The organism is Actinokineospora globicatena (assembly GCF_024171945.1).
GTDB lineage: Bacteria > Actinomycetota > Actinomycetes > Mycobacteriales > Pseudonocardiaceae > Actinokineospora > Actinokineospora globicatena.
Map to the genome: position 1 here is coordinate 1 of NZ_JAMTCR010000005.1, position 230,686 is coordinate 230,686.

At 70.3% G+C, this 230,686-nt stretch carries 208 protein-coding genes, 4 tRNA genes, 1 rRNA gene, 1 other RNA gene and 4 pseudogenes (1 of these 218 cut by a window edge); 138 read left to right on the forward strand and 80 right to left on the reverse strand.

Going from position 1 to position 230,686, the window contains the following annotated elements:
* Positions 1–193: 193 nt before the first annotated feature.
* The 5 genes from rrf (at position 194) to LV79_RS23645 (ending at position 6,104) form a co-directional block, all read left to right on the forward strand.
* Positions 194–310, forward strand: a 5S ribosomal RNA gene (gene rrf / locus LV79_RS23625).
* Between the two features lie 782 nt (positions 311–1,092).
* The gene (locus tag LV79_RS23630; RefSeq protein ID WP_253840447.1) at positions 1,093–1,539 is read left to right on the forward strand and encodes a GNAT family N-acetyltransferase; all 447 of its coding nucleotides are present in this window, start codon (positions 1,093–1,095) and stop codon (positions 1,537–1,539) included.
* Complete coding sequence (locus LV79_RS23635) at positions 1,536–2,285, forward strand: type 1 glutamine amidotransferase (RefSeq protein ID WP_253840449.1); 750 nt, start codon at positions 1,536–1,538, stop codon at positions 2,283–2,285. The genes LV79_RS23630 and LV79_RS23635 overlap by 4 nt, the downstream gene beginning before the upstream one ends.
* Positions 2,286–2,289: 4 nt before the next feature.
* Positions 2,290–5,262 carry a bifunctional [glutamine synthetase] adenylyltransferase/[glutamine synthetase]-adenylyl-L-tyrosine phosphorylase gene (locus tag LV79_RS23640; RefSeq protein WP_253840450.1) on the forward strand — a complete coding sequence of 991 codons (2,973 nt, stop codon included), beginning with the start codon at positions 2,290–2,292 and terminating at the stop codon, positions 5,260–5,262.
* Positions 5,263–5,690: 428 nt separating this feature from the next.
* A complete protein-coding gene (locus LV79_RS23645) occupies positions 5,691–6,104 on the forward strand; it encodes an acyl-CoA thioesterase (RefSeq protein ID WP_253840451.1) in 414 nt (137 codons plus the stop codon).
* On the opposite strand, the gene LV79_RS23650 is transcribed toward LV79_RS23645, so the two are convergent.
* From LV79_RS23650 to glnA, 3 genes are all read right to left on the reverse strand, one after another.
* Positions 6,101–7,195: a P-loop NTPase family protein gene (locus tag LV79_RS23650; RefSeq protein WP_121394501.1), complete on the reverse strand. Its 1,095-nt coding sequence runs from the start codon at positions 7,193–7,195 to the stop codon at positions 6,101–6,103. The genes LV79_RS23645 and LV79_RS23650 overlap by 4 nt on opposite strands.
* 182 nt (positions 7,196–7,377) lie before the next feature.
* Entirely contained in the window at positions 7,378–7,602 is a 225-nt protein-coding gene (locus LV79_RS23655) for a hypothetical protein (protein WP_253840452.1), read from the reverse strand.
* 160 nt (positions 7,603–7,762) lie between these two features.
* Complete coding sequence (gene glnA / locus LV79_RS23660) at positions 7,763–9,187, reverse strand: type I glutamate--ammonia ligase (protein ID WP_253840453.1); 1,425 nt, start codon at positions 9,185–9,187, stop codon at positions 7,763–7,765.
* Between the two features lie 201 nt (positions 9,188–9,388).
* On the opposite strand from glnA, the gene LV79_RS23665 reads away from it, so the two are divergent.
* On the forward strand, positions 9,389–9,871 hold the full coding sequence (locus LV79_RS23665; protein WP_253840455.1) for an RDD family protein: 483 nt from the start codon (positions 9,389–9,391) through the stop codon (positions 9,869–9,871).
* Here the strand turns inward: LV79_RS23665 and LV79_RS34625 are convergent.
* From LV79_RS34625 to LV79_RS23680, 3 genes are all read right to left on the reverse strand, one after another.
* Positions 9,868–10,608 carry a GNAT family N-acetyltransferase gene (locus tag LV79_RS34625; RefSeq protein WP_253840457.1) on the reverse strand — a complete coding sequence of 247 codons (741 nt, stop codon included), beginning with the start codon at positions 10,606–10,608 and terminating at the stop codon, positions 9,868–9,870. The genes LV79_RS23665 and LV79_RS34625 overlap by 4 nt on opposite strands.
* A gap of 117 nt (positions 10,609–10,725) precedes the next feature.
* Positions 10,726–11,343: a Uma2 family endonuclease gene (locus tag LV79_RS23675; RefSeq protein ID WP_253840458.1), complete on the reverse strand. Its 618-nt coding sequence runs from the start codon at positions 11,341–11,343 to the stop codon at positions 10,726–10,728.
* 36 nt (positions 11,344–11,379) lie between these two features.
* The gene (locus LV79_RS23680; RefSeq protein ID WP_253840459.1) at positions 11,380–12,114 is read right to left on the reverse strand and encodes a DUF4191 domain-containing protein; all 735 of its coding nucleotides are present in this window, start codon (positions 12,112–12,114) and stop codon (positions 11,380–11,382) included.
* Between the two features lie 62 nt (positions 12,115–12,176).
* Between LV79_RS23680 and LV79_RS23685 the strand changes: the two genes are divergently transcribed.
* From LV79_RS23685 to LV79_RS23715, 7 genes are all read left to right on the forward strand, one after another.
* Entirely contained in the window at positions 12,177–14,261 is a 2,085-nt protein-coding gene (locus tag LV79_RS23685) for an ATP-dependent DNA helicase UvrD2 (RefSeq protein WP_253840460.1), read from the forward strand.
* A gap of 146 nt (positions 14,262–14,407) precedes the next feature.
* Entirely contained in the window at positions 14,408–14,689 is a 282-nt protein-coding gene (locus LV79_RS23690) for a hypothetical protein (protein WP_253840461.1), read from the forward strand.
* Positions 14,690–14,842: 153 nt separating this feature from the next.
* On the forward strand, positions 14,843–15,229 hold the full coding sequence (locus tag LV79_RS23695; RefSeq protein ID WP_253840462.1) for a WhiB family transcriptional regulator: 387 nt from the start codon (positions 14,843–14,845) through the stop codon (positions 15,227–15,229).
* Positions 15,226–15,441: a hypothetical protein gene (locus tag LV79_RS23700; RefSeq protein WP_253840463.1), complete on the forward strand. Its 216-nt coding sequence runs from the start codon at positions 15,226–15,228 to the stop codon at positions 15,439–15,441. Before LV79_RS23695 ends, LV79_RS23700 begins: the two co-directional genes overlap by 4 nt.
* A gap of 154 nt (positions 15,442–15,595) precedes the next feature.
* Positions 15,596–16,189 (forward strand): DUF742 domain-containing protein, encoded by a 594-nt coding sequence (locus LV79_RS23705; RefSeq protein ID WP_253841171.1) that lies wholly within the window; start codon positions 15,596–15,598, stop codon positions 16,187–16,189.
* A 53-nt stretch (positions 16,190–16,242) separates the two neighbouring features.
* Positions 16,243–17,115: a class I SAM-dependent methyltransferase gene (locus LV79_RS23710; protein WP_253840464.1), complete on the forward strand. Its 873-nt coding sequence runs from the start codon at positions 16,243–16,245 to the stop codon at positions 17,113–17,115.
* Positions 17,115–17,288: a hypothetical protein gene (locus tag LV79_RS23715; protein WP_253840465.1), complete on the forward strand. Its 174-nt coding sequence runs from the start codon at positions 17,115–17,117 to the stop codon at positions 17,286–17,288. Before LV79_RS23710 ends, LV79_RS23715 begins: the two co-directional genes overlap by 1 nt.
* A 4-nt stretch (positions 17,289–17,292) precedes the next feature.
* On the opposite strand, the gene LV79_RS23720 is transcribed toward LV79_RS23715, so the two are convergent.
* Together LV79_RS23720 and LV79_RS23725 are read right to left on the reverse strand one after the other, a co-directional pair.
* Positions 17,293–18,600, reverse strand: coding sequence for an ABC1 kinase family protein (locus LV79_RS23720; RefSeq protein ID WP_253841172.1), 1,308 nt, complete (start codon positions 18,598–18,600; stop codon positions 17,293–17,295).
* A 148-nt stretch (positions 18,601–18,748) separates the two neighbouring features.
* Positions 18,749–19,846, reverse strand: a complete 1,098-nt coding sequence (locus LV79_RS23725) for a TOMM precursor leader peptide-binding protein (protein WP_253840466.1) — start codon at positions 19,844–19,846, stop codon at positions 18,749–18,751.
* 110 nt (positions 19,847–19,956) lie between these two features.
* Here LV79_RS23725 and LV79_RS23730 point away from each other — a divergent pair, with 110 nt between their 5' ends.
* Positions 19,957–20,487, forward strand: a complete 531-nt coding sequence (locus tag LV79_RS23730; protein ID WP_253840467.1) for a M48 metallopeptidase family protein — start codon at positions 19,957–19,959, stop codon at positions 20,485–20,487.
* A gap of 84 nt (positions 20,488–20,571) precedes the next feature.
* On the opposite strand, the gene LV79_RS23735 is transcribed toward LV79_RS23730, so the two are convergent.
* A complete protein-coding gene (locus LV79_RS23735) occupies positions 20,572–21,894 on the reverse strand; it encodes a zinc-dependent metalloprotease (protein ID WP_253840468.1) in 1,323 nt (440 codons plus the stop codon).
* A 79-nt stretch (positions 21,895–21,973) separates the two neighbouring features.
* On the opposite strand from LV79_RS23735, the gene LV79_RS23740 reads away from it, so the two are divergent.
* Positions 21,974–23,077 carry a YlbL family protein gene (locus LV79_RS23740; protein ID WP_253840469.1) on the forward strand — a complete coding sequence of 368 codons (1,104 nt, stop codon included), beginning with the start codon at positions 21,974–21,976 and terminating at the stop codon, positions 23,075–23,077.
* Here the strand turns inward: LV79_RS23740 and LV79_RS23745 are convergent.
* On the reverse strand, positions 23,074–23,589 hold the full coding sequence (locus LV79_RS23745) for a PPA1309 family protein (RefSeq protein WP_253841173.1): 516 nt from the start codon (positions 23,587–23,589) through the stop codon (positions 23,074–23,076). The two genes, LV79_RS23740 and LV79_RS23745, sit on opposite strands and share 4 nt — an antisense overlap.
* A 176-nt stretch (positions 23,590–23,765) precedes the next feature.
* On the opposite strand from LV79_RS23745, the gene LV79_RS23750 reads away from it, so the two are divergent.
* From LV79_RS23750 to lon, 10 genes are all read left to right on the forward strand, one after another.
* Positions 23,766–26,753 carry a UPF0182 family protein gene (locus LV79_RS23750; RefSeq protein WP_253840470.1) on the forward strand — a complete coding sequence of 996 codons (2,988 nt, stop codon included), beginning with the start codon at positions 23,766–23,768 and terminating at the stop codon, positions 26,751–26,753.
* A 164-nt stretch (positions 26,754–26,917) separates the two neighbouring features.
* Positions 26,918–26,991, forward strand: a tRNA-Met gene (locus LV79_RS23755).
* A gap of 459 nt (positions 26,992–27,450) precedes the next feature.
* Positions 27,451–27,524, forward strand: a tRNA-Met gene (locus LV79_RS23760).
* 730 nt (positions 27,525–28,254) lie between these two features.
* Complete coding sequence (locus LV79_RS23765; protein WP_253840471.1) at positions 28,255–28,755, forward strand: PadR family transcriptional regulator; 501 nt, start codon at positions 28,255–28,257, stop codon at positions 28,753–28,755.
* Positions 28,756–28,806: 51 nt separating this feature from the next.
* Positions 28,807–29,907: a peptide chain release factor 2 gene (gene prfB, locus LV79_RS23770; RefSeq protein ID WP_253840472.1), complete on the forward strand. Its 1,101-nt coding sequence runs from the start codon at positions 28,807–28,809 to the stop codon at positions 29,905–29,907.
* 87 nt (positions 29,908–29,994) lie between these two features.
* Entirely contained in the window at positions 29,995–30,684 is a 690-nt protein-coding gene (gene ftsE / locus LV79_RS23775) for a cell division ATP-binding protein FtsE (protein ID WP_092783152.1), read from the forward strand.
* 149 nt (positions 30,685–30,833) lie between these two features.
* Positions 30,834–31,736 (forward strand): permease-like cell division protein FtsX, encoded by a 903-nt coding sequence (gene ftsX, locus LV79_RS23780; RefSeq protein ID WP_092783155.1) that lies wholly within the window; start codon positions 30,834–30,836, stop codon positions 31,734–31,736.
* Between the two features lie 30 nt (positions 31,737–31,766).
* Positions 31,767–32,243 (forward strand): SsrA-binding protein SmpB, encoded by a 477-nt coding sequence (gene smpB / locus LV79_RS23785; RefSeq protein ID WP_092783158.1) that lies wholly within the window; start codon positions 31,767–31,769, stop codon positions 32,241–32,243.
* Complete coding sequence (locus tag LV79_RS23790) at positions 32,244–33,161, forward strand: amidohydrolase family protein (RefSeq protein ID WP_253840473.1); 918 nt, start codon at positions 32,244–32,246, stop codon at positions 33,159–33,161. It begins immediately after the preceding gene.
* Positions 33,162–33,213: 52 nt separating this feature from the next.
* Positions 33,214–35,571, forward strand: a complete 2,358-nt coding sequence (gene lon / locus LV79_RS23795) for an endopeptidase La (protein WP_253840474.1) — start codon at positions 33,214–33,216, stop codon at positions 35,569–35,571.
* A 44-nt stretch (positions 35,572–35,615) separates the two neighbouring features.
* Here the strand turns inward: lon and LV79_RS23800 are convergent, their stop codons facing one another.
* Positions 35,616–36,875 (reverse strand): acyltransferase family protein, encoded by a 1,260-nt coding sequence (locus LV79_RS23800; protein ID WP_253840475.1) that lies wholly within the window; start codon positions 36,873–36,875, stop codon positions 35,616–35,618.
* Between the two features lie 346 nt (positions 36,876–37,221).
* Between LV79_RS23800 and LV79_RS23805 the strand changes: the two genes are divergently transcribed.
* On the forward strand, positions 37,222–39,951 hold the full coding sequence (locus LV79_RS23805; RefSeq protein WP_253840476.1) for a putative Ig domain-containing protein: 2,730 nt from the start codon (positions 37,222–37,224) through the stop codon (positions 39,949–39,951).
* 90 nt (positions 39,952–40,041) lie between these two features.
* On the opposite strand, the gene LV79_RS23810 is transcribed toward LV79_RS23805, so the two are convergent.
* Positions 40,042–40,974, reverse strand: coding sequence for a helix-turn-helix transcriptional regulator (locus LV79_RS23810; protein WP_253840477.1), 933 nt, complete (start codon positions 40,972–40,974; stop codon positions 40,042–40,044).
* 62 nt (positions 40,975–41,036) lie between these two features.
* Between LV79_RS23810 and LV79_RS23815 the strand changes: the two genes are divergently transcribed.
* Positions 41,037–41,501: an SDR family oxidoreductase gene (locus LV79_RS23815; protein ID WP_253840478.1), complete on the forward strand. Its 465-nt coding sequence runs from the start codon at positions 41,037–41,039 to the stop codon at positions 41,499–41,501.
* A complete protein-coding gene (locus LV79_RS23820) occupies positions 41,486–41,851 on the forward strand; it encodes a Rossmann-fold NAD(P)-binding domain-containing protein (RefSeq protein WP_253840479.1) in 366 nt (121 codons plus the stop codon). Before LV79_RS23815 ends, LV79_RS23820 begins: the two co-directional genes overlap by 16 nt.
* 49 nt (positions 41,852–41,900) lie before the next feature.
* Here LV79_RS23820 and LV79_RS23825 read toward each other — a convergent pair whose 3' ends face one another.
* Genes LV79_RS23825 through LV79_RS23840 form a run of 4 tightly spaced genes read right to left on the reverse strand, consistent with a single transcriptional unit; the run spans position 41,901 to position 45,096 of the window.
* Positions 41,901–42,632 (reverse strand): LolA-like protein, encoded by a 732-nt coding sequence (locus LV79_RS23825; protein WP_253840480.1) that lies wholly within the window; start codon positions 42,630–42,632, stop codon positions 41,901–41,903.
* Positions 42,633–42,671: 39 nt separating this feature from the next.
* A complete protein-coding gene (locus LV79_RS23830) occupies positions 42,672–43,316 on the reverse strand; it encodes a response regulator transcription factor (RefSeq protein WP_253840481.1) in 645 nt (214 codons plus the stop codon).
* A complete protein-coding gene (locus tag LV79_RS23835) occupies positions 43,304–44,431 on the reverse strand; it encodes a sensor histidine kinase (protein ID WP_253840482.1) in 1,128 nt (375 codons plus the stop codon). Before LV79_RS23835 ends, LV79_RS23830 begins: the two co-directional genes overlap by 13 nt.
* A 2-nt stretch (positions 44,432–44,433) precedes the next feature.
* On the reverse strand, positions 44,434–45,096 hold the full coding sequence (locus LV79_RS23840) for a sensor domain-containing protein (protein WP_253840483.1): 663 nt from the start codon (positions 45,094–45,096) through the stop codon (positions 44,434–44,436).
* 167 nt (positions 45,097–45,263) lie between these two features.
* Here LV79_RS23840 and ssrA point away from each other — a divergent pair.
* The 3 genes from ssrA to LV79_RS23855 all read left to right on the forward strand — a co-directional run bounded on the left by ssrA (position 45,264) and on the right by LV79_RS23855 (position 46,937).
* Positions 45,264–45,636: a transfer-messenger RNA gene (gene ssrA / locus LV79_RS23845) on the forward strand.
* Positions 45,637–45,834: 198 nt separating this feature from the next.
* Complete coding sequence (locus tag LV79_RS23850; RefSeq protein WP_253840484.1) at positions 45,835–46,119, forward strand: DUF2283 domain-containing protein; 285 nt, start codon at positions 45,835–45,837, stop codon at positions 46,117–46,119.
* Between the two features lie 50 nt (positions 46,120–46,169).
* Positions 46,170–46,937 carry a hypothetical protein gene (locus LV79_RS23855; protein ID WP_253840485.1) on the forward strand — a complete coding sequence of 256 codons (768 nt, stop codon included), beginning with the start codon at positions 46,170–46,172 and terminating at the stop codon, positions 46,935–46,937.
* Positions 46,938–46,939: 2 nt separating this feature from the next.
* On the opposite strand, the gene LV79_RS23860 is transcribed toward LV79_RS23855, so the two are convergent.
* On the reverse strand, positions 46,940–47,416 hold the full coding sequence (locus LV79_RS23860) for a SixA phosphatase family protein (protein ID WP_253840486.1): 477 nt from the start codon (positions 47,414–47,416) through the stop codon (positions 46,940–46,942).
* 89 nt (positions 47,417–47,505) lie between these two features.
* Between LV79_RS23860 and LV79_RS23865 the strand changes: the two genes are divergently transcribed.
* Entirely contained in the window at positions 47,506–49,047 is a 1,542-nt protein-coding gene (locus LV79_RS23865) for a sensor histidine kinase (RefSeq protein WP_253840487.1), read from the forward strand.
* Positions 49,044–49,715 carry a response regulator gene (locus LV79_RS23870; RefSeq protein WP_253840488.1) on the forward strand — a complete coding sequence of 224 codons (672 nt, stop codon included), beginning with the start codon at positions 49,044–49,046 and terminating at the stop codon, positions 49,713–49,715. Before LV79_RS23865 ends, LV79_RS23870 begins: the two co-directional genes overlap by 4 nt.
* Here LV79_RS23870 and LV79_RS23875 read toward each other — a convergent pair.
* The 3 genes from LV79_RS23875 to hrpB all read right to left on the reverse strand — a co-directional run bounded on the left by LV79_RS23875 (position 49,672) and on the right by hrpB (position 53,801).
* On the reverse strand, positions 49,672–50,307 hold the full coding sequence (locus tag LV79_RS23875; protein ID WP_253840489.1) for a DedA family protein: 636 nt from the start codon (positions 50,305–50,307) through the stop codon (positions 49,672–49,674). The genes LV79_RS23870 and LV79_RS23875 overlap by 44 nt on opposite strands.
* 332 nt (positions 50,308–50,639) lie before the next feature.
* Complete coding sequence (locus tag LV79_RS23880; protein ID WP_372495433.1) at positions 50,640–51,107, reverse strand: DUF2127 domain-containing protein; 468 nt, start codon at positions 51,105–51,107, stop codon at positions 50,640–50,642.
* Positions 51,108–51,407: 300 nt separating this feature from the next.
* On the reverse strand, positions 51,408–53,801 hold the full coding sequence (hrpB, locus tag LV79_RS23885; RefSeq protein WP_253840490.1) for an ATP-dependent helicase HrpB: 2,394 nt from the start codon (positions 53,799–53,801) through the stop codon (positions 51,408–51,410).
* Between the two features lie 77 nt (positions 53,802–53,878).
* Between hrpB and LV79_RS23890 the strand changes: the two genes are divergently transcribed.
* Positions 53,879–54,337, forward strand: coding sequence for a MauE/DoxX family redox-associated membrane protein (locus LV79_RS23890; protein WP_253841175.1), 459 nt, complete (start codon positions 53,879–53,881; stop codon positions 54,335–54,337).
* 15 nt (positions 54,338–54,352) lie between these two features.
* Positions 54,353–55,192: a DsbA family protein gene (locus LV79_RS23895; RefSeq protein WP_253840491.1), complete on the forward strand. Its 840-nt coding sequence runs from the start codon at positions 54,353–54,355 to the stop codon at positions 55,190–55,192.
* Positions 55,193–55,270: 78 nt separating this feature from the next.
* Here the strand turns inward: LV79_RS23895 and LV79_RS23900 are convergent, their stop codons facing one another.
* Positions 55,271–56,542 carry a phenylacetate--CoA ligase family protein gene (locus LV79_RS23900; protein ID WP_253840492.1) on the reverse strand — a complete coding sequence of 424 codons (1,272 nt, stop codon included), beginning with the start codon at positions 56,540–56,542 and terminating at the stop codon, positions 55,271–55,273.
* Positions 56,543–56,667: 125 nt separating this feature from the next.
* On the opposite strand from LV79_RS23900, the gene LV79_RS23905 reads away from it, so the two are divergent.
* Positions 56,668–56,743, forward strand: a tRNA-Ala gene (locus LV79_RS23905).
* Positions 56,744–56,807: 64 nt separating this feature from the next.
* Here LV79_RS23905 and LV79_RS23910 read toward each other — a convergent pair.
* The 9 genes from LV79_RS23910 to LV79_RS23945 all read right to left on the reverse strand — a co-directional run bounded on the left by LV79_RS23910 (position 56,808) and on the right by LV79_RS23945 (position 63,376).
* Positions 56,808–58,079 (reverse strand): tyrosine-type recombinase/integrase, encoded by a 1,272-nt coding sequence (locus LV79_RS23910; RefSeq protein ID WP_253840493.1) that lies wholly within the window; start codon positions 58,077–58,079, stop codon positions 56,808–56,810.
* On the reverse strand, positions 58,079–58,270 hold the full coding sequence (locus LV79_RS34840) for an excisionase family DNA-binding protein (protein WP_372495435.1): 192 nt from the start codon (positions 58,268–58,270) through the stop codon (positions 58,079–58,081). Before LV79_RS34840 ends, LV79_RS23910 begins: the two co-directional genes overlap by 1 nt.
* Positions 58,271–58,286: 16 nt before the next feature.
* Positions 58,287–59,888: a replication initiator gene (locus LV79_RS23915; protein WP_253840494.1), complete on the reverse strand. Its 1,602-nt coding sequence runs from the start codon at positions 59,886–59,888 to the stop codon at positions 58,287–58,289.
* Entirely contained in the window at positions 59,885–60,304 is a 420-nt protein-coding gene (locus LV79_RS23920) for a hypothetical protein (RefSeq protein WP_253840495.1), read from the reverse strand. Before LV79_RS23920 ends, LV79_RS23915 begins: the two co-directional genes overlap by 4 nt.
* Entirely contained in the window at positions 60,301–61,455 is a 1,155-nt protein-coding gene (locus tag LV79_RS23925) for an FtsK/SpoIIIE domain-containing protein (RefSeq protein WP_490240424.1), read from the reverse strand. Before LV79_RS23925 ends, LV79_RS23920 begins: the two co-directional genes overlap by 4 nt.
* A 462-nt stretch (positions 61,456–61,917) precedes the next feature.
* On the reverse strand, positions 61,918–62,256 hold the full coding sequence (locus LV79_RS23930) for a helix-turn-helix domain-containing protein (protein ID WP_372495436.1): 339 nt from the start codon (positions 62,254–62,256) through the stop codon (positions 61,918–61,920).
* Positions 62,257–62,292: 36 nt separating this feature from the next.
* Positions 62,293–62,586, reverse strand: a complete 294-nt coding sequence (locus tag LV79_RS23935; protein WP_253840497.1) for a hypothetical protein — start codon at positions 62,584–62,586, stop codon at positions 62,293–62,295.
* 23 nt (positions 62,587–62,609) lie between these two features.
* Positions 62,610–62,942, reverse strand: a complete 333-nt coding sequence (locus LV79_RS23940; RefSeq protein WP_253840498.1) for a hypothetical protein — start codon at positions 62,940–62,942, stop codon at positions 62,610–62,612.
* On the reverse strand, positions 62,939–63,376 hold the full coding sequence (locus tag LV79_RS23945; protein ID WP_121389869.1) for a hypothetical protein: 438 nt from the start codon (positions 63,374–63,376) through the stop codon (positions 62,939–62,941). The genes LV79_RS23940 and LV79_RS23945 overlap by 4 nt, the downstream gene beginning before the upstream one ends.
* 176 nt (positions 63,377–63,552) lie before the next feature.
* Between LV79_RS23945 and LV79_RS23950 the strand changes: the two genes are divergently transcribed.
* Positions 63,553–64,377, forward strand: coding sequence for a hypothetical protein (locus LV79_RS23950; RefSeq protein ID WP_253840499.1), 825 nt, complete (start codon positions 63,553–63,555; stop codon positions 64,375–64,377).
* A 1-nt stretch (position 64,378) separates the two neighbouring features.
* Positions 64,379–64,855, forward strand: a complete 477-nt coding sequence (locus tag LV79_RS23955) for an NUDIX hydrolase (protein ID WP_253840500.1) — start codon at positions 64,379–64,381, stop codon at positions 64,853–64,855.
* Here LV79_RS23955 and LV79_RS23960 read toward each other — a convergent pair.
* Positions 64,843–65,430: an HD domain-containing protein gene (locus LV79_RS23960; protein WP_253840501.1), complete on the reverse strand. Its 588-nt coding sequence runs from the start codon at positions 65,428–65,430 to the stop codon at positions 64,843–64,845. The two genes, LV79_RS23955 and LV79_RS23960, sit on opposite strands and share 13 nt — an antisense overlap.
* 97 nt (positions 65,431–65,527) lie before the next feature.
* Between LV79_RS23960 and LV79_RS23965 the strand changes: the two genes are divergently transcribed.
* The 3 genes from LV79_RS23965 (at position 65,528) to LV79_RS23975 (ending at position 73,772) form a co-directional block, all read left to right on the forward strand.
* A complete protein-coding gene (locus tag LV79_RS23965; protein WP_253840502.1) occupies positions 65,528–66,340 on the forward strand; it encodes an inositol monophosphatase family protein in 813 nt (270 codons plus the stop codon).
* Positions 66,341–68,835: 2,495 nt separating this feature from the next.
* Entirely contained in the window at positions 68,836–69,843 is a 1,008-nt protein-coding gene (locus tag LV79_RS23970; protein WP_285470419.1) for a S66 peptidase family protein, read from the forward strand.
* 422 nt (positions 69,844–70,265) lie between these two features.
* Positions 70,266–73,772: a M20/M25/M40 family metallo-hydrolase gene (locus LV79_RS23975; protein WP_253840503.1), complete on the forward strand. Its 3,507-nt coding sequence runs from the start codon at positions 70,266–70,268 to the stop codon at positions 73,770–73,772.
* Between the two features lie 463 nt (positions 73,773–74,235).
* Here the strand turns inward: LV79_RS23975 and LV79_RS23980 are convergent, their stop codons facing one another.
* The gene (locus tag LV79_RS23980) at positions 74,236–75,657 is read right to left on the reverse strand and encodes an alpha/beta hydrolase (protein ID WP_253840504.1); all 1,422 of its coding nucleotides are present in this window, start codon (positions 75,655–75,657) and stop codon (positions 74,236–74,238) included.
* A gap of 317 nt (positions 75,658–75,974) precedes the next feature.
* On the opposite strand from LV79_RS23980, the gene LV79_RS23985 reads away from it, so the two are divergent.
* Both LV79_RS23985 and LV79_RS23990 read left to right on the forward strand, forming a co-directional pair.
* Positions 75,975–79,397 (forward strand): aminoglycoside phosphotransferase family protein, encoded by a 3,423-nt coding sequence (locus tag LV79_RS23985; RefSeq protein WP_253840505.1) that lies wholly within the window; start codon positions 75,975–75,977, stop codon positions 79,395–79,397.
* 161 nt (positions 79,398–79,558) lie between these two features.
* The gene (locus LV79_RS23990) at positions 79,559–79,939 is read left to right on the forward strand and encodes a hypothetical protein (protein WP_253840506.1); all 381 of its coding nucleotides are present in this window, start codon (positions 79,559–79,561) and stop codon (positions 79,937–79,939) included.
* Here the strand turns inward: LV79_RS23990 and LV79_RS23995 are convergent.
* On the reverse strand, positions 79,928–80,920 hold the full coding sequence (locus LV79_RS23995; RefSeq protein ID WP_253840507.1) for a DNA cytosine methyltransferase: 993 nt from the start codon (positions 80,918–80,920) through the stop codon (positions 79,928–79,930). The genes LV79_RS23990 and LV79_RS23995 overlap by 12 nt on opposite strands.
* 457 nt (positions 80,921–81,377) lie before the next feature.
* Here LV79_RS23995 and LV79_RS24000 point away from each other — a divergent pair, with 457 nt between their 5' ends.
* Positions 81,378–83,516 (forward strand): M4 family metallopeptidase, encoded by a 2,139-nt coding sequence (locus LV79_RS24000; protein ID WP_253840508.1) that lies wholly within the window; start codon positions 81,378–81,380, stop codon positions 83,514–83,516.
* Positions 83,517–83,610: 94 nt separating this feature from the next.
* Here the strand turns inward: LV79_RS24000 and LV79_RS24005 are convergent, their stop codons facing one another.
* Entirely contained in the window at positions 83,611–85,128 is a 1,518-nt protein-coding gene (locus LV79_RS24005) for a M1 family metallopeptidase (protein ID WP_253840509.1), read from the reverse strand.
* A gap of 212 nt (positions 85,129–85,340) precedes the next feature.
* Between LV79_RS24005 and LV79_RS24010 the strand changes: the two genes are divergently transcribed.
* From LV79_RS24010 to LV79_RS24045, 8 genes and pseudogenes are all read left to right on the forward strand, one after another.
* Positions 85,341–85,727 carry a helix-turn-helix transcriptional regulator gene (locus LV79_RS24010; protein WP_253841178.1) on the forward strand — a complete coding sequence of 129 codons (387 nt, stop codon included), beginning with the start codon at positions 85,341–85,343 and terminating at the stop codon, positions 85,725–85,727.
* Between the two features lie 10 nt (positions 85,728–85,737).
* Positions 85,738–86,154 carry a VOC family protein gene (locus LV79_RS24015; protein WP_253840510.1) on the forward strand — a complete coding sequence of 139 codons (417 nt, stop codon included), beginning with the start codon at positions 85,738–85,740 and terminating at the stop codon, positions 86,152–86,154.
* 76 nt (positions 86,155–86,230) lie between these two features.
* Positions 86,231–87,499, forward strand: coding sequence for a caspase family protein (locus LV79_RS24020; protein ID WP_253840511.1), 1,269 nt, complete (start codon positions 86,231–86,233; stop codon positions 87,497–87,499).
* On the forward strand, positions 87,492–88,571 hold the full coding sequence (locus LV79_RS24025; protein ID WP_253840512.1) for a Clp protease N-terminal domain-containing protein: 1,080 nt from the start codon (positions 87,492–87,494) through the stop codon (positions 88,569–88,571). Before LV79_RS24020 ends, LV79_RS24025 begins: the two co-directional genes overlap by 8 nt.
* A 48-nt stretch (positions 88,572–88,619) precedes the next feature.
* Positions 88,620–90,716, forward strand: coding sequence for an NACHT domain-containing protein (locus tag LV79_RS24030; protein WP_253840513.1), 2,097 nt, complete (start codon positions 88,620–88,622; stop codon positions 90,714–90,716).
* Positions 90,717–90,838: 122 nt separating this feature from the next.
* Entirely contained in the window at positions 90,839–91,255 is a 417-nt protein-coding gene (locus tag LV79_RS24035) for a glyoxalase superfamily protein (protein WP_253840514.1), read from the forward strand.
* Positions 91,252–92,130, forward strand: a complete 879-nt coding sequence (locus LV79_RS24040) for an RNA polymerase subunit sigma-70 (protein WP_253840515.1) — start codon at positions 91,252–91,254, stop codon at positions 92,128–92,130. Before LV79_RS24035 ends, LV79_RS24040 begins: the two co-directional genes overlap by 4 nt.
* Before the next feature lie 64 nt (positions 92,131–92,194).
* A pseudogene (locus tag LV79_RS24045) lies at positions 92,195–92,938 on the forward strand (dolichyl-phosphate beta-glucosyltransferase); the annotation flags it as partial.
* Positions 92,939–92,963: 25 nt separating this feature from the next.
* Here LV79_RS24045 and LV79_RS24050 read toward each other — a convergent pair.
* Both LV79_RS24050 and LV79_RS24055 read right to left on the reverse strand, forming a co-directional pair.
* Entirely contained in the window at positions 92,964–93,395 is a 432-nt protein-coding gene (locus tag LV79_RS24050; protein WP_253840516.1) for a hypothetical protein, read from the reverse strand.
* Positions 93,396–94,180: 785 nt separating this feature from the next.
* Positions 94,181–94,819 carry a Crp/Fnr family transcriptional regulator gene (locus LV79_RS24055; protein WP_253840517.1) on the reverse strand — a complete coding sequence of 213 codons (639 nt, stop codon included), beginning with the start codon at positions 94,817–94,819 and terminating at the stop codon, positions 94,181–94,183.
* Between the two features lie 270 nt (positions 94,820–95,089).
* Here LV79_RS24055 and LV79_RS24060 point away from each other — a divergent pair, with 270 nt between their 5' ends.
* From LV79_RS24060 to LV79_RS24070, 3 genes are all read left to right on the forward strand, one after another.
* Positions 95,090–95,785: a Crp/Fnr family transcriptional regulator gene (locus tag LV79_RS24060; RefSeq protein WP_253840518.1), complete on the forward strand. Its 696-nt coding sequence runs from the start codon at positions 95,090–95,092 to the stop codon at positions 95,783–95,785.
* 509 nt (positions 95,786–96,294) lie between these two features.
* Positions 96,295–97,254 (forward strand): hypothetical protein, encoded by a 960-nt coding sequence (locus LV79_RS24065; protein ID WP_253840519.1) that lies wholly within the window; start codon positions 96,295–96,297, stop codon positions 97,252–97,254.
* An 84-nt stretch (positions 97,255–97,338) separates the two neighbouring features.
* The gene (locus LV79_RS24070) at positions 97,339–98,778 is read left to right on the forward strand and encodes an alpha/beta fold hydrolase (RefSeq protein ID WP_253840520.1); all 1,440 of its coding nucleotides are present in this window, start codon (positions 97,339–97,341) and stop codon (positions 98,776–98,778) included.
* Positions 98,779–99,293: 515 nt separating this feature from the next.
* Here the strand turns inward: LV79_RS24070 and LV79_RS24075 are convergent.
* From LV79_RS24075 to LV79_RS24095, 5 genes and pseudogenes are all read right to left on the reverse strand, one after another.
* The gene (locus tag LV79_RS24075; protein WP_253840521.1) at positions 99,294–100,448 is read right to left on the reverse strand and encodes a glycosyltransferase; all 1,155 of its coding nucleotides are present in this window, start codon (positions 100,446–100,448) and stop codon (positions 99,294–99,296) included.
* A gap of 176 nt (positions 100,449–100,624) precedes the next feature.
* Positions 100,625–101,206 carry an isopentenyl-diphosphate Delta-isomerase gene (gene idi / locus LV79_RS24080; RefSeq protein ID WP_253840522.1) on the reverse strand — a complete coding sequence of 194 codons (582 nt, stop codon included), beginning with the start codon at positions 101,204–101,206 and terminating at the stop codon, positions 100,625–100,627.
* 50 nt (positions 101,207–101,256) lie between these two features.
* Complete coding sequence (gene argS, locus LV79_RS24085) at positions 101,257–102,987, reverse strand: arginine--tRNA ligase (RefSeq protein ID WP_253840523.1); 1,731 nt, start codon at positions 102,985–102,987, stop codon at positions 101,257–101,259.
* 69 nt (positions 102,988–103,056) lie between these two features.
* Positions 103,057–104,276 (reverse strand): annotated as a pseudogene (locus tag LV79_RS24090) (lipase family protein).
* A gap of 491 nt (positions 104,277–104,767) precedes the next feature.
* Complete coding sequence (locus LV79_RS24095) at positions 104,768–106,273, reverse strand: amino acid permease (protein ID WP_253840525.1); 1,506 nt, start codon at positions 106,271–106,273, stop codon at positions 104,768–104,770.
* 232 nt (positions 106,274–106,505) lie between these two features.
* Here LV79_RS24095 and LV79_RS24100 point away from each other — a divergent pair, with 232 nt between their 5' ends.
* From LV79_RS24100 to LV79_RS24120, 5 genes are all read left to right on the forward strand, one after another.
* The gene (locus tag LV79_RS24100; protein WP_253840526.1) at positions 106,506–107,864 is read left to right on the forward strand and encodes a glutamine synthetase family protein; all 1,359 of its coding nucleotides are present in this window, start codon (positions 106,506–106,508) and stop codon (positions 107,862–107,864) included.
* Positions 107,845–108,567, forward strand: coding sequence for a gamma-glutamyl-gamma-aminobutyrate hydrolase family protein (locus LV79_RS24105; RefSeq protein ID WP_253840527.1), 723 nt, complete (start codon positions 107,845–107,847; stop codon positions 108,565–108,567). The genes LV79_RS24100 and LV79_RS24105 overlap by 20 nt, the downstream gene beginning before the upstream one ends.
* Positions 108,568–109,095: 528 nt before the next feature.
* Positions 109,096–110,466: an aldehyde dehydrogenase family protein gene (locus LV79_RS24110; RefSeq protein ID WP_285470427.1), complete on the forward strand. Its 1,371-nt coding sequence runs from the start codon at positions 109,096–109,098 to the stop codon at positions 110,464–110,466.
* Positions 110,467–110,482: 16 nt separating this feature from the next.
* A complete protein-coding gene (locus tag LV79_RS24115; RefSeq protein WP_372495439.1) occupies positions 110,483–111,244 on the forward strand; it encodes a 3-oxoacyl-ACP reductase in 762 nt (253 codons plus the stop codon).
* Complete coding sequence (locus LV79_RS24120; protein WP_253840530.1) at positions 111,228–111,944, forward strand: FadR/GntR family transcriptional regulator; 717 nt, start codon at positions 111,228–111,230, stop codon at positions 111,942–111,944. Before LV79_RS24115 ends, LV79_RS24120 begins: the two co-directional genes overlap by 17 nt.
* A 154-nt stretch (positions 111,945–112,098) precedes the next feature.
* On the opposite strand, the gene LV79_RS24125 is transcribed toward LV79_RS24120, so the two are convergent.
* Positions 112,099–113,232: a helix-turn-helix domain-containing protein gene (locus LV79_RS24125; RefSeq protein ID WP_308208962.1), complete on the reverse strand. Its 1,134-nt coding sequence runs from the start codon at positions 113,230–113,232 to the stop codon at positions 112,099–112,101.
* 226 nt (positions 113,233–113,458) lie between these two features.
* Here LV79_RS24125 and amcB point away from each other — a divergent pair, with 226 nt between their 5' ends.
* Positions 113,459–114,592, forward strand: a complete 1,134-nt coding sequence (gene amcB, locus LV79_RS24130; protein ID WP_285470428.1) for a cyclophane-forming radical SAM peptide maturase AmcB — start codon at positions 113,459–113,461, stop codon at positions 114,590–114,592.
* Positions 114,567–114,740 carry a multiple cyclophane-containing RiPP AmcA gene (gene amcA, locus LV79_RS34845; protein ID WP_372495480.1) on the forward strand — a complete coding sequence of 58 codons (174 nt, stop codon included), beginning with the start codon at positions 114,567–114,569 and terminating at the stop codon, positions 114,738–114,740. The genes amcB and amcA overlap by 26 nt, the downstream gene beginning before the upstream one ends.
* 12 nt (positions 114,741–114,752) lie before the next feature.
* Here amcA and LV79_RS24135 read toward each other — a convergent pair whose 3' ends face one another.
* Entirely contained in the window at positions 114,753–115,409 is a 657-nt protein-coding gene (locus LV79_RS24135) for a pentapeptide repeat-containing protein (protein WP_253840532.1), read from the reverse strand.
* A 154-nt stretch (positions 115,410–115,563) separates the two neighbouring features.
* Between LV79_RS24135 and LV79_RS24140 the strand changes: the two genes are divergently transcribed.
* Positions 115,564–115,821, forward strand: coding sequence for a hypothetical protein (locus LV79_RS24140; RefSeq protein ID WP_253840533.1), 258 nt, complete (start codon positions 115,564–115,566; stop codon positions 115,819–115,821).
* Entirely contained in the window at positions 115,818–116,423 is a 606-nt protein-coding gene (locus LV79_RS24145) for a hypothetical protein (RefSeq protein ID WP_253840534.1), read from the forward strand. Before LV79_RS24140 ends, LV79_RS24145 begins: the two co-directional genes overlap by 4 nt.
* A gap of 9 nt (positions 116,424–116,432) precedes the next feature.
* On the opposite strand, the gene LV79_RS24150 is transcribed toward LV79_RS24145, so the two are convergent.
* The 6 genes from LV79_RS24150 to LV79_RS24175 are packed head-to-tail and all read right to left on the reverse strand — an operon-like array spanning position 116,433 to position 118,521.
* The gene (locus tag LV79_RS24150; RefSeq protein WP_253840535.1) at positions 116,433–116,831 is read right to left on the reverse strand and encodes a hypothetical protein; all 399 of its coding nucleotides are present in this window, start codon (positions 116,829–116,831) and stop codon (positions 116,433–116,435) included.
* A gap of 19 nt (positions 116,832–116,850) precedes the next feature.
* Positions 116,851–117,066, reverse strand: coding sequence for a hypothetical protein (locus LV79_RS24155; protein WP_253840536.1), 216 nt, complete (start codon positions 117,064–117,066; stop codon positions 116,851–116,853).
* A complete protein-coding gene (locus LV79_RS24160) occupies positions 117,066–117,275 on the reverse strand; it encodes a hypothetical protein (RefSeq protein ID WP_253840537.1) in 210 nt (69 codons plus the stop codon). The genes LV79_RS24155 and LV79_RS24160 overlap by 1 nt, the downstream gene beginning before the upstream one ends.
* A gap of 51 nt (positions 117,276–117,326) precedes the next feature.
* Entirely contained in the window at positions 117,327–117,497 is a 171-nt protein-coding gene (locus tag LV79_RS24165) for a DUF397 domain-containing protein (RefSeq protein WP_253840538.1), read from the reverse strand.
* Positions 117,494–117,679 (reverse strand): DUF397 domain-containing protein, encoded by a 186-nt coding sequence (locus tag LV79_RS24170; protein ID WP_092783438.1) that lies wholly within the window; start codon positions 117,677–117,679, stop codon positions 117,494–117,496. The genes LV79_RS24165 and LV79_RS24170 overlap by 4 nt, the downstream gene beginning before the upstream one ends.
* Complete coding sequence (locus LV79_RS24175; protein ID WP_253840539.1) at positions 117,676–118,521, reverse strand: helix-turn-helix domain-containing protein; 846 nt, start codon at positions 118,519–118,521, stop codon at positions 117,676–117,678. The genes LV79_RS24170 and LV79_RS24175 overlap by 4 nt, the downstream gene beginning before the upstream one ends.
* Before the next feature lie 116 nt (positions 118,522–118,637).
* Between LV79_RS24175 and LV79_RS24180 the strand changes: the two genes are divergently transcribed.
* The 8 genes from LV79_RS24180 to LV79_RS24215 all read left to right on the forward strand — a co-directional run bounded on the left by LV79_RS24180 (position 118,638) and on the right by LV79_RS24215 (position 131,690).
* Positions 118,638–118,835: a hypothetical protein gene (locus LV79_RS24180; RefSeq protein ID WP_253840540.1), complete on the forward strand. Its 198-nt coding sequence runs from the start codon at positions 118,638–118,640 to the stop codon at positions 118,833–118,835.
* A gap of 104 nt (positions 118,836–118,939) precedes the next feature.
* Complete coding sequence (locus tag LV79_RS24185) at positions 118,940–120,427, forward strand: class E sortase (protein ID WP_253840541.1); 1,488 nt, start codon at positions 118,940–118,942, stop codon at positions 120,425–120,427.
* A 156-nt stretch (positions 120,428–120,583) separates the two neighbouring features.
* A complete protein-coding gene (locus LV79_RS24190) occupies positions 120,584–125,593 on the forward strand; it encodes an SdrD B-like domain-containing protein (RefSeq protein WP_253840542.1) in 5,010 nt (1,669 codons plus the stop codon).
* Positions 125,594–125,824: 231 nt separating this feature from the next.
* Positions 125,825–126,538, forward strand: a complete 714-nt coding sequence (locus tag LV79_RS24195; protein ID WP_253840543.1) for a class I SAM-dependent methyltransferase — start codon at positions 125,825–125,827, stop codon at positions 126,536–126,538.
* 446 nt (positions 126,539–126,984) lie between these two features.
* Complete coding sequence (locus LV79_RS24200; protein ID WP_253840544.1) at positions 126,985–127,635, forward strand: 4'-phosphopantetheinyl transferase family protein; 651 nt, start codon at positions 126,985–126,987, stop codon at positions 127,633–127,635.
* Between the two features lie 301 nt (positions 127,636–127,936).
* Positions 127,937–129,580 carry a metallophosphoesterase gene (locus tag LV79_RS24205; RefSeq protein ID WP_253840545.1) on the forward strand — a complete coding sequence of 548 codons (1,644 nt, stop codon included), beginning with the start codon at positions 127,937–127,939 and terminating at the stop codon, positions 129,578–129,580.
* Positions 129,581–129,609: 29 nt separating this feature from the next.
* On the forward strand, positions 129,610–130,779 hold the full coding sequence (locus LV79_RS24210) for an MFS transporter (protein ID WP_253840546.1): 1,170 nt from the start codon (positions 129,610–129,612) through the stop codon (positions 130,777–130,779).
* Positions 130,776–131,690 (forward strand): TolB family protein, encoded by a 915-nt coding sequence (locus tag LV79_RS24215; RefSeq protein WP_253840547.1) that lies wholly within the window; start codon positions 130,776–130,778, stop codon positions 131,688–131,690. Before LV79_RS24210 ends, LV79_RS24215 begins: the two co-directional genes overlap by 4 nt.
* 43 nt (positions 131,691–131,733) lie before the next feature.
* On the opposite strand, the gene LV79_RS24220 is transcribed toward LV79_RS24215, so the two are convergent.
* The 4 genes from LV79_RS24220 to LV79_RS24235 all read right to left on the reverse strand — a co-directional run bounded on the left by LV79_RS24220 (position 131,734) and on the right by LV79_RS24235 (position 136,973).
* Positions 131,734–134,154 carry an ABC transporter permease gene (locus LV79_RS24220; protein WP_253840548.1) on the reverse strand — a complete coding sequence of 807 codons (2,421 nt, stop codon included), beginning with the start codon at positions 134,152–134,154 and terminating at the stop codon, positions 131,734–131,736.
* Positions 134,154–134,891, reverse strand: coding sequence for an ABC transporter ATP-binding protein (locus LV79_RS24225; protein WP_253840549.1), 738 nt, complete (start codon positions 134,889–134,891; stop codon positions 134,154–134,156). The genes LV79_RS24220 and LV79_RS24225 overlap by 1 nt, the downstream gene beginning before the upstream one ends.
* Positions 134,892–135,003: 112 nt before the next feature.
* A complete protein-coding gene (locus LV79_RS24230) occupies positions 135,004–136,215 on the reverse strand; it encodes a DUF6923 family protein (RefSeq protein ID WP_253840550.1) in 1,212 nt (403 codons plus the stop codon).
* A complete protein-coding gene (locus LV79_RS24235) occupies positions 136,212–136,973 on the reverse strand; it encodes a bestrophin-like domain (protein WP_253840551.1) in 762 nt (253 codons plus the stop codon). Before LV79_RS24235 ends, LV79_RS24230 begins: the two co-directional genes overlap by 4 nt.
* A 451-nt stretch (positions 136,974–137,424) precedes the next feature.
* On the opposite strand from LV79_RS24235, the gene LV79_RS24240 reads away from it, so the two are divergent.
* From LV79_RS24240 to LV79_RS24255, 4 genes are all read left to right on the forward strand, one after another.
* Positions 137,425–138,735 (forward strand): DUF2252 domain-containing protein, encoded by a 1,311-nt coding sequence (locus LV79_RS24240; RefSeq protein WP_253840552.1) that lies wholly within the window; start codon positions 137,425–137,427, stop codon positions 138,733–138,735.
* A gap of 50 nt (positions 138,736–138,785) precedes the next feature.
* Positions 138,786–140,417: an alkaline phosphatase D family protein gene (locus LV79_RS24245; RefSeq protein WP_253840553.1), complete on the forward strand. Its 1,632-nt coding sequence runs from the start codon at positions 138,786–138,788 to the stop codon at positions 140,415–140,417.
* Between the two features lie 29 nt (positions 140,418–140,446).
* On the forward strand, positions 140,447–141,502 hold the full coding sequence (locus LV79_RS24250; RefSeq protein ID WP_253840554.1) for a hypothetical protein: 1,056 nt from the start codon (positions 140,447–140,449) through the stop codon (positions 141,500–141,502).
* A gap of 136 nt (positions 141,503–141,638) precedes the next feature.
* Complete coding sequence (locus LV79_RS24255) at positions 141,639–142,133, forward strand: winged helix-turn-helix domain-containing protein (RefSeq protein WP_253840555.1); 495 nt, start codon at positions 141,639–141,641, stop codon at positions 142,131–142,133.
* A gap of 669 nt (positions 142,134–142,802) precedes the next feature.
* On the opposite strand, the gene LV79_RS24260 is transcribed toward LV79_RS24255, so the two are convergent.
* Positions 142,803–143,102 carry a DUF3467 domain-containing protein gene (locus LV79_RS24260; protein WP_253840556.1) on the reverse strand — a complete coding sequence of 100 codons (300 nt, stop codon included), beginning with the start codon at positions 143,100–143,102 and terminating at the stop codon, positions 142,803–142,805.
* 35 nt (positions 143,103–143,137) lie between these two features.
* The gene (locus LV79_RS24265; RefSeq protein ID WP_425547605.1) at positions 143,138–144,082 is read right to left on the reverse strand and encodes a helix-turn-helix domain-containing protein; all 945 of its coding nucleotides are present in this window, start codon (positions 144,080–144,082) and stop codon (positions 143,138–143,140) included.
* Between the two features lie 71 nt (positions 144,083–144,153).
* On the opposite strand from LV79_RS24265, the gene LV79_RS24270 reads away from it, so the two are divergent.
* The 6 genes from LV79_RS24270 to LV79_RS24295 all read left to right on the forward strand — a co-directional run bounded on the left by LV79_RS24270 (position 144,154) and on the right by LV79_RS24295 (position 148,178).
* Positions 144,154–144,555, forward strand: coding sequence for a rhodanese-like domain-containing protein (locus LV79_RS24270; protein WP_253840558.1), 402 nt, complete (start codon positions 144,154–144,156; stop codon positions 144,553–144,555).
* A 118-nt stretch (positions 144,556–144,673) separates the two neighbouring features.
* On the forward strand, positions 144,674–145,330 hold the full coding sequence (locus LV79_RS34090; RefSeq protein WP_285470432.1) for a hypothetical protein: 657 nt from the start codon (positions 144,674–144,676) through the stop codon (positions 145,328–145,330).
* Between the two features lie 37 nt (positions 145,331–145,367).
* The gene (locus LV79_RS24280; protein ID WP_253840559.1) at positions 145,368–146,177 is read left to right on the forward strand and encodes a prolipoprotein diacylglyceryl transferase; all 810 of its coding nucleotides are present in this window, start codon (positions 145,368–145,370) and stop codon (positions 146,175–146,177) included.
* A 52-nt stretch (positions 146,178–146,229) separates the two neighbouring features.
* Positions 146,230–146,769, forward strand: coding sequence for a methylated-DNA--[protein]-cysteine S-methyltransferase (locus LV79_RS24285; protein WP_253840560.1), 540 nt, complete (start codon positions 146,230–146,232; stop codon positions 146,767–146,769).
* Positions 146,769–147,683, forward strand: coding sequence for a hypothetical protein (locus LV79_RS24290; protein ID WP_253840561.1), 915 nt, complete (start codon positions 146,769–146,771; stop codon positions 147,681–147,683). Before LV79_RS24285 ends, LV79_RS24290 begins: the two co-directional genes overlap by 1 nt.
* A gap of 21 nt (positions 147,684–147,704) precedes the next feature.
* Complete coding sequence (locus LV79_RS24295; RefSeq protein ID WP_253840562.1) at positions 147,705–148,178, forward strand: ATP-binding protein; 474 nt, start codon at positions 147,705–147,707, stop codon at positions 148,176–148,178.
* Here LV79_RS24295 and LV79_RS24300 read toward each other — a convergent pair.
* The gene (locus LV79_RS24300) at positions 148,159–148,863 is read right to left on the reverse strand and encodes a FadR/GntR family transcriptional regulator (protein ID WP_253840563.1); all 705 of its coding nucleotides are present in this window, start codon (positions 148,861–148,863) and stop codon (positions 148,159–148,161) included. The two genes, LV79_RS24295 and LV79_RS24300, sit on opposite strands and share 20 nt — an antisense overlap.
* Before the next feature lie 185 nt (positions 148,864–149,048).
* On the opposite strand from LV79_RS24300, the gene edd reads away from it, so the two are divergent.
* Both edd and eda read left to right on the forward strand, forming a co-directional pair.
* Positions 149,049–150,899 (forward strand): phosphogluconate dehydratase, encoded by a 1,851-nt coding sequence (gene edd / locus LV79_RS24305; RefSeq protein ID WP_253840564.1) that lies wholly within the window; start codon positions 149,049–149,051, stop codon positions 150,897–150,899.
* A gap of 14 nt (positions 150,900–150,913) precedes the next feature.
* Complete coding sequence (eda, locus tag LV79_RS24310) at positions 150,914–151,513, forward strand: bifunctional 4-hydroxy-2-oxoglutarate aldolase/2-dehydro-3-deoxy-phosphogluconate aldolase (protein ID WP_253840565.1); 600 nt, start codon at positions 150,914–150,916, stop codon at positions 151,511–151,513.
* A 304-nt stretch (positions 151,514–151,817) separates the two neighbouring features.
* Here the strand turns inward: eda and LV79_RS24315 are convergent, their stop codons facing one another.
* A complete protein-coding gene (locus tag LV79_RS24315; protein WP_253840566.1) occupies positions 151,818–153,077 on the reverse strand; it encodes an MFS transporter in 1,260 nt (419 codons plus the stop codon).
* Between the two features lie 195 nt (positions 153,078–153,272).
* On the opposite strand from LV79_RS24315, the gene LV79_RS24320 reads away from it, so the two are divergent.
* From LV79_RS24320 to LV79_RS24415, 20 genes are all read left to right on the forward strand, one after another.
* Positions 153,273–154,133, forward strand: a complete 861-nt coding sequence (locus LV79_RS24320) for an SIS domain-containing protein (protein ID WP_372495440.1) — start codon at positions 153,273–153,275, stop codon at positions 154,131–154,133.
* A 1-nt stretch (position 154,134) separates the two neighbouring features.
* Positions 154,135–154,992 carry a class II fructose-bisphosphate aldolase gene (locus LV79_RS24325; RefSeq protein WP_253840567.1) on the forward strand — a complete coding sequence of 286 codons (858 nt, stop codon included), beginning with the start codon at positions 154,135–154,137 and terminating at the stop codon, positions 154,990–154,992.
* Entirely contained in the window at positions 154,989–155,894 is a 906-nt protein-coding gene (locus LV79_RS24330; RefSeq protein WP_253840568.1) for a 1-phosphofructokinase family hexose kinase, read from the forward strand. Before LV79_RS24325 ends, LV79_RS24330 begins: the two co-directional genes overlap by 4 nt.
* Positions 155,895–155,970: 76 nt before the next feature.
* Entirely contained in the window at positions 155,971–156,315 is a 345-nt protein-coding gene (locus LV79_RS24335; protein WP_253840569.1) for a YidH family protein, read from the forward strand.
* Positions 156,316–156,385: 70 nt separating this feature from the next.
* Positions 156,386–156,670, forward strand: coding sequence for a DUF202 domain-containing protein (locus tag LV79_RS24340; protein WP_253840570.1), 285 nt, complete (start codon positions 156,386–156,388; stop codon positions 156,668–156,670).
* A gap of 344 nt (positions 156,671–157,014) precedes the next feature.
* Positions 157,015–157,479, forward strand: a complete 465-nt coding sequence (locus LV79_RS24345) for a helix-turn-helix domain-containing protein (protein WP_253840571.1) — start codon at positions 157,015–157,017, stop codon at positions 157,477–157,479.
* A gap of 734 nt (positions 157,480–158,213) precedes the next feature.
* Positions 158,214–158,567 carry a hypothetical protein gene (locus LV79_RS24350; protein ID WP_253840572.1) on the forward strand — a complete coding sequence of 118 codons (354 nt, stop codon included), beginning with the start codon at positions 158,214–158,216 and terminating at the stop codon, positions 158,565–158,567.
* Positions 158,568–158,724: 157 nt separating this feature from the next.
* Entirely contained in the window at positions 158,725–159,741 is a 1,017-nt protein-coding gene (gene pstC, locus LV79_RS24355; protein ID WP_253840573.1) for a phosphate ABC transporter permease subunit PstC, read from the forward strand.
* The gene (pstA, locus tag LV79_RS24360; RefSeq protein ID WP_253840574.1) at positions 159,741–161,141 is read left to right on the forward strand and encodes a phosphate ABC transporter permease PstA; all 1,401 of its coding nucleotides are present in this window, start codon (positions 159,741–159,743) and stop codon (positions 161,139–161,141) included. The genes pstC and pstA overlap by 1 nt, the downstream gene beginning before the upstream one ends.
* Complete coding sequence (gene pstS / locus LV79_RS24365) at positions 161,138–162,739, forward strand: phosphate ABC transporter substrate-binding protein PstS (RefSeq protein WP_253840575.1); 1,602 nt, start codon at positions 161,138–161,140, stop codon at positions 162,737–162,739. Before pstA ends, pstS begins: the two co-directional genes overlap by 4 nt.
* A gap of 2 nt (positions 162,740–162,741) precedes the next feature.
* A complete protein-coding gene (locus LV79_RS24370) occupies positions 162,742–165,252 on the forward strand; it encodes a hypothetical protein (RefSeq protein ID WP_253840576.1) in 2,511 nt (836 codons plus the stop codon).
* A gap of 325 nt (positions 165,253–165,577) precedes the next feature.
* Positions 165,578–166,561, forward strand: coding sequence for a substrate-binding domain-containing protein (locus tag LV79_RS24375; protein WP_253840577.1), 984 nt, complete (start codon positions 165,578–165,580; stop codon positions 166,559–166,561).
* Between the two features lie 51 nt (positions 166,562–166,612).
* Entirely contained in the window at positions 166,613–168,187 is a 1,575-nt protein-coding gene (locus tag LV79_RS24380; RefSeq protein ID WP_253840578.1) for an Ig-like domain-containing protein, read from the forward strand.
* A gap of 98 nt (positions 168,188–168,285) precedes the next feature.
* Positions 168,286–169,335 (forward strand): WxL protein peptidoglycan domain-containing protein, encoded by a 1,050-nt coding sequence (locus LV79_RS24385; protein ID WP_253840579.1) that lies wholly within the window; start codon positions 168,286–168,288, stop codon positions 169,333–169,335.
* Positions 169,325–170,074, forward strand: coding sequence for a hypothetical protein (locus LV79_RS24390; RefSeq protein WP_253840580.1), 750 nt, complete (start codon positions 169,325–169,327; stop codon positions 170,072–170,074). Before LV79_RS24385 ends, LV79_RS24390 begins: the two co-directional genes overlap by 11 nt.
* Before the next feature lie 43 nt (positions 170,075–170,117).
* A complete protein-coding gene (locus LV79_RS24395) occupies positions 170,118–171,725 on the forward strand; it encodes a hypothetical protein (RefSeq protein ID WP_253840581.1) in 1,608 nt (535 codons plus the stop codon).
* A gap of 70 nt (positions 171,726–171,795) precedes the next feature.
* On the forward strand, positions 171,796–172,761 hold the full coding sequence (locus LV79_RS24400; protein WP_253840582.1) for a sortase: 966 nt from the start codon (positions 171,796–171,798) through the stop codon (positions 172,759–172,761).
* 11 nt (positions 172,762–172,772) lie between these two features.
* On the forward strand, positions 172,773–173,591 hold the full coding sequence (locus LV79_RS24405) for a phosphate ABC transporter ATP-binding protein (protein WP_253840583.1): 819 nt from the start codon (positions 172,773–172,775) through the stop codon (positions 173,589–173,591).
* Between the two features lie 85 nt (positions 173,592–173,676).
* Positions 173,677–174,006: an STAS domain-containing protein gene (locus LV79_RS24410; RefSeq protein ID WP_253840584.1), complete on the forward strand. Its 330-nt coding sequence runs from the start codon at positions 173,677–173,679 to the stop codon at positions 174,004–174,006.
* Between the two features lie 3 nt (positions 174,007–174,009).
* Positions 174,010–174,822, forward strand: a complete 813-nt coding sequence (locus LV79_RS24415) for an ankyrin repeat domain-containing protein (protein WP_253840585.1) — start codon at positions 174,010–174,012, stop codon at positions 174,820–174,822.
* Positions 174,823–174,841: 19 nt separating this feature from the next.
* Here the strand turns inward: LV79_RS24415 and LV79_RS24420 are convergent, their stop codons facing one another.
* Positions 174,842–175,564 carry a CAP domain-containing protein gene (locus LV79_RS24420; protein ID WP_253840586.1) on the reverse strand — a complete coding sequence of 241 codons (723 nt, stop codon included), beginning with the start codon at positions 175,562–175,564 and terminating at the stop codon, positions 174,842–174,844.
* Positions 175,565–175,677: 113 nt separating this feature from the next.
* On the opposite strand from LV79_RS24420, the gene LV79_RS34630 reads away from it, so the two are divergent.
* Entirely contained in the window at positions 175,678–177,036 is a 1,359-nt protein-coding gene (locus LV79_RS34630; RefSeq protein WP_253840587.1) for a sigma-70 family RNA polymerase sigma factor, read from the forward strand.
* A gap of 550 nt (positions 177,037–177,586) precedes the next feature.
* Here LV79_RS34630 and LV79_RS24430 read toward each other — a convergent pair.
* Positions 177,587–179,935 carry a Tex family protein gene (locus LV79_RS24430; protein WP_253840588.1) on the reverse strand — a complete coding sequence of 783 codons (2,349 nt, stop codon included), beginning with the start codon at positions 179,933–179,935 and terminating at the stop codon, positions 177,587–177,589.
* 189 nt (positions 179,936–180,124) lie between these two features.
* On the opposite strand from LV79_RS24430, the gene LV79_RS24435 reads away from it, so the two are divergent.
* From LV79_RS24435 to LV79_RS24450, 4 genes are all read left to right on the forward strand, one after another.
* On the forward strand, positions 180,125–180,811 hold the full coding sequence (locus LV79_RS24435; protein ID WP_253840589.1) for a (Fe-S)-binding protein: 687 nt from the start codon (positions 180,125–180,127) through the stop codon (positions 180,809–180,811).
* A gap of 14 nt (positions 180,812–180,825) precedes the next feature.
* Positions 180,826–182,190, forward strand: a complete 1,365-nt coding sequence (locus tag LV79_RS24440; protein ID WP_253841181.1) for a LutB/LldF family L-lactate oxidation iron-sulfur protein — start codon at positions 180,826–180,828, stop codon at positions 182,188–182,190.
* Positions 182,171–182,803, forward strand: a complete 633-nt coding sequence (locus tag LV79_RS24445; RefSeq protein WP_253840590.1) for a LutC/YkgG family protein — start codon at positions 182,171–182,173, stop codon at positions 182,801–182,803. Before LV79_RS24440 ends, LV79_RS24445 begins: the two co-directional genes overlap by 20 nt.
* Before the next feature lie 347 nt (positions 182,804–183,150).
* Positions 183,151–185,052 carry a Calx-beta domain-containing protein gene (locus tag LV79_RS24450; RefSeq protein WP_253840591.1) on the forward strand — a complete coding sequence of 634 codons (1,902 nt, stop codon included), beginning with the start codon at positions 183,151–183,153 and terminating at the stop codon, positions 185,050–185,052.
* A gap of 71 nt (positions 185,053–185,123) precedes the next feature.
* Here LV79_RS24450 and LV79_RS24455 read toward each other — a convergent pair whose 3' ends face one another.
* The 3 genes from LV79_RS24455 to LV79_RS24465 all read right to left on the reverse strand — a co-directional run bounded on the left by LV79_RS24455 (position 185,124) and on the right by LV79_RS24465 (position 186,461).
* Complete coding sequence (locus LV79_RS24455; RefSeq protein WP_092783594.1) at positions 185,124–185,327, reverse strand: cold-shock protein; 204 nt, start codon at positions 185,325–185,327, stop codon at positions 185,124–185,126.
* A 162-nt stretch (positions 185,328–185,489) separates the two neighbouring features.
* A complete protein-coding gene (locus tag LV79_RS24460) occupies positions 185,490–185,879 on the reverse strand; it encodes a hypothetical protein (protein ID WP_253840592.1) in 390 nt (129 codons plus the stop codon).
* Positions 185,880–185,888: 9 nt separating this feature from the next.
* On the reverse strand, positions 185,889–186,461 hold the full coding sequence (locus LV79_RS24465; protein WP_253840593.1) for a TetR/AcrR family transcriptional regulator: 573 nt from the start codon (positions 186,459–186,461) through the stop codon (positions 185,889–185,891).
* 41 nt (positions 186,462–186,502) lie between these two features.
* Between LV79_RS24465 and LV79_RS24470 the strand changes: the two genes are divergently transcribed.
* The 7 genes from LV79_RS24470 to LV79_RS24500 all read left to right on the forward strand — a co-directional run bounded on the left by LV79_RS24470 (position 186,503) and on the right by LV79_RS24500 (position 194,881).
* Positions 186,503–187,573, forward strand: a complete 1,071-nt coding sequence (locus LV79_RS24470) for an FAD-dependent oxidoreductase (protein ID WP_253840594.1) — start codon at positions 186,503–186,505, stop codon at positions 187,571–187,573.
* Positions 187,574–187,656: 83 nt separating this feature from the next.
* On the forward strand, positions 187,657–188,298 hold the full coding sequence (locus LV79_RS24475) for a M50 family metallopeptidase (RefSeq protein WP_253841182.1): 642 nt from the start codon (positions 187,657–187,659) through the stop codon (positions 188,296–188,298).
* Positions 188,299–188,386: 88 nt separating this feature from the next.
* On the forward strand, positions 188,387–189,016 hold the full coding sequence (locus LV79_RS24480; RefSeq protein WP_253840595.1) for a TetR/AcrR family transcriptional regulator: 630 nt from the start codon (positions 188,387–188,389) through the stop codon (positions 189,014–189,016).
* A 115-nt stretch (positions 189,017–189,131) separates the two neighbouring features.
* Positions 189,132–190,373: an aldehyde dehydrogenase family protein gene (locus LV79_RS24485; protein WP_253840596.1), complete on the forward strand. Its 1,242-nt coding sequence runs from the start codon at positions 189,132–189,134 to the stop codon at positions 190,371–190,373.
* Positions 190,374–190,515: 142 nt separating this feature from the next.
* Positions 190,516–192,291, forward strand: a complete 1,776-nt coding sequence (gene ctaD / locus LV79_RS24490; protein ID WP_253840597.1) for an aa3-type cytochrome oxidase subunit I — start codon at positions 190,516–190,518, stop codon at positions 192,289–192,291.
* Positions 192,292–192,675: 384 nt separating this feature from the next.
* A complete protein-coding gene (gene serB, locus LV79_RS24495; RefSeq protein WP_253840598.1) occupies positions 192,676–193,905 on the forward strand; it encodes a phosphoserine phosphatase SerB in 1,230 nt (409 codons plus the stop codon).
* A gap of 202 nt (positions 193,906–194,107) precedes the next feature.
* A complete protein-coding gene (locus tag LV79_RS24500; protein ID WP_253840599.1) occupies positions 194,108–194,881 on the forward strand; it encodes an aminoacyl-tRNA hydrolase in 774 nt (257 codons plus the stop codon).
* A gap of 9 nt (positions 194,882–194,890) precedes the next feature.
* Here LV79_RS24500 and LV79_RS24505 read toward each other — a convergent pair whose 3' ends face one another.
* Positions 194,891–195,238, reverse strand: coding sequence for a hypothetical protein (locus LV79_RS24505; RefSeq protein WP_253840600.1), 348 nt, complete (start codon positions 195,236–195,238; stop codon positions 194,891–194,893).
* A gap of 32 nt (positions 195,239–195,270) precedes the next feature.
* Entirely contained in the window at positions 195,271–197,295 is a 2,025-nt protein-coding gene (locus tag LV79_RS24510) for an ATP-dependent DNA helicase (RefSeq protein ID WP_253840601.1), read from the reverse strand.
* 182 nt (positions 197,296–197,477) lie between these two features.
* Here LV79_RS24510 and LV79_RS24515 point away from each other — a divergent pair, with 182 nt between their 5' ends.
* On the forward strand, positions 197,478–198,158 hold the full coding sequence (locus LV79_RS24515; RefSeq protein WP_253840602.1) for a hypothetical protein: 681 nt from the start codon (positions 197,478–197,480) through the stop codon (positions 198,156–198,158).
* A gap of 153 nt (positions 198,159–198,311) precedes the next feature.
* A complete protein-coding gene (locus LV79_RS24520; RefSeq protein ID WP_253840603.1) occupies positions 198,312–198,521 on the forward strand; it encodes a S1 RNA-binding domain-containing protein in 210 nt (69 codons plus the stop codon).
* A 394-nt stretch (positions 198,522–198,915) separates the two neighbouring features.
* Here the strand turns inward: LV79_RS24520 and LV79_RS24525 are convergent, their stop codons facing one another.
* Together LV79_RS24525 and xrtP are read right to left on the reverse strand one after the other, a co-directional pair.
* The gene (locus LV79_RS24525) at positions 198,916–200,286 is read right to left on the reverse strand and encodes an XrtP-associated glycosyltransferase (protein WP_486303584.1); all 1,371 of its coding nucleotides are present in this window, start codon (positions 200,284–200,286) and stop codon (positions 198,916–198,918) included.
* Positions 200,283–200,804: an exosortase P gene (xrtP, locus tag LV79_RS24530; protein ID WP_253840604.1), complete on the reverse strand. Its 522-nt coding sequence runs from the start codon at positions 200,802–200,804 to the stop codon at positions 200,283–200,285. The genes LV79_RS24525 and xrtP overlap by 4 nt, the downstream gene beginning before the upstream one ends.
* A gap of 295 nt (positions 200,805–201,099) precedes the next feature.
* Here xrtP and LV79_RS24535 point away from each other — a divergent pair, with 295 nt between their 5' ends.
* The 3 genes and pseudogenes from LV79_RS24535 to wecB all read left to right on the forward strand — a co-directional run.
* Positions 201,100–201,831 carry a choice-of-anchor protein CoaP gene (locus LV79_RS24535; protein WP_253840605.1) on the forward strand — a complete coding sequence of 244 codons (732 nt, stop codon included), beginning with the start codon at positions 201,100–201,102 and terminating at the stop codon, positions 201,829–201,831.
* A gap of 14 nt (positions 201,832–201,845) precedes the next feature.
* Positions 201,846–202,007, forward strand: a complete 162-nt coding sequence (locus LV79_RS24540; protein ID WP_253840606.1) for an LAXTG motif-containing small protein — start codon at positions 201,846–201,848, stop codon at positions 202,005–202,007.
* Positions 202,008–202,084: 77 nt separating this feature from the next.
* Positions 202,085–203,233: pseudogene (gene wecB, locus LV79_RS24545) on the forward strand (non-hydrolyzing UDP-N-acetylglucosamine 2-epimerase); the annotation flags it as partial.
* On the opposite strand, the gene LV79_RS24550 reads toward wecB, so the two are convergent.
* Positions 203,203–203,784: an isochorismatase family protein gene (locus LV79_RS24550; protein ID WP_253840607.1), complete on the reverse strand. Its 582-nt coding sequence runs from the start codon at positions 203,782–203,784 to the stop codon at positions 203,203–203,205. The pseudogene wecB and the gene LV79_RS24550 sit on opposite strands and share 31 nt — an antisense overlap.
* Positions 203,781–205,103, reverse strand: a complete 1,323-nt coding sequence (locus LV79_RS24555) for a nicotinate phosphoribosyltransferase (RefSeq protein WP_253840608.1) — start codon at positions 205,101–205,103, stop codon at positions 203,781–203,783. The genes LV79_RS24550 and LV79_RS24555 overlap by 4 nt, the downstream gene beginning before the upstream one ends.
* Before the next feature lie 261 nt (positions 205,104–205,364).
* Between LV79_RS24555 and clpS the strand changes: the two genes are divergently transcribed.
* The 13 genes and pseudogenes from clpS to rdgB all read left to right on the forward strand — a co-directional run bounded on the left by clpS (position 205,365) and on the right by rdgB (position 213,631).
* Entirely contained in the window at positions 205,365–205,664 is a 300-nt protein-coding gene (gene clpS, locus LV79_RS24560) for an ATP-dependent Clp protease adapter ClpS (protein ID WP_372495442.1), read from the forward strand.
* Positions 205,661–206,221 (forward strand): DUF2017 domain-containing protein, encoded by a 561-nt coding sequence (locus tag LV79_RS24565; protein ID WP_092783645.1) that lies wholly within the window; start codon positions 205,661–205,663, stop codon positions 206,219–206,221. Before clpS ends, LV79_RS24565 begins: the two co-directional genes overlap by 4 nt.
* Positions 206,218–207,159 carry a P1 family peptidase gene (locus LV79_RS24570; protein WP_253840609.1) on the forward strand — a complete coding sequence of 314 codons (942 nt, stop codon included), beginning with the start codon at positions 206,218–206,220 and terminating at the stop codon, positions 207,157–207,159. Before LV79_RS24565 ends, LV79_RS24570 begins: the two co-directional genes overlap by 4 nt.
* Positions 207,160–207,303: 144 nt before the next feature.
* Positions 207,304–207,756, forward strand: a complete 453-nt coding sequence (locus LV79_RS24575) for a M67 family metallopeptidase (protein ID WP_285470441.1) — start codon at positions 207,304–207,306, stop codon at positions 207,754–207,756.
* A 79-nt stretch (positions 207,757–207,835) separates the two neighbouring features.
* On the forward strand, positions 207,836–208,114 hold the full coding sequence (locus LV79_RS24580) for a MoaD/ThiS family protein (RefSeq protein ID WP_092783651.1): 279 nt from the start codon (positions 207,836–207,838) through the stop codon (positions 208,112–208,114).
* Positions 208,115–208,142: 28 nt separating this feature from the next.
* Entirely contained in the window at positions 208,143–209,093 is a 951-nt protein-coding gene (locus tag LV79_RS24585; protein ID WP_253840610.1) for a PLP-dependent cysteine synthase family protein, read from the forward strand.
* Positions 209,094–209,337: 244 nt separating this feature from the next.
* A pseudogene (gene cysM / locus LV79_RS24590) lies at positions 209,338–209,457 on the forward strand (cysteine synthase B); the annotation flags it as partial.
* A gap of 41 nt (positions 209,458–209,498) precedes the next feature.
* Complete coding sequence (locus LV79_RS24595) at positions 209,499–209,972, forward strand: SRPBCC family protein (RefSeq protein ID WP_253840611.1); 474 nt, start codon at positions 209,499–209,501, stop codon at positions 209,970–209,972.
* Positions 209,973–210,025: 53 nt separating this feature from the next.
* The gene (locus tag LV79_RS24600; RefSeq protein WP_253840612.1) at positions 210,026–210,649 is read left to right on the forward strand and encodes a rhomboid family intramembrane serine protease; all 624 of its coding nucleotides are present in this window, start codon (positions 210,026–210,028) and stop codon (positions 210,647–210,649) included.
* Complete coding sequence (gene murI / locus LV79_RS24605) at positions 210,646–211,443, forward strand: glutamate racemase (protein ID WP_253840613.1); 798 nt, start codon at positions 210,646–210,648, stop codon at positions 211,441–211,443. Before LV79_RS24600 ends, murI begins: the two co-directional genes overlap by 4 nt.
* Before the next feature lie 36 nt (positions 211,444–211,479).
* A complete protein-coding gene (locus tag LV79_RS24610) occupies positions 211,480–212,250 on the forward strand; it encodes an MBL fold metallo-hydrolase (protein WP_253840614.1) in 771 nt (256 codons plus the stop codon).
* A gap of 23 nt (positions 212,251–212,273) precedes the next feature.
* Positions 212,274–213,035 carry a ribonuclease PH gene (gene rph, locus LV79_RS24615; RefSeq protein WP_253840615.1) on the forward strand — a complete coding sequence of 254 codons (762 nt, stop codon included), beginning with the start codon at positions 212,274–212,276 and terminating at the stop codon, positions 213,033–213,035.
* Complete coding sequence (rdgB, locus tag LV79_RS24620; protein ID WP_253840616.1) at positions 213,032–213,631, forward strand: RdgB/HAM1 family non-canonical purine NTP pyrophosphatase; 600 nt, start codon at positions 213,032–213,034, stop codon at positions 213,629–213,631. The genes rph and rdgB overlap by 4 nt, the downstream gene beginning before the upstream one ends.
* A gap of 549 nt (positions 213,632–214,180) precedes the next feature.
* Here the strand turns inward: rdgB and LV79_RS24625 are convergent.
* The 6 genes from LV79_RS24625 to LV79_RS24650 form a co-directional block, all read right to left on the reverse strand.
* Positions 214,181–215,074 (reverse strand): serine hydrolase, encoded by an 894-nt coding sequence (locus LV79_RS24625; protein WP_253840617.1) that lies wholly within the window; start codon positions 215,072–215,074, stop codon positions 214,181–214,183.
* Between the two features lie 129 nt (positions 215,075–215,203).
* Positions 215,204–215,677 carry a thioredoxin-dependent thiol peroxidase gene (gene bcp / locus LV79_RS24630; protein ID WP_253840618.1) on the reverse strand — a complete coding sequence of 158 codons (474 nt, stop codon included), beginning with the start codon at positions 215,675–215,677 and terminating at the stop codon, positions 215,204–215,206.
* Positions 215,678–215,697: 20 nt separating this feature from the next.
* Entirely contained in the window at positions 215,698–216,228 is a 531-nt protein-coding gene (locus tag LV79_RS24635) for a hypothetical protein (RefSeq protein ID WP_253840619.1), read from the reverse strand.
* 660 nt (positions 216,229–216,888) lie between these two features.
* Positions 216,889–217,071: a hypothetical protein gene (locus LV79_RS24640; RefSeq protein WP_253840620.1), complete on the reverse strand. Its 183-nt coding sequence runs from the start codon at positions 217,069–217,071 to the stop codon at positions 216,889–216,891.
* 13 nt (positions 217,072–217,084) lie between these two features.
* Positions 217,085–217,579 carry an SsrA-binding protein SmpB gene (gene smpB, locus LV79_RS24645; protein ID WP_253840621.1) on the reverse strand — a complete coding sequence of 165 codons (495 nt, stop codon included), beginning with the start codon at positions 217,577–217,579 and terminating at the stop codon, positions 217,085–217,087.
* Between the two features lie 11 nt (positions 217,580–217,590).
* Positions 217,591–219,099, reverse strand: a complete 1,509-nt coding sequence (locus LV79_RS24650) for a flavin-containing monooxygenase (RefSeq protein ID WP_285470445.1) — start codon at positions 219,097–219,099, stop codon at positions 217,591–217,593.
* 77 nt (positions 219,100–219,176) lie between these two features.
* Here LV79_RS24650 and LV79_RS24655 point away from each other — a divergent pair, with 77 nt between their 5' ends.
* Together LV79_RS24655 and LV79_RS24660 are read left to right on the forward strand one after the other, a co-directional pair.
* Entirely contained in the window at positions 219,177–219,806 is a 630-nt protein-coding gene (locus LV79_RS24655; protein WP_253841187.1) for a TetR/AcrR family transcriptional regulator, read from the forward strand.
* A gap of 126 nt (positions 219,807–219,932) precedes the next feature.
* Positions 219,933–220,247 (forward strand): hypothetical protein, encoded by a 315-nt coding sequence (locus LV79_RS24660; RefSeq protein ID WP_253840622.1) that lies wholly within the window; start codon positions 219,933–219,935, stop codon positions 220,245–220,247.
* Positions 220,248–220,266: 19 nt separating this feature from the next.
* On the opposite strand, the gene LV79_RS24665 is transcribed toward LV79_RS24660, so the two are convergent.
* Positions 220,267–220,488, reverse strand: coding sequence for a DUF3618 domain-containing protein (locus tag LV79_RS24665; RefSeq protein ID WP_253840623.1), 222 nt, complete (start codon positions 220,486–220,488; stop codon positions 220,267–220,269).
* Positions 220,489–220,589: 101 nt separating this feature from the next.
* On the opposite strand from LV79_RS24665, the gene LV79_RS24670 reads away from it, so the two are divergent.
* Positions 220,590–220,663 (forward strand) — tRNA-Leu (locus tag LV79_RS24670).
* A 276-nt stretch (positions 220,664–220,939) separates the two neighbouring features.
* Here the strand turns inward: LV79_RS24670 and LV79_RS24675 are convergent.
* The 4 genes from LV79_RS24675 to LV79_RS24690 form a co-directional block, all read right to left on the reverse strand.
* Positions 220,940–221,281 carry an effector-associated constant component EACC1 gene (locus LV79_RS24675; RefSeq protein ID WP_253840624.1) on the reverse strand — a complete coding sequence of 114 codons (342 nt, stop codon included), beginning with the start codon at positions 221,279–221,281 and terminating at the stop codon, positions 220,940–220,942.
* A 21-nt stretch (positions 221,282–221,302) separates the two neighbouring features.
* Positions 221,303–221,758: a helix-turn-helix domain-containing protein gene (locus LV79_RS24680; protein WP_253840625.1), complete on the reverse strand. Its 456-nt coding sequence runs from the start codon at positions 221,756–221,758 to the stop codon at positions 221,303–221,305.
* Positions 221,759–221,878: 120 nt separating this feature from the next.
* A complete protein-coding gene (locus tag LV79_RS24685; protein WP_253840626.1) occupies positions 221,879–223,453 on the reverse strand; it encodes an LCP family protein in 1,575 nt (524 codons plus the stop codon).
* A 574-nt stretch (positions 223,454–224,027) separates the two neighbouring features.
* Positions 224,028–226,211: a phospholipase A2 family protein gene (locus tag LV79_RS24690; RefSeq protein WP_253840627.1), complete on the reverse strand. Its 2,184-nt coding sequence runs from the start codon at positions 226,209–226,211 to the stop codon at positions 224,028–224,030.
* A 347-nt stretch (positions 226,212–226,558) separates the two neighbouring features.
* Between LV79_RS24690 and LV79_RS24695 the strand changes: the two genes are divergently transcribed.
* Positions 226,559–230,038, forward strand: a complete 3,480-nt coding sequence (locus LV79_RS24695; protein WP_253840628.1) for a tetratricopeptide repeat protein — start codon at positions 226,559–226,561, stop codon at positions 230,036–230,038.
* Positions 230,039–230,194: 156 nt separating this feature from the next.
* On the opposite strand, the gene LV79_RS24700 is transcribed toward LV79_RS24695, so the two are convergent.
* A protein-coding gene (locus LV79_RS24700; protein ID WP_253841188.1) for an MFS transporter crosses the window boundary here: on the reverse strand, positions 230,195–230,686 show its 3' portion. It continues 735 nt past the right edge of the window; 492 of the gene's 1,227 nt are visible here — the last part of the coding sequence; the start codon falls outside the window, past its right edge — the gene reads right to left on this strand; it ends in the stop codon at positions 230,195–230,197.

Genomic DNA, 230,686 nt, shown 5'->3' on the forward strand with positions numbered 1-230,686 from the left:
CTGGGTTGATAGGCTGGAGATGGAAGCCTCGTGAGGGGTGGAGTCGACCGGTACTAATAGGCCGAGGGCTTACAACAAAGAAGCTACGCATCCACTGTACGGTGTCTGAGACACCAACCACTCCATACCTGGGGTCGACCAGTATATGTCTGGGCGCCTGGTGTGGGTCGAGGTTGTGATTGTTTCATAGTGTTTCGGCGGTCATAGCGGTGGGGAAACGCCCGGTCCCATTCCGAACCCGGAAGCTAAGCCCACCTGCGCCGATGGTACTGCACTCGTGAGGGTGTGGGAGAGTAGGACGCCGCCGGACAATCATTCGGGAAGCCCCCAGCACATCGTGCTGGGGGCTTTTCCGTTTTCCGGGGTTTGTGGGTGGGCTGGGTTGGCGGGTTGTCCACAAATGGCCCTGTCCGCTACCGACGCTACGGGCACCGTCCCCCCACACAAAACAAGTCCGCCCCATCGGGTCGGGGTCCTCGCCAGTCGTCGGTGGTGGGTGGGGCTGGGCGTGGGGGCTTGGTGGGTCGCGGGCGGCAAGGCGGTCGGGCTTGGTGGAGTGCGGGGCTGCAAGGCGGTTGGGGTTGGTGGGGCGGGGAGCAACGTCGGTGGGGGAGTGGGGGTGGGGCACTCGTTCGGTGAAATGTGTCGCGGTGAGGGGGTGGGGGCGGTGACCATGGGGGGATGAGCGTGGTCAGGTATGGCGGGGTTGGGGAGTTCTGGGGTGTGGTGGAGCGGTGGTATGGCGCCGATCCGGTGCGGCACACCGTGGCTATGACGGTGTTGAGCAGGCTTCGGGCGGTTGGGGTGGCGCCGGAGGGGATTCTGTTGGTGGGGGTGCACCGGGGTGGGGCGCTGGTGGGGGCGGTGTTTCAGTTAGGGGCTTGGCCGATGGCGTTGTCCGGGTTGCCGGTTGATACGCATGATGAAGTGGTTGAGCACCTGGTCGCGCGGGGCGAGAGTGTTGGCAGGGTTCACGGGCCGCTGGAAGTCGTGGAGTCTTTTGTTGAGCGGTGGTCTAGGGCCGCTGGGACGACTGTGTCGAGATCGCGGTTCGAGCGGCTTTATCGGCTCGGGGGGTTGGTCGCGCCTGTGGTGTCGGGGCGCGCTCGGTTCGGGACGGCTGAGGACATCCCGCTCCTGGGGCGGTGGTGCGACGAGTTCAGCGATGAGGCCTTGGGCGTGGACGAGCGGATGCCCGACGGGGCCGAGTTCGCGCGGGATGCGATTGACGGTGGGCGGGGTGCGCCGATCTGGGTCGACGGGATGCCCGTGGCGATGGCCATGGTGACCCCGCCGGTGGCGGGTATGTCTCGGATCGGGCCCGTCTACACCTCCAAGGACCACCGCGGGAACGGCTACGGCAGCGCGGTCACCGCGGCGGCCGCGGTCTGGGCGGCCGAGCAGGGCGCGCGGGACGTGCTGCTGTTCGCCGACCAGGGCAACCCGGTGGCGAACTCGATCTACCAGCGGATCGGGTTCCGGCCGGTGCTCGATGCCGTGGAGGCGGTGTTCGCCGGACCGAATACGCTCGGTGTGTGACGTCAGTACGCGTTCTCCTCGTGCAGCTCGATGACACCGACCCGCCGGGCAGGCTCGCCGAGTGGCTGGCCGACGCGGGTGCCGAGATCGAGCTCGTCCAGCCCTACCGGGAACCGCTGCCCGAAGGCGATTACACCGCCGTCGTGTGCCTGGGTGGGCCGATGGGTGCGAACGACGTCATCGACCACCCCTGGCTGGTCGACGTGCGCAAGCTGCTCGCGACCTGCGTGACGAAGCGGACCCCGGTGCTCGCGGTGTGCCTCGGCGCGCAGCTGCTGGCTGTCGCGACCGGGGGTGTCGTCGAGGTCGGGGCGAACGGGCCGGAGGTCGGCGGGGGGCTCGTCGCCAAGCGCGACCTGGGTGCCGCGGACCCGCTGTTCGCCGACCTGCCGATGATGCCGGACGTGGTCCAGTTCCACCACGACACCGTCACCCGGCTCCCGGTCGACGCGGCCCTGCTCGCCGCCGCGACCCGCTACCCGAACCAGGCGTTCCGGGTCGGGCCGGTCGCTTACGGCATCCAGTTCCACATCGAGACCACCCCCGAGATGGTCCTCGCCTGGGCGCGGGCCAACCCGGAGAGCGCCGCGTGGGCCAAGCCGGGGGAGTTCGAACCCGAGCGGCTCGCCGAGCTGCACGCCGACGTCGAGGAGGTCTGGCAGCCGTTCGTCGAGCGGTTCGTGCGTCTCGCGAAGGGCGAGCTGGCGCCGGTCTCCGCGACCCGACCGACGCTGCCGCTGATCTGACGCCATGGCCGACTCCGCGCGCTCCATCTCCTCCGCCGCCCGCTTCGGCCTGACCGACCCGCGCGCCGAGCAGGACCTGCGGGCCGCCGGGCTCTGGGGCGACGCCGGTCCCCAGCGCGAGGTCATCCTCAGCGCGCTGTCCCGCAGTCCCGACCCGGACCTGGCGTTGCGCGGTCTCGACCGGGTCCGCGAGGCGGACGAGGGCAACTGGCTGGAACTGCGCGCGGAATTGGAGTCCGACCGCAGGTTGCGCGCGCGGCTCATCGCCGTGCTGGGTTCTTCCACCGCGTTCGCCGACTACCTCGCGGCCCACCCGGATCAATGGCGCAGGCTCGATGGTGGCGGTACCGCGGTAGAGGACTACACCTCGGCCCTCTATGCCGCTGTGGAAGCAACCGGAGATACGCCTACCGCCGCGGTACGGGGCCACGACGCCGTGCGCGTGCTCAAGTCCGCTTACCGTGGTCTCCTCATGGAGGTCGCCGCTGACGACCTGGGCTACCTCGTTGACTCGACGCTGCCGCATCCCGACTACGACCACGTCGCCCGGCAGCTCAGTGAACTGGCCGAGGCCGCGCTCCGGGCCGCCCTCGCCGTCGCCTGGGCCGAGACCGGCGGGCAGGGCACCGCCCGGCTCGCGGTCATCGCCATGGGCAAGTGCGGTGGCGGCGAGCTGAACTACGTCAGCGACGTCGACGTCGTGTTCGTCGGCGAGGACGACACCGCCGTGGCGACCAGGGTGGCCAGCGCCATGATGCGGGTCGCCACCGAGGCCTGCTTCGAGGTCGACGCCGGGCTGCGCCCCGAGGGCCGCAACGGCGCGCTGGTGCGCACCCTCGACGGCCACAGCGCCTACTACAAGCGCTGGGCCAAGACCTGGGAGTTCCAGGCGCTGCTCAAGGCCAGGCCGGTCGCCGGGGACGCCGAGCTCGGGCAGGCCTACCTCGACGTGGTCACCCCCATGGTGTGGACGGCGGCGGACCGGGAGAACTTCGTCCCCGAGGTGCAGGCGATGCGCAGGCGGGTCGAGGACCACGTGCCAGCCGAACTCGTGCACCGCGAGCTCAAGCTCGGCCGCGGCGGCCTGCGCGACGTCGAGTTCGCCGTGCAGCTGCTGCAACTGGTGCACGGCCGCACCGACGAGCTGCTCCGCCTCGGGTCCACAGTGGACGCGCTGGCCGCGCTCGGCGCGGGTGGGTTCGTCGGCCGCACCGACGCCGCGGAACTGGCCGACTCGTACCGCTTCCTGCGCACCCTCGAACACCGCCTGCAGTTGCAACGGCTGCGCCGCACCCACCTGTTCCCCGCCGACAGCGAGACCGACGAGCTGCGCTGGCTCGCCCGCGCCAGCGGCATCGGACCCGAGCGCGGCCGCAACGCCGCCCAGGTGCTGCTCGCCGACTTCCGCAGGCACACCAACCGCATCCGGCGGCTGCACGAGAAGCTGTTCTACCGACCGCTGCTCGACGCCGTCGCCCGCGTCCCGACCGAGCAGTTGCGGCTGACCACCAACGAGGCCCACGCCCGGCTCGCCGCGCTCGGCTACAGCTCACCGCAGGGCGCGCTGCAGCACATCAAGGCGCTCACCGAGGGCGTCTCGCGGCGCGCGGCGATCCAGACCGCGATCCTGCCCGTGCTGCTCGACCTCCTCGGCTCCACGCCGGACCCCGACGGCGGGCTCTTGGCCTACCGCAAGGTGTCCGAGGCTCTGTCGTCCACGCCGTGGTACCTGCGCGTGCTGCGCGACGAGGGTGCTGTCGCCGAACGGTTGGCGACGCTGCTCGGGACGTCCAAGCTCGTGCCGGACCTGGTGGTGCGCGCCCCGGAGGTGCTGCGGCTGCTCGCGGAGCCCAAGGAGTTGGCGCTGCGCTCGTCCACGGAGGTCGCGGAGGCGTTGCGGGCCGCTGTGAAGCGGCACGGGTACCTCGGCAATGCCGTCGCCGCCGCGCGATCGCTGCGCAGGCACGAACTCCTGCGGATCGCGTGCGCCGACCTCCTCGGGTTCACCGACGTGCTGTCGGTGTGCTCGGCGTTGTCGAGCGTGTGGAGCGCGGTGTTGCAGGCCTCGCTCGACGCCGTCGACCGGGCCGAGGCGGCCGCGGCGGGCGGGCACCTGGCGACCATCTCGGTCATCGCCATGGGCAGGCTCGGCGGCAGCGAACTCGGCTACGGCTCCGACGCCGACGTCATGTTCGTGTGCGAGCCCGCGCCGGGGGTCGAGGACAGCGACGCCCTGAAGTACGCCGGCCGCGTCGCGCAGACCGTGCGCAAGCTGCTCGGGTCGCCGACGCAGGACCCGCCGCTGCAAGTGGACGTCGACCTGCGCCCCGAGGGCCGGCAGGGACCGATCGTGCGCACGCTGGAGTCCTACCGCGCGTACTACGCCCAATGGGGTGAGATCTGGGAGGCGCAAGCACTTCTGCGGGCGCACCCGGTCGCCGGTGACCCGGATCTGGGCGCCCGGTTCATCCAGGTGATCGACCCCATCCGGTACCCCGCAGGCGGCCTGGATCCCGCGCAGGTCAGGGAGATCCGCCGGATCAAGGCCAGGGTGGACACCGAACGCCTCCCGCGCGGCGCGGACCCCGCCACCCACACCAAACTCGGCCGCGGCGGCCTCGCCGACGTCGAGTGGACCGTGCAACTGCTGCAACTGCGCCACGCCCACACCGACCCCGCGCTGCGCACCACGTCCACAATGGACGGCCTGACCGCCGCGACCGCGTCCGGCCTGCTCACCCCCGACGACGCCGGTGCGCTGCGCGAGGCCTGGCTGCTGGCCACCCAGGTCCGCAACGCCGCCACCCTGGTGCGCGGCAAGCAAACCGACCAGCTCCCCACCCACGGCCGTGAACTGGCTGCTGTGGCCGCCGCCATGGGCACACCCCTCACCGAGGACCCCGGCAAGTTCCTGGACGACTACCGCCGCACCACCCGCCACGCCCGCGCCGTCGTGGAGCACGTCTTCTACGACTGATCCCGTGTTGTGCGGCTTCGGCCAAGGTCGCGTCCCGCGGTTCGTGCGCCTCTACAGGGCCGCGTTCCACGGTCCGTCCAGCCCGCGTCCTCGAGCTGATCCCGGCCCGGCGCACCCGCGACCGCTCCGGCCGCCCTGGTGACTCGGCGGGTAGTGACCGCTCGGCCACCAGCCCGCCCAGTCGGACCGCCGTCGCGCCCGCCGCCGACCAAGATCAACTCTGCTCCCGGGGCCCACCCTCCCAGGGGCCGGGGGCCCATCTCTGAAACTATCGAATCGGGCGCGTTGTCAATAGGGGCGCGGGCGGCCTGTGGATGGTTCGCTGCCTTGTGGACAAGGGGTTCGGCGGCCCGCGACCAGGGCCGGTGGTGTTGAGGTGGTGGTCACGGGCGGCTGCGATCCGCAGGGACCGCGCCTAGGCTCCGCGCATGACCTGGAGTACGCGGATCGTCGTGCGCAGCTACGAGTTGGACGCGCTCGGACACCTCAACCACGCCGTCTACCACCAGTACGCCGAGGTCGCCCGGGTCGAGGGATTCGCCGCCGCCGGGTGCGCGTGGGACGGGTTGATCAAGGCGGGCACCGCGCCTGTGCTCCTGCAGTCCACCATCAACTTCCGGCGGGAACTGCGCGCGGGTGACGCCGTCGACGTGGACCTGGTGGTCAAGTTCGGCGCGGGCAAGACCTTCGCGGCCGATTCGACCATCACCAAGCTCGACGGCACGGTCTCGGCGGAGATCACCTGTGTGCTCGGCCTGATGGACCTCGGCGCGCGCAAGCTGGTCGCCGACCCCCAGGCCGTGCTCGCTCAGCGCGGCCTGGACGTCGGCGTCCTCGACTAGGCCAGCACCTCGTCGACCCCGTGGTCGACCAGCTGCGCTTCCGCCGACTCGGCCACCGCGCGGCGCAGCAGCTCACCGGCGAGGGCGGGGGACTGCAGGTCGAGCGGGCCGTACACCGGCACGTCCAGCCCGGCCTGGGCCTCGCGCACGGCCAGCGGCGACGCGGTGAGGAGACCGCTGACCGCCAGCACCGGGTGGTTGCCCGCGCGCAGCCGCTGCACCCCGTAGAGGGCGCCGGACGAGTCGGCCGCGGCGAACAGCACGCCGCTGGTGATCTTGCGGATCTCTGGGCGGTCGAGCAGTTGCGCGGTCTCCGGCTGCAGCAGGCCGTCGGCGATCTCCAGCACGATCGCGTCCACGCCGCGGGCCATCAGGTGGCCGTGCAGAAGCAGGGAACTGGTCACCAACCGTTCCAACGGGATCCGGAAGGTGGTGGCCATGCCCGCGTCGGTGAAGTCCAACGCGGCGACCGCGCCGGAGTCGCGGAACAGCCACGGGTCGCCGCCCGCCGCGGTGCCGGTCAGCTTCGCCGCGCCGACCCGCAGGCCGGACCGGGACAGACCGTGCACAAGAGACGCGCAGGTGGTGGTCTTGCCCGAGTTCATCGACGTGCCGACCACGACGAACGTCGGCGGTTTGCGCAGCGCGGCCAGCGGGGCGCCCAGCGCCAGGTCGGACACGTTGATGACGTGCCCGGCGTGGTCGCCGACCAGCCCGAGCGGGCGCACCGTGGTCGGCGCGCTCACCGCGGCGTTGCGGCTGCGGACCTTGCCCAGCACGCCACCGGCCGCGACCAGGTCGCAGGCGCCGAGGTCGTCGGGCAGTTCCGCCTCGAAGTGGTCGGGGGCGTAGCGCGCGCCGTAGGCGACCAGGATCTCGTCGCCGACGTACAGCTTCGCCTTGCGGCCGTCGGTCAGCTCCAGCACCTGGTGGTACCCGACCTTGGTGACCTCGGCGAGCACCAGGTCCCCGTGCCGGGGCTGGTGATCGCTGTGGTGGACGAGGCTCAGGCTGGCGCAGCGATCGAGGTTGCGCACGGAGTAAGCCGTTTTGAGGCGTTCGACGCGCGCGGCATCAAGGGGTGCGAACATGGCTGGGTCCTCGTCGATAGCGGGGAAGCGTCCGAACGAGACGTGACCGGACGTGTGCGCGGGAGCGTAAAGCCTCCCGAGTCGACAAGGGAATCCCGTACCAGGTCTCGATTCGGGAAACAGTTCTGTAACCCAGCTAACAGCGCTGGTGGAACCGGATGCTCTACCTGATCGGGTGGATTTCAGGCGGGGCCAGGCCATGCCGGGCGGACCCGCAAGGCCACTCGACCGGCCTGCACACCCGCCACTCCGGCCACGACCGCCCTCGGGTCGACCGCGGCGCGCAACGCCGACGCGGTATCCGCGCCCGCGCCGTTTGGCTCATCCGCGCCGAGCAGGGCTTCTTCGTCGAACACGGTGACGGTGACCTCGGTGGTGACGACGAACTGGCGTCCGGTGCTGGTCATGCCTCAAGCCTGCCCAGCCCGGCGGCCCGGCACATCGGGACCGGACCCGGGTTCGATCTCAGGGTCTTCCCCTCCGGGACGCCCACCGGTGCCCCGGGAACGCCGAACGGCCGAGGGGCTGCTCGCCCCTCGGCCGTCGGTCCTCGCCCCGGTTACCGGGTCACACGTCGTAGTAGAGCCCGAACTCGTAGGGGTGCGGGCGCAGGCGCAGCGGGTCGATCTCGTGCTCGCGCTTGAACGCCACCCAGGTCTCGATCACGTCGGGGGTGAACACGCCGCCCTCGAGCAGGTAGTCGTGGTCGGCCTCCAGCGCGGTGAGCACCTCGCCGAGCGACGCCGGGACCTGCGCGACCTCGCGGGCCTCCTCCGGGGGCAGCTCGTAGAGGTCCTTGTCGATCGGGGCGGGCGGCTCGATCTTGTTCTTCACGCCGTCGAGACCGGCCATCACGATCGCGGCGAAGGCCAGGTACGGGTTGCCGGAGGAGTCCGGGCAGCGGAACTCGACGCGCTTGGCCTTGGCGTTGTTGCCGGTGATCGGGATGCGCACGCAGGCCGAGCGGTTGCGCTGCGAGTAGACCAGGCTCACCGGGGCCTCGTAGCCGGGCACCAGGCGGTGGTAGGAGTTCACCGTCGGGTTGGTGAACGCCAGCAGCGACGGGGCGTGCGCGAGCAGGCCGCCGATGTAGTGCCGGGCGGTGTCGGACAGGCCCGCGTAGCCGGACTCGTCGTGGAACAGCGGCATGCCGTCCTTCCACAGCGACGAGTGCACGTGCATGCCGGAGCCGTTGTCACCGAAGAGCGGCTTGGGCATGAACGTGGCCGACTTGTCCGCCGCCCACGCGGTGTTCTTGATGATGTACTTGAACAGCTGCAGGTCGTCGGCGGCGTGCAGCAGCGTGTTGAACCGGTAGTTGATCTCGGTCTGGCCGCCGGTGCCGACCTCGTGGTGCGCCCGCTCCACCTGGAAGCCCGCGCCCTGCATCTTGAGCACCATCTGGTCGCGCAGGTCGGCGAAGTGGTCGACCGGCGGGACCGGGAAGTAGCCGCCCTTGAACCGGGTCTTGTAGCCCTTGTTGTTGCCGTCCTCGAGCGCGCCGGTGTTCCACCAGCCCTCCACCGAGTCGATCTCGTGGAACGAGCCGTTCTCGGTGTAGTCGAAGCGGATCGAGTCGAAGATGTAGAACTCCGCCTCGGGGCCGAAGTACGCGGTGTCGGCGAAACCGGACTCCGCGATGTACTGCTCGGCCTTGCGGGCGATGTTGCGCGGGTCGCGGCTGTAGGCCTCGCGGGTGAACGGGTCGTGCACGAAGAAGTTCAGGATCAGCGTCTTCTCGATCCGGAACGGGTCCAGGCGCGCGGTGTAGGGGTCGGGCAGCAGCAGCATGTCGGACTCGTGGATCGACTGGAACCCGCGCACCGAGGACCCGTCGAAGGCCAAGCCCTCGTTGAAGGCGTCCTCGTCGAACGCGCTCGCGGGCAGGGTGAAGTGCTGCATCACGCCCGGCAGGTCGCAGAACCGGACATCGACGAACTTCACGTCCTCGTCGGCGATGAAGCGCAAGACCTCGTCGGAAGAGTTGAACACGCTGGTTTGCTCCTTCGTCTCCTTCACGGGACCAGACCGGCCCGCCGCGCTCACGGCGTTGCCGTACCCGCTCGGTGATGACGCTATGAGTGCGGTGTTGCCCGACCATCACCCGGATGTTTCGCCGGTGTTAACGCCGCCGCGCGGGCGGTGCCGAGCATGCCAGGGCGCGCCCGGACGGGCACCTTCTACGCTGGTCGGGTGAGCAGATGGACCGGGACGTGGCTGACCGGGCCGGGCGCGGGCGCTGAGCCCGGCGACGGCCCCGTGCGGTATCGGGGAGAGCGGCTGGGCGCGCCGGAGCGCGGAGCGGGGTCGGTGGCGTCCAACGGCATCAGGCTGGGCGCGCTGGTCATCGACCTGGTGCTGTCGTCCCTGGTGACCTCGGTGTTCCTGCGGCCCGACTACGACGACCCGACGCAGATGTGGCGGTTCAACATCTGGGCCGGGCTGGTCTGGCTGCTGATCACCGTCGCCGGGGTCGCGCTGGCCGGGTTCACCCCGGGCAAGGGCCTGCTGGGGCTGCGGGTGGTCCGGATGGACGGCACCGCGCTGGTCGGCCCGTTCCGCGCGCTGCCCAGGACGCTGCTGATCGCCGTGGTCATCCCGGCGGCGATCACCGACAAGGACGGGCGCGGGCTGCACGACAAGCTGCTCGGCACGATCGTGCTGCGCACCCGCTAGGCGCCCGGCTCGACCAGGTGCACGGCGTTGGCGGCGGTGGTGAAGCCGACGGACCGGTAGACCCGGTCCGCGTCGTCGCCACCGGGGGTCAACCAGGTGAGCTCGGCGCCACCCGACTCGGCCGCCACCCGGACGGCGTGCGCGGTGACCAGGGCACCCAGGCCCCGCCGCCGGTACTGGTGCGCGGTCGCGACCCCGACGATCTCGGTGATCCCGTCGGCCACCTGCGTCCACGACGCGACCGCCGCGACCTCGCCGTCGACCCGCGCCAGCACGGACCCACCGTCCACGGGCTCGGACGGCGGACCGGTGGGCAGGTCGCCTTCCACCTCGAAGGCCGCACTCGCCACCCGGGCCCCGGCGATCCGGCCCGCCTCGGTGTCGACGTAGTCGACCGTGACGCCTGCCTCGGTCTCGGGGATGGCGACCCGATCGGCCTCGAGGGTCATCAGCGGCACCCGCGCGGTCACCTGGAGCCCCGCGGCCTGGAGCAGCTCGGCCGCCCCCGGACAGGCCTGGGAGATCAGCTCGAACCGCAAAGTCCCGGGCGCGAAGACACCCCGGAGAATCTCCAGAGCCTGCGCGACCTCGTCAGCATCCGTCACCGCTTCCCCAGGCCGCGACGCGACAGCGTAAGAGAGATAGGCAGGCCCATCTACGGCCAACAACCCGGTGAACGGCCCAGCCGGAACCACTTCCCGGGTCTGCAACAACACCGCGACCCCGTCATCCCCCACCACCCGCCTCGCCCGACTCAACCCAGACAACTGCGCAGCGGCGATACGAGAAGCAACCGGATCAACAAGGTCCACCGCGCGGACGGTAGCCCTACCCGCCTCATTCCGCCTCTGGGTTTACCCCAGCTCTAGAGCCACCGGGAACGGCACGTCGGTCTTGAACTTGCCCGTGACCTCGTCGCCAGCGTGGTACCCGAACTCCTCGCTGAGGTGGGACGGGAGCAGTGACATCGGAGAGTCGAGGTCGACGATCCAGTAGTGCGGGATACCGGCATCGGCGTACTCAGCGAACTTCTCGACTCGATCCGCGCGCTCGGAGCCGGGCGAGACGATCTCGATCACCACCAAGATCTCGCTGGCGCGCAGCAAGCCACCTTCAGCCTGCCTGCGAGCCACCTCGGCCTTGGGCGCGATCACCAGGTCGGGTCGCCTGCTGAACCCGGGGTCACCGGGTTCAGCGAGCCCGAGATCGATGTCGACCTGGAGGAACAGATCGACATCGTCCGGTAGCTGGTCGAACAGTTGGTGGCCGAACCCGAACAACGCCTTCTGGTGTTCGGGGGTGGGACTGGGTGACATCAGCAGGCGGCCCTCGCGCAACTCCGTGTAGCCGATCGCGACCTCGTCGAGATCGGCGTACTCCGCGACGGTCAGCAGGTGTCTGGCCGCGGTGGACCGGGTGCTCGGTCGTCGCATCGCGATCACGTGCTCCTCCTTGAATCCGGTGAGGAGCATGGCAGAGGGTTACGACGAATGGAGTAGTCGGGGTGCCTACCTGCGGCGCATTGTGCGCTGGACGCTGCGCATCTTGGCGCCTGCGGGCATGGGGCCCTTGGGCATGGCGGCGCCGCTGCGGGCGGTGATGGCGGCGAGGCGCTTCTCGACGGTGTCGATCTGGGCGGGGCGCAGGTTGTTGGGGAGCTTCATCAGGTGCTTCTGCAGCTTGCTCAGCTGCACCTGGCCCTCCTCGCGGCCCACGATCACGTCGTAGATCGGGGTGTCGCCGACCAGGCGGGCGATGCGCTTCTTCTCCTGGGCGAGCAGCGTCTTGACCCGGTGCGGGGCGCCCTCGGCGACCAGCACCACGCCGGGGCGGCCGACGACCCGGTGGATGACGTCGAGCTGCGTGGTGCCGTTGACCGCGGTGGCCACCCGCCAGCGGCCGCGCAGGAAGTTCTCCAGCACCCACCCCGCGGCGCCCGGCTGGCCCTCGGCCTTGCCGAACTGGGTGCTCTGCACCCGCCTGCCGAGCAGGATCACCGCCGCGAGCAGGCCCAGCATGATGCCGACCGGCAGCAGGTACCACTCGATGCCCAGCAGCAGGCCGACGCCGAACGCCACCCCGCCGAGCACCACAACCGCGCCGATCATGAGCGGCAGCAGCGCCTTGTCTTCCTTGCGCTGCATGTTGAACGCCTGGAAGATCTGCCCGCGCCGAGCCTTCGACGCGGCCTTGCGCGCCTTCTTGGCTTCCTTGGCGGCCGCCTTGTCCTGCTTGTCAGCCATAACCACCAGGATACGGGGCCGCCTCCCCCGGTTGGTGGGCGCGCTCTGTCAGGATGCTCCCCATGGCTGGCGCGGACACCGACCTGATCGCTGGGCTCGACCCGGACCAGCTCGCCGCGGTGCGCGCCCCGCGTGGCCCGGTGTGCGTGCTGGCGGGGGCGGGGACCGGCAAGACCAGGACGATCGTGAGCCGGATCGCGCACCTCATCGGCTCCGGGCACGTCTCGGCGGGCCAGGTCCTCGCGGTCACGTTCACCGCCCGGGCGGCGGGCGAGATGCGCACCCGGCTGCGCGCGATGGGCGTGCCGGGTGCCCAGGCCCGCACCTTCCACTCCGCCGCGCTGCGCCAGCTGCGCTACTTCTGGCCGCGGGTCGTCGGCGACGCCCAGTGGGACCTGGTCGAGACCAAGTTGAAGCTGGTCGGGCAGGCCGCGCACCGGGCGGGGACGGGCACCGAGCGCGAGGCGCTGCGCGACCTGGCCAGCGAGATCGAGTGGGCCAAGGCGTCGCTGATCGCCCCCGAGGACTACCCGGCCGCCGCCGCGCGCGCCCGCCGCGACACCCCGGCCGCCCCGGAGCTGGTCGCCAAGGTCTACGCCGGGTACGAGGCGCTCAAGAACGCCGCGCGGCAGCTCGACTTCGACGACCTGCTGCTGCACACCGCCGCCGCGCTCGAGGAGCACTCGGAGGTCGCCGAGGAGTTCCGCGACCGGTACCGCAGCTTCGTCGTCGACGAGTACCAGGACGTCACCCCGCTGCAGCAGCGCGTGCTCGACGCCTGGCTCGGCCGCCGCGACGACCTCACCGTGGTGGGTGACGCCAACCAGACCATCTACTCCTTCGCGGGCGCCTCACCCCGGCCGCTGCTCGACTTCACCCGCCGGTTCCCCGAGGCCGCCGTCATCCGTCTCGAGCGCGACTACCGGTCGACGCCGGAGGTCGTGTCGCTGGCGAACCGGGTCATCTCGGCGGCGCGGGACCGGCCTGCCGGGTCGCGGTTGCGGCTGATCGGGCAGCGCCCGGCCGGTCCGGAGCCCCGGTTCGCCGAGTACGACGACGAGCCCGCCGAGGCCACCGCCGTCGCCGCTCGGGTCAAGGAGTTGGTCGAGGCAGGCACTCCGCTCAGTGAGATCGCGGTCCTCTACCGGGTGAACGCTCAGTCGGAGGTGTACGAACAGGCGCTCACCGAGCTGGAGATCCCGTACCTGGTGCGTGGCGGGGAGCGGTTCTTCGCCCGCCAAGAGATCCGCCAGGCGGTCGCGGCACTGCGCACGGCGGCGATCAACGCGCCCGAGGGGGATCTGCCCACCGTCGTGCGCGCGGCTCTAGGACCGGTCGGGCTCACCGAGGAGCCACCGGCGGGTGGGTCGGCTCGCGAGCGGTGGGGGTCGTTGTTAGCTCTAGTCGAGCTGGCCGAAGAGCTGGCGGCAGCGCTACCTGACGCTGACCTGCCGCGGTACGTCGCCGAACTCGACCAGCGCGCCCAAGCCCAACACCCGCCGACGGTCGAAGGCGTCACGCTCGCCTCCCTGCACGCGGCCAAGGGCCTGGAGTGGGACGCGGTGTTCCTCGTCGGCCTCGTCGACGGCACCCTCCCCATCCAGCACGCCGACGGCGACGACGCGGCCATCGAGGAAGAACGCCGCCTGCTCTATGTCGGGGTCACCCGCGCGCGCGAGCACTTGTCGCTGTCGTGGGCTCTAGCCCGGACCGAGGGCGGTAAGCGCTACCGCAGGCGAAGCCGGTTCCTCTACGGCCTGATCCCCGAGAACCACCCCGTCGCGCGCGTGGCCGCGTCGCGGCAGCGGGAGATGCCCAAGCAGGCGATGGCGCGGGGGATGAACCCGGTGCGCTACTGCCGGGTCTGCGGGGACAAGCTGGTCGGCACCATGCCGGTCAAGCTGGGCCGCTGCGAGGACTGCCCGTCCGACCTGGACGAGGGCCTGCTGGAGAAGCTGCGCGAGTGGCGGATGGAGCGCTCGCGGGGGCTGCGGGTCCCGGCGTACGTGATCTTCACCGACGCGACGCTGCTGGCCATCGCCGAGCAGCGCCCCGCTGACCGGGCCGCGCTGGTGGCGATCTCCGGGGTCGGCGCGAGCAAGCTGGACCGGTTCGGCGCCGAGGTGCTGGCCATCGTGGCGGCCTGACCACCGGTCGGGTGATCTGTGACCGGGGTCACGGGAAGTTCTGGAAATTGGGTTGCACGGCCTCTATCAGGGCCAATAATCTGCTGAGGCAGGGCACGGAGTGCCCTGGACAGTCCAGCCGAGCGATCAAGCGTAGCAGGAAGGTGGTGGCCATCGTGGTGATCTTCATGACCAACCAGCAGGGCACCGGCTTCCCGTCGTCCGCTTGCGTCTCCGCTCGTCTGCGCGCCATCGGCGGCTATGTCCCCGCCACGGCGTGGCGCAGTGAGCGCGGCAATGGCACCGGTGTGTTCACCGGGGCCGCACAGGTCGCCGCCACCAAGACGGCTCCGCCCGTCGTCGAGCACGCGCTGCCGGTCATCACCGCCCGGACCGCCGATCTCGTCGTGAAGCAGCACCCGTCCGCAGCCTTGGGCTGGGGGACTTGACGCGCCGTCAAGTAACCCCAGGCCCCGAGGCCGCGGACTCCGACACCGGAGACCGCGGCCTTTTTGTTTGCCCAGGAACAGCACCACATGACACGTCACCAGGTTTCCCAAGACCACCACCAGGTTTCCCAGACTTCACAGGAGTTCACCACCATGAGTACCGCCACCGCCCCCCTGCAGGGGGCGTTCCCCGACTACATGAACCCCACGGGGTCGGGGGTCAGCGAGCTGCTGGACGCGGCTCCCTCGGCCGGGCTTGAGCTGCCCTGCCGCTCCACCACCAATCCCGACCTGTGGTTCGCCGACGCTCCCGCCGAGCTGGAGCGCGCCAAGGTCCTCTGCGGCGACTGCCCGGTCCGGGCCGCCTGCCTCGCCTCCGCGCTCGCCCGGCACGAGCCGTGGGGCGTCTGGGGCGGCGAGATCTTCGAGCGCGGCGTGGTCATCGCCCGCAAGCGGCCCCGTGGTCGCCCGCGCAAGGAAGACATCGCCAGGGACGCGGCCGAGCTGGTCGCGCGCGAGCAGGACGAGGTTGCCGCATGAACGCCCTGGTCAAGGATCCGATGCTCGAGTTCAAGCCAGAGGGTTCCCCGCAAATGCTCATCTATGAAGATCTCGCGCGTTCTCGAAGGCTCGAGGCGGAACAGGACGCGCACGCGCGTCGCCTGGTCCGCCGGTTGAGCACGGCGAAGCGATGGCACCGGATCTCCCGGTGGGCGGCGAGGCGCGCCGATCGCGTCACCGCCCAGCTCTGAGCCAACACCGACCCGAAACCCACCGCTGGTCCGCCCGCGGTGGGTTTCGGCCGTTCGGGTGGAGAAACAAGTTGGCAACGCCGGAGTCACCGAACCCGCGCGGACCGGCGCTACCGTGGCCTTTCCTGCCCACGAGCAGCGTCTGGACGTGGTGATGCACAGCGACGACGCGAGCACCGCCGGTGGTGGGCGCGCGGCCGAGGTCGGGCGCACCGGCGCCCGGTTCGGTCCCCCTGGGCAGTGGCGCACGGCCGCGAACGAGGACGACGACCCGGTCGAGCCCGGTCCGGCAGGCAGACCGGTGGGCGCCCGGTTCGGCACCCACTCCCGCAGGCGGCGCCGGGCCGAGGAAGAGCCGGAGCCGGTTGTCGAACCCGAACCCGCCGCCCCGGAAGACCTGTCGGACATCGAGTGGATGTCCCGCCCCCAGGCCCACGCCCTGGTCCGCCCCTACGCCTGGACCGGCGGCCGCACCGCCGCCCGCGCCGACCTCGCCCTGGAAGCCCTGGTCAGCACGGTCGAGGTCCCCACCAGGGCGTCCTGGGAACACCGGATGATCACCGAACTCTGCCTGAGCCCGCGCTCGGTCGCCGAGGTCGCCGCCCTGGTCTCCGTCCCCCTCGGCGTGGCCCGAGTCCTCATCACCGACCTCGCCGACCGCGGCGTCCTCGCCATCCACCAAGCCGCCGAAGGCACCCCCGACCTCGCCTTCATGAGCCGAGTCCTCTCCGGCCTGCGCAAGCTCTAGGACGCCTGACGCTCTGACTTTCCCGATGCGGTCGCCGCGCCTAGCGTCGGGGTATGGCGCATGCGCATACCCATGACGGGATCGATTGGGCGGCTCGGGTGGGGCACCTGCGGCGGGCTGATGAGGTCGAGGGGGAGGCGCTCGGGGCGGTGGCGAGGCGGTTGTTGGCGCTTTCGCCGGGGCGGCCGACGGTGGTTGACGTCGGGTCGGGGGCTGGGGGGATGGCGGTTGCCCTGGCCAACGCGATGGGGGATGAGGGTGGGCGGATTGTGTTGGTCGACGCGGAGCCCGTGCTGCTGGCGGTGGCGGCGGAGCGGGTGAAGGCGGCCGCGGGGGATCGGGTTGTTGTGGTCACGGTGCTGGCCGACGCGTTGGACCCGGAGTTGCCGTCGCTGGTGCCCGCGGGCGACCTGTTGTGGGCGTCCGGGGTCGTGCACCACATGCCCGACCAGCTCGCCTGCCTGACCGCGCTCACCGGACTCCTGAACCCCGGCGGCCTGTTCGCGCTGCGTGAGGGCGGGCTCAACTCCCGTTGCCTGCCCTGGGACCTCGGTCTCGGCGAACCCGGGTTGCAGGACCGATTGCTCGCCGCCAGGGACGCGTGGTTCGCGGGGATGCGGGCCACCATGGACGGCTCGACGCGGCTCCCGCTCGGCTGGAACCTCGCCCTGGTCAAGGCCGGGCTGGTGGACGTGACCTCGTTCAGCTACCTGGTCGACCTGCCCGCGCCCGCCCCACCCGCGGTCCGCCGCGCGGTGGCCGACTGGCTCGGGGGACTCGCGGCGATCGCGGGGGAGCGGCTTGGCGCGGCCGACCAGACGACGTTGCGGCGGTTGCTCGACCCGGACAGCCCTGATTGGGTGGTGGATCGCAACGACGTGTTCGTCCTCGGCGCGTCGACGGTCTACCTGGGATCGGTGGCGTGATGGCTGAGGTGACCTGCTCGTTGTGCGGTCGGACCAGGGACGGCGAGCCGCCGGTGCGCGCGCTGGCCTGGGTGTCCGAACAGGACGAGCGCGGGCAGACGTGGCTGTGCCCCGAGTGCGCCCGCAAGCACGTGCGCGACATCGAGGGGAAGCTGCCCGCCGACTACTGGTGAGCGCTCAGTCCTCGTCGGCGAAGCCCGGCTGCCACCTGCTGATGATCGCGCGCATGGAGAACTGGGCGTCGAGCTGGCAGAGGATGCCGGTCGCGCCCGCGGTCACCCGCTGGACCAGCAGGTACTGCGGCGGCAGGTTCAGCGACCGGCCGGTCTTGAAGTCCTGCCCGCGCAGGTCGCCGACGCGTTCGGCCTGCCGCTGCATCCACGCCCTGGTGAAGTGGAACGTCTCGACCGAGGCGGGCTCGGCGAACGGCGCCAGGTAGGCCAGCACGTGGTCGGGGTCGAGCCGCATGCCCTCGCGGATGAAGCCCTCGTCGCGCATCAGCTCCATCAGCTCCGTCGAGCGGCCCTGCAGCGACAACCGGGTCATCGCGCCGAGCGGCCGGGGCAGGCCCTCGGGCAGCCTGGCCACCGCGCCGAAGTCGATCACGCACAGCCTGCCGTCGGCGGTGAGCATGAAGTTGCCCGGGTGCGGGTCGGAGTGCAGGAGCCCCGCGCGGGCGGGCGAGGAGAAGTGGAACTCCGAGAGCAGCCTGCCCGCGGTGTCGCGCTCCTCGCGGGTGCCGTCGCGGATGATCGACGCGAGCGGGCGGCCGTCCACCCACTCGGTGATGGTGACCTTCGGCGCGCTGGCCACCACCCTGGGCACCAGCACCTCCGGGTCACCGGCGAACGCCTTGGCGAACGCGCGCTGGTTCTCCGCCTCGGCCCGGTAGTCCAGCTCCTCCACCATCCGGTCGGTGAGCTCCTGCAGCAGCGGCTTGATCTCCATGCCCGGGGCGAACGGCTGGAACAACCGGCTGAACCGCTGCAGCTGGCGCAGGTCCGAGAGCAGCGCCTCGTCCGCGCCGGGGTACTGGACCTTGACCGCCACCACGCGCCCGTCGTGCCAGACCGCGCGGTGCACCTGGCCGATGCTCGCCGCCGCCGCGGGGATGTCCGAGAACTCGGTGAACCGCGTCGCCCAGCCCCGGCCGAGCTGCTGGGCCAGCACCCGGTGCGTGGTCTGCGCGCTCATCGGCGGCGCCGCGGCCTGCAGCTTGGTCAGCGCCTCCCGGTACGGCTCGGCCAGTTCGTCGGGCACCGCCGCCTCGAACACCGACAGCGCCTGGCCGAACTTCATCGCGCCGCCCTTGAGCTGCCCGAGCACGGCGAACAACTGCTCGGCGGTGCGCGCGGACAGCTCGGCGCTGACCGCCTCGGCGCTCTGCCCGGCCAGCCGCTTGCCCCAGCCGCCGACCGCCCGGCCCGCGACCCCGAGCGGGATGCTGGCCAGCCGAGCGGTCCGCGCGGCGGTCTTGCGTGGCATCTCGGTCACCACCCGATTGTCCCCCGTCCCGCGCCGCGATCGCAGGTGTTTAGCGGTCCGGATATCGGAAGCAGGCTCACACCCGCCGTCTTCGCCCAGCTCGGAGCGCGGAACCGGACAGCGGTGCCGAAAGCCCCGGCCCTGGTGGTCAGTGACCCTGCGTGGCCTCCTTGGCGGTACGGCCGCGCCCGCGTGACCGGATCAGGTGGCGGTAGTCGGGCCTGGTCGCGGCGGCACACGGGCAGTCCGGGTGCGGCGGCCACCGCCGGTGGCTGATCGTCGCCGCCACCGGGTCGAGCTCCACAGTGGTGTTCCACGTGCTCGGCGTCGGGTCGGTCGGCTCCCGCAACCACGCCGCGGCGCGCAGCACCTGGGCCACGGCGAGACCTGCGGTGGCGTTGGCGGCGGCCAGGTCGGCGGGCTGGGGACGGCCCGCGAGCTGGGTCGCCAGCACCGGCCAACACGGGTCGCGGTCGGTGCGGTGCTGGTCGGCGCAGTGCAGGCAACTGCTCACGCCGGGCACGACCAGCGGTCCGACGATCCCGATGCCGTCGCGCACCGCGACCGCCAGGTGCGGCTGGCCCGCGTCGGCCAGGGCGAGCGCGGTCGCGGGCTCCGGCACCACGGCGTCGGCCAGCACCACCAGATCGGGTCGGAACCGGGTGAACCGCCGGATCCGGACCGCGTGGTCGGCGCCGCTGACCACCTCGTGCGCGGCGACCACACGCGGCCGGTCGACATCGGCGCCGCTGTACCCGGTGCCCACGTCCTCCGGCCGCACCGACCCGCGCGCGGTCACCTGCAACCGGCCGACCCCGGACGCGGCGAGCAACCGGGCCACGGCGACGGCGAGCCTGCCGTCACCGTCGACCCGCACGCGTAGTCCCGCGCGAACGCCGGGCGGCGGCAACCCGGGGTGCAGCGCCGAGGTCAGCGCCTCGGCGGCCAACCGGGGCGGCACCTGCCAGCCGGGAGCCGCCGCGTCGTCGACGAGGCCGTGGTCGACCAAGTCGCTGACCAGCGCCCTCAGCATCCGCCGGTGGGGTGGGTCCACGCCCGCGACCAGCTCGTCGGTCGTGCGGCCACCGGTGAGCCCGATGGTCGCCGCGGCCACCGGTTCGGGCAGGCCGCTGAGCACCAGCGCGCACCGGGGGTCGAGGCCGATCTGGAGCTCGCCCTCGCGGCGGCGCAACACGGCGAGACCGGCGAGCAACCGGGGCCGTCGGGGCAGGGTTCGTCCACGCATGGCACCAGGGTGCCCGGTTGGGCCGAACGGCGGATCGAGTTGTCCACAGGTGGAGAGTCACACCCGCCCGGTCCTCCCGGAGTGTCGGTGTCGACCCTTACGGTTGTGCCGTGGCCGAACCCCGCGTCGAGGTGCGCCGGAGCAAACGCAGAACCCGCACCGTCACGGCGTACCGCGAAGGTGACACCGTGATCGTCCTCATCCCGGCGAGGCTGTCCAAGAAAGAGGAAGCCCACTGGGTGCAGGAGATGCAGCGCAGGCTGCTGCGCAGCGAGACCAAGCGCCGCTCCCCGGCCCGCACCTCGGACTCCGCCCTGCTCGAACGCTGCGGCGAGCTGTCCGCCAACTACTTCAGCGGCCAGTGCCTACCCCGCTCGGTGCGCTGGGTCCCCCCGATGCGCACCAGGTGGGCCTCCTGCACCCCCGTCGACCGCACCATCCGCGTCAGCGAACGCCTGCGCGAGGTCCCCGCCTGGGTCCTCGACTACGTCCTGGTGCACGAACTCGCCCACCTGCTGGTCCCCGGCCACGGCCCCGACTTCTGGGAACTGGTCCACGCCTACCCCAGGACCGAACGCGCCGTCGGCTACCTGGAGGGCCTCTCCGCCGCCGCTGGCTGGGGGATCTCGACGGTGGAGTAGGTCGAGCTCGCTAGCTGGGACTTCACGGAATGACGCGAGGTCGGGTGCCGGTGGGTGAGCACCGGGACCCGACCTCGGTTGCACCTACTTGTCGTCCCCGGTCTTGTCTTCCTCGGGCTTGTCTTCGTCCGCGGCGCGTTCGGACTGTTCGGTGCGTTCGAGTTGGGCGATCGGGTCGTCCGCCGGGGTGGCGCCGAGGCGTTGGGTGAAGTCGATGGGTTCGTCGAGGTCTTCGGCGGTGGGCATGAGGTCCGGGTGGGCCCAGAGGCCGTCTCGGGTGGTCATGCCGTGCTGGTCGGTGATCATGCGCCAGAGGGCGGTGGCGGCGCGGAGCCTGCGGGGGCGCAGTTCCAGGCCGACGAGGGTGGCGAAGGTCTGCTCGGCGGGGCCGCCGGAGGCGCGGCGGCGGCGCATGGTCTCGCGCAGCGCGTCGGCGCCGGGGAGGCGGTCGGTGACGGCCTCGCCGACGACCAGGTCCACCCAGCCCTCGACCAGGGCGAGCAGGGTCTCCAGGCGGGCCAGCGCGGCCTGCTGCTCCGGGGTCGTCTTCGGCTCGAGCATGCCCGACTGCATGGCCTGCTCGATGGTGGCCGGGTTCGCCGGGTCGACCTGGGTCGCCAGCTCCTCCAGCGCGGAGATGTCGACCTTGATGCCGTTGGCGAACTCCTCGACCGCACCGAGCAGCCGCTGCCGCAGCCACGGCACGTGCGCGAAGAGCCGCTGGTGGGCCGCCTCGCGGGCGGCGATGAACACCATCACCTCGCTGGCCGGCCGCTCCAGGCCCTTGGTGAACTCCTCGATGTTGGCGGGCAGCAGCGCCGCGGTCGCGTCCGGGCCGAGCGGCAACCCGATGTCGGTGACCGTCAGCACCTCCGACCCCAGCTGCGCCAGCGCGTTGCCCAGCTGCGACCCGAAGGCCATGCCGCCCATCTGCCCGACCATCGCCAGCAGCGGACCGGCCTGCGCCTTGGCCTCGGCGGGCAGCGCCTCCACCCAGGCACCGGCCATCCGCTTGGCCACCGGGTCGCACAGCCGCTGCCAGGTCGGCAGGGTGTGCTCCACCCAGTCCTTGGCCGTCCACGCCTTGGTGCTGGTGGCACCGGCGGGCAGCGTCGTCACCGGGTCGAGCCACATCTCGGCCAGGTGCACCGCGTCGGTGACCGCCGTGTGCGCCTCCGCGGGCGCGGTGAACCCGATCTGCCCGGCGAGCTTCTGCACCGCGATCTGCTTGGCCAGGTCGTAGTTCACCGGACCGCTCGACGTGCTGGCCTGGCTCATCATCTGGCCGAGCTGGCTGAGCATCTGCCCGAGCTGGTCGAACGGGTTCTCCTGGCCGTCGCCGCCCTGCTTGCCACGGTCAGGGTCGTCGGGGTTCGGCATGTTGAAGCCGAACGGGAACTCGTTCATGTGTCCACGGTACGCGGCATTCGGGCACGCGCGCCGTCCGGTGATCCGCCCTCGGCGAACGCACGTACCCTGTGACGTCGTGAGCACCGCACCCGAGTCACCCACACCCCCGCCACCGAGCCCGGACGCGCGGCTGGTGCGCGCGGGCCTCACCCGGCGCGGGTGGACCATCGTGGTCAGCGCCGTGCTCACGGTCGCGTTCCTGCTGGTCGGCCTGCTGGTGCCGATCCCCTACGTCTCCCTCGGCCCCGGCCCGACCTACGACACCCTCGGTGACGTCGACGGCGTGCCGATCGTGCGCATCGAGGGCGAGCAGAGCCACCAGACGACCGGTCAGCTGCGGATGACCACGGTGTCGGTCAACGACGAGATCACCCTGTTCGGCGCGCTCGGCCTGTGGGTCAGCGGCCGGTACGCGGTCGCCCCGCGCGAGGACTACTTCCGCCCGGGGGAGACCGAGGAGCAGATCGAGGAGCAGAACACCAAGCTGTTCCAGGACTCGCAGAGCAACGCCGAGATCGCCGCGCTGCGCCACCTCAAGTACCCGATGAAGGTCATCGCCGAGCAGATCACCTCGGGCGCCCCCGCCGACAAGGTGCTCGCGCCGGGTGACCAGCTGCTGGTGGTCAACGGCAAGAACGTCACCGCCGCCGGTGACGTGCGGGCCGCGCTGGCGGGCACGACACCCGGGCAGGGGATCTCCATCACCTACAAGCGTGAGGGCAAGGAGCAGACGGCCACCATCACGCTGGCGAACGCGACCGACTTCGGCCAGGAGAAGCGCGACGAGGGCTTCATCGGCCTCGGCGCGGGCGAGCGCCCGGACGTGGCCTTCAAGACCACCATCCGGTTGCAGAACGTCGGCGGCCCGTCGGCTGGCCTGATCTTCGCGCTGGCCATCGTCGACCGGCTCAGCGACGACGACCTCGCCGGTGGCGCCACCATCGCGGGTACCGGGGAGATCGACGCGGCGGGCAACGTCGGCCGCATCGGTGGCATCCCGTTCAAGATGGTCGCCGCGAAGGAGGCGGGCGTCGAGGTGTTCCTGGTCCCGGACGGCAACTGCGCCGAGGCCAAGGACAACGCGCCCGAGGGGCTGCGCCTGGTGCGGGTGTCCACCCTGGACGGCGCCGTCCAGGCGCTCAAGGACATCAAGGCCGGTCGACCGGTGCCGAGCTGCTAGCGGAAGGTGTCGAGCAGCGCCGTGGTGAGGTTCTGCGCGAGTCCGGGGTGCTCGACGATCTCGTCGACGCCATCGGCGACCGAGCGCAGCCGCAGCACGCAGGCGACGGACCCGTCGCGCAGCACCGCGGCCACCAGCCGGGCCTCCCGCGCCGCCGGGTGGCTGGCCGCCACGGCGCTGACCGCGTCGGTGTCCGCGTCCGGCAGTTCGGCCTCCGCCTCCGGGGGCAGCATCACGATCTCCTGCGCCAGCGCGCAGCCCAGGACCGCTTCGGGCCACAGGATCGTGCCGAGCGCCGCGCCGAGGTCGCCGTCGGGCAGCGCGTCCTGCGCGATCGGGGTCAGCGCCGCGTCCGGGTCGACCTGGCCGACCAGGTCGGGCTGCTCGCGCAGCAGGTGCCCGGTCGGCACGAGCGCGAACAGCTGCGGCGGCTGGTCCCAGCCCCCGGTCGCGACGAACTCCTCCACCTCGCGGGCGGCGGTCGGCAGGTCCTGGGTGCTCACGCCGGACATGGTGGCAGGGCCCGCGCGGCCCGCGGGCACCCGGGTTGTCCACAACGCGCCGAGCCATCCACACATTTCGGACACCCGCGCGGGAACCCGGACCGGCCCTAATAGAGTTGAACAACCAGGACGGCCCAGCTCGTCCGTGGTGAACGTCGAAAGCCAGCGAACCTGGAGCGTGCCCAGTGGCCACTCGGCCCCCGATCGGTCTGCCGAAGCTGTCCCGGCGCAGTCGGATCTTGCTCATCATCGCCGCCGCGCTGATCCTGCTGCTGTTGGTCGGGTCCCGGTTGCTCAGCACCTACGTGAACTGGTTGTGGTTCGGTGAGGTCGGGTTCACCTCGGTGTTCACCACCGTGCTGTGGACCAGGATCGCGCTGTTCTTCGCCGTCGGCGCCCTCGTCGGCGGCGCCCTCGCGGTGAGCCTGTGGGTGGCCTACCGCACCCGCCCGGTGTTCGTGCCGGTGTCGAGCGCGGACGACCCGCTCGCCCGCTACCGCTCCACCATCGTGCAGCGGGTCCGGCTCTTCGGCATCGGCCTGCCGGTGATCATGGGCCTGATCGCGGGCTCGGCGGCGCAGTCGGACTGGCAGCAGATCCAGCTGCTGCTCAACGGCGGCGACTTCGGCGTGCGCGACCCGCAGTTCCAGATCGACATCGGCTTCTACGCCTTCACCCTGCCGTTCATCACCTGGCTGATCAGCTGGCTGTTCGTCACCGTCGCGGTCGCCTTCTTCGGCGCGCTGGTCACGCACTACCTGTTCGGCGGGATCCGGCTCGCGGGCAAGGGCGGTCAGCTCGCCGCCCCGGCGCGCATGCAGCTGTCCATCACCGCGGGCGTGTTCGTGCTGGTCTACGCGGTCGACTACTTCTTCGAGCGCTACGAGCTGCTGTTCAACAAGCACGACCTGTTCAGCGGCGCGAACTACACCGACCTCAACGCGGTGCTGCCCGCCAAGCTGATCCTGATGTTCATCGCGGGCTTCTGCGCGGTGGCCTTCTTCGCAGGCGCGTTCCTGCGCAACCTGCAGCTGCCCGCGATCGCGACCGCGCTGCTGATCCTCTCCGGCATCCTGGTCGGCGCGGCCTGGCCTGCGGTCATCCAGCAGTTCTCGGTGCGGCCCAACGAGAACACCAAGGAATCGCTGTCCATCCAGCGCAACATCGAGGCGACCAGGTTGGCCTACGGGCTCACCGACAAGACGGTGAAGACCGAGGACTACGCGGGTACCACCGACGTCTCGCCAGCCAAGATCCGCTCGGAGCAGAGCAGCTCCAACACCATCTCCAACGTGCGCCTGCTCGACCCGAACATCCTGGCGCCGACCTTCACCCAGCGCGAGGGCCGGGAGAACTTCTACGGCTTCCCGGAGAAGCTCGACGTCGACCGCTACACCATCGACGGCAAGACCCAGGACTACATCGTCGCCGCGCGCGAGATCAAGACCTCCGGGCTCACCGAGACCCAGGGCGGCTGGATCAACCGGCACATGGTCTTCACCCACGGCAACGGGTTCGTGGCCGCGCCTGCCAACACCATCAACTCGGCGCTGCAGGACTCCAACGACCAGGGCGGCTACCCGGTCTTCAAGGTCAGCGACCTGACCAACGACGGCCCGATCAAGGTGACCCAGCCGCGCATCTACTTCGGTGAGCTGGCGACGGACAACTACGCCATCGTCGGCGGCAAGGACAACGGCCGCCCGCTGGAGTACGACACCTCCACCAGCACCTTCGGCTACACCGGCGCGGGCGGTGTGCCGATCGACGGGCTGTTCAACAAGCTCGTCTTCGCCGCGCACTACACCGAGCGCAACATCCTGTTCTCGTCGCAGATCGAGGACGGCGCCAAGATCATGTACAACCGCAACCCGCGGGACCGGGTGAGCTCGGTGGCGCCGTGGCTGACCCTCGACGGCGACCCGTACCCGGCGGTGGTCAACGGGAAGATCCTGTGGATCATCGACGGCTACACCACGCTGGAGAACTACCCGTACGCGCAGCGGACCTCGCTCGGCGAGGCGACCACCGACTCGCTCGACGGCGTGGTCCGGCAGGACAACCGCACCATCAGCTACATCCGCAACTCGGTCAAGGCCACCGTCGACGCCTACGACGGCACGGTGAAGCTGTACTCGATCACCGACGACGACCCGGTGCTCAAGGCGTGGCAGGGGGTCTTCCCCGGCACGGTGCTGCCGTCCTCGGAGATCTCCGACGACCTGCGCTCGCACTTCCGCTACCCGGAGGACCTGTTCAAGGTCCAGCGCGAACTGCTCTCCAAGTACCACGTGTCCGACGCGGTCGAGTTCTTCTCGCAGAAGACCTTCTGGAACGTCCCGGCCGACCCGACCGAGGACGGCGCGTCCAACGCGGCCAACAACGGCGCCAAGCAACCGCCGTACTACGTGCTCGCCCAGGCGCCCGGCCAGACCAAGGCGACCTTCCAGATCACCAGCGCGCTGAACTCGCTCAACCGGCAGTTCCTCGCCTCCTGGGTGTCGGTGTCCTCCGATCCGGCGGACTACGGGCAGATCAGGGTCTTGCGACTACCCACCTCCGGGGCGGCCCAAGTGGAGGGTCCCGGTCAGGTGCAGAACCGGTTCCAGACCACACCGGAGGTCGCGGAGAACCGAACGCTGTTCAACAACCCCAGTGTCGCGCCAAGGTTCGGCAACCTGCTGACGCTGCCGGTCGCGGGTGGTCTGCTGTTCGTCGAGCCGATCTACATCCAGCGCAAGGACGCCAACGCGTTCCCGCAGTTGGCGAGAGTCCTGGTGTCCTTCGGCAACAAGGTCGGGTTCGCGCCGACCATCGATGAGGCGCTCGACGAGGTGTTCGGCAAGGGCACCGGTGACATCGCGCCCAAGCCGGGGGAGACACCGAACCCACCGAGCAGCACCTCAGCGCCGTCCACAACGCCGACCACGACCCCATCACCGGGCACCGGGGGCAGCGAGCTGGACCAGGCCGTGCAGTCGCTCAACGCGGCGATCGCACACCTGCGCCAAGCCCAGCGCGACGGTGACTTCACCGAGCAGGGCAAGGCGCTGGCCGAACTGGACGCCGCCGCCAAGCAGTACGACGAGGCCAAGGCGAAGGCGGGCGGCCAGACGACCGCACCGTCCTCGCCGGGCGCATCACCATCGCCCACACCGGCCCCAGGCGGCTGATCCCGCACCACTCACGGCAGGCCCGCCCCGCACCCGCGGTGGCGGGCCTGCCGCCTTTTCCGGGCCGCTGAGCGCCCAAAACGGACCCCGGTGGTGACCCCACTCACCTAAAGCCACCCTGATTTGCTGCCAGGCCACCACGCGTGTACTGTTACAACTACCGACGCGGGGTGGAGCAGCTCGGTAGCTCGCTGGGCTCATAACCCAGAGGTCGCAGGTTCAAATCCTGTCCCCGCTACAAGGCTGAGGCCCCTTATCCACGGAAAGCGTGGATAAGGGGCCTTTTCGCATTGTATTTGGGGGGCGACCCCCCACGCCCCCACGGTGCGAGGGGGGCGTAGTGCGAGGGACGAGCGCGTAGCGGGGCTGGGGGGCGCGTAGTGCGAGGGGCGAGCGCGTGGCGGGGCCGGGGGAGGCTCGCTTGGGCCTGGGGGCCCTGCGCATCGAGTGGGGTGGGGTAGCGCGAGGGACGAGCGCGTAGCTGGGGAACTCGCTTGGGCCTGGGGGCCCTGCGCATCGAGTGGGGTGGGGTAGCGCGAGGGACGAGCGCGTAGCAGGGGAGCCCGCTCGGGCCTGGCGGCCCGGCGCATTGAGTGAGTGGCGGCGGGGTGGTGCGGAGGGCGTGGGGTGGGGTTAGGGGGATTGGGGACCCCGGTGAAAGTGGGTTGTGGGGGGTGTGTAGAGTGGTTTTTACCACCGCGGGGTGGAGCAGCTCGGTAGCTCGCTGGGCTCATAACCCAGAGGTCGCAGGTTCAAATCCTGTCCCCGCTACAAAGGATTATGGCGGTACTTCCAGGAATGGGAGTGCCGCCATTTTCTATTTGGGGCGGAGTGGGTGTGCGGTGTGGTGGGTGGGGGTGGACGGTCCTCTCGGGTGGGAGGGGGACGCGGGCGATGGTGAGGGTTTGTCATCGTCTGGTCCGAGGGGGCGCTCGGGGGGGTTTTCGCGCGGGTGCGGGATCAACTGGGGGTTAGTCCTCAGTGGACGTTGCGGGGGGCGGGTGGCGCGGCGCGGGGGGTGGGGTGGATGCGCGTGCATCGGCACGCGAGGGTGGGTGATGCGTTTGGGTGGAACAGATGCGCGGGCGGGGTCCATTCAGGACCAGCAAAGAGGTCTTAGTGTGACAGTCGCGAGGTGAACGCACTGGCTGGGCGGGTGTGGACCGGCGGTTTCCGGTCCTGAAGCTGCCGCCGTCAGGGTGATCTGGACCACAATGGCGGGTATTTTCCGGCGGAAACCCGCGTCCTGCGCCGACTACGGTTCGCCCACCCACCACTGGGCCGAACGGGTAGCCCGCTGGGAAGAGATCCACTCCTTCGGGGGAGCAAGCCCGCCGAGTCCACGTGGGATAGTCCGGTTTTGGGCCAACCGTGGACACCTGTCGTCCGCTGATCGGTCCCGGGTCGGATGTCCATCGGGGTGTCGCGGTCGATCAGCCACTGTGGACTGGCGCACATGGCCACTGTGGACAGCACGGCCGTGTCGTGGGACCGTGGTCTTGTGTCTGAACTGAATGCGACCGCCGCCGCCCTGCTCGGCCTGCTGCACGAGGGCCCGCAGACCGGTGGCCAGCTGGTGTCCGCCGCAAGGGAGCGCTTCGGCTCCTTCTTCAGCGTGACCCGCAGCCAGGTCTACCGCGAACTGCCCGCGCTCGCCGACGCCGGTCTCGTCCGGCTGGGCAAGCAGGGTCCCCGTTCCAGCCAGCAGTACGTCATCACCGCGGCTGGCAAGAAGGCCTTCAAGACCTGGCTCGGTGGCGAGCCCGGTCCCGACCACCTGCGCAGCCCGCTGATCCTGCGCCTGGTGCACGCGAGCACGCTGACCGCCAAGCAGCGGGTCGGCCTGATCGACTCGGCCAAGCAGGTCTACAACGGCGAGCACGAGGCGGCCAAGACCGCCGTGAAGACCGCCGAGGACCCGTACGCCAAGGCGATCGCCGAGTTCGGCGTGGCGCGGGCCAAGGCCGTGCTGAAGCTGCTGGACTCCATCCCCAAGTCCTGACCCGGCTACCGCCGCAGCGGCGGCGCCCGTGTCCGCGTAGTCTTTTCCGACGTGAACCCGGACGTCGCCGCTGACCTCAAGGAACTGTCCACCTCGCTGGCCAACGTCGAGGCGGTGATGGACCTTGAGGGGTTGCGCGCGCAGATCGCGGACCTGGAGGAACAGGCGGCTCGCCCGGACCTGTGGGACGACCCGGACTCGGCGCAGAAGGTCACCAGCAAGCTCTCGCACCGCCAGGGTGAGCTGCGCAAGGTCGAGGACCTGCGCTCGCGGCTCGACGACCTCGCGGTGCTCTACGAGCTGGCCGAGGAGGGTGGCGACGACGACGCCACGGCCGAGGCCGTCGCCGAGCAGGACAAGCTCAAGGCCGACATCTCCTCCCTCGAGGTGCGCACCCTGCTCTCCGGCGAGTACGACGGCCGCGACGCGCTGGTGACCATCCGCTCGGAGGCCGGTGGCGTCGACGCCGCGGACTTCGCCGAGATGCTCATGCGCATGTACCTGCGGTGGTCGGAGCGCCACGGCTACCCCATCGAGGTCTACGACACCTCGTACGCCGAAGAGGCGGGCATCAAGTCGGCCACGTTCAAGATCGCCGCCCCGTACGCCTACGGCACCCTCTCCGTGGAGCAGGGCACCCACCGGCTGGTGCGCATCTCGCCGTTCGACAACCAGGGCCGCAGGCAGACCTCGTTCGCCGCGGTCGAGGTGGTCCCGGTGGTCGAGCAGACCGACCACGTGGACATCGACGAGAAGGACCTGCGGGTCGACGTGTACCGCTCGTCGGGTCCCGGCGGGCAGGGCGTCAACACCACCGACTCCGCGGTCCGGCTGACCCACATCCCGACCGGCATCGTGGTCTCCTGCCAGAACGAGCGCTCGCAGCTGCAGAACAAGGCGAGCGCGATGGCGGTGCTGCAGGCCAAGCTGCTGGAGCGGCGCAGGCAGGAGCAGCAGGCCAAGATGGACGCGCTCAAGGACTCCTCGAGCGGGTCGTGGGGCAACCAGATGCGCACCTACGTGCTGCACCCGTACCAGATGGTCAAGGACCTGCGCACCGAGCACGAGGTGGGCAACCCGGCCGCCGTGCTCGACGGCGACATCGATGGGTTCCTGGAGTCCGGCATCCGCTGGCGCAAGACCGGCGTGTGACCGCCTGGCCACCATCGGTGACCAGCGCGGACCGTAACGGGCACCAAGGCTACGGCTCGATAACAACCGAAGGTAGACTCGCCGACCGTGATCCGGCTCGAACAGGTTTCCAAGGTCTACAAGACCTCCACCCGGCCTGCCCTGGAGAACGTTTCCGTGCAGGTCGACAAGGGTGAGTTCGTCTTCCTGATCGGCCCATCGGGCTCGGGTAAGTCGACCTTCCTCCGGCTGCTGCTGCGCGAAGAGGTCCCCAGCAAGGGGCGCGTGTACGTGGCGAACTTCGACCTGACCAGGATGGCCCGGCGCCGGGTGCCCCGGCTGCGCCAGTCCATCGGCTGCGTCTTCCAGGACTTCCGGCTGCTGGCGAACAAGACCGTCGCCGAGAACGTGGCCTTCGCGCTGGAGGTGATCGGCAAGCCGCGGCACACCATCAAGAAGGTGGTGCCCGAGGTGCTGGAGCTGGTCGGCCTCGAGGGCAAGGCCGAGCGGATGCCGCACGAGCTCTCCGGCGGTGAGCAGCAGCGGGTGGCCATCGCCAGGGCGTTCGTCAACCGGCCGCTGATGCTGCTCGCCGACGAGCCGACCGGGAACCTGGACCCCGACACCAGCCAGGACATCATGCTGCTGCTGGAGCGGATCAACCGCACCGGCACGACGGTCCTGATGGCGACGCACGACCACTCCATCGTGGACTCGATGCGCCGCCGGGTCGTGGAGCTCGACCTCGGTCGCGTCGTCCGCGACGACGCCAGGGGCGTCTACGGCGTCGGTCGATAGCCGAGTCTGAGTCACCGCCGCCCGCCCCCTCGTCCCCGCCCGGCATCGTTCCCGACCTGGCGAGCCGGTCGTCGCCAGCGGGACGTGACCGAACGCAGTAGCCCCAGCCCGCCAGCACCACCCCGGAAACAGCGAGGAAGCCCAGCCCGATGCGTGCCAGCTTCGTGTTCAGCGAGGTCGTGACCGGTCTGCGCCGGAACATCACGATGACCATCGCGATGATCATCACGACCGCCATCTCGCTGCTGCTGCTCGGCGGTGGCCTGCTGGTGGTGCGGATGATCGACAACACCAAGGAGCTCTACCAGGACAAGGTCGAGGTCAACATCTACCTGACCAACGACGTGTCCGCCTCGGACAAGGACTGCAAGGCCGACCCCTGCCGGGGGCTGCGCTCGCAGCTGGAGTCCGACCCGGCGGTGGAGCGGGTGGAGTTCGAGAACCGCGACCAGGCCTACGAGCGGTTCAAGCGGATCTTCGAGGCGCAGCCGGAGCTGGTGAAGCTGGCCCGCCCGGAGGCGCTGCCGTCCTCGTTCAACGTCCGGCTCAAGGACCCGGACCGGCCCGAGGTGATCATCCAGACCTACAAGGGCAAGGCCGGGGTCGACTCGATCGGCGACCAGAGCCAGTTCCTGGACCGGTTCTTCAGCGCGCTCAACGGGGTGCGCAACGCGACGTTCTTCATCGCGGGCGTGATGGCGGTGGCGGCGCTGCTGCTGATCTCCAACACGGTGCAGCTCTCGGCGTTCACCAGGCGGACCGAGGTCGGCATCATGCGGCTGGTCGGCGCGACCCGGTGGTACACGCAGCTGCCCTTCCTGCTCGAGGCGGTGGTGACCGGCATCATCGGCGCCCTCGTGGCGATAGCCATGCTGGTCGGCGCGAAGCTGGCCTTCCTCGACGACGTGCTGGCGCAGCCGATCAAGTCCGGTGTGGTGAAGTCGGTCGAGGCCGGTGACCTGGCCTTCGTCTCGCCGATCCTGCTGCTGATCGCGATCGGCGTGTCCGCGTTCACCGGCTACGTCACGCTGCGCCTGTACGTCCGCACCTGATCCGGCCCGTGCTGCGTAGAGTTGACCGTCATGGCTAAGGAACGCGGCCGTAAGGCGATCGTCACCAACCGCAAGGCCCGGCACGACTACGCGGTCATCGACACCTACGAGGCCGGTGTGGTCCTGGTGGGCACCGAGGTGAAGAGCCTGCGGGAGGGCAGGGCGTCGATCGTCGACGCCTTCGCCACCGTCGACGACGGTGAGGTGTTCCTGCGCAACCTGTTCATCCCGGAGTACACGCAGGGCACCTGGACCAACCACGAGCCGCGGCGCACCCGCAAGCTGCTGTTGCACCGGGCCGAGATCGGCAAGCTGATCGGCAAGATCAAGGAGTCCGGGGTCTCGCTGGTCCCGCTGTCGATGTACTTCTCCGACGGCAAGGTCAAGGTCGAGCTGGCGCTGGCCAAGGGCAAGAAGGCCTACGACAAGCGGCAGGACCTGGCCAAGCGCGACGCCAACCGGGAGATCGCCAAGGCGGTCGGGCGCCGGGCCAAGGGCATGGGGTAGGTGGACGGGCCGCCTGGCACCGACGCCGAGGTCCCGGACTGGTTTCGGGGTCTCGGGGTGCCGGGGTTGGTCGACCTGCACGTGCACTTCCTGCCCGAGCCGGTCCAGCGCAAGGTGTGGGCGTACTTCGACCAGGCCGAGCGCACCTACGGCACGGCGTGGCCGATCCACTACCGGACGTCGGAGAGTCAACGGGTGGCGACGCTGCGCGACCTCGGCGTGGTCCGGTTCGCGCCGCTGGTGTACCCGCACAAGCCCGGGATGGCCGAGTGGCTCATCGAGTGGGTGGCCGAGTTCGCCGCGCGCGTGCCCGAGGCCGTGTCGACCGCGACCGTCTATCCCGAACCGACGGTGTCGCGGTACCTGGAAGCCGCTCTGCGCTCGGGCGCGCGGTGCGTCAAGGCTCATGTCCAGGTCGGGGCCTACGACCCGCGAGACGCCCTCCTGGACCCAGCTTGGGGCATGCTGGCGGACGCGGGTGTACCCGTGGTCGTGCACTGTGGACACGGTCCGCTTCCGGGCGATTACACCGGGCTGTCCGTCTTCGAAGAGGTCCTGCGCCGCCACCCCCGGTTGACGCTGGTTCTGGCGCACGCGGGCATGCCGGAGATCTCCCGGGCGTTGGACCTGGCGGAGCGGTACCCGCGGGTGCACCTGGACACCACGATGGTCGGGGTCGGGTTCACCCTCGGGTCGAACCCGCTGCCGCCGGACTGGACGGCTCGGCTGGTCGACCTGGCCGACCGGGTGGTGCTGGGCACGGACTTCCCGAGCATCCCGTACCCGTACGCCGAGCAGTTGCGGGCCATCGCGGACTGGGCGCAGGCCCCTGGCCTGGGTGAACCGTTCCTGCGGGCGGTGTTGCACGACACGGGGGCCCGGCTGCTCGCTCAGGGCGAACACCCCGGGGGAACATAGCCCCGCTCAGGGAAGTTGACGTGATCAGACTCAACTCCTGGAGGCTGATCCCATGTCCGAGGCCCTGAACCTGCCGGTGCTCCCCCTGGACGACACGGTCCTGCTGCCCGGCATGGTCGTGCCCATCCAGCTGACCGGATCCGGCAACGCCACCGAGGCCCGTGCCGCCGTCGAAGCCGCGCAAGCCGCGGGTGAACCCGCGCGCGTGGTGCTCGTGCCCCGGTTGGACGGCAAATACGCCCGGGTCGGCACGTTGGCGGTGGTCGAACAGGTGGGCAGGCTGCCCGGCGGTGAGCGGGCGGCCGTGGTGCGCGGCACCGGCCGGGTCCGCATCGGCGCGGGCACGACCGGCCCCGGCGCGGCCCTGTGGGTGCAGGTCGAGACCGCCGACGAGACGACTGACGCACGCACCCGCGACCTGGCCCGCGAGTACAAGGGCCTGGTCACCACGATCCTGCAGCAGCGGGGCGCGTGGCAGGTCGTCGACAGCGTGACCCAGGTGGACGACCCGGCCGCGCTGGCCGACCTCGCCGGGTACGCCGCGTACCTGTCCGACGAGCAGAAGGTCTGGCTGCTGGAGACGACCGATGTCACCGCGCGGCTGGAGAGGTTGCTGGAGTGGGGGCGCGAGCACCTCGCCGAGTTGGACGTCGCCGAGACGATCCGCAAGGACGTCAAGGAGGGGATGGAGCGCCAGCAGCGGGAGTTCCTGTTGCGCCAACAGCTCGCGGCCATCCGGAAGGAACTGGCCGAATTGGACGGTAAGCCTGCCTCCGAGGAGCAGGACTACCGGGCGCGTGTGTCCGAGTCAGAGCTACCGGAGAAGGTTCGCGAGGCAGCGCTGTCTGAAGTGGACAAGCTGGAGCGCACCTCGGAGCAGTCGCCGGAGGTGGGGTGGATCCGCACCTGGCTGGACACGGTCCTAGAGATGCCGTGGAACGAGCGCACCGATGACGCCTACGACATCGCGGGCGCACGAGCGGTGCTTGACGCTGACCACGCCGGGCTTGAAGACGTGAAGGATCGCGTTATCGAGTACCTCGCCGTGCGCAACCGTCGGGACGAGCGTGGGCTCGGTGTCGTCGGCGGGCGTCGTAGTGGCGCGGTGTTGGCGCTGACGGGCCCGCCCGGAGTGGGCAAGACGTCGCTGGGCGAGTCGGTCGCGCGGGCCATGGGGCGCAAGTTCGTCCGGGTCGCGCTGGGTGGCGTGCGGGACGAGGCGGAGATCCGCGGTCACCGGCGCACCTACGTCGGCGCGCTGCCCGGCCGGATCGTGCGCGCCATCAAGGAGGCGGGCTCGATGAACCCGGTCGTGCTGCTCGACGAGATCGACAAGGTCGGCTCCGACTACCGGGGCGACCCGACGGCGGCGCTGCTCGAGGTGCTCGACCCGGCGCAGAACCACACCTTCCGCGACCACTACCTGGAGGTGGAGCTCGACCTGTCGGACGTGGTCTTCCTGGCCACCGCCAACGTCGTCGAGGCCATCCCGGCGCCGCTGCTCGACCGGATGGAACTGGTCCAGCTCGACGGGTACACCGAGGACGAGAAGGTCGTCATCGCCAGGGACCACCTGCTGCCCCGGCAGCTGGACCGGGCCGGGCTGACCGCCGACGAAGTGGTCGTCACCGAGCCGTCCCTGCGGCTGCTGGCGGGGGAGTACACCCGCGAGGCCGGGGTGCGGCAGCTGGAGCGCGCTATCGCGCGGGTGCTGCGCAAGGTCGCCGCGAAGCTCGCGGTCGGCGATGTGCAGTTGCCGCTGACGGTCGACGTTCAGAACCTGCGCGGTTATCTCGGGCAGCCGAGGCACACGCCAGAGTCGGCTGAGCGGACTTCGGTGCCAGGTGTGTCTACCGGGCTCGCGGTCACCGGAGCCGGTGGCGACGTCTTGTTCGTAGAGGCTTCGCTGGCGGAGAAGGAGACCGGGGCCACCGGGGTGACGCTGACCGGGCAGTTGGGTGACGTCATGAAGGAGTCGGCCCAGATCGCGCTGTCGTTCCTGCGCTCGCACGGCCCCGCGTTGGGGCTGCCGGTCGCGGAACTGGCCGAGCGGGGTGTGCACGTCCACGTCCCGGCGGGCGCGGTGCCCAAGGACGGGCCGAGCGCGGGCATCACGATGACGACCGCGCTGGCGTCGCTGCTGTCGGGCCGCCCGGTGCGCTCGGACGTCGCGATGACCGGTGAGGTCTCGCTCACCGGCCGGGTGCTGCCGATCGGCGGGGTGAAGCAGAAGCTGCTCGCCGCCCACCGCGCGGGCATCACCACGGTTCTGTTGCCGCAGCGCAACGAACCGGACCTGGAGGACGTGCCGGAGTCGGTGCGCGAGGAGCTCACCATCCACCTCGTCAGCGACGTCCGCGACGCGCTCCGGTTGGCGCTAGAGCCGCAGGCGAGTCAACTGGCCGCGTGACACCAGGTGGGCCACTCCGTGACGGGGTGGCCCACCTGCGGCAGTTAGTGGTGTGCGGGCTGGAGGCGCGGCGCGCGCGTCCACTCACGGTCAGACCGGGTGCAGAGGGCGACACCGGTAAGGACTAGTACCGCCCACGGGACCGGGCCTTCGAAGAGGCTGGGGCCGTCGGGCGAGAAGCCGTTGATGGTTAGCCCTAAGAGACCTGCCGCGGCCGCGACGAAGCCCGCCGTCAGCACCTTGGGGGAGGGGACCGCCCGTCCCGCCCCGGTCTCGAAGCGGCCGAAGACCCGGACCAGGGCGGCGAGGACCAAGCCGACGCAGGTCACCCACATCGGTGCCACCGCGAACCACTCGACCGAACCGGGGTCCGGTGTGCGGTAGCCCATGCCGAGCACCATGACGCCCGCGACGACCACGAGCGCGGGCATGTGCCAGAGGTAGATCGTGGTGCAGCGCGCCCCGATCGCCCTGATGGCCGGGCCGTCGAGCCGGTTGAGCACCGGCCGGGCCAGCAGCAGCAACCCCAGCTGGCCGACCGCGAGCGGCAGCAGGACGGCGGCGGGCGGGCTCATGTTCGACATCGGCGCCCCGGGCATGCCGATCATGCTCTGCGCGTACGGTCCGAACGCGACCATCGCGGCGACCACGGCGAACCCGCCGACCGCCATGGCCACGTGCCCCCGCCGACCCAGCTCCAGCTTGCCGTCGGCGTAGCAGATCCCGAGCTGGTGCACCGCGACCCAGATGACCACGGCGTTGACGAACCCCGCCTCGGGCAGCCCGGCGAAGCGCACCACGTCGACCAGGACGGCCAGCGCGGCGAACGGGACCAGCACGCCGAGGCCGAACCGCTCGTGCGCCCTGGCCATCACCGGTGTCACCGCCACCACGACCAGGTACACCACCAGGAACCACAGCAGCTGCGCGCTGATGCCGCCCGCGACGTCCACCGGTTGCGGCGCGACCCCCGCGCCCAGCAGCAGTTCCGGCAGCACCACCCACACCCCGGCCAGCGGCAGCACCGGCACCACCAGCCTGCGCAGCCGCCCGGCCAGCCACGCCCTGGTGTGCCCGGCCGCCCGGAACGAGTGCAGGTTCGCCGCGCCACCGGCGAAGAACACGACCGGCATCACCTGCGAGAGCCAGGTCAACAACCACCAGCCCGGAGTGGTCAGCGCGTTCCCTGTTTCCACCGTCGAGCCATCGCTGGCCAACACCGGCATCAGCCAGTGCTGACCGACGACCAGCAGTACCGCCGCCACTCGGATCACGTCCAAGAACGGGTCCCGCGCTGCTCTCACCACTGCTGCCCCCCTCGCACCTGGCTCGTTGCCGGGTTCGAGCATGTCGGGCCGGACGCGTGTGAGCAGCCAGGCCAGCCGGTGTCCGGCCGGGGGTGGCCGCACCAGCGGCGGGGGTGGGGACAGCCCTACCCCGGGTGTGAATTCACAAGGGTTTTCCTTATTCAGGCACGGATATGCGGGTATCACGTCGGGTTAGCGGGTGCGCTATGGACTGAACAGTGGAATTCATTCCCGTGCGCTGGCGCCAATGGGTGTGATTGTGGTTGTTTCTCACGACCGGCATGCCGAGCCGTTCGCGAACATCGTCCCCTGATCCCTGCATCGCTTTTATTGGAGTCATCCCATGAGACAAGTTCGCGCGAGCCTGCGCAGACGCGCGCTCGCCGCGGGGGTGGTCGCCGCCACCGCAACCGCGCTGGTGGTGGGCATCGGAACCGCCGAAGCCGCTGAGGGTGTCGTCCTCGGAGCCGACCGAGCCGACGCCATCCCCGGCAGCTACCTGGTGACGTTCAAGGACACCGCCGCCATCACGTCCAATGTGGACCGTGCGGTCGCCGACGTGGCGGCCCGCTACGGCGCGACGGCGCGGACCACGTGGCGCAACGCGCTGCGCGGTTTCGCCGCATCGATGTCGCCCGCCCAGGCGCGCAAGCTGGCCGCCGACCCGGCGGTCGCGATGGTCGAGCAGGACGCGGTCGTGCGCGCCACCGGGACCCAGCCCAACCCGCCGTCGTGGGGCCTGGACCGGATCGACCAGCGCAACCTGCCGCTCGACCAGAACTACAACTACGACTCCACCGGCGCGGGCGTCACCGCGTACATCATCGATACCGGTATCCGCACCTCGCACCGCACGTTCGGCACCAGGGCCACCTGGGGCACGAACACCGTCGACACCAACAACACCGACTGCCACGGCCACGGCACGCACGTGGCGGGCACCGTCGGCGGCACCGAGTACGGGGTCGCCAAGGACGTCAAGCTGGTCGCGGTGAAGGTGCTCAACTGCGCCGGGTCCGGCTCCAACACCGGTGTCGTCAGCGGCGTCGACTGGGTGACCCGCACCGCCACCAAGCCCGCCGTGGCCAACATGAGCCTCGGCGGCGGCGCCTCGAGCACGACCGACACGGCCGTGCGCAACTCGATCGCCGCGGGCATCACCTACGCCCTGGCCTCCGGCAACGACAACACCAACGCGTGCAACTCCTCCCCGGCACGCGTGACCGAGGGGTTGACCGTCAACGCCTCCGCCGAATCCGACGCGCGCGCGTCGTTCTCGAACTACGGCACCTGCACCGACCTGTTCGCGCCGGGGCAGAACATCACCTCGTCGTGGAAGGACAGCGACACCGCGACCAACCGGATCAGCGGCACGTCGATGGCGACGCCGCACGTGGCCGGTGCCGTCGCGCGCTACCTGCAGGGCCACCCGACCGACACGCCGCCGCAGGTCGCCACCGCGCTCCTCGCCCAGGCCACCTCGGGCAAGGTGACCAACCCGGGTACCGGGTCGCCGAACAAGCTGCTGTTCACCGGTGAGGGCGCGGGCACGCCCACCACCGTCACCCAGCCGGGCAACCAGTCGGGCACCGTCGGCACCCCCGCCAGCCTCACGCTGTCGGCCACCGGCGGCACCGCTCCGTACACCTGGACCGCCTCCGGCCTCCCGGCCGGGTTGTCGGTCTCCACCGGTGGGGTGATCTCCGGAACCCCCACCACGGCGGGCAACTACAACGTCACCGTCACCGCGACCCCCGCGGCGGGCACCCCGGGCAGCGCCTCGTTCACCTGGACGATCACCGCCCCGCCCGCGGGTGACGCGGAGGTCACCGACCCGGGTGACCAGACCGGTCGCGTGGGCACCCCGGTGAACCTGACCCTCCGGGCGACCGGCGCCACCGCCCCGTACACCTGGTCGGCCGTCGGTCTCCCGACCGGGCTGTCGATCTCCACCGGTGGCGTCGTCTCCGGCACCCCCACCGCCGCGGACATCTACGGCGTCACCGTCACCGCGACGCCCGCCTCGGGCAACCCGGGCAGCGTCAAGTTCAACTGGACGATCACCGATGCCCCCGGTGGCGACATCACCATCGGCGACCCCGGCCCGCAGTCGGGCAAGGTCGGGGTGAAGGCGGGCCTGAAGCTGGTCGCCAGCGGTGGCACGGCCCCGTACTCGTGGTCGGTCACTGGCCTGCCGGACGGTCTTACCTCCGACCACGGCGGTAGCGACACCCTGGTTGTTCGCGGTACGCCGAGCAAGGCAGGCACGTTCCGCGTGACCGCCACCGCCACCGGCACCACCGGCGGCAGCGGCTCGGTCAGCTTCGACTGGACCATCAGCGATGGCGGCGCCGTTGTCACCATCACCGACCCCGGCGCGCAATCGGCGAAGGTCGGTCAGCGGGTGAACGTGGCGCTATCGGCTTCCGGTGGTACTGCGCCGTACCGCTGGTCCGCGCGTGGTCTGCCCGGTGGGGTCTCCATCGACGGTAGTGGTCTCATCACCGGTACTCCTACCGCTGAGGGCACGTACTCGTCGGTGGTCTTCGCCGCCGCCACTGACGGCCAGGGCACTGTCGTCATCGACTGGACCGTCGGCCCGGCCAGCAGCTGCAGCTCCAACCCGCAGCTGGTGACCAACCCGGACTTCGAGAACGGCACCACCGGCTGGACCCAGACCGCGGGCGTCATCGGCACCCACGGCGGTCAGGGCATCCCGTCGCACAGCGGCACCTACAGCGCGTGGCTCGGCGGGCGGGGCACCACCGCCACCGAGAACTTCGGGCAGTCCCTCACCATCCCGACGGGCTGCACGTCGTACACGCTGTCCTTCTGGGTCTACATCAACACCTCCGAGACGACCCAGACGCTGCAGTACGACAAGATGTCGGTCCGGTTCGGCACCACCACGCTGAAGTCGTACTCCAACCTCGACGCCGGTGACTACCAGCAGGTCACCGTCGACGTGAGCGCCTACGCGGGCCAGACTGCCAGCCTCCAGTTCGTCTCCACCGAAGACGCCTCACTGCAAACGTCGTTCGTCCTCGACGACATCACTCTCGCAGTGAGTTGATGAACCGCTCGTGGGGCGGCCCCCGTGGTCGCCCCACGAGCGAATAGCCACGCCACGGCCCCCGGTGCGTCCCACCGGGGGCCGTGCGCGTTAGTCCTGTCCGACCGAGCGACTCAGGCGGGCGGTCAGGTTCTGGATGTGGACGCGGAGTTCCTCGGGTTCGTGTACCTCGAATTCGAAACCGAATGCCGCCACCCAGACCGCGAGTTGGTCGAGGCTGTCGGACCCGATGTGCAACGTGCAGGTCCGGTCGTCGATCGGTTCCACTAGACCGATTGTTGGTGGTACCTCGTCGGCAACCTCGATAGCCGGACCGTGGATCGTCAGCCTTGCCTGGTGCCGGTAGCGGGTGGTGGTCGTAGTGCGCACGAAGTACCGGCCCATGTCTTCCTCCGGTAGGTCACGTGGGGGGAACCTGGGTCCAGTAGGCGTACGTGGCGCGAGTCGATCTACCCGGAACGTCCGCCAGTCACCTCTACCTGTGTCCCACGCGAAGAGGTACCAACGGCGACCGCTGTGCACCAACCGGTACGGCTCGACATCGCGTTGGCCACCCTGGTAGTCGAACCGCAGGCGGTGGTGGTCCCGCACCGCGGCGGCGATCGTGGCCAGGGTCGCGGTATCCACTGTGGAACCCGGGGTCGGCGTGGTGACCATCGCGGCCGCGATCGTGTTCACCTGGTGCCGCAGCCGCGCGGGCAGGACGTGGTCCAGTTTGGCCAGCGCCCGGGCGGATATCTCCTCGATGCCGGTCACCGCCGCCGCCGTCCGCACGCCGACCGCCACCGCGACCGCCTCGTCGTCGTCGAGCAACAGCGGTGGCAGCCGGACGCCGACACCCAGTCGGTACCCGCCGCCGACCCCACCGACGGCGTTGACCGGGTAACCCAGGTCCCGCAGCCGTTCGACATCGCGCCGCACCGTGCGCGGGCTCACCGCGAGCCGCCGCGCCAACTCCGGGCCGGTCCAGTCCAGGCGCGCCTGCAACAGCCCCAGCAGGGACAACAGTCGCGGTTCGGCCATGGCTCGAGTCTCGCAGCAATCGCGGCCAGGACCTGTCCACGATCGGACCTACGGTCGCCGCCATGACGATCCTCGTGTCCGGTGCCACCGGAAATGTCGGCCGCCCCCTGGTGTCGCAACTCCTCGCCGCGGGCCACCACGTCCGCGCCATCACCCGCGACCCGGCCAGGGCCGCCCTCCCAGCCGGTGTCGAGCTGTTCCAGGCCAGCCTCGCCGACACGGCAGCCCTGACCAGCGCGTTCACCGGCGTAACCGCCGCCCACCTGATCAGCTTCGGCGACGACTACGCCCCACTGACCAACGGCCCCGACATCGTCGACCTGGCCCGCGCGGCAGGCGTCCGCAAGCTGACCGTCCTCAAGGGAGACCTCGAGAAGACCGAACTCGACAACGCGGTAGCGGCAAGCGGCCTCGACTACACCTACCTGTCCCCGGTCGAGTTCATGTCCAACACCCTGGAATGGGCCGAGCAAGCCGTCTCCACCGCCGCGTCCGCGACGCCTTTCCAACCATGCCGAGCGCCCTAGTCCACGACGCCGACATCGCCTCGGTAGCCGCAACCGTACTGACATCGGACGGCCACTCCGGCAAGGACTACTGGCTCACCGGCCCGGAAGCACTAACCGCACCAGAGAGGGTCGCCATCCTCGCTGAAGCCCTAGGCCGCGACCTCCACTTCGTCGAACTCAGCCAGGCCGAGATCGTCGCCAAGTGGCAGAACGAGGGCTACAGCGCCTCCGACATCGAGTTCTTCATCGCCATGCGCACCACCCCACCCCCAGCAGGACACACACCGCTCCCGACCGTAGAGGAGGTAACTGGCACCCCTGCCCGCACCTCCACCCAGTGGGCCCGCGAAAACACCCACGCCTTCTAAGCGGGCTCGACCTTATCCGGCTACCGGGAGGGCTGAGTCTCCTTGGCGGCTACCGCTTGGGTTCGATCTCTTCGGGCTTCGGGGCATCTATCTCCACCGACTGGCCCCAGTCGCTGTAGCTGGTGCGGAAGGTTTTGCCTGCGGCCTCGTCCAAGTGGGCCTCGAAGCGCAAGAGCCGACCGCCGGGTCCTACCCAGGCGTCCACCGGGAAGCTGGACTGGGGGAGCCGGAGCAGCACGGTCTCGCTGAGTCCGAAGGCCGAGGTCAGCTTGTCGGTGCTGATCCGCACGCGGTACCGGGTGGCGTCCTGGTCGGGTTTGGCCTCGACCAGGACGCCCGCGCCCAGGTCCGCCGCGACCCGCCGGGGGTCGAGCGAGCCGAACCCGCCGGTCACGCCCGCGATGGCCTGGTCGGACTTGTCCTTCGAGTCCGGACCGATCTCTTGCCACTGCTTGCCGCTGGGCGTCGCCTGCGGCCGCGACAGGTAGAGGTGTTCGCCGAGCGTGAGGACCTTCCAGGTCTCTTGCCCGTTCGGCACCACCATCTCTAGAGCCGTATCTGGCTGATCCATCCGAACGGAGCCCTTGCTGACGATCGACTCGTAGCCCGGCTTACCGGGAACGGTCATGTGAACGGTCCGCTCCTTCGCCGCTAGAGCGTCGATCGCCGCCCCTAGCGCCTTGGCGTCGCCGAACTCGGGGACGACCGAGGGCGGCTCCTCACTAGAGCACCCAGCGAGAACAACCAGACTCGCCACGACAGCGGTAACGGCACCGCGCACAACAACCACCCCCAGGATCGCGGGCAGCGTACCCCCGGGTCAGCCCCGGTCAAGGAAGGTCAGGACCGCGCGAACCCGGCGGTGCTCCTCCGAGGAGGGCTCCAGGCCGAGCTTGGAGAAGATGTTGCCGACGTGCTTCTCCACCGCGCCGTCGGACACGGTGAGCGACCGGGCGATGGCGATGTTGGACAGGCCCTGCGCCATCAAGCCGAGGACCTCGCGCTCGCGCGGGGTGAGCAGGTCGATCGGGTTGCGTCGTCCCCTGGCCATGAGCTGCGCGATCACCTCCTGGTCGATGCAGGTCCCGCCCCCGGCGACGCGCTGCACGGCGTCGACGAAGTCCGCCACGTCGGCCACCCGCTCCTTGAGCAGGTACCCGACCCCGCCCGCGCCCCCGGCCAGCAGCTCCACCGCGTAGCGCTCCTCGACGTACTGCGAGAGCACCAGCACGGGCAGCCCCGGGATCTCCTCGCGGGCCCGCACCGCCGCCCGCAGCCCCTCGTCGGTGAACGTCGGCGGCATCCGCACGTCGACGATCGCCAGGTCGGGGCGGTGTTCGCTGACCGCGCGCAGCAGCCCGTCACCGTCGTCGACCGCCGCGACGGTCTCGATGCCCTCGTCGGCGAGCAGCCTGGTCACGCCGACCCGCAGCAGCACCGAGTCCTCGGCGATCACCACGCGCACGGGAGGTCAGCCCTGATCACTGTCGGCCCACCGATGGGGCTCACCACGGTCATCACGCCGTCAATCGTCGCAGCGCGGTCCGCGAGCCCGGCGAGGCCACCCCCCGGGCGCAGCACGGCGCCCCCGTCGCCGTCGTCGGTGATCTCCACGACGACCTGGTCGCCGCTGGCCCGCTCCGTCCGCCACAGCTTCACGGTGACGAGGCTGGCGTTGGCGTACTTGGCGATGTTGGTCAGCGACTCGCCCACGATGAAGTACGCGGTGCTCTCCACGGCGGCGGGCGGGCGTGGCTCCACGGTCACGGTGACCTCGACCGGCACCGGGCACTTCGCCGCGAGCGACGACAGCGCCGCGTCGAGCCCCCGGTCGCCGAGCACCGCCGGGTAGATGCCCCTGGCCAGGTCGCGCAGCTCGGCCACGGCCAGCTTCGCGTCGGCGTGCGCCTCGTCGATCAGCGCCTTGGCCAGCTCCGGGTCCGCGTCCAGCTTGCCCTTGGCCCGGCCGAGCCCCATCGCGACCGCCACCAGCCGCTGCTGCGCGCCGTCGTGCAGGTCGCGCTCGATGCGCCTGCGCTCGGCCTCCGCCGCGTCGACCCCGCGGGCCCGTGACGCCTGCAGCTGCTCCGCCCGCGCCGTCAGATCCTGGGTGCGGTCGGGGCCGAGCATCGAGATGGTCAGCTGGGAGTGCAGCCAGGCGTAGCGGGGGGCGAGGAACAGCGCCAACGGGAACAACGGGACGCACGCGATCCCCAGCGCGAACCCGAACACCGACAGCGGGAACTCCAGCATCAGGTAGGTGATGTCGCGCCACGTCCGCCGGTCGGTCAGCAGGGCCTGCCACTGTCGCAGCATCCCGTCGCCGTTGGCGGTCATCACCGGACGGGTCGGCAGGTCGGCGCCGAGCAGCGTGCGCGCCCAGGCCCGGTGCGCGTTGCCGAACGCCCGCGCCAGCAGCGCCGCCGCGACCAGGATCGCCACCCCGACCCAGATCACCACGGTGCCGATGCCGACGCAGATGAGGGTGACCGTGACCACGAAGGTGAAGAGGCTCAGTGGGAACGCGCCGATCAGGTACGCGATCGCGCGCGCGGGGTGCGGATACCTGCGTGACTCCATCGTTAGACCCCACTCGGGACGGGCTCGGCACCGTAAGACCCGACTCGTGACCGAGCGGGACCCAGCAGTGCCCTGGCGTAGTAGGCGTGCGCCTTACCCAGACCCTTGGTGACCGGCAGCGTCAACGCCAACAGCAGCAGCCCCAGCGCCGCGAACGGCAGCGCCTCTACGAACGAGTCCACCACGACCCACGGGTGGTCCCAGTCTCCGATCCGCCAGCTCTCCGTGGGCAGGTATCGGTAGTAGATGGGCAGGAACAACAACCCGAGCGTGAGCGACCACGCCGTGACCATCACCGTGAACTCGAACACCCCGATGGGCAGCAGCAACACGAAGTAGCTCACGTCCCGCCACGTCGCGACGTCCCGCACCCGCGCCTTCCACCGCCCCCGCTCCGGCAGCGGCACGTACGGGCTGGCGATGTAGATGTCGAGCATCGCGTACACCCGCGCCCGCTCGACCCGGGCCCCCACCCGCGCCCCCACGACCGCCAGCGCCAGCACCGGCAGCCCCACCCAGACCACCGCCGTGCCCAGGCCCACGCTGAACAGCGTCACCACCGCCACGAACCCCGCGATCCCCAGGGGCAGGTTCATCACCATGTACCCCAGCGCCCCCAGCACCGACGGGTTCGGTCGGGTCCCGTCGCTCTCGATGGTGGTCATCGCGTCTGCCTCCTCAAGCCGTTGACCACCAGCATCGCGGTCGAACCGGCCCCCCTCCATGGGGAACGCTACCGACCTGGGGGTGGGGTTAGCCCTACCTCCGGTATCCGGGATGAAACGCCGGGCCGCGGGCGTTAGACTGACCGGAAGGTTGTCCCAACCCACACGGGGGTGAACGGTTTCGACTCTGGACGTCGAGTCAGGGGAAGCGTGCAGGTGCAGGCGAGATGACCACCTCAAGCGTCGCTCGCAAACCAATAAGCGCCAAGACTAACAGTCGCGCTGACTTCGCCCTCGCTGCCTAAGCGAGTGCGAGTCTGTCGGCCCGGGGGTGCCTCCGCCCCGGATCCCGGCATCAGCTAGGAGGCTCACCGCCAGTCCCGGTCACGGGGCCTGAACGGGAATCCCACAGTGACTGGGCCCGTCACACCGGCTAGTTCGCGTGACCGGTGGGGCCAAGCAGAGACATAGCGAACTGCGCACGGAGAAGTCCTGGTGAAACGACAGAGGACCCGGGTTCGATTCCCGGCACCTCCACGGCCTCGGCCGACCCATGTTCGCGGAAAACGCGAACCGGGTCGGCCGTTGTTGTTTCTGGGGGCCGAGCCCCCAGACCCCACGGTGCGGACAGGACTGGAGCCCTGAGCGCGAGCCTCTCTCGTTCCGCCCCTCCTCGGGGCCCAAGCCCTCAAGTCCCAGCCAGCGGACTCCGGACCCCCTTTGCGGTGGTTGAGTGGGGTGGACGGATTGCTGAAGAGAGGCGACATCCAGATGAGCGCGGACGGGGACTCGCGGGTCTTGCCCTATGAGCACGATCCAGAAGCCGATGCCAGTTACATCTACCTGAGTCCCGGCAGTGGTCCCATCGTGCGCCAGGTCGCCATGGAGAACGCGCCGGGGCGGTTCGACCTGATCCTCGACCTCACCGAGGACGGCAAAGTCGTCGGCATCGAAATCATCGGCTCGAGCGCTTTCTTCGTCGACGCCCGCACCCCGGGAAGGCCTGCGACAACCGGGGACTGATCAGCCCCGGCGGATCGCTAAGATCCACATGAAACCTGGGGGTGGGCGTGATGCGCGGTATTGCTGCCGTGGTTGTGGTGTGCGTGGTGGGCCTGGTCGGGTGTACGAAGCGGGCGGACACCGCGCCGGTGCCGGTGACCACGGCGCCGTTCGTGGCTGAGTTCGCTGATGCCGGGGCGTTGGGGCGGGCCGTGGAGCAGACGGCCAGGCGGGGGACGGCGGTCCAGGCTGATCTCATCGGGGACCAGGGGGAGCGGCGGATGACCGGTGCCGCTTCGATCGAGTTGGACCGGTTGGACCCGACCGTTCGGTTCACCCTCGACACCGAGCACGGTGATCTGACGGTGCTGGCCCTGGGTGGCATGGTCTACGCCACGCAGCCGGGGGAGACGGATCCCTCGAAGCTCTGGCTGGAGATCGACCAGGACAACCGGGACAACCCGTTGATCCAGTTCGTGGTGGCGTACTCGTCGCTGGACCCGCAGCGGGTCGGTGCCGCGATCGCCGCCGCGGGGACGACCGTGGTCGCCGAGCGGGACCACATCGCGGGCCGCGAGTTGACCAGGTACACCGTCCAGGTGGCCAAGGCCAAGCTGGACGGCGACGCGTTCTGGTTCCCGGCGATGGCGTTCAAGGACGTCCGGGGCGAGACCTTCACGACCGAGGTCTGGGTGGAGCCCGGTGGGCGCATCGCCAGGTACCAGAGCAGGCTGGAGCTGACCAAGGGCGCTGACTTCGTGGTCAAAGTGGACTACCACCACTGGGGCGACCTGGTCAACATCGAGGCGCCCAGCCCGGGGCAGGTCGAGCGGAAGTAGCGTCAGCCCCTGATCGTCTCCGTGAGCAGCAGGTTGGACGAGCGTGCCGCCGTGGTCAGGCGCTTGCCCGGCCAGCTCAGCACCGCTAGAGCGGAGGTTTTGAACTCTGGTCGGGTACCGGTAAGAGTCTCGACGACGTCCTCTAGGTCCGGGTTGTGCCCGATCAGCAGGACGGTCCGCGCGTCCTCTGGCACTGACCGCAGCACGGTCAGTATCGACTCGGCGCCCTCCCCGTAGAGCTGCTCGTCGAAGGTCGTGGGCGGGACGGCGGTTAACTCGGCCGCCGCCAGCTCCCAGGTCTGCCTGGTGCGGGTCGCGGGCGAGACCAGGGCGAGGTCGATCTCCTCGACGTTGTCGGCCAACCACCTGCCGACCGCGGGGGCGTCACGCCTACCTCGGTCGTTGAGCGGGCGACGGTAGTCCGGCACGCCCTCCGGCCAAGCCGACTTCGCGTGTCGCAGCACCACCAACCGGCGCATGGGCTCCTCCTCATCAGTGGAACCCCCATCGAACCAGCTTTACTTTCGTCAGTGTCGACAACGCACCCCTGGCTTGTAGCGTCGGTCGGGTGGAGCGGACGCGGACACTCGCCGTTGATGTCGCGATCGGGGTCACCCTGTGCGCGTTGTTCGGCCTAGAGGTCCTGTTGAACCTGCCGGTCACCAAGCTCACATGGGACGTGTTCGGCCTGTTCGGCCTGCTGGTGTGCGCGGTCGTCGTGTCCAGGCGGCTCCCCCTGGTGTCGTTCATGTTGGCCAGCGCCGGGTTGGCCTACCTCGTGCTCTTGGGCATCGGCACTGTCAGCTTCACCATGGCCGCGATGTTGACGAGCTACCTACTCGGTCGCCGGATGGCGGGGCCTCGACCGGCGGTCTATGCGTTCGCGGCTCTAGCGGCAGTCGGGCTCGGTTACGCCGTCGTACTCGGCTTCGTCCGTGGCCGGTTGGACACGCAGATGATGCAGTGGCTGTGGATGGTGTTCGGCCTGGTCCTGTTCGCGGTCTTCCCCTGGTTCGCGGGCCGGTTCGTGCGGCAACGAGCCGAGCTCCTGCGAGCCGGGTGGCAGCGCGCCGAGCAGCTGGAACGGGAGCAGCGGATCATCGCCGAACGGGAGCGGCTACGCGAACGGGCTCGTATCGCGCAGGACATGCACGACTCGCTTGGCCACGAACTGGCTCTTATCGCACTCCGCGCCGGTGGTCTCGAGGTCGATAGAGGCCTCGATGACCGCCACCGGCAGGCAGCGGGTGAGTTGCGTATGACCGCCGGGCAGGCCTCGGAGACGCTGCGCACGATCATCGGCCTGCTAGGGGAGCCCGGGACGCTAGCGCCGCTGCGACCCACCAGTGACTCGGTAGCGGACCTGGTCGAGAGGGCTAGAGCGTCCGGCATGGCTGTCGACCTGGGCGGCGATCTTGACGTAACTGGGGTCGTAGGGCTGGCCGTGCGTCGGGTGGTGCAAGAGGGGCTGACCAACGCTGCCAAGTACGCGCCGGGGGCCGCCGTGGCGGTAAGCGTTGAGCGGGGCGAGAGCGTCACGTCGGTGTCCGTGGTCAACGGGCAGCCCGTTAGGTCTGTCGCCGCCGATGGCGGGACTCAGCGAGGACTCATCGGATTGCGAGAGCGCACGTTGCTGATGGGTGGCACGTTCGCGGCCGGACCTGAGGACGGCGGGTTCGCCGTGCGGGTAAGGCTGCCGCATGATGCTGTCACCGTGGTCGAGCCGATAGAGACCACCGAGAGCGTCCGTGAGCAGGTAAGGCGTACCGCGCGGCGTGGGTTGATCGTCGCGGTAGGCGCACCCGCCGCTATCGCGTTCGGTCTCGTGGCGGTGATGTTCGGCTACTACGCCTACTCGGTGACGCACTCGGTACTACCGCGCGCGGAGTTCGACCAGTTCTGGATAGGGCAGCCCAAGGACGACGTGGAGGCAGCGCTACCGGAGATGGAGATGCTGGACGCGCCTACCTTGCCGAACCCACCTGGAGCGGGATGCCGGTACTACCTTGCTGAGCCCGCCATGTTCGACTTCCACGCGCCGGTGCTGCGGGTGTGCTTCGACGCCGACCGGTTGGTCGCCAAGGACGTCGTCAGGGGGAGCCAGCAGTGATCCGCGTCTTACTCGCTGACGATGAGGCCATGGTCCGTGCTGGGGTTCGCGCGATCCTGGCCGCTGACAACGGCATCGACGTCGTCGCGGAGGCTGGAGACGGCCGAACGGCGGTAGAGCTAACGCTTGCGCATAGGCCTGACGTCGCACTGCTCGACATTCGCATGCCAGGCATGGACGGTCTTGCTGCCGCCGCCGAGATCCGACGCGTCGCGCCCGATACCGCCGTCGTCATGCTCACCACCTTTTCCGAGGACTCTTACATCGCTCGGGCACTGGGAGACGGTGCAAGCGGGTTCCTGCTCAAGTCTGGTGACCCGCGAGAGCTGATCGCGGGCGTACACGCTGTCGCGGAGGGGGCGGCCTACCTGTCGCCCAAGGTGGCTTCGCGGGTCATCGCTGAGCTGTCGTCAGGGCCAGCAGGGCGTATGGGCGCGCGGATAGAGGCGCGGGAGCGCGTCGCGGCACTCTCCGCGCGCGAGCGTGAGGTGCTCGCCTTGGTGGGTGCCGGGATGGCGAACGCGGCGATCGCGCGGCGCCTGCACCTGGTCGAGGGCACCGTGAAGGCGTACGTCAGCGCGATCCTGACCCGCCTTGACGTCCGCAACCGGGTGCAGGCGGCGATCATCGCGTACGAGGCCGGTCTCGTCGGGCCGACACCCGCTTGATCACGAACCAGCCGATGGCCAGCACGAACAGGCCGAGCACGACCTTCTCGAACACCGAGGCGTAGTTCTCGATGAGGTGCCAGTTCTGCCCGAGCAGGTAGCCCGCCAGCACGAACGCGGAGTTCCAGATGAGGCTGCCCGCGGTCGTAAGAAGCGTGAACTTGACCAACGGCATGCGGTTAAGCCCTGCGGGGATGGAGATAAGACTGCGGAAGACGGGCAGCATCCTCCCCAGGAACACCGCCTTGCCGCCGTGCTTCTCGAACCAGTGTTCCGTTCTCTCCACATCGGACACGTCTAGCAGCGGGATCTTCTCCACTAGAGCCCGCAGCCGCTCCCGGCCTAACTTCGCGCCGAGCCAGTACAGGGCGAGCGCCCCTAGGACCGAACCCAGCGTGGTGAAGAAGATCGCACTGAACAAGGTGATGCCACCGCGACTGGCAGCGAAACCGGCCAGCGGTAGGAATATCTCGCTCGGTAGCGGCGGGAACAAGTTCTCGGCGGCGACTAAGAGACCAGCGCCCGGGCCGCCGAGGGTGTCCATGACGTCCAACGCCCACCCGGTCAACCCGCCCTCGGGTCCGGTGCTCACGTGTCCTGCCTCCTTCCGCGCCTGCCTGGTGGCGTACCCGTTTTGTCGGGTTGTGGAACCCCTCGCACGCTGTCGATCACAGCGCCCCCTTCGTCGGTTGCCGGGAACGCTAGGTCCCGGCGCACCCCGGGCGCAGTGGCTGAACGTCCACCCCGAACCACTGACTTAGGTCAGGGCGAATCACCTGTCCGAGTGAGGCGGATCATGGTTTGCGCTGCCACAATGGCTGTGTGGGGCCATTTCCGGCTCTCGCGGCTGGGTGGTGCTTGGGCGCGAGCGGTGCTGGGGCGCGGGAGTGGGGATGGCGGTCACACCGGGGATGGGGCGCGTGGTCAGTTCTGTTGGTCGGACCGTGTTGGGAGGAGGCGGTATTCACGCAAGACGAGGGCGATGGTGATGATGTCCAGGGCCGCGAAGAAGGGGAGGACTATCGAGCCGGTGTGGAAGGACCGGATGATCTCGTAGACGACGAAGGCCGCCAGAACCACGGCGGCGACGGGGTAGGCGGGGCGGATCTGCCGGTGCAGCGCCGCCACCAGACCGAGTTTCACGATGCCGTGCAGGAGCAGGAACACCACCGCGAAGACGCGGGTCCGGGGGCTCTCGAAGTCCTGGATCGCGCCAGCGAGGTGGTGGGCGAGGGTCCCGTTGTGGTTGCCCACCAGATCCCTGGTCAGCACGTCGTTCGCCAGCCCGGTCAACACCGTCGTCGGAACGATGGCGAGCGCCAACCCACCCAACACCTGCGCGCCGCCATCTATGGCCTTCACGGCCATGGCCGCTCGGAACAATCCATGCACAACCACAGCATGAGCCCGCGACCGCCCGCTGTCCTGGCGAAGGTCACCAGGCCGATGGTCTGCAGGTGACCCTCAAGGACCTGGCACGTCCAGGCAGGCCCTGACCACGTCGAAGTACACCCGGATCGCGGCCCAGCCACACGGCCCGACTAGGTCACCGCCCGAGCAAGTCGAGGCGGCGGAGCTGGATGCCCTTGGCGCACCAAGGGCACGGTGACGTGGAGAGCAGGGCCACATGGGCTGCGACAGTCCGGCGAGTGGGGTCTGGTTGGCGTTTCCTGTGCCGGGACGTGTGGAGGGCTAGCGGCGGTTGATGGTGTGGCGGGTGGGGGGTGCGGTCATCGGGTCCTCCGGCCAGCGGTGTTTGGGGTAGCGGCCGCGGAGTTCGGAGCGGACCTGGTGGTAGCTACCCGCCCAGAACGAGGTCAGGTCGGCGGTCACCGCGACGGGGCGACCGGCGGGGGAGAGCAGGTGCAGCACCACGGGGACCTTGCCGTCGACCACCGTGGGGCTCGTCGTCCAGCCGAACACCTCCTGGACCTTCACCGGTAGCGCGGGGGTCTCGCCCGAGTAGTCGAGCTTGATCATCGAGCCGGACGGGACCTCCACCCGTTCGGGGACCAGGTCCGCCAGGCGACCGGCCTGCGGCCAGGGCAGCAGGCCGCGCAGGGCCGCCGTCATGTCGATCCGGCCCAGGTCGGCGCGGTTCCTGGCGGTGCCGATCCACTGCTGGGCCGTGGCCACGAGGTCGTCGTCGGTCACCGCGGGCCAGGGTGGGCCGAGGACGCGGTGCACCAGCGCCAACCGGTCCCGCAGGGTCGACGCCGATGGGGAGAAGCGCACCAGGTCGAGGCCCTCGCGTCGCAGACCCTCCAGGATCGCCTCCCGGACCGCGGACGTGGGTGGGTTCCGCAGTGGCCGCTCCCGCAGCACGATCGCGCCCAGCCTGCGCACCGAGCGGGCGACCACGTCGCCGTCGGCCCAGGTCACCTCGTCGCCCTCGACCAGCAGCGGTGCCGCCGCGCTGACCGCCAGGGCCTCGTCCGCGCGCGCCGCCAGCCGGATCCGGCCGTGCGGGTCGCCGGGGCGCCGCTCGGCGACCGCCACCGCGAGCCACTCCGGGGCGCCGAGGCCACCGGGGGCCTCCACCGCGGTGCCGTTGACCATCAGGTACACCGTCGACCCGGGGGAGCGGCGCCTGGCCAGGCGTTCCGGGTGCGCGAGGGCCACCACGAGCGCCGGGTCGACCCGCGACCGGGCGGGCCCCGGCACCAGCGCGGTCAGGCGCTCGACCTCGCGCCGCCACCGCCCCGGGTTGGCGCGCAGTGCCCGCAGCGCGGCCTCCAGGTCGACGTCGGTGGCCAGCGTGTCGTCGTCGAGGACGGCCACGACCTCGGCGGTGGCCTTCGCGCCCAGCTCAGCTGCGCCGTCGAGCAGGGCGCGGGCCAGCCGGGGGTGCAGGCCGAGCCGGGCCATCGCGCGGCCCCGGTCGGTCACCCCGCCGTCGACCAGCGCGCCCAGTGCGGTCAGCGTCTCCCGCCCAGCCGCGAGCGGACCGGCCGGAGGTGCGTCCCACCAGCGCAAACCTGATCCATCCGGTGTTCCCCAGCACGCGAGCTCCAGCGCCAGCCTGGTGAGATCGGCCGTGCGGATCTCGGGCTCCGGGTACCTCGGCAACGTCGCGTGCTCGTTCTCCGGCCAACACCGGTAGACCCACCCTGGTGCTTCACGCCCAGCGCGTCCCGCGCGCTGCTCCGCTACCGCCGCAGATACCCGTACCGTCGTCAGTCCGGCCATTCCGCGCCGGTGGTCGACGCGCGGTACCCGAGACTGCCCGGCGTCTACGACGATTCGCACGCCCGGCACCGTCAGGCTTGACTCAGCTACCGCCGTCGATAGCACTACCCGTCGACGTTGACCCTGTCGGAGCGCGGCGTCCTGGTCAGCACTAGCGAGTCTGCCGTGCAGGGGGAGCACGTCAGCGTCAACGCCGCGCAGTGCGTCAGCGACCCGTCGGATCTCGGCAGCGCCAGGGAGGAAAACCAGCACGTCACCTTCGCGGTCGGTTAGAGCACTGTGGACGGTCCGCGACACGCACTGCTCTAGGCGTTCACCGCGCATAGGCGGGTTGTAGAAGACATCAACCGGGTAGGTCCGCGCCTCCACCCGCACGACCGGGGCATCGCCGAGCAGCGCCGCGAGCGTGTCGGAGGCGACCGTGGCACTGGTAGCGAGCAACCGCAGGTCGGGTCGGAGGCCGTCCCGAGCGTCCAACAGCAGCGCCAGCAGCAGGTCGGCGTCCAGGTGGCGCTCGTGGCACTCGTCGAGCAGGACCGTGTCCACACCGGACAGCTCCGGGTCGTTCTGCAAGCGGCGCACCAACAAGCCGGAGGTGACCACCTCGATCCTGGTGTCCCGCGAGACCTTGCGGTCACCACGCACCGAGTAGCCCACCGTGCGCCCGACAGGCTCACCGAGCAGGGACGCCATCCGCGACGCGGCAGCCCTAGCGGCGAGTCTGCGCGGCTCGGCCACGACAACCTTGCCGGTTTCCGCTAGCGCCAACGGCACGAGCGTGGTCTTGCCGGTACCCGGGGGCGCTACCAACACCGCCACGCCGTGGTCGGTCACCGTTCGGGTGATCTCGGCCAACGCGGCGCGGACCGGCAGGTCGGGTAGTTCTCTCGGGAGCACCACATCAGCTTCTCAGGTTGCGCTCAGCGTGCCCGAGTAACCTCGTGACCGTGACGAAAGGGACGGTGCTCGACGTCATCGGCACCCTGTTCCGGCTGGGGTTGGCCGGTGTGTGGCTGGTGTCCGGCTGGCTCAAGGTGAGCGACCCGAACCAGACCTTCATCGCCGTGCAGGCCTACGACGTGCTGCCCGGTGGCCTGGTCAGCGTGGTCGCCGCCGCGATGCCGTTCCTGGAACTCGCGCTCGGCGTGCTGCTGCTCGTCGGCCTCGGCACCCGGCTGACCGGGGTGCTGTCGGTGCTCGTGCTGCTGGCGTTCATCGCCGCGGTGGCGCAGTCCTGGGCCAGGGGGCTCAGCATCGACTGCGGCTGCTTCGGCGGCGGTGGCGCGGTGGCCGAGGGCGACACGCGGTACCCGGAGGAGATCGCCAGGGACATCGGGTTCCTGGTCATGGCGGTGTGGCTGGTCGTGCGGCCGCGCACCCGGCTTGCGCTCGACGGCCGCTTCGCGCGGCCCGCGGCGGAGCCGGTGGATTAACGGAGAGGCGTACAGGTGGGCGGAGCGGAACGCAGCGCGCGCAAGCGGCGGCAGAACCAGACCGGCGGGTCGCCGAAGGGCGCCACGTCGGTCAAGAGCGCGCCCGCCGGGCGCAAGGCGAGCCCGGTCGCGGCCGCCAGGCAGAGCGGCGGCAGCCGGAACGCGATCGTCATCGGCGTGGTCGTCGTGGTCATCATCGCCGCGGCCGTCATCGGCGGGGTGATCTACACCAACAGCAAGAAGGACGCCACCGCCGACGCCACCATCGCGCCCAAGACGGTGAGCCTGTCCGTCCCGGTAACCAGGGACGGCGCCGTCGTGGTGGTCGGCAAGACCGACGCCAAGGCCACCATCGACGTCTACGAGGACTTCCTCTGCCCGGCCTGCCGCTCCTTCGAGGACACCTACGCCGCGCAGATCGAGACCAAGCTCGCCGACGGCTCCCTCAAGGTCCGCTTCCACATGCTCAACATGCTCAACGACCGCTCGGACCCGGCGGGTTACTCGACTGACTCGGCGAACGCCGCGCTGCTCGCCGCCGACGAGGGCAAGTTCCTCGCCTTCCACAAGAGCCTCTTCGCCAACCAGCCGGAAGAGGGCGCCCGCGGCTGGACGAAGGACCAGCTCATCACCCTGGGCACCTCCCTCGGCCTGACCTCCCAGTCCTTCACCGACGGCGTCCGCACCGGCAAGTACGACCAGCAGATCACCGACGCCTTCAACCAGGTCCGCGCCACCGACTACCTGCAGCAGGACTACAACGGCCAGAAGGCGTTCGGCACCCCGACCCTCGCGGCCAACAACAAGATCATCGACACCAGCGACGCCAACTGGCTGAACAACCTCACCAAGTAGGTCGGCAGGGCTTCGGCATCGTCGTCGAAGAGACCCAGCGGCGGGCCGGGCCTTGGCTGGAAGCGGGGCTGGTGGTGACTAGTTCCAGGTCAGGCCGGGGATGGGGCTGTCGCCGTCGGTCCAGCGGGTGAGGCGTTTGGCCTTGCCGGTGTCGGTGCGGGGGAGGGTGCCGGGGGCGAGCACGTGGACGTCGCAGGTGAGGCCGAGGCGCTCGCGGAGGGTGGCGGTGAGGGCGGTGGTCACCGGGGCGGGGTCGATGTCCGATCGGGACTCCACCGCGACCCGCAGCTCGGGGCGGGCGGGGACGCGCCGGTCCTCGACCACCAGGTAGTGCGGGCTGAGCCGGGCGTCGGCCAGCAGCACCGCCTCGATCTCGGTGGGGAACACGTTGACCCCCCGGATGACCAGCATGTCGTCGGTGCGCCCGAGCAGCTTCGACATCCGGTACGGGCTGTCCGGCGTCGGCGGCGTCAGGGTGGCCACGTCGCCGGTGCGGTAGCGCAGCAGCGGCATGCCCGTCTTCGTCAGCGTCGTGAACACCAGCTCACCCGGGGTCCCGTCCGGCACCGGCTCCCCCTCGGCGTCGACGCACTCCGGGTGGAAGTGGTCATCGGCGATGTTGAGCAGCCCCCCGGAGTCGAGCGCCTCGCACGCCACACCCGGCCCGATGACCTCGGACAACCCGTAGATGTCCAGCGCGCGGATGCCCAGCAGCCCCTCGATCTGCACCCGCATCTCCTCGGTCCACGGCTCCGCCCCGAACAACCCCACCCGCAGGCTGTTCGGCGCCCCGCCCAGCGCCTCACCCAGGTGGATGGCGTAGGACGGTGTGCAGGTCAGCACGTCCGGCCGCAGGTCCTGGATCAGCCGCACCTGCCGCTCGGTCATCCCGCCCGACAGCGGCACCACCGTCGCCCCCAGCCGCACCGCGCCGTGGTGGATGCCCAGCCCGCCGGTGAACAGCCCGTACCCGTACGCGTTGTGCACCACGCTGCGGCTGGTCACCCCGGCCCCGGCCAGCGCCCGCGCCACGACCTCCGCCCAGATCTCCAGGTCCCCCGCGGTGTAGGGCACCAACGTCGGCCGCCCACCGGTCCCCGACGACCCGTGCACGCACACAACGTCATCAGCGTCCACCGCCCGCAACCCGTACGGGTAGTGGTCCCACAGGTCCCGCTTGCTGATCGTGGGCAACCGCCGCAGACTCCCCAGGTCGACGTCACCCCCATCGGTCACCCCGCAGTCCCGCAGCCGCTGCCCCTGCACACCCCCAGCGGCCAACAACCGGTCCACCAACCTACGCAACCGGTCGAGCCGCAGCCCGACCCCCAACACCTCACCAGCGGTCATCCCCCCGGTCTAACACCCCAACACCCCCGGCGGAAGCCCCAACCCACCCCCCGATTTCACCCCCACCCACCCGGTGTTGTAACGTATGCGCAGCACGCCGGGGAGTTAACCGGTGCTGCTGGTTCGGGGCTGTAGCGCAGTTGGTAGCGCATCACACTGGCAGTGTGAGGGTCAGGGGTTCGAATCCCCTCAGCTCCACCAGGCAAAAGGCCGCTTTCCCATCGTGGAAAGCGGCCTTTTGACGACAGTTCTGACGACAACCGCCTCAGCCGGTCTCATCGTCGTTAAAGAACCCGCTCAGCGTCTCCACCGCGTCCCGCTGCACAGCGTCGATCACCTCGATGTAGATGCTCGTCGTGACCGCCACCGAGCTGTGCCGCAAGATCCTCCGCACCGTAGCCGCGTCCACCCCCATCGTGAACAGCAGCGTTGCGCACGAGTGCCGCAGGTCGTGCACCCGGACCTGACGCACCTCCGCCCGCTGGCACAGAGTCGCGAACATCCTGTTCACGTTGCGCGGCTCGATCGGCCCACCCAACGCCGTCGTGAACACCAGGCCGGTGTCCTTCCAATCCTTGCCAGCAGCGAAGCGCTCCTCAAGCTGCTGCTTCCGATGCGCCCGCAGGATCACCACCAACGGCTTGGGCAGCGGGATGGTCGCGTACGACGCGTCCGTCTTGACGTCTTCGAGCTTGAGCTGCCCATTCACCCGGTACAAAGCGAACCGGACGGTCACCTCCCCAGCCTCAAGGTCGACATCGTCCCAGTGCAGGCCCAACGCCTCACCACGCCGCAGACCGATCGCCAGAGCCACAGCCCACAACGCGTAGAGCCGATGCAGTCTCGCCTGCGCCAGGAGCAGCTTCGCTTCCAGCTCGGTGAACGCCCGAACCTTGCGACCACCAGTCGTCTTCAGTTTCACCAAGCGCGCAACATTGCGCGGCAACAACTCCTCATCAACGGCATCCTGAAGCGCCGCCCGCAACACCCGCAAGAGATGCTGAATCGACGGCCCTGACAGGAAATCCTCACAACACACTGAAGGCTTCTTGGCGCAGCACCGAGCAGCAAGACGAGGATTCGAGGCCCGCTTGACGTCCTTCTCCTGGGCGCAGCATTGGCAGATCTTGCCAATGCGACTCAACCACGCACGAACCTGCGGTGCCGCGAGCGCCTTGAGCTTGTGCTTCCCGATGCCAGGAATGATGTGCAGCCGGATAGCCCCTTCATAGGTGACATATGTCGTCTCGCGGATAGCAGGCTTGGCGACTTCCCTCAGCCAGTACGTCATGTAGTCAGCGACCGTGGTAGTCGTCGTGGCCACCGGCAGCCCCCGCACCACCCGGTCCTGAAGCTTGATCACCTGGGCGTGGCAAGCGTCCCAGGTGTCGGCGTACACGCTGACACGCTTCCAGTTGCCGTCCGGTGTCGGGACGAACACCTTGCCTTCGTACCGCCCGTCCTTCCGCGCGTAGATCGTCCCTTCGCCGTTGACGTTCCGCTTCGCAGCCCGACGACCTTCGCCCTTGCTGGTCATCACGCCGCCTCGCTGATCAAGTTGGACAGGTAGTCGTCAAAGGACTCTCGAATAACGCGCCTACTGCGCCCAATCTGTACCGACCGCACGTGGCCATCCCAGATCAGCCGATACACGGTCCACCTGCTCACCATCATCAAATCCGCCGCCTGTTGGACTGTGATCAGGCGCGCGTTGCTCGTCTCGCTCATCGGTTCCCCCGGGTGGTCAAGCGGCTAGGTATCGAGTTGCTGAAACTTCGGGGGCACCCGGTGGACCTTGTGCCGCCAGCAATGCCCGCTCGTACTCGGCCCGCCAGGTAACCCGTTCCGCGATGGCGCGCATGATGAGGTGATCCCGGGGTGGTGCGTTGCGGTCTCCGGGTGCGAGCTTGCGCCAGACCAGCGCCAAGGTGTCTCGTGCCTGTTTGACGATGCCGGCCGCTGCCAGCGTGTCTGCCACGAACGCCGACCGGTCGGCCCGGTGTTCGGTGAGGGTCTTGCCCGACCACTTCCGTGACACCAGTACACGCCGACCAGGCAGGCCGAGGGTGGTGCGGCGATGGGCGCGGCCCTTGCAGTGCCCCGGGGTGGTCCTAGAGGTGGCTCCGAGAGGTTGGACGCCGTAGAGGAGCCATACCGCGCAGCGTGGCGAGCAGGGAGTCACTGCCAGTTCTGCGTGGAGCCGGTCGTGGTGGTCGCGTTGAGTGTGGGTGTCGGCCTGGACCACCTCACCCGTTGATTTGGTGAGGTATTTGGTCAGGTAGCCGATGTGGCGTCCTGCTTCCTCTGTGCCGCCGAGGATGCCTTTGGAGTGCACTTGTGGTCCGAAGGTGGCCACGTGTGCCGGAGCGTCGACCTGGTCGAGCGCGTCGGCCCAGGTGGTGAGCGGTTTCCGCGTCTCCGGATCGACGAATCCGGTCGTGTCCGGGGACCACACAGGCAGGTGACTGTCGACGTAGACCAGGTGGTCGTGGGCGGGCCACCACACTTGCAGGTAGGTCGCGGCGGTGACCTGGCGCAGCACCTCGTGCGACACAGTGCCCCGGAACGCAGCGTGCAGATGTGGTGCCGCTCGTCGCTGGGGTTCGACGGTGGCGAAGTACTGCACGTCCCAGCCGACGACGCGGCGGAGGTTCTGCCACCAGCGATCGATCAGTGAGGCGAAGTGCACCGCGTCCCGGGCCGCGCGCCGGTAGTCATACCGATCCGGGTTCACTGGGGAGCCATCGGAGCGGACAGGCCCATAGGTGTCACAGGTGAGGGTCACGAACATCGAGGGCCGGAACCCACCTGCGTACTCACGGCCCACGGTGCGCTTCTCCACCCGCCGCCGAGGCAGATTCGGGGCATCCTGACGCCTCTTGGTCGACCGCGTGGGTGCGCGTTTGCCTGCTCCCTCGGGGTTGGGCAACCGGCCACGCACCCCGAGCTGGTGGAGTTCAGCGTCTACCGACCGGATCTCCTCCCGCAGATCGTCCGCGTCCGATCCCGATGAAATCTGGTACTCAGCGACGAGATCAGCGCGCCGCTCCACCAGGGTCCGATGTTCGCCGGTGGGCTCGCTGGCAGCGGTGACGGGCTCTTTGGTGAGATGCCAACCTTCCCGGCACTGGGTCATCCGTAGTGACCGAGCCTTGCGAGCGCAGGGCAGGCAGATGGATTCCACTGTGGAGCCACACGGGACACCGATGTAGTTGATCGCGCCTGTGCTGGGGTCGGTGGTTTCCATGGTGAACGGCTGGACGCACACGCCGTGCTGTTCGGCGGTGCTGCGGATGACGTCTGTGGCGAGTGGTCCCCGGTGCAGGGGTGTGACGTTGGCCGTCATGTGGTCGCCACGGCGTGAGCGCGGAGCCAGTCCAGGACCCAGTCACCGATCCTGGTGCGGTCGACGCCGATGACGTGCTCTTCGGCCAGTGGCGCGACGAGGGATGCCTGGGTGCCGTCCTGGAGGCGCCCGAACAGCATGGCCTTGGGCTGCTGGGGGTCGTCCTCGATCTCCAAGCACGCCGAGGTGCCTGCGAGGGTGTCCCACCAGGCGAGCAGTCGCAGGCAGGAGAGCGGCAGGTCCCCGCAGACGTAGATCTCCACGCGACCGGGTCCTAGGTCGGTGGTGAACACGTCGATGCTGGCCACCGACAGTTCGGGGTGGCGTTCGACGTGGTGACGGGCGGCCTGTGCGAGCCGGGGCAGTTCGGCCCAGATGTCGACGCGGGCCGGGCGGGTATCGAGTGTGGCGGTCATGCTGCTTGTCCTCCATGTGTTGTGTTTTCGGGAAAGGGGATGACGGTCGCTGCTGTGCCGGTGATGTAGTGGCGCAGCTCGACCAGGTTTGAGTCGGTGATGTTGAACGCGCGTGCCCGCATCGGGTCGCGTTGTCCGTCTTGTTTGATCCAGGCGACGCCTGGTGTCGCTTCGGGGATCTCGTGCGCGCTGGCGCCCCGTGCCCGCAGGCCGTCGCCCAAGACCATGTCCACCTGTGTCGGCTCGTCCAGGCGCATCGCGACCCGGGTCGGGAACAGGTGCCGGAACGGGACGACCTCTTTGCGGGGGTCTTGGACGAACCCCAGCACCGCGAGCCCTGGTGCGCGGCCTTGGGACGCGATGGTCTGCAACGCCCCCTGCGCACGTTCACGCAACCGCTTGTCAGGCTGGTAGGCGATCAGATCCGCGAGCTCGTCGACCACCAGCACCGTGAATGGGTCACCGGTCTCCGGGGACCATCCGCGTCGCACCCCGCGATAGGACCCAGCTCGTTCCCGCACGTCAGCGGCGGTCTGTTCCAGCAGGGTCACCGCGGCTTCCCCACCGTCATAGACGACCCTGTCGAAGACGTCAGGGACCTGGCCGAGTTCCATCCCGCCCTTGGGGTCCACGCCGACCAGTCGCACCGCCCCGGCCTTGATCATGGGTGCCAGCGCCCAGATCACGGACCACAGCAGCGAGCCCTTGCCCGCCCCTGTTGCCCCCACGGTGAGCACGTGGTTGCCCAGCAACCGGAGGTGCCATGGCTTACCTGTCTCAGTTCGCCCAACGGTCACCCGCCGCAGATCGACCGCGTCACCGAGTTGGGGAAGCGTCACCGGTGGGGCCAACGGGTCCGAGTGCACCAAGTCCAGTTCGATCGTTCCTGGCTTGATCACTCGAACTCGACACGAGCGAGCCCGGAACGAGTGCGCCAACCCGGAAGCCCTTGCCTCCCACTGTTCCGGTGCCTGGCCTTTGACCATCCGCACCCGGACCCGGTCCCGCCAGCCCTCCGACCGTGTCCGCCGCAACCGAGGCAGGTACTCCCGACCGCGAGCCCGCCCGTCCAGGTTCGCCAAGCGCATGACGGTGCGCCACTGCCACGCGTACACCATGATCCGCCGGAACTCCGTACGTGCCCACCACATCCGAGCGCCGAACCGGTCCGTGGCCCGCCACCACCACACAAACACGGCAACACCGATCGCGACGACCGCCGAACCCGCCACCCACGGTCCGCGCCATGCCCACACGCCAATCCCGAGCGCGGATGCCACCACGCTCGCCGGGTAATACCAACTCACCCGCAAAGCCCGCGCCGCCAACCACACTGCTACCCATACCGCCGCGACTGGCAGCAGCACGACCTTTGCCCTGCCAGGCAACAACGTCCACCACGGCAACCGAGGCCGCGACACCTCCAACGGCGCCGGATCAACCCACCTACCCACGCGACATCACCACCCGATGCGGTCCCTGAAACGACATCCCCGCACCACAGGCCACGGTGTCTAGGATTTCCACGTCTGCTCCCTCACGAGTAGACAGGCACAGAAGCGGGCACTGGCGCGCACCCCACTGACCGCTTCTGTGCCCCTAGAACGAGACGTTCAACGAGAACGACGAAGTTCGTCGACTTTTCGGTGCAGATCCTCGACAAGACTCATCAGGCGCGCCTGCTCTTGCGCCCAAGTCACGAAGAAGTCCTGTGGCGGGTCCTCCGGCAGCGGGACCGGTTTGGGGACAATCCCCAGCGCCACATCCAGCAAGTGCGTCGGGTGTAGCCCCAGTGCGACCGAGATCGCTTCAAGAGTGCGGGCACTACGCCGTCGCCGATCGGTGTCGTACTGCAACTCCCGCACGATCGCCTGGGACACATTCGCTCGCTCGGCCAGTTGCCGCTGCCGCATCCCCAACACGGCCAGTCGATCGGTGATCACCTTCGCCACACCGGCCCACCCCGTAGGCCCTCCGCGATCCAAGTGTCAGTCCTTGTCCTTGAACTGGAACACCTGAAGCCATCGACACGCTTCGATCACCCCGTACGCGGTGGAATCCAGGTTGTCGATCGCAGGCCCTTCGCCGAAGGTCTCCTTTGCGAAGCTCTCCTTGACCTCTCGTGCGTAGTTGATGAGGTCATCGAGATCGGAGACCAACGTCGGCACGAAGGCGGGCCAGCCCTGCCCCAACTCCACCGCCCGCGCCCGGACCTCTGCCGTCGTCTGTGGGAGCCGTGACAACACGAATTGATTCCCGCCTACCGGAGCCACCTTCGGCATGTTCCGTGCGCAGTCCACCGCACTCACCGCCCAAGATCTCGCGTAGACCGGTCAAAGGCGCCGGGAAGATGGCGGACTTGGCCGTCAGTCCTGGCACGCTGCAGCCCCGTCCAGTCCCGTGACTGCGCGTCGAACGCCTCGGCGGCCGTGACCAGCGCCGCGACCAACCACCACGGACTTCCAGGCACGGCGGTGGCCATCTCTCGCCACAACGTCCCCACCGCCGCCGAGACTTCCGCCATGTCGCGGAGGTCCCCGCCGTCGTACCGCGAGTACGCGGCCTCCCAGCGTTCGACCAGTTCAGTCGGCATGCTCCCGGTGGGGGTACCGGATGAGGCGAAACCCATCACCGTCACGCCGCCTTCCCCGACGCCTCTGGCGACTTCCCGCGCGAGTCGGCGCCAGCGAAACCGGTAGCCCTGTAGATGTACGACAGGTACTTGAACTCCCCATTCCCGGACACGCGAGGTTCCGCCGTCAGCCCGACCAGTTCCACCGCCCTCATCCCCGGCAACGCCTCCACCGAGGTAGGAACCGGCTGCACATCAGCCAACAGCGTCACCTCGAACGATGCCCGCTTGGCGTTCACCTCACTCGGATCGGTGACCGTGGCCTTCCACTGCCGCTGCCCACTTACCTCATCCACCCGCTGCCGCACCGGCCGCCCCGCCGCCCTGTCCTCCCGCGACTGAAACTCCGTGTTCGGCCCCACGTCGCCCACCAACACCAACCCCTGCGGGAACGCGTCAGCGAACGTGATCGGGAAACGGTGTCCCTTCGTGATCCCCATCTGCCTGGCTCCTTTGCGTCACCGGCCGCTCTTTGACCGCTGACTACAAAATCGGCTCGTTGGAAGTCCACTCTCGACACCGTCGTGGTCTCGCTTAAGATCAATAAGACTCGCCCGGTCTCACTTTGTCTCGCCCGTGGTAGGCTCACCGCAACGAGTCGCACGGAGGCGCGGTGATGGGTGAATCCGGGACGCTGTTGCGCGAACTACTCAGGCAGCGCAGGGTGCGCGGTTACCCCAGCTTTTGCCGCGAGTACAGCAAGGCCGCCGCTGTGCTGGACTCCAGCCTGACGCACCGCTACCCCAGCAAAGCGCAGTTCTATCGCTGGCTCTCCGGTGAACTCATCAGCTTGCCCTACGGTGAACACTGTCGAGTCTTGGAGGAGATGTTCCCCAGTTGGACGGCTGAACAACTCTTCGAGCCCTACGCGGGCGCGCTGAACGTCGTTCCCCGGCCGGCTCAGGCCGCGGTTCCCATGTCGTCCAGCGAACTCGTCATGGTCCATCCCACTCGCTCGGCAGTCCCGTACGACCTGTGGACTGAGCTGATCACCAGTGTGCGTGCGAACCTGGACGTCCTGGTGTACTCCGGGCAGTTCCTGGTGGAGCAACACAACATCGTGCCTGTCATCCGCGCCAAGGTGAAGGATGGTGTTCGGTTCCGGTTCGTCGTCGGGGACGAGTCCGCCGACGCTGTGGTTCAGCGCGCTGTCGAGGAGGGGACCACAGGCGGCCTCGAAGGTCGCGTGCAGATGATGCGCCGATATCTACGCGAAATCATCCCGCTTCCAGGTGTGGAAGTCCGCACGCACGGCACGGTTCTCTACAACTCGATCTATCGGTTCGATGATCAGATGCTGGTCAACGGCCACGCATACGGCTCGCTCGCCGGGCAGAATCCGGTCCTGCAACTACGTCGGGTCGAGGGCGGTCACATGTGGCGCCACTACATGGAGTCCTTCGACCGCGTGTGGGCAGGAGCCCGGGAAGAGAGCCGTTGACATGGCACGAATCGACTACTTCGACGATCCTGATGCCCCGGCAGTCAACAGCGTCGTCCCGTCAGTCACCGTTGTCGTTCGCAATGAGGACGGACACCTGCTGCTCATCCACAAGATCGACAACAACCTGTGGGCACTGCCCGGCGGGGGTCACGACCCCGGCGAGCGCATCACCGACACCGCTGTCCGCGAGACCCAGGAGGAAACAGGCCTGGACGTGCGCGTCCTCCGCCTGGTCGGCACCTACACCGACCCCCGCCACGTCATCGCCTACGACGACGGCGAGGTCCGCCAACAGTTCTCCCTGTGCTTCGAAGCCGAATGGACCGGCGGCACCCCTCGCGAAGATGGCACCGAGACTCGCGCCGTGAAGTGGGTCAACCCCGTCGATCTCGACGCACTCCAGATCCACCCCTCCATGCGCCTACGCATCGACCACGCCTTGGACCCCAACCGCGCCAGTCCCTACTTGGGCTGAGACTCGCCCACTCGCGCCAAGGTCCGTTCGACCGAAGGACGCAGTTCCTCCCTGGCCACCAGCCATGTCCGGTGGACCGGGTGGTCGGGTTCGTAGCGCCGCAGCACCTCGTCGATGCGCTGGTCATACGTGCACGGCTCACCAGATGGGGTAGTCGTCAAGTCCGCCGTTACCAGGGCGTCCATCACCGGGCTGGTCTCCAGTTCGAATGCCGCCAGCTCAGCCGACAGCCCTCGCTGCGCCGCCTCGAACCGCGCCCCGGAGTGATGAGCGACCAGCCGGACGACCTGCTCCGGGAACCGCTCCGCCCGCAAGTACCGAGCCCCATCCAACGGATGAAACCGCGTGCGCCCAATCTCCGGCGCATACCCGACGTCATGCACCCACGCAGCCGCCACCAGTACATCCCCCGATGCACCCCCACCCACTGCGGCCCGCAATCCCTCCGCCCGCCGCGCCACACCCCGCACGTGATCCCACCGCCGCCCCAGCGGCGACACCAACCGCTCAGCCACCTCACGGGCGGCCTCCACCAACCTCGCACCTTCGCCCTGCAACACCGGAGACCCGCTCATAACCCAACACTAGGAGTTCCACCACGGACGTGCCGCAACATCCGCCGCCGTCATCCACCCCCGCTGACATCACCCACATGGTGCCAACATCGAGACCATGAACCGCATGGCCCCCGCGACTGACCACCAAGCACTACTCGCCATCGCGGACAACGCCATCTCCCTCGCCCGTGACCACATCGCCCGAGCGGGTCCCCTCGCTGTTCACGACAAGGGTGACCGCGACCGGGTGACAGACCTGGATGTCGGCATCGAACGAGCCGTGCGCGCTTATCTGCATGAGCAGACCCCGGACATCGGGTTCCTCGGCGAGGAAGAGGGCTCCATCGACGTCGGCAGATCTATGTGGATCCTCGACCCCATCGACGGCACCTCCAACCTGGTCCACGGCGTCCCCTTCTACGCCGTATCCCTCGCCTTGGTCGTTGACGAACGCCCCGTGGTGGCCGTCATCGACCTCCCGGCCCTGCACATGCACTACAGCGCCGTATCGGGAGCCGGTGCCTACTCAGCCCACGGCCGTATGAGCGCCAGCACGACCACGTCCCTCGCCGATTCGTTCGTCTCACTCGGTGACTACGCCGTGGGCGCCGACGCCGAGGACAAGAACCGCGACCAACTAGCCATCACCACGCGCCTTGCCGACCGCGTCGAGCGGATCCGGATGTTCGGCTCAGCCGCGATCGACCTGGCCTGGGTCGCCGAAGGCCGCACCGACGCCACCGTGATCCTGTCCAACAACCCCTGGGACACCGCCGCAGGCATCCTCATCGCCACCGAAGCCGGAGCACTCGTCACCGACATCGCCGGGCAACCCCACAGCTTCCAGTCGACAACCACCGTCGCCTCTGCTCCGGAGGTGGCCAACGAGCTTTTGAGCCTGCTTGAGACCGGTCGACTTCGGCCGTGATGAGCCGCTGGTTCTCGATGTGCTGCTGAACTTGCCTCTATGGGATCAAGGCCGCGCCGCCTACGCGGCGCGGCGCGCGTTGGCCCGTCCGGTTCGCGGGTGGTCCGTATCCATCGCGCCACGGCGCGGGCTCCCGCTCCGCTCCGCCCGCGCGAGCGCGCGGCACCGCCTGGGACCATCCCGAGAACGCACCGCACCGCGTAGCCGACGCGGAGTACGAGGTTCGAATGCCAGTGAGGCGCGGCAGGATTGTTCGCCTGCCTGGGGTGTGATCCGAGCCGCGATGCACCACGAGCCCGGACCACACCCCAGATCAACCATCTGACAAGACAACCGGAGCCATCGACAGCACGACCGCCGGTCGTCCTAGGTCAGCGCTTGTGTTTTGTGGGGTCGACCAGGGTGTACCCCTGTCCCTTGCCGGGGGTTGGCGGCAACGGCTTGCCCTTGACGGCAGTCACTTCGACGCTGCTACCAGGCACCTTGTACTGGCCGGACTGGGGAGCGGGTGTCCCCGGCGGAATGGGTTTCTTCGCCATAGCGGCTCTACCTCGTTTCGACGAACGAGTACGCCTCTGCGCCAGACAGCTCCTGCGCCGTCTAGGCACGCCTTGTAGAGTCGCAGTGCGCGGACAACGCAACCGGACCCCGGCCGAGGTGTAGACCCCGGTCGGGGTCTTTCACGTTCGCTTCACAGAGCATAGCCACCGACACCGACAACTCTCCACTCAGACACGGCATATCTAGAGGCTGCTCTGTACCGCGCACACAACATGTTGCGTTCGCGGATGCGCGTTGCTTTCATGCATGCACGCCAACCGACGCGGCGTGCCCTCGGCCGGCGAGGATGAACAACGCCCGATCGGTAGTACTTGGAGATGACGTCGCAACCTGCACGAGGCAGGGCTTCCTCTCGCCGTGATCATCTAACGCTGGGAGTGCGCCATCAAGGGCGCCTGCGGCGTCGCTGCGCGATGGAGCGAGCTCCACCCTTGACACCGCCCTCCCAGCGCTAGGGCGGCCGGGACGAGGAAGCGGGAGGGGCTTAGGCAGCGTCGGTCTGACGACAGTTTTGACGACAACGTTGACGACAGTAGGCACGGCCAGCACCAGGACGACGACACCATCGGGGCAGCATCGTGTCTGGTCAGGCGGTGTGCGCGTTCCTGGCAGTGTGAGGGTCAGGGGTTCGAATCCCCTCAGCTCCACGCATGGAAGGCGAGTGCTCGCACAGGGCGCTCGCCTTTTGCGTTTCGCGTGTTCTTTGGGGCCGAGCCCCAAGCCCCAGCCGGAGGGCTTAGCCCCCGGACCCCCGGCGGTGGCTGGGTTGGGTGGGTCTGGCGTCGGGATAGGAAGGTCTACTGGTTTGGTGGCCTTTGCTTGACTAAGTTGCTGGCTTTGTGTGGGGTTGGTTTTGGTGACCAGCGGTCGCTTTTGTCAGCATCGCGACAGGTATTGAGCTTTGCTCCGTTGGCTGCTCTGGAGAGGTTCCATGTCGACCGGGGTGGACTGGGTCGTTGGTCCGATGGGATGATCTTGTGCTGCATCGGGATGACCGTCGGGTGGTCCCTGTTTGTCTTGCCATAGAGTACTTTGCGCTGATGCTGCAACGGTGGTCGATGGCCCGAGAGGGATTGACGTGGCGCACTGCAATGAGTGCTGTTTGGATTTGGCGCTGACCAAAAGTAAGAAGTTGCCGGTGCACTACTTCTATCGAAAAGATTTCTGGGGCTCGGTACTGGTGCGTCGATGCTCGGGTTCGGGCTCGTCAGCGTACTTCTATCCGAACGCTGGAGAATGTCGAAATCCGCGCCGCAAGCGCCTTTGTCCAGAATGCGATACGGGTCCATTGAGAGTTCTTAGAAATGGAATGCTTGAACGGCACAGCCGCTCTGATGGTCGCCGGTGTGAGGTGTGGTAGCTCGAGTCGACCCTGAGTGTTGGGTCTTGTCGTCTCGTCTGGGTGATGGATTGGTGCTTGACGCGGGATTCGGGGAACCCGTTGGGCGGCCAAGGCCGGGCTGAGTCGGGGTATGTCGCTACTCTGTGTGCTCGGCTGGTCGCCAGGGTGGTTGGTTGAGTGCGCCCAGGGGTGGGCATGTCGAGCCCTTCACCGACAAGCGGGGGCGAGTCAAGCCGATCGGGGGCAAGAAGGACGGCGCTGGGGTGGTCGTCGTCGGGGCAGTTGCAGGCCCGCAAGTGGAACGTCGAGTTCACGGGGCCGCGCTGCGGCAGCGATCGCGGCAACAACAGCGTCACCGTCGCCGAAGTGGGGAACGCGCTTGGCGGAAGTTCGACCACGACGCCATCGTGGAGGTTGCCGCGTACCTGCCACGCCTGTGACTGCGGGCGCTCTCGGCGGATGGGCGCGAGGGCGGCGAGGCAGGTGAACGACCGCGTCTTCGATTGACTGTCCATAATAGACCACTATTCCGGTTGACGGGCCAATTGGTCTTGGCCAGGGTTGGGGGCGGGAACTGGGGAATGGGGGAGAAATGGACCTGGTGTTGCCGCCGGCGTTGCCGTTGGGGGGAACGGTTGCTGTGGTGTCGCCGTCAGCGGCGGGGATGGGGGAGTTGCCGGTTGAGGCGGGGCGGGGGGTTGGGGCGCTTCAGGCGCTTGGGTATGAGGTGCGGGTGATGGGGAACGCGCGCGGGGTTCGGGGGTGGACGTCGGGGACGGTGGGGGAGCGGCGGGAGGACTTGCATGCCGCGTTCGCTGACCCGGGGGTCGACGCGGTGTTGTACGCGCTCGGGGGGCAGCATTCCGCCCAGTTGCTCCCGACGCTCGACTTCGACTTGATCGCGGCGAATCCGAAGGTGTTCTGCGGGTATTCCGACGCGACGACGTTGCTCGCCGCGGTGCACCAGCGGACCGGGCTGGTGACGTTCTACGGGCCCGCGCTGATCCCGCAGTTCGGGGAGTTGCCCGAGCCGTACCCCGAGACCGTCGAGCACTTCACCCGCGTGGTGGGGACGGCGGCCCCGGCGGGTGTGCTGCCCCGGTTCGACTACGAGGTCGTCGACCTGGACTTCGACCGCAGGGAGCGCGAGCAGCGGCCCAGGGACCGCCGGGAACCGCAGCCGCGCAAGGTGTTGCGCCGCGGGCGGGCGCGGGGGCCGGCGTTGGCCGCGTGCCTGCCGTCGTTGTGCACCCTCGTCGGCACGCCGTGGATGCCAGATCTGGCGGGTCGGGTGTTGCTGTTGGAGACCCCGGAGCCGCCGTACTCCCCGGGGACCGCGGACGCCCACCTCTGGCACCTGCGCAACGCCGGGGTGCTCGACGACGTCGCGGCCGTGGTGTTCGGCAGGCCGCTCGGGTGGTCGGCCGAGGAGGCCGTCGCGTTCGAGGTGGCCGCGGTGGACTGCCTCGAGGCTCTGTCGGTGCCGGTGGTCGCCGAGGTAGAATTCGGACATACAAACCCAATATGGACAATCCCGCTCGGAATTGACCTCGAGGTCGACGGCGACGAACTCGCCATCCTCGGCGCCGGGGTCCGCTGACCGGTCGTTGTCAAGCCTGCCGATCGGGCCATGTCCTCACCGTTTCGCAGGTCGGCGCCGTGCGCGGCAAGTGGAGTAGTCCGCCCCAGGGGCGCCAAGATCTCTCCACCTTCGAGCCATCGCGGTGGGGTCTTGTCCGGTTGGTCTGTTAACTGGCCGGACTATTCGGTGAAATCGGTCCCAGGTCGTACATCCCGTGGTCACCCGGGGTGTAGTCGATCTTGGGCCCTGTGATGCGCCAGGCTCACGACTTGCCAGATGTTGACAGTTGTTCGGCCTCACTTTTGTTTTCCTTGACTCTCCCCTTGCCAAGACCAATGCTTCAGCGCGCTCGGTGCTGTCCTATTCCTCCCCTGCGGTGTTCTGCCCACGAGGCGGGAGCCGGTCGTGCCGTGCGCAACCCTGCACAAAGGAGCATTCGGATGAAGCGCAGAACGATGGCGGCTGGTGTCGCCTTCGCCGTGCTGGCCGGGGGGACGGTCGCGTTGACCGTCAGCCCGGTGTTCGCCAGCCAAGGGCAGCAGGCCCAGGCCCAGGACCGCCAGGCGCTGGCGATCTCGGCCGCCGACCGCGCCGCGAACAGCGGCCTGGACGCGCTGGCCAAGGGCCCGGACGAGGCCTACTCCCGCGACCTGGTCAACCCCTTCTTCAACGACCTGTACTCGGTCTCCTACCAGCGCAGCTACCGCGGCCTCCCGGTCGTCGGCGGCGACGCGACCGTCCTGGCCGACGGCCAGGGCCGCGTCCAGGCCGTGATGGCCGCGACCAAGTCGAAGGTGGCTGTCCCCTCCACCTCCGCCCGGGTCACCAAGGCCGCCGCCGAGCAGACCTCGCGCGGCCTGCAGGGCAAGACCACCAAGGTCGAGTCCTCGCGGCTGGTCGTCAAGGTCACCAACGACGCCCCCGCGCTCGCGTGGGAACACCTGGTGGTCGGCTCCACCAAGGAGGGTGGCCCGAGCCACCTGACCGTCTGGGTCGACGCCAACTCCGGCGCTGTGCTGGACAAGGTCGAGGACGCCGCCCACGGCACGCTGAACAGCGAGTGGAACGGCAACGTCAACATCGACACCACCAACTCCGGTGGCACGTACCGCATGGTCGACCCGAACCGCCCGGGTCTGCAGTGCGCGGACTACTCGAACAACACCGTCTTCTCGAAGTCCTCCGACTCCTGGGGCACCGGCAACGCCACCTCCAAGGAGACCGGCTGCGGCGACCTGCTCTACGGCGCCCAGCAGGAGTGGAACATGCTCCGCGACTGGCTGGGTCGCAACGGCCACAACGGCTCCGGCCGCAGCTGGCCCGCCAAGGTCGGCCTGAACGAGCAGAACGCCTACTGGGACGGCTCGACCGTCACCATCGGCCGCAACGGGTCCAACAAGTGGATCGCGGGCATGGACGTCGTCGGCCACGAGTACGGCCACGGCCTCGACCAGAACACCCCCGGCGGCACCTCCTCCGAGGCGGGCCTGGGTGAGGCGACCGGTGACATCTTCGGCGCGCTGACCGAGGCTTACGCCAACAACCCGAAGGACCCCGCGGACTACCTCGTCGGCGAGACGATCAACCTCGTCGGCAACGGCCCGATCCGCAACATGTACCAGCCGTCGCTGGTCAACAACGACCCGAACTGCTACAGCTCCTCGATCCCCAACACCGAGGTGCACAAGGCAGCGGGTCCGCTCAACCACTGGTTCTACCTGCTGGCTGAGGGCACCAACCCGGGCAACGGCAAGCCGACCAGCCCGACCTGCAACAACACCACGCTGACCGGCGTCGGCATCCAGACCGCGGGCAAGATCTTCTACGGCGGCATGCTCCTCAAGACCTCGGGCATGACCCACCGCAAGTACCGCATCGCCACCCTGACCTCGGCGAAGAACCTGGACGCGACCTGCGGTCTGTACAACAAGACCAAGGCCGCGTGGGACGCCATCACCCTGCCCGCGCAGACCGGTGAGCCGACCTGCACCCCGTCGGGCGGCAACGAGTTCTCCCTGTCGCTGAACCCGTCCTCGGGCTCCATCGCCAAGGGCAACTCGGGCACCTTCTCCGTCGCCACCCAGACCACCTCGGGCTCGGCGCAGAACGTGAACCTCTCCGCCTCGGGTCAGCCCTCGGGCGTGACCGTGTCGTTCTCGCCGACCTCGGTGCAGACCGGCGCCTCCTCCACCGCGACCGTCGCCGTCGCCTCCTCGGCCACCAACGGCACCTACACGATCACCGTGACCGCGGCGGGCGCCACCAGCCACACCGCGACCTACTCGCTGACCGTGACCGGTGGCACCGACCCGAACCCGAACCCGACCGCGCCGGACATCGACGTGGCCGCGGTCCAGGCGCACATCTCGCAGTTCGGCACGATCGCGTCGCAGAACGGTGGCAACCGCCGCGCCGGTAGCGCGGGTTACACCGCCTCCGTCGCGTACATCAAGGGCAAGCTGCAGGCTGCGGGCTACACCGTGGTCGAGCAGACCTGCACCTCCGGCTGCGTGTACCGCTCGAACAACCTGATCGCGGACTGGCCCGGTGGCGACACCGCCCAGACCTACATGTTCGGTGCCCACCTCGACGGTGTCGCGGCAGGCCCCGGCATCAACGACAACGCCTCCGGCTCCGCGACGCTGCTCGAGGTCGCGCTCCAGCTCGCCGCCAAGAACCCGACCATGGCCAAGCACGTGCGCTTCGGTTGGTGGACCGACGAGGAGCAGGGCCTCAACGGCTCGAAGTTCTACGTGAACCAGCTGACCTCGGCCCAGCGGTCGCAGATCAAGGGTTACTACAACTTCGACATGGTGGCCTCGGTCAACGGCGGCTACTTCATCAACAACATCAACACCGCCGTCGCGACCCCGCTCAAGGAGTACTGGACCTCGCTGAACCTGGCTCCCGAGGAGAACACCGAGGGCGCTGGCCGCTCGGACGACTACTCGTTCCAGAACGCGGGCATCCCGTCCTCGGGCTACGCCTCCGGTGCCTCGGCCCGCAAGACCTCGGCCCAGGCGCAGAAGTGGGGCGGCACCGCCAACGGTGCCTACGACCCCTGCTACCACAGCTCGTGCGACACGGTGAACAACATCAGCGCGACGCACCTGAACCGGTCCGCTGACGGTGTCGCCTACGCGATCTGGAAGCAGGCGGTGGGCACCACGCCGAACCCGACCAACGACTTCTCCGTGTCGTTGAGCCCGACCTCCGCGTCGGTCCAGCCGGGCGGCTCCACCACCACGACGGTGTCGACCCAGACCACCTCGGGTTCGGCGCAGAACGTCACCCTGTCGGCCACCGGCGCCCCCACCGGCGTCACCGTGTCCTTCAACCCGAGCTCGGTGCAGACCGGCGCCTCCTCCACCGCGACGATCAACGTCGGTTCCTCGGTGGCGGCGGGCAACTACCCGATCACCATCTCCGGTGTCGGCTCCGCCACCCGCTCGGCGACGTTCAACCTGACCGTCGGCAGCACCAACCCGGGCAACTGCACCGGCTCGAACGTCATCGTCAACGGCGGCTTCGAGTCCGGCACCACGCCGTGGACCACCACCTCCGGTGTCCGCGACAGCAGCGCCCAGGAAGCCGCGCGCACCGGTAGCTGGAAGGCCTGGCTCAACGGCTGGGGCTCCACCCGCACCGACAGCGCGGCGCAGACCGTCACCATCCCGGCGGGCTGCTCCAACTCGACGCTGACCTACTGGCTGAAGATCACCACCAACGAGACCGAGAACGTGGTCTACGACCGCCTCACCGTCACGGTGAACGGCACGTCGGTCGCCACGTACTCGAACGTCAACGCCGGTGGCGGCTACATCCAGCGCACCGTCAACGTCGGCTCCTACGCCGGCCAGTCCGTCACCGTGAAGTTCAACGGTGTCGAGGACGCCAGCCTGCAGACCAGCTTCCTCATCGATGACGTGGCACTGCAGACCAGCTGACCGGGCAGGACAACTGAATAGGTAGTGCCGCTGGAGCGGGGTGGGACTCGCGAGTCCCACCCCGCTTCGCTGTTCGCTCCCGACGGGACCGCTTGCCTGCGGCGGAGTCGTTGTCGGGCCGCACTTCCTCAGGCGCTCGGTCCTCATCGGACTCCGAATGTCCGGGCCGTCGTTCGCAGGCTCTTGCCGTGGTCGCTGTGTGGACCGTCACACCCCGAAAACCCGCTCGACCCGGCCTCGGCGCCCGCCCCGACCAAGATCAACTCCGCGACCGGGGCCCGCCCTCCCGGGGTACGGGGTCCCACGTTCGAGACTATCGAATTCGGCCGGTTGTCAAGAGGGTCGCGCGCGGGCTGTGGATGGTTGGCGGGGTTGTGGACAACTCCTCCTGGGGGTGGTGCCCGGCTGAAACGCGAACGGGGCCGCCGCTCCGGAGAGTGGCGGCCCCGCGCGTGTTAGGCGATTACTTCATCCAGCCGGGGACGCCCGGGAACGGGCCGGTGGGGCGGGGGAGGCCGGTGCTCGCGATGGCGGGGCCGACCGGGGGTTCGACGGCGGCGCAGCGGGTGCCGTCGCGGGGGGTGCGCAGGGTGGTGAGGTAGGTGTCGGAGATGCCCTTCGTGCAGTCGGAGCGCGGGTACACGCCGTGGCCCCAGCCCTCGTAGGTGACCAGGACGGTGGTGTCGCGGCTCTGCCGGTGCGCGGACACGGCCCAGTCGATGCTGGTCGCGGGGTCGTGCACGGCGTTGAGCATCAGGATCTTCGGCGCGTCGGTGATGTTCAGCCGGTGTTGCGGGTTGGGGGGCTTGGGCAGTCCGATGCACCCGATGGTCGTGGCGTGCCCGAGCACCGATCCGCGCATGTGCGGGGCGAGCCGGTTCGCGGTGGCGACCAGGCCCGCGACCTCGCGGTGGTCGCGTACCCGGAAGTCCCAGTCCTGGCAGAACACCGAGGTGAACGGGTTCTCGACGTACTCGGTCCCGGCCACCGCGGGCCTGGGCGTCGCGGGGACGTCGAGCGAGGCGAGCGCCGAGGCCAGCAGTGCCCAGTCGGGGCCGTAGAACGTGCCGAACGCGGCATTGGTGATCTCCTGCGAGGTGATCACCCTGGACGGCTCACTCGGGTCGTGCACCTCGCCGCGGTCGGCGCGCAGCAGCAGTTCGTCCCACCACTTGGCGACGTCCTTGCCGTGCAGCGCGCACGACGTGGTCCGCTCGCACCAGCGCACGAACTCGGTGAACGAGTCCTCGGCGGTGGCGGCTGCGGTCGCGCCGAACTGGGCGATCTTGGCGCTGGGGTCCATGTTCGAGTCGATGACCATGGCCCGCAGGTTGCGCCCGAACTCCTCGGCGTACTGCTGGCCGATCCGGGTGCCGTAGGAGACGCCGAAGTAGTTGATCTTCCGCTCGCCCAGCGCGACCCGCAGCGCGTCGATGTCGCGCACGACCGACTTGGTGTCGACGTAGTCGAAGATCGGTCCGGTCTGGGCGCGGCAGTCGGCGGCCAGTTCCCGGTTGTAGGCGGCCAGCGCGTCGAACTCCCGCTGGTTGGCGGGGAACAGCGACGGCTGCCGCTGCACCACGTCGAGCGAGCACTTCACCGGCTGGCTGCGCGCCACCCCGCGCGGGTCGAACCCGATGATGTCGAACCGGGCCCGCACCTCCTCGCTGAAGAACTGCTCCGCCCCGAGCGCGAAGTCGACCCCGGACCCGCCGGGCCCACCCGGGTTGATCACCAACACCCCGATCCGCTTGCGCGGGTCGGTCGCCTTGCGCCTGGCCACCGCCAGGTCGAACTTCTCACCCCTGGGCTTCTGCCAGTTGATCGGCATCCGCACCGTCGCGCACTCGGCGTCCGCCCGCTCCGGACACGCCGCCCAGTCCACCCTCCCCCCACCAGACTCCTGAACCGGCTGCGCCCCCGATAACGAAGCGCTCCCCACCACCAACGCGACAGCCGTGGCCATCACACCAGCCACGCGGACCATAGACCGCACAGGCTTCCTCCCCATTCCACTGTCCACAATGTCCACTCACCCCAACGGGGCACCCCAAACGCTCCCAGCGCCGCGACACCCCCACAACGTGCTGGAGGACGATCTCCCGATCACACCTGGGAATGACCTCCCGTCACCCCGCCCCCATCCGGACCAGCACGCCACTTCGCCACCCGTCGAACCCGCTCTGCGGCATGATGATCAGCATGGCTCTCACCGCGCGGTTCCAACCAGGGGCGACCCGGCGACCGTTCGTCAACCGCGAGTCCCTGATCGCCCGGTTCGACGCCATGCTGGCCGCCGCGGGCACCCGTCCGCAGGTGCTGCAGCTCAGCGGGGTCGGCGGGATCGGCAAGTCGCGGCTGCTCACCGAACTGCGCGCCCGCCTGGCCAAGGACCAGCCCGTCGCCCTGCTCGACCTGCAGGTCCCCTCGCAGCGGCAACCGGAGAACGCGCTCGCCGTGCTGCGCCACCAGTTCGGCGCCCGGAAGATCAAGTTCCACCGGTTCGACATCGCCTACACCGTGCTGTGGCAACGGCTGCACCCGCACCTGCGGGTCGCCGCGGACCTCGCCCTCGCCGAGCGCAGCGAGGTGCTCGGCGAGATCCTCAACGACGCCACCGGGATCCCGGTCTTCGGCACGGCGGCCCGGTTGCTGCAGACCGGCGCGGGCAAGATCCGGCGCAGCAGGCTCATCCAGTCCGACCAGACGCTGCAGGAGTTGGACCACCTGACGCTGCCCGCGTTGGAGGAGGCCGTCTCCTACCTGTTCGCGGGCGACCTCAAGGCGGGCGCGGACAAGCCGTACGTGTTGTTCGTCGACGCCTACGAGGCGCTGATGGGCGAGGGCCAGGCCGACGCCTGGTTGCGCGACGTGGTGGCGCAGCTGGACACCGGTCTCGTCGTCATCGCCAGCAGGGAACCCCTCGGCTGGGAGCGGCACGACGCCGAGTGGGCGACCCGCACGACCACCGTCCGCGTCGACGACCTGCCCGTGGCGGCGCGGCACCGGTTGCTGGCCGCCGAGGGCGTGGACGACGAGCGGGAACGCGACGCGATAGCCCGGTCCAGCGCGGGGGTGCCGTTCTACCTGCACCTCGCGATCGACGCCCGCAAGCGCTCCGGCGTGGCGACGGTGCACGAGCCGGTCGCACCCCAGGTGGTGCTCGAGCGGTTCCTCCTGCACGTCCGCCCGGACGAGGTCCGCACGCTCGAGCTGCTGAGCCTGCCGCGCACGTTCGACTTCGAGATCTTCCAGGCCCTCACCGAGCAGTGCGGCCTCCCCAGCCACCGCGACGCCTGGAGCTCGCTGATCGGCTACTCCTTCGTCTACCCGACCGACGAGTCCGACCGCACGACCCGGTTCCAGTTCCACCAGCTCATGGTCGAGGCGCTGCGCGGCCGCATCGCCGCCGACGTGACCGCGGACCTGCACAGCGCGTTGCAGGACCTGTGGCTCGGCAGGGCGGAGACGCCGACCGACCGGGTCACCTCGCTGCGTGAGGCGGCGTACCACGGCATCCGCGCGGGCACCGTCGACGACGTCGACCTCCTGCACTACGCGGACCGGATAGCGGCGGCGGGCGGGAAGCAGGGCATCGACGGGGTCTTGGCCGACCTGGAGATCTACCTGCGCCGTGCACGCGACCGCGATGAGGATGTGCGGTCGTTCGCCGATCTCACCCGCTGCCTGCAGGCCGAGGGCGCGCTGCTGCTCGGCGACGCCAAGTTGGCCAACGCCCTCACGGAGGACATCGACCACGGCACAACCGGACCGGTGGCCGAGCGGCTTGCCCTGGCCGCGGCGAACGCGCGCCGGATCCTCGGGCGGACCGACGAGGCGCTCGCGGCCTACACGGCGCTGTGGACGACCGGGACCAGCCGCGCCCGCCTCGGCGCCGGGCTGTGGGCCGCCGACCTGCACATGGCCCAGGCGCGGTTCGCGCGCGCCATCGACCTGTGCGTCGAGCTGACCGACCTCGCCGACCCGGACGACCACGAGTTCCTCGGCGACGTCGCCAGGCTGCGCCACCTCGCCTACCGGTTCGCCTTCGAGCCCGACCAGGCCGCGCACTACCTCGCGCTGGCCGAGACCCACTACCGCGCGGCAGGCACGGTGATCGGGCAGGCCAACGTGGCGACGAACGCCGCGGAGCTGCTGGCGATCACCGATCCGGCTCGGGCCATCGAGGCGGCGGGCAAGGCCATCGAGGTCCAGCGCGAGCTCGGTGCGTTGCACGAGCTGGGCAAGGCGTACACGGCGCTGGGCTTGGCGCTGATGTCCACCGGTGATCTCGACGCCGCCGAACGGACCTTCATCGATGCCTGCGAGACGTTGGACCGCGCCGGGTACCGGTCCGGCCGGGCGCGCGCCGAGCTGTTCCGGTCCGCGCTGCACGCCCGCCGCGGTGACAAGGCCTCAGCAGTGGCAGGCGTCCGCTGGACCGTCGCGGAACTCGAGGCGGCCAACGTCTACCCGACCCTCGTCCTGGTCGCGCGCGCCGCGCTGGCCTTGCTCGGGTGGACCGATCCCGAGGTGTCCGCCGCCGCGGTCCGAGCGCGCCGCGAGGTCCAGCCGCCCGACCCGGCACGCGATCTCGACCGCGACGCGCACCGGTTGATCGCGCGCGTGCTCGACGTGGACCCGGACGCCTACTACCGGGAGGCGTTGACCAGGACCGACGCGGCGGCGGGCTTCTACAACCACAACATCCGGGTGGAGAGCCCGACCGGTGCGGTGAACGTGCGCATCGCGATCGCGGGGGCGGACGTCATGGACCTGCGCCTGTGGCCGGAACCCGAGGTGCTGCGCGCGATCGAGCCGCACGTCACCTCGGCGCCCCGCCTGCGGTGGGCCGCCACGGAGCCGGACTACCAGGTCCACGACTTCATCGACGGCGACCTCGTCGACCACGTCGCTCCGCGCGGGCGCCCAGTGCCCACCTCGGTGATCGGTGCCGTGGTCGGCCTGTTCGGTGAGCTGGAACGCGTCCCCGCCACGGCGCTGCCCCGACCGGACGGCTGGCCGGAGGATGACCCGGCGGCGTTCGCCCGGAGGTTGTCCGACGTGACCAGGGCCGTGCACACCGCTAATGCGGAGTCGTTCGCGCAGGTGTACCGCGACCTCGGTGTTCCCCGGGATCCGCTGGAATCCGCCCTCGCGGGCTGGGACACGCTGCGGCCACGGCCCTTCCGGTTGGTGCACGCCGACGTCCACCGCAAGAACATGATCATCCGGCCGGACGGCGCGATCGCCGTCATCGACTGGGAGCTCGCGCTGTGGGGCGACCCGGTCTACGACGCGGCGGGCCACCTGCACAAGATGGGGTACCTGCCCGACGAACTCGACTCGTTCCACTCCGCTTGGGCGGCAGCGGATCCACGAGCCGCCTCCGCGCCGTGGCAGGAAGACCTGGCCACCTACCTCGGCCACGAGCGGATCAAGTCGGTGATCGTGGACGCGGTCCGGTACGCCAAGCTGATCGCCGAGGGCAGTCGGAATCCGGTGCAGGAACAGGAACTTGTCTCAAGCCTCGTGGTGAAGCTCCGCGCCGCACGGCTTGTGTGGGGGCAGTCCGAACCAGTTGAGCCGGATGCGGTTGAGGCTGCGTTGCGCGCTTGGAGGTGATCGGAGTCTGGGAACCTGCGGCGGCGTTACCTGTTGCCACTTGGCCAGGGGCGGGTGTTCTTGGGGGCCTCGGTTGGAGCTACTGCGGATCAACGAGTGATGGGGAGAGCATGGGGACGTACGGGCGGGAGTTGTTCTGGCGGTGGGCCGAGGGCGTGATCGTGGGGTCGTTCGCGGTGGGGGTGGTGGGGCCGGTGTCTTGGGTGTTGGGGGTGGGGGTTCCGCGGGCTTTGGGGGTGGTGGCTGAGGTGGCTGCGGGGGTGTTCGCGGTGGTGGTGTTGGGGTATTTGGTCGGCGGTGGGTTGGAGGCGGTGCGGCGGCGGGGGCGTGGGGTTGCGGGGGGTTTGGCGGTGCCGGTGGGTACTGGGCTGGTGGCGGCGTACCTCGTGGCTTGTTTTGTGAATGTGGTGGCGTTGGCGGTTGAGCAGCGGTGGGTCGAGGTGATCCGGGACGTCGCTGTGGTGGTGGTTGTGGTGGTGTTGCCGGTCTACGTCGTGCTGCGGCTTGTGGGCGGCAGGGGAGCGCGGGCTTCAGCGGGGTGAGTCGAACACCGCGGGGTCCAGGTCCACGCCCAACGCGGCGGCCAGGACGTGGGCGGCCAGGCGCGGGGGGATGGCGTTGCCGATCTGCTGGGGGATGTCGCCGCCGGACCACGGGTAGTCGGCGGGGAAGGTCTGCAGGCGGCCTGCCTCCGCCGGGGTGAAGCGGGGGAGTTCGACCCCGTCGGCGGTGGTCAGGCGGTTGCGGGAGATCTTGCCGGTCACCGTGGCGGCGGGTTCGGCGGAGGTGCGGCGGCCCCTGGCCTTCGGGTCGCCGCCCGTGCCGTAGTTGGAGATGACCACGAACGGCTCGGGCCGGTCCAGCGCGTCGGCCATCGAGCGCCAGCGGGGCAGGTCCCCGGCGGGCGCCACCCCCTTGCGGTACCGCTGGTGCGTCGGCCGCGGCAGTTCCGGCAGGCGGTCCCGGCGGGCGACGAGGATCGCGCGGCGGCGGGTCTGCGGGACGCCGAACTCCTCGGTGTTGAGGATCCCCACGGCCGAGCGGTAGCCGATGCCCGCCAGCGCCTCCGCGACCGCCTGCCACACCGGGAGCACGGCCTGGACCTGCTCCAGCACGATCGCCTCGTACGGCCGTCCCAGCCGGTGCGCGGCCAGCGCCCACCGCAGCGGTTCGAGCACCAGCGCGGTCCGCTCGTCGTCGAGCTCGGCCAGGTCGTCGCGCACGTCCTCGCCCGCGGCCATCCGCTTGACGAAGCCGAGCACCACCTCCAGCGCCCGCCGCCCGGCCCCGCCGCCTGCGACGGTGTAGGTCTGGCAGGGCGGTCCACCGGCGAGCACGGTCGCGTCCGGGAAGTCTGCTGGGCCGTGGTCGCGGACGTCGCCGACCACCGTCGCCAGCCCCGCGGCCGCCCTGGTGGCGCACGCGTTGCGGTCCCACTCGACGCCGGTCACCGCCACGCCCAGCCACCGGGCGGCCACGTCGAGCCCACCGGGACCGGCGAACAGGTCGACCATCACCGTCATAGCGGCCGATTCTAGGTAACGGTGCCCGGTGAACCCTTGCTGCCCACCGGGTCCCCGGCTAGCGTCTGCGCACTTCACCAGCCCCGAGGAGGTGCCGCAATGGTGTTCGCACGGGTGGCGACCGTCGTGCTCGCCGTGGTAGCGATGATGATCGGAGACTCCCGCGCCGCGGCGCAGTGGATCACCCTCCTGCCTTTCTAGAGTAATTCTGTGTATAAGTGGAAATCGGTCATAAACTAAGGCCCGATTGACAATAAAATGCCCCCGATCGGCTGGTTTGTCCGCTTTGACCTGCATCTTCACGGTGATGACGTTGTGAAGATTTGGCCGTGTGAAGGACCTGGTTTCACCCTGATGCGCGGGGATAGCGTTCGGCGCCAATAGTTCATCCCTGCGTTTTCCAGGTTTCCCTGCCGTGGATTTCTCCCAACCACGAGAGGCCTGGGAAAGGAGCACCATGAAGCCGGCACATCGCCTGCTCGCCGTCGGCGGCGCGATCGCCGCGGGATTGGTCGCCGTCGGGACCGCCATCGCGGTCCCCAACACCGAGGCCCAGCCCGCCACGGTCGCGACCACCGCACAAGCCCAGGCCAACGCCACCAGCGCCGTCTCAGCGCTGGTCGCCAACCCGCCCGCCGCGCTGCACGCCAGCGGCAAGGACAAGTTCGTGCAGAAGGCCGTGCGCTCCGCTGGCGGCCTCAACTACGTCGCCTACAACCGGACCTACAAGGAGCTCGAGGTGATCGGCGGTGACTTCGTGGTCGCCACCGACAACCAGGGCACCGTGAAGGCCACCAGCGTCGCCCAGGACAACACCCTGGGCGAGGTCGACGTCACCACCGCCAAGCTGTCGCAGGCGGGCGCCGACGCGATCGCCCTCAAGCAGCTCACCGGCGCGAAGCCCAACGGCGCGGGCCGCAAGGTCGTCGTCGCCGAGGGCACCGGCCGCCTGGCCTACGAGAGCAACGTCATCGGCCAGGACGAGCACGGCCACGCCAGCGCGCTCAGCGTCTACGTCGACGCCCAGGACGGCCGCGTGCTGCGCACCGTCGAGCACCTCGCCGAGGGCACCGGCACCGGCTACTGGAACGGCCCGAACCTGCCGCTCAACACCACCAAGTCCGGCAGCACCTACAGCCTCAAGGACCCCAGCATCTCGGGTCTCGACTGCCGCGACTACAGCTCCGGCGCGGTCTTCTCCGGCTCCGACGACTCGTGGGGCAACGGCACCGCGACCAACAAGGAGACCGGCTGCGCCGACGCGCTGTTCGTCGCCCAGACCGAGAACAAGATGCTCTCGCAGTGGGTCGGCCGCAACAGCTTCGACGGCCAGGGCGGCGCCTGGAAGATCAACGTCGGCCTCGACGAGCAGAACGCGTACTACTACAGCTCGCGCCCGGCGTACGTGAACCTCGGCCACAACCCGCAGGGCCAGTGGGTCGGCTCGCTCGACATCCTGGGCCACGAGATGGGCCACGGCATCGACGACCACTCCGGCTCCGGCGGCTTCTCCGGCGGTGGCACCCAGGAGTTCATCGGTGACACCTTCGGCACCGCGACCGAGTGGTTCGCCAACGAGCCCTCGACCTACGACGAGCCCGACTACATCATGGGCGAGGACACCAACCTCGTCGGCTCCGGCCCGATCCGCTACATGTACAAGCCCTCCCTGCACGGCAGCGACCCCAACTGCTACTCCAGCAGCGTGCCCAACATGGAGGTGCACGCGGCGGCCGGTCCCGGCAACCACTGGTTCTACCTGCTCGCCGAGGGCTCGAACCCGAGCAACGGCCAGCCGGTCAGCCCGACCTGCAACAACACCACGCTGCAGGGCATCGGCATCCAGAAGGCCATCAAGATCATGCACGGCGCGGTCCAGCTGAAGACCTCGTCCAGCTCCTACCTGAAGTACCGCACCTGGACGCTGACCGCGGCCAAGAACCTGTACCAGGGCAGCTGCGCCGAGTTCAACGCCGTCAAGGCGGCCTGGGACGCGGTGAGCGTCCCCGCGCAGTCCGGTGACCCGACCTGCACCGGTGGCACCACGCCGCCGAGCAGCACGACCACCACGCCGCCGACCACGTCGTCGACCCCGCCGACCACCAGCACCCCGCCCACCACCACGACCCAGCCCCCGGGCGGCTGCTCCGGCCAGAAGATCCTCAACCCCGGCTTCGAGTCCGGCAAGACCAACTGGACCGACCCGAACACCACCATCGGCAACTGGACCAGCTACCGCGAGCCCGCTCGCAGCGGCACCCAGTCGTCCTGGCTCGGTGGCTGGGGCTCGGCGCACACCGACACCGTGTCCCAGTCGGTCACCATCCCGACCGGGTGCCGGGCGACGCTGAGCTTCTACCTGCACGTCGACTCGGCGGAGACCGAGAACCTGGCCTACGACAAGCTCACGGTCAGCCTCGGCTCCAGCACCGTCGCCTCGTTCTCCAACACGAACAAGGCCGCCGGGTACGTGCAGAAGACCTACGACGTCTCCTCCCTGGCAGGGCAGACGGTGACGTTGAAGTTCGCGGGCAGCGAGGACAGCAACCTGCAGACCTCGTTCGTCCTCGACGACCTGGCACTGACCCTGGGATAGGTGATCCTCCACCAGGGACAGTCCAGTAGGGACAGATAAAACAGGCGGGCACCCGGCTCATCCGACCGGGTGCCCGCCTTCTTACTTCGGTGGTCTACTTGTGGTCGTGCGCGTGGTTGGCCAGCGCGCGCTGGATCTCCTTGTAGGACTTGGGCTCCGCCGTGGCGACCGCGGCCGCGCGGGGCGGGGTCGGGCCGTTGGGGCCCGCGAAGGGCTTGCCCGGGGTGTAGAGCCAGACCTTCAGCAGCTGCCGGACCGGCCGACCGGGCGCGATCCGCTCGGCGAGCGCGGTGAACTCCTCGATCCGGCCGGTGCCGCCCTTCTTGGTGGCCTGCCAGGTCTTGAGGATCTGGAAGAACTTGTCGTCGCCGACCTGCGAGCGCAGCGCGTGCACGGCGGCGGCGCCCCGGTCGTAGACGGCGGCGTCGAACTGCCGGTCGGCACCCGGGTCACCGGGCAGGACCTGCCAGAACGGGTCGTCGGCTGGCTTGGAGTCGTAGACGTACTGCGCCAGCTCCGCCGCGGTGCCCTCGCCGACGTGCTCCGACCACAGGTACTGCGCGTAGGTCGCGAAGCCCTCGTTGAGCCAGATGTCGCTCCAGCGGCCCACGGCGACGCTGTCGCCGAACCACTGGTGGGCGTTCTCGTGCGCGACCAGCGAGGCGTTCGAGCCCCCGATGAACCCGCGGGCCCCGTACACCGGCCTGGTCTGGTTCTCCAGCGCGAAGCCGATCGCGGTGGTGACCACGCCGCCCTGCGCCTCGAACGGGTAAGGCCCGAACTGGGTGGCCAGGAACTCGTTGATCTCCGGGGTGCGCTCGACGCTGGCCTTCGCCGCGCCGAGCGAGTCGCCGAGGTCGGCGCCGTAGGCGGTGATGAACGGCTTGGCGTCGGGCGTGGTCTGCCGGTTGACTTCGAACTTGCCGATCTCCAGCGAGGTCAGGTAGGTGGCCTGCGGCTGGGTGCTGCGCCACCACCAGCGGGTCCAGCCGGTGCGGTTCTTGGTGGTGCGCACCAGGTTTCCGTTGGAGAGCGCGACGACGGAGTCGGGCACCTCGACCGAGACGTCGAAGGTGGCCTTGTCGGTGGGGTGGTCGTTGGACGGGTACCACCACGACGCGATCTCCGGCTCGTTGACCGCGAGCGCGCCGTCGGCGGTCTTCACCCAGGAGGTGAACCCGTTGATCTTCACGGTGGACGGCCGGTCGTTGTAGGCCACGACCACGGTGACCTGGGCGCCCTTGGCCAGCGGCCGCGCCGGGGTCACCACCAGCTCACCGTCGCCAGCCGCGTTGGCCGAGAACGTCGCCGCCACGTTGTTCACCAGCACCGAGGACACCTTCAACCCGAAATCCAGGTTGAATCGGGACAATTCCTGCGTGGTGGTCGCGGTGATGGTCGTCGTGCCGGACAGGACATCCGTCGTGGGCTGATAGCTCAACCGGATGTCGTAGTGCGACACGTCATATCCGCCGTTTCCGGCATTCGGGTAGTACGGGTCGCCGACACTGGGCGCCCCTGGTGCTGGTGCGGCCGCTGCGACGCTGGTCAGGAGCGTGGCTGCGGCGCAGACGAGTGCGGCGGTTGTTGTGCCGCGAACAGTTTTGCGCATGATTCCCTCCCTCGTGGGCGCCGCCGAAGGTAGTGCTTTGCGCATCGGTGCCATACAGCTGAAAGGGGGTTCCTAGTGAATGGGAATCATTTAATTTCACCGCTTCAACAGATGACGACGAACGACGTGGGCCATTGCGACCAACCCGGGTGTGCGATGCTGGCCCGGTGTTGAGCGACGACCTGGTCCGGCTGCGGCGCGCCCGCGATCGGATGGACCGCGACTACGCGCAGCCGCTGGACGTGGCCGCGCTGGCCAAGGGCGCTCTCATGTCCTCCGGCCACTTCTCCCGCAGCTTCCGGGCCGCCTTCGGCGAGTCACCGCACAGCTACCTGATGACGCGGCGGGTCGAGCGGGCCAAGGCCCTGCTGCGCCGCGGCGACCTGAGCGTCACCGAGGTCTGCTTCGCCGTCGGCTGCTCCTCGCTGGGCTCGTTCAGCTCCCGGTTCACCGAGCTGGTCGGCGAGAGCCCCAGCGCGTACCGGGCGCGGGCGCACGACGAAGTGGTGGGCATCCCCGCCTGCTACGCCAAGCGCTTCACCAGGCCGGTCCGCCACCCCGTCACGAATGGAGAAGCGACCCCGCCGAGCGCGAAGTAGCGTCGTCCACATGCCACTGACGATCTCGCACACCTTCATCGCCGTCCACGACCACGACGCCGCCCTGGCCTTCTACCGCGACGCCCTCGGCCTCGAGGTCAGCAAGGACGTCTCCTACGAGGGCATGCGGTGGGTGTCGCTGCGCCCCGCCGCCCAGCCCGAGTTGGAGATCGTGCTGGAGCCCCCGGCCGCGGACCCGAACACCTCGGCCGCCGACCGCGCCGTGCTCACCGACCTGCTGGCCAAGGGCCTGCTGCGCGGCGTCATCTTCGCCACCGACGACTGCGACGCGACCTACGAGCGGATCGCCGCCAGCGGTGCGGAGGTCGTGCAGGAGCCGATGGACCAGCACTACGGGGTCCGCGACTGCGCGTTCCGCGACCCTTCTGGCAACCTGATCAGGTTCACGCAGACCAAGCAGGCGTAACGCCGGGTAGCCAGGGGCCGACATCCTGTTCGCGCCGCCCAGGGCCCGGGTGGCGCGGAGGGGGATGGTGCGGTCGATGCCGGGCAAGTCCCGTGCCGTCCTGATCGGCACGTCGACCTACAGCGACGACGGCCTGCCCGACATCCCGCAGGTCGGTCCCGGCCTCGCGCAGCTGGGGCGGCTGTTCACCGATCTCGGCTTGGTGCAGGGCTGCGACCTGCTGCTCGACCAGCCCAGCATGCCGAAGCTCGGCAGGGGCCTGCGGGCGGCGATGGACCAGGCCGAGGACCTGCTGCTGGTCTACTACATCGGCCACGGGCTGATCGGCCGCCAGCACGAGCTGTACCTGGGCATGCGCGACTCGGAGGTCGACCACCCCGACTTCGGGTCGCTGTCCTACACGTCGCTGCGCGAGCGGGTGCTCGACAGCCCGGCCGCTGTCAAGATCGTCATCCTTGACTGCTGCTTCTCCGGCCGCGCGCTGGGCTCCGCGCTCGCCGCCCCGGTCGACGAGCTGGCCATCGACGGCACGTACCTGATGACCTCCGCCGCGCGCGACAAGGTCTCGCTCGTGCTGCCCGGCGAGGAGTACACCGCGTTCACCGGCCGCTTCCTGCGCCTGCTCACCAACGGCATCCCCGGCCACGGCGACCACGTGACCATCGACGAGGTCTACCGCGAGCTGCTGCGGATCATGACCGCGGGCAACCTGCCCCGCCCGCAGAAGCGCGGCACCCGCACCGCCGACCAGTTCCGCATCCCCAACCGCGCGGTCGTGATCAGCCCGGAGTACCTGCGCGAGCAGGTCAACGCCGTTGTCGCCAAGGCCCGTGCGGAGGGGTGGGCAGCGGCCGTCGACGCGCTGGTCGAGCTGAACGACCGCCAGGTCGACACCCTGCCCGCCGATGACCCGGACGTCCTGCGCACGCGGTCGCACGTGCTGTTCGCCCGCGCTGCCGCAGGTGGGGCCCAGGCTGCTGCCACGGACCTCGCCGCCCTGCTCACGACCCAGGTCACGGCGCAGGGCGAGCACCACCCGGACTCGCTGCGCACCCGCCACTACCTGGCGATCTGCGTGGGGGAGAGCGAGAGCCCCGCCGCCGCTGTCCCGCTGCTGCGCGTGCTCACCCCGGTCCAGCGCACCGTCCTGGGCTACGACGACGAGGACACCTGCCGCACCCAGCACGCGTTGGGCCGGTACCTGTTCCGGTCGGGGGAGCGGGAGGAGGCGGCCGTGGTGCTGGCGGAGGTCCTCGCCGTCCGCGAGCGGGTGCTGGCCGCGGCGGACCCGCTGCTCGCGCAGACCCGGCGGGACCTGGACCTGGTGCGGGGGTCCGGTGGCTGACCGGTTCGAGGGCTTCACGCCCGCCGCTCGCCAGGTCGTCGCGCTGGCCGAGACCGAGGCCGCGCGGTCTCACCACGACTACCTCGGGTCCGTCCACCTGCTGCTCGGCCTCGCCCAGGGCCCCGGCACAGCGGCGGCGGTGCTGTCCGGGGCGAACTTCGGCCCGGAGGTCCTGCGCACCCGAGCCGAGTCCCACGTCCGCCGCGGCGTGTCCACCGGTCGGACCCCGCTGCGCGTCGCCGCCGAGGTGCACCGGGTCGTGGAGCACGCCAAGGAGGAGGCGGCCGAGCTGGACCGCCCGCTGGTCGACACCGAACACCTGCTGCTCGGCCTGCTCAGCGAACCCAACTGCGTCGCCGCCCGGATGCTGCACGGCCTCGGGGCTGACCGAGCCGACCTGCGCGCCAGGGTCGTTGCCGCCGTGGCACCGGAGCCTTCGGGGGACCGGTACACGGAGCCTGTGTCGCCTCTGGTGACCATCGGCCGGGACGCGCAGATCGACACCGTCGCCCGGGCACTGAGCCGCCGCGTTCCGCTCAACGTGGCCATCCACGGGCCTGCCGGCGTGGGCAAGTCCTCTGTCGTCCGTGGCCTGGCCCACCGCATCACCAGCGGCGACGTCCCCCGCGCCCTCCTCAACCGCCCACTCCGGAGAGTCCTGGGCGACCTCCCGGCAGGCGAGCTTCCCGCCCTCGCCGATTGCATCCTCTGGTGCGCCGCCGATTCCCCGGTCCTGACCTCCGCCATCACCCGCGGCATCAGAGTCCTGGTCACCGCAGAAACTCCCATGCCAGCCCCCTTCCACCCCGTCGAGCTACGCCCCCTGAGCATCCCGACCACAGTGGAAGTCCTGACCGCGGTACGCCCCAGCATCCAGGCCCACTACGGCCTCACCATCACCACCGCAGCCCTCACCGCCGCCGCCGAATCCGCCGTCGGCCCCCTCCCCGGCGCCGCCATCGACCTCCTCGACGAAGCCTGCGCCCGAGCCACCAACTCCACGGTCACCGAGGCCGACATCCGCCCCCACCCCCGCCCCGCCTTCGACACCGACATGTGGACCCTCGGCTAGCTCGACGGCGCTTGCCCGGGTGCCTCTAGATCAGATAGGGAGAGCAGCGTGCTCCCACGGACCACCCGGTGGCTGGTGCTCGCCGTCGTGCTTTCCGCCGTGCTCGGCGTGTCCACCAACGTGGCGGCGAGTGTGCTCCCCGAAGGGTGGCGCCCGTACCTGTGGATCGCTTGGCCGCTGTCCGCGGTGCTGATCGCCGTGATCATCGTCGTCGAGCGGCGCCGGGCGCCCGAACGCTCCACCGGCGGCGACAGCAGGCAAGCCAGGCGGGTGCTGCTCGGCAGGGTGCGCCGCTACTGGGTCGATGGCGTCCTCCGGCGGTCCCTCTACCAGGAAGCGCGGCTCGAGCTCGGGCTCGCGGTCAACGAGCTGCGAAACCACCCCTGGGAACTGCGCTCGACCACCACCGGGCAGCGCACGAGGCACGTTGCCGCAGGAACCGCCATGACCACGGTGTTCGACGAACTGGACCGCACCATGGTCGTCGTGGGCGCTCCCGGCAGCGGGAAGACCACGATCTTGCTCGAGCTGGCGAACCAGCTCCTCGACAAGGCCGAAGTGGACCCCGCGGAACCGGCCCCGGTCGTGCTGGCCCTCGCCTCGTGGAGCAAGAGCCGGGTGTCGTTGGCGGACTGGGTCGAGCGGGAGATCGCGCAGCGCTACGAGATCCCGGCCCACTGGGTGCGCGGCTGGCTCGCCGACGGTGCCCTGACGCTGCTGCTGGACGGGCTCGACGAAGTCGACCCCGAACACCGCGCGGCCTGTGTCGCCGCGATCAACGCCTTCCGCGGTGAGCACGGTTCGACCTCGGTCGTGGTCACCTGTCGGGTCAAAGACCACGCCGCGCTCAAGGAGCCGCTCAACACCTACGGCAGGGTGGAGATCCAACCGCTGACCCGTGCGCAGGTGGGCGTGTTCCTCGCCGCGGACAGCTTCAGCGGAGTCCGCGCGGAACTGGCACGTGACCCGTCGTTGTGGGAGCTGCTCGACACACCGCTCAACCTGAGCATCGCGATCCTGGCTTATCGGGATGGCCCCGCGAGCGATCCGGTCGGCGGCGATCAGGCGACCCGCAGGCGCAGGCTGTTCGCCGCCTACGTGCGCACGATGCTCGTCCACCGACCGAGCCCCAGGTACAGCCCGGAGGTTGTGCTGCGCGCCATGGTGCTGGTCGCGGCGCTCCTGCGGCGGTTGAACATCACGCTGCTGTCGTTCGACCTCTTCGACAACTCAACCGTGCCTCGCGGCGACATAATCAAACTCGACCGCATGACCTTGCTGTTGAGGCTCCTGGTCTCCTGTGTGTTCGCACTGATCGCCGGGCTGTTCCTGGGCTGGTATAGCCTGGCATTGGGTGCGGCAGCGGGCTACTTGAGTAGTGCCGAGTCGGAATGGACCGTGAGTGCGTGGGACGTCAACTACCGTGACCTCCGCGGCCGTCCATACCGGCCCGCCCCGGTGTCGTTGCAACTGACGTTCTCGATCTTTGGGACGGGCTACGCCGAACTGGCCAAGGGCATCCCGCTCGCGGTTGGGTTCGGCATCGCGGTCACCGCTTCGAGGCTCGTCGACTTCGGCGGGCAGGCCGACCTGAATTGGTCGTTTCTCGCCTGGGGAGCGGGGCTCGGCACAGCGGTCGTCGTCATGGTGGCCTACTTTCTCGTCGTCAAGTTGTACTTCGTCGTCTCGACCACGTGGCGGCCGCGGCGCAACCGTGAAGTGCCCAGTCCCGGGGTGCTGGGCATGGTGCGGGTCGCGATGGTCCTCGCGCTGTCGACCGCTGCCCTTGTCGGCGCCCTCGGGTTGCTGGTACTGGTGCAGATGGGTGAAGAGGACGTTGTCGGGTACACGATCGTCTTCGTCGTGCTCACCTTCCTCTTCGGGCTCTACAACCTGGCGGGATACGCCGTGGCGGAGCAGTGGTTCGTCAGGCGCAGGCTCCGGGCGGTCGGCTACTTGCCTCTACCTGCGGCTCCGCTGCTCGACCACGCCGTTGCCGCACTCTTCCTCCAGCGGGTCGGCGACAACTACCTCTTCGTCCACCGAGAGCTCCTCGACTTCTTCGCCGACCGCGTCGAACTCACCCGTTTCGGCATCCCCCCGCTCCCCGCCAACACGGACCTCCTGCCGCAGTCGGCCACCTGACTCCCGGCGACGTTTCCCCTGGTCAAGACGAATTCATCGACACACCGATGAGTTCCAGCCGCCTCTGCCGTTACACCGGTACAAGGATGGCCACCAAGGCCCCCTGACCCGAGGAGACAAGCATGGACTGGCAGCTGCAGGTCGTCGTCGTTCCGGTGTCCGATGTCGACCGCGCGAAGGAGTTCTACGCGGGCAAGCTCGGCTTCACCGTCGACACCGACCACCGCGCCGGGGAGGACTTCCGGGTGGTGCAGGTGACCCCGCCCGGGTCGGCGTGTTCGATCACGTTCGGCAAGGGGCTGGGTGACGGTGAGCCCGGGTCGGTCAAGGGGTGCCACCTGGTCGTCACCGACATCGTCGCGGCGGCGAAGCAGCTCGACGCGGCGGGGGTGGAGCACTCCGGGGTGCAGCACTTCGAGCAGGGCGTCATGGCTCCCGGGCCGGACCCGGACGGCCGCGACTACGGGTCGTTCATCTTCTTCGCCGACCCGGATGGGAACTCCTGGGCGGTGCAGCAGGTCGTCACCGCAGCGAGGTGAGCGACTTCGAGCAGTACCGCCGCGAGCTGCACGTCCACTGCTACCGCATGCTCGCCTCGTACGAGCAGGCCGAGGACGCCGTGCAGGAGACGTTCCTGCGGGCCTGGCGCGGCCGGGAGGGGTTCGACGGCGCGAACGCGAGGGCGTGGTTGTACAAGATCGCGACCAACATCTGTGTCGACCAGGCCCGCACGGCCAAGGCGCGCACCGAGGTCGCGTGGCTGACCCCGTACCCCGACCGCGAGCTGGACGAACCGCACGTGGTTGCCGTCGCCAGGGAGACCATCGAGCTGGCCTTCCTGACCGCGTTGCAGGTCCTCCCCGGGCGCCAGCGGGCCGCGCTGCTGGCCAAGGAGGTGCTGGGGTTGTCCGCCGCCGAGATCGCCGACCTGCTCGGGGTGAGCGTGGCGGCCGCCAACAGCGCGTTGCAGCGGGCACGGACGACCCTGCGCGACCACCTGCCCGCGCGCCGCGACGACTGGGCGGCCCGGGAGCCCAGCGCCGCGGAGCGCGACCTGCTCGCCCGGTTCATCGACGCCCACGAGCGGTGCGACGCCCCGGCCGCGCTCGCGGTGGCCGCCGAGGACATCCGGGTCACCATGCCGCCGAACCCGCTGCGCTTCGACGGCCGCGACGCCATCGCGGGCCTGCTCGAGCGCGCTTTCGGTCCCGACCGCGACGGCGACTGGCGGCTCCTGCCGACCTCCGCCAACCGCATGCCCGCCGCCGCGAGCTACCTGCGCAGGCCGGGCGACACCGAGTTCCGCGCGTTCAAGCTGGACGTGCTGCGCGTCGTGGGGGGTGAGATCGCCGAGATCACCACGTTCGGCTACGCGCTGTTCGACCACTTCGGACTCCCGACGCGGCTGGTCTGAGCACACAGGGTCCACATAGGTCGGCCACAACGGGGCCAAAGCGTCCCGGCCGATCGTTGGGGAAATGGAAACGGTGCTGGCCCCGACGGGCGGACGGACGGACAACGGTGACCCGGTCGTGCTCGACGTGGTCATCCCGGTCCACAACGAGGAGCAGGACCTGGAGCCCTGCGTGCGGACGGTGCGAGCGTACCTGGCGGTGTCGGTGCCCTACCGGTTCCGGATCACCATCGCCGACAACGCGAGCACCGACGGCACGCCGGAGGTAGCCAGGCGGTTGGCCGAGCGGTTCAGCGAGGTCAGCGTGCTGAGCATGCCGGAGAAGGGCCGGGGTCGGGCGCTCAAGGCGGCGTGGCTGGCCTCGGACGCGGCGGTGGTCGCCTACATGGACGTCGACCTGTCGACCGACCTGGCCGCGCTCGGGGCGCTGGTGGCGCCGCTGCTGTCCGGGCACTCGGACGTGGCGATCGGGTCGCGGCTGGCCAGGGGCGCCCGGGTCGTGCGCGGCGCGAAGCGGGAGTTCATCTCGCGCTCGTACAACCTGATCCTGCGCGCGGTGCTCGGGGCCAGGTTCTCCGACGCGCAGTGCGGCTTCAAGGCGTTGCGCGCCGACGCGGCCCGGTCGGTGCTCCCGCACGTGGAGGACACCGGGTGGTTCTTCGACACGGAGTTGCTGGTACTGGCCCAGCGCGGCGGTATGCGCACCTACGAGGTCCCGGTCGACTGGATCGACGACCCAGAGTCCTCTGTGGACATCGTCAGGACGGCTATCGCCGACTTGCGCGGGGTAGCGCGGATGTGGCGGTCGCGCTCGCGCAAGGCCGGTCGCGCCGTCAGGTCCGCCCGCGTCGCTGCCCCGGCGTGGTGAACCCGTGGGTGAGCAGCTCCCCGGTCGGCGCGGGAACCCGCAGGTAGGCGGTCTGGGCGAACGACTTGACCCGCACGGGAACCGGGACGTAGAGGCCCGGGTCGTCGCCCGCGTACCCCGACAGCACGGCGTCCACGTACGCCCGCTCCGACACGACGGCAGCGACCTTGGTGCCTGGCCCCGACCGCTCCAACAACGCCCGCACCGGCCCGGCGTCGAGTAGCCGGTGGGCCTGCACCCGGGCCATGCCGCTACCCGCCGTGATCGACCGCCCACCGGTGAGCGGTCCGATGTGGATGGTGGCCCGCATCCTTATCCCGTCGCAGAGGACTTCTTGCAGTGCGGGCAGGAACGGGTTCAGCAGCTTCGGCAGCAACCCGGATCTCAACCCCAGCACCCACCCATCCCCAGTACTGACACTCAACGGCGCCCGCCCCCACTCGGCTCCCAACCCGCAGACCTCCAGCGCCCGCAGCAGTATCCGAGGCACCAACCCCGTCAACGCCGCGTGCTCCCGCCCCCGCCTCCCCCCGAAGTCCTTCACATCAACCACCAAAATCGCCCGGTACGGCGGCAACTGAACCCCACGACTCACCGCGACCCCTCTCACCTGTGAGCCCCCACCATCACCCGCCCTGGCACCCCGGATCGTCCGCTACCGGACTGTTTCACCCCCCGGAAACCGCCCCCACTTGCCACCCGCCACATGCCATAAGCCGCCCCAGCCCCGACCGCGCGCGCCAGCCATCTGGCGGCCGTTAGCACCTACCCGCCCCCAAAGGCTTCGCTGCCCATCCCGGAGGCCCCCGCCCCTACCCGACCGGCGTCGCGAAGGCCGCCCCCTGCTGCTCCCAAGGCCCCACCTCAGGCGCCACAGCCGTCTTGGAGCTACCTTCGCATCCACGCCGCCGCCGTCTCGGAGGCTGCCCCCACGCCTTTGCGGCCACCGCCCGGAGGCCGCCCCACATTCGCGCCCCCGTTCCGGAGGCTGCCCCCGAACTCGCGCCGCCGCTGTTCCGGAGGCCGTCCCCGCGACCCCAGCCCCCACCCTCTCCGGGGGGCGTCCCCAGTGCCAGTCTACCGGTGCTGGGGGTGGCGACCCAGGGGTGCGTGGACCCTGTGGACAACTGCACGGGTTGTGGACAACTCGACCTGGGCGGATGTCGGGGCGCCCGCGCGGATTCACCCGGTTGGGGAGCTGCGGGTGCGGCGGACCAGTTCGTCCCGGTCGACCACCACCAGCCGTGGCCCGGATCGGAGGGCGCCGCAGCGTCGCAAGTCGGCGATCTGTTCGGCAACGGTGCTCCGTGCCATCCCCAGTGCGCGGGCGATGGCCTCCTGGGACAACGGCACCCGCCGATCCCCATCGTCGCCGTGGTCGATGACCTCCAGCAGCAACCTTGCGACTCGGGCCCTGCTTGATGCGTGCGCGACCGGCACCTGGTCCACCATTGCGACCAGCTTGATCCGCAAGTACTCCCGCACCGCCCCGCCGCCCGCCACCGCCGCGTCCAGTGCGGCCGAGCTCAACGCCACAGCCGTGCACTGGTCAAGCGCCACAACCGATGCCGTCCGCGCGACGCAGGCCGCCGGTGCCAGCTCGCCGACCAAGTCCCCCGGCCCGCGCACCGACACGAGCAACTGTGCGCCGGACCCGTCGTCCACCATCACGCGGACCCGGCCCCGCAGCAACGCCAGCACCTGCCCGCCAGGTTCGCCTTGCCGAAGCAACGCCGCACCGGGTGGGTACGCCCGCGCCGTCCCGGCGGCCACCACCGCCGCCCACGCCCGCGCGCCGACCAGGGTCCGGAAGGTCTGCACACCCACCACCTACCGCCCCCGGCCGGGCGCCGCGTGCCGGGGACGCGCGGTTCGCTCGAAGTGATCACGCGTGGCCACCCCGTCAACGCCTGGACAGAACTTGGTCAACCGGGTGCGAACCGGCGGCCGTCCGCGCGGTGGCGGATTACCGTCAGTGACTTCAGCGCAGAGAGGAGCTCCACCATGGAGACCGAACAACCGAGGTGAGTAGCGCGCCGCCGTGGGTCCCGCGATGATCACGGTGACCTGGTGAACGGCGGAGGGTGGCCCATGCGACTTCCGAGTGACCTGGTGGCCGAGTCCCTGATGGCCTACCTCTCCGAGGAGGATCGCGCGCACGTGGTCGGGACCGGGACGCCGCGGGTGTTCGGCGCGGGCGAGACGTTGCTGCGCCAGGGCGACCCGACCGACCACGTGCTGGTCCTGGTGCACGGTTGGGCGAGGGTGCTCACCAGGCGCGCGGACGGGCAAACGGTGCTCGTCGCCTTCCGGGGTCCCGGTGACGTGCTCGGGGACCTGGCGGCGTTGCACGGGTGGGTGCGGTCGGCGGATGTGGAGAGCCTGGAGGAGGTGCACGCCGTGCACTTGCGCGCGCACGAGTTCGGCGCACTGCTCGAGGACCGGCCCACCGTTGCGATCGCCATGGTCAAACAGCTGGCCGCTCGGCTGCGTGAGGCGGAGAACGCCCGCGCCGAGTTCGCCACGATGCACGTCACCGAGCGGGTCGCCGCATATTTGCTCTGGCTGTCGCACAGCTACGGCGTCAAGACCGACGCCGGTGTCGCGTTGCGCGTGCCATTCACCCAGCAGGACATCGCCAACCGGGTCGGCGCATCGTTGCGCGCGGTGGCCAGGGCTTTCGCGGTGTTGCGCGACCGGGGCATCGTCATCAACACCCGCAGGCAGACCGTCATCGCGCGCCCGGACGTGCTGCGCGCCTTCGTCCGCGAGGTCCCCGAGCTCTGATGTGCCAAATGGCGTGCTCCGTGCGCGCCACAGGTCATCGCGGCGGCGTTGACCCAGGGGCATCCTTGGTCTTGCGAGCGAGATCCGGGGAGGGATCGGGATGAGGATGCTGATGACGGTGGGCTCGATGGCGCGAATCGGTTTCTACACTTTCCTGGCCGGGCTGGGGTCCGGCATGTTGCTGGTCAGCGCTTTCTGACCGGTGGACCACTCAATTCTTCGAGTGCTGGCTGCTGCCCTGATTCGGGAGGAGGTGCGTGTCATGGAGAGCCACTGGGTCCTGTTCTTGCTGGTCTGAGCGCCGCCGCCGTGTCGACCGGGGCCGGAGCGGCGGCGGCAGGGGGGATGGGGGAACAAGGGGGAGGCGCCCGGTCCGCAGGGGGGAATGCGGACCGGGCGCCTTTTCGCACTCGCCATTGTCCGACGTTTTCGGCGGTGGCCCTGGTAACGGAGAGGCGGGCGGAGCGATGCTGGATGGGGGAATGGGCGCGCGAAGGGGTGGTGGCCGGGTGGGTGTCGAGATCGCCGATGTCGTCGCCGAGCTGAAGGAGGTCCGCCGTGGCCGGGGTGTCCGCTCGGACGACCTGCACAACCGGGTCGGGCCCGCGCTGCGGATGGCCTGCGACATCACGGAAATAGACGACCCGGCTCTGGTGCGGCGCAAGGTGGTGCTGCGGTTGACCCACCTGGGCGCCCGGCTCCCGTCGGACCTGCACCTGGCGGCGTCAGCGGCGCTCGGTCTGCACAAGGACGCCGACGGCGGGTTCTTGGACCAACGCATCGACTGGCTGGCTACGCGGTTCGACCGCGATCCGCGTACCGCGCGCCGGCGGGTGGACAGCGCGTTCCAACTGTTGGCGGAGTTGCTCTACGACGCGGGTATGCGCGACCGCAAGTCTGGCTCTTACTCGCCGGACGGTTGGTACGTGGAGTCCCTGCACGCGGCTCTACGGCTGGATCTAGAGGTGCCGACGCTGACGGAGCAACGGCAAATCGTTGCCGCAGTGGATGAACTCGACGAGCTGGTGCTGTCCCTGAGCGCGCCGCGTGATCAGGCCATGCCGGACGGGCAGACCATCCGCGCGGAAATCGCCTACGGCGGGGAGATCGTCGAGGAGCAGCGCGTCTCCTCTAGCCATACCCGCTTCATCGTCAGGTTGCCCAGTCCGCTGAGTCTTGGGCAGCGTCATGACTACAGCATCAAGTTCACCTCTTACCCGCGATCGTGGATGCGGCCGTACTACGTGTTCACGCCCTTGCGCCGGTGCGAGGAGTTCTCGGTTCGCGTACGGTTCGATCCGACCAACCCGCCGAAGCGCGTGTGGCGCATCAATGGCTTGCCCGCCAAGGCTTTCGAGGACTTCGCTCCGGGTACGGACGCCCTGGAGATCGACCGTGTGGGTGACGTCGCACTCGAATTCCACGACCTCCAACAGGGCCTCAGCTACGGACTGCAATGGCACAGCTAACCCAAGTCAGTCCACAGTGCACAAACCGTCTGCTTTGGGTGAACCTCCTGGCACCTCAACACATTCCCAGGCCACCATGGAGCCATGCGACTGATCTTGGCTCTCCTGCTCATGTTCACCACTCTCCCGACCACCGCGGCCGCAACCCCGACCGGCATCCACTGGCGCACGTGTCCAGGGGACTCGGTACGGGCCGGGCCTGCGCTACGCGCGCCTGGGCAGCGGTGTGCCCAAATCCGAGTACCGCTGGACCACCGCAGACCTGGTGGGCCAACGGTCTCCCTTGCCGTGTCCCGGCTCGCCACGGCGGACCCGGCTCTACGGCGGGGCGTCTTGCTCATCGTCCCGGGTGGTCCGGGCGGAGCCGGGCTTGATCTGCCTGCCCTGCTGGGCTCGCTGCTGCCCGCCGAGGTCCGCGCGCGGTACGACCTGGTCGGCTTCGATCCTCGCTTCGTCGGGCGCAGTGATCCGCTGACCTGCGGCATCGCCGAGTCCGACCTCATCGACATCCTGCCGTGGCCGCGGCCGGGGTTGCCCGCCTCGATGGACCGCATCGCCGCCGGGTGCGACCCGCGGTTGGCGCACACGAGTACCGCCGACATCGCGCGGGACATCGACGTTGTCCGGCGGGCGTTGGGGGAGGAGCGGGTATCGCTGCTGGGGTACTCCGCCGCGACCTACGTGGCGACGGTGTACCAGTCGCTGTTCCCGGGCCGGGTGGACCGGATGCTGCTCGACAGCGGCGTCGGTCCGGATCTGGTGTGGCGGGGCATCGTCCGGGAGTGGGCTCCGGCGACCGAGGCGCGGTTCCCTGACTTCGCTTCGCATGCCGTGCAGGCGGGTTTGGTGCCGAACGCAGATGCCGCGCGTACCTTGTACTTCACCCTCGCGGCCCGGCTCGATGGCCGACCGGTGCGGTTGGCAGACGGCAACCCGTTGACCGGCGCGGTGTTCCGGGAGGCGACTCGGCAGGCGCTGTACTCCGACCAGTCGTTCCCCGGCTTGGCTGCGCTGTGGTCAGCGGTCCGGGACGGCCGGGCGCCGGGTGTCGGCTTGGCGCAGGTCATCCCGATCCTGGCGGGCAAGGCGGCCCCGGCCGAGCGCGGCTGGCCAGCCGTCCCACCGGACTCCTTCGCCGTCGGCTTCCTCGGCGTCGTGTGCCGGGACGCCCCGTGGCCGCGCTCCACCCGCCAGTACACCGCCGACGTAGCCACCGACTCGACCCGCTACCCCCTAGTCGGCGCGATGACCGCCGGAATGTTCCCCTGCGCCCGCTGGCCCTTCCCGCCCGCTCCCCAGGTGACCCTCCACCCAGCCACCACCCCCACCCTGGTCCTCCACAACCTCCGCGACCCCGTAGCCCCCCTCCACGGCGCCCACTCCCTCGTCGCCACCCTCGGCCCCCAAGCCCACCTAGCCACCTTCCCCCAAGGCGGCCACGGCACCTACCTGCTCTCCAACAACCTCCAAGCCAACACCACCGGAACCGCCTACCTAGCCCACGGCTTATTACCCACCCCCTAGCTCCACGCCCCGCAAACCCCGCCTCCTGCGAGTCTCCGCGCAGGGGTGGTGGGCTCTGCGAGGTGCTGGCCGTGGCCGGTGCCGTGTACCTATAGCCAGCGTGCCGCGAACTCCCACGCCCTTGCGAACACCTGCACCCCGCGAACCGCACGCGTCCGACCAACCTCGCCACTACGACCCCGCTATGCCCGCCAGCGCAAAGCGGCACCCCCACGACGTCCGTCCTCCTCAGCGGAATGGAGATCCTTGGACAATCTGATCCGACTGGCGATTGATGGCAGCCAACTGCCCACGGTCCCAGCCGACCTAGCGGAATGAGGTTCCGAGAAGGCCGCCCGGGGACTGGTGAATGTCCGTAGCCACCTCACCCGCGATCCGCCGCCTACCCCGGTTGCCAGCTGGGACGGGCTTGGAAGGCGCGGTCCGTTGCTCGCCCGTGGCTCTGTCGTCGCCAGACTGGCGTTGAGGGGGCCTGGGGCTCCGTGTGGTGGAGGAGCGGAGCCCCAGGCTGGTGGCTAGGGGCGGGTGGCCCATTCGGGGAAGCGGGTGACTGTGGTGGTGGGGCTGGGGAGGGCGGCGATTTCCTCGGCCAGGGCGGCGACGATCTTGGCTGCGGAGTCGTTGGCCAGGAGGTTGGTGGCGGCTTCGGTGACGGCGTCTGGTGTTACCGCTTCGCCTAGGAGTTGGGTGGCTGCACCTGCGGTGGTGAAGGTTTCGGCGTTGATGAACTGGTCGGCGCCCTGGGGGAGGAAGAGTTGGCGGACGCCGACGGCGGCGGTGCCCAGGGTGGTGCCGGAGCCGCCGTGGTGGACTACCAGGTCGGTGTGGGGGAGGACCTCGGCTTGGGGGACCCACGACTCGATGGTCACGTTCGCCGGGGGGTCGCCCAAGGCGGCGATGTCGACCGTGGGGCCTGCCGCGACCAGAACCCGGTGGCCGGTGGCGGCTAGTCCGGTGATGGCCGTGCGCAGGACGTTCAGGTTGCCGAAGGCGGTGCCGAGGGTCAGGTAGATCAGCTTGCCCTGGCCCGTGGTGACCGACGGCGGGAGGTCGCCGGGGGTGGCGAAGCTGACCGGGCGCAGCGGGACCCGGGTCGAGTAGTCGGCCAGGGTTTCGCTGTCCTGCAACGACTCCGGGTAGATGTCGAGGTACGGGTCGCCGAAGCCCGCGCGGCCGTCGGGGGTGAAGTCGACCCCGTACTCGGCGGCGAGGTTGGGGAGGAAGTTCTGGAGGGCGGGCATCTGCGACAGCGACGTCGGCTTGCTGATGCCGTGGCTGATGGCCGGGACGCCGACGCGCTTGGCGGCGATCGCGGCGCCGAAGGCGGCGGCCTCGTAGACCACCAGGTCGAAGTCGCGGGCCCGCAGCAGGGGTTCCAGGTCGGCGACGGCGATGCGCGGCAGGACGTCGCCGAACACGCGGTGCGCGACCGCGACGACCTCGTCCGGGGTCAGGTCGGCGATCTGCCTGCCGTCGAGGGCGCGGCCGAACTCGCCCGACATGTCGCCGCCCGCCTTGATGGTCTCGAACCCCAGGGCCGCGAGCGGCGGGTGGAACGTGTCCCAGGTGGCGTAGGTGATCTCGTGCCCCGCCTCCTTGGCCGCGATGGCCAGGGGCAGCAAGGGGTAGGTGTGCCCGTGCGCGGGCAGACTGCTGAAGAGGATCTTCACCGGTTCCACCGTAGGCAACATCGGCCCGACCCGGTGCGTGATTTGCCCGCGATGCCCACTAACCGCCGGAATCAGCACGGCGGAAAGCCCACGACCGGAAGATCGGCACGCGGATCACCGGCAGGCGACGAGAGCACCGGCGGAGCGGGAGATCCACCCCACCGGTGCTCCAGGTGTCAGCGGACGACCGGCGGCAACTGGGCCGGGTCACCCGCGGGCCAGGTCAGCGGGTCGCCGAGCGGGACCAGTTCGGTGAGCTGCAGGACGCACCACGGCGAGATGTCGATGTCGCCGGTGCGCACCCCCTCGAGGAACTCGGGCCACGACAGCCAGCGGACCGAGTCGACCTCGGCCGGGTTCGGGTTGGGCTCGGCGTCCACCACGACCCGGTACACGGGGCACATCTCGTGTTCGACGATCCCGTCCGGCATCACCGCGCGGTAGCGGAACGCGGGCAGGATCAGTTCGACCTTGTGCGGTCCCGGCAGCCCCAGCTCCTCCTCCAGCCTGCGCGACACCGCGTCGACCGGTGACTCGCCCGGTGCGGGGTGCCCGCAGCAGGAGTTGGTCCAGATGCCCGGCCAGGTCTTCTTCGTCAGCGCCCTGCGGGTGATGAGGAAGCGGCCGTCCTGGTCGAAGAGGTAGCTGGAGAAAGCCAGGTGCAGCGGGGTGTGCTCGTGGTGCACGGTGGCCTTGTCCGCCGTGCCGATGCTGTTGCCCGCGTCGTCGAGGAGCACGACCTGTTCGGCGTTTGTCACCCGGTCACAATGCCGTCACGCACCGCGCAGGGCAACCCGGATCCCACCCCTCACAGTTCCGGCGGCGCCGAGATCCCCAGCAGGTCCAGTCCGAGCACCAGCACGTCCGAGGTGACCTTGGTGAGCGTCAACCGGGACGCGCGGACCTCGTCGGCCACGTCCGGCCGCAGGATCGGGCAGGTGTCGTAGAACGTGGTGAACGTCGACGCCAGGTCGTAGAGGTAGCTGGTGAGCTTGTGCGGCGCGTAGCTCTCCACCGCGGCGGCGACGGCGGCGGGCAGTTGCAGCAGCCGCACCAGCAGCGTGCGCTCGGCCGGGCTGGTGACCACGACGTCGCCGAAGCGGGGCGTGCCCGCCTTGCGCAGCACCGACTGGCACCGGGCGTTGGCGTACTGCAGGTACACCGAGGTGTTGCCCTCGGTGGCCAGCATCCGCGACCAGGTGAAGACGTAGTCCTTCTCCCGGTCGTTGGACAGGTCGGCGTACTTCACCGCGCCGATGCCCACCGCGCGGGCGACCTCGGCCTGCCGCTCGGTGTCCAAAGAGGACCGTTCGGCGACCGTCTTCGCGGCGTGCTCGACGGCCTCGGCGAGCAGGTCGACCAGCTTCACCGAGTCGCCGGAGCGGGTGCGGATGGTCTTGCCGTCCTCGCCGAGGATGGTGCCGAAGTTGATGTGCACGCTGGTCTGCTCGTCGGTGAGGTACCCGGCCTGCCGGGACGCCGCGAAGATCATCGCGAAGTGCTGGGCCTGCGGGGTGCCGACCGCGTAGAGCAGGTCGGTCATCCCGCGCTCGGTGATCCAGTACCGCACCGTCGCCATGTCCGTGGCCGCGTAGCCGTACCCGCCGTCGCTCTTGCGCACGATCAGCGGCAGCGGCTCGCCCTCGCGGTTGCTGAACCCCGGCGGGAACACGCACACCGCGCCGTCGCTGATCTCGGTGAGCCCCTTGGCGGTCAGCTCGTCGATCACCGTGTCGAGGTACGGGTTGTAGAAGCTCTCCCCGTAGATGTCGCCCAGGGTGAGCGAGATGCCGAGCAGGTCGTAGACCTTCTGGAAGTGCCGGGTCGACGCCGCGACCAGCCCGCGCCACAGCGTGAGCGTCTCCTCGTCGCCGCCCTGCAGCGCCACCACGCGGGCCCGTGCCCGGTCGGCGAACCCCGGGTCGGCGTCGAACTTGCGCCGCGCCTCCTGGTAGAACCGGTTGAGGTCGCTGATCTCGGCGTCGGCGGAGTGCCCCTCGTCGAGCAGGTGCTCGATCAGCATCCCGAACGGGGTGCCCCAGTCGCCGAGGTGGTTGTGCGGGACGACCTCGTGGCCGCTGAAGCGCAGCAGCCGCAGCACCGCGTCGCCGATGATCGTCGACCGCAGGTGCCCGATGTGCATCTCCTTGGCCACGTTCGGGCTGCCGTAGTCCAGCGCGAACCGGCGCGGGTTCTCGACGACCGGAACCCCCAGCCGGGTGTCACCCAGCAGTGAGCCGACCCGGCCCGCCAGCCAGTCGTCGCGCAGCCGCAGGTTGATGAACCCGGGGCCGGCGACCTCCGGCGGCTCGACCACGTCGGCGGAGTCCAGGTGGTCCACGATCGCCTGCGCGACCTCGCGCGGTGCCTTGCCGATCTTCTTGGCCAGGCTCATCGCCGCGTTGCACTGGTAGTCGACACCCTCGCGGGTGGACGGTCGGATGACGGCCTCCGCCGGGGTGATCTCCAGACCGAGCCCGCGCCGCAGCGCCCCGGCCACCCGTGCCCCCAGTTCCAGCCCGACATCCCCGTGCGCCACCCTGGCACCTCCTCGCTTCTCGACCCCGAGTATCCCAGGGTGGCGCACGGGGATTTCCGGCGCCCGGTTTCAGCAGGTCGACCGCTGCGCCAAGCCCGCGAACCTGGCCTCGAGGAACGCGTACGCCGCCGGGTACGCCGCCACCGCGCCGCCCACGTGCGTCGGCGCGAGGTTGGTCGAGAACCGCACGTTCGCGCCGAGCCCGCACCACCGCCGCACCAGCGCCTGCCCGGTCGCGTACGGGATCACGTCGTCGAGCAGCGAGTGCGTGACGAGCACCGGCACCGCGGGCTTGCGCTGCCCGAGCAGCTGCTCGGCCACGATCGAGCGGAACGGCTCCTCGGCCAGCAGCCGGTCGATCGGCCGCCCGTCGCGGGTGAACCCGGCGGTCTTGGCGAAGGCGTAGCGGGGGATCGATTCGAACAGGCACTGCCCCTTCACGTCGGCCAGGAACCGCTTGCCCTTGTCGTTGAGGTACGCCCCGGCGTCGATCCCGTAGGACGCCTCCAAACCGGCCACCGCGTACCCGACGAACGCGGCGTACAAGCCGCCGTCGAGCGCCTTGCCCACATCGGCCAGATCCGCTGGGACCGCTCCCGCCGAGACGCCGCGCAGATCGAGCTCCGGCGCGTACCAGGCGGCGAGTTCGGCGGCGGAAGCGGCAGCTCCACCGCCCTGCGAGTACCCGACGACCGCCACCGGACCCCGGTCCGGCAGTTCCGGCAGCCCGCGCGCGGCCCGGATCGAGTCCAGCACCGCCGTCCCCTGCACGACCCGGCTCATGTACGTGTGCACGCCCGGCGTCCCGAGCCCCTGGTAGTCGGTCAGCGCGACCGCCCAGCCCCTGGCCAGCATCCCGGCCACGAACGGCCCCTCGTACTCCATCCCGGCCGCCAGCTGCCGCGACGGCGCGCACTGGTCGCCGAGGCCCTGCGTGCCCGCCGCGTACCCGATCACGGGCCGTTCCCCGCGACCGGTCCACGCCGCGCGCGGGGTGATCACCACGCCGGTCACCGCGATGGCCGCGCCGGTGCGATCGCTGGAGCGGTACATGATCCGGGTGACCGTGCCGTCCACGCGGATCAGCTTCGCCGGGTCCAGGTAGAACTCCGCGGGCTGCGTCCGCACCAGGTCACCGTTGTGCGCGGCAAAATCGCGGGTGGCTGGTAGAAGTCCTCTTGCGCTACCGCGCCTGTGGACGCCGCGCTGGTCGCGGGTGTGGCGACGAGACCGACCGCGACGGCGGCGGCGAGCACGAGTGGCCCGAGCCGCTTTCGGTTGATTGGCATGGGTTTTCCTCCGACCTGGTGGACGACCAGGTCGAAGCTACCCACAGGTACGGCCACTGTGCTCGTCGTCACAACGGACTTTGTCCCAGCGGACAACGGCAGCCGGTGATGACTGACAAGGAGGGGAAAAGGCGGTGGGGGCCACAACGCCCGTGCGGTAGGCGGTGGCCCCCACGCCAACTGGAGCCGCGGTGCGGGACAGGCTCCTCGTGCGGTGGCTGCGGTGCCCCCGTGCGGGTGGAGGGCGCGGCGGTGGGGGTTATGCACGCCCACCGCCGTCGCCACGTGTTCCCCAGACCCGCAGGGGGGCGGTCGCGCGACGGGTCCGCCGACTCGGTGCAGGGTCCCCGGATCCCCAGCCCTCGTTGGGGTTCTCCGGGGGTTGAGCGGCGTTCCCGTCGCGTGGAACGAAGTCAGTATTTGTTAACCGCCGTGAACATGACAAGACGGTGCGCCGGTGCGGATTTTCCCGTTTCCCAGTTGCGCGCCGTTCAGTCGCCCGCAAGGTCCCGTTCGACCGCCGCCAACTCGGCCGCGCTGCCCTGCACCTTCGGCCCGGTGAACCACTTGCGCGCCGACACAATCCACCACAGCGCCGCCCCGCCGAGCACCACCGCGAACGCGATCGGGGTGTAGTTGAGCGACTCCCAGGTCACCGGGTACACCTGCGGCAGCATGAACAGCACGAAGATGAACCCGACCCAGATCGTGGCGACCGTCCCAATAGGACGTCCCCATCGGCCCAGGTGCCACGGCCCGCGCTCGAAGTCCTCGCCTGCGCGCACCCGCAGGAAGATCGGGATGACGTAAGCCGTGTACAGGCCGACGACGGCGATCGAGGTCACCGCGGCGTACGCGGTGTAGCTCCACAGGTACGGCACGGCCAGTAGGAACGCTCCCACCGCCGCCAACCACACGGAATTCGTCGGCGTCCTGGTGCGCTTGTTGATCCGGTGCCACACCCGTGACCCGGGGATGGCGCCGTCGCGGGCGAAGGCGTAAATCATCCGCGAGTTGCCGGTCACCGCCGCCATCCCGCAGAACAGCTGCGCGCCGATGCAGATCAGCAGCAGCACCTTGCCGGTCGCCAGCCCGACCGCGTCGATGAACACCTGGGCGGGTGGCACCCCGGTCGCCGACCCGGCCGCGCCGTCGTAGTCCTGGATCGCGAACGTGAGCCCGATCAGCAGCACCCACCCGGCGGCCAGCGACACCAGGATCGACATGACGATCCCGCGCGGCCCGGCCACGGCGGCGCCGCGCGTCTCCTCGGTCATGTGCGCCGACGCGTCGTAGCCGGTCAGCGTGTACTGCGCCAGCAGCAGTCCCAACAGGAACACGTAGAGCGGTGAACTCCACCCCGTCTGGTTCACGAACTCGCCGAAGACGAACGACGCGTCCTGGTGCTTGTCCGGCACCACCGCGAGCACGACCACGATCGCCAGCACGCCGAGCAGGTGCCACCACACGCTGATCGTGTTCAGCACCGCCACTACCCGCACGCCGAAGGTGTTGAGCAGGGCGTGCACCAGCAGGATGACTGCCAGCAGCGCGACGGTGTGCCCGGGTGTCGCGGCGAAGCCGAACTGCAGGTCCAGGAACGCGTTGAGGAACAGGGCCGCGCCGAAGTCGATGCCCGCGGTCACCGCGACCTGGCCGACCAGGTTGAACCAGCCGGTGAACCAGGCCCAGGCGGGCGCGTTGCGCTTGGCCAGCTTCGCCGCCCAGTAGTACAGGCCGCCCGCGGTCGGGTAGCTGGAGCACACCTCCGCCATGCCCAGCCCGACCAGCACGACGAACACCCCGACCAGCGGCCAGCCCCAGATCATCGCCGCCGGTCCGCCGGTCTTCATGCCGAACCCGTAGAGGGTCAGGCAGCCGGACAGGATCGAGATGATGGTGAAGGACACCGCGAAGTTGTTGAACCCCGACAGCGAGCGGCGCAGCTCCTGGGCGTAGCCCAGGGAGTGCAGCCTGGTCTCATCCGACTCGGACATGATGTCCTCCAATGGATCGATGGCGCTCCATTGCTGGACCAACAAGTGTGGTCCCCGCCACCTCGGCCGGTCAAGGTCCATTCGCGGTGACCTGTCGACTTCACGCCGTAGTCAGGTGGTGCGCCCGGTCGGCGGCTTCGCGGCGCGGCGGTTGCGCGCGGGCGCCGCGCTTGCGAGCATGCTGGGGATCGTTCTCCAATGGTCTGATGCCGAACCTTTGCGGGAGGCTGGCGTGACCGAGGCAGGGTTGTCGCTCGAGCGGCTGCGGGAGCTCTCCGACGCGGGCGAGGTCGACACCGTCCTGGTCGCGCTGACCGACCTGCAGGGCAGGCTCCAGGGCAAGCGCGTCACCGCCCGGTTCTTCTTCGACGAGGTCGTGGCCAACGCCACCGAGGCCTGCGACTACCTGCTCGCGGTGGACGTCGAGATGAACACCGTCAGCGGCTACGCCAGCTCGTCCTGGGAGGACGGCTACGGCGACTTCGTCCTGCGGCCGGACCTGTCCACGTTGCGGCTGCTGCCCTGGCACCCGGCGACCGCGCTGGTGCTCGCCGACGTGGAACTGGTCGAGGGCGGCCCGGTCACCGTGTCGCCCCGGCAGGTGCTGCGCCGCCAGCTCGACCGGCTCGCCGAGCGCGGCCTCACCGCGTACGTCGGCACGGAGCTGGAGTTCCTGCTGTTCAAGGACACCTACGAGCAGGCGTGGAGCGCGGGCTACCGCGGCCTGACCCCGGCGAACCAGTACAACGTGGACTACTCGCTGCTGGGCACCGGCCGGGTCGAGCCGGTGCTGCGCGCGATCCGCAACGGCATGGCGGGCGCGGGGATGTACCCCGAGTCGGCGAAGGGGGAGTGCAACCCCGGCCAGCACGAGATCGCCTTCCGCTACGCCGACGCGCTCACCACCTGCGACAACCACAGCGTCTACAAGACCGGCGCCAAGGAGATCGCGGCCGCGCTCGGGCACAGCCTGACGTTCATGGCCAAGTACAACGAGCGCGAGGGCAACTCCTGCCACATCCACCTGAGCCTGCGCGCGGCCGACGGCACCCCGGTGATGGCGGGCGACGACGAGCACGGGTTCTCCCCGCTGATGCGGCACTTCATCGCCGGTCAGCTGGCGTACCTGCGGGAGCTGACCTGCCTGCTGGCGCCGAACATCAACTCGTACAAGCGCTTCGCCGAGGGCTCGTTCGCGCCGACCGCGCTGGCGTGGGGAGTGGACAACCGCACCTGTGCGCTGCGGGTCGTCGGGCACGGCCAGTCGCTGCGGGTGGAGAACCGGATCCCGGGCGGCGACGTGAACCCGTACCTCGCCGTGGCCGCGATGGTTGCCGCAGGGTTACGCGGTGTGGACGAACGGCTGCCGCTGGAAGACCCCTTGACCGGCAACGCTTACACTGCCGCCAAACCCCGTGTCCCGACCACCCTGCGCGAGGCGGCCGACCTGTTCGCGGCGAGCACCGTCGCCGTCGAGGACCTCGGCGCCGACGTGGTCGACCACTACCGCAACGCGGCCACGGTAGAACTGCGTGCGTTCGACGCGGCCGTCACCGACTGGGAGCGCGTGCGTGGCTTCGAACGGCTCTGACCGACCGCCGGTCATCGGCATCACGACCTACCTGGAGCACGCCACCTTCGGGATCTGGGAGACCGACGCCGCCGTGCTGCACCGGGACTACCTGGACTCGGTGCGCGCCGCTGGCGGTAACCCGGTCCTCTTGTCCCCGATCGGCGACTGGCGCCCCTCGACCTTGGACTGGCTCGACGGCTTAGTGCTGTCTGGCGGCGCTGACGTCGACCCTGCGCGGTACGGCCAACCTCCGCACCCGACTACCGGCACGCCGCAGCCACTACGGGACGCCTCGGAGTTCGCGCTGTTGGCTGCTGCTCTTGAGTTGGACCTACCTACGCTGGCTGTGTGCCGGGGTCTACAGGTACTCAACGTCGCTCTTGGCGGGACCTTGCACCAACACACACCCGAGGTCGTTGGCACTAACGACCACCTTCCGCACGTGGCTTCTTTTGGCAAGACGGAGATCTCGGTGACGCCGGGGTCGTTGCTGGGGAGCATCTTGGGGGAGTCGGTGTCGGTGCTGTGCCACCACCACCAGTCGGTGGACCGCGTGGCAGACGGCCTGTACGTCGTGGCCCAAGCCCAGGACGGCACGGTCGAGGCCCTGGAACTCCCCGGCCGCCGCTTCGTGGTCGCCACCCAGTCCCACCCCGAACAGAACGCCGACGACACCCGCCTCTTCACCGCCCTGATCACCGCCGCCCGAGCCCGCCGATGACCCACCCCAACACCCGCCGGACGGCGTACACCCTGCCGGGCTCGTGCGGTGCCCTGATCGCCACGCTCGCAGCCAACAGGCCGGTGTGTGCGGTCAACGTGCCCCGGCTGCTGGCTGGCGCTCTGCCTGGCCATGCTGCGTCGGGCGTTAGCGGGGCCACTTCAACCGCGGAAGCCTTGCCTGGGTTCTCTTCGCTCGGGTCTGCCCCTCCGCCACAGCTTCGGGCGATCCCCAGGGGCTGCCCGCAAGCCAGGCGGCCCGCCCCTCCGTCACACCTTCGAGCGAAGCCCCTTGACGCCTCCGGGGGCCACCCCCAAGCCTGGCCCAGCCCCCACCCTCTCCGGGGGGCGTCCCTGGGCCAGTCTACCGGGACCCACCGACAGTGGATCTTGGAAGCACCCCCGCGGAGATCCACATGTGGATAACTTCTGTCGCCCAGAAGAGGGTAATTCGGGCTGGCTCAGGGAGCAGATCGCCTGGTCAAGGGCATGAGGGGCAGGAGCGAGAAGGCGGCGGGAGTGAAGTTGGGTGGAGGAGGGGTTGATGGCGGCGGTGGAGGTTGTTAATCCGGCCACGGCGGAGGTGATCGCTGCGGTGGGGTTGGCGAGTGTCGACGAGGCTGATCGGGCGATCACGAGGGCTGCCGAGGCGTTCCCGGCTTGGCGGGCGGTCGCGCCTGCGGATCGGGCGCGGTTGTTGCGGCGGTTCGCGGACGCGGTCGACGCGAACCTGGAGGAGCTCGCCCAGCTCGAGGTCGCCAATGCCGGGCACACGATCGGGAACGCGCGGTGGGAGGCGGGCAACGTCCGCGATGTCCTGCACTACTACGCGGCCGCGCCGGAGCGGTTGTTCGGGCGGCAGATCCCGGTGGCGGGCGGGGTGAACATCACCTTCGCCGAGCCGCTGGGGGTTGTCGGCGTGATCGTGCCGTGGAACTTCCCGATGCCGATCGCGGCGTGGGGGTTCGCGCCCGCGCTCGCGGCGGGCAACACCGTGGTGCTCAAGCCCGCCGAGTTGACGCCGTTGACCGCCATCAAGCTGGCCGAGTTGGCGCACGCGGTGGGTATCCCCGAGGACGTCTTCCAGGTCCTCCCCGGCCGCGGTGACGTCGTGGGGCAGCGGTTCGTGACGCACCCCGCCGTGCGCAAGGTCGTGTTCACCGGGTCGACCAGGGTCGGCAAGCAGATCATGGCCGGGTGCGCCGACCAGGTGAAACGGGTGACCCTGGAACTCGGCGGCAAGAGCGCCAACATCGTCTTCGCCGACGCCGACCTGGCCAGAGCCGCCGCGACCGCCCCGTACGCCGTGTTCGACAACGCGGGTCAGGACTGCTGCGCCCGCTCCCGGATCCTCGTCCAGCGCACGGCTTACGACGAGTTCATGGCCGCCTTCGAGACGGCCGTGCGCGGTGTCGTGGTCGGCGCGCCGGGGGACGAGGCGACCGAGATGGGACCGCTGATCTCCGCCGCCCACCGCGACCGCGTGCAGTCCTATGTGGACGACGCGCCGGTCGCCTTCCGGGGCAGCGCGCCGACCGGGCCCGGCTTCTGGTTCCCGCCGACCGTCACCACCGGGGGCGAGCACCGGGCGGCGACCGAGGAGGTCTTCGGCCCGGTCGTGTCCGTGCTGCCGTTCGACGACGAGGCGGACGCGCTGCGGCTGGCCAACGACACCGAGTACGGCCTGTCCGGGTCGATCTGGACCCGCGACGTCGGCCGGGCGCTGCGGGTCGCGCGCGGGGTCGACGCCGGGAACCTGTCGGTCAACTCGCACTCGTCGGTGCGGTACTCGACGCCCTTCGGCGGCTTCAAGCAGTCCGGGCTCGGCCGTGAGCTCGGACCGGACGCGCTGGCCGCGTTCACCGAGGTCAAGAACGTCTACCTAGATTCCCAGAGCTGACATCCAGGAGTTGAGCATGCGTCTAGAGGGACGGGTCGCCGTGGTCACCGGCGGCGGCAGCGGGATCGGCCTCGCCTCGGTGCGGCGGCTGGCGAGCGAGGGCGCGCGCGTCGTGGTGGGTGACATCGACCGAGAGAGCGGGGCGAGGGCCGCGCAAGAGGTGGACGGCCTGTTCGTCCCGGTCGACGTGACCAGCGAGGACGAGGTCAAGGCGCTGTTCCAGGCCGCCGCCGACACCTACGGGTCGGTCGACATCGCGTTCAACAACGCGGGCATCTCGCCGCCCGAGGACGACTCGATCCTCACCACCGGGCTCGACGCGTGGCGCCGGGTGCAGGAGGTCAACCTGACCTCGGTGTTCCTGTGCTCGAAGTACGCGATCGAGCACATGCGCCGCGCGGGCAAGGGGACGGTGATCAACACGGCCTCGTTCGTGGCGGTGATGGGCGCGGCGACCTCGCAGATCTCCTACTCGGCGTCCAAGGGCGGCGTGCTGGCGATGAGCAGGGAACTCGGGGTGCAGTTCGCCCGCGAGGGCATCCGGGTGAACGCCCTGTGCCCCGGACCGGTGAACACGCCGCTACTGCGCGAGTTGTTCGCCGCGGACCCCGAACGCGCCGCCCGCCGCCTGGTGCACATCCCGCTCGGCCGCTTCGCCGAACCGGAGGAGATCGCCGCCGCGGTCGCGTTCCTGGCCAGCGACGACTCGTCGTTCATGACCGCGTCCCAGTTCCTGGTGGACGGCGGCATCTCGGGGGCGTATGTCACCCCCGAGTGACCCGCTGGACCCGGTCCTCGCCGACGCGTTGTTCCGCCCGGTCCGGGCGGGCAACGCGTTCGAGGAGACCATGGAGCGGATGCTGCAGGCCATCCGGCTCGGCGTCGTACCCCCGGGCGGCCGGCTCCCACCCGAACGTGAATTGTCATCACGCCTCGGGGTGAGTCGGGTGACCTTGCGTGAGGCGCTGCGGGCGCTGCAGGAGTCCGGCCACGTCGAGTCCCGGCGCGGCCGGTACGGGGGCACGTTCGTCCGGCTCCCGTCGTCGGACCCGCTGCCGCTGCCCTCGGACGACATCGAGGACATCCTGACGCTGCGCTACACCCTGGAAACCGGCGCCGCCGAGGTCGCCGCGTCCCGGTCGCTGACCCCGCAGGTCCGCCGCCACCTGCGCGGCTGCCTCGCCGACGCGTCGACCGCCGGTGTCGACCACTACCGCCGCACGGACTCCCGCCTGCACCTGGCCATCGCCGAGGCCACCGCCGCCCCGTCGCTGACCGCCGCCGTCGCCGACGTCCGCACCCGCCTCAACGCCCTGCTGGCCGCCCTCCCGCTGATCCCGGCCAACCTCACCCACTCGAACGACCAGCACAAGACCATCATCGACGCCATCCTGGACGGCGACGCCGGGGCCGCGCGCCTCGCCATGGCCGAGCACCTGGCCGGGACAGCCGCCCTGATCAGGGGTTTCCTCGCGTGACCGGCGTCCAGGTAGTCGACGACGAACCTCGCCGCGTGGGCATCTTCGTGTCCCACAAACCTCGGTGGACACCGTGCATGGTGTGTTCGAGCCGCCAGGGTGACGCGTTGGCGCGTGGCGTGTCCGTCGCCTACCTGCCGGGAGCCGTCTGGGGCTACGCGAACGCTCCGCCCACAGTTTCCCTCAACGAAGCCAGTTGCGCCGTCACTCGCGTTGAGCGAACATCACGCAGTGCCGTGGTTGCTTGGCTTGCGAGATCACGAGCCCGCTCACGTTCTCCGGTTGCCGCGTACACCTCAGCGAGGTCGATCATGCGTCCGGCCCTGCCCCGTAGTCGATCAGTTCCCATGCGCGGTAACAGGTCTTCAAACCGTCTGATCGCTTCGTGGTGTTCACCGGCAGCCGCCAACGCCTGAGTGATGATCGAGTTGATGTGGTCCTTTGTCAGGAATCCCGCCCATTCGGGCACTTCTCCTCCGCGAGACGCCAACGTCTCCGCTTCCCGAATATGCTGAAGAGCTTGTCCCAGGTCACCGGAACGAGCGAGGTGCTTGGCCAAGCCCGCGTGGAGGTTCGCTCGCTCAAGAGTGCAGACCCGGCGGTCAGCCAGGGCGCCGTTGACGAGGTCCACAGCCTCGGACGGAAGTGCCTCCCCGATCTGCGCCGCGATGTTCAGTAGGACATGAGCTCTTAGGTCCGCGTCAGCGCCCGCGTCCGCGGTACGTAGCGCCAGGGTCGAGAGCTGGCGTGCGGAGTAGGTCCGGCCCGCGTCGAAGTGAGTCCATGCTGTGCGGTCCGCAAGCGCCCCCACAGCCCCGCACAGGGCCACTCTGGTGTCCTCGTGCATTCGAGCGTCCAGAAGACTCACAGCCCACCTGAGGGCGCCTGTGGACAGGTCTGCGGCAACCGCGCCCCCAAAGCGCAGGTCCATGGTTGTGTAGACCGCTGTGGCTTGCTGAACAGCGGTAACCTCCGACCACCCGACCTGGTTGGGTTGGTCTGCTGTCGTCACGCCATCCAGAAGCCGCGCGAGAGGGTCTGTGGCCGAGGTACCCGCGAGGACTGCCGCCGCCGCTGCGAGTAATTCTCGTCGGTTCACGTCTGCACCCAACCCTTGAACGCCAAGCGTTCGTTCGTAAGCGGCTATCAGGTCTGGCGTTGCTGTGCGCTCCCCAGTCTCGACCATGCCTAGCGTGGACTTGCTGTAGTGAACGCGGCCTGCGAGCGCCGACAGACTCAGCCCCGCACTTAGACGCGCTGCTCGAAGCACCCGCCCGGTCTCGTGCACGCGGACCGCTCCCCCTGGTTGTGGACGGCTGTGGACGCCCAAGCCCTACCGACGACACTCCGCGACAGCCACGCTACTCCCGAGGCGCAAGCCACCCGGAATGGCTGGGGCCGGTGATCTCTCCAAGTGCCGACCTCAGCCCCCGGCTATCCGATGTGAGTCAGTCATCCACTAGTCGCTGGGGATATAGCCGATTGACGACAACGGCCAGGTGAGAGGATCAGGAGTGCGCACGGCAATCAAGGGTCTACTCCTTCGCCCGCGGTCACTAATTTTACAGCCTGAGACGCTATGCAACCTCGACTGCGGATACTGCTATCTGCCGTTTCGACACGAGCGGAACACGATGCCCATTTCGGTTGCGCGGGCCGTGGCCGACTCCATCCGCCCCTGGGTCGCCTACGGGACAGTCGACCTTTGTTGGCATGGTGGCGAACCGCTCGCAACGGGCCGCGATCACCTCGGCAAGCTAATCGGGGAGTTCGCTGGCCTGGATGTCAAGCATGGGGTGCAGACCAACGCCACCCTGATTGACAGTGCGTGGTGCGACTTCTTTGCCGAGCGCGACATGTACGTGGGCGTCAGTGTCGACGGGTGGTCATCGGACAACGCAAATCGCGTGGATCGAGCTATGCGACCCGCGTACGACAGGATCATGCGCGGCATTGAACTTCTTCGTGCTCATGGACATGATGTCTTTGCGATCGCAGTCGTCTCGAACCCGTCTCCTGAACGTGCGCGTCGTCTGTACTCGTTCGCTGTGGAGGCTGGAATCACCTCGCTAGGCGTCAACATCGAAGAGCGAGAGGGGGTCAATGCTTCGGTTGGAGCACATGACCGTCAGTTGGTAGAAGGGTTCTGGTCAGAGCTTCTGCGCGCTTGGAAGGCTAACCCGGTCACCCGGGTACGGGAACTGGACAGGGTGCTGGGCTACGTTCGCGCAGTGCTGGAAAGCGATGAGGAGATCCGCCGCGAAAGACCATTCATCGACCCACTGCCGACTGTGGCCTATGACGGCTCGGTGACCCTCATCTCTCCAGAGTTGGCCGGTTTCAGCTCGGATGAAGGAAACTTCTCCAGTGGAAACGTCCTCGACAAGACCCTGTCCGAGATAATCAAGCGGTCGGTCGCGAACACTCCTTGGATATCCGATTTCTCGCGTGGTGTTGACGGGTGCGAACAGGCGTGTCCATATTTCGCATTCTGCGGTGGTGGGCATCCGGCGAACCGCTATTTCGAGCAAGGTCGTATGAGTGGCACCGAGACCGACTACTGCCGAAACAGCAAGATCGCACTATTCGAAGGGGTGATGCACGTTGTCCAGCTTGATCCTGTTGGAGCGCCGAATCCGGAGCCGTAGAACGGCACTCGTCGACCTGCTGCGCCTGGCCGGGAGGCTGCCCACGCCTGCCAACGCATGGAACAACGACCCGACCTGGGACAATGTCACGGGGGGCGGCGGCTTTGACAACCGCCCCGGTTGGGACAACTGGAGTAACAAGCGGTAGCCAGGCGAGCATCTACGGCACGACGATCAGGCCGGCTTCCGCCGCGAGTTGACCGGCTAGGGCGCTGGCCTGATCGCTGTAGATTCGTGCTCCGCGTAGAGCGAGCAAGCCGCGAACGCCCACCAACCTTGATCCGGTCAGATCGCAGCCGGTGGCGCGAGCGGCATCGAACTCGGTCTCAATCAGTTCGCAGTCGTCAAAGACAACGTTGGACAAGTCGCCAGCGAGTACGCTCTCGCGAAAGGAACAACGCCGGAATATTGCCGCGTTCTTTACCTTGTCGAATCGGATCGTCGCATAATCGAATCGGCATTCCTCTGCGTAGAAGTCGACAGCGTGAGCAATCGCAAGCTGAAGGCCGATGGCTTGAGACCGGACTATTTCAGTCCGCCTGGCAGTCTCCACAGAGATAGCAGAATTTGAGAGGGTGACGTCCTCGCATCGCACATTTGAAAGTGTCACTGGGTTAAGTTGCGCCCCCGAGAGATCGACCTCGGATATGAATACCGTCGAAAGCGACCCCTCGCCGACAACGCCTGATTGGTCGCTATGCACGAGGCGTATATCCCTGTAATCGAACTCCCCCCGAAAGTTGGGTGACTCAGCGGACAGGTCGTCTTCGATGGCCACGCGCTGGATCGACTTACCTGCGACCGTCAGGAACTCCATCCAGTCAAGATAGCGCACCTGCACCTCGCCTGGGGAGGTGACACGCGGCCGATGCGAAAAAGCCCTCCACGTCACTTGAGTGGTGTGGAGGGCCTAGGTGTGCATTTTCTACAGAAGGTCACGCTAATCGCCGCTAGTTGTGACATATGCTGTGGTGAACAAGCGGCTGCGCCCGACGGCGCTACTTCGGTTGACGCGCAAGGTGGCGCGGCAGCACAAACGCAGCCCGGTGGAGGAACCCGGACGGGGTAAGGGGTCGCACCGCCTGTACCTGCTGCTGGATGAAGCTGGTGCTGAAGTGGGGCGGATCGTCGTTCCCGATCATGCGCGGGAGCTGTCCTGGACGGTGTTGCGCGGCATCGAGGAAGCGCTCGCCGGTGAGATGGGAGAGCGATGGATGGAGGAGAGGTGACCGAGCGACTGCCCACCTACTCCGTCGTGGTCTCCAGGGAGGACGACCTCTGGGTGGCCGTGGTCGAGCGGCTCCCGGGTGGTGCGACGGACGTCGAGCGCTTCGGCGAGTTGCCGGACGCGGTTCGAGACCTCATCTCGACCCTGGTGGGCGTCGAGCCCGACGCGTTCTGGATCGAGTGGCGCTACCAGCAGGGCGGCGCGGATCTGACCCAGGTGATCGAGACCTTCCGCCAGTGGGAGCGGCTCGCCGCGCAGGTGGTGCGCTACCGGGACTCGTCGCGGCTGGCGGCGGTGCGGGGGCTGCGCGCCGCGGGGTTGTCGTACCGGGAGATCGCCGATGTGATCGTGGTGTCGCACCAGCGGATCGGCCAGTTGCTGGACAAGTCCGGTGGTGCCGACGTCGCCGAGAAGTCGCCGGTCAGCGTCGACGAGGCCGCTGGGGACGGCGACCGGTCGGGTGTCGCCACGCCGTTCGACATGTTGGTGGCGGCCCTGCTCGACAGCGCGCGCCGACTACCGGCGGCGTCCCGGTCCGGTCTGCTCGCCACCGCGGCGTCGCTGCTGCGCGAAGCGTCTGTGGACCTGCGTCCCGCTGGGTGACGCGGTGCGCTAGGTCGGCTCTCCGACCAGGGGGACAACGACGATCTGGTTGGGGTCCTCGTAGATGATCCGGCCGGGGGTCGGCGACTCCAGGCGGGTCCACGCGATGCCGTGGGCGTCGAGGATGTCGAGGTAGCCGGGGACGCGGTCGAGCAGGTGGGTCGCGGACGGCTTGAACCAGGCGGCGGCACCGGGGTGCAGGTCGTGGTCGTACACCGTGGGGTCGACGCTGGTGGGGTCGGCGTAGTTCGCGTCGTACCAGACGTTGCCTGCGCGGCGGAACTCGTCCTGCGCCTCGGTCAGCCGCCCGGCCCGCGCCAGGCCGTTCACCAGGCCGAACACCCCGCCGCGCCGACCGGTCGCGTCGCCGGTGGCCGCCTCGAACCGCACGTAGTGAAGATCATCCACACGCCGATCCTGCCGGCGGCTACTTGGTGACGATGGGTTCGGGCTCGGCGAAGTTGTCGCCGCCGGGGGGTGAGAGGCGGGTGGTGTGGAGGGAGATGACGCGGCCGTCGGTGCAGGTGATGCGGAGGTCGGTGACGCCCTTGTCGACGGCGTAGGTGTCGATGCTGGTGATGTCGGGGTGGGCTGTGGCGGTGAGCTGGTCGCGCAGGTAGGCGATGAAGCGGTCGCGGCGCATCAGAGGGCCGACTCGGGGATCGCGTACGCGGAGTGTGCGGGTACGCCGGGGCCGGTGACCTCGCGGACCATGACGGTGATCCGGGCGCCGCTGGCGAAGTCAACGCGGAGGCGGCTGTGGCCGTTGTCGAGCTTGGTGGCGGCGGTGATCTCGGGGTGGTCCTGGCTGAGGATGTCGAGCAGCAGGGTATCGAGTTCGCGGAGGCGCATGGATCAATATAGGCACACAAAGGCCCCCGAAATAATCCGGGGGCCTCGTGGTCAGCCGACCTTGGTGAGGAGGCTGGTGAACGCGTGAGTGGGGACGCGGAGGGTGGGGGTGGGGTTCTTGGTGTCGCGCAGGTGGACGGTGGTGGGGGTGGGGTGGGCCACCTCTACGCAGTTGTTGTTACCGCCGCCTGCGCCGCTGAAACTGCTGCTGCGCCAGGTCATCGGGTGACGCCGGTGAGGAAAGTGGCGAACGACCCGGGAGTGAAGCGCAGGGTGGGCGCGGCGTTCTTGCTGTCACGAAGGTAGACAGTGGACTCGGTGACTGGCATGGCTACCTCGACGCAGGCGTTGTTGCCGCCCCCGGCGCCGCTACGGCTGCTACGACGCCACTGAAGCTCGTTCACTTGCTCAAACTCCTTACTCTCGCGCGGATCACCTCCGCGCTGGCCTCTGGGTCCAGACTGGCGGTCCGAACCTCGTCGAACATGGTTTGGAAGTGCTGGACGTCGCTTTCATTCTCCACCCACACACCACCGGCCGGGTGCTCCAGATACACCACATCCGAGTCACCCTCGTCGCCGAAGGTCATGATCCAGCAACCCCCGGACATGTTGCCGTAGGCGCCTGTCTCGAACGGGATGATGTGAACCGTCACGTTCGGTTGCTCAATGAGGTCGAGTAGACGCTGCAACTGGTCACGAAGCACCTTGCGGCCTCCGACTTCCCGGTGCAGCACGGCGATGTCCAAGCAAACGCAAAGCTCGATCGCGTCGGGACCTTCTAGGTAGCGCTGGCGTTCCAGTCGGATGTTGACGAGTTCGTCCACATCGGAGGTCACCTTGGCGGTGGCGAAGACGGCCATCGCGTAGTCGGCGGTTTGCAGAAGGCCTGGGATTACTGAGGTTTCGAGGATGTAGATCTGCTCGGCCTCGCGCTCGGTGTTGACGAGTTCGCGGAAGGCCTTGGGGGAGTCGGCGGGGAGGCGGATCTTGGGCATGGTGACCGAGGCGGCGTCGTAGAGGGCGCTGGCCTTCTCCTCGGCGTCGTCGCCCGCGCCGTAGTAGGTCAGCAGGACGGAGACGGCGGCCCAGGCGGGCTTGTAGATGCCGTTCTCGTACCGGCTGATCGTGCTCTCCTCCGTCTTCAGCTTGCGCGCGGCGTCCACCGCGCGCAGGCCTGCTGCCTCGCGGAGCTCGCGCAGGTATCGGCCGAGTCGCTTCTTGCGTCGGGTCGGTGTTGCCGCCATGGGATGAGCCTAGCGACTGTCCGTGTGGAGCATGTGCACTCTAACGGGGCATTGTTGGAGCAACTTGCGCCGGCCTAGGTTGGCGTCACCACAACGAACGAGAGGAAGGTGCTCCCATGCTGCGCTCCGATCTGGAGATCACCACGTGGGCCAAGATCAACGACAGCTGCTCGATCTCCGCTGAGGTCGAGGGCGGGGACCTCGTCGTCCGGTTCGCCGGTCAGCTGGACAACTTCGAGGTCCTGTTCACCCCCGCCAGCCTCGACCAGCTCATCGCCGCGGCCACCGAGGGGCGAGCGCTGCTCAGCGCCTGATCGGACCCCGCAACCCGCCGCCGGTAGGGGCGTTCCCCGCCTCCGAACGGCCCTGTGACGTACCTTTTAAGGGTCCGTCCGGAAGCCAAGGGGGTGCCCACCACATGCAAGACGACCGGCGGCGGGTCCCCCCACCCGCCCAACACCCCCCACCCGGCGACGACATCTGGCCTACCGAGGACGAGACCCCACCCCCCCGAGGCGGCCGCCGTCGCCTCGAGGACAAGCCCACCGGCAGCGCGAATGACAGACCGGGCCGCCCCGAGGTCAACGGCAAGGCGAAGCAGCCAGGTGACCTCGGCTCCACCGGTTCGCGGCCCGCACCGAACGGGTCCGCACCGAACGCCGGGCGCCTGCCCGCGCGGGCACCGGGGGCGGTCCCTCGACGCGACGGACCCGTCCGGCACTCCGGCTCGCTCGGTCCGACGCCGCCCCAAGGGGGTCCCGGCCCGGCCCCACAACCCCCGCGGCGCCAGCCCCCGCAGGGCACCTCCGCCCCACCCCGGCGCGGGCCGGTCCAGGCGCCGCGTCCGCAGGACCGGCGCGCCACTCACCCGGCCGAGGCGCGCACCGAGCTCATCCCGCCGGTCGTCGAGGACGAGCCCACCGTCTTCATCCAGGCGCACCGCGGCTCGCTCGGGTACCGCGACCCCGAGACCGAGCGCATCGACTCCGAACCGGACGACCGCGTCCACCTGGACGACCCGGCCGACTACGCCGACGACGCCCTCGACGACGACCACCACCCGGCAGACGACGAGTTCGACGACGAGCCCCCGCCCGCCAAGCGCAAGGACAGCGCGGCCTTCGTCGTCGTCCGCTCGCTCGGCGAAGCCATGGTCACCCTGGGCATCGTCGTCCTGCTGTTCGTGGTCTACGAGGTCTGGGTGACCGACCTGGTGTCCGCCGAGAAGCAGGAGGACGTCACCGTCGCGCTCGACGAGCAGTGGCACCAGCCCACGGCGGCCGACCCGCAGCGGCAGCAGAAGTTCGAGTTCGCCGACGGCGAGGGCATGGCCAAGCTCTACATCCCGGCGCTCGGCGACGACTACCACTTCACCATCGTGGAGGGCACTTCCACCGCGGACCTCGAGACCGGTCCCGGCCACTACAAGAAGTCCGCGCTACCCGGCCAGCCCGGCAACTTCGCCGTCGCGGGCCACCGGGTCGGCAAGGGTGCGCCGTTCAACGACCTCGACCTGCTCTCCGCCTGCGACGCGATGGTGGTCGAGACCCAGACCAGTTGGTTCGTCTACCGGATGCTGCCCACCAACGACGACGCCAAGAACTGGACCGCCAAGGCCGCCGACCCCAAGTGCGCCGGGGTGGCCCCGCAGACCGGCGACTACGCCAAGGCGACCGGCCGCCAGATCGTCAGCCCGGCGCAGAGCGAGGTCGTCGCCCCGGTGCCCGGCAACCCGTCGGCCAAGACCCCGGCGGCCGAGCGGCAGAAGATGATCACGCTGACCACCTGCCACCCGAAGTTCTCCAACCGGCAGCGGATGATCCTGCAGGGCGTCCTCGTTCGGGAGCAGCCCAAGAACGCGGCGGAGCCCACGGCGGTTCCCGCGGAACTGCGCGAGACGGGGTAAGACCACCCTTCATGGTCCACTTCACACAGTGCTGACCAGCATCGTTACCGATATCTACCCAACCTGGTGAATCACCCGCAGCCACCGCGCGCCATCCGTGCACCCACGGCAGATTCCGATTCGTCGGAAACTGTCGTTCTGCATGGGAGTTGGGACATGTCCATATCGAGAGCGGTCCGCCGTGGCCTAGCGGCGGTATTGGCAACGGTGACCGCCGCTGCGGGGATCGTCGTCCTCGGGGCCGCTCCGGTGGAAGCCGCGATCGTGCGCCCGTTCACCCTGAACTACGACAAAGACCTCTACGGGGACTTCGTGCAGGCGGGCAACGGCAACATGCAGTGCCCGGGCGGCGCCGACCCCGTCGACCCGTTCGGTGAGCCGATCGCGACCTGCGTACAGTCCCAGGCCAGGACGAACACCACCGCCACCGGCATCAACGACAGCTATTACATGCGGTGGGCCGATGTCGACGTTTCCGCCGCGACCTACAACTCCACCACCGGCACGGTCACCGTCCCGGCGGGCGCCAAGATCGACTACGCCCGGCTGAACTGGGCGGGCGACACCGGCACCATCCGGCTCGCCGACGGCACCATCTCCGCGGTGCCCGGCTGCAACACCCGCCAGTTCCTCGCGGACGCCGGGACCGCGGTCCTGCCCGCGGGCACCCCGGAGTCGACCTCGACCCGGCTGACCGTCGGCGGCGTCACCCAGGCCGTCGCACCCCAGGTGATCAGCCGCGACGCGCTGGCGAACGTGCCGAACTCGCAGCCGCAGTTCTACACCGCGTACGCCAACGTGACCTCGCAGTTCCAGACCAACCTGACCACCGGGTCGGCGCAGACGATCACCGTCGGCAACGTCTGGTCGCCGCAGGGCTTCGGCTGCTTCGCGGGCTGGTCGCTGGTGCTGGTCTGGTACTTCGACGCGCCCAACAACGACGCCCCGGCCAAGCGCGAGGTCTACATCTACGACGGCCACGTGCGCCAGTCCTCCGCCGACGCCGCGACCACCACCACGGTGTCCGGGTTCCGCGTCGGTGACAACAACGTCCGCGTCGGCCTGACCGCCTACGAGGGCGACTTCAACATCGCAGGTGACTCCTTCTCCATCAACGGGACCGCGATCGGCGACCCGCTGGCGCCGGGCACGACGAACAACTTCTTCGTGTCGCAGGCCACCAACGCGGCCAACCCCTCGGTCGACAACAACCTGAGCGTCGACTCCAAGGTGATCCCGACGACCCTGATCACCACCGGATCGACGTCAGCGAACCTGACCTTCGCCACATCGGGTGATACCTACCTGGCGGAGAACCTGGTCCTGTCGGTGCCGATCCCGTCGATCAGCATCACCAAAACGCTCAACACCCCCGGCCCGTACAAACCGGGTGACACGGTGACCTACAACTTCTCGGTCGTGTCACCGGGTGGGTCCAATGCCACCAGCGTCGAAGTGGACGACCCGCTCGCCGCGGACTGCGACGAGGTCATCGGCTCACTGCTCGCCGACGTGCCCTACACCTACTCGTGCACCGGCATCGCGGGCGCGGACGACTACACGAACACCGCGACAGCGACGGGTGACGACCCGTTCGGCGACCCGCTCACCGCGACCGGCTCCGTGCCCGTCGTCGTGGTCAACCCGTCGATCGACATCACCAAGGTCGCCGACAAGCCGAACTACCTCACCGGCGAGACGATCACCTTCACCATCACCGTCCACAACGACGGCGACAGCAACATCACCGGCATCACCGTGTCCGACCCGACCGTGCCCGCGTGCGCCAACGCCGTGATCGGCACGCTCGGCGCCGGTGGCAGCACCAACTACACCTGCACCGCGACGGCGCCGATCACCGGTGACAGCAACACCGCCACCGTCAACGGCACCGACGTGCTCGGCGACCCGATCAGCGACTCGGCCACCGCCTCGGTCCCGACCGTGGGCGAGATCTCCGGCCGCGTGTTCGCCGACCGGAGCAACAACGGCACCTACGACCCGGGCGCCACGCAGTACGACACCGGGATCAGCGGCGTGACCGTCACGCTGACCGGTACCACCGCGGGCGGTACCCCGGTCAACACGCCCGGCACCACCGCCAGCGACGGAACGTTCGTGTTCCCGCTCATCGAGGCCGGTACGTACACGGTCACCGAGACCCAGCCCGCCGCCTACGACGACGGCACGGACACCGCGGGCACGCACGCCGTGACGGGTGGCAACGACATCTTCACGGTGACGTTGACCTCCGGGCAGTCGAGCACCGGCAACCTCTTCGCCGAACGGCCGACGTCGAGCCTGGCCGGACGGGTCTACCTGGACGCCGACAACAGCGGCACGGTCAACGGGGCCGAGGGCGCGCTCCCGAGCGGCCCCGCGGTGGCGATCGCCCTGACCGGTACCGACAACGGCGGTAACGCGGTCACGCTGTCGACCACGACCGACGGCTCGGGCAACTACACCTTCTCGGCGCTGCGGCCCGGTACCTACACGATCACCGAGACCCAGCCCGCCGGGTTCACCGACGGCAAGGAGACCGTCGGCACCGCGGGCGGCACGCTCTCGCCGCCCAACGCCATCAGCGCCATCCCGCTGGCGGCGCGCACGACCGGCACCGGCTACCTCTTCGGTGAGTACGTGGCCACCTCGATCGCGGGCAGCGTCCTCGACGACGGCGGCAACGGGATCGGCAACGTGACCATCACCCTCTCCGGTTCCGCGTCGGCCACGACCACCACGGCGCCCAACGGCACGTTCTCCTTCCCGAACCTGGCTCCCGGCACGTACACGATCACCGAGACCCAGCCGATCGCGTACGGGGACGGCCCGGAGTCCGCGGGCAACCCGGCGGGCAACACCTCCGTCAACGACGTGATCAGCGGCATCGTGCTGTCCTCCGGCACCGCGGGCGCCGAGTACGTCTTCGCCGAGGACCGGGGCTCCATCGCGGGTGTCGTGTTCGACGACTACGACAACGACGGCACCAAGGACGCGGGCGAACCGGGCCTGGAGGCCTCGGTCACCCTGAGCGGGGTCGACGCCAACGGGGTCACCATCACCCCGGTGCAGATCACGTCCAACGACATCACCGGCGTGTACACCTTCCCGAACCTGCTCGGTGGCACGTACGTGCTGACCGAGGTGACGCCGGTGAACCGGCTCGACGGCAAGGAGACGGTCGGCAGCACCGGCGGCACGCTGAACCCGCCGAACGCGATCACCAACATCACGCTGGCGGGCGGCGAGGACGCGACCGGCTACACCTTCGGTGAGCTGACCGCGTCGTCCATCTCGGGTCTGGTCACCGACGACGCCTCGACGCCGAACCCGCTGCCGGGCGTGACGGTCACGCTGACCGGTGTCGACGACCTCGGCGTCACGATCACGCCGATCCCCGTGGTCACCGGGCCCGACGGCACCTACGAGTTCACCGGCCTGCGCCCCGGCACCTACACCCTGGCCGAGTCGCAGCCCAACGGGTACGGGCAGGGCACGTCGGCGGCGGGCCTCGAGGGCGGCAACGACACGCTGCCGAACTTCATCACCGGCATCGACCTCGACCCGAACAAGTCGATCACCGACTACAACTTCGTCGACGCGCTCACCTCGATCGAGGGCGTGGTCTTCCAGGACAACAACCGCAACGGCAGCCAGCAGGTCGGCGAGCCGGGCATCTCCGACGTGGTCCTGCACCTGACCGGTACCGACGTCAACGGCCTGACGGTCAACGTGAGCGCGACCAGCAAGGGCGACGGGTCCTACCTGTTCCCCGAACTGGTGGCGGGCACCTACTCGCTGACCGAGGAGCAGCCGGACAACTACAACGACGGCCCGGACACCCCCGGCAACAGCGGCGGGGCGACCAGCGGATCGGACACGATCACGCCGATCACCCTGGTCGCGGGCGAGAACGCGACCGGCTACCTCTTCGCCGAGTACCCCGACTCCATCGGCGGCCGGGTGTGGGTCGACCTCGACGGCGACGGCGTCATCGACAACGACGAGCCGACCCGCCTGCCGAACGTGACCGTGACGCTGCAGGACGGCAACGGCGTGCTGATCACCACGACCACCACCGACAGCAACGGGCACTACACCTTCCCGAACCTGCCGCTGGGCAACTACATCGTGGTGGAGACCCAGCCGGTCGGCTACGGGTCGACGACGCCGAACACGGTGCCGGTGACCCTGCTGCAGATCAACCCGAACACGGTCGACGGCAAGACGGTCAACTTCGGTGAGCGGCACGGCAGCATCGGTGACTTCGTCTGGAGCGACACCAACGGCAACGGGCTGCAGGACAGCGGCGAGCCGGGTGTGGCCGGGGTGACGCTGACGCTCTACAGCGACAACGGCACGCCGATCACCACGACCACCACCGACGGCGACGGCAAGTACCACTTCGCTGACCTGCCGTCGGGCACCTACTACGTCGGGGCCACGCTGCCCGCGGGCAAGTCGTTCACCAAGCCCAACGTGGAGGGTGACGCGCTCAACTCCGACGTGAGCTGGGTGACCGGGGTCAGCGCGGCGCTGGTGGTCGAACCGGACGGCAACGGTGCCATCCCGCAACTGACCGATGTGGACGCCGGTCTGGTCACCAAGGTCGTCGACCTCGCGGTCGGGGTCGCCACCCCGACCCCGAGCGCCAACATCGGCCAGACGGTGATCTTCACCGCGACCGTGTCCAACACCGGCACCACGCCGGTGCAGGGCGCGATCACCACGATCACCATCCCGAACGGCCTGCAGGTCACCTCGGCCGGTGGCACCGCGGTCCCGGCGGCGAGCTCGCAGGACATCAACGCGGCCGCCGCGATCGCGTGGCAGTGCACGACCGCGGGTCAGATCGTGACCTGCTCGACCGACGCGACCATCCTGCCCGGTCAGACCCTCGGCGCGATCACCGTCAACACGACGGCGATCACGGCGGTGACCGACACGACCGCGCGGGCGACCATCACGCTGGCCGACGGGTCCTCGGACGACAACCCGAACAACGACGCCGCGGTGGTCACCGTCGGGGTCTCGGCCACCTCGGACGACACGGGGCTGGTCGACACCGGCGCTGACGTCAAGTGGCCGTTCTTCGGTGGCCTGTTCCTGCTCCTGGTCGGGGCGGTGACGGTGTTCATCACCCGCAGGCGGCGCGGGCAGCAGTAGTCGCTAGCTCTCACCGACGAGGCCCGCGGGTGTGACGCCCGCGGGCCTCGTCGCGTGTGGACCCTGCTTTCGTCGGTTGTGATCACGACCCGTTACGTGCATCGCTGGATCGTGGTGTGTGTTCGTTATCTGATTTCACCTGTTCAGCCCAAAATGTCGATCAAGGACTGGTGCCTGGTAGCCGGCTGGCGTAAACCATCACCCATCAGTGGGTCAGTGGTTGGAGGCAGCATGGGTGAGCCGGTCAATGCGAACTGGCAGGGGTTCTGGACGGACACGCCGCAGGAGCAGGGGGTGGCCATCTGGGACAGCGCGCCCGAGGTGACCTCCACCGCACACCTGCCGTTATTCGCCCCGCACTTCGCCGTCGACCTCCCGGTGCTCGACGTCGGCTGCGGCAACGGCACCCAGTCCGCCGCCCTCGCCGAGCACTACGACCGGGTCCTCGGCCTCGACTTCGCCCCCGCCGCCATCGCCCACGCCACCACCTTGTACGCCGACTCGGGCGTCGACTTCCGCACCTTCGACCTCGCCGACACCGCGGGCGCCACCGCCCTGCACGCGGAACTCGGCGACGTGAACATCTACATGCGCGGCGTCCTGCACCAGATGCCGGACGAGCGCCGCGCGGATGCCGCTGCTTCTTTGGCGATTCTGCTTGGCTCGGCTGGGCATCTGTTCGCCGTCGAACTCGCGCCCGCTGCTGGCGACACGATCAAGTCCGCGATGTCGGAGAGCCCCACGGCCGTACCGAAGATGCGTCAGGTCTTCAAACACAACCTCACCCCGGCGGCTTGGGTGGAGGGGAAACTGGCGGAACTCCTCACTGGGGCAGGGCTTGTCACCTTGGAGACGGGGCCGATCGTGCTGCAGGGGACGGACACCCGCGTGGACGGCTCCCGGCTCGACCTGCCCATGACTTACGCGATCGCCCGGCGGGCCTGAGGTCGGCGCCCCTGGTCGCCTCTTCTGGCGACCAGGGGTGTTTTCGCACTCCTGGTGGTAGCCGCGCTGACGCTCACTCGGGCGATCTTCTTGGCTTGGTGCGGGGCGCTCGGGTTCCTTCCCCAGGTCGCGTTGTCCACAAGGGGGCGAGTTATCCACAGGTTTTCGCCGTCACTCCTTCGGGGGAGGGGGTCCCTGTATACTGGGCCTGGGGACGCCCCCCGGGACAGGGTGGGGGCTGGGGTTCTCGGGGGCGGCCTCCGGAACGGCGGCTGGTGATCACGCCGGGCTGCCTGGGCGATGGCTTGTGCGGCCGGGGCGGGGCCGGCTGGCTGGGGCGGTTGGTCGGGTGGGTCGGGGGCGGCGGCCTGGCTTGGTGGGTGGGGAGGCGGGGGCATGATCCACGCCACTCCACGGGTGGGGGGTGGGTGGATAGGGTCGGGGGTGTGATTGAGCTGATCCTGCCCTCGGCCGTGGTGGCGGTGGAGGCGTTCGTGGACCCGCCGGGGGCTGTGTTGTTGCCGGAGGAGGAGCCGTTCGTCGCCAAGGCGGTGGAGAAGCGGCGGCGGGAGTACACGACGGTGCGGCACTGTGCGCGGGAGGCGTTGGCGCGGTTGGGGCGGGGGCCCGCGCCGATCCTGCCGGGGGAGAAGGGGGCGCCGCGGTGGCCGGAGGGGGTGGTGGGGAGCATGACCCACTGCGCCGGGTACCGGGCCGCTGTGCTGGCTGAGGCCTCGGAGATCACCACGGTCGGCATCGACGCCGAGCCGCACGTCGCCCTGCCGGATGGGGTGCTCGACGCGGTCAGCCTGCCCGAGGAGCGCGTCCACCTGGCCGACCTCGCCCGGCAGCACCCCGACGTGCACTGGGACAAGCTCCTGTTCGCCGCCAAGGAGAGCGTCTACAAGGCCTGGTTCCCCCTGGCCCACAAGTGGCTCGGCTTCTCCGAAGCCCACATCCGCCTCGACCCCGACGGCACCTACACCGCCGACCTCCTCGTCTCCGGCCCCACCGTCAACGGCACCGAACTCACCGGCTTCACCGGCCGCTGGACCACCGGCAACGACCTCGTCATCGCCGCCATCGCCGTCTCCTGAACCGCGCGGCCCCCGTCCTGAGCACTAGTCCGGCGTATACGCGGAACGATCTGGGCGGGTTGGCCAGGTCGTGGCGTAACTCGCTGGGTGAGCTGGGGTTTTGGCAGCCCTGTGTTCCGGGAATAGGGCGGCGGTTGTTGTGGGGCATTGCTTGTCGGAATGAGCGGAATACCTTCCTGAGCGGAGTTCCCTGCGTGAGGAAGGTTTGGTTTCAGTGGACGCGAAACGATGGTGGGCTGTTGGTGCGGCCCTGTGTTTGGTCGGTGGTTTGTCGGGGGTAGTCGCGGCGCAGGAGTCGGGGGTGGCGCCTGCTGCGGCGGAGGTCGTGGTGGTCGGGGCCGGGGACATCTGCGGGTCCAACTGCAAGCAGACGGCCGATCTGGTGAAGGCGGCGAATCCGGCGGCGGTGTTCACGACCGGGGACAACGCGTACGAGAACGGGTCGCTCAGTGATTACCGGACCTACTACGAGCCCGCGTGGGGGCAGTTCCGGTCGTTGATCAAACCGGTTCCCGGGAACCACGAATACCAGACCAGTGGGGCCGCCGGGTATTGGGACTACTTCAACGGCGCCGGGAACAACAACGGGGTCGCGGGGGAGCGCGGGAAGGGGTACTACAGCTGGGACGTCGGCGACTGGCACTTCGTCGCGATCAACAGCAACATCTCGATGTCCGCCGGGTCCGCGCAGGAGGTGTGGCTGCGCAACGACCTCAAGGCGACGAGCAAGCCGTGCACCGCGGCGTACTTCCACCACCCGCTGTTCACCCGCGGCTCGCACAGCGCGACGACCACCACCCGGCCGATCTGGCAGGCCCTGTACGACGCCAAGGCCGACCTGATCCTCAACGGCCACGACCACAACTACCAGCGGTACGCCCCGCAACGCCCCGACGGCACCGCGGACGCGACCAACGGCATCCGCGAGGTCCTGGTCGGCACCGGCGGCCGCGCGTTCTACCAGTTCTCCCGCACCATGCCCAACATCGAGGCCAGCAACGACAGCACCTACGGCATCCTCAAGCTGAACCTCTCCGCCACCGGCTACCGCGGGCAGTTCATCCCGGTCGCGGGCCGCACGTTCACCGACGAGTTCTCCGGTTCCTGCAAGCCGAAGGGCAGCACCGGCGGCTTCTCGCTGACCGCCGATCCCGCGACCGTGGCGCCCGGCGGGTCCACCACCACGAAGGTCACCGTCAGCGGCACCGGATCGGCCACCCTCAGCCTGTCCGGCCTGCCCTCCGGCGTGACCGCGAGCATCCAGCCGAACCCGGTCACCGCCCCCGGCGCGGCGACCGTCACCCTCAACGCGGCGAGCAACGCGACCCCCGGGACCAGCACGGTCACGGTCTCCGGCACCGCCAACGGCCAGACCAAGACGGCGACGTTCGCGCTCACGGTCGGTACCACCGCGGACGTCTACTTCGACGACTTCGAGCGTGACACCGGCTGGACGGTCAACGCCGCGGGCACCGACGCCGCGACCACCGGCGTCTGGGAGCGCGGCGACCCCGAGGCCACCGCGGAGAGCGGCGACAAGCAGCTCGGCACCACGACCAGCGGCACGAACAGCCTGGTCACCGGCCGTCTCGCCGGGTCGGGCGCGGGCAGCTACGACGTCGACGGCGGCCGCACCTCGGTGCGCTCCCCGGCGATCACCCTGCCCAGCGGCGCGCTGCGGCTGTCCTTCCGGTGGAGCGTCGGGCTCGGCGCCAACGCGTCCACTGAGGACTATCTCAAAGTGACGGTGCAGGGCACGAGCAGCACCGTCGTGCTCGACCAGAAGGGGACCGGCGCGCACGTCAACGGGTCGTGGCGCACCGCGTCGGTGGACCTGTCGGCGTTCGCGGGGCAGACGGTCCGGCTGCTGGTCGAGGCGGCGGACGGCGGGTCGGCGAGCCTGGTGGAAGCCCAGGTCGACGACGTCCGGGTCAGCCGGGGGTAGGGGTGTACCTGCGCGAACTCCCGCACAGGGTGAGGTCGGGCAGGGCGGCGCGGTCGGCGGCGAGCAAGGTGCCGTCGACCGTGCTCGCCCTCGGCGTGGTCAGCCTGCTGACCGACATCTCGGCCGAGATGGTCACCGCGTTCCTGCCGATGTACCTGGTTTACGGACTCGGCGCGGGATACCTGCAACTCGGCCTGGTCGACGGCCTCTACACCGGTGCCACCGCACTGTTGCGACTCGCAGGCGGTCACCTCGCGGATCGCACCGGGAAGCCGAAGGCAGTCGCGCTGGTCGGGTACGGCCTATCGGCGGTGACCAAGCTCGGGTTCCCGGCCGCTGGGTCGTCGCTGCCGATGATCGGTGGGTTGCTCGCGGTTGACCGTGCAGGCAAGGGGATCCGCACCGGGCCGCGGGACGCGATGATCACGTTCGCCAGTCCGGCCGGGCAGCTCGGGCGGGCGTTCGGGGTGCACCGGATGCTGGACGCGGTGGGCGCGCTGCTGGGTCCGGTCGTCGCGTTCGCCCTGATCGCGTTCGCGGCCCCGGACTCGGTGTTCGTCGTGAGCTTCTGCTTCGCGGCGGCCGGGGTCCTGGTGCTGGCGACGTGGGTGCGTGATCCCGGGGGTCAGGTCGAGCGCGTTCGCCTTGACCTGCGGGCACTGTTGCGACCGGAGTACCGGCGGGCGACGGTTCTCGCAACGGTGCTCGGCCTGGCCACGATCAGCGACGCGTTCCTGTTCCTGGCCGCCCAGCAGCGCACCGGCGTCGACCCGGGGTGGCTGCCGCTGCTGCCGGTCGGGGTCGCGGTGACCTACCTGACCTGCGCGGTTCCCATGGGACGGCTGGCGGACCGGCTCGGGCGGTGGCGGGTGTTCCTGCTCGGGCACCTGCTGTTGCTCGCGGTGTACGTGCTGCTGTTCGTCGGCGGCAACTGGCTGGTGCTGGTGGCGGCGCTCGGGTTGCACGGGCTGTTCTACGCGGCGACCGACGGCGTGCTGATGGCGTGCGTCGGGCCGTTGGTGCCAGTGGGTCAGACGGCGGGTGGGCTGGCGGTCGTGCAGACGGTGCAAGCGCTTGCCCGGACGTGCGCGGCTGTGGTGTTCGGTGCCTTGGCGGCGTTCGGCGGCCTCGGCGTGTCCTTTGTGTACTTTGGAATCGCGCTCGCGGTGGCGGTCGCGGTGGGCTGGAGGTCGCGGTGAGGAAGGTCGTGGGTGTCGCGGCGATGGTCGCGCTGGTGGCGGCCACGGTGACGTACGTGGTGGTGTCCGCCTCGCCTGGTGGCGCGGTTGACCTGGGTGCGCCGGATTCGTTGATATACGTGGAGAACGGGCGTGTTGGGCGTGCTCCGCTGGCGTCGCCTGAGGCTGGGTCCGTTGGCGGGATGTCGTGTTTGCGCGTCTACTCGGCCGCTTCGACCACGGTGTGTTTGCGCACGGTGGCCATTCCGCCGAGTTTCGAGGCTGCCGTGTACTCGGGGAACTCGCTGGAGAAGACCATTCCACTGGACGGGACTCCCAGCCGTGCCCGGGTGTCCCGGTCGGGTCGTCTCGTCGCGTGGACCGTCTTCCGCGAGGGCGATTCCTACATGCCCGCTGGCTACTTCTCCACCACGGCGGGCATTTACGACCGTGAGACCGGGGTGCTGTACGGGTCGATGGAGGACTTCACCGTCCAGGGGTTGGACTCCCACGACCGCAACTTCTGGGGCATCACCTTCACCCCGGACGACAAGGGCTTCTACGCCACCCTGTCCACCGGCGGCAAGAACTGGCTGATCAAGGGCGACCTGGCCACCCGAACCCTGGTCCCCCTCCGCGAGAACGTCGAATGCCCATCCCTATCCCCGGACGGCACCCGCCTCGCCTACAAGAAACGCCTCAACGACCACTGGCGCCTGCACCTCCTGGACCTGGCCACCAACACCGAAACCCCACTCGGCGACCCCACCGAAGTCGACGACCAAGCCGCCTGGCTGGACAACAACACCCTCGCCTACGCCCGCTCCCCATCCCCTGGAGAGCCACCCGCCATCTACAGCCTGCCCATCGACGGCCAACCCCGATTGCTGAAACCAAACGCGACCTCACCCGCCGCGACGACCGGAGGATGACCGGTATTTGGGCCATCTCGACTGGCCCAAGCACCGCTCGGCGTCAGTCGGGGAGGGTGGCGGCGGTGATGGGGGGTTGGCTGGTGGCGCGCCAGGTGGGGATGAGGGTGGCGGAGAGGGTTAAGAGGGTCATGGTGGTGGCGATGGCCAGGTAGATCCAGGCGGGGCCGATGGGGAGGGGGGAGTCGGAGACTACGAGGGTGAAGGGGACGAGGGTGCCTGCTGCTACGGCGGTGCCTAGGACCAGGCCGACGGCGGTGGTGAGGAGGGCCTCGGTGGTCATCATGCGGAGGACCTGGGGGCGGCTGGAGCCGGTGAGGCGTTGCAGGGCGAACTCGCGGCGGCGGGCGGCGGTGGCCATGACCAGCGTGTTGACCACGGCGATCACCGTGTAGGCCATGATCATGCTGACCAGGGTGTAGTTGACCCAGGTGCCGACGTTCTGGCCCTCCTGGAAGGCGGCGGTCACGGACTCGCGGTCGCCGACGACGGCGCCGGGGGTGCTGGTGACGGCAGCGGCCACTGCTGCCGGGTCGCCGCGGACCAGGATCTGTTGGGGGAGCGCGGTTGTGGTGTGGGGGAGTACCAGCGCGGCCGGGGCCAGGACGGTTTCGAAGCCGGGGACGCCGGTGAAGGTGGCGGCGACGGTGACGGTGGTTTCGGCGCCGTCGCCCAGGCGGACGGTGAGTTTGTTGCCGGGGCGGTAGCCGAGGGAGTCGGGGACCGCGATGGCGTTGCCGGACAAGCGGTCCAGGGACCCGGCGGTGGGGGTGACGGCGGTGGTGGCCGCGATGTCGCCGGAGACGCCGTGGGTGGGGAAGCCGTCGTCGTCCTGGCCGGAGTGGAACGGCGCGGTGATGTAGATCCGGGTGCTGGTGACCGCGGTGGCCGCTGTGATGCCGGGGGTGGCGCGCAGCCGGTCGACCAGATCGGTCGGCAGTCCGCCGGTGGTGGAGGCGACGACGGCGTCCGCGCGCAGGGTGGCTGCGTAGGCCTGCTGGGTCACGGCGACCTGGGTGGTCTGCATGTAGATGTTCGCGGTGGCGATGCCGGTGGCCAACATGATCGGGGTGACCGCCGCAGCGAGGCGGACGGTGCGGGCGCGGGCGTTGAGCAGGCCCAACTCGCCCGCGACGCCGGTGATGGCGCGCACCGGCCAGTGCAGCAGGGCCATCAGCGCCCGGGTGACGCCCGGCGACACCAGCGCCAGCGCGATCGCCCAGAGGATCACCGACGGACCGGCGGTGCTGGCGGCGACCGGACCGTCCATGACGGTGACCGTGACGATCGCGAGCGCGGTGCCGCCGCCGAGGGCGAGCAGCGCCAGGACCGCGCGCGGCACGCTCAGCCAGCGCGTCTCCAGCGACGACTCGGCCAGCGCCTCCGTCGGGCGGGTGCGGGCCGCGCGCCTGGCCGCCGTCAGCGCCGCCGCGAGCGCGGTGAGCAGACCGGACCCGACGGCGATGATCATCGGGATCCAGCCCTGGTGGAAGACGACGCCCTCCGACACCACGCCCTTGGCCACGAGCTGGTCGAACAGCGCCTCCCCGATCCACTGCCCGGGCACGCACCCCAGGGCGGTCGCGACGACACCGACCAGCATGGCCTCGCTGAGCACCATGCGGCGCAGCTGGCCAGGGGTGGTGCCGATGGCGCGCAACAGAGCCAGTTCGCGGGAGCGCTGCCGCACCGACAGCCCGAGCGTGGAGGCGACCACGAACATCGCCGTCGTGATCGCCAGGCCGCCGATGACCCCGGCGAGCGCGATCAGCCCGTTCCCCTTCTCCTCCGCGTCCGGGTACTCGACGAGCCCTCGGTCGTCGCCAGTGAGCACGACGCCGAACGGACTTAACCTGTCGGTCAGCGCCTCCAGGTCCGCGCCCGGCTCGGCGACCACCGAGACGCTGTCCACAGTGGAGCGACCGGAGAGCTCCGCGACGTCACTGTCGGCGAAGGTCGGGTACTCGGCGACCCCGGCAACAGTGAACTCGCGGGACTTGCCTCGGTAGAAGACTGTTGCCCGGTCGCCGGACCCGGCAGGCAGCCACACCCGGCCTGGGGCGGTGGTCTTGGCTGTGGAGGCTGATCCGTGTCCGGTCGCGGGGACACCGTTGATGGCGACGGGGAAGGAGAAGTCCGGTTGTGCTGAACGCACGCCGGGGACGGCCTTGACCTGGTCGACCACGGCGGGCGCCAAGCGCACCCGCTCGGTCAGCAGGACGGTGTCGGTGTGGTTCTTGTCCTCGTCGTCCGACGGCTCATCCCGAGCCAACTCGAACTTGTGCGCCGCCACCACCTGCAGATCCGCGTGCGCCAATCGCTCCGGCGGAATCGCGGTCCGGATCCCGGTCTCCATCAACCCCGCACACGCCAACACCAACGCACTACCGAAGAACAACGCGACGAACGTCCCCAGAAACCCACCCTTGCGGAACCGGAGGGTGCGCAGTGCCAGGGCCAGCATCAGGCCACCGCCCAGGCGCCTAGGTGGGTCATGCGGTCGGCTACGGCTTCGGGGGTGGGGTGGTGGAGTTCGCCGACTAGGGCGCCGTCGGCGAGGAAGATGACGCGGTCGGCGAAGGAGGCGGCTACGGGGTCGTGGGTGACCATGACGATGGTCTGGCCCGCGGTGGTGACGGCCTGGCGGAGGAGGTCGAGGACCTCGCGGGCGGTGCGGGTGTCGAGGGCGCCGGTTGGTTCGTCGGCGAAGATGACGGCGGGGCGGGTGACCAGGGCGCGGGCGATGGCGACGCGCTGTTGCTGGCCGCCGGACAGTTGGGCTGGGCGGTGGGTGAGGCGGTTGTCCAGGCCTACCCGGCGGACGACGTCGGTGAGGGTGGCGCGGTCGGGTTTCCGGCCCGCCAGGCGCAGCGGGAGGGCGATGTTCTGGGCGACGGTGAGCGCGGGCAGCAGGTTGAAGGCCTGGAAGATGAAGCCGATCTTGTCGCGGCGCAGCCGGGTCAGGTGCTTCTCGCCGAGCTCGGTCAGCTCGACCCCGGCCAGCCGCACCGAGCCGCTGGTCGGCTTGTCCAGACCGGCGGCGCAGTGCAGGAACGTGCTCTTGCCCGACCCCGACGGCCCCATCACCGCTGTGAACGTGCCCTGCTCGAACCCCGCGCTCACCCCCGCGAGCGCGGCGACCGCACCGCTGCCCTTCCCGTAGACCTTCCGCACCCCGGTCAGGCGCACCGCGTCACCCACGTCAACTCCCCTGTCGATCCGACTGGGACTGACGTTAGGGCGCTGAACAGCGGGAACCCATGGCGCTGGCACTAGTCTTCGGGGTAGGGCTAGCACTACCCCCGATCGTGGATCACCGGCGTCGACGTCGTCCGGCGGCCGCCGCGGCCCCGGCGCCCACGACGAGCACCATCACCGTCAACCCCCACTGGCGCTTCTCCTCGGTCGGGTTGCTCGCCCGCCTGGTCGTCCGGGGTTCCTCGGTCGGCGTCGTCGGCTGCGGCCGGTACGGGCGCTTGGTGGAAGCGGCAGTCACCGGCGGCGCGGCGGGCGGCGGCGCGGCCGTGGTCGGCACCACCGGCGGAGGTGGCACTACCGGGATCGGCGTCGGGCTGATCACCGGCGGCGACGGCGGGATGGCCACCGGCGCGGGACGTTGCGGTGGACGAGGCGGAGCGGGCGCCGGGGGAGGGGTCTGCGGCGTCGGCTGCGGCGTGGTCGCGGGCTCCACACCCGGCAGGCACGCCGTGGCATCAGCCGAGGCGACCGGGGGCCAAGAGCCCACTTCTGTCGCTACACCTGTGCCCAGGTCGATCCGGTACACCGGAGACCGGTCCCCGATCCGGTTCGCGGCCGCGTATAGAGCGCCATCCGGAGCCAGCAACGCGACACCGTAAGAGGCCGATCCCGGCAAACCCGTCGTCTCGACCCGTGTCACCTGCCCGGTCCTGAGGTCGATGCGCACCACTCGGCTCCTGGAGTAGTCAGCCGCGACGCCGTAAGCGACCCCGTTGCGCACATCGAAGTCGTCGACGTTGCTGACCTGCCCGCCCGGATGGGTCATGACAGCGTCGACCACACCGAGGTAGGTGTTGCTGGCCGGGTCGAGGTCGATCCGGTAGATGGCGGCGTCGACCCGCACCACCAGCTCGTTGCCGACGATCGTGCCCGCCGTGGCCGTGGTGAACCAGTCGTTGGGGAACGCCAGCTCGTTGACCCGTCGAACCGGACCGTGGTCGATGACGTCGCCGTCGGTGCCGATGGACACCACGTGCGCGCCGTCGCCGAAGACCCCGGACGTGGAGCGCGTGGACAGGCCCCACAGCGAGTTCGTGTCTTCCGAGTAAGCGATCGCGTTGACCCGGTAGTCCAAGGTCGCGATCCGCTGGGCGGCAGTGTTGGCCAGGTTCACCCGGCTCAACACCGAGAACCCCCACACGTCAGCACTGTGCACGCGGAAGAACGTGCACGACACCGCCGGGGCGGCTTCACCTTCCGCCAGACCGAGGACAGCGCTACCGGCCAACACCACCCCAACGGCGCCGACGGTCGCTAGACGTTTCATTGCAGTCGCGCCTGCGCGCTCTCGAACGCCGAGGGCTCAATCTTCGCCCCACCGCTGTAAGGGTTCTGCAACTGGTGCGTCGCGAACAACAACAGGGACAACGTCCCCGCCAGAATCGACACGATCACGATATGGGTAACCGGGCGTGGACCGCCGAACAGCAGCGGTAGGGCTACCGACATGACACTTCCGGCGATGAGCGCGAACCACAGCACGTCGGAGACGCCATTGCCCGCCGCGTTCAGCCTTTCCTGCCGCGCCTGGTAGACGTCCCACAGCTTGCCCGCCGCGTCGATCTTCTGGTTGTTCTGCCAGTCGTCCTCGGCCGGGGCCTTCGCCACCGCCGCGCGCATCCGCTCGAGCATCGACCAGCCGTCCCCGGAGACGTCGTCGTTGCCCTGCTCCATGTCCGGCCACTCCTGCTCGACCACGGCCGCGGCGTACTCCGTGCTGAGCCTGCGCACCTCGGAACTGGTGGGCTCGCCGAGGGAATCGGCCGCCCACCGCGCCGCGACCAGGTTCTCCGCCTCGGTGTAGGAGTTGTCCTCCGCCGCGCTGGTGCCGTCGAACAGCGAGATCAGCACGAAGGCCAGCAACACCGCGTGCAGGCCACCCACGATCGTGAACACCTGACCGGCGGCCTCGTTGTTGTCGACCGTGCCCTGGGTCTCGCCGACGCGGCGGATCAGGTACGCGACCGCGGCGGTGGCGATGGCCGCGCCGAAGACCCAGATCAGCCCGGACAGGTAGATGTTCATCGCAGCTTCAGGTGCCCTTTCGCAAAGAGGTTCACGATTCGACCGAGCGCCGGTCCGTGACGCAGCAACTGTGCCGGAAGGACGGTCCGCGTTGCGCGGCGAGCGTGACCGAACTACTCGATCGGATTACCTGCCATCGTGAATTCCGCGCTACCGGCGAGTCCACAAGGTAGTGACCGGCGCGCTCGACCCACAAGGGCGTCAGCCGAAAGCCCTCATTCGTTGCCCCTGAATGACCGAATAGCGGCATCCCGCGGCGACCGGGCGCACCCAGGCGAGACCGGACCCACCCACCGCGGGGCTTGATCGGCTGTCGGGGTGATGGGAACCTCTGCCGTGGTGACCACGCGTGCTCGCCGGGCCGCCGGGCGTTCCCTCCACTGTGGAAGCGTCGCCCGGTCGGCCGGGGGTCCGGGTCACCCGCGGCAGCATCACCTCTCGAGGAGCACCCATGAGCGACGACCGTCGCCAGCGCATCGTGTCCGTCCTGCACTCCGCCTTCGCCGACCTGATGGCCGCCGACCCCACCGCCTTCCGCAGCAAGTTCCGCAAGATGGCCGCCGAGCCGTTCGCGTTCTACCGGGGCAGCGCCTGCCTGTTCTACGCGGACATGGCGGACGAACCGGACGAGTGGGCCGACCCGCGCACCGCCCGGGTGTGGATCCAGGGCGACCTGCACGCGGAGAACTTCGGCACCTACATGGACGCCGAGGGCACCCTGGTCTTCGACGTCAACGACTTCGACGAGGCCTACCTGGGCGCCTTCACCTGGGACGTGCGCCGCTTCGCCGCGAGCATGGCGCTGCTGGGCTGGCGCAAGGCGTTCCCCGACGAGGCGATCACCGACCTGGTGCGCACCTACACCGAGGCCTACGTCCGCCAGGTCCGCGAGTTCGCCGACAAGCCTGGCGACGAGATGTTCAGCCTGCGCCTGGACAACACCGAGGGCGCCATCAACCAGGTGCTGCTGCGGGCCAGGCTCGCCACCCGGGTCGGCCTGCTCAACGAGACCACCAGCGTGCGCGACTTCGACCGGGTCTTCCGCATCGGCCCGGGCGTCCGCGAGCTCGACGACGAGGAGCGCGGCAAGGTCGAGGCGGCGTTCGAGGCGTACCTGGACACCATCCCCAGCGGCAAGCGCGCGACCAGCAGCCTGAGCTACAAGGTGAAGGACGTGGTGGGGCGCAGCGGCTTCGGCATCGGCTCGGCAGGCCTGCCCGCGTACAACGTCCTGGTGGAGGGCCGCTCGCAGGCGCTGGAGAACGACGTGGTGCTCTCGCTCAAGCAGGCCAACGTGGCCGCGCCGAGCCGGGTGGTCGACGACGAGAAGATCCGGTCGTACTTCCACCACCACGGCCACCGGACCGCGGTCTCGCAGCGCGCCCTGCAGGCGCACGCCGACCCGTGGCTGGGCTACACCGAGGTCGACGGGACCGGCTTCGTGGTGGCCGAATTGTCCCCTTATGTCACGGATCTGGACTGGTCGGACCTCACCGAGCCCGCCGACATCCGCCCGGTCGTCGAGTACCTGGGCCGGGCCAGCGCCAAGGCGCACTGCGTGTCGGACTCCGACTCCGAGCAGAGCCTGGTGGACTTCCAGGTGGAGGAGGCCATCGCGGGCGCCATCGGCGACCGGGAGGCGCCGTTCGTCGACGCCGTGGTGGACTTCGCGCACCGCTACGCCGAGCAGACCCGCCTCGACCACCGGCTCTTCGTCGAGGCGTTCCGGGGTGGTGAGATCAAGGGCGTCGAATCCGTGTGAGAGTTCACCGGAACGGGGTACGTAGCGCCGGGCGGAGCTGAGGAGGTTTCATGCCTGACCTGATTCTCGGTCCGGTGCTGCGGCACGTCGACTCGACGTCGGCCACGGTGTGGGTGGAGACGGACGGTGCCTGCGACGTCACCGTCGCGGGTCGGTCCACCCGGACGTTCGAGGTGCTCGGGCACCACTACGCGCTCGTGGTGCTCACCGACCTGGCGCCCGAGTCGGTCACCGAGTACGACGTGCGGCTCGACGGCGACGTGCGCTGGCCGGAACCGGGCGACGACCTGCCGCCCAGCCGCATCCGCACGCTGCCCGACGGCGGCGACCACGACTTCCTGCTGCTGTTCGGCTCCTGCCGCAAGCCCGAGAGCGACGACCCCACCGAGCACAAGCTGTGGGGCACCGACGCGCTCGCCGCCTACGCGCTGCGCATGGCCACCCAGGAGGAGGTCGAGTGGCCCGACTCGCTGGTGTTGCTCGGTGACCAGGTGTACGCGGACGAGACCAGCAAGGCCACCCAGGAGTGGATCAAGGGGCGGCGGGACGCGAGCAAGCCGCCGGGCACCGAGGTCGCCGACTTCACCGAGTACGTGCGGCTCTACCACGAGTCCTGGTCCACCCGGCTGGTCCGCTGGCTGTTCGCCACCGTGCCGACGTCGATGATCTTCGACGACCACGACGTGCGCGACGACTGGAACACCTCCCAGACCTGGCGCGACGAGATCGAGCGCACCGACTGGTGGGCCCAGCGCGAGCGGGCCGCCGTGGTCTCGTACTGGATCTACCAGCACATCGGCAACCTCGCGCCGGAGGAACTGGCCACCGACGAGACCTTCCGCGCGGTCACCTCCTCCGGCGGCGACGCGGTCGAGGTGCTCAGCGACTTCGCCGACGTGGCCACCCAGGAGTTCAACGGCCGCAAGGGCACCCGGTGGAGCTACCGGCGCGACTTCGGCAACGTGCGGCTGCTGGTCGTCGACACCCGGTCGGGGCGCATCCTCAAGGACGGCCACCGGTCCATGGTCGGCGACGGCGAGTTCGAGTGGATCGAGGAGAACGCCGACGGCGACTACGACCACCTGCTCATCGGCTCCTCGCTGCCCTGGCTGATGCCGCACGCGATCGCGCACGTCCAGTCGATGAACGAGGTGTCCTGCCGCCGCACCGACTGGCGCGGCAGGCTCGCCGAGAAGCTGCGCCAGGCCGCCGACCTGGAGCACTGGCCGTCCTTCCGAGCGTCATCCGACCGGCTGACCCGGCTGATCCGGCGCATCGCCGAGGGGGACGCAGCGACCGTGTGCGTGCTCTCCGGGGACGTCCACCACGTCTACGCCGCCGAGGCCACCTTCGACCGGCCGGTCAACGCGCGGGTCTACCAGCTGACCTGCTCGCCGCTGCACAACGCCGTCGAGCGGTTCATGCGGCCGCTGTTCCGGCTGGCCTGGTGGCAGCCGCTGGCCGGGGTGCTGCGCCGGTGGATGTACCGGTCGCCGGAGATCGAGCCGCTGCCGGTGGACTGGACCAAGGTGTCCGGTCCGTTCTTCGGCAACGCCGTGGCCACGCTGCGGGTTCGCGGCCGGGACGCCGAGGTGATCATCGAGCTGGCGCGCGACAGCGCCGACGGGCCGTCGCTGCGCCCGCTGCCCGGGTTGTCGCTGACGGCGGGTCGCCCGAGCTGACCCGGGCGGCCGCTCCTAGACTCCCCGGCGTGGAATACCAGCTCACCGCCGATGTGTTGCCGCCGTCGGACACCGAACTCGACCCGCTGCAGCGCCACGGTGTCGCCGCCCTGCTCAACGAGCAGCTCGACCTGCTCGCGGGCATCGAGGGACCGGACGGGGTCGAGGTAGAGCCACTGGACCACCGGGTCGCCGTGCACCCCACCGGCGCCGTGATCACCTGGCTGCTGGACGCCCCCGCGCTCTCGTTCGCCGAGGAGGCGGCCCGGCACGTGCTCACCGAGCTGCTCGCCGCCAGCGAGCTGCTCTCGGGCTGGACCGTGGGCCGCTGCGAGGTCATCGCCTCCGACGACGACCTCGCCGCCGCGCTCGGTGACGACGACCCCGAGCTGGACGAGGACGACGAGGACGACGAGCTGACCCCGGAGGAGGTCGCCGCGCTGCGCGACGAGCTGCTCGTCTCCGCGGGCACCCTGCGCGCCTTCGGCCCCGAGGCGTTCGGCCACGACCCCGCCGACCCGGACAGCCCCGTCTCCGCCGAGGCCGCGCGCCTGGTCGCGGGCGCCCTCGTGCAGGCGGTGGAGATCGTCACCGACGAGCTGTTCGCCGACGTGCAGGAGCTGGAGGACGCCGAGGAGGCGGCCAGCGAGGTCGAGGCGCTCAGCGTGCTCAACCAGCTGCCGCTGCGCTACGCCGAGCACTACGGCGCCCTGTTCGCCAAGCAGTTCCTGGTGGTCAGCGCGATCCTGGGCTACCGGCTCGCGCAGCCGGGCTGGACCCCGCCGCTGTGCACCGCCGAGGCGCTCGCGCTGCACGTGCTCAAGGCCGAGGCCGCCGTCCAGCTCGACCTGGCCGGGCTGCTCGACGAACTGCCGATCAAGGACATCTTCGCCGCGTTCGACGCGACCGTGTTCGCCGACCTGGACCACGAGCGGCTCTTCGACCTGGACGAGGAGGCGGGCGAGGACGAGATCGACCTGCTCGGCACCCCGGGCCTGGACATCGACGAGTGGTTCCTGCCGCGCGGCACCGACGTCCTGCACCCCTACCTGGCCGCGGAGTCCGCGACCAGTCACGCCGAGTAGTCCCACCCTCCGGACACCGTTGACCCGTCGCGGCCCGACTGGTCGACTCAGTGCTGTGCGTCCCCCTTCGATCACAGGCGGTCGATGTCCGGGCTGAGCACCTCGCGTCTCAGTCCCGTCGAACCCAGGGATAACCATGGCCTTGTCCGCGCTGCCCCAGACCGAACCCGCCAGAGTCACCCTCACCGTCCACGTGACCGCCGAGGCCGACCGCATCCCGGAGCTGACCGCCGGTCTCGTCAACGCCCTCAACGCCCTGGGCCGCGACGAACTGGCGGTCACCCTGGATGGTCCGATGGCACCTGTCTTGCCGTTGCCCGCTCGCCGGTCCGCTCCTTTGCGCGTCCAGGCCGATGCTCGACGGGTGCTGTGGCGCGACCGGGAGGTTGTGCTGACCCGGTTGGAGTTTGACCTCTTGCTCTACCTGGCTACGCACCCGAACCGAGTTCACCGGCGTCGTGCGCTGATGACTCAGGTCTGGCGCACGACTTATGTCAGCGAGCGGACGGTGGACGTTCACGTGCGGCGGCTGCGGGGGAAGATCGGGGGCGGGGAGCAACTGATCCGCACGGTGCGGGGGGTTGGGTATCAGTTGGCTGACCCGGCTGTGGTGACGGTGGAGCGCGGGTAGAGCACCCGGCGGCTTCTTGATCAGGTTGAGTTTGCGGTTCTGGGCCTGTGCTGGCTTGGTCGATCCCGTTGCCGCAGGTCGGAACCGGATGCCTGTGCCGACATTCCGTCTTCTGGGTGACAGAAGTTATCCACATGTGGATCTTCGCGGGGGTCGGTTCAAGATCGACTGTCGGGGGGTCCTTGTAGACTGGACCAGGGCCGCCCCCCGGAGAGGGTGGGGGCCGGGCTGGGGTGGGACCGCGCATGCGCGCGAAGCGGTGGGGTGGCGTAAGAGGCGGGTCGCTGGCTGGGTGGTGCAGGGGCCGCGACTGTGCCGAGGGCGAAGTGGGCGTTGCGACCGTAAGAGGCGGGACGCGGGCTTGGGCGGCGCAAGGTTGGGCCGCGCGTAGGCGCGAAGTGGCGTGCCAATGAAAGATGCCGGTCGCGGGCTTGGGCGTTGCTAATTCGGTAGCGCTAAGAGGGCCGCGAAGTGCATAGGCCATAGCGCTGCGCGAGGTTAGTGACGCGCTGCGGGGGTTGGCCTCGGGCTGTTACGCCGTATTGGGCCACCGGGGGCGGTGGCCCAATACGAGGCGCGGGTTGGGGACAGCGGGGCACTTCGGTGCGAAGTCGCGCCAGTGGGGCGGCGTCGGCGCGACTTCGGGTGAACGAGTGCTGGATCGGCGGGTCACTGGCCGGGTTTGCGGCCGGTTTCCTGTTCCCACTTCGACAGTTGCTGCTCCAGGGCCTTCATGATCTCGAAGACCTGGGACGGGGGGATGCGCACGCGGGAGACGATGCGGGCGGGGGTGGCGAGGAACTCGGCGCCCGCGTCGTCGTGGGCGGGGTGGTTGGGGCCGACGATGGTGGCGAAGTCGAGGACGAAGGACTCCTTGTCGTGCCAGACGACCGCGAAGTTGGCGTAGTGGCCGACTTCCTGCTCCGGGGGCATGTTGACCATGAAGCGGGATTCCAGCGGCTGGTCCATCCAACGGGTCCTCTCCTCGGGGGCTTGCCGCGATGCTAGCCGCGTTCGCGGAAGGCCCGGCGGTACGCCGACGGGGAGGTGCGCATGGCCCGGGTGAAGTGGTGGCGGTAGGTGACGGGGGACTCGAACCCCACCGCGGCGGCGATCTCCGGGATCGGGTGTTCGCCGGACTCCAGCAGGGCGAGGCTGGCCTGGACGCGCTGGGTGATCAGCCAGCGGATCGGGCTGGTGCCCGCGGTCTGCTGGAACCGGCGCAGGTAGGTGCGGGCGGACAGGTGCGCGCGCTTGGCCAGCGACTCCACCGTGATCGGCGCGGCCAGGTTCGCCAGCGCCCAGGTCATGCTGGTGGCCACGGCGTCCTCGGTCGGCGCGGGCACCGGGGCCTCGATGAACTGGGCCTGCCCGCCCTCGCGGTGCGGTGCGACGACCAGCCTGCGGGCCACCGCGTTGGCGATGGTGGCGCCGTGGTCGGCGCGAACCAGGTGCACGCACAGGTCGATGCCCGCCGCGCTGCCCGCGCTGGTGAGGATGTTGCCGTCATCGACGTAGAGGACGTCCGCGTCGACCTCGACCAGCGGGTGCCGTTCGGCGAGCAGGGCCGCGTACTGCCAGTGCGTCGCCGCGCGCTTGCCGTCGAGCAGACCCGCCGCGGCCAGGGCGAAGGCGCCGGAACAAATGGAGACCAGCCGGGCGCCCCTGGCGTGCGCGGTGCGCAGCGCGGCCACGACCGGCTCCGGCACCGGCGACCGCACGTCCGACACCCCGGGGATGATCACCGTGTCGGCCGCCGCCAGCTCGTCCAGGCCGTACCCGGCGACCATGGTCGCGCCGCCGACCACCCGCACCGGGCCGTCCGCGCAGATCACCAGCCGGTACCAGGGCACGTCGAGCTCGGGTCGGGGCAGGCCGAAGACCTCGGTCACGATGCCGAGTTCGAACGGTGACATGCCGTCATAGGCCAGGACGCTCACGGTGCGGATGGCGAGATGTTAGCGCACGAGGGCGTCCGCGCCACTTCCTCGACGGTGCGGGTCACCGCAGGATCATCGGCATGAATGCCATCAGCCACTTCAGCGCCCGCCTCCAGTTCGAGACCGACTCCAGCGACGTGCACGCCGCCCTGCCCGCGGGTGGCTTCACCCTCGTCGACACCCGCTCCACCGAGGCGTGGTCGCAGGGGCACGTGCTCGGCGCCGTCCACCTGCCGACCAAGGACGTCGCGGCGCGCGCGGCCGAACTCGTGCCCGCGGGCACCGCCGTGGTGACCTACTGCTGGGGACCTGGGTGCAACGGCGCGACCAAGGCGGCACTCGAGTTCGCCAAGCTCGGCTACCCGGTGCGGGAGATGCTCGGCGGATTTGAGTACTGGGCGCGCGAGGGATTCCCGGTCGAGGGCCGCGCGGTCCCGGTCGACCCGCTGACAACCGTCGTCACCGGGGGTTGCGGCTGCTAGATGAGGTCCACAGTGGAGTGATTGGGCCCAATGGCCCAACGTGCACCGGAAACCGTTTCACGCACTGGGGGCCAGGGTATCTACCCGGCATCACGCGATGTCCGGGAAGGAGAACCCGATGTCAACAGGCGCGATCATCGGCATCGTCGTCGCGGTCGTCGTCGTAGTGGCCCTCGTCGCGGTGGCGCTGCGGGCCAAGGCCCGCAGCAACCACCTGAGGTCCCGCTTCGGCGACGAGTACGACCGCACGGTCCACGCGAGTTCCAAGCGCGACGCCGAACGCGAGCTGCTCGACCGCGAACGCCGCCACGCCGAGTACGACATCCGCCCGCTGAGCCCCGCCGAGCGCGAGGACTACACGGCGCGGTGGTCGTTGGTGCAGGCCAAGTTCGTCGACCAGCCCGGTGCGGCTGTCGAAGAGGCCGACCGGCTGGTGACCGCGCTCATGGCTGACCGCGGGTACCCGGTCGACGGCGACGACGACACGCGGGTGGCCGACCTCTCGGTCCGCCACTCGTCCACTGTGGAGCACTACCGGGTCGCCCAGTCGGTGCGCGCCAAGCACACCGGGGACGGCGACGCGTCGACCGAAGAGCTGCGCGAGGCCATCGTGCGCTACCGCTCCCTGTTCGACGAGCTGCTCGCCGACGGCACCGACACCGCCGAGTCGTCCGAAGTGGACGGCCAGGTCGGTCGGGCGCACATCGCCCACCCCCGCGACGGGGCCACCCGCGACGCCGCGGTCCGCCCCGCCACCCCTCCGTCCGCCCGCTGAGCCAGCTCCCCCCCGAGTCCCCACGGAAGGCCCAACCGTGACCAAGCCAGACAACGAACGCAGGCTCCAGACCGAGGACCTGCTGGTGGACCGCGACACCGACCAGAACACCGGCGGCACCGGGAGAACGGACACCGGCCGTGACGAGGTGTACCGCGACGGTGAGGTTGACCGCGACCCAGTGACCGGCACCGAGACCAACACCGACACGACCAAGACCGACTCCGGGTACCGGGACTCCGGCTACCACGACTCGGCCTACAGCGACACCGGGTACGGCGACCGGACCGACGCGCCGGGCGGGCTCACCGACCCGGACCGCGCCGACCTGGGTCACGCCGACATCGACCGCACCGACACCGACCGCACGGACTCCGACAGCACCCACGTCGGCCACGCCGGGGCGGACCGCGTCGACATCGACACCGTCGGTTCGGACCGGGTGGACGAGGCCGGGTACGCGGAACCGGAGTACACCGAGCCGGAGTACACCGAGAACGCGCCCACCGCGGCGATCCCGGAGCAGCAGAGCGTCCGCGAGTCGGGCCTCCCGGTCGCGACCGACGCCGAGGAGCCCGCCGCGCAGCTGTTCTCCGAGGAGGAGGTCGGGCGCTTCCGCGAGCAGTGGCAGGCCATCCAGACCACCTTCGTCGACGACCCGCAGGACGCGGTGCGCGGCGCCGACCACCTGGTCGCCGAGGTCATGCAGGCCCTCGCGGCGACCTTCACCGAGCACAAGCGCGGCCTCGAGGAGCAGTGGCAGGGCGGGTCCGAGGCGCAGACCGAGGACCTGCGGCTCGCGCTGCGCCGCTACCGCTCGTTCTTCCACCAGCTCCTGCACTCCTGAGCTGTTGCCCGATCCCCGTTTCCGGCACACTGCCGGGAGCGGGGATCGACGCATGTCTGGAGGTAGGTCCGTGTACGCGTTGTTCGACACGGCGATCGGTCGGTGCGGTGTCGCCTGGGGCGAGCACGGGATCACCGCCGTCCAACTCCCCGAGCGGACGGAGTCGGCGACCGTCGCCCGCCTGCGCCGGTACGGGACCGAGGCCGAACCGCCCGCCGCCGTCGCCACGGCCATCACCCGGATGACGGCACTGCTCGACGGCGAGCGCGACGACCTCACCGACATCGTGGTCGACCCGGACGGCCTGCCCGAGTTCGACCTGCGCGTGCACGCCATCGCCCGTGCCATCCCGCCCGGCGAGACCCTGACCTACGGCGAGGTCGCCGCCAAGCTCGGCCTGCCCGGTTCGGCGCAGGCCGTCGGGCAGGCGTTGGGGCGCAACCCGTACCCGATCGTCGTGCCGTGCCACCGGGTGCTGGGCGCCAACGGGCGGGTCGGCGGGTTCTCGGCGGGCGACGGCGCGGTGACCAAGCTGCGGATCCTGGGCATCGAGGGCGCCGCCCCCGGCGGTCAACCGTCCCTTTTCGACTGATGGTCACCGACGACCGGTTGCGCGCGGCCCTGACGACGGGGCCGTTCAGCCTCGCGCTGCGGCTGGCGTTGCGGGCCAGCGGGTTGAGCCTGGACCGGGTGCAGTACCGGCTGGCTGAACGCGAGGTGCCGGTCAGCAAGACGGCGTTGAGCAACTGGCAAAGTGGCCGCACGCAACCGGAACGCGCGGAGTCGTTGCGTGCTCTCGCTGTGCTGGAAGAGATCCTGGGCTTACCCGAGCGCGCGTTATCGGCGCTGCTCGGTCCGCCGCGCCCGCGTGGGCGGTGGTTGACCCGTGCTCCCAACGACATGCGCGCGGATCAGGCCTGGGCGCGTCCCGACGGGTTGTTGCGGACGCTCGACAGCCTGGGGACCACGTTGGCCGCCGTCGACCGGATGTCGAAGGTGTCCGTGCAGGTGGTCTGCGTGGTGGGGGCGGATCGGGTGCTGCACCGGGTCGAGCACCTGGTGGTGTTGCGGGCGGAGCAGGCCGGGGTCGACCGGTACACCGTCGCGTACCGCAGCGACCTGGGGGAACCGGAGATCACCGCGATGGTCGGGTGCAGGCAGGGGCGTCGGCGCGGTGACCGGGAGACCGGGTTCACGACCTTCGAACTGCTGCTCGACCGCGGGCTGGACGCCGGTGAGCTGGTGACGCTGGCGTACACCATGGCGCCGGGATCGGCGGAGTTGTACCACTCGCAGCGCGTCGGGGCGTCAACGCGCGTGTATGGGGCGTTGGTCCAGTTCGATTCCGGGGCGCTGCCGGTGCGGGTCTACCGGCGGTTCCAGTCCTCTGTGGGCGAGACCGGGTGCGCGGAGATCGACGTCCGGCTGGGGGCCGCGTTCACCGCCCAGCACGTGGAATCCGACCCGGCGCTGGGGATCTACCGCATCGGGTGGGACTGGGACTGACCCGGTGTCTACACTGGACCCGTGGCGGTGATCCTGGTGACGGGCATGTCGGGCACGGGCAAGTCCACCGTGCTGGACCGGTTGGGGCGCTTGGGATACCGCGTGGTGGACACCGACTACGACGGCTGGACCATCCCCGGCGCGGAACCGCTGTGGGACGAGGAGCGGGTCGATGCGTTGATCACCGCGCACGAGAGCTCCGGTGAGCCGCTGTTCCTCGCGGGCACCGTGCGCAACCAGGACCGGTTCCGCGACCGGTTCACCGACGTCGTCCTGCTGACCGCCCCGCTGCCGGTGCTGCTCGAGCGCGTCGCCACCCGGGACACCAACGACTTCGGCAAGGACCCCGCCGAACGCGACCGGATCGTGGCCGACACCGCGGCGGTCGAACCGCTGCTGCGCGCGTCGGCGACCGTGGAGATCGACACCCGGGCGCCGCTGGCCGAGGTGGTCGACCGGCTGGCCGCGTTGGCCGCTAGGCGCGCGCCGCGCTGATCCGCAGCCGGATGGGCGCGTAGTGCGCGACGACCGCCTTGGTGAACGTGTCGACGTCGTCGGCGCGGGCGGCCTCGACGATGCCGCGGTGCAGCGCGACGGTGTCGTGCTCGTCGGTCGGCAGGCCCAGGTGCGGGGCGACGGTCGTGTAGACGTCCCAGAAGGCGTCAGTGAGCTGGCTGACCAGCTCGTTGCCCAGCGGGTGCACCAGCAGCGCGTGGAAGGCGCGGTCGGCGCCGACCGGGTCGTCACCGCGGTCCATCCGGTCGACCAGGGCGTCCAGGCTGGCCAGGTGCTCGGCGTCGAGCGCGCCGACGATGTCGGCGGCGTTGCCCCGCTCGAACAGCTCGCGGACCGCCACCAGGTCCGACAGCACGCCGAACTCGTCGTCCGGGCTGAGCAGGCCGCGGAAGGTCAGGCCCTCCACCAGGGCGGACAGGCTCAGGCCGCCGACGTAGGTGCCGTGCCCGTGCCGGACCTCCACGATGTCGAGCGCGTCCAGCGTCTTGATCGCCTCGCGGACGCTGGAGCGGGAGGCGCCCAGCGCCGCGCACAGCTCGTTCTCCGTGGGCAGCGGGGCACCCGGGCGCAGGCGGTTGTCGAGGATGTAGCGCTTGATGCGCTCGCTGACCTCCTCGCGCAGCAGCGACCGGCCGACCCGTTCGTTGGACACCAACTCCGGCACCCCCTCTCCTCGTGGCCGACACCCTCTCACGTTCCGCCGCGCGCCACGGCGGGCGTCCGGCTTCCGCCAGCTGAATCGATTTTGACACCTCCTCCGGGCGGTCGGTAGGTTCGCAGGCGCGGTGCACGCCAGTGTCGTCGTTCGCCCGGGGGACCAACACCGACGATGCCGGAGAGTGTGTGCCGATGAGCGTGCCGTTGAACTCGGTCGTGGCCGAGGTGACCGCCAGGATCGCCGCCCGCAGCACCGGGAGCCGGTCGGACTACCTGCGCCGGATGGCCGCGGCCGTGCCACCGGGGCCGATGCGCGCGGGGCTCGGGTGCAGCAATCTTGCGCACGGGTTCGCCGCTTGCGCCGGACCGGACCGGTTAGCGGTCAAGGCGGTCAGCGTCCCCGGGGTGGCCATCGTGTCCGCCTACAACGACATGCTCTCCGCGCACCAGCCGTTCCACGAGTTCCCGGCGTGGATCAAGGACGCCGCGCGGCAGGCCGGGGGCGTCGCCCAGTTCGCCGGTGGGGTGCCCGCGATGTGCGACGGCATCACCCAGGGCCGACCGGGCATGGAGCTCTCGCTGTTCAGCCGCGAGGTCATTGCGATGGCCACCGGGGTAGCGCTCTCGCACGACATGTTCGACGCAACGTTGCTGCTCGGGGTGTGCGACAAGATCGTTCCCGGGCTGCTGATCGGGGCGCTGGCGTTCGGCCACCTGCCCGCGATCCTGGTGCCTGCCGGCCCGATGGCCTCCGGGCTGCCCAACGGCGAGAAGGCCCGCGTCCGGCAGGCGTTCGCCGAGGGGAAGGCGACCCGCGACGACCTGCTCGCCGCCGAGTCCGCCTCGTACCACTCGCCCGGGACCTGCACGTTCTACGGCACCGCAAACTCCAACCAGCTCGTCGTCGAGGTCATGGGCCTGCACCTGCCGGGGGCCAGCTTCATCCCGCCCGGCACCCCGCTGCGCCGCGCGGTGACCGAGGCCGCCGCCCGCCGGGCCGTCGAGATCACCGCGCACGGCACCCAGTACACGCCGATCTCGCAGGTGGTCGACGAGCGCTCGGTGGTCAACGGGGTGATCGCCCTGCTCGCAACGGGAGGGTCCACGAACCACACGTTGCACCTGGTGGCCATCGCCGCCGCAGCGGGGATCCAGCTGACGTGGGACGACTTCTCGGACCTGTCGGCGGTGGTGCCGTTGCTCGCCCGCGTGTACCCGAACGGAACGGCCGACATCAACCACTTCGTTGCGGCAGGCGGCGTCCAGTTGCTGATCGGCGAGCTGCTCGACGCCGGGTTGCTGCACGGCGACGTGTCCACTGTGGCCGGTCCGGGACTGGACCGGTACCGGCAGGAACCGGTGCTGGACAACGGGGTCCTGCGGTGGCGCGACGGGTTGCGGGAGTCGGGCGACCTGGACGTCCTGCGGCCGGTCGCGTCGCCGTTCGCTGCGGACGGCGGGCTGCGGATGCTGTCGGGCAACCTGGGGCGCGCGGTGATCAAGGTGTCCGCTGTCGCTGTCGAGCACCGGGTCGTTGAGGCGCCCGCGCGGGTGTTCACGACGCAGGAGGCCGTGGCCGAGGCGTTCCGGGCGGGGGAGCTGGACCGGGACGTGGTGATCGTGTTGCGGCAGCAGGGTCCTCGGGCGAACGGGATGCCGGAGCTGCACGGGCTGACGCCGTCGCTGAGCGCGGTGATGAGCCGGGGGCACCGGGTGGCGCTGGTTACGGACGGTCGCATGTCCGGGGCTTCGGGCAAGATCCCGGCCGCGATCCACTGCACCCCCGAGGCGGCTTCCGGCGGCCCGATCTCACTGATCCGCGACGGCGACCTGGTGCGGCTGGATGCGAATAGTGGGCGGGTAGATGTGCTGGTCGACGCGGACGTGCTCGCGGCGCGGACTCCTGCCGACGAGCCCGCCGCGCCGTGGACCGGGACTGGGCGGGAGCTTTTCGCTGCCCTGCGACATGCCGTTGGCCCCGCTGACCATGGCGCAAGCGTTTTCGGCCCGGCCTACGCAGCCGACCTCGTCCCGTCGACCTGAGCTGGAGCCCGGACATGAGCCTGCTTGATCTGTCACCAGTTGTCCCGGTCGTGGTCCTGCACGACGTCGCTCACGCGGTACCGCTCGCCGAGGCCCTGGTTCGCGGGGGCGTGCGGATCATCGAGGTCACTCTGCGTACTTCCGCGGCCCTGGAGTCCATCCGCCGGATCGCGGACGAGGTCCCAGACGCCGTCGTGGGCGCTGGCACCGTGACGGCTCCGTCGCACGCAGCCGCCGCCTTGGACGCCGGTGCCCGGTTCTTGGTCACGCCCGGCACGACGGACTCGGTGCTGGCGGCCGCCGCCGACACCGGCCTCCCTGTCCTCCCCGGCGCCGCCACCGTCTCCGAAGCCATGCGCCTCGCCGAACTCGGCTACCAGGAACTCAAGTTCTTCCCCGCCGAAGCCGCAGGCGGCATCCCATTCCTCAAGTCCATCGCGGGGCCCCTGCCGGCTCTCCGCTTCTGCCCCACCGGCGGCATCACCCCGGCTACCGCTGCTGCCTACCTCGCGCTCTCGAACGTCGCATGCGTGGGCGGGAGTTGGCTCACCTCAGATCCGGCCGACGTTGTTGGCATCGAGCACTCCGCCCGGGCTGCGGCGGCGCTCGCCTGACACTGGGAAGCCTTGCTGGTTGGGGCTTTCCGGTCTTCCTGGTGCCCGCTGGAAGTTCCGTCTTCTGGGTGACAGAAGTTGTCCACATGTGGATCTCTGCGCCCCTGGTTTCAAGATCGACTGTCGGGGGGTCCTTGTAGACTGGACCAGGGCCGCCCCCCGGAGAGGGTGGGGGCTGGGCGGGGGTGGGACCGCGCGCGGGCGCGAAGCGGCTGGGCGGGGTTGTCTGCGTGCGCGGGCGCGAAGTGGTGGGTGGCGTAAGAGCGGTTGTGGCGGTTGCCCGCGCGCAGTCCCGAACTCGACGTCAGTTATCTGCATCGGATCCAGGGCGCTCTGCGGGTTCCGGCCTGAGGGGCGTGGAAGTGTGCACCCGCCAGGTGAGGGGGAGTGCGATCAGGGCTACCGCCTGGATTGTGAGTAGTGCCGCGACAATGCCCCAATGGTCCGCGATCAGGCCTGCGGTTAAGGCGACGAGGGCGTAGAGCGCGCTGCCGAGTAGTGCCGTGAGGGAGCCCATCGTGGCGCGTTGGTGGGGGGTGAACGCGCGTTGGAGCAGGGTCTGCTGGGCGGTGGTCGACATGCCGTAGGCCGGTGAGCCGAGGAGCAGGGGCGAGAACACCGTCGGCTTGATCAGGGCCACGGTGTTCACCGAGGCGTCGAGTAGTTCGCTGGAGAGCAGGGTGCGGGTCGGGCCCAGTCGGTTGATCACCCAGCCGCTCGTGCGGAAGCTGATGAAGGCCATGCCGTGGCCGAAGGTGCGCCACAGGCCCAGCGCCCACAGGGGCCACAGGCCAGCCACGAACACGGGTGACAGTTGGGCCGCGCTCTCGCTGCTGTACCGGAGCGCCGACACCAGGGTCATTCGGCGCAGGACCGGGTCGCGGCGGACGCCCCGCAGGGCCGAGCCGAGGTGTGCCAGCGCGGTCGACTCCAGTGGGCCGTGCAGCCGTGGTTCCCGGACCCGCAGGGCGACGAGCACGCACAGCACCTGCGGCACGACCGACACCGCGACCACCGCGCGCAGCGACCACGCGCCCGCGAGTACGCCTCCTATTGGCGCTGCCAGGGCAAGTGCGATCTGGAACATCGAGTTCACCCGGCCCGAGTGCCGAGGGAACTCCTCCTCCCGGCCCGCTTCGACCAAGGTGTCGTAGAGCAGGGACTCGTTGTTGCCGCTCCACAGCGACGTCGCCAGCCCCTCCAGCACGACCGCCGCCAGCAGGAGGCCGTAGCCCGACGCGCAGGCGTACCCGACGTGCGCGGCGACCATGACGACGGCTCCGGCGATCATCGTGCCGCGTCGGCCAAGGCGGTCGGAGAGCAGACCGGTGGGGACTTCGAACGCCGCCGAGGACAGCGTCTTCACGGCCAAGAGGCTGGCGGCCGCGGTGTACGAGCCGGTGACCTGCGCGAAGTAGATGACCATGATCGGTCCGTACAGGCGGAAGTCGCCGAGGAAGTTGAACCAGCCCAGCAGGCGGACGGTCTGATCAGCGGCGTTCGGCCTCGGCCTGGACAAGGCCGTGACCCGGGCGTGGAGCAGTGCGGAAAGGCGAGTGAACACAGCAGAACTCTCGGTGAAGGCGGGATTCCGCGGCGCCGTCGACCCTAGCGGCCGGGTGGGGCGGACGGGTCGAGACGGCTGTCGGGTTCCGGTCAGATTGGTTGAGACATCTGACGTTCTCGGCTGGTATTGTGGCTGGCGGCTGCGCACTGGTGCGCGGGGAATGCGGTTAGTGAGCAGTTGTGAGCAGGAAGGGTGGGGCTGGTGTTCGTCGTGCAGGAGATCGCGGGCCAGCCGGGGTGTTGGGGGAGAGTTCGGGGAAGTGCGGTGGCTCGCGCGGGGGAGCGGGTCGCCGTGGTGGGGTGCGGGACCTCCTGGTTCGTGGGGATGGCCTTCGCGGGGTTGCGGGAGGCTCGGGGGCAGGGGTGGACGGACGCGTTCGCGGCTTCTGAGGCGTTGGTGGGGCGCGGGTACGACCGGGTCGTGGTGATCACGCGGTCGGGGACCACCACCGAGGTCGTGGAGCTGCTGGAGCGAACCGACGCGCCCACGACCGTCATCACCGGGGTCGAGGGGTCGCCCGCCGCTGAGGCCGCCGACGAGGTCGTGCTGCTGGACTTCGCCGACGAGAAGTCGGTCGTGCAGACCCAGTTCGCGACCACGGCCCTGGCCTACTTGCGGGCCTCCCTTGGCGAAGACCTCGGACCGGTGATCGACGACGCGTACCAGGCGCTCAGCCTCGACCTGGGCGACCTCCCCGAAGCCGAGCAGATCACCTTCCTCGGACAGGGCTGGACCGTCGGCCTGGCGCACGAGGCCGCCCTCAAGGCACGGGAAGCGGCGGGGCTCTGGACCGAGTCGTACCCGGCCATGGAGTACCGCCACGGCCCCATCAGCATCGCCCAACCAGGGCGGGTCACCTGGATGTTCGGCCAGGCACCGGACGGGCTCGCCGACGACATCGCCAAGACCGGCGCCCGGTACGTCGACAGCGACCTGGACCCCATGGCGCACCTGGTGCTCGCCCAGCGGGTCGCGGTCGCGGCGGCCACCCGGCGCGGGCTCGACCCGGACCGGCCGCGCAACCTCACCCGCTCCGTCGTCCTCGGCGCCTGACGTGCCCCTGGTCCCCACCGCCGCCATCCTCGACGCCGCGGCCGGTCACGGTGTCGGGGCGTTCAACGTCATCCAGGTCGAGCACGCCCAGGCCATCGTCGCCGGGGCCGAGCGCGCCGGGACCGCCGTGGTGCTGCAGATCAGCGAGAACTGCGTGCGCTACCACGGTGACCTGGAGCCGATCGCGCTCGCGACGCTGGCGGTCGCCCGGCTCGCCGACGTGCCGGTCGCGGTGCACCTCGACCACGTCGAGCGCACCGAATTGGTGGAGGAGGGCATCCGCCTCGGCGTCGGCTCGATCATGTTCGACGCGTCCAAGCTGCCCTACCGGGACAACGTCGCGCTGACGGCGGCGGTCGTGCGCCGGTGCCGCGCCGAGGGCATCCCGGTGGAGGCCGAGCTGGGCGAGATCGGCGGCAAGGACGGCGCGCACGCCCCCGGCGCGCGGACCGACCCGGGCGAGGCCGCCGCGTTCGTCGCCGAGACCGGGGTGGACGCGCTCGCCGTCGCGGTCGGCAGCAAGCACGCGATGCTCACCAGGGACGCCGAGCTGGACCTGGCGCTGATCGCCGCCATCCACGCCGCGGTGCCGGTCCCGCTGGTGCTGCACGGGTCCTCCGGCGTGCCGGACGAACTGCTCGCCGACGCCGTGCGCGCGGGCATCACGAAGGTCAACATCGCCACCCGGCTCAACGCGGTGTTCACCGCCGCGGTGCGCGCCGGGCTGGCCGCCGAACCGTCCCTCGTGGACACCAGGAAGTACCTCGGACCGGCCCGCGCCGCGGTCGCCGCCGAGGTGGCCGGACTGCTGGGCGTGCTGTGCGCGCTCCCCGCGTGGAAGATCGGGACCCCCGGATGATCCTCACCGTCACCGCCAACCCCGCCCTCGACGTCAGCTACCGCGTCGACAAGCTCCGCCCCGGGCACACGCACCGCATCGGCGCGGTGTTCGAGCGCGCGGGCGGCAAGGGCTTCAACGTCAGCCGGGTGCTGCACGACCAGGGGGTGCCCACCAGGGCGCTCGGCCCGGTCGGCGGCATCCTCGGCGACTCGCTGCGCGCCGACCTGCTCGACGCCGGGCTGCCGCACGACCTGCTGCCGGTGGCCGCCGCGACCCGGATGACCATCGCCGTGGTCGCCGACGAGGCCACGATGTTCAACGAGCCGGGCGGTCCGCTCTCCGCGTTCGACTGGTCGCGGCTGCACGACCTGGTGCGGTCCTACCTCCCGCGCGCGGAGGTGCTGGTCTGCTCGGGCAGCCTGCCGCTGGACGCCCCGGACGAGTCCTATGCGGACTTCGTCGCCTTGGCGGCCGAGTTCCGCGTGCCCACCGTCGTGGACGTCGGTGGTGCCCCGCTGCGGGCCGCGGCCCAGGCTGGCGTGGCCATCGTGAAGCCGAACGCCGAGGAACTCGCCGCCGCCGTGGACGACGACGATCCGTTGGTGGGGGCCAGGGAACTGCGGTCCCTGGGCGCGGAGGCGGTCGTGGTGTCCCTCGGGGCCGACGGCCTGCTCGCCGCGACGCCCGACGGTGAATGGCGCGCGACCCTCCCGCGACCCGTCGTGGGCAACCCGACCGGTGCCGGTGACGCCGCCGTCGCCGCACTCGCCGACGGCCTCCGCCGGGGACTCACCTGGCCCGAGCGGCTGCGCCTCGCCGTCACCTGGGCGGGTGCCGCCGTCGCCGCGCCGCTCGCGGGCACCGTCGACCCCGATGTCCTGCGCGACCTCTACGACCAGGTCGACATCGCGCCCGCCTAGCCCCGTGGGGGTGCCCACTCGTCGGGGTCGCGCGGGGTCGCGCTGACCTACGATGCGCCCGGAGGCGGGAGACGCGATGGGTGAGGCAGTGGAGGAGGAGCCGGACTACCGGTTCACCCTGGCCAACGAGCGCACGTTCCTGGCGTGGGTGCGCACCGCGCTGGCGCTGGTGGCCGGGGGTGTCGCGGTGTGGCAGTACCTGCCGGACATGGGGTGGCCGGTGCTGCGGTCCGGGATCGGGATCGCGCTCGTCGTGCTGGGGACCGTGCTGGCGGGGTTGAGCCACCACCGGTGGCGGGTCACGCAGCGGGCGATGCGGCTCGGCGAGCCGCTGCCCGCCGGACCGCAGGTGCCGCTCGTCGCCGTCGGGGTGAGCGTCGTGGCGGTCGCCGTGCTGGTGCTGGTCGTGGTCGGCCGTTGAGCGCGGGTAGACGCTTGAGCGCGTGTGGACAGTCGAGCGCACGTGGACAGTGGTGTGTGGAGGGTCGGCGGTGACCGCGCCGGACCGGGGTCTGCAGGCTGAGCGGACCCGGCTGGCGTGGACGCGGACCGGGCTGGCGTGTGCCGCCGTCGGGGCGCTGCTGCTGCACGGGGCGAGGACGCCGGTGGCGTTGGGCGCCGGGCTGCTCGTGCTGCTGTGCGCGGCCGGGATGGTCCTGTGTGGAGCGCGCCGCTACCGGGGGCGGGTCACGGAGCTCGCGGGGTGGGTCGGCTTGGTGGCGGTCGTGCCCGGCGCGCTGGCGGTGGTGGCGCTGCTGGTCGGGTCGCGCGGGTGACCCGGGGCCGGTGCGGCACCACCGACCCCGGGCTCGCACTCGCTCGGACACCGCCCCGCCGCAGGAGGGGGCGACGGGCCTCGACGCGGTGTCCGTGAGCCTGGTGCCCGGGAAGTATCCGCTGGTACCCGGCTGGCGGTCCAGCCCTACCACGGGGTAGGAACCCGCCGCCGGTCGCGCTACGCAGTGTGGAGTTCACTCGGAGTGGGCTCACTCGATGGTGGCACAGTCCGCGCGCGCCGGGTGCGCCGAAAGCAAATGTGCGTAACGTGGCACCAATCGGGGAAACCGCAGGTCAGCGTGCTGTCGGCGTCAGGGCCTCCACACGGGACGGGGGAAGCGGCATGGATGGTGTGGCATACCAGCGCGCGCTGGGGCGTGAGTTGCAGCAGTTGCGCATGCGCCGTCGGTGGACTCGGGCGCAGCTGGTGCAGCGGCTGCCGCACGAGCTCTCCGCGCAGGCGCTCGCCTCCTACGAGACCGGCACCCGGTCCTGCACCGTCGTGCGGTTCGTCCAGCTGTGCACCGCGCTGGAGGCCTCGCCGCACGACCTGCTGGAGCGGGTGCACGACCAGGTCAGCCACGAGGAGTACCCGGCGTCGCTGAAGGTCGACCTCACCGAGCTGGCCACCGACGCCCGCCCCGAGCTGGCCCCGGCGCACCGCTGGGCCGCCACCGAGGTCGCCAGGCACGCCGCGAGCACCCGCGACCTCGACATCAGCGCGCTGGAGTCGCTGGCCGCCCTGTGTGGACTGTCCACAGTCGAACTGGTCCGGATGCTGCGCTCCGGCGGCAAGGTCGACCACTAGCGCCGTTCCGGCCGCCATCGTTCGCCCCACCATCGCTGGGGGACGGGCGGGTTGCCGCTGGGCGAACAACGGTTGACCACTTGGGCGGCCCAGCAGGGGGCCCACCTCCGTTGTCCGCCGTGTCGCGGCGTTCGGCGCATATCACCGGTGCCATTCCGTGTTCGGTCCCTCGCGCGATCGCGTCCTGATCGGTACAGCGGGCCGCGCGCACCTCTCCCGGGGGCCGTGCGGGCGGATCTGGAACCGACGCGGGCCCAGCGGTGCAGCGCGCGGGCGATGGCGGCCGGGGAAGCGGCGGCCCGGTCCATTGTCGCCGATTTCGTCCGCTTCGGCGGGGCTGGTGGGGCGGGTGTGGCGGCTTCGTCGCTGCCCGCGACGCGGCGGGCACCGCATGTGCCGCAACGGGTTCCGCCCTGCCCGGGCACCGTGGGTGAATGTGGACCCGGGTCCCGCCGGAAACGTTGCCGAGCACCGGTGACCGTGACCGGATCGGCACGCAGCGTTGGGTTTACGCCCTTTACCGGGGGCCGTGGTGGTGATTTTCCGCCACCACCCGCGAACTAAAGCCAGGAAAAGCGTTACACCTGGTTTCCGAGTTGTGACAATTGGTTGCCCGTCGTTCGGCGTGAGCGTGATGGCAACCGGGTCGACGCCGTGGATTTTTCTCCCGTACACCCCGGAACAAGACGATTCGCACAACACGTCGGGGCGTGCCTGTTGATGGGAGAAACCCGATGGCTGTCGCTCGCTTCCAGATCTACAGATCCGCCGACGACGCGGTGACGTGGCGCTTCCTCTCCGCCAACAACCGCAGCCTCGGCCAAGCGGCGCAGCGGTTCGTCGACGCGGACGCGTGTTCACGGGCGATGGTGGAACTGCGCGCCAAGCTCACCGAGATTTCCGCCACCACGGCCCGGGAGACGCCGTCGCAACTGTGGTCGTGGCGGGTTCGGCTCGCAGGCCTCGATCTGGCGGTGTCCTCGCGGAAGTACCACCGGCGGGTCCAGGCGCAGTACGCCTGCCGCAGTTTCCTCGGCCTCGTCGCCGATGCCCAACTCGCCGACCTCCCGCGCGTGGTGCATTTCTGATGCTCGGAACCGCCTATTCCAGGCGCAGCCATTCGGCCTATCCGGGCGAGGGGAATCGCGGGCGTTCGTCCGTTGTTCACACCTGGATCCGGATGCGGCCAACTGGGCGGGTTTGGCTATCGCCCATAACCCAGTCCGCGATTCGGAGCAACCCCAGATGACCGAGTTGACGAGCGCGCCCGAGCGGGTCGCGGTCGCCGAGGCACCGCGCAGGCGGGTGTCGCCGCCCGGCGGGATCGACCGGGTGTTCCGCACCGTGCTGCGCGGCGCCGGGTTCACCGTGCTCGCCCTGATGGCCACGGTCGGCGTCTTCCTGCTCATCCGCGGCCTCGGCGCGTTCTCCAGCGCGGGCTTCGGCTTCGTCACCACCCAGGCGTGGCAGCCGGACTCGGGCAACTTCGGCATCGCCGCGGTGCTGGTCGGCACGCTGCTGATCGCCTCGGTGGCGCTGGTGGTCGCCTTCCCGCTGGCCACCGGCATGGCCCTCTACATCTCCGAGTACGCGCCGCGCCGCGTCCGCGGGTTCTTCACCAGCCTGATCGACCTGATGGCCGCGGTGCCCAGCGTGGTCTACGGCCTGTTCGGCTCCACCCTGCTGCAGTGGAAGGGCACCGACATCCCGAAGTGGCTGTCCATCCAGTTCGGCTGGATCCCCTTCCTTGACGTGCCGGAGGCCGACCCGGACAACCCGCTCTCGCCCAACGGGGTCTACATGACCTCCACGTTCTGGGCCGGCCTGGTGGTCGGGTTCATGATCATGCCGTTCATCTGCTCGGTGATGCGCGAGTCGTTCACCCAGGCGCCGCAGGGCGAGCGGGAGGGCGCCTTCGCGCTCGGCTCGACCCGCTGGGGCATGATCCGCAGCGTCGTGCTGCCCTTCGGCCGCTCCGGCATGATCGGCGGCACCATGCTCGGCCTCGGCCGGGCGCTCGGCGAGACCATCGCGGTCGCCATGATCATCTCGCCGGTGTTCGTGATCCAGCCGCACATCCTGGGCTCCGGCGCGAACTCGGTCTCCGCGCTGATCGCCCAGCAGTGGGGATCGGCGAGCCCGTTCGGCCTCGGCGCGCTGATGGCCGCGGGCCTCGCGCTGTTCATGCTGACCCTGGTGGTCAACTTCGCCGCCTCCGCGGTCATCGCCCGCAGCCGGTCCGGCCAGGGGAGTGACGCCTGATGTCCACAGTGGAGCAGACGCCGATGGAGCAGCCCACCGCGCAGCAGGGCCAGGCGCGGCACAGCGCGGCGCAGCAGCAGGAGACGACGCGGGAGATCCCGGCGTACCAGGGTGGTGCCGCCTTCATCGGCCAGGTCACCACCCGGCCGCCGGGACCGCCGCGGGTGGGCCCGCCGGAGGTCCGCCGCGACACCAGGACCATCCGCCGCACCGACATCGTGGCCGCGTTCGGCGCGCTGGTCGCCGCCGCGGCGCTGACCGGGGTGCTGTTCGACCAGATCGCCCCGTTCTCCGGCGTGGTCGGCTTCATCGCCATCGCCTACCCGCTGTTCCTGGCGATCTACGCGCTGCTGGTGTCGCTGGAGGAGAGCGCGCTGACGGTGCGCGACAAGGTCGTCTCCGCCGTCGTGCACAGCACGGCCGTCATCGCCGTCGGCGCGCTCGGCGCGATCATCTTCTACCCCATCTGGATGGGCTGGGACGCGCTGTGGAAGTCCAACTTCTACACCGAGGACATGGCCGACGCGGGCACCCTCGACCCGCTCGAGCTCGGCGGCATCCTGCACGCCATCGTCGGCACGCTGGAGCAGATCAGCATCGCGCTCGTCATCACCGTGCCGCTCGGGCTGGCCACCGCGGTGTTCCTCAACGAGACCAGGGGCGTGTTCACCCGGCTGGTGCGGACCGTGGTGGAGGCGATGACCGCGCTGCCCTCCATCGTGGCGGGCCTGTTCGTCTACGCCTCGCTGATCCTGCTGCTCGGCTTCCAGCGCTCCGGGTTCGCGGCGGGCACCGCGATCAGCATCATGATGCTGCCGATCATGATCAGGGCCGCTGACGTGGTGCTGCGGCTGGTGCCCAGCTCGCTGCGCGAGGCCTCGCTCGCGCTGGGCACCGGGCAGCTGCGGACGGTGTGGCACGTGGTGCTGCCGACCGCGCGCTCCGGCCTGACCACCAGCGTGCTGCTGGCCACCGCCCGCGGCGTCGGCGAGACCTCGCCGGTGCTCATCGCCGCCGGGTTCACCCCCTACCTCAACGCCAACCCGTTCGTCGACGCCCAGGTCTCGCTGCCGCTGGCGACCTACCAGATGGTCGGCTCGTCCGAGGAGACCATGCAGACCAGGGCCTTCGGCGCCGCGACGGTGCTGATCGTGCTGGTGCTCGTGCTGTTCGTCCTGGCCAGGGTGCTCGGCGGCCGGGGGGCTGGCGCGCTGTCCAACGGCCAACTCCGCCGCAGGGCGCGGGCCTCGGCGCGCGACCGCGAGCGCTACATCGCCACCGCCGCGGCCCGGTCCGGCCCCCAGCCCGCTGATCGGTCCGACCTCCCGCCCGCCGCTCGGTCCGACTTCCCGCCCGCTGACCAGCAGCACCCCAACCCGGAGCAAGGAGTTCTGCCATGACCCCCCAGGGACGCACGCGCGGGCGGGTGGTGGGCCTGCTCACCACGCTCGGCGTGCTCGTCACCGTCGTGGTCGGGTTCGCCCCGACCGCGTCCGCCCAGGGCTACGTGCCGATCAGCGGCTCCGGGTCGACGTGGAGCTTCAACGCCCTCGACCAGTGGCGCAAGAACGTCCAGCAGTTCGGCATCCGGATCAACTTCTCCGGCACCGGCTCGACCGACGGCCGCAACCAGTTCAAGGCCAACCAGGTCGACTTCGCCGTCTCCGAGATCCCCTACGGGCTCACCGACGGCGGCGTCCGCGACGACCCGCCCAAGGACGGCAATTTCGCCTACATGCCGATCGTGGCCGGTGGCACCTCGCTGATGTACAACCTGAACATCGGTGGCAAGCGGGTGACGAACCTGCGGCTCTCCGGCGAGACCGTCACCAAGGTGTTCACCCGCAAGATCACCATGTGGAACGACCCGGCGATCGCCGCGGACAACCCGGCGCTGAGCCTGCCCGCCCGGCAGATCCTGCCGGTGGTGCGCAGCGACGGCTCCGGCTCCACCGCGCAGTTCACCAGCTACCTGGCCGACCAGCACGGCGGGCTGTGGGACGAGTTCTGCGCCAAGGCGGGCCGCAAGACCCCGTGCGGGTTCACCTCCAGCTTCCCCGCCTACGCGGGCATCGTCGGCCAGGTCGGCTCGATCGGCGTGGCGAACTACGTGCGGCAGGCGCAGAGCGACGGCGCGATCACCTACGTCGAGTACTCCTACGCCAAGAACGCCGGGTTCCCGGTGGCGAAGCTGCTCAACAAGAGCGGCTACTTCATCGCGCCCACCGCGCAGGCCGTCGCCGTCGGGTTGCTGCAGGCGCAGATCGACCCCAACGACCTGACCCAGAAGCTGCAGGGCGTCTACAACTCGTCGGACAACCGCACGTACCCGATGTCGAGCTACAGCTACATGATCTTGCCGACGGCGGTGAAGGGCAACTTCAACGAGCTCAAGGGCAAGACGCTGTCCGACTTCGCCTACTACTTCCTCTGCGAGGGCCAGCAGCAGGCCGAGCGGCTCGGGTTCTCCCCGCTGCCGATCAACCTGGTGACCGCGGGCCTCAAGCAGGTGGAGCGGATCCCCGGGTCGACCAAGAAGCCGACCGACATCTCCAAGTGCAACAACCCGACCTTCTCCACCAACGGTTCCAACACGCTGGCCGAGACCGCGCCGCGGCCACCGGACTGCGACAAGCTCGGCGCGACCGTCCAGTGCGACGCCACCGGCAAGGCCGTCACCAAGAAGGGCGCCGCCGCCGCCAAACCCACCACCGGTGCGGGCGCGGTCAAGCCCGGGGACACCGCACCCGGCGCGGCCGAGACCCCCGGGGCGGACAAAGCCGCGGCGGACACCGGCGAGGACGGGGAAGCGTCCGGCGAGGCGACCGAGGACGGCGGCGACGGCAGTGGTGGCGGCGCGAGCCTGTCGGCCGTCCCGGTGTCGGTGGACCTGCCGCAGGACGACGGCACGTTGCTCATCGTGGTCGCCGCGGTGCTGATGGTGGTGCTGGTCGCCGGACCGCCGCTGGTGGCCAGGCTGATGCGGGGCAAGGGATGACCATGATCGGACAACGGGTGGCGCGCCTGCTGCTCGCGGCGCTGGTGCTGGCCAGCGGCGGCGCGCTGATGGTGCCGACCGCGGCGGCCGCGCAGACCACGACCCCGCCCGCGCCCTCGGCGGTGACCGTGCGCGGGTCGGGCGAGTTCGCCGCGCTGGAGTTCACGGTCGCCCAGACCAAGGGCCTGATCAACCAGACGGTGCGCCTGACCTGGAAGGGCGGGGTACCGACCGACGGCAAGCGCGGCTACAACTTCCTGCAGATCATGCAGTGCTGGGGCGACGACGCGACCGGGCCGCGCCGCGAGCAGTGCCAGTACGGCACGCCGCTCGCGGCGAGCTACCAGGCCGCCGCGACCTGGTCGCGGTCGTTGTCGGTGACCCCGAAGAAGCTCCCGCCCACCCAGGAGGAGCGCGACGGCCTGCTCATCGACCCGCTGGAGCTGACCAAGCAGCAGGAGGAGAAGCCGGGGTCGGCCACCTACCTGCCCTTCGTCCCGGTCGAGGCCTCCGGCCCGCCGACCAAGCCGAGCGAGCCCGGCTACGGCCTGTACTACGACGCCAACACCACCAACGAGGTGCAGACGGGCGTCACCAGGGAGGACGGCCGGGGCGAGCTCGACTTCGAGGTCCAGACCACGTTGGAGGCGCCCGGCCTCGACTGCGGCAGGCTGCGCACCACCGGCCCGGACGCGGGCAAGGCGCGGCACTGCTGGCTGGTCGTGGTCCCGCGCGGGGACACCGAGGTCAACGGCAAGAAGGTCACCGTCCCCACCCCGCAGGGCGGGCACCTGCACGACTACCTCGACTCCTCGCCGCTGAGCCAGACCAACTGGAACAAGCGGCTCAGCCCGATCCGGCTCGACTTCGAGCCGGTCGGCCAGTCCTGCCCGCTGGGCAAGGCGGAGCGCCCGCTCAGCGGCAACGAGTTCGTCGCCGACGCGGTGCTGCGCTGGCAGCCCGCGCTGTGCTCCAACGACGGCCCGGTGTTCGGCTTCGTCCAGATGCCCGACCGGCAGGCCCGCGACCTGCTCGGCGGCGACGACCCGGGCATGGTGTTCCTGGCCAAGCCCGCGGCCAGGGGATCGATGATCGACGACCGGGCGCTGGTCTACGCGCCGGTGTCGGTCTCGGCCTACACGGTCGCGTTCATCGTCGAGCGCCAGCCGCCGGGGGACGCGCCGGACAACATCAAGGTCGACGACGGCAAGGCCTTCGACCAGCTCAAGCTCACACCCCGGTTGGTCGCCAAGCTCATCACCCAGTCCTACGGCAACGCCGTTCCCGGGCTGCCCGACTACCTCAAGGGCAACCCGACCCGGTTGAGCCAGGACGAGGACTTCCTCACGCTCAACCCGCAGGTCCGGCCGTACACGTCGCTGGACATGCTCACGGTGGACGCCCTGCTGTCCTCTGTGGACATGGACGCCACCGAGTCGCTGTGGGAGTGGCTGCTCGGTGACGCCGAGGCCAAGGCCTGGCTCAGCGGCACGCCGGACCAGTGGGGCATGAAGGTCAACAAGAACTACCTCGCCCTGGCGCTGCCCGCGCAGAACTTCCCCAAGGCGGACCTGAGCTGCCAGGTCAAGACGCTCAACGGGCTGATCGCGGAGTTCTGCGCCAACACCCGCCGCCCGCTGGCCGCCGACATGCACGAGGCGGGCCGGTCGGTCAACCGCGGCGACAGCCTCGGCCGCGAGCCCAACGGGGTGCGCGACCTCAACGACCGCACACGCTCGGCCCTGGGCAAGCTCGGCCGCTCGGTGGTGGGCAAGCGCGCCATGCTGGCCATCGTCGACACCGCGACCGCGCGCCGCTACGGACTGACCGAGGCCCTGCTGCGCAACCCGGCGGGCGAGTTCGTCGCGCCGACCGACGAGGCGGTGCTGGCCGGGGTCGCCGAGATGACCGCGAGCGACACGCCGGGGGTGAAGGTCACCAACCCCCGGTCGACCGCCAAGGGCGCCTACCCGTTGCCCGCGCTCACCTACGCCGCGACCGCGCCGTCGATGCTCACCAAGGACTCCGGCAAGGACTACGCGCGGTTGCTGCGCTACGTCACCACCTCCGGGCAGACGCCGGGTGAGGGCGCGGGCAAGCTCCCCGCGGGCTACGTGCCGCTCCCGCAGGCCCTGCGCGACCAGGCCGACGCCACCGCGGCGGTCGTCGAGCGGGACGCGGGCATCAAGCCGCCGGTCGAACCGGGGCCCGCGCAGGGGGAGTCCGACGTGGACAGCGGGTCCGAGTCCGGTTCGGACCAGCCCGACACCTCGACCCCCGCTCCCGACGCCGAGACCGGTGCGCCCGCTCCCGCTCCGGCGCCCACGCCCGCCGCGGACGCCAAGCCGTCGGAGGACAAGAGCACACCCGTCGCGCAGAGCAAGTACACGCCGTCCACCCCGGTCACCTGGGTGCTGCGCTACCTGCTCGCCGGGCTGCTGATCACCGGTGGTCTCACCGCCGCGGCCGGTCCGGTGCTGACCAGGCTCGGCGCGCGGGCGAGGGTCGGGTGAGTCCGGGTGGCACCGCCGGTAGTCCGACGGTCACTGTCCAGAGTGGACAGTCTGTTGCCAATGACCTGTTCGCCTGCCAGCCATGTTCCGGTGCCCAGGGCGACAACCGCGCCGCGATACACCCGGTGTGCGGACGATCCGGCCGCGGATCGCCCGGGTGTGACGAGGGGGTGAGGCGGCCGACCGGCCCGTGACGGAGTCGCCACTCCGCCGCCGGACCGGCCGGACCAGATGCGTGGCCCCGGTGGTTCCAGACCAGGAAGCACCCACCGGGATGTGCGCGGACACCAGTCCGAGCACCACTGCGAAGAAAAGGATACAGGTAGTGAGCAAGAAGCAGCGTATGATCGTCGTGGCCACCGCCGCACTCGCTCTCGCGAGCGTGTTCGCCGGTACGGCCCAGGCGGACCCGACCGGTGCGCCCACCTACCGCGAGCTGGCCGGTACCGGCTCCGACACCACCCAGACGGTGCTCAACGGTCTCGCCGAGGCCATCACCATCGGCGGCACCAAGGTGCTGGGCTCCTACGACGCCCGCGGCACGGCGACCATCACCACCAAGGACGTCGCGACCAACCCGAACTGCACCTTCGCGCGCCCGGAGAACTCCGGCCAGGGTGTCACGGCGCTGAAGAACAACATCAACAGCGGCGACGGGTGCGTGCAGTTCGCGCGGTCGTCCTCGAACTCGGCCGCGGCGAACCCGGACATGAAGTTCATCCCGTTCGCGATCGACGCGCTGACCTACGCGGTCCGCAGCGACAGCGCGGTGCCGAAGAAGCTCACCAAGGCCCAGCTGACCGCGATCTACACCTGCACCAACACCGCGTTCAAGCCGCTGGCGCCGCAGTTCGGTTCCGGCACCCGCTCGTTCTTCATCCGCTCGGTCATGCCGACCGGCACGGTCGACTCCGCTGGCCTGTTCGGTGTCGGCGGCCAGTACCCCTGCGTCAGCGACAAGGACGCGGGCGGCGGCGACATCCAGGAGCACGTCGGCACCTACCTGACCGACACCCGCCACCTGCTGCCCTACTCGATCGCGGTCTACAACTCGCAGGTCTACGGCAACGCCCCGGCCGCCCAGGGCAAGGCTGTTCTCGGCACCGTCGACAACATCCAGCCGACCAACCTGAACACCTCCTCGGTGTTCAAGCGCGACGTCTACAACGTGATCCCGGCCAACAAGCTCGAGGTCGCCCCGTACAGCACCGTGTTCGTCGGTGCGGGCTCGGCCGTCTGCCAGCGCGCGGACGTCATCACCCGCTACGGCTTCGGTGTCGCGCCGAACTGCGGCGTCCCGGTCCAGTAGGTCCTCCCCCCTTTTCTTCGCTGAACCCGTTCACGGAAGGTTTGCACAACAGTGCGCGCTAACGCATTCACCCGCAGGCTCGTCGGTGGCGCCGTCGTCATCGCCGCCGCCACCGCGGCCACCCTCGGTGCCGCTGGCATCGCCGCCGCCGCTGCCCCCGCGGGCAACCTCGGCACCCTGGCCATCAACCGGACCAGCGGCCTCGACACCGACGCCCCCACCTACACCACCTCCGCCGGCTGCACCCCGGACTCGGACGGCTACAGCCTGTTCGTCTACGGTCCGGGCGCCTGGGACGCGGGCTTCACCGCCACCCCGGTCACCGACGTGGGCTACTCGCAGAGCGCGGGCTTCCCGGTCGTGCAGGGTCTGTCCTTCAAGGACATCGCGGTGGACAACGCCACCACGATCGTCCCCGGCAAGTACACCCTCGCGGTCTACTGCGTCGACCAGTTCGCCGCCGAGAACAAGGGCGCGTTCACCCGCGACATCTGGTTCACCACCGCCACAGCGTGGCAGGACCGCGACCCGAACGCCTCGGTCGCCACCACCACCGCGCTGTCGGTCGCCCCGGCCGCCCCGGTCGTCGCGGGCACCAACGTGACCCTCACCGCCAACGTCACCCCGGCCACCGCCGCGGGCACCGTCCAGTTCAAGGACGGCGCCAACAACATCGGCGCGCCGGTCACCGTCGTCAACGGTGTCGCCACCTTCTCCACCACCGCGCTCGCCACCGGCGCGCGCTCGCTGACCGCCTCCTTCTCGGGTGCCGGCTACGCGACCTCCACCTCGGCCGCCGTGTCGTACCAGGTGAACGCGCCTGCCGCCACGCCGACCACGACCGCCCTCGCGGTCACCCCGAGCGGTACCGCCGCCGCGTACTCCACCGTCACCCTCGCCGCCACCGTGAACCCGGGTGCGGCCGCCGGTGCGGTGCAGTTCTTCGACGGTGCCACCGCCCTGGGCAACCCGGTCGCCGTGTCCACCGGTGCGGCCACGCTGTCCACCTCCACCCTCGCGGTGGGCGCGCACAACTTCACCGCGCGCTTCATCCCGACCAACGCCGCCGCGTACGAGACCTCCGTCTCGGCCGCCGTCGCCCTGCAGGTCACCCCGTTCGCCGGTGTGACCGCCTCGGAGACCATCACCACCACCGTGCTCGCCGGTGAGCTGCTGATCAGCGTCGCCAACCAGAACGTGGTCCTGCCCTCGCCGGTCATGGCCGCCGACGGCTCGCTGCTGACCACCGCCGGTTCGCTCAACCCGATCAAGGTCACCGACACCCGCGCGGGCAACCCGGGCTGGAACGTCTCCGGCCAGGTCTCCGACTTCCTCAACGGCACCAACTCGATCAACGGCGCGAACCTGGGCTGGACCCCCAAGCTCGTCGACAAGTCCGCGCCGCAGGTCATCACCGTCGGTGCGCAGGTCAACCCGGCCAACGCCATCGCCCCGGGTGCCACCGCGCCCAACGGCCTCGGCCTGGCCGCCGCCCGCGTTCTCGCCACCGCGTCCGCCCTCGGCGGCAACGGCACCGCGAACCTGTCGGCCGACCTCGCGCTCAACGTCCCCACCTCCACGGTGGCGGGCACCTACTCGGCGCTGCTGACCCTCACCGCCATCTGAGGTAGCCCCGAGAACGGCTGACACACAGCCAGTGGGGCGGGCCGGGCCAGGTACCCCGGCCCGCCCCACACCCTTGACCCTCTACTAAGGACTGGACAATGAAGCGGATCTGGCGCCGCGCGGTGCTCCCCGGTCTGCTCGCGCTGCTGGCCACCGCCCTGCTCCCGGCGGCGGCGTCAGCGCGACCGGCTGCCCCGCACCTGGCAGCGGCCAGCGCGGCGGCACCCGCCACCTACGGCGTGCGCCCGGCCACCGCTGACGCACCGGACAACCGCCCGAACTTCAGCTACAGCGCCACCCCCGGCGCGGTCGTCGTCGACCACGTCGCGGTGTCGAACGTGTCCAACGACCCGCTCTCGCTCAAGCTCTACCCCAACGACGCGTTCAACACCCCCGACGGCGGGTTCGACCTGCTGGCCTCCAGCGCGAAGTCGGTCGACGTCGGCGCGTGGATCGCCGTCGAGCAGGACCAGGTGCAGATCCCCGGTCGCACCACCAAGATCGTGCCGTTCCGGCTCTCGATCCCGCAGAACGCGACCCCCGGCGACCACGTCGGCGGCATCGTCGCCGCGCTGGTCACCGAGGCCACCAACGCCGACGGGCAGAAGGTCGCCGTCGAGCAGCGCGTCGGCGCGCGGGTCTACCTGCGGATCTCCGGCGACCTGGTGCCCAAGCTGAGCATCGACGGGCTGACCGCCGACTACGAGCACTCGCTGTTCGGCGCGGGCGACACCGTCGTCGAGTACACCGTGCGCAACTCCGGCAACGTCCGCCTCGGCGGCAAGCAGAAGGTCACCGTCGAGACCCCCTGGGGCTCCGGGACCGCCGCGCCGAACCTGCCCGACCTCCCGGAACTGCTGCCGGGCAACTCCTTCCGGGTGCGCACCGTCGTCCCCGGTGTCCTGCCCGCCGGCTGGCTCGACACCCTCGTGCACATCGACCCGATCGCCCCGCCCGGCCCGCAGCCGCAGGCCGCCGCCGTGGACGCGAGCGTGACCGTCGCCGCGGTGCCGTGGCTGGTGCTGATCCTGCTGCTGCTCGTGGTCGCCCTGGTGCTGTTCCTGCTGTGGCGCAGGCGGAGGCGCCGAGCGCGGCCGGTACCCGAGCCCGAGCCCGAACCCACGCCGGAGGTGGAACATGCGGTCTGATCGCTACGTCGTCGTGGCGCTGCTCGCCGTCCTATTCGGACTGCTGGTGCCCGGCACCGCTTCCGCGGACCGCGTCGGCGGCCTGCTGGTGACCCCCGGCGAGAGCGTCGACCAGGTCCCGGTGCGGCTCAAGACCGACAAGGGCTGCCCGCAGGGCGCGACCGGATACATCGCGACCATGAAGGGCCACGGCCTGGACAACGTCGTCGTGGTGCCGACCTCGGACGTGCTGCTCTCGCACACCCAGGGCTTCGTCGTGCCGGTCGCCAACACCTTCCGCGACTACGCCGACGACAACGGCACCACGCTGCAGGGCACCTACGAGATCACGCTCAGCTGCATCGATGCGTTCTCCCAGCAGAACTTCGGCGACTTCACCGCGACCGTCGACATCCCGTCGGCTGGTCACTACGCGGCGGTCGGCGCGGCCAAGGGACCCGCGCGCAACACCGACCCGATCATCCCGCCGGAGTTGGGGCTCAGCACCCCGCAGAACCCGCCGCCGTCGGAGCAGCCGCCCGCGGGTGGGCAACCGCCGCAGGAGGGCCAGCAGCCGCAGGGCGGCCTGCCCGACGCCGAGCCCGCCGACACCGCGGCACCCGCGGCCGACTCCGGCATCCACCCATTCCTCTACCTGGGCGGCGGGGTGGTCGTGCTCGTCGTGGCGGCCGTGGTCGTCGCCGGGGTGCGCAGGCGCGCCAGCGCGGCGACCGAGAGCACCGAGTCCGAAACCGAGTGACGCCGAACCCGGCCGCAGCTCATGAACTGGAGGCAGAGAAGTCATGCGTAAGCGCCAACTGATCGCGGCAGGCGCGGCGGTCCTCACCACCGTCACGGCGGGCATCGTGCTCGCCGCCACCACCAGCCAGGCCGAGCCGCCCACGGCGACGTTGGGCACGCTGGCCGTCAGCAAGCAGTCCGGCCTCGACACCGACGCGCCGACCTGGACCACCGAGGGTCCGTGCACCGAGGACTCCGACGGCTACACCCTGTGGCTCTACGGCCCCGGCGGGTTCGCCAACGGCCTGGTCGCCTCGCCGATCTCGGACGTGGGCTTCTCCACGACGGCGCCGATCAGCGTCACCCAGGGCCTGACCTTCAAGGACGTCGCGCTGGAGAACAGCACCACGATCCAGAAGGGCGAGTTCACCGCGGTCGTGTTCTGCCGCGACGGCTTCAACGGCGTCAACACCGGCACGTTCACCAAGAAGTTCTACTTCACCAGCCCGACCGCGTGGCAGGTGCGCGACCCGGCCGAGCCGACGACGACCACCACGACGCCGACCACGACCACCACGACGACCACGACGCAGCCGACGACGACCACCACCACCACCACCACGACCACGGTGGAACCGACGACGACCACGACGACGGTGGAGCCGACCACGACGACCACGACCGTCGAGCCGACGACCACCACGACCACGGTGGAGCCGACGACCACGACGACGACGGTGGAGCCGACCACGACCACCGTCGAGCCGACGACGACCACCACCACGGTGGAGCCGACGACGACCACGACGACCGTCGAGCCGACCACGACGACCACCACCGTCGAGCCGACGACCACCACGACCACCGTGGAGCCGACGACCACGACGACGACCGTCGAGCCGACCACGACGACGACCGTCGAGCCGACCACGACGACCACCACGGTGGCGCCGACCACGACCACGACGGAGACGACCCCGCCGTCCGACCCGACGCTGCTGGGCAAGCTGCTGCCCAGCAAGGAGTCCGGTCTCCCCGCCGAGGCGCCGACCTACATCACCGAGAAGGCGTGCGTCGAGGGCTCCGACGGCTACAAGATCGACATCAAGGGTCCAGGCGGCTTCGCGAACGGGCTGGCCGCGGCCACCGTCACCGCCGTCGACTTCTCCACCGCCGCCGCCTTCACCGGCACCCAGACCTGGACCTTCACCGACATCGCGCTGGACAACAGCACCACGCTGGTCCCCGGTGACTACACCGTCCAGCTGCACTGCATGGACAGCTTCAACGTGGTGACCCTCGGCCACTTCGACGTCGTCCTCACCTTCTTCACCGAGGCGGACCCGGACGACGCCACCAAGCAGGTCCTCAAGTGGAAGGTGAAGGCGGGCCCCACGACCACCACCACCACCAACCCCACCACCACGACCAGCGCGCCCGGTGGCAGCACCTCGACCACCACGACGATCCCGCCCGCAGGAACCAACCCGACCGTGGACCCGGCGCCGCAGGGCAGCTCCGGGACCGGTGGCCTGGCCAGCACCGGCGCGTCCGTCGGTCTGTCGCTGCTCGCGGGCACCGCGCTGATCGGCTTCGGCGCGCTCGCCCTCGTCGCCTCGCGCCGCCGCAAGGCCGCGGCCGCGCCGGGCGAGTGGCCGACCGAGAGCTGATGACCCCCACCGGTGTGCGCCGCGGGATGCCATCCGCGGCGCACACCGGTTCCCCCGAGAGGACACCAGGGTGACCGTGCTCGACGACAACCCACCGGCATGCCCGGTCCCGCCCGCCCCGCCGCCGCCCGGCGTGCCGTTCGGGCCGCCGCCAACCGGCATGCCGGTCGGGGCGCCGCCGCGCTACCGACCGGAGCGCCCCGGGCTGGTGCTGGCCGGGCAGATGCTCGCCATCCTCGGCGCGGTGCTGCTGTGCTTCGTCGCCCAGCTCACGCTGCTCGGTGCCCTCAAGCACGAACGGGACCAGAACTCCGCCTACACCGCGCTGCGCGCCGACCTGGCCAACGCCACCGCGCCGGTCACCGGGCTGGCCGACGGGCGGCTGCTCGACAGCGGGACCCCGGTGGCGATCATCGAGATCCCCCGGCTGCGGTTGCAGGAGGTGGTGCTGGAGGGCACCTCGGCGCGCACCCTCAAGTCCGGCCCCGGGCACGTGCGCAACACCCCGCTGCCCGGCCAGTCCGGCACCAGCGTCATCTACGGCCGCAAGGCCGCCTACGGCGGACCGTTCGCCGAGATCGACAAGCTGCGCCGCGGCGACGAGATCGTGATCACCACCGGGCAGGGCGAGCACCGCTACTCGGTGCAGGGCGTGCGCCGCGCCAACGACAAGGAGCGCACCGCCGCCGCCGCCGACGAGGGCCGGTTGACCCTCGCCACCGCCGACGGGTCCTACTTCCTGCCGACCGACGTCATCCGGGTCGACGCGAAGCTGGTGTCCGAGGTGCAGGCCAAGACCAGGCAACTGCCCGCGTTCGCGGTCCCCGACAACGAGAAGGCCATGGTCGGCGACCGCTCGGCGCTGGTGCCGATCGCGCTGTGGACGCTGATCCTGGTCGCCGCCGCGGTCGCCGCGGTGTACGTGCGCCAGCGGGTCGGCCGCTGGCAGGCCTGGGTGATCGGGGTGCCCGTCGTCGGCGCGATCAGCCTCACCCTGGCCGACCAGGCCGCCGCCCTGCTGCCCAACCTGATGTGACCGGAGGACCGATGACCGCCGTGCTGCCCCACCCCCACCCCGTGCCGCCCGCCGCGCACGCCAGCATCGACGCGCGCGAGGTGTCCGCCTGGTTCGGCGAGCGCAAGGTCCTCGACCGGGTGTCGTTGCTGATGCCCGGCGGGTCGGTGACCGCGCTGATCGGCCCGTCCGGCTGCGGCAAGTCGACCTTCCTGCGCACCCTCAACCGGATGCACGAGCTGATCCCCGGCGCGTCGCTCGCCGGTGAGGTGCTGCTCTCCGGCGCCGACATCTACGACCCGGCCCGCAAGCTCACCGACGCCCGCAAGCAGATCGGGATGGTCTTCCAGAAGCCCAACCCGTTCCCGGCCATGTCGATCTACGACAACGTGGTGGCCGGGCTCAAGCTCACCGGGCTCAAGGCGACCCGCACCGAGCGCGACGACCTGGTCGAGCAGTGCCTGGCCAAGGCAGGCCTGTGGGTCGAGGTTCGCGACCGGCTGCGCCAACCGGGTGGCGCTCTCTCCGGCGGTCAGCAGCAACGGCTCTGCATCGCCCGGTCGCTCGCGGTGCGGCCCAAGGTCCTGCTGATGGACGAGCCGTGCTCCGCGCTCGACCCGACCTCCACCCGGCGCATCGAGCAGACCATCGCCGAGCTCGCGCACGAGGTGACGATCGTCATCGTGACGCACAACATGCAGCAGGCGGCCCGGGTCTCGCAGCAGTGCGCGTTCTTCCTCGCCGAGCAGGGCACCCCGGGGGTGATCGTCGAGGCAGGGCCGACGACGCAGATCTTCGGCGCCCCGGTCGACCAGCGCACCGCCGACTACGTGCACGGCCGGTTCGGCTGATCAACCCGATCGTGGGTCGTCGCGAACCGGGCCGCGCGGGTAGCGTGGGTGTCCGGCACGGTTCGTGGGGGTTCGTGGGGGTGCGGTGGATCTACGGTTGGACCCGGCGCCCGCTCCTGGCGTCGTCCTGGTCGCCATCGGCGGCGAGGTCGACCTGGTCGCGGCGGGCATCCTGGAGCGGTTCCTGCTCGGCGCGGTCGCCGAGCAGCGCAGCAGCAAACCCGGGTTGATCGTCGACCTGTCCGACGCGGAGTTCTTCGGCTGCGCCGGGCTCAACGCGCTGCTGGCCGCCCAGCGCCGCCTGGAGCGCACCGGCGGCTGGCTGCGGCTGGTCGACGTCTCCGCCGCGGTGGCGCGGGTGCTCGACGCCAATGGCATGAACACGCGGTTGAAAGTCACCAGCTCGGGGGAGTGAGCCGTGCCAATACCCACCGCTCCGGGGGCGCGGTCACCGCACCTGGTGACCGAGTTCGCCGGTCCCGCCGAGGAGTTCCTCGCGCACGCCTGCTTGACCTACGGCGCTGACGACCCGGCCAGGGTGGTGCGCGCCGGGGAGGTGCTGGCAGCGAACCCGGGGATCGTCGACGCGAACTTCGCCGTGCCGGTGGTGCTGGGTGACGTCGAGCGGGTGCGGGCGTGGATCGCACGGGAACCCGCCGCGGCCCTTCGGCAGACGGGTCCCTTCGAGTGGGAACCGGTGCTGTACCTGACTTACGGCCGGTTCGGGGGTGGCGACCCGGTGGCCATCGCCGAGGCGTTGCTGGCCGCTGGGGCGGACCCGGACTCGGGCTACCTGTGGGAAGGGCTGCCGTCGCCGTTCACCGCCCTGACCGGGTGCTTCGGCGGGGGCGAGGGCGACCAGCCGCCGCACCCCGACGGGCTCGCGGTGGCCAGGGTGCTGCTGGCGGCCGGGGCCGACCCGAACGACAACCAGACCCTCTACAACCGCCAGTTCCGCACCGACGACGCGCACCTGCGGCTGCTGTTCGAGTTCGGCCTCGGCCGCGGCGCGCCCCGGTGGCCGATGGCACCGGCACCGGGGCGGATGCTGCACGACGTCCTGCTGTGGGCGGCGCGGACCGGTCAGCGCGACCGGGTGGCCCTGCTGCTCGACAACGGGGTCGACCCCGATCCGGGCATCCCGGGCCACCCGATCCACCTCGGCCTCTCACCGCGTGAGGTCGCGGAGCACAACGGGCACACCGAGGTGGCCGACCTGCTCCGTCCTTAGTGGACTCGCGGGGATTGGCTCAGCCGGTGCCGAAGGTCTGGGTCCAGTAGATCCGGTAGCTGCCGCCCTTGTGCGTGCCGACGCCGATCTCGGTCGACTTGCAGTTCAGGATGTTGGCGCGGTGCCCGGGGCTGTTCATCCACGAGGTCATGACCGCCTCGGGGCTCGCCTGACCAGCCGCGATGTTCTCGCCGCTGGCCTTGGTGTAGCCCTCCGCCCTGATCCGGTCCCACGGGGTGCGGCCGTCGGGGGAGTTGTGGTCGAAGTAGCCCCGGTCGGCCATGTCCTTGCTGTGCTTGCGGGCGGCGGTGGCGAGCTTGTCGTTCCACCGCAGCGGCCCGCACCCGGCCTCGGCGCGCCGGGCGTTGACGATCTCGACGACCTTGAGCTCCTCGGGCTGGCCGTTCTGGCCGCCCGCGGTGGTCGTCGTCGGCTTGGGCTTCGTGGTGGTGGTCGTGGTGGTCGGCTTGCTGCTCGTCGACTTGGTGGTGGTCGTCGTGCTGGTCGGCTTGGTGCTGGTCGAGCTGCTGGGTATCGCCGTGCTCGGCGTGGTGCTGGTCGGGCGTGGTCGGGTGTGCTGCGGCCTGGTCGGGGCGCCGTTGAGCGCGTCGCCGACCAGGGCCGTGGGGACGTCCTGGCGGGCCTCGGTCTGGCTCGGCCAGGCAATCACCATCGAGACGGCCGCTAGCGCCGATCCGGTGGCAACAGCGGCCAGCGCGGTGACTCGGCGTCGTGATTTCACGATGGGTAATCCCTTCGGGCGGATCGCGTGTACGCCGGTTGGACGGAGGGCTTGCGCTAGGGATTACGGTCTGAGGCCGAACCGAACGCGAAATTTCTCCGCGGAGGCCCGCCGTGCGACCGATAGACCCCACCGACGCCGACCTCGTCGTGCGCGCGCGAGCGGGGGACACCGGGGCGTTCGCCCAGCTCTACGACCGGTACCGGGACCCGGTGACGCACTTCCTGACCAGGGTCGTCGGTGATCGGCACCTCGCCGAGGACCTCACCCAAGAGGCGTTCGTCAGCGCCATGCGGCACCTGCCGTCGCTGCGCCGCCCGGCCCGGTTCCGGCCCTGGTTGTTCTCCATCGCGCACCGGGGTGCCCTGGATCACATCCGCCGCGGCGGCCCGGTCCTGCTGGCCGACCTACCGGACCTCGTCGGCGACGACGGGCCCGACACCGCGACCGCCACCGAGGCCACCCGCCTGGTGTGGGACGCCGCCGCGAGCCTGGAACCGCGTCAGCTGGCGATCCTCGAACTCACCCTGCGCGACGAGCTGACCACCCCGGAACTCGCGCACGCCCTCGACGTCAACACCGCCCACGCCGCCGTCCTGGCCCACCGCGCCCGCACCGCCCTCGCGGGCGCCGTCCGCATGCTCCTGCTCGCCCGCGACCCGGCCCACTGCCCACGCCTCGCGTCGATGGTCCCCACCCGCCCCCAAGCCCTGACCAGATCCCAACGCGTCTCCGTCGACCGCCACCTCCGCCGCTGCCCGAACTGCCGCGACCTCGTCGGCCGCCTCACCGCCCCCCTGGCCATCCTCGCGGTCCTGCTCACCGACCCCGCCCCCACGGCCGACGACCCCGCCTGGGCGATGATCGACCCCCGCAGCCACCTGGCCCGCAAGGTCGCCGTCACGGCCTTCCTGACCCTCGCCCTCACCGTCGCCGTGTCGCTGTCCCCGCACAGCGAGATCCCTTCGGACACGGCGCCTCCGGTCACCACCACCACTGAGATCCCAGCGGTGACGACTTCTCAACCTGCGCCTAGTCCTACTTTGTCGACCCCGCCCGCTGTTTCCAGCACTGCCGCGGCTGCCGCCCCTGTTGTGGCTCGTTCCGCTGGGGAGCCTGCGCAGCTCATCGCTCAGCTGAACGCACGTCGGAAGAGTGGTGGGTGCTCGGCGCTCAAGGTCGATCCGGATCTCACGGTTGCTGCACAACGCCACAGTGCGGATATGGTGCAGCGCGACTACATCGGGGTCAAGTCGCCTTCTGGGGTTACTGCGCTGGAACGTGCTCGGGCGGCTGGGTTTGAGGACTTGGTGAGTGCGTTCGTTGCTGCTAGCCGGGAGTCGGCTGAGGATCTGATGCCGTTGCTTGCCGAGTCACCTGCGTTGACTTGTGAGGCGGGGCGGATTGGGGCGGCGCGGGCTGTTGGTGGGTCTTGTGGGTTCTATTGGACAGTCCTGTATGGACTTGATTGATGCTTGCCGTGTGGGAGCGCGGCTGTGGTTGTCCACATGTGCTGGAGTTGTCCACAGGGTCGAACTTCAGCCTCTCTGCGCTTGCGTGCCCCTCGGTAGGCTGTGTATTCGGGGGTCTTTGGGCGGGTTGATCTTGGGGCAGTGCGTTGAGCTGGGGGAGTCCGGGTCTCGTGCCTCCGCTTCGCTGCGGTGGACGCCTCGCCTGCGGCATCGAACAGGCGCGAGAATGCGAAGAGCTCGATGGGGCGAACTTATTTTGCGCGGGGCCCCGAGACCACCCGTGGCAGGACCGCAAAGCCGAGGCCGAAAAGCATGGCCCTGTCCGCTACCGACGCTACGGGTGGTCCTCCCCCACACAAAACAAGTCCACCCCATCGAGCCGGCCTGGCACCAGCGCCTTCGTGGAGCGCGTGTCGGCCAACGTCGTCGGCGGGTGGTCTTGGGGCCAACGTAGTTGGGGTGCTCGCCGGTAGTGAGGGAACGGTGCAGCGAAAGGGGTCCCACCGGGATGTGGTGGGACCCCTTTCGCTGCGTGTGTGTGGAGGGAGGGTTAGTCCTTGTAACCGGCGCGGCGGAGGGCTTCGGCCAGGGAGCCGGTGGCGGGGGGTGGGGATTGGCGGGGGCGGCCCTGGGTGGGGGGTTGGGAGCGGCGGGACTTGGGGTCGGTGCGGCGGGGGGAGCCTGCGGTGGGGTTGGTGGCGCCGGGGGTGGGGAGGTCGTCGTCGAGGCGGAGGGTGAGGGAGATGCGTTTGCGGGGGATGTCGATGTCGAGGACCTTGACGCGGACCACGTCACCGGATTTGACGATGTCGCGGGGGTCCTTGACGAAGGTCTTGGAGAGGGCGGAGACGTGGACCAGGCCGTCCTGGTGGACGCCGATGTCGACGAAGGCGCCGAAGGCGGCGACGTTGGTGACGACGCCCTCGAGGGTCATGCCGGGGCGCAGGTCGCCGAGTTTCTCGACGCCGTCGGCGAAGGTGGCGGTCTTGAACTCGGGGCGCGGGTCGCGGCCGGGCTTCTCCAGTTCGGCGAGGATGTCGGTGACCGTGGGCAGGCCGACCGCGTCGTCGACGAAGTCCTGGGGGCGCAGGGAGCGCAGCGCGGTCGAGTTGCCGATCAGGCCGGGCAGGTCGCCGCCGGTCGCGGCCAGGATGCGGCGCACCACCGGGTACGACTCGGGGTGCACGCTGGAGGAGTCGAGCGGGTCGTCGCCGCGCGGGATGCGCAAGAAGCCCGCGCACTGCTCGAACGCCTTCGCGCCGAGCCGGGCGACATCCTTGAGGCCCTTCCTGGTGCGGAACGGGCCGTGCTGGTCGCGGTGCGCCACGATGTTCTCGGCCAGCGTCGCGCCGATGCCCGACACCCTGGTCAGCAGCGGGGCGGACGCGGTGTTGACGTCCACGCCGACGCCGTTCACGCAGTCCTCCACCACCGCGTCGAGCGAGCGCGACAGCTTCACCTCGGACAGGTCGTGCTGGTACTGCCCGACGCCGATGGACTTCGGGTCGATCTTCACCAGCTCGGCCAGCGGGTCCTGCAGCCGCCGGGCGATGGACACCGCGCCGCGCAGCGACACGTCCATGCCGGGCAGCTCCTGCGCGGCGAAGGCCGACGCCGAGTACACCGACGCGCCCGCCTCCGACACCACGACCTTGGTCAGCTTCAGCTCGGGGAACTTCTTGATCAGCTCACCGGCGAGCTTGTCGGTCTCCCGCGACGCGGTGCCGTTGCCGATCGCGATCAGCTCGACCCGGTGCTCGGCGGCCAGCTTCGCCAGCGTGGCCAGCGACTGCTCCCAGCGCTGCTGCGGCACGTGCGGGAAGATCGCGTCGGTCGCGACGACCTTGCCGGTCGCGTCCACCACCGCCACCTTGACCCCGGTGCGGAACCCCGGGTCCAGCCCCATGGTCGCCCTGGTCCCGGCGGGCGCGGCGAGCAGCAGGTCGCGCAGGTTGGTGGCGAACACCCGGACCGCCTCGTCCTCGGCGTTCTGCCGCAGCCGCGAGCGCAGGTCGATGCCCAGGTGCACCAGGATCCGGGTCCGCCACGCCCAGCGCACCGTGTCCGAGAGCCACTTGTCCCCGGGGCGACCCCGGTCGGCCACCCCGAAGCGGGCCGCGATCTGGATCTCGTAGTCGCTGCGCACCGGCGGCACCGCGGTCTGGTCCACGTCCGGGTCTGGCTCCAGGGTGAGGTCGAGTACCTCCTCCTTCTCCCCGCGCAGCATCGCCAGCACGCGGTGCGACGGCAGCCGCTCGAACGGCTCGGAGAAGTCGAAGTAGTCGGAGAACTTGGCGCCGTCCTCCTCCTTGCCCTCGCGGACCTTCGAGCCGAGCACCCCGCGCTTCCACATCCGCTCGCGCAGCTCACCGATCAGGTCGGCGTCCTCGGCGAAGCGCTCCACCAGGATCGCCCGCGCGCCCTCCAGCGCGGCCGTGGCGTCCGCGACGCCCTTCTCCGCGTCGACGAACCCGGCGGCCACCGCGCGCGGGTCGTGCGACGGGTCGTCGAGCAGCTGCTCCGCCAGCGGCTGCAACCCGGCCTCGCGGGCGATCTGCGCCTTGGTCCGCCGCTTCGGCTTGTACGGCAGGTAGATGTCCTCCAGGCGGGCCTTGGAGTCCGCGGCCATGATCTGCGCGGTGAGCGCGTCGTCGAGCTTGCCCTGCTCGCGGATCGAGTCGAGGATCGCGGTGCGCCGCTCCTCCATCTCGCGCAGGTAGCGCAGCCGCTCCTCCAGGGTGCGCAGCTGCGTGTCGTCGAGCGCCTCCGTGGCCTCCTTGCGGTAGCGGGCGATGAACGGCACGGTCGAGCCGCTGTCGAGCAGCTCGACGGCGGCGGACACCTGCCGCTCGCGCACCCCCAGCTCCTCGGCGATGCGCTGGTGGATTGGTGTGGTCATCCCGATCGCTCCCACGTGTTGGTCACTGCCTGTTGGCATTCTGGCCGATCGGCGGGGGCCGCGGGTGGCGGGGGCTCCGGGCTGTGGACAACTCCGGGGGTTGTGGACAACCCCGGCCTGTGGACAACTCGACGCGGCCGGGCCCGGCCTGTGCGATAAAGGGTGTCGACCCACCGAGAGGAGGACACCATGCGGGTCGGGCTATTCCTCACCTGCCTCAACGACACGCTGTTCCCCGGCGCTGGCAAGGCCGTGGTCCAGGTGCTGGAGCGGCTGGGGCACGAGGTCGTGTTCCCGCCAGCGCAGACGTGTTGCGGGCAGGCGCACTTCAACACCGGGTACCGGCGCGAGTGCGTCCCGCTCGCGCGCAAGTTCGCCAAGGACTTCGCCGGACTGGACCACGTGGTGTCCCCGTCAGCGTCATGCGTGGCGATGGTGCGGGAGAACTACCGCGAACTGGTGGGCGAATCGCCGCCGGTGTACGAGTTCAGCGAGTTCCTGGTCGACGTCCTCGGTGTCACCGATGTGGGAGCAGCGTTCCCGCACCGCGTCACCTACCACCCGACCTGCCACGGCCTGCGTCTGCTCGACCTCGGCGACAGGCCTACCGCGTTGCTGCGGGCGGTTCGTGGTCTGCGGTTGGTAGACCTACCGGACGCCACACACTGTTGTGGGTTCGGCGGCACGTTCGCGCTCAAGAACGCCGATACTTCAGTGGCCATGGGAACCGACAAGGCCAGGAACGTGCTCGGCACCGGCGCCGAGGTCTTGGCGGCGGTCGACAACTCCTGCCTCATGCACATCGGTGGCCTGCTGTCGCGCTGGCGCTCCGGGACGCGCGTGCTGCACGTCGCCGAGATCCTGGCGGCCACGTGAACGTCTGGTTGGGCATGCCGCCGTTCCCCGAGGCCGCGCGCCAGGCGTTGGGGGACAGCCAGTTGCGGGCGAACCTGCGGGCCGCGACCGCGACGATCCGCACGAAGCGGGCCGCCGTGGTGGCCGAGCGCGACGACTGGGAGCAGTTGCGCGAGGCGGGCCGCGCCATCAAGGACCGCGCCTTGCGCGACCTCGACACCTACCTCCTCCAGCTCGAGGCGCAGGTCACCGACGCGGGTGGCACGGTGCACTGGGCTCGCGACGCCGACGAGGCCAACCGGATCGTCGCCGGGCTGGTGCGCGCGGCGGGCGCGACCGAGGTGGTCAAGGTCAAGTCCATGGCCACCCAGGAGATCGGGCTCAACGAGGCGCTCGCGGCCGCCGGGATCACCGCGCTGGAGACCGACCTGGCCGAGTTGATCGTCCAATTGGGACACGACAGGCCGTCGCACATCCTGGTGCCCGCGATCCACCGCAACCGGGCGCAGATCCGCGAGCTGTTCCGCCGCGAGATGCCCGGGGTCGACCCGGACCTCACCGACGACCCGGTCGCGCTCGCCTCGGCCGCGCGGGCGCACCTGCGGCGCGCGTTCCTCGCCGCCAGGGTCGCGGTGTCCGGCGCGAACTTCGCGGTCGCCGAGACCGGCGCGCTGGTCGTGGTCGAGTCGGAGGGCAACGGCCGGATGTGCCTGACCCTGCCGGAGGTGCTGATCAGCGTGGTCGGCATCGAGAAGGTCATCCCGACCACGGCCGACCTCGCGGTGCTGCTGCAGCTGCTGCCCCGCTCGGCGACCGGGGAGCGGATGAACCCGTACACCTCCTTCTGGCGGGGTACGACCCCCGGCGACGGCCCCCGCGAGTTCCACCTGGTGCTGCTCGACAACGGCCGCACCACCGCGCTCGCCGACGAGATCGGCCGCGACGCGCTGCGCTGCATCCGCTGCTCGGCCTGCCTCAACGTCTGCCCGGTCTACGAGCGCACCGGCGGCCACGCGTACGGCTCGGTCTACCCGGGCCCGATCGGCGCCATCCTCACCCCGCAGCTGCGCGGCCCCGACCCGGTCGCCGATTCCCTGCCGTACGCGTCCACGCTGTGCGGCGCCTGCTTCGACGCCTGCCCGGTGAAGATCGACATCCCCCGGGCGCTGGTGCACCTGCGCGGCAAGGTGGCCCACCCGCCGGGTGAGCGCGCGGCCATGCGGGCGGCGGCCTGGGTCATGTCCCGACCACCCCGGTTCGCCGTCGCCCGCCTCGCCGCCCGCCTGGGCGCCCGGCTGGCGCGGCTGCCCGGACCCTGGCGCCGGTGGACCGAGGCGCGAGACCTCCCGACCCCCGGCGAGTCGTTCCGCGATTGGTGGGATGCCCGTGAACGCCCGTGACGAGGTCCTCCGCCGGGTCCGCGCCGCCATCGGACCCCGGCGGGAGCACGTCGACGTCCCCCGGGACTACCGCCGCGCGGCACCCGACGGCACCGACGTCGTCGCCCTGTTCGCCGAGCGCGTGGCCGACTACCGCGCCGACGTCCGGCTGGTCGGCTGGGACGTCGCCGCCGAGGTGCGGCGGGTGGTGCGCGACCTCGGCATCCGCTCCCTCGCCGTCCCGGTCGGCTTCCCGGCGGACTACCTCACGGGCCTCGAGGACGGCCTGGACGGGGTAGGTGTCGAACTGCGCCGCGACGACCCGCCGCTGAGCACCGCCGACTTGGACGCCACCGACGCCGTCATCACCGAGTGCGCCGCCGCCATCGCCGAGACCGGCACCCTGGTGCTCGGCGCCGCGCAGGGCCGCCGCGCGCTGACCCTGGTCCCCGACCGGCACCTGTGCGTTGTCCGCGCGGACCGGGTGGTCGGCGCGGTCCCGGAGGTGCCCGAGGTGCCGATGCCGGTCACCTGGATCAGCGGCCCGTCGGCGACCAGCGACATCGAGCTGCACCGGGTCGAGGGTGTGCACGGACCGAGGACCCTGGTCGTGCTGGTGGTGACCGGGTCATGAGATCGCGCGCGGCGGCCGTCCATCTTGGATCAAGAACCCCAGTCGCACCACCAGCACCGAACCCCAACCGGGTGGAAGGTGGGAGCGGAGCGAGGTGTACCAACGGTTTGTGAACCGCTGACGTGACTCGGTGTCGCACTGTCCACAGTGGTGCACGGGGTGTGGGCCTTCGATGTGGTCGTGGGCGCCCCGGACACCGACAGTCCGTGCGCGCTCGCCACCCCGTCGTAGCTCGATGGTATTGGGAGTGATACCCGGAACGGTGGACTGTGTGCGGGCCCATTGGCGCGGTGGCGGCGGCACGCCCACGATCGGATGGGGGGCAATGCCATCCGATAGGAGGATCTGTGCGCACACTGCGGAAACCGCTCGTGCTCGCTGTCGTCGCCGTCACGGTGACGGTGGGGTTGGCCGTCCCGGCCACCGCGGCACCACCGGGCGTCGTACCCTCCACTGTGGACGTCGTGCTCACCCCGGGCGGCTCGACGACCATCGCCAAGGCGGTGACCACCCCGACCATCCCGGTCAACCCCGACATCGTGTTCCTCGCCGACACCACCGGCAGCATGAACGCGGCCATCGCCAACGTGCGGTCCAGCATCGGCAGCCTGACCGGCACCGTGCTCAGCGAGCAGCCAACGGCCCGGTTCGGCGTCGCCGAGTACAAGGACATCAAGGACACCATCCCGTACCGGGTCAACCTGCAGCCGACCGCCGACATCGCGGCCGTGCAGGCCGCCACCACGCAGTGGGTGGCCGGTGGCGGCGGCGACTTCCCCGAGGACAACATCAACGCCCTCTACCGGATGGCCTCCGGCGACGTGAACTTCCGCGCGGGCGGCACCCGGGTCATCGCCATGTTCGGCGACGCGCCCTCGCACGACCCCAGCGGCGGGCACACCCTGCTGGAGGCGATCGCCGCGCTGCAGGCCGCGAAGATCAAGGTGATCGCGGTCAACTCCTCCGGCCTCGACAGCAAGAAGCAGGCCACCGACCTGGCCACCGCCACCGGCGGGACGCTGCTCAACAACGTGGCGTCCACTGCGGTCCCGCAGGCCATCCTCGACGGGCTGCGCGGGCTCAAGGTGACCGTCAGCCCGACGGTCGGCGCCTGCGCGCCCGAGTTGACCGTCAACACGGTCCCGGTCGGCTCGGCGACCGTCGCGGGCGGCCAGGTCGCGTCGTTCACCGAGACCATCACGGTGAGCCCGACCGCGGGCCCCGGCACCTACACCTGCCTGGTCGACTACCTGGTCGACGGCGTCTCCCAGGGCTTCACCCAGAGCACCACGGTGCGGGTGCTCGGCCTGTCGATCAACGACATCACCGTGCAGGAACCGCCGCTGCTCGGCGCCGGGTCCGCGGTGTTCGCCGTGACCCTCAACGCCGCCTCCACCGCGCCGGTGACCGTCAACTACGCCACCAGCGCGGGCACCGCCACCTCCGGGGTCGACTTCACCCCGGTGTCGGGCACGCTGACCTTCGCGCCGGGGGAGACGTCGAAGACCATCACCGTGCCGGTGCTCGGTGACCTGCTCGACGAGGTCGCCGAGACGTTCCGGGTGACGCTGTCCGGGGCCACCGGCGCCGGCATCGTCAAGGCGGTCGGCACCGCGACCATCGCCGACGGCAACCGCAACGGCAGCTACACCTGCCAGGCGACCGCCGCCAAGCTGATCGTGCTCAACGCGGTCGGCGCGACCGCCGCGGTGGCCAACCCGGCCAACGACCCGTGCGCGGAGGCCAGCGCGACCCTGATCAACGCGTCGCTGCCCAACGGCACCCTGTCGGTGATCACCGGGGACGTGTCGGCGAACACCAACCTGACCCCGGACGACCAGACGGTCCTCCCGGCGACGGGGGACGGCCTGCGCTCCACCGCCGACGTCAGCAGCACCACGATCAGCCTGCTCGGCATCGCCAACATCCAGGTCGGCGCGGTCACCGCCAACGCGGGCTTCACCTGCACGGCGCAACCGGACGGCTCGCTGAGCCCGGTGTTCAGCGCGTCGTCGAACGTGGCGTCGCTGCGGGTCAACGGGCTGAACGTGGCCGTCGGCAGCGGCACGCTGGTCATCCCGCTGGTCGTCGGCCAGTTGCGGATCAACGCGACCACCCAGGTCGGCAACCAGTACACCCGGCAGGCGTTCGCGCTGGACACGGTGCTCGGCACGGTCGTGCTCGGTGAGGCCAAGGTCGGCCTCAACGGCACGGCGCTCAACCCGACCGCCAACCCCTGCGTGGCCTGACGGCGCTCAGCGGTAGCAGAAGAAGGCCCCGCCCGGATCCCGGGCGGGGCCTTCCGCTTCGTCGTGTTCGATCAGACCGCGGTCACGCCGGTCGCCTGCGGGCCCTTCGAGCCCTGGCCGACCTCGTAGCGCACCTTCTGGTTCTCCTCCAGCGTCCGGAAACCGGCCGTCTGAATCTCCGAGTAGTGCACGAACACGTCAGCGCCGCCGTCGTCGGGGGCGATGAAGCCGTACCCCTTCTCCGAGTTGAACCACTTGACGGTGCCCTGGGCCATGCTTGTCTCCTAGCCGTCCTGCTGGAGGGTGACCGCTGGTGCGGACATCCCAGCCGCCCACCTGTCCCCGACGTCCCAGGCGGGCGTCACGGGGGCGATGCGAGCGACCACAGCCAGTCAACCACAACAGGCCGACAACGGGGAGGAAACCCGCGCTGCGTCTTACTTCCGGCCGCGCGCACGCCCCGCTGCCAGCGCGGACAGCGCGCACACCCCGGCCCAGACGCCCGCGACGAGCGCTGACTTGCGCCGTGCGGCGGCGTCGGGCAACCCGGTCCCGAAACCAACCGCGTCGGCGACGTCGGCAGCCACCCGGACCGCGATAGCCGTGCGCAGTGCCGTTCCCGCGGGCGCGACGGCCATAGCCAGCCCGGTCGCCACGTCCCGGACCCCGATGCTCCTGGTCAGCACCGCCACGCCGCGCGCGGGCTCGCCGGTCAGCGTGACCAGCCCGGTGGGCTTGGCCATCAGCGCCGGGCGCACCGTCACCGCGGCGCCGTAGACAGCGGTGGCGAGCCCGAGGGCGCGCGGGATCCAGGTCAGCTTCGCCATGCCCGCAGGCTACCGAGCACCGCCGCCCACCACCCCTCGAAGCGCCTCCGTGAACGAGAGGCGGAAGGCGGCCGCGTCCAGTGGAACCGCGCCCGCCCCGGCGATCCGGTCGAAGATCACGCCGTCCAGGAACGCCACCAGCGCGCGCCCCTGCCGGTCCGGGTCGGGCGCCCCCGCCGCCGCGACCAACGCCGAGGCCAGGACCCGGTACCGCTCGCCGACCGCGACCAGCGCGGCCCGCAGTTCCGGCCTGCGGGTCGCTTCCAGGGACAGTTCGTAGCGGGCGACCATCCGGGCCCGGTTCACCGTGACCGACCGCTCGGCCATGCCCGCCATCAGCTCGGCCAGCCGGTCGACGGTGATCCGCTCCGGCAGGGGGGTGACCGCGGCCAGTTCGTCGGCGTCCAGGTCAGCCAGGCGTTCGACGGTGGCCGCGAGCAGCGCGTGCCGGGTGCGGAAGTAGTACGAGCACGAGCCCTCGGGCAGCCCGGCGGCCCGGTCGACCGCCCGGTGGGTCAGCCCGCGCAGGCCCTCGGCGGCGAGTGTGGCGATCGCCGCATCGGTGATCTCGTTCTTGCGCACTCTACGAGTGTAAAATCCTCTACAGGTGTAGAGGAGGAGACATGGCGACAGTGGCGGTGGTCGGCGGCGGGATCGCTGGCCTGGCGACGGCGATCGGCCTCGAGAAGCGGGGGTGGCGGGTCTCGGTGTTCGAACGCGCGACCGAGTTCACCGAGGTCGGCGCGGGGATCTCGTTGTGGCGCAACGCGCTGCGGGCGCTCGACGCGCTCGGGCTCGGCGACCAGGTGCGGGCCAGGGGTGTCGGCCCCGGTGGCGGCGGGCTGCGGGACAAGCGCGGCCGGTGGCTCGCGTCGGCCTCGGACAACGACCTGGTCATACTGCACCGCGCCGACCTGCTGGAAGTCCTGCTCGGCGCGGTCAAGCCGGACGCGCTGCGGGCCGGGACACCGGTCGACCGGCTGGAGGTCGTAGACGGCAAACCGGTCATCAACGGCGAACGGTTCGACCTGCTCGTCGGCGCTGACGGCTTGCGCAGCACCGTTCGCGCCACCTTCTGGCCGGACGCGGAACCGCCACGCCCCACCGGGCACACCGCGTGGCGCATGGTCCTACCCGCCGCAGGAGTCACCCCTAGCGAGACCTGGGGCGACAGGCAGGTCTTCGGCATCTTCCCCATGAGCGGCGACAGGGTCTACGCCTACGCGGCGGCGGTAGTGCCACCGGACACTGTCTTCCCTGACGGCGACCTGGCCGAACTACGGCGCCGGTTCGCGGACTGGCACGACCCGATCCCCACCCTGGTCAACAACGCCGAGACCGCGCTACGCCACGACCTCTACTACCTCCCGGACCTCTCCTCTTACGTCCGCGGCCCGGTAGCCCTCGTCGGCGACGCCGCCCACGCCATGCCGCCCAACATGGGTCAAGGCGGCTGCCAGGCGCTAGAGGACGCGGTGACCCTCGCGGCCACCGCCGACGACCTGGCGCACTACGACGCACTCCGCAGGCCGCGGTCCCAGAGCATCGCGCGGCGCTCGATCAGCACGGGCAAGTTCGTCCACAGCGGCGCCCCCTGGCGCGACACCCTGGTCCGGTTGTTGCCCGCGAGCCTCGTCCGGCGGGCCGTCGACCGGGCACTTGACTGGTACCCGCCGGTCGCACCCCTGGGCTGAGGGAAGATCGTGGGGTGCAGATAGCCGCGACCAAGGACCTCTGGCAGCAGATCTTCGGTGACCAGTGGGAGCCGCCAGCCACGATGGTGCTGGTCGCCGCTGGGATCGCGCTGGTCGTCGTGCTGGTCAACGCCCTGTGGCGACCGGCGCGCAACGTGATCACCATCGTGCACGAGGCGGGCCACGCGCTGATCGCCCTGCTCGCGGGCCGCAGGCTCACCGGCATCCGGCTGCACTCGGACACCTCCGGCGTCACCGTCTCGCGCGGCAAGCCGGAGGGACCGGGCATGGTCTGCACGGCCCTCGCCGGGTACGTCGCGCCGTCGCTGCTCGGCCTGGCCTTCGCGGCCCTGCTCGGCACCGATCGGGTCACCGCCGTCCTGGTGGTCTGCGCGATCCTGCTGCTGCTGGTGCTGATCATGATCCGCAACGCCTACGGGGTGTTCTCCCTGGTGGTCACCGGCGGCGTGCTGTTCGCGGTCTCCTGGCTGGCCAGCGACGAGATCCAGGCCGGGTTCGCCTACCTCATCGCCTGGTTCCTGCTGGTCGGCGGCCTGCGCCCGGTCTTCGAGCTGCAGGCCAAGCGCCGCCGCGGCCAGGCCCGCGACTCCGACGCCGACCAGCTCGCCCGGCTCACCGGCGCCCCCGCGTTCTTCTGGGTCGGCACCTTCGCGATGGTCAACACGGGGGCCGTCCTGCTCGCCGCGGGCTGGCTGCTGCTCTAGCGTGCGCCCGTCGACCACCGGCGCGCGTGTCCTCACCGGCACCTCGCGCGTTGTGCTCGGCGAGACCCCCACCGAAAGGTCGGCCACCATGACCGAGGCGCAAGGGCAACCCCAGCGGCGCACCCAGCGCGAGCGCCGCGAGGCCACCGTCGGCAAGCTCGTCGACGCCACCATCACCGCCATCTCCGAGGTCGGCTACGCCAAGGCCTCGGTGCAGGAGATCTGCCGCCGCGCCGGGGTGTCGCACGGCGGCCTGTTCCGGCACTTCGAGACCCGGCTCGACCTGGTGGTCACCGTCGCCGAGGAGGTCGGCCGCCGCCAGATCGCGGGCTTCGTCGCCAGGGTGCACCCGTTCTTCACCGAGGCCAGCGACTTCGTCGAGGTGCTGCGGGCCATCCGCGAAGCGTCCCGGTCCCCGCTCAACATCGTCTGGTTCGAGCTGCTGCTCGCCGCCCGCACCGACGACGAGCTGCGCGCCCGCCTCGCGCCCACCATCGAGGCCTACTCCAAGGACATCTACCTCACCGCGCTGCGCATCCCGGCCATCGCCGCCCAGCCCGACGAGATCCGCCAGGTCGCGGTGTTCACCGGGCTGCACATGTTCGACGGCGAGACCTTCGTCAACGCCGTCTACCCGCGCCCCGACCTCGACGAGAAACGCCTGCGCTTCGTCGCCGCCTTCTACGCGTCGACCCCCACCGGTCGAACGGGCGGTTAGCGCTGGTCGCGGGGAGGCGTTGAGCCGCCGCTGCTCCGGAACGCGACGGTTGGCGCAGGTGGGCCATGCGGCAGACTTCACGCCTAGTCAGGCCCACCTGCGAAGGGATCGACCCGTGTCCGACCAGCCCACCATCGGCGAACTCGTCTCCGCGTGCGCGACCAAGGCGTTCGCCGCGGCGCCGTCGCTGGCGGGGGCGGACGACGAGACCATCGACAACGCCATCGCCGAGATGGCCGCCCGGCTGTCCTCGGCGCGCGCCAGGATCCTCGCCGCCAACGCCGAGGACGTCGCCGCCGCCGAGGCCAACGGCATGAGCGGCGGGCTGCTCGACCGGCTGCGGATCACCGAAGCGCGGCTCGCCGAGATGGCCGAGCAGCTGCGCCTGCTCGCCTCCGTCGCGCACCCCGAGCGCTCCCGCCAGGTCGGCACCCTCGACGGCGGCCTCCGGCTGCTCGAGCTGCGCCGCCCGGTCGGCGTCATCGGCGCCAACTACGAGGCCAGGCCCAACGTCACCGTCGACGTCGCCTCCCAGCTGGTGAAGTCCCGCAACGGCGGCGTCCTGCGCACCGGTTCCGCCGCGCTGCGCTCGGCCACCACGCTCATCGAGCACGTCGTGGCCCCCGCGCTCTCGGACGCCGGGCTCGACGCCGACGCCATCCAGCTCGTGCCCAGCCCGGACCGCGAGGCCGCGGGCGCCCTGGTCGACCTGCCGCACCTCGTCCCGCTGGTCATCCTGCGCGGCAGCGGCGAGAGCACCCGCGAACTGGGTCGCCGCGCCGCCGCGTCCGGGGTCCGCACGCTCGCGCACGCGGACGGCGGGGGAGTCCTCTACTACGACCTCAAGGCCGACCCGGCCGTCGCCGAGGACCTCATCACCCGCAGCCTCGACCGGCTCGGCGTCTGCAACCGGCTCAACCTGCTGCTGGTCCACCGCGACGTCTACGACGCGGCCCTGCCGGGCATCCAGGCCGCCCTCACCGCCGCGGGCGTCACCGCCTCGCTGCCGCCGCACGACCACGCCGTCGGCTACGAGTGGGCGCTGGACTCCGACCGCGAGGCCACCGTGACCGTCACCCCGGTGGACGACCTCGCGCACGCCGCTCGCGTCGCCAACACCGAGACCTCCGGTCTTGCCGCAGGCATCGTCACCGCGGACCGCGCCCGGGCGGACGAGTTCATCGCCGCGTACACCGGAACGGGTGTCTTCTGGAACGCGCCGACGCGCCTGCTCGACGGGTTCAAGCTGCTCGGCGTGCCGGAGACCGGGATCAACATCGACCGGGTCCCCGGCCCCCGCGGCCCGGTCACCTTCACCGACCTGACCCTGCGCCAGTACGCCGTCCTGCCGGTGTGAGCTGGGCAACTGCTGATCGCGAGTTGTCCACAGCACACCGTCCCCACCCGAGCCCAGGCCCACCGCCGGGGCTACGATCCCCCCAACGGGCCGATCTGCCGGTCGGTCCGAGGACGCCCACCACCAGCAGCAGGAGGCAGGAGTGACGGCAGTAGCCCCGCAGCCGATCGCCACGCGGCCCTACCCGGCGCGCGAGACGGCCAAGGGTTCGTACCTGCTGCGGCTGTTCCGCACCACGGACCACAAGCAAATCGGCATCATGTACCTGGTCACCTCGTTCGCCTTCTTCATGGTGGGCGGCGCGATGGCCATGCTGATCCGGTCCGAGCTCGCCGTTCCCGGCCAGCAGTTCCTGTCGCAGGAGCAGTACAACCAGCTGTTCACCATGCACGGCACGATCATGCTGCTGCTGTACGCGACGCCGATCCTGTTCGGGTTCGCCAACTTCGTGCTGCCGCTGCAGATCGGCTCGCCGGACGTGGCGTTCCCCCGGTTGAACGCGTTCTCCTACTGGCTGTACCTGTTCGGCGGCCTGATCGTCATGTTCGGGTTCCTGACCCCGGGTGGCGCCGCCGACTTCGGCTGGTTCGCCTACACCCCGCTGTCTGACAAGATCCACTCGCCCGGCGTCGGCGCCGACCTGTGGATCACCGGTCTCGCGGTCGGTGGTCTCGGCACCATCCTCGGCGCGGTCAACATGCTGACCACCATCGTCTGCCTGCGCGCGCCCGGCATGACCATGTTCCGGATGCCGATCTTCACCTGGAACATCCTGATCACCAGCGTGCTGGTGCTGCTGGCGTTCCCGATCCTGACCGCGGCCCTGTTCGGCCTGCTGGCGGATCGACAACTCGGCGCGCACGTGTTCGACCCGGCCAACGGCGGCGTCATCCTCTGGCAGCACCTGTTCTGGTTCTTCGGCCACCCAGAGGTCTATATCGTCGCCCTACCGTTCTTCGGCATCGTCTCGGAGATCTTCCCGGTCTTCAGCCGCAAGCCGCTGTTCGGCTACCGCGGCCTGGTCTACGCGACCCTGGGCATCGCGGCGCTGTCGGTCACCGTGTGGGCGCACCACATGTACGCCACCGGCGCGGTCCTGCTGCCGTTCTTCTCCTTCATGACGTTCCTCATCGCGGTCCCGACCGGCGTGAAGTTCTTCAACTGGATCGGCACGATGTGGAAGGGGCAGCTGACCTTCGAGACCCCGATGCTGTTCAGCGTCGGCTTCCTGGTCACCTTCCTCTTCGGCGGCCTCACCGGCGTGCTGCTCGCCGCCCCGGCGATCGACTTCCACGTCTCGGACACGTACTTCGTCGTCGCGCACTTCCACTACGTGCTCTACGGCACCATCGTGTTCGCGACCTTCGCGGGCATCTACTTCTGGTTCCCGAAGATCACCGGCCGGTTCCTCGACGAACCGCTGGGCAAGCTGCACTTCTGGACCACGTTCATCGGCTTCCACGGCACCTTCCTGGTCCAGCACTGGCTGGGCAACGAGGGCATGCCGCGCCGCTACGCCGACTACCTGCCGACCGACGGCTTCACCACGTTGAACATCATCTCGACGATCGGCGCCTACATCCTGGGCGCGTCGACGCTGCCGTTCATCTACAACGTGTTCAAGAGCTACCGGTACGGCGAGATCGTCACCGCCGACGACCCGTGGGGCTACGGCAACTCCCTGGAGTGGGCCACCAGCTCCCCGCCGCCGCGGCACAACTTCACCGAGCTGCCCCGGATCCGCTCCGAGCGGCCCGCCTTCGACCTGCACTACCCGCACATGCGGGAGGCCACCGAGGCGGACAAGTACATCGGGGTGCTGGGTGGCCACGGCCACAAACCGGCCCCATCCGAGGTCATTGCCGAGAAGATGAACCCCGACGAGATCTCGAAGGGCGACCCCACGTTGCCCAATTGAGCGAACCCGGCCGCTCGGGCTGACTGAGCGGAGCCGGTGGAGGGACTGGAGACGGGTGGAGCCGAGGCGCGCGAGCAGCCTTCGCACCACCCGTCTTCCCATTTCCGGAAGATCCACTGTGGACTTCCGACGCGCTCGACCCCCGGCGGTGGCGGCCGAGGACGCCCGCCACGTGCACCGACCGGGGGAGCTCCACGCGGTCGACCCGCTGACGGCAGCCGACGACGCCTGCCGGGGGCGCACCAGCCCCGCCGGGGACCGCGGGCAGCACCCCGACCGTGACCCGGTCCGGGGAGTGGCCCCCGTCCGCACCACCCCCAGTCACCCAGCAGCCCGGACCGCGTGTGGCGGTGCCGGGCCAGTCGTCATGGGAGTCACCGGATCGTGTCCACCTCACCTGGTCCCCGCCAGACCCCTGTCCTGATCACGGTCACCGGACCGGACAAGCCAGGCGTCTCGTCGGTGCTCTTCGCCGCCCTCACCCGGCACGGGGTCGACATCGTCGACGTCGAGCAGGTCGTCATCCGCGGCCAACTGGTGCTCGGCGCGCTGGTCGGCACCGACCACGACCCCGAGGGGCTGCAGGAGTCCGTCGAGCAGGCGATGGCCACCGTGGCCATGCGCGTCGACGTGGAGATCGGCGTCGACCAGCACCCCAGCTCCGGGTCCACGCACGTGCTGGTCGTGCTCGGCCGCCCGGTCAGCGCCAAGGCCTTCGGCGCGCTGGCCAGGCGGCTGGCCGCCCTCGACATCAACATCGACACCATCCGGCGGGTCGCCGACTACCCGGTGACCGGCCTGGAACTGCGGGTGTCGGTCCCGGAGGACACCGACGCGGCGGACGCGGCGCTGCGCTCGGCGCTGGCCGCGCTGTCGGTCAAGGTCGGCCTGGACATCGCCGTGGAGCGCGACCTGCTGGCCAGGCGGGCGAAGCGGCTGATCGTCTTCGACGTCGACTCCACGCTGATCCAGGGCGAGGTCATCGAGATGCTGGCCGCCAAAGCCGGGTGCGAGGCCGAGGTCCGGGAGATCACCGAGGCCGCGATGCGCGGCGAGATCGACTTCACCGAGAGCCTGCACCGCCGGGTCGCCACCCTCGCCGGACTGCCCGCGACCGTGCTCGACGAGGTCGCCGACGCCCTGGAACTCACCCCGGGCGCCCGCACCACCATCCGCACCCTCAAGCGCCTCGGCTACCGCTGCGGCGTCGTCTCCGGCGGCTTCACCGCGATCATCGACAAGCTCGGCGAGGACCTCGGCCTCGACTTCCAGGCCGCCAACGAACTCGAGGTCGTCGACGGCGTCCTCACCGGCCGCGTCATCGGCGACGTCGTCGACCGCGAGGGCAAAGCCGTGGCCCTGCGCCACTTCGCCGACGCCTTCCACATCCCCCTAGCCCAATGCGTCGCGGTCGGCGACGGCGCCAACGACATCGACATGCTCTCCACCGCGGGCCTGGGCATCGCCTTCAACGCCAAACCCGCCCTCCGCGAAGTAGCCGACACAGCCCTCTCCCACCCCTACCTCGACGTCGTCCTCTTCGTCCTGGGCGTCACCCGCGCCGAAGTAGAAGCCGCCGACCTAGCCGACGGCCTGGACCCCGAACGCCCGTAGCCCGCACTCCTGCTCGTTCCGAACGCCGTGGGCGGTGCCAAGCGCACCCGGCACCGCCCACCGGCTCCGGTGTCCACAACCCCCGTGGGTTGCCCACAGCCGCGATGCGGGCCGGGCTTCCAGCGGCGCCTGACTAGTAGGCTGGAATCGGGGGCCTGCTCCGTCTGCCGCCTGTGATCATCCGCTGATGTTGGGAAGGCCGTTGAGCATCCTCGAGCCCCTCGCCGCCCGGTATGCGACCTGGTTGCGGTTGCCCGCTGAGGCCACGAACGACACCGGTGACGAGGACCCGGCGCTGGTTCGGGCGATGCCGATCGTCCTGCGGGTCGAGCGGGATCCGCAGCCCGGGCGGACCGCCCTGCTCGAAGCCGCGGCGGCGGCGTCCATCGCGGTGTGCCTGGATGAGCGCGCCGAACCCGAGGGGCCTTGGCACGACGACGTCGACGTGTGGGTGCGGGGGCGGATCCGCAAGGTGTCCCGCCGGGCCCGGGGGGCGCACTGGGAGGCCGTGCAGGACCTGCCGGGCGTCACGATCACCGTCGACGGCGCCGAGGCCCGCGCGTTCGTGCCCGGTCTGGTCGTCGAGACCCCGAAGGTCCTGTCCCGCCTGCAGATCTCCGGCAGTGAACTCCCGCCGGACGAACCGGGGCCTGCCCCCGACCAGGGTCCGGTGCTCTGGCTCAACCCGGGCGTCCCGATGACCGTCGGCAAGGGCGCCGCGCAGGTCGGGCACGCGACCATGCTGCTCGCCGCGCTGCTGCACGCCTCAGGCCGCGACGACGACCTCAAGACCTGGACCGCCAACGACTTCCGGTGCGCCGTCCGCACCCCGACCCCCGGTCAGTGGCGCGAACTGCACCCCGGCGACGACCCCGACACCGCCTGGCGGACGCACGGCACCACCGCCGTGCGCGACGCGGGTTTCACCGAGGTCGCGCCCGGCACGGTCACCGTCATCGCCCAGTGGCGGCCGTGAACCGGCGCGTCAGCCGCGTTGCCAGATGACGAACAGCCCGTCCTCGATGGTGGTCATGGCCTCGACGAACGCGTCGTTGTCGAAGTCGGGCAGGGACTGCAGCCGGGCCATCAGGTCGTCGGCCGACGGGTGACCCGCGGGGACCGCGCAGCCACCGCCGCCCGAGCGCATCAGCAGGAAGAAGACGTCTTCCTTCCACGGGCCCTCGGGGGTGGTGCGGATCGCGACCTCGGCCAGGTCGGTCCAGTCCACCGCCTCCTCGGTGCCATCGGCCAGCGTTCTGCGCACGCCATCGTCGTCGACGACGATGCCGCCGTCGCCGGGAATGACAGAGCCGTCGCCGGGAATGACTGACACGCGTCCTCCGCTAGGGATCTCGATGAGCACTCTCAGCTCGCCGCAGCCAGTCGGCGCAGCGCGGCCCGCACGACCTCGGGATCGGTCGTCGGCCAGAACGGGGGCAGGGACGCGCGCAGGAACCCGCCGTAGCGGGCGGTGGCCAGGCGCGGGTCGAGCACCGCGACCACCCCCTTGTCGTCCATGGACCGCAGCAGCCTGCCCGCGCCCTGGGCGAGCAGCAGGGCGGCGTGCGTGGCGGCCACGGTGAGGAACCCGTTGCCGCCCCTGGACTCCACCGCGCGTTGCCGGGCCGAGGCCAGCGGGTCGTCCGGGCGGGGGAACGGGATGCGGTCCATCACCACGAGAGTCAGCGACGGGCCGGGCACGTCGACGCCCTGCCACAGCGACAGGGTGCCGAACAGGCAGGTCGGCGGGTTCTCGGCGAACTTCTTCACCAGCAGCGCGGTCGAGTCGTCGCCCTGGCACAGGATGTCCACGTCGACCTTGTCGCGCAGCTCCGCGGTCGCCTGCTTGGCCGCGCGCATCGACGAGAACAACCCGAGCGTGCGGCCACCGGCGGCGGTCACCAGCTCGCGCAGCTCTTCCAGGTACGCGGGAGGTAGACCGTCGCGCCCCGGGGGCGGTAGGTGGCGCGCGCTATAGAGGATGCCTGAGCGCGGGTGGTCGAACGGGGAGCCGACGTCCATGCCGGTCCACCGGATGTCGTCGGAGGGTTCCTTGTCGGTAGCGGTGCCTTCGGCTTTGACACCGACTCGCTGCTTGCCCGGTAGGCCCCACTGCTTCGCCAACGCGTCGAACGTGCCGCCGAGAGTTAGCGTCGCCGACGTGAGGATCGTGGTGTTCTCACCGAACAGCCGCTCCCGCAGCAGCCCGGCCACTCCTAGAGGCGCCACGCGCAACGAGACCGGTCGCGGCCCGGCGGTGTTGATGTCACCGCTGACCCACACCACGTCACGCAGCTTCGCCTCCTCGGTCCCGAATGCGTCGAGCACACGCACCGCGGTGTCGTGGACTTCCTCTAGCGCCGATAGCGCGAGCTTGCGTGCAGTCGCCGCCTCTGGGTCGTCCTTGCGCTCGGACCCGATCGCGGTGACGCAGGCGTGCGCCGCGTCGCGGATGGCCTGGAGGGTGACGGCGACGGGTTCGGGCAGGTCGTCGACCCGGCCCGCGGGCGCCTCCGACAGCAGCATCGCCAGGCCCTCACCCGCCTCGACCAGCCGGTCGGCCACCTCGTCGGTGATCAGCTTGCCCGCCCGGCGCGCCGCGACGGACACCGCCGTCGCCGACAGCTCGCCGGTGGCCACCGAGGTGACCCGGTCGACCAGGTCGTGCGCCTCGTCGATGATCACCACGTCGTGCTCGGGCAGCACCTGCGCGGTGCCCAGCGCGTCGATGGCCAGCAGCGCGTGGTTGGTCACCACGACATCGGACTTGCCCGCCTCGGCCTTGGCCTTCTCCGCGAAGCAGTCCGTGCCGATCGGGCAGCGCGACACGCCGAGGCACTCGCGCGCCGACACCGACACCTGCCGCCACGCCTGGTCGGACACGCCGGGCACCAGCTCGTCGCGGTCACCGACCTCGGTGTCGCTGGCCCAGTCGCGCAGCCTGCCGACCTCGCGGCCCATCCGGGACACGGCGAACGGGTCGAACAGCACCTGGTCGTCCGGCTCGTCCTTCGGGCCGTCGAGCCGGTGCAGGCACAGGTAGTTGCGCCGCCCCTTGAGGATGGCGAACGTGGGGGTCCGCTTGAGCGGCTTGGCCAGCGCCTTCGCCAACCGCGGCAGGTCGCGGTCCACCAGCTGGCGCTGCAGCGCGATGGTGGCCGTCGAGATCACCACGGACTTGCCGTTGGCCACGGCGTGCCGGATCGCGGGCACCAGGTAGGCCAGCGACTTGCCGGTCCCGGTGCCCGCCTGCACCGCGAGGTGGTCCCCGGTGCGGATGCTGGCGTGCACGGCCTCGGCCATCTCGACCTGCCCCGGCCGCTCCGCCCCGCCGACCGCCGCGACCGCGGTGGCGAGCAGCTCGCGCAGCGAGGGCAGGGAGTCGGGCATGGCGGAGACGGTACCCGGGAGGCCCGTCAGTCCCGCCCGCAGTCCCACCAGCCCGCCGGTGTCGCCTGTCCGGGTGGCGGTCCGGTTCTGCCGGGTGACTCTCGCTGCCCGCGTGGCATCCGGCCCCGGCACGCGATCCACTCGGAACGAGAGGATCGTTCACTTCGCGGAGGGAGTTCGACATGTCACCGGTCAGGTCACTGCGGATCGGCGTGTTGGCGGTCACCACGGGACTGGTCGCGCTGGCGACACCAGCCGGGGCGAGCGTGCCCGCCGACAGCAGCGCCGCAGTCGGCGTCGCGGTAGCCCTCGTCGGCACCGAGGCGATCGACATCGGCCCGCTCGCGCCGTGCGCCGCGGGCGGACCCGGGATCGGCACCACCACCGGGCAGGCCTCCGACGCGGGCCTGGTCAGCTACGGCCTCGGCAGCAGCACCTGCTCCTACGACCCGGCCACCGGCGCCTCGGCCGCCACCGTCAACGGCAGGCAGTTCGAACTCAACCGCAACAACGTCGCCGGGGTCCCGAAGATCAAGATCGCGACGTTCTCCGTCTCCTGCAACACCAACGAGGAGGGCGGCGTCTCCACCTCGCTGAGCCTCGGCGGCGTCACCGGCCTGCAGCTGCCGGAGGAGATCCCGCCCAACCACACCATCCTGGTGCCCGGCTTCTTCCCCGAGGACCCGCCGATCGCCAAGGTCGTGCTCAACGACGTGGTCGAGGCCGAGGCACCGGACAAGTCGCTGACCGTGCACGCCGCCAAGATCTGGCTCTACCCGGACGCCGACCCGGCAGGCCCGCCCGCCCCCGGCAGCGGCTCCATCACCGTCGGATCGGTGACCTGCAACCCGGCCCACGAGTGATCCGCTAGTGTCGACGGCATGACTGCCGGGTCGGCCACGCGCCGCACACAGAACGGGCGCCCGGCCCGCGCTTGACCTCCCGGTGGGCCCGCGGCCCGCCCCCTCCGCCGCTGAGACGCAGGTCCTCGTAGTGGCGGAAGGAGGTGAGAATCAATGAGTTGGACAGAGTTCGAAAACACCCACACCGTCGGCGACATCATCGAGGGCGTCGTCGCAGGCACCGTGCCCTTCGGCTCATGGGTCGAATACCTGGGCGTTACCGGCCTGGTCTACCAACGGCAACTACCCGTCGGCACCACGGTATCCGTCCGCATCACCAACATCGACCAAGACCGCCAACGGTTCAGCCTGCAAGAACTGTGAACAAGGCGCGGGTCCGGGGAAGATGGGCCTCCCCGGACCCGCACCCCGATAACAGCACCCCCCACCGCTCGCCCCCCGAGGTCCCCTACCCCCCACGGACAACACTCCTGTCCACTGTGGAACGTAGGTGAACCCCCTTGAACTGTGCGACGCCAACGCTGGCCCCCAGCACCCGCCGGCAACGTTGGCCCTAAAGCACCCGCCAACACCGTTGGCCCCCAGACACCCGCCAACACCGTTGGCCCCCAGACACCCGCCAACAACGGTGCCCTACGCGCCCGCCGCCGACGTTGGCCTCCACGCGCTCCACCCGAGTCGCTGGTGCCAGGCCGGCTCGATGGGGTGGACTTGTTTTGTGGAGAGGCTGAAAGTCGCCCCATGTGGACAACCCACCCTAATGATCCAGAGCGACAATCCGGGAAGGCAGCTCCTTGTTCCGCCGTGTCTTCGTCCACCCGTTGCGCCCTTGGGCCATGCGGAGCGCGGCTCGCCAGGAGGTTATGTAGAAGGTGTAGATATACAGCGCATAGGCGAGGCCGTAGCCGATCGAGCGGAGAAAACCCTTGGCGGGTTCGCAACGGCGGCGGTAGATGGGGCCCCAGATGACGAAGGGGAGTAGGCCGAACGCTCCGTAGACGGTGAAGAGGAGCCAGGCGCCGTCGGTGAACCAGGTCCAGACGGAGCTGAAGTCGGTGGCGGCGCGGTAGCCCAGGAGCAGGAACGGGATCGGGTAGATCAGGGTGCCCAGCAGCTGCATCCACGGTTGGGCCAGGTAGTACAGCATCTCCGCGGCGCCGAGGGTGGAGAGGTGTTGGGAGTCGAAGATGCGGCGGATGTAGCGGCCGCACTGCATTGTGCCCTGGCCCCAGCGGGTGCGTTGGGCCAGGAAGCGGCGCAGGCTGTAGAGAGCCTCTTGGTCCACGTGGGTGTCGACGGTGAAGCCCGTCTTCCAGCCCTGGGTGAGCAGGTGGACGCCGAGTTCGAAGTCCTCGAGCAGGGCGCCGCGCCAGGGGCCGAGGCCGTGGGCGATGGAGTCCAACGCGGACAGGCGGGTGAACTGGCCGTTGCCGCCCATGGCGATGGTGCCGGTCTTGCCGCGCGACATCTGGATGGCGGCGATGGCGCTGCGGAACTCCAGGTCCTGCATGCGGACCATGGCCAGGCCGAAGCGCCGCCGCCAGCCGCCGGTGTCCGGGGGTGGGGTGCCGCGGTTGCTCATCCGGACGTCGACCTGGACGGCGCCGACGGTGGGGTCGCCGAAGAGGTGGTCGGCGGCGCAGACCGACAGGCAGTTCGCGGCGGGGCGGCCGTCGGCGTCGACCACGACGATCACCGCGCGGTCGGTGTCGGCGTGCTTGCCCATCCAGTTCTTCAGCGCCCGGTACGCCGAGTTCAGCGCCGCGCCCTTGCCGGTGCGGGCGTTGGGGCGCTTGCGGCACACCAGGTGCAGCAACCGGTCGCCGCCGTGCCGGGGGCCCTGCAGCGCGCGGACCACGTCGACCGTCCCGTCCGCCGAGTCGTCGTCGATGACCCAGACGTGCGCGTGGGTGAACGTGCCGCGCAGGTAGCGCACCGTGTCGCCGATGACGGCCTGCTCGTCGCGGCACGGCACGAAGAAGTGCCACTCCAACCGGTGCGGGTCACCGGGAGCGGCCCGGCGGTAGCGCAGGTACGGCACGACGATCAAGCACACGTAGGTCATGAACGCGACGCTCATCGTCAGGGCGAGGGCCTGGGTGAAACCGAGCAGCAGCGGCAGGTTCACCGCGTCGCCTTCCACACGAACAGGACCAGGGCCGCCGCGCCGCCGACGACGCTCACGATGGACCCCAGGAACGTGTGCCCCCAGTAGTAACCCTGGTCGGTGCCCAGCCCGTTGATCAGACCGACCAGCGTCAGCACGCGCAGCTGGTTGACCGCGATCACCGCGACCGACGCCAGGCCGAGCGCGACCAGCACACGCCCCGCGATCCGGCCGCGCAGCGCGATCATCACCGCCGCCACCAGCAGCAGCGGCAGCACCAGGAACGCCGAGGTGCACTCCGGACTCATCCGCAGGCCGAACGGGTGCGCGCCGCCGAGTCCGAAGTAGACGGTCTGCCGCTCGGCGACCAGCTGCACGCCGCCGGACGTGATCACCCGCAGGATCCCGCTCGCCAGCGCCATCTCCGCGGTCCGGTACAGCCGGTTGCCGACCACGAGCGCCACCGCGGCCGCCACCAGGGCGAACGCGAGCAACCTCGTCGATGATCGGGTGACCGGCAGCGCGTTGGCCAACGCCACCGCTGCTCCCTCCTGATGCGCGCGTCGTTCACCCGACGCGTCAGGAATTCCATCGGCCACCCCACCACCAGGGCTTCATCCGCGATCCGGGTGACAAAGGTCCGGAAAGCACTGCACCCAGCGTCAGCAGAATTGTGAAACCACGTCGTGATCCACTCGATCGGGTTGCATCGGCGCAGATCTGTGATCTCTGGCCGGGTGCCGGCGATACGCCTTCCGCAAGCCCCCGGTCCCCTCCGCCGTTCTCCGTGCGGACTCGCGGGCTTGGAATCGCAGATCCCTTGGAGGAACCACGATGTACAAGCGTTGGCTGCGCCGTGCCTGCGCCACCGGAGTGATCGCGGCAACCGTGCTGCTGGCTGGCGCGACGCCCGCCGTCGCCGCCCCCGGTGACGCGTCGGCCTTCGTCGCCTCGGCCAGGGTCGCGCTGCTCGGCCAGGTCACGACCGCCGTCAGCCCGCTCGCCCCCAGCAGCACCAGCGGTGCCGCCTCGGCCCAGCTGGCGAACACCGCGGTGCCCGGGGTGGCCACGGCGGGCCTGGTGACCACCAGCGCCAACCGCGACGACGACACCGGTGTCGTCTCGGCGCGCTCCAGCCTCACCGACGTCGCCGTGCTGCTGTCGAACATGGGCACCATCGGCGCCATCACCGTCAGCTGCGAGGCCACGCAGAGCGGTGTCACCGGCAAGACCTCGCTGGCCGACGTGGCGCTCAAGGCGGCGACCGTGCCGCTCGAACCCCCTGCGAACACGACGATCGGCGTGCCGAACGTGGCGTCGCTGGTGTTCAACGAGCACGTCCGCGCCGCCGACGGGACCCTGACCATCAACGGGATCCACTTGCGACTCAACGCGCTCGTCGGCGAGGGTGACCTCGTGCTCGGCAGCGCGACCTGCGGGGTGGCCGCGCCGCCGATGCCGATGGCGTCCGGCTCGGGGCTGTGGGCCGGGATCGGCCTGCTCGCCCTGGTGGCTCTACCCGTTGGGGTCACGGCAATCCGGCGCCGTCGCGTCGACACGGCCTGAGCGGGGAGGCCACCATGTACCGAGCACCCACCGGAGGTGCCATCGGCGGCAGCGCGGGACTCGCGATGACGGGCGCCGACGTCGGCTGGTGGATCGCGCTGGGCGTAGCCCTGCTGGTCGCCGGCTTCCTGCTGCTGCACGCCAACCGCCGTCGCGCCAGACGCGCGGCGGAATGATCCGAAGTGGATCCCGGGTGCGCCCACCCCTCCCCACCGGTCCCGGGATCCACTTCGCCCCCTCCCCTAAGGAACACATGCGCAACGAAGTCCTGATCCTGGTCGGCACCAGGCCGGAGGCGGTGAAGGCGGCACCGGTCGCGCTCGCCGCGGCCGCCGAGCCCCGGCTCGACCCCTATATCGTCCACAGTGGACAACACCCTGGCATGGTCGAGCAGGCGCTCACCCCGTTCGGCCTCGGCCCGGACGAGGTCATCGTGGTCGACCGGCCGGTCGGCGGTCAGGCTGAGCTGGTCGGCGCCTTGCTGCCGCGCATCGACGCCATCCTGGCCCGCCGCGACCCCGGGGTCCTGCTCGTGCAGGGCGACACGACGACGACCCTGGCGGGCGCGCTGGCCGCGTTCTGGCGCGGCATCCCGGTCGCGCACCTGGAGGCGGGTCTGCGCACCGGTGACCTCACCGCGCCCTTCCCCGAGGAGGGCAACCGGCAGATGGTCGCCCGGATCGCCGCGCTGCACCTGGCCCCGACCGAGGACGCCGCCGCCGCGCTGCGCGCCGAGTCCGTCCCGGGCGCCGCCATCGAGGTCACCGGCAACACCGTCGTCGACGCTGTCCGCCACATCGCCTCGGTAGACCTACCGGCCGCGAACGCGCCTCTTGCCATGCTCGAACACGATCTCGACCGCACCGGCGGCAGGCTCGTCCTGGTCACCGTGCACCGCAGGGAGTCCTGGGGCGCGCCGCTCGCGGGCATCCTCAGCGCCGTGCGGACCATCGCCGACAGGCACCCCGACGTGCGGGTGCTGCTCCCGGCGCACCCCAACCCCGAGGTCCGCGCCCAGGTGGCGACCGTGCTCGGCGGGCACCCCGGCATCGTGGTGACCGACCCGCTCGACTACCCAGACCTGGTGCGCACCCTGCGCCGGGCGGCCCTGGTGATCACCGACTCCGGCGGCATCCAGGAGGAGGCGCCCACCTTCGGCGTCCCGGTCCTGGTCGCCCGCGACGTCACCGAGCGGATGGAGGCCGTCCGCGCGGGCTGCGCGCAACTGGTCGGCACCGACCGGGTCAGGCTGCTCGGCGAGGCCGAGCGGATCCTGGTCACCGGCCAGCGCGTGCCCAACACCGACAACCCGTTCGGCGACGGGCACGCCGCCCGCCGGGTCTGCGCCGCGCTGACCAGGCTGCTCTCCGGTCAACCGACCGTGGGCGTCCCGACCAGCGTCACGTCCGCCGCCCGCAGACCTGCCAGCGCCGCCTCGACGGTCGGCGCGGCCACCCCGGCGGTCAGGTCGAGCAGGACCGTGGTGGCGAAGCCCGCCGCCGCCGCGTCGATGGCCGTCGCCCGCACGCAGTGATCGGTGGCGATGCCGACGACGTCCACCCGGGTCACCCCGCGTGAGCGCAGCCAGTCCGCCAGCGACACCTCGGCCGGGCCGACCCCCTCGAACCCCGAGTAGGCCGCTGCGTAGGCCCCCTTGGAGAACACGGCCTCGATGGGGGCGACGTCGAGCGCGGGGTGGAACGAGGCCCCCGAGGTGTCGACCACGCAGTGCACCGGCCAGCTGTCGACGAAGTCGGGGTTGTCGCTGAAGTGCGCGCCCGGGTCGATGTGGAAGTCGCGGGTCGCCACGACGTGGTCGTAGTCCGAGGCGGCGACGTGCGCCGAGATCGCGGCGGCCACGGCGGCGCCACCGGTGACGGCCAAGGAACCGCCCTCGCAGAAGTCGTTCTGCACGTCGACGACGATCAAGGCGGCCTTGCCCAAGTCGCTCATGACTGCTCCAGGTACACGGTGGGGATGGCGGGGTCGCCCGCCGACAGCTTCAAGCCCTCCCAGGGGAGGCTGACCAAGCCCTTGCGCACTCGGGTTCGGCTGTCCTCAAGCGTGGGCAGGTCGGGCACCGGTTGTCCACCGCGCATCAGGGGGATCTGCAGCAGCCGGTCGTGCTCGCCGAGCTCGGGAGCCGGGCCGCCCGCCGGGTAGATGACCTCCTCGAGCGCGGTGCCGGTCGGCTTGTGCCTGCGCAGCGCCAGCTTCCGGCCGCCGCGCGACTCCTTGTGCGAGCTGCGCTTGGCCACCGGCCTGCCGTCGACCTCGACCAGCTTGTAGACCATCCCGGCGGTCGGCGCCCCGGACCCGGTCACCACCGAGGTGCCCACCCCGTAGGCGTCGACCGGCTCGGCCCGCAGCGACGCGATCGCGTACTCGTCCAGGTCACCGGACACCACGATCCTGGTCTCGGTCGCGCCGAGGCCGTCGAGCTGCTCGCGGGCCTGCCTGGCCAGCACCCCGACGTCGCCGGAGTCGATGCGGATCGCGCCCAGCCCGGTCCCCGCGACCTCGACGGCCGTCGCGATGCCCTGGGTGATGTCGTAGGTGTCGACCAGCAGCGTGGTGCTCACCCCGAGGGCGGCCACCTGCGCGGCGAACGCGGCGCGCTCGTCGTCGTGCAGCAGGGTGAACGCGTGCGCGCACGTCCCCGCGGTCGGGATGCCGTACGCGCTACCCGCCGCCAGGTTGGACGTAGTGGCGAAACCCGCCAGGTAGGACGCACGAGCCGAGGCGATCGCGGCGACCTCGTGCGTGCGGCGCGACCCCATCTCGATGATCGGTCGACCGTTGGCCGCGCCCGCCATCCGCGCCGCCGCCGAGACGATGGCACTGTCGTGGTTCAGGATCGACAACGCGACCGTCTCCAGGACCACCGCGTCGGCGAAGGTCCCGGTCACGGTCAGCAGCGGGGAGCCGGGGAAGAACAGCTCGCCCTCGGGGTAGCCGTCGATGTCGCCGCTGAACCGGTACGCGGCCAGCCACTCCAGGGTCGCCTCGTCGACGACGGAGGTCTCGCGCAGGTGCGCCAGCTCCGCCTCCCCGAACCGGAACGCCGCGGCGGCCTCGACGACCCGCGCGGTGCCGCCGACCACCCCGTAGCGGCGCCCGTCCGGCAGGCGCCTGGTGAACACCTCGAAGACGCAGGACCGCTCAGCCGTGCCGTCGGCCAGCGCGGCGGAGAGCATGGTCAGTTCGTAGTGGTCGGTCAACAGTCCAGTGCTGACCGGACCGACGCCGCTCGCACCCGCGTTCACACCCATGGGTACGAGCCTATGTCGTGTTCGCCTGCCCGATGCCCCTGGTCCCGGACCTGGCAGCGCTTGGCTCGCTCGGCCACCGGCCCCTACGCCGAGCTGCGACGATGCCGGGTGAGCCAAGGTCGCGAGCCGGGGACGATGCCGGGTGGGGACGAGGGGGCGGGTGGTGGGAGGAAATAGGCAGAGCCACGATCGGTGATGGAGTAGTCCGATCGAATGAAGATCCGCCGGTGTGGGCGAAATGGGTCATGCCACCATTGACCCATGACCGCAGCCGTCGACATGGAGCAGACGCAGGCGACGCCGTCGAGCTCGGAGGTGGTGGCCGAGGACCGGCCCTGGCAGACCGTCGTCTGGAACGACCCGGTCAACCTGATGTCGTACGTGACCTACGTGTTCCAGAAGCTGTTCGGCTACAGCAGGGACAAGGCGACCAAGCTCATGCTCGACGTGCACCACGAGGGCAAGGCCATCGTGTCGTCGGGGAGCAAGGACAAGATGGAGGCCGACGTGGCGAGGCTGCACGCGGCGGGGCTCTGGGCGACCATGGAACACACGTCGTGAAGCCGTGGAAGCGCAAGGGCGACCTGGTGCACGCCGACATCGATCGGCAGGAGGCCGCGGTGCTGCGCGGCCTGGTGTCCCAGATCGACGACATGCTGCGCGCGCGCATCGAGGAGACCCCGCAGGACGAGCTCGCGGAGCTGACCGGGATCCGGACCGGCCCGTCGACCTCGCCGGACGACCCGATCCTGTCGCGGCTGCTGCCCGACTTCCACCGGCTCGACGACGACAACCCGAGCAAGGCCGACCTGGACTCGGCCGCGGTGCTGCGCTCGCTGCACGAGCCGACCCTGCTCGACCTCAAGACCGGGGTCGCGGCGGTGGTGCTGGAGACCTGCCCGATGTACGGCGGCGGGATCCGGCTCTCGCTGGAGCAGGCCGACGCGTGGCTCTCGGCGCTCAACGACGTGCGGCTCGCCCTGGGCACCGCCATCGAGGTCACCGAGGACATGCCGGACGAGCTGCCCGACGACGACCCGCGCAGCCCGCACCTGTCGGTCTACCACTGGCTGACCTGGGTGCAGGAGTCCATGGTGCAGGCGCTCTCGACGCCGTGATCACCCAGGTCCCGGGGGTCCGCGTCGGGCACCACCACCGGATCGGCGGGGGGTGGGCGACCGGCACCACGGTCGTCCTGCTGCCCGAGGGCACGGTCGGCGGTGTGGACGCGCGCGGCGGGGCGCCCGGGACCCGCGAGACGGACCTGCTCGCCCCGGAGAACCTGGTCAGCAGGGTCGACGCGGTGTGCTTGTCGGGCGGTAGCGCCTACGGGCTCGCGGCCGCGGACGGTGTTATGCGCTGGCTTGGGGAACGCGGCATCGGGTTTCCGGTAGGGCCAGAGTCGCATCACGTCGTGCCGATCGTCCCGGCGGCTGTGCTGTTTGACCTACCTCGCGGTGAGTGGGGCAACCGGCCGGATGCGGACTTCGGGTACGCGGCCTGCGAGGCGGCTACCGACGGCCCGGTCGAGATGGGCAGTGTCGGTGCTGGAGCCGGTGCGAGGGTCGGTTCGCTCAAGGGCGGTATCGGCTCGGCTAGCGCCAGAGTGGGCGAGTTCACAGTTGGCGCTATCGCGGCGGTCAACGCCAAGGGCGAGGTCGTCGATTTGTCCACCGGAGGCTTCTGGGTCGACGGTGAACCGGGGGAGTTCCCGCCTGCGCCGGGGCGGCCCGCGCAGCTGACAGCGCGACCGTCGGACCTCAACACCACCATCGGCGTTGTCGCTACCGACGCCGCCTTGGACAAGGCGCAGTGCAAGCGGTTGGCCATGGCCGCCCAGCATGGACTCGCCCGCGCGGTGCGCCCGTCGCACACCCTCTTCGACGGCGACACCGTGTTCGCGGCCGCTACCGGGGTCCGACCGGTGTCTGGTCCGGTCGAGCTGGACGCCCTCTATACCTCGGCGGCCGAGGTGTTCGCCCGAGCTGTCGCGCACGGCGCGCTCACCGCCACCACCATCGGCGACCTGCACTCTTACCGCGACGTCTGGGCTTGACTCGCGGTCTCATACGCTCGATTGGCAGCCGCCGCCAAGCCGGGAACGATGCCGGGCGGGGACGAGGGGGTGGGTGGCGGGAGGGAGTGATGCTGCGTTCTCCCACACACTGGGAGGTGCCGACCCAGCCCGTAGGATGGTGGCGTGCTGACGATCCGCCGAGACCTCGTGGACGCGATGGTGGCGCATGCCCGCCGCGACCACCCGGACGAGGCGTGCGGCGTCATCGCCGGACCCGACGGGTCCGACCGGCCGGAGCGGTTCATCCCGATGCTCAACGCGGCCCGCTCGCCCACGTTCTACGAGTTCGACTCCGGGGACCTGCTGCGGCTGTACCGGGAGATGGACGCCAACGACGAGGTGCCGGTGGTCATCTACCACTCGCACACGGCCACCGAGGCCTACCCGTCGCGCACCGACGCCAAGATCGCCGCCGAGCCGTACGCGCACTACGTGCTGGTCTCCACGCGCGACCCGCACGAGCACGAACTGCGCTCGTTCCGCATCGTCGACGGCGTCATCACCGAGGAACCCGTCGAGGTCGTCGAGTCGTACCGGTTCGCGCACACCGGACCGGACGACGTCCCAGAGCTGTGAGTTCCCCGGTGCCGCGGAATACCCGCCGCACCCCCGCGCGTCCCTTTCGATGAACCCACCTCCCGGAGGATGACCCACCATGGCCGTCACCGTCTCGATCCCGACCATCCTGCGCACCCACACCGGCGGCGAGAAGACCGTCCCGGCCGCGGGCGACACCCTGGCCCAGGTCATCGACGACCTCGAGGCCAACCACGGCGGCCTCAAGGCCCGCCTGGTCAAGGACGGCGTGCTGCACCGCTTCGTCAACGTCTACGTCAACGACGAGGACGTCCGCTTCGCCGGTGGCCTCGAGGCCAAGGTCGCCGACGGCGACAACGTGACGATCCTGCCCGCCGTCGCCGGTGGCGCGCGCTAGTTTTTCCGGCTTCGCTTGAGGGGGACCCGTGGCCCGCTACGACTCACTGCTCGACGCGCTGGGTGACACACCGCTGGTCGGGCTGCCCCGGCTGTCCCCGGCGCCGACGGTGCGGCTGTGGGCCAAGCTCGAGGACCGCAACCCGACCGGCTCCATCAAGGACCGCCCCGCGCTCGCCATGATCACCGCCGCCGAGCGCGACGGTCGGCTGGCGCCCGGGGCGACCATCCTGGAGCCGACCTCGGGCAACACCGGCATCTCGCTGGCCATGGCCGCCAAGCTCAAGGGCTACGGCCTGGTCTGCGTGATGCCGGAGAACACCTCCGAGGAGCGCAAGCTGCTGCTGCAGGCCTACGGCGCCCGCATCGTGTTCTCCCCGGCGGCGGGCGGCTCCAACGAGGCCGTCCGCCGCGCCAAGGAACTCGCCGAGCAGCACCCGGACTGGGTGATGCTCTACCAGTACGGCAACCCGGACAACGCCGCCGCCCACTACACCGGCACCGGCCCCGAGATCCTCCGCGACCTGCCGTCCATCACCCACTTCGTCGCGGGCCTCGGCACCACCGGCACCCTCGTCGGCGTCGGCCGGTACCTGCGGGAGCACAAGCCGGACATCCAGATCATCGCCGCCGAACCCCGGTACGGGGAGCTGGTCTACGGCCTGCGCAACCTGGACGAGGGCTTCGTACCGGAGCTGTACGACCCGTCGGTCCTGAGCAGCCGCTTCTCCGTCGGCTCCTACGACGCCCTGCGCCGCACCCGCCAACTCCTGGAAACCGAGGGCATCTTCGCGGGCGTCTCCACCGGCGCCATCCTGCACGCCGCCCTCGCCGCCGCCGAAAAGGCCGCAGGCGCGGGCGAAGAAGCCGACGTCGTCTTCATCGTCGCCGACGCCGGGTGGAAGTACCTCTCCACCGGCGCCTACAGCGGCACCATCGACGAAGCCTCAGACCGCCTCGACGGCCACCTCTGGGCGTAGCCAGTCGGCGCGCACCTGGTCAGCGCCGCGTCGCTGTTGTGCGTGAGGGCGCGGCTTCGAAGCAGCGGTGGACAGCATCGCGCCGGGATGTCGAGCCCCAGAGTCGCCGTGTGGTCGCAGCCAGCTGACCTCGCGTGCCGAAGCCGCGTGGACTTCGGGTCCGTAACGGCATGCAGGCTGGTGGGGCGCACTGCCTCTGCGCTCCACCGCGCGGATGTCTGGAGCGGTGCCCCAGAGTGCGAGCGAGGAAGCCGACGTCGTCTTCATCGTCGCCGACGCAGGCTGGAAATACCTCTCCACCGGCGCCTACAGCGGCACCATCGACGAAGCCTCAGACCGCCTCGACGGCCACCTCTGGGCGTAGCCGCTGACCCGTGCGCGGTGGTCCGGGCTAGATTCTCGGGTATGTCCGGTGTGGTGGAGGTGCTGCGGAGCGCTCAGGTGCCTGCTTCGGTGGAGCAGGTGTGGGCGATCGTGTCGGATGCGGGGCGGGCGCCGGATTGGTTCAGCTTCTCGGAGCGGACCGAGGTGTTGTCCGGGGACGGGGTCGGGCAGCTGCGCAGGCAGCACGGGTTGTGGGGGAACCGGCGGTCGGAGATCGACCAGGAGGTCGTCGCGTTCGAGGCGCCGGTGTTGATCGGGTGGGTGCACAAGGCGGAGCGGCTGGACGGGAAGGCGGCGCCGACGCTGGCGAGGGCGACGCGGTTCACCATCGAGCTCCAGCCCGACGGCGAGCGCACCACCGTCAGCCTGCGCACCGTCCAGGAGCCGGTGGACCTGCTGCGCGGGTTCCTCATGCGCACCGCGTGGACCAGGGAGATCAAGCGGCGGATGGACGAGTCCCTGGCCAGGTTGGCGCGGGCCGCGGTCTCGGGGTGAGCTCCGGGTTTCACCGGATCCGGTGAGGCGCGCGAACACGTAGTCTCAGTGGTGTGAGCACCGTGCCCGTCCAGCCGAGCAAGCCCGCCGCCCGGGTGTTGCCGCCGAACCCGTTGCAGGCGCTGATCGTCGTCGGCGGGTTCGCCGCGCTGCTGTACCTGATCGAGTTCGTCGACGCCGTGCTGCCCGCCGACCTGGACCAGTTCGGCATCATCGCCCGCGACAGCTCCGGGCTCGACGGGATCCTGTGGGCGCCGCTGCTGCACGCGGGCTGGGCGCACCTGGTGTCCAACACGCTGCCGCTGCTGGTGCTGGCGTTCCTGGCGATGGCCAACGGGCTGGCCCAGTGGGTCGCGGTCACCGCCACCATCTGGCTGGTCAGCGGCGTCGGGGTGTGGCTGACCGGCGACGGGGGCACGGTCACCGTCGGCGCGTCCGGGCTGTGCTTCGGCTGGCTGCTGTTCCTGCTGGTGCGCGGCCTGTTCACCCGCAGCGTGCTGCACATAGCGCTGGCGCTGGTGCTGCTCGGCTACTGGGGCACGATGCTGTTCGGCGTGCTGCCCGGCGACCCGAGGATCTCCTGGCAGGGCCACCTGTTCGGCGCGCTCGGCGGCATCCTGGCCGCCTGGCTGGTGTCGATGGGCAACCGGTCGGTGACCAAGCAGGCGGCCGCGTGAGCGCCCCGATCGGCATCTTCGACTCGGGGGTCGGCGGGCTCACCGTGGCGCGCTCGATCATCGACCAGCTCCCGCACGAGCGGCTGCGCTACATCGGTGACACCGCCAACAACCCGTACGGTCCCCGGCCGATCGCCGAGGTCCGCGAGATCACCCTGCGGCGCACCGACGAGCTCGTCGCCAGCGGCGTCAAGATGCTCGTCCTCGCCTGCAACACCGCCTCCGCCGCGTGCCTGCGCGACGCCCGCGAGCGCTACGACATCCCGGTCGTCGAGGTCGTCGTTCCCGCTGTGCGCCGGGCCGCCGCGGTCACCAAGACCGGCAGGGTCGGCGTGATCGGGACCACCGGCACCATCCGCTCCCGCGCCTACGACGACGCTTTCGCCGCAGCCCCGGGCATTGCCGTGACCGGTGCCGCGTGCCCCCGGTTCGTCGACTTCGTCGAGCGCGGGGTCACCTCGGGACGCCAGGTTCTCGGCCTCGCCCAGACCTACCTGGAACCGCTGCAACAGGCCGCTGTGGACACCGTCGTGCTCGGCTGCACCCACTACCCGCTGCTCACCGGGGTGTTGCAGGTCGTGATGGGACCGGACGTGACGCTGGTGTCGAGCGCGGAGGAGTGCGCGAAGGACGTCTTCCGCGTGCTCACCGAGACCGGGCTGCTGACCGAGGACGAGGACGAGCCGGTGCACGAGTTCAGCGCGACCGGTCCGGCCGAGCCGTTCGACCGGTTGGCGCGCCGCTTCCTCGGACTCGGCGGCGGCGCGGGCCTTGCTCCATTGGCTCGATGGTGATCGTGCCGCGATGCCCGCTGTGACAGGCTGTTCGGTGTGCTGCTGACCGTTCTCGGGTGCTCAGGAAGCGTTCCAGGGCCCAACGCCGCCTCATCCGGCTACCTGCTGGAGGCGGAGGGGTTCCTGCTCGGCGTCGAGCTCGGCAGCGGCACCCTCGCCGCGCTGCAGGCGATCCGCGACCCGTTCGCGCTCGACGCCCTGCTGTTCTCGCACCTGCACGCCGACCACTGCGCGGATTTCGCGTCGCTGACCGTCTACCGGCGCTACCACCCGCGTCCCAGCCGCGACCCCCGGGCGAACCGCTTACCCGTGCACGCCCCGAGAGCCGCGCCGCGCCGGTTCGCGGGCGCGTACGCCACCGACGACGACGAGCTGGCTGTCACGGATCTGTCCGATGTGTTCGACTTCTGTCCATTAACGCCCGGTACTGTCCATATAGGACCCTTCGAGGTGGCTGTCGCGACGGCGGCGCACCCGTGCGACGCCTACAGCTTCCGCATCAGCCACGGCGGCCGGTCCCTGGTGTACACCGGCGACACCGGCCTGTGCCGCTCGGTCTTGGCGCTGGCCGAGGGCGCCGACGTGGTGCTCGCCGAGGCGTCGTGGACGCACGGCTCGGGCGCCAAGGAGGCCCTGCACCTGTCCGGTCGGGAAGCTGGCGAGCTGGCCGCCGCGGCGGGCGCCAGCAGACTCCTCGTGACCCACATTCCGCCGTGGACCGACCGCGACGCCGTCCACGCGGAAGCCGTCGCCGCCTTCCCCGGCGAGGTGACCGTCGTCGAGCAGGGCGCGGCCTACGAGCTCTAGCGGCGGCCGGCTAGGCTGACCGGGTGGTGAGAAGCGACGGCAGGAACGACGACCAGCTCCGGGACATCACGATCACCCGCGGCTACCAGGACTGGCCAGCCGGATCGGTGCTGGTGTCCTTCGGCCGCACCAGGGTGCTGTGCGCGGCCAGCGTCACCGAGGGCGTGCCGCGGTGGCGCAAGGGCTCCGGGCTCGGCTGGGTCACCGCCGAGTACGCGATGCTGCCCTCGGCGACCAACACCCGCAGCGACCGCGAGTCGGTGAAGGGCCGCGTCGGCGGCCGCACGCACGAGATCAGCAGGCTCATCGGCCGGTCCCTGCGCGCGTGCATCGACCTGTCGGCGCTCGGCGAGAACACCATCCACCTCGACTGCGACGTGATCCAGGCCGACGGCGGCACCCGCACCGCGGCCATCACCGGCGCCTACGTCGCCCTGGCCGACGCGATCACCTACCTGGGTGCCGCGCGCAAGCTCGCCGACCCGCAGCCGCTGTCCTGCGCGGTGTCGGCGGTCAGCGTCGGCGTCGTCGGCGGCCGGGTGCGGCTCGACCTCCCGTACGAGGAGGACGCGCGCGCCGAGGTCGACATGAACGTGGTCGCCACCGACGCCGGGACGCTCATCGAGGTCCAGGGCACCGGCGAGGGTGCCACCTTCGCCCGCTCCACCCTCGACGCCATGCTCGACCTCGCCCTCGCGGGCTGCGCCGAGCTCAACCGCGTCCAGGCCGAGGCCCTCGCCCTGCCCTACCCCGGCACCCTGCCCGAGCCGAAGGGCAGCCGATGACCCGCGTCCTGCTCGCCAGCCGCAACGCCAAGAAGCTCGCCGAGTTGCGCCGCATCCTCGCCGCCAACCAGGTCGACGGCGTCGAGATCGTCGGCCTCGCCGACGTCCCCGACTTCCCGGAGGCCCCGGAGACCGGCGCCACCTTCGAGGAGAACGCCCTGGCCAAGGCCCGCGACGCGGCCGCGGCCACCGGCCTGCCCGCGATCGCCGACGACTCCGGCATCGCCATCGACGCCCTCAACGGCATGCCCGGCGTCCTGTCCGCCCGCTGGTCCGGCACCCACGGCGACGACAAGGCCAACCTCGACCTCGTCCTGGCCCAACTCGGCGACGTCCCCGACGACCGCCGCGGCGGCGGCTTCGTCTGCGCCATCGCCCTCGTCCACCCCGACGGCACCGAAACCACCCTGCGCGCCGACTGGCGGGGCACCATCACCCGCGAACCAGCGGGCACCAACGGCTTCGGCTACGATCCGATCTTCCGCCCGGACGGCCACGACTGCTCCTCGGCGGAGCTGACGCCCGAGCAGAAGGACGCCATCTCCCACCGCGGCCAAGCCCTCCGACTCCTGCTGCCACACCTGGCCGCGCTCTAGTCCCACCGCTGCTTTCACTCAAGCGGCGCTGAACGCCACCCCGCCATCGCGGGGACCCGCACCGCCTGGCTGGCGCGATTCGGCCTGCCTTCACGGCCTCCATCTCGCCGACGGCCGCTGCCGGGCTAGCTCAACTCGCCGTGGTCGAGCCCCCAGTTGGCCTCCGGCACTGCTCGATTCGCCGTCGCGGGGACCCTCTCTGCCTCACCTTTCGGCGCCGCCCAGTCTGCGCGACCTGCAATCGCGGGGACCCCCACCGCCTCGTCGACCGGCGCTGCCGGGCCCGCCCGAGCCGCCGTCGCGGGGGCCGCCTCCGGCACCCCAGCTCCCACCCTCTCCGGAGGGCGTCCCCGATGCCAGTCTACCGGGGATGGGGGTGGCGGCCTAGGGGTGTGGTTGGGCTGTGGACAACTCGGGGGGTTGTGGATAACGCGACCTGGGGAACGTGTGGGGAGCTGGCCGAGGTTCACTCGATTCGGTACTGGCTGTGGGTGATCGCGTGCGGGCGGCCTCGGTTGGTGCGGCTGCGGACAAGCAGGGCGATCGGGGCTAGGACAGGTACGGGTCCAAGACGGCGGCGCCTGCGGTGACGGCTTTGCGGGCGTTGGCCCAGCGGGTGCCGAGGGGGTACTCGGTGAGCAGGACGACCATGTAGCGCCAGTGGTCGCCGACGAGGCCGGTGCTGTGGACGACGATGTCGTTCGTGCTGTCGGACCAGCCCTGCTTGACGGCCCACTCAGCGGAGATGCCGCTCGGGATGCCGAAGGTCTGGTCGAAGCCGTCGGCGGCGGTGGGGGTCGAGGCGGCCAGGGAGTCGACGATGAGGGCGCGGTCGTCGGCCGGGAGCTCGTCGAGGACGTAGTCGTAGACCTTGGCGACGTCGCGGGCGGTGAGCAGGACGTCGCCCCAGCGGCCGACGATGGCGGGGGGTTCGGTGCCGGTCAGGCCCATCCGCCTGGTCGAGCGGGTCAGCAGGTCGGTGCCGCCCTGGCGGACCCACAGGGACGTGGCGATGTCGTCGTCGGAGGCGGTGAGCATGGCGGAGATCCGCTTGCGGGTCGCCGCCGTCGGGCCGTCGGCGAGCACGTCGACGGCGATCATCAGCTTCACCAGCGACGCCGACCGGAACTGGCGCTCCGCCTCGACCGCGACGAGGTCGGCGCCGGTGTCCCGGTCGACCACCAGCACCCCGACCCGCGCCGACCCCAGCACCGAGCGCACCGCCGCGACGATCTCGTCCGCGTCGGGCAGCTCGGCCGCTCGCTGTTCCGGCGCGGCCTGCACCGTCGGCGACCCGTCCGCGGGCGCGGTCGTCGGCGAGGGCGGGGTGGAACTGGTCTGCTCCAACACCTGCAGCACTTGCGGCTGCTCGGCCACCCCGCACCCGGCCACGGCCAGAGTCGCGACCAGGCCGATCAGGGTGAGGTTCCGAAGTGGGCGCACACCGGTGAAACGCCCGGTCGGACCGGGAAGTTGACCCGGTCAGGCGGCAACTTCCCCCGCGGGGACGCCGTAACGGGACACCGCCCGCTTCGGTTGCCCGGCCGGGCGGACCCTCACCGGATTCTCAGGTCAGACCGAGATGTCCTTGCGCAGCTTGGCCACGTGCCCGGTCGCCCGCACGTTGTACCCGGCGTGCGCGATCTTGCCCTCGGGGTCGACGACGAAGGTCGAGCGGATCACGCCGGTCACCGTCTTGCCGTAGAGCTGCTTCTCGCCGTACGCGCCGTACGCGGTCAGCACGGCCTTGTCGGGGTCCGACAGCAGCGGGAACGTCAGGCCCTCCTCGGCGACGAACTTCGCCAGCTTCGCGGGCTTGTCGGGGGAGATGCCGACCACCGCGAACCCGGCGTCGTTGAACTCGGCGAGGTTGTCCCGGAAGTCGCACGCCTGCTTGGTGCACCCCGGCGTCGACGCGGCCGGGTAGAAGTAGACGACGACGGACCTGCCGCGGAAGTCCGACAGCGACACCTCGGTGCCCTCGCTGTCGGGAAGGGTGAACTCCGGTGCCGCGTCACCGGGGGACAGGCGCAACTGTTCGGTCATGCGACGACGCTAGCGCGCCGCTACGCCTGCCCGTCGAACACGGTCACCACGGCCGCGCCCGCCGGGTCCGGTTGCGCGCTCACCACCACGGCCACCTTCTCCGGCGGCAGCTCGAAGGCCACCAGGAACCGGGTGCTGCGCCCCGGCGGCACGGCCTCGGTGCCGACCGCGCCGGAGTAGCCCTGCGCCGAGTCGATCACCTGCCTGCTCGCCGAGCCGTTGGCCAGCGCCGAGAGCGACAGCAGCGTCGGCGAGTACGGGGAACTGCCCTCGTTGCGCACCGTCATCTCGAACCCGACCGCCCTGCGCACCGCCGGGAACGCCGCCCCGGTCGGCACGAACGACTTCGGCGCCGACACGGTGATCGTCAACCCCATGCCCAACGCCGTCGGCTCACCGCTGCGGGTCGGCTGGCTGACCCCGGCCAACTCGGTCGGGGTGGCGCTCGGGGCGGCCGCGGCCACCGTCGCCGAGTAGGCGGTCGCACCACCGCACCCGGTGATCGCCACCAAGAGCGCGCAGCAGACGGCCACGAGCGCGACGATCTTCACCGGACGTGCCTACTTCCTGGCGGGGGACGCGTGGGGACGTACGACCCCACCATGGCACCACCAGCGGCCACCCCGCCGAGCCGAATAGGCCGTTGAGTCGCACCTGGTTCCGCACTGTGGCCGAGCCGTGATCACCGGTGCACCCAGCGTGACAAAGCCCACTGCGGCCCGTGTCGCCCGCCCCCCGCGAGATCGACTGGCCCGAGGTCGGGTGATCGACTGGATCGGGGGTGGGTGATCCGCTGGACCGAGAGACGGTGGTCGACCGGATCGGGCGCGAGTGATCCGCTGGATCGGGCCGGGTGATCGACTGGACCGCCCCCCGGGGACCCCCGCCACCCCATCCGACGGGCGCCGCCGCCTCGCTCGGGCCGCCGTCGCGGGGGCCGCCTCCGGCACCCCAGCCCCCACCCTCTCCGGGGGGCGTCCCCAGTGCCAGTCTACCGGGGGTGGGGGTGGCGACATAGGGGTGTGGTTGGGCTGTGGACAACTCGGGGGGTTGTGGATAACGCGACCTGGGGGAGAGGCGAGGTGGCGGCTGAGGTTCACTCGATTCGGGACTGGCTGTGGGAGATCACGCGCGAACGCCCTCGGGGCTTGCATGCCGCAGCGGTGGGTGGGCATGGCGCCGCAGGGGGCGAGGTCAGTGCGCGCCGGGGGTCAGGCGGCCAAGGCGAAGAAGAGGATGAAGAAGCCGATGGCGACGAGCCAGGCGGCGATCAGCCAGCCGAAGTCGCGCCACGGGGAGATCTTGCCGTCGTCGGCGCCGGGGACGTGGACGCCGCGTTCCTCGAACTTGTCGACCAGGCCCAGGAGGGCGGTGAACAGGCGGGGCGGGCGCACGCCGCCGATGGTGTCATGGGCGGGGGCGCTCGCGGCGCTTGCCCTTGACCTGGCGGGCGAAGGCGCGTTCGATCTCGCGCTTGGCGTCGCGGTCGGCGAGGTCGGCGCGCTTGTCCCAGGTCTTCTTGCCGCGCACCAGGGCCAACTCCACCTTCACCTTGCCGTCGACGAAGTACATCGACAGCGGGACCAGCGACAGGCCCGACTCGTGGACCTTCTGCGATAGCTTGTCGATCTCGCGGCGGTGCAGCAGCAGCTTGCGGACCCGGCGCGGGGTGTGGTTGGTCCAGGTGCCGAACGTGTACTCGTTGATGTGCAGGCCGCGCAGCCAGATCTCGCCGTCGTCGATGGTGGCGAAGGCGTCGACGAGGGACGCGCGGCCCAGCCGCAGGCTCTTGACCTCGGTGCCGACCAGCACGACGCCCGCCTCGACGGTGTCGAGCACGGCGTAGTGGTGCCGGGCCCGCCGGTTCGTGGCGATCGTCGCGCTGTTGGGGTCCTTGGCCATGCCACGAGAAACTAGCGGACGCCCGCCGTTTCGCTCGCGGGATTTGCGGCGCGGCTGAGCAGCTCGAAGTCGCTCGGGTCGACGTGGCGGGTGCGCAGCCAGTAGCGCCAGGTGAAGCCGGGCCAGATCGTCCGGTTGACGCCCTGGGAGTCCAGGTACCAGCTGGTGCAGCCGCCCTGGGTCCACACCCCGGCGGCGAGCCTGCGCTGGACGTCGGTGTTGAACGCGTCCTGCGCCGCGCGGCGCACGTCCAGCGCCTCGGCGCCCTCGCGGTCGGCCAGCCGCAGCGCCTCGACCACGTACCGGATCTGCGACTCGATCATGAAGACCACCGAGTTGTGGCCGAGGCCGGTGTTCGGGCCGAGCAGGAAGAACAGGTTCGGGAACCCGGCGACGGTGATCCCCAGGTGGGTGCCGATGCCCCGCTCCCGCCACAGCCCCGCCAGGTCGACGCCGTCCCGCCCGGTGATCTTCAGGTAGTCGAACGAGTCGGTGACGTGGAACCCGGTGCCGTAGATGATCGCGTCGACCTCGTGCTCGCGGCCGTCGTTGCCCACGACGCTGGTCGCCCGGACCTCGGCGACGCCGGAGGTCTCCAGGTGCACGTTGGCCCGGTTGAACGCCGGGTAGTAGTCGTTGGAGATCAGCACCCGCTTGCAGCCCATGACGTAGTCCGGGGTCAGCTTCCGCACCAGCTCCGGGTCCCGCACGGCCTTGGTGATGTTGTGCGCGGCGAGCTTCGAGGCCAGCTTCAAGATCCCCTGGTGGCCGTTGAACCCGACCGCGCGGACCTCGTTGACCCAGTACAGCAGGTGCCGGTACGCGCGCAGGGCGCCGGGGACCCTGGCGAACAGGTCGCGCGACCAGACCGGCATCGCGTGGTCGGGCTTGGGCATCACCCAGGGCGCGGTCCGCTGGAACAGGGTCAGCTCGGCGACCTCCGGGGCGATCTTGGGCACGAACTGCACGGCGCTGGCGCCGGTCCCGATCACCGCGACCCGCTTGCCGGTCAGGTCGAAGTCGTGGTCCCACTGGGCCGAGTGGAACGTGGCGCCGGTGAAGTCCTCGATACCGGGCAGCCGCGGGATCGACGGGATGTGCAGCGCGCCGATGCCCGCGATGAGGAACCGGGTGACGTAGGTGTCGCCGCCGGAGGTCTCGACGTACCAGCGGTTCTCGCCGGACTCCCAGCGCGCGCCGGTCACCTCGACGCCGAAGCGGGTGTTGCGGGCCAGGTCCCACTTCGCCGCCACGTCGCGCAGGTACTGCCAGATCTCGGGCTGCGGGGCGTACGAGCGCGTCCAGTCCGGCTTCTGCTCGAAGGAGAACGAGTACATGTGCGACTGGATGTCGCAGGCGCAGCCGGGGTAGGTGTTGTCCCGCCAGGTGCCGCCGAAGTCGGCGGCCTTCTCCAGCACCACGAAGTCCTCGCGGCCCTCCCTGCGCAGCCCGACGGCCATCCCGATGCCGGAGAACCCGGTGCCGACCACCACGACACCGGTGTTGACGAGCTTGCCCACGGCGACCCTCCCTGCCTTCGATCAGGTGTTACCCGCGGTCAACCTTACTTTAAGTAGGTTACTTGCGGTAGAGTGTGTTGGTGACCACCGCGCCGCAGACCCGCAAGCGCCGCATGCCCCGCGCCGAACGGGAACGGCAGATGCTGGCCGTGGCCGAGGAGATCTTCGCCGAACGGGGCTACGCCGCCGCCGCGATGGACGAGATCGCCGAGCGCTGCGGGGTCTCCAAACCCATGCTCTACGAGTACTTCGGGTCCAAGGAAGGCCTGCTGGTCGCCTGCATCCGGCAGGCGCGCGGCCAACTCGCGACCGCCATCACCCAGGCCGCCGTCGGCGCCACCGGCCCCCGCGACGCGCTGCGCCGGGGCCTGGTCGCCTTCTTCGAGTTCACCGACGCCCACCGCCGCGCCTGGTCGCTGGTGCTGCGCAACGAGGCCGCCGTGGCCGGGCAGGCGGCCGCCGCCGAGGTCGAGGCCATCCGCCAGGAACAGGTCGAGATCGACCTCGCGCTGCTCACCGCGTTCCTGCCCGACGCGCCCCGAGTCGACCTGGAAGCCGCCGCGCAGATCGTCGTCGGCGCCTGCGAACGGCTCTCCCTCTGGTACGTCAGCCGCGACGACGTCACCGCCGAACAAGCCGCCGACCACCTGATGCGCGTCCTCTGGACCGGCCTCGCCGCCCTCGTGGAACCCCCAACCGCGCGGTAACCCCCCGACAGGGGTATAGCCCTGCCGCCGTCAGCGAGCGGGAATCGGTCGCGGCGAGCAAGCTCAACGCACGTGGGGACGCACGCCTCGCCTCCCCGCGACGCACCGGAGCAGGAGGGGCGAGCCATGTACGAACCGATCCTGGCCAACTACACCGCGCGCGGCACCGACTGGACCGTCGAGGTCAGGGCCAAAGGCCAGACCAAGACCGCGACCGCGCCAGACCTCGTCACCGCCCGCGACCGCGCCGACGAGCTGATCGAGGACATGCTCGCCGGGGACAAGAAGCGGACCGTCGTGCACACCCTCGACGGGGACGCGGTCGGGTTCACCGCCGCCTACCTCACCGCCCGGCTCGGCCTGGCCGAGCCGGTGGCGACCATCCCCGCCCAAGCCCGCGCCGACAAGGCCCCCGTGCCGCCCCCGGCCGCCATGGCCTGACCGGGAGCGCCGGGACCGACTAGCGGAAGATCCGGCGCACCACGAGCAGGCCCACCAGCACACCGACCCCGATCAGGGCGTAGCGCACCTTCGGGTCGTCCAACCGCGACCGCGCACTGGACTTCGCGCCCTCCACCAACCGCTTCGGGCTGGCCTTCACGCTGAGCTGGTCCAACGTCGCCGCCAGGGCATCACGCGCCTGCTCGATCTCACGCTGGATGGTGTCGGGATCCCGCGCCACTGCATCCTCCTCGCAACCCAGCTACCGGTGGGACCAACGGTAGATCACCGACCACCCGAACCAAGCACGGGCCACGCCGTTTAGGCTGTCAACGCTACCCGGGGGCCGTAGCCCAATTGGCAGAGGCACACGGTTTAGGTCCGTGCCAGTGAGAGTTCGAGTCTCTCCGGCCCCACGAGCTCAGGGCGACCCATGTCCACAGAACGCGTGGACTGGGTCGCTCGTCATTTCTCCCGGGGGCCGAGCCCCCGGAGCCCCGACGGTGCGAGTGGTCGCGAACCAGCGGGGTTCGCTCGGGCCGGGGGGCCCTCGCATTGGACTCAGCGATGGGGTCGCTCGGGCCGGGGGGCCCTCGCATTGGACTCGGTGGTGGGTCGCTTGGGCCTGGGGGCCCTCGCATTGGGTGTGGGGGCGGGGGTGTTGCCCAGGGCGACGGGTGTCGGGGTGGGGGTTAGGGGTGGAAGAACTTGTCTGCTTGGGCTAGGACTTCGTCCAGGTGGGACTCGTTGGTGAGTTTGGCGGAGAAGGACTTGTCGCCGTCCTTGAGCTCCAGGTCGACCACCACGGCCTTGCGGCGGGTGGTCAGGTAGGTCAGGACGGAGCGGATCAGGACGGTGCCCGCGCCGCCGCTGCCCAGGGCGATGGTGAGGGCGTCGATGCCGACGCCCATGTCGCCCTCGCGGACGGGGGCGTTGCGCAGGCGGACCCGTCCGCGCAACTCGTCCTCGTCGCGCAGCCAGTTCGCCAGCTCGCGCAGGTCGTCGTCGGCACCCGTCAGTGCGGCCTCAGTCACCCGTCCAGTGTACGTAGGCGATCACTCCGACAGGCCCCTGATGTGCGCGATGAGCTCGATGGTGTCCATCCCGCACAGCTCGGCCAACCGGTCGAGCGCCGAGACGTCCAGGTGCACCTCGTCCTGCTCGGCCAGCAGCTCCGCCGCCCACCGGCGCAGCGGCATCAGCTGCGGGCGGTCATCGGCCGCCGCGGCGTGCAGGTCCACCCGGACCCGGCCCAGCGGCGTGTCCGCGAACACCCGGTCGTGCACCCTGGCCATCAGGTCGTGCGGCAGCGCCTCGAGCGCCACGCAGATCTCCACGAACCGCACCACAGAGCACTGCCGGGTACCCAGCTCGTAGGTCGCCAGGGTCTGCAGCGAGATCTCGCTCTGCAGCCTGCCGTTGAGCTCCTTGCGGGTCCAGCCCCGCTGCTTGCGCAGCCTGCGGATCTCGTCGCCGAGCACCCGCTGGTAGGTCGCCGCTTCGATGCGCAAGTTCAGCCCCTCCTCGACCGGCGCCGTCCCAGACCGGCGCCTCCACCACAGGAAGTGACCAACCCCGTCACCCTGACGCGGGTTCGGCGAAGTTGCTCCGATCGAGTGAGGGCGAAAACCTCAGTTCACACACGGAGGTCCGGTCTGCACCGCGGCGCGGGCACCCAGGTCGAGCAACGGCGCACCCGCCAGCCGCTCCCCGGGGGTACTGGCAGTGGTGCTGAAGTCCTTGCCGATGATGACGGTCACCTTGCCCTTGCCCAGGTTCGCGTCGGCCTCGCTGGTGGCCTTGCCGCCCAGCGCGTCGACCACCGCGGTGCCGCCCGACTCCTCGCCCTTGGCGTAGCGCACCACTGTCTTCGACCTGGCCGCGGCGTTGCCGGTCGGGGCGGTCGGGAAGCCCTGGCTCTCCAGGGTGTCGGCGACCTCGGCGGCCAGGCCGGTGCGGCCGGACCCGTTGAGCACGGTCACCGTCGGCTTGGTCGACGGCGCCTGCCCGGACGGCGCGCCACCGCTGGTCGGCGGTGGGGCCCCGCCCCCGGTCAGCAGCCCGGTGACGAACTGCCTGACCGCGGTCGGGTCGACCTGCACGGCCGAACCGTCGTTGGGGGTGTCCAGGTCGATGGTGACGATCGGGATCGTCTCGAAGCCCACGGAGCCGCCGGTCACCGAGATCATCTGCTGGGCGAACCGCATGATGTCCCAGTTCTTGTCCAGCACCACCGACTTGCCGATGGCGGTCTTGAGCTGGTCGAGCACCTGGGAACCGGGCGCCAGCACGTCGCCGGAGATCATCTTCTTGGCCATCGCGCTCATGAAGGTCTGCTGCCGGGTGATCCGGTCGATGTCGCCGTTGGGCAACCCGTGCCGCTGCCGGACGAACTGCAGCGCCTGCACCCCCTGCAGGGTCTGCACCCCGGCCGGGAAGTTCGCGCCGGACAGCGCGTCCTTGGTGGCCTTCTTCAGGCACACCTCGACGCCGCCGATGGCGTTGGTGATGTCGTAGAAGCCGAGCAGGTTGACCTCGGCGTAGTGATCGATGGTGGCGCCGGTGAGCTTGGTGATCGTGGCGATCAGGCTCTTGGCGCCCTCCTCGTTGGACCGGCGCTCGAGCTCCTTCTGCTCGGAGACGCCCTCCTTCTGCAGCCTGCCGCGCGCGGCCAGCTTCGCCCGGCCGTAGGCGGAGTTGATCTTGTGTTTGCCGTAGCCGGGGATGTCGACGTAGGAGTCGCGCGGGATCGAGACGCCGACCGCCTTGCCGCCGTCGTTCGGGATCCTGATCATGATCAGCGTGTCGGTGTTGATCTCGCCGTCGGACTTGCCGCCGTTGAGCATCGCCAGCTGCTCCTTCGACAGCGGGTTGCCCTGGGCGTCGGTGCGGCTGTCCATGCCGACCATCAGGATGTCCACCGCGCCGTCGGCGGGCTTCTCCCCGGTGTCCTCCACGACGTTGGCCGTGGTCACCCCGTCGGAGAACGAGTCGGTTACCCGCCAGTAGTAGCCGGTCGCGACCAGCACGACCGCCGAGAGCAGCGCGACCGCCGTGCGGCCGACGACCAACCCCGCGGCGGGCTTGCGCGGCGCGCGGGTGCTCTGCCTGGTCTTCGGCCGGATCCGCTCGGTCGGGGCGACCCCGGACACGCGCTTGCGCGGCTCGGACCCCTCACCGCGGCGCACCGGCTCCCGGGTGCGCACGGCGCCATCCCGGTCCCTGCTGGCACTGCTCCGGGGCGCGCTGTCCCGACTGCCGCTGTCTCGACCAGCACTGTCCCGGCGCGCGCGGTCCTCACCGCGTCCAGCCTCCGGGCGGGGTCGACGGGCACCGTCGGCACGGGGTGCGGCGGCACGGGGTGCGCGCTCGTCCCGGGCACCGCGCTCACGGGCCACGTCCTGGCGCGGCCGCTCCGGCCGTGACCTCGGCGCGTCCCGCTCGGCGCGGAACCCGCGTTCGACGTCGCGGTCCTGGCCGTCGCGCGCCCTGGGTTGGTCGGCTCGCGGGTTGCCGGGCGGGGGGACGCGCCTGCCTGGGGCCGGGGCGCGCGGGGGCACGGGTCGTCCACCCGATCCCGCGCGATCGCCTGGCCTCGGTGGCCGGTACTCCACGCCCGCTCCTCCCTGTCGGCTGACGCCGGTCGGCCCTGGGCGCGCTCGACCGCCGGTGCTAGTGAAGACGTGCGCGGGGTGTCCCAGGTTGTCCGTAGCGTGACATATCCGGGCGTCCCACCCGGCACGGCACGCGTCCCACTCCGCGCAGCACGCCCCTATCGAGTCATGCCCCGACCCGTCGCGCCGCGCGTGACCTGCGGTTGGCCCACGACACCACTCTGATCGCGAACACGGCGAGCGCGACCGCGATGGTCGCCCAGTACACCGCGGCCCCCGGGCGCAGCGCCGCACCCATCGGCGGCAGGCAGGCGACGGCGGTCACCAGCCACGGCCACGCCGTCGCGGTGCTGCCCACGCGCACCGCGTGCAGCAGGTACCAGCCGAGCAGCAGGTGGATGGCGCTGGTCATCGGGTCGACGGACAGGCCGAGCAGGACCGGGCCGTGGTGGGCGCCGGTGAGCCCGCTCAGCGCGAACCCGATGATGCCCAGCGCCCCGTACCCGGTGCCCAGCGCGGCGGCGACCGGGTCCCACCGGCTCACCGGCAGGTCCCGCGGCGTGAGGGTGCCCGGACCGCCCCGGCCGCGCCGCTCGAACAGCAGGAACGCCAGCACGGTCGGCACGGCGAGCAGCACCAGCGCCAGCAGCGTGCGCGGCTGGCCCGCCCAGGTCAGCACGGTGCCGGGCAACCCGGTGCTCGACGCGGCGCCGATGATCCCGGCCAGCAGCAGCATCGCGCACAGGTACACCAGGTAGACCGTCATCGGCGCGGCGCGCACGCGGTGCACCGCTCTGGCCACGCCGCCGTGCGCGATCCCCCGCACCCGGTCGTGCCCGGGCGCCACCACCAGGCACACCTGGACCAGCCCGATCAGCAGCACGCCCAGGGCCGACGGCACGAAGCTGGCCGTCCCCGCCGGGACCGCGATCAGCGCTTTGTCGTGGCCGCCGACGGTGGTCAGCAGGACCAGGCACACCAGCGCGCAGGCGGCCACCACGGGCAGGGCGTGGCGTGGGAGGTGGTCGAACGAGCCGTCGGCGTAGTGCATCGACAGCTGCCCGAACAGCGCGGCGAGCACGATCCCCCCGGCGTACGCGGCGGTGGTGCCGGTGCCGAACAGCCCGAGCCCGGCGACCACGAGGGCCTGGGCGACCGGGGTGCCGACGGGTGCCAGCCGGTGCAACCAGTGCATCGCCGGGGTCAGGCCGACCACCAGCAGATATAGGCCGAGCAACCACAGCGGCTGGGTGATCAACCGGGTGAACGCGTCCACGGCGGCGTCGGAGGCGTCGAGCAGGTCGAGGGAGAGCGGCACCACCAGCCACGCGGTGACGAACGCCAGCACCGGCCGGATCAGCCAGCACACCCGCCCGGCCACGTAGCCGCCGTAGCCGGACCCGTCGGCCAGCGCGGCCCGCCAGGCCAGCAGGTTGGAGTCGCCACCGGCGAAGAAGAACAGCGGCACCAGCTGCAACAGCCAGGTCAGCGGCCACAGCGCGCCGACGCGGGCGCCCAGCAGCGGCGCGAACGCCAGCGCCGACTCGGCCACCACGACCCCGGCCAGGCTCACCACCCGCAGCATCCCCAGGTACCCGGCGCGGTCCCTGGCCCGCTCACCGACCGGCGCGGCGCCACGCGGCACCCCGGTCCGGCGGCGGGCGAACGCGGGCACCCGCACGGCCAGTAGCAGCGCCACGACCAGCAGCGCCACCACCCAGGTGCCGATCGGCTCGGCCCGCGGCGGACCCCAGCGCTGGTGCCACGAGTTCGCCACCAGCCCGGCCGCGTAGAGGGACGCGACCAACTGGCAGGTCCCCGGCGCCCCGCGCGGGTTGAGCTCGCACTGCCGGTGCATGTCGGTGGCCAACCGGTCGTCGAGCGCCCGGCGCGGCCCAGGGCCCAGCGGCTGCCCCTTGGCCGAGGCGTACCGCAGCAGGTCGTAGCCCAAGTCGTGGGCCTTGCAGCCCGCGGAGAAGTCCCAGCGTGAGTTGTCCTCGCCCCACGGCGCCGAGCACCCGCCGTCGACGTGGACCGCGCGCCTGGTGCCGTCGGGGGCGGTCAGCCTGCCGGGCACGACCCCGGTCACCTGGGTGAAGTCGGCGGGCAGCAACGCGATCGGGTCTCGCCCGGACCTCGGGTCGAGCAGCGCGTCGACGGCGGCAGCGGCCTTGGCGACGTCACCGGTCGGCGGCGCGGTCGGCTCATTGGGCGCGCGCGACACCACGATGCCGTACCCGGCGGCCACCAGGACCACCAGCACGAGCCAGCCCACCCTGCCGCGCAGCCGCACCGGCGGCCGGTGCTCGGGCTGCTCGGTCCTCGGCGGTGCCGCGATGGTCGCCGTCACGATGGCAGGTTCCCCACCCCGGGGAGGCTACCGCCGCCCGGGATGCGGGGAGGGCGGAAAGGCGCTAGGGGGTGAACCGGGACCGTGGCACGGCGCACCCCCAGGACGCCGCGCCACGAAAGGTCCCCCCGCGGACCTCCGGTCCCCCGACTTCACACGCTACGGCCTGCCCTGGCATCCTGCCTGTACCGCGCACTGCCGCGACCTGGACCGGCAACAGTGCCGCCGACCAGGGCGGATCCCGGTAGCGGATGCACTACGATGGGCAACCGGCAAGTCTTGTGCCCATCCGGCGGCAACTCCGGCGGCAGTGCCCGCGGTGCGCGAGCGAGGCGAAAGGGACGCAGATGGTCGACCCGTCCGGTGCCTTCGGTGATCTGCTCCGCTCGCACCGGACCCGGGTGGGTCTCACCCAGCAGCAGCTCGCCGAGCGCTCGGGGGTGAGCGTGCGGGCGCTGCGCTACATCGAGCGCGGCGAGGTCGGCATGCCGCGCGCGGACTCGCTGCGCAGGCTCGCCACCGCGCTCGGCGTCACCCCGGAGGCGCTCGCCGACGGCGCCGCCGCCCCGGCCAGGCCGCCGCGCAGCACCCACCTCGTGCTCGGCGTGCTCGGCTCGTTCACCGTGGCCCAGGGCGAGAAGGAGGTCACCGTCGGGGCGCTCAAGCAGCGCATCCTGTTCGCCCTGCTCGCGCTGCACCCCAACCGGCCGGTCAGCCGCGAGGAGATCGTCGACGTGCTGTGGGGCGACGACCCGCCGGAGAGCAGCCTCGGGTTGATCCACACCTACGCGTCGCGGCTGCGCAGGGCGATGGTCGCCGCGGGCAAGCGCAACACCGGCGTGATCGCGGCGACCCCGGCGGGCTACAAGCTCAGCGTCCGGCCCGACCAGCTCGACACGCTGCGCTTCGAGGACCTGGTGCGCCGGGCCAGGCTGGTCCGCGGCACCGACCCCGACCAGGCCGCCGACCTGCTCGACGAGGCGCTGGCCTGCTGGCGCGGTCCGGTGCTGGCCGACCTGCCGACCCGGCTGCGCAAGCACCCCGCCGCGGTGGCGCTGACCGCCCGGCGCCGCGAGGTCGCGCTCACCCACGCCGACGTCGCGCTGTCGCTGGGCAGGCACGCCAGGGTCGTGGCGGGCATCCGGTCGCTGGCGCACGAGGAGCCGCTGCACGAGGGCCTGCACGCGCGGCTGATGCTCGGCCTGGCCGGGACCGGCGAGCAGGCCGAGGCGCTGCGGGTGTTCGCCGACATCCGCACCCGGCTCGACGACGAGCTCGGCGTCGAGCCAGGCCTCGAGATCCAGGACGCCCACCTGCGGGTGCTGCGCGACCGCCCGCCGCCGCCCACCCTGCCCGAGCCGGTCGCCCAGCGGCCCCCGGCGCAGCTGCCCGCCGAGACCCCCGGGTTCGTCGGCCGGGCCCAGCCGCTGACCGACCTGGACGACCTGCTCGACCACGTCGAGGGCAGCCCCGGCGTCGCGATCGTCGCGCTCTCGGGCACCGCCGGGGTCGGCAAGACGGCCCTGGCGCTGCGCTGGGCGCACCGCGCGCGGGACCGGTTCGCCGACGGCCAGCTCAGCGTCAACCTGCACGGCTACGCCTCGGGAACCCCGTTGACCACCCAGGAGGTGCTGGTCCGGTTCCTGCACGCGCTGGGCGTCGCCCCCGAGCGGGTGCCGATCGACCCGGACGAGGCCGCCGGCCTGTACCGGACGCTGCTGACCGGCAAGCGGGTGCTGGTGCTGCTGGACAACGCCGCGACCGCCGAGCAGGTGCGGCCGCTGCTGCCCGGCTCCTCGGGCTGCCTGGTCCTGGTGACCAGCCGCGACCGGCTCACCGGGCTGACCGCGCAGGACGGCGCGCACCAGGTGCCGCTCGACGTGCTCGACCCGGCCGAGGCGGTCGACCTGCTCGGCAGGCTGGTCGGCGTCGGCCGGATGCGCCGCGAGCCGGACGCGGCCGCGGAGATGGCCGCCATCTGCGGGCACCTGCCGCTCGCGCTGCGCATCGCGGGCGCGAACCTGGCCATCCGGCCGCTGATCAGCATCGCCGACTACACCCGTGAGTTGCGCGAACGCGGCCGGATGTCCGGGCTGACGGTGGCGGGCGACGAGTCGGGCGCGGTCCGCGCGGCCTTCGACCTGTCCTACGAGAAGCTGGTCCCCGCCGCGCGCCGGTTGTTCCGGCTGCTCGGTGTGGTGCCCGGCGCGGACGTCGACGCCGAGGCCGCCGCGGAGCTCAGCGGGCTCGCGCTCAACGACGCGACCCGGCTGCTGCGGGTGCTCGACCACGGCAACCTGATCCGCGAGCACGCCAGGGGCCGCTACACCTTCCACGACCTGTTGCGCGAGTACGCCTCCGGCCGCGCGGACGCGGAGGACGCCGAGACCGACCGGGTCACCGCCGTGGTCGCGCTGTTCGACCACTACCTGCGCGAGATCGAGGCGCACAGCGCGGTGCTGTGGCGGGTCGGCGCGATGCCCGAGCACGGCTCGGAGGACAAGGCCATCGCCTGGCTCGACGCCGAGCGCGCGAACCTGGTCGCCGCCGCCACCGCCGCGTCCGGGCTCGGCCTGCACCGGTACGCGTGGCGCTTCGCGGAGGCGCTGCGGCCGTACTTCTGGAACCGGGGCCACGGCGCCGACGGACTCGCGGTCGGCCACGCCGCTCTTGCCGCGGCCAGGGGCGCTAAGAACCTGGACGCAGAGGCCTCTGTGCACGACCTGCTCGGCTTGATCCACACCAACCTCAGTGACTACGTCGCCGCGATCGAGAGCCACCGATGGGCGCTAGAGCTGAGCCAGTCCACCGGCAACCGGATCGTGGAGGCGGCCGCACTGCACAACCTGGGCCGTGCGCACTCCCAACTCGGACAGCCCGCGCAGGCGTCGTCCTTCTATGAGCAGGCCTTGGACCTGAACCGCGTCATCGGTAACCGCTTCGGCGAGGCGGGCGCCTTGAACTACCTCGGCGGGACAGCGCTATCCCTGGGTCGACCGCAACAGGCCATCGAGCGGCACACCGAGGCGTTGGAGCTCAGTACCCGCATCGGCAACCGGCACGTCCAAGCCGCCGCGTGCCAAGGCCTCGGATTGGCTCTATGGGCGATGGGCGACCTACCGAAGGCCGCACAGCGCTACCGCGAAGGTATGGCCATCTGCCGCCGGTACGGCTACCGCCACGGCGAGGTCAGCATGCTCATCTGCCTGGCCGAGACCGGGTGCGACGCCGGTGACTACGCGACCTCGGCCGCCCAGGTCCGCAAGGCCATGGACGCGGGCAGGCAACTCGGCGAGCGCAGGCACGAGGTCAGCGGCCTGGACATCCTGGCCACCATCCAGCAGCGCACGGGGGAGTGGTCATCGGCGGCCACCCACTACACCCGCGCCCTCGGCCTGGCCCGCGAGATCCGCTTCGGCTTCGGCGAGGCCTCGGTCCTCACCGGCCTGTGCGCCCTCTACCGCCGCACCGGCGACCCGCGCTCAGCCATCGAACACGGCAGCGGCGCCCTGGCCCTCATGCGCGACACCGGCATGCGGCTGCTGGAAGCCAGGGCCCTCACCGAGGTAGCCCACGCCCACCTCGACGGCGGCGACGCCGAACGCGCCACCGAACACGTCGAACGCGGCCTGGAAATCGCCCAACGCAGCGGCCAGCGCCTCGCCGAAGCCCGCGCCCGCCACGTCCGCGCCCTCGTCCGCCAACTGGACGGCGACCGCCCAGGCGCTGTCTCAGACTGGCGCGCCGCCCTCCCCGTCTTCGAACGCCTAGGCGTCCCCGAAGGCGCCCACGTCCGCGCCCTCCTAGCCACCTTCAGCGCCGACTGACACCCACCCAACCTGCCAAGACGGGCGAAGACCCCACAACGTTGGCCCCTGGGCACCCGCCGACGACGTTGGCCCCCACACGCTCCACCAAGGGGCGCCATCCAAATGCTCGATGGGGCGGACTTGCTGTGTGGGGGAGGTAGACCCACCCGAGACCTACGCCGCCTCCTGCCGCCCCGCCTCAGCCGCCGCCCGCCCCGCCGCCTCCGCGGGGGTGCGCTGCAACCTCGACCACGACACCGCCAACGGCACCGCCAGCACCACACCCAGCAACCCCGCCAAAGCCACCGTGTTCATCGCGGAGCCGATCAGCTCCGCCACCAGTCCACCGGCGGCGACCCCCAGACCTTGCGACACCCGCAGCCCCGTGCGGGCCGCGCCGAACGCGCCGCCGCGGATCTCGTTGGGGACCAGCGAGTTGAACACGGCCATCACGGTGATCTGGTAGGCGCCGACCATCCCGGCCAGCCCCAGCAGCACGAGCGCGACGACCAGGCTCGGTTTGACCGCGAAAAGCACCAGCACGCCGACCGAGGCCGTGGCCAGCACGCCCACCAGCTTGACCCGGTGCCGGTCGGGCACGAAGTGCGAGATCAGGAACGTCCCCAGGATGAAGCCGAGCGGGTCCGCCGCCAATAACCAGCCCAC

Excerpts from the sequence above, each read along its gene's own strand:
- LV79_RS23640 (WP_253840450.1), top strand. The coding sequence starts at position 2,290 with ATGGCCGACTCCGCGCGCTCCATCTCCTCCGCCGCCCGCTTCGGCCTG.
- LV79_RS23645 (WP_253840451.1), top strand. The coding sequence starts at position 5,691 with ATGACCTGGAGTACGCGGATCGTCGTGCGCAGCTACGAGTTGGACGCG.
- LV79_RS23650 (WP_121394501.1), bottom strand. The coding sequence starts at position 7,195 with ATGTTCGCACCCCTTGATGCCGCGCGCGTCGAACGCCTCAAAACGGCT.
- LV79_RS23655 (WP_253840452.1), bottom strand. The coding sequence starts at position 7,602 with ATGACCAGCACCGGACGCCAGTTCGTCGTCACCACCGAGGTCACCGTC.
- LV79_RS23675 (WP_253840458.1), bottom strand. The coding sequence starts at position 11,343 with ATGCTCCTCACCGGATTCAAGGAGGAGCACGTGATCGCGATGCGACGA.
- LV79_RS23680 (WP_253840459.1), bottom strand. The coding sequence starts at position 12,114 with ATGGCTGACAAGCAGGACAAGGCGGCCGCCAAGGAAGCCAAGAAGGCG.
- LV79_RS23685 (WP_253840460.1), top strand. The coding sequence starts at position 12,177 with ATGGCTGGCGCGGACACCGACCTGATCGCTGGGCTCGACCCGGACCAG.
- LV79_RS23695 (WP_253840462.1), top strand. The coding sequence starts at position 14,843 with ATGAGTACCGCCACCGCCCCCCTGCAGGGGGCGTTCCCCGACTACATG.
- LV79_RS23700 (WP_253840463.1), top strand. The coding sequence starts at position 15,226 with ATGAACGCCCTGGTCAAGGATCCGATGCTCGAGTTCAAGCCAGAGGGT.
- LV79_RS23705 (WP_253841171.1), top strand. The coding sequence starts at position 15,596 with ATGCACAGCGACGACGCGAGCACCGCCGGTGGTGGGCGCGCGGCCGAG.
- LV79_RS23710 (WP_253840464.1), top strand. The coding sequence starts at position 16,243 with ATGGCGCATGCGCATACCCATGACGGGATCGATTGGGCGGCTCGGGTG.
- LV79_RS23715 (WP_253840465.1), top strand. The coding sequence starts at position 17,115 with ATGGCTGAGGTGACCTGCTCGTTGTGCGGTCGGACCAGGGACGGCGAG.
- LV79_RS23720 (WP_253841172.1), bottom strand. The coding sequence starts at position 18,600 with ATGCCACGCAAGACCGCCGCGCGGACCGCTCGGCTGGCCAGCATCCCG.
- LV79_RS23725 (WP_253840466.1), bottom strand. The coding sequence starts at position 19,846 with ATGCGTGGACGAACCCTGCCCCGACGGCCCCGGTTGCTCGCCGGTCTC.
- LV79_RS23735 (WP_253840468.1), bottom strand. The coding sequence starts at position 21,894 with ATGAACGAGTTCCCGTTCGGCTTCAACATGCCGAACCCCGACGACCCT.
- LV79_RS23745 (WP_253841173.1), bottom strand. The coding sequence starts at position 23,589 with ATGTCCGGCGTGAGCACCCAGGACCTGCCGACCGCCGCCCGCGAGGTG.
- ftsX (WP_092783155.1), top strand. The coding sequence starts at position 30,834 with ATGCGTGCCAGCTTCGTGTTCAGCGAGGTCGTGACCGGTCTGCGCCGG.
- smpB (WP_092783158.1), top strand. The coding sequence starts at position 31,767 with ATGGCTAAGGAACGCGGCCGTAAGGCGATCGTCACCAACCGCAAGGCC.
- lon (WP_253840474.1), top strand. The coding sequence starts at position 33,214 with ATGTCCGAGGCCCTGAACCTGCCGGTGCTCCCCCTGGACGACACGGTC.
- LV79_RS23805 (WP_253840476.1), top strand. The coding sequence starts at position 37,222 with ATGAGACAAGTTCGCGCGAGCCTGCGCAGACGCGCGCTCGCCGCGGGG.
- LV79_RS23810 (WP_253840477.1), bottom strand. The coding sequence starts at position 40,974 with ATGGCCGAACCGCGACTGTTGTCCCTGCTGGGGCTGTTGCAGGCGCGC.
- LV79_RS23815 (WP_253840478.1), top strand. The coding sequence starts at position 41,037 with ATGACGATCCTCGTGTCCGGTGCCACCGGAAATGTCGGCCGCCCCCTG.
- LV79_RS23820 (WP_253840479.1), top strand. The coding sequence starts at position 41,486 with ATGCCGAGCGCCCTAGTCCACGACGCCGACATCGCCTCGGTAGCCGCA.
- LV79_RS23835 (WP_253840482.1), bottom strand. The coding sequence starts at position 44,431 with ATGGAGTCACGCAGGTATCCGCACCCCGCGCGCGCGATCGCGTACCTG.
- LV79_RS23840 (WP_253840483.1), bottom strand. The coding sequence starts at position 45,096 with ATGACCACCATCGAGAGCGACGGGACCCGACCGAACCCGTCGGTGCTG.
- LV79_RS23855 (WP_253840485.1), top strand. The coding sequence starts at position 46,170 with ATGCGCGGTATTGCTGCCGTGGTTGTGGTGTGCGTGGTGGGCCTGGTC.
- LV79_RS23860 (WP_253840486.1), bottom strand. The coding sequence starts at position 47,416 with ATGCGCCGGTTGGTGGTGCTGCGACACGCGAAGTCGGCTTGGCCGGAG.
- LV79_RS23900 (WP_253840492.1), bottom strand. The coding sequence starts at position 56,542 with ATGACCGCTGGTGAGGTGTTGGGGGTCGGGCTGCGGCTCGACCGGTTG.
- LV79_RS23910 (WP_253840493.1), bottom strand. The coding sequence starts at position 58,079 with ATGACCAGCAAGGGCGAAGGTCGTCGGGCTGCGAAGCGGAACGTCAAC.
- LV79_RS34840 (WP_372495435.1), bottom strand. The coding sequence starts at position 58,270 with ATGAGCGAGACGAGCAACGCGCGCCTGATCACAGTCCAACAGGCGGCG.
- LV79_RS23915 (WP_253840494.1), bottom strand. The coding sequence starts at position 59,888 with ATGACGGCCAACGTCACACCCCTGCACCGGGGACCACTCGCCACAGAC.
- LV79_RS23920 (WP_253840495.1), bottom strand. The coding sequence starts at position 60,304 with ATGACCGCCACACTCGATACCCGCCCGGCCCGCGTCGACATCTGGGCC.
- LV79_RS23925 (WP_490240424.1), bottom strand. The coding sequence starts at position 61,455 with ATGTGGTGGGCACGTACGGAGTTCCGGCGGATCATGGTGTACGCGTGG.
- LV79_RS23935 (WP_253840497.1), bottom strand. The coding sequence starts at position 62,586 with ATGCCGAAGGTGGCTCCGGTAGGCGGGAATCAATTCGTGTTGTCACGG.
- LV79_RS23945 (WP_121389869.1), bottom strand. The coding sequence starts at position 63,376 with ATGGGGATCACGAAGGGACACCGTTTCCCGATCACGTTCGCTGACGCG.
- LV79_RS23950 (WP_253840499.1), top strand. The coding sequence starts at position 63,553 with ATGGGTGAATCCGGGACGCTGTTGCGCGAACTACTCAGGCAGCGCAGG.
- LV79_RS23955 (WP_253840500.1), top strand. The coding sequence starts at position 64,379 with ATGGCACGAATCGACTACTTCGACGATCCTGATGCCCCGGCAGTCAAC.
- LV79_RS23960 (WP_253840501.1), bottom strand. The coding sequence starts at position 65,430 with ATGAGCGGGTCTCCGGTGTTGCAGGGCGAAGGTGCGAGGTTGGTGGAG.
- LV79_RS23965 (WP_253840502.1), top strand. The coding sequence starts at position 65,528 with ATGAACCGCATGGCCCCCGCGACTGACCACCAAGCACTACTCGCCATC.
- LV79_RS23970 (WP_285470419.1), top strand. The coding sequence starts at position 68,836 with ATGGACCTGGTGTTGCCGCCGGCGTTGCCGTTGGGGGGAACGGTTGCT.
- LV79_RS23975 (WP_253840503.1), top strand. The coding sequence starts at position 70,266 with ATGAAGCGCAGAACGATGGCGGCTGGTGTCGCCTTCGCCGTGCTGGCC.
- LV79_RS23985 (WP_253840505.1), top strand. The coding sequence starts at position 75,975 with ATGGCTCTCACCGCGCGGTTCCAACCAGGGGCGACCCGGCGACCGTTC.
- LV79_RS23995 (WP_253840507.1), bottom strand. The coding sequence starts at position 80,920 with ATGACGGTGATGGTCGACCTGTTCGCCGGTCCCGGTGGGCTCGACGTG.
- LV79_RS24000 (WP_253840508.1), top strand. The coding sequence starts at position 81,378 with ATGAAGCCGGCACATCGCCTGCTCGCCGTCGGCGGCGCGATCGCCGCG.
- LV79_RS24005 (WP_253840509.1), bottom strand. The coding sequence starts at position 85,128 with ATGCGCAAAACTGTTCGCGGCACAACAACCGCCGCACTCGTCTGCGCC.
- LV79_RS24010 (WP_253841178.1), top strand. The coding sequence starts at position 85,341 with ATGGACCGCGACTACGCGCAGCCGCTGGACGTGGCCGCGCTGGCCAAG.
- LV79_RS24015 (WP_253840510.1), top strand. The coding sequence starts at position 85,738 with ATGCCACTGACGATCTCGCACACCTTCATCGCCGTCCACGACCACGAC.
- LV79_RS24020 (WP_253840511.1), top strand. The coding sequence starts at position 86,231 with ATGCCGGGCAAGTCCCGTGCCGTCCTGATCGGCACGTCGACCTACAGC.
- LV79_RS24035 (WP_253840514.1), top strand. The coding sequence starts at position 90,839 with ATGGACTGGCAGCTGCAGGTCGTCGTCGTTCCGGTGTCCGATGTCGAC.
- LV79_RS24060 (WP_253840518.1), top strand. The coding sequence starts at position 95,090 with ATGCGACTTCCGAGTGACCTGGTGGCCGAGTCCCTGATGGCCTACCTC.
- LV79_RS24070 (WP_253840520.1), top strand. The coding sequence starts at position 97,339 with ATGCGACTGATCTTGGCTCTCCTGCTCATGTTCACCACTCTCCCGACC.
- LV79_RS24095 (WP_253840525.1), bottom strand. The coding sequence starts at position 106,273 with ATGTCCGAGTCGGATGAGACCAGGCTGCACTCCCTGGGCTACGCCCAG.
- LV79_RS24115 (WP_372495439.1), top strand. The coding sequence starts at position 110,483 with ATGCGTCTAGAGGGACGGGTCGCCGTGGTCACCGGCGGCGGCAGCGGG.
- LV79_RS24120 (WP_253840530.1), top strand. The coding sequence starts at position 111,228 with ATGTCACCCCCGAGTGACCCGCTGGACCCGGTCCTCGCCGACGCGTTG.
- LV79_RS24135 (WP_253840532.1), bottom strand. The coding sequence starts at position 115,409 with ATGGAGTTCCTGACGGTCGCAGGTAAGTCGATCCAGCGCGTGGCCATC.
- LV79_RS24155 (WP_253840536.1), bottom strand. The coding sequence starts at position 117,066 with ATGCGCCGCGACCGCTTCATCGCCTACCTGCGCGACCAGCTCACCGCC.
- LV79_RS24160 (WP_253840537.1), bottom strand. The coding sequence starts at position 117,275 with ATGCGCCTCCGCGAACTCGATACCCTGCTGCTCGACATCCTCAGCCAG.
- LV79_RS24165 (WP_253840538.1), bottom strand. The coding sequence starts at position 117,497 with ATGACCTGGCGCAGCAGCAGTTTCAGCGGCGCAGGCGGCGGTAACAAC.
- LV79_RS24175 (WP_253840539.1), bottom strand. The coding sequence starts at position 118,521 with ATGGCGGCAACACCGACCCGACGCAAGAAGCGACTCGGCCGATACCTG.
- LV79_RS24180 (WP_253840540.1), top strand. The coding sequence starts at position 118,638 with ATGCTGCGCTCCGATCTGGAGATCACCACGTGGGCCAAGATCAACGAC.
- LV79_RS24185 (WP_253840541.1), top strand. The coding sequence starts at position 118,940 with ATGCAAGACGACCGGCGGCGGGTCCCCCCACCCGCCCAACACCCCCCA.
- LV79_RS24190 (WP_253840542.1), top strand. The coding sequence starts at position 120,584 with ATGTCCATATCGAGAGCGGTCCGCCGTGGCCTAGCGGCGGTATTGGCA.
- LV79_RS24195 (WP_253840543.1), top strand. The coding sequence starts at position 125,825 with ATGGGTGAGCCGGTCAATGCGAACTGGCAGGGGTTCTGGACGGACACG.
- LV79_RS24220 (WP_253840548.1), bottom strand. The coding sequence starts at position 134,154 with ATGCTGGCCCTGGCACTGCGCACCCTCCGGTTCCGCAAGGGTGGGTTT.
- LV79_RS24230 (WP_253840550.1), bottom strand. The coding sequence starts at position 136,215 with ATGAAACGTCTAGCGACCGTCGGCGCCGTTGGGGTGGTGTTGGCCGGT.
- LV79_RS24235 (WP_253840551.1), bottom strand. The coding sequence starts at position 136,973 with ATGAACATCTACCTGTCCGGGCTGATCTGGGTCTTCGGCGCGGCCATC.
- LV79_RS24240 (WP_253840552.1), top strand. The coding sequence starts at position 137,425 with ATGAGCGACGACCGTCGCCAGCGCATCGTGTCCGTCCTGCACTCCGCC.
- LV79_RS24245 (WP_253840553.1), top strand. The coding sequence starts at position 138,786 with ATGCCTGACCTGATTCTCGGTCCGGTGCTGCGGCACGTCGACTCGACG.
- LV79_RS24255 (WP_253840555.1), top strand. The coding sequence starts at position 141,639 with ATGGCCTTGTCCGCGCTGCCCCAGACCGAACCCGCCAGAGTCACCCTC.
- LV79_RS24260 (WP_253840556.1), bottom strand. The coding sequence starts at position 143,102 with ATGGACCAGCCGCTGGAATCCCGCTTCATGGTCAACATGCCCCCGGAG.
- LV79_RS24270 (WP_253840558.1), top strand. The coding sequence starts at position 144,154 with ATGAATGCCATCAGCCACTTCAGCGCCCGCCTCCAGTTCGAGACCGAC.
- LV79_RS34090 (WP_285470432.1), top strand. The coding sequence starts at position 144,674 with ATGTCAACAGGCGCGATCATCGGCATCGTCGTCGCGGTCGTCGTCGTA.
- LV79_RS24285 (WP_253840560.1), top strand. The coding sequence starts at position 146,230 with ATGTCTGGAGGTAGGTCCGTGTACGCGTTGTTCGACACGGCGATCGGT.
- LV79_RS24290 (WP_253840561.1), top strand. The coding sequence starts at position 146,769 with ATGGTCACCGACGACCGGTTGCGCGCGGCCCTGACGACGGGGCCGTTC.
- edd (WP_253840564.1), top strand. The coding sequence starts at position 149,049 with ATGAGCGTGCCGTTGAACTCGGTCGTGGCCGAGGTGACCGCCAGGATC.
- eda (WP_253840565.1), top strand. The coding sequence starts at position 150,914 with ATGAGCCTGCTTGATCTGTCACCAGTTGTCCCGGTCGTGGTCCTGCAC.
- LV79_RS24330 (WP_253840568.1), top strand. The coding sequence starts at position 154,989 with ATGATCCTCACCGTCACCGCCAACCCCGCCCTCGACGTCAGCTACCGC.
- LV79_RS24335 (WP_253840569.1), top strand. The coding sequence starts at position 155,971 with ATGGGTGAGGCAGTGGAGGAGGAGCCGGACTACCGGTTCACCCTGGCC.
- LV79_RS24345 (WP_253840571.1), top strand. The coding sequence starts at position 157,015 with ATGGATGGTGTGGCATACCAGCGCGCGCTGGGGCGTGAGTTGCAGCAG.
- LV79_RS24350 (WP_253840572.1), top strand. The coding sequence starts at position 158,214 with ATGGCTGTCGCTCGCTTCCAGATCTACAGATCCGCCGACGACGCGGTG.
- pstC (WP_253840573.1), top strand. The coding sequence starts at position 158,725 with ATGACCGAGTTGACGAGCGCGCCCGAGCGGGTCGCGGTCGCCGAGGCA.
- pstA (WP_253840574.1), top strand. The coding sequence starts at position 159,741 with ATGTCCACAGTGGAGCAGACGCCGATGGAGCAGCCCACCGCGCAGCAG.
- pstS (WP_253840575.1), top strand. The coding sequence starts at position 161,138 with ATGACCCCCCAGGGACGCACGCGCGGGCGGGTGGTGGGCCTGCTCACC.
- LV79_RS24370 (WP_253840576.1), top strand. The coding sequence starts at position 162,742 with ATGATCGGACAACGGGTGGCGCGCCTGCTGCTCGCGGCGCTGGTGCTG.
- LV79_RS24385 (WP_253840579.1), top strand. The coding sequence starts at position 168,286 with ATGAAGCGGATCTGGCGCCGCGCGGTGCTCCCCGGTCTGCTCGCGCTG.
- LV79_RS24390 (WP_253840580.1), top strand. The coding sequence starts at position 169,325 with ATGCGGTCTGATCGCTACGTCGTCGTGGCGCTGCTCGCCGTCCTATTC.
- LV79_RS24395 (WP_253840581.1), top strand. The coding sequence starts at position 170,118 with ATGCGTAAGCGCCAACTGATCGCGGCAGGCGCGGCGGTCCTCACCACC.
- LV79_RS24405 (WP_253840583.1), top strand. The coding sequence starts at position 172,773 with ATGACCGCCGTGCTGCCCCACCCCCACCCCGTGCCGCCCGCCGCGCAC.
- LV79_RS24430 (WP_253840588.1), bottom strand. The coding sequence starts at position 179,935 with ATGACCACACCAATCCACCAGCGCATCGCCGAGGAGCTGGGGGTGCGC.
- LV79_RS24435 (WP_253840589.1), top strand. The coding sequence starts at position 180,125 with ATGCGGGTCGGGCTATTCCTCACCTGCCTCAACGACACGCTGTTCCCC.
- LV79_RS24440 (WP_253841181.1), top strand. The coding sequence starts at position 180,826 with ATGCCGCCGTTCCCCGAGGCCGCGCGCCAGGCGTTGGGGGACAGCCAG.
- LV79_RS24445 (WP_253840590.1), top strand. The coding sequence starts at position 182,171 with ATGCCCGTGAACGCCCGTGACGAGGTCCTCCGCCGGGTCCGCGCCGCC.
- LV79_RS24455 (WP_092783594.1), bottom strand. The coding sequence starts at position 185,327 with ATGGCCCAGGGCACCGTCAAGTGGTTCAACTCGGAGAAGGGGTACGGC.
- LV79_RS24460 (WP_253840592.1), bottom strand. The coding sequence starts at position 185,879 with ATGGCGAAGCTGACCTGGATCCCGCGCGCCCTCGGGCTCGCCACCGCT.
- LV79_RS24470 (WP_253840594.1), top strand. The coding sequence starts at position 186,503 with ATGGCGACAGTGGCGGTGGTCGGCGGCGGGATCGCTGGCCTGGCGACG.
- LV79_RS24475 (WP_253841182.1), top strand. The coding sequence starts at position 187,657 with ATGGTGCTGGTCGCCGCTGGGATCGCGCTGGTCGTCGTGCTGGTCAAC.
- LV79_RS24480 (WP_253840595.1), top strand. The coding sequence starts at position 188,387 with ATGACCGAGGCGCAAGGGCAACCCCAGCGGCGCACCCAGCGCGAGCGC.
- LV79_RS24510 (WP_253840601.1), bottom strand. The coding sequence starts at position 197,295 with ATGCCCGACTCCCTGCCCTCGCTGCGCGAGCTGCTCGCCACCGCGGTC.
- LV79_RS24515 (WP_253840602.1), top strand. The coding sequence starts at position 197,478 with ATGTCACCGGTCAGGTCACTGCGGATCGGCGTGTTGGCGGTCACCACG.
- LV79_RS24520 (WP_253840603.1), top strand. The coding sequence starts at position 198,312 with ATGAGTTGGACAGAGTTCGAAAACACCCACACCGTCGGCGACATCATC.
- LV79_RS24535 (WP_253840605.1), top strand. The coding sequence starts at position 201,100 with ATGTACAAGCGTTGGCTGCGCCGTGCCTGCGCCACCGGAGTGATCGCG.
- LV79_RS24540 (WP_253840606.1), top strand. The coding sequence starts at position 201,846 with ATGTACCGAGCACCCACCGGAGGTGCCATCGGCGGCAGCGCGGGACTC.
- LV79_RS24550 (WP_253840607.1), bottom strand. The coding sequence starts at position 203,784 with ATGAGCGACTTGGGCAAGGCCGCCTTGATCGTCGTCGACGTGCAGAAC.
- LV79_RS24555 (WP_253840608.1), bottom strand. The coding sequence starts at position 205,103 with ATGGGTGTGAACGCGGGTGCGAGCGGCGTCGGTCCGGTCAGCACTGGA.
- clpS (WP_372495442.1), top strand. The coding sequence starts at position 205,365 with ATGACCGCAGCCGTCGACATGGAGCAGACGCAGGCGACGCCGTCGAGC.
- LV79_RS24580 (WP_092783651.1), top strand. The coding sequence starts at position 207,836 with ATGGCCGTCACCGTCTCGATCCCGACCATCCTGCGCACCCACACCGGC.
- LV79_RS24595 (WP_253840611.1), top strand. The coding sequence starts at position 209,499 with ATGTCCGGTGTGGTGGAGGTGCTGCGGAGCGCTCAGGTGCCTGCTTCG.
- rdgB (WP_253840616.1), top strand. The coding sequence starts at position 213,032 with ATGACCCGCGTCCTGCTCGCCAGCCGCAACGCCAAGAAGCTCGCCGAG.
- bcp (WP_253840618.1), bottom strand. The coding sequence starts at position 215,677 with ATGACCGAACAGTTGCGCCTGTCCCCCGGTGACGCGGCACCGGAGTTC.
- smpB (WP_253840621.1), bottom strand. The coding sequence starts at position 217,579 with ATGGCCAAGGACCCCAACAGCGCGACGATCGCCACGAACCGGCGGGCC.
- LV79_RS24660 (WP_253840622.1), top strand. The coding sequence starts at position 219,933 with ATGTACGAACCGATCCTGGCCAACTACACCGCGCGCGGCACCGACTGG.
- LV79_RS24695 (WP_253840628.1), top strand. The coding sequence starts at position 226,559 with ATGGTCGACCCGTCCGGTGCCTTCGGTGATCTGCTCCGCTCGCACCGG.